192 protein-coding genes and 2 tRNA genes (2 of these 194 cut by a window edge) are annotated in these 230,686 nt (G+C 66.7%); 74 read left to right on the plus strand and 120 right to left on the minus strand.

What is annotated here, in order from left to right; genetic code table 11:
* Both trhA and BCL79_RS06650 read left to right on the plus strand, forming a co-directional pair.
* On the plus strand, nucleotides 1-142 hold the final stretch of the coding sequence (gene trhA / locus BCL79_RS06645; protein WP_088432947.1) for a PAQR family membrane homeostasis protein TrhA. It extends 494 nt beyond the left edge of the window; only the last 142 of its 636 coding nucleotides appear in the window; its start codon lies off the left edge, out of view; its stop codon occupies nucleotides 140-142.
* 400 nt (nucleotides 143-542) lie between these two features.
* Nucleotides 543-2,525, plus strand: coding sequence for an AsmA family protein (locus tag BCL79_RS06650; RefSeq protein WP_183073688.1), 1,983 nt, complete (start codon nucleotides 543-545; stop codon nucleotides 2,523-2,525).
* Nucleotides 2,526-2,588: 63 nt separating this feature from the next.
* Here BCL79_RS06650 and BCL79_RS06655 read toward each other — a convergent pair whose 3' ends face one another.
* Genes BCL79_RS06655 through mtgA form a run of 3 tightly spaced genes read right to left on the minus strand, consistent with a single transcriptional unit; the run spans nucleotide 2,589 to nucleotide 4,788 of the window.
* On the minus strand, nucleotides 2,589-3,020 hold the full coding sequence (locus BCL79_RS06655; RefSeq protein WP_121038972.1) for a CBS domain-containing protein: 432 nt from the start codon (nucleotides 3,018-3,020) through the stop codon (nucleotides 2,589-2,591).
* Nucleotides 2,980-3,999 (minus strand): glycosyltransferase family 2 protein, encoded by a 1,020-nt coding sequence (locus BCL79_RS06660; protein WP_121041190.1) that lies wholly within the window; start codon nucleotides 3,997-3,999, stop codon nucleotides 2,980-2,982. The genes BCL79_RS06655 and BCL79_RS06660 overlap by 41 nt, the downstream gene beginning before the upstream one ends.
* Before the next feature lie 39 nt (nucleotides 4,000-4,038).
* On the minus strand, nucleotides 4,039-4,788 hold the full coding sequence (gene mtgA, locus BCL79_RS06665) for a monofunctional biosynthetic peptidoglycan transglycosylase (protein WP_121038974.1): 750 nt from the start codon (nucleotides 4,786-4,788) through the stop codon (nucleotides 4,039-4,041).
* Between the two features lie 79 nt (nucleotides 4,789-4,867).
* Between mtgA and BCL79_RS06670 the strand changes: the two genes are divergently transcribed.
* The 3 genes from BCL79_RS06670 to BCL79_RS06680 all read left to right on the plus strand — a co-directional run bounded on the left by BCL79_RS06670 (nucleotide 4,868) and on the right by BCL79_RS06680 (nucleotide 9,942).
* A complete protein-coding gene (locus BCL79_RS06670; protein ID WP_121038977.1) occupies nucleotides 4,868-5,764 on the plus strand; it encodes an Hsp33 family molecular chaperone HslO in 897 nt (298 codons plus the stop codon).
* A 152-nt stretch (nucleotides 5,765-5,916) separates the two neighbouring features.
* A complete protein-coding gene (locus BCL79_RS06675; protein ID WP_183073752.1) occupies nucleotides 5,917-6,741 on the plus strand; it encodes a hypothetical protein in 825 nt (274 codons plus the stop codon).
* Nucleotides 6,742-7,092: 351 nt separating this feature from the next.
* On the plus strand, nucleotides 7,093-9,942 hold the full coding sequence (locus tag BCL79_RS06680) for a TonB-dependent receptor (RefSeq protein WP_121038983.1): 2,850 nt from the start codon (nucleotides 7,093-7,095) through the stop codon (nucleotides 9,940-9,942).
* A gap of 140 nt (nucleotides 9,943-10,082) precedes the next feature.
* Here BCL79_RS06680 and BCL79_RS06685 read toward each other — a convergent pair whose 3' ends face one another.
* Complete coding sequence (locus BCL79_RS06685) at nucleotides 10,083-10,685, minus strand: TetR/AcrR family transcriptional regulator (protein WP_019185113.1); 603 nt, start codon at nucleotides 10,683-10,685, stop codon at nucleotides 10,083-10,085.
* Between the two features lie 139 nt (nucleotides 10,686-10,824).
* Here BCL79_RS06685 and BCL79_RS06690 point away from each other — a divergent pair, with 139 nt between their 5' ends.
* The 3 genes from BCL79_RS06690 to BCL79_RS06700 all read left to right on the plus strand — a co-directional run bounded on the left by BCL79_RS06690 (nucleotide 10,825) and on the right by BCL79_RS06700 (nucleotide 14,754).
* Nucleotides 10,825-11,745, plus strand: coding sequence for an alpha/beta fold hydrolase (locus BCL79_RS06690; RefSeq protein WP_121038986.1), 921 nt, complete (start codon nucleotides 10,825-10,827; stop codon nucleotides 11,743-11,745).
* Complete coding sequence (locus tag BCL79_RS06695; protein WP_121038989.1) at nucleotides 11,742-14,219, plus strand: acyl-CoA dehydrogenase; 2,478 nt, start codon at nucleotides 11,742-11,744, stop codon at nucleotides 14,217-14,219. Before BCL79_RS06690 ends, BCL79_RS06695 begins: the two co-directional genes overlap by 4 nt.
* Before the next feature lie 64 nt (nucleotides 14,220-14,283).
* Nucleotides 14,284-14,754 (plus strand): hotdog fold domain-containing protein, encoded by a 471-nt coding sequence (locus BCL79_RS06700; protein ID WP_121038992.1) that lies wholly within the window; start codon nucleotides 14,284-14,286, stop codon nucleotides 14,752-14,754.
* A gap of 84 nt (nucleotides 14,755-14,838) precedes the next feature.
* Here the strand turns inward: BCL79_RS06700 and BCL79_RS06705 are convergent, their stop codons facing one another.
* Nucleotides 14,839-15,195 (minus strand): DUF1304 domain-containing protein, encoded by a 357-nt coding sequence (locus BCL79_RS06705; RefSeq protein ID WP_121038995.1) that lies wholly within the window; start codon nucleotides 15,193-15,195, stop codon nucleotides 14,839-14,841.
* Nucleotides 15,196-15,226: 31 nt separating this feature from the next.
* On the minus strand, nucleotides 15,227-16,564 hold the full coding sequence (locus BCL79_RS06710) for an NTP/NDP exchange transporter (protein ID WP_121038998.1): 1,338 nt from the start codon (nucleotides 16,562-16,564) through the stop codon (nucleotides 15,227-15,229).
* 199 nt (nucleotides 16,565-16,763) lie between these two features.
* Between BCL79_RS06710 and BCL79_RS06715 the strand changes: the two genes are divergently transcribed.
* Both BCL79_RS06715 and BCL79_RS06720 read left to right on the plus strand, forming a co-directional pair.
* Nucleotides 16,764-18,356: a GMC family oxidoreductase gene (locus BCL79_RS06715; RefSeq protein ID WP_121039001.1), complete on the plus strand. Its 1,593-nt coding sequence runs from the start codon at nucleotides 16,764-16,766 to the stop codon at nucleotides 18,354-18,356.
* A gap of 166 nt (nucleotides 18,357-18,522) precedes the next feature.
* Complete coding sequence (locus BCL79_RS06720; protein WP_121039003.1) at nucleotides 18,523-19,917, plus strand: serine hydrolase domain-containing protein; 1,395 nt, start codon at nucleotides 18,523-18,525, stop codon at nucleotides 19,915-19,917.
* Nucleotides 19,918-20,052: 135 nt separating this feature from the next.
* Here the strand turns inward: BCL79_RS06720 and BCL79_RS06725 are convergent, their stop codons facing one another.
* From BCL79_RS06725 to nudE, 9 genes are all read right to left on the minus strand, one after another.
* A complete protein-coding gene (locus tag BCL79_RS06725; RefSeq protein ID WP_121039006.1) occupies nucleotides 20,053-20,643 on the minus strand; it encodes a histone in 591 nt (196 codons plus the stop codon).
* A gap of 925 nt (nucleotides 20,644-21,568) precedes the next feature.
* Nucleotides 21,569-21,964 carry a glycine cleavage system protein GcvH gene (gcvH, locus tag BCL79_RS06730; protein WP_121039009.1) on the minus strand — a complete coding sequence of 132 codons (396 nt, stop codon included), beginning with the start codon at nucleotides 21,962-21,964 and terminating at the stop codon, nucleotides 21,569-21,571.
* A 97-nt stretch (nucleotides 21,965-22,061) separates the two neighbouring features.
* Nucleotides 22,062-23,174, minus strand: coding sequence for a glycine cleavage system aminomethyltransferase GcvT (gene gcvT / locus BCL79_RS06735; RefSeq protein WP_121039012.1), 1,113 nt, complete (start codon nucleotides 23,172-23,174; stop codon nucleotides 22,062-22,064).
* Nucleotides 23,175-23,260: 86 nt separating this feature from the next.
* Entirely contained in the window at nucleotides 23,261-23,692 is a 432-nt protein-coding gene (locus BCL79_RS06740) for an NfeD family protein (protein ID WP_121039015.1), read from the minus strand.
* Between the two features lies 1 nt (nucleotide 23,693).
* Nucleotides 23,694-24,656 (minus strand): SPFH domain-containing protein, encoded by a 963-nt coding sequence (locus BCL79_RS06745; RefSeq protein WP_046272684.1) that lies wholly within the window; start codon nucleotides 24,654-24,656, stop codon nucleotides 23,694-23,696.
* 96 nt (nucleotides 24,657-24,752) lie between these two features.
* Nucleotides 24,753-25,076, minus strand: coding sequence for a YnfA family protein (locus BCL79_RS06750; RefSeq protein ID WP_121039018.1), 324 nt, complete (start codon nucleotides 25,074-25,076; stop codon nucleotides 24,753-24,755).
* Entirely contained in the window at nucleotides 25,073-25,885 is an 813-nt protein-coding gene (mazG, locus tag BCL79_RS06755) for a nucleoside triphosphate pyrophosphohydrolase (protein ID WP_121039021.1), read from the minus strand. Before mazG ends, BCL79_RS06750 begins: the two co-directional genes overlap by 4 nt.
* A gap of 16 nt (nucleotides 25,886-25,901) precedes the next feature.
* Nucleotides 25,902-26,705, minus strand: a complete 804-nt coding sequence (gene cysQ, locus BCL79_RS06760) for a 3'(2'),5'-bisphosphate nucleotidase CysQ (RefSeq protein WP_121039024.1) — start codon at nucleotides 26,703-26,705, stop codon at nucleotides 25,902-25,904.
* Entirely contained in the window at nucleotides 26,702-27,250 is a 549-nt protein-coding gene (gene nudE, locus BCL79_RS06765; protein ID WP_121039027.1) for an ADP compounds hydrolase NudE, read from the minus strand. Before nudE ends, cysQ begins: the two co-directional genes overlap by 4 nt.
* A 50-nt stretch (nucleotides 27,251-27,300) precedes the next feature.
* Here nudE and bioA point away from each other — a divergent pair, with 50 nt between their 5' ends.
* Both bioA and BCL79_RS06775 read left to right on the plus strand, forming a co-directional pair.
* Entirely contained in the window at nucleotides 27,301-28,692 is a 1,392-nt protein-coding gene (gene bioA / locus BCL79_RS06770; protein WP_121039030.1) for an adenosylmethionine--8-amino-7-oxononanoate transaminase, read from the plus strand.
* Nucleotides 28,683-29,417, plus strand: coding sequence for a 16S rRNA (uracil(1498)-N(3))-methyltransferase (locus BCL79_RS06775; protein ID WP_121039033.1), 735 nt, complete (start codon nucleotides 28,683-28,685; stop codon nucleotides 29,415-29,417). Before bioA ends, BCL79_RS06775 begins: the two co-directional genes overlap by 10 nt.
* 79 nt (nucleotides 29,418-29,496) lie before the next feature.
* Here BCL79_RS06775 and BCL79_RS06780 read toward each other — a convergent pair whose 3' ends face one another.
* The 7 genes from BCL79_RS06780 to pilG all read right to left on the minus strand — a co-directional run bounded on the left by BCL79_RS06780 (nucleotide 29,497) and on the right by pilG (nucleotide 41,604).
* Complete coding sequence (locus BCL79_RS06780) at nucleotides 29,497-29,970, minus strand: chemotaxis protein CheW (RefSeq protein ID WP_121039036.1); 474 nt, start codon at nucleotides 29,968-29,970, stop codon at nucleotides 29,497-29,499.
* Between the two features lie 31 nt (nucleotides 29,971-30,001).
* Entirely contained in the window at nucleotides 30,002-31,318 is a 1,317-nt protein-coding gene (locus tag BCL79_RS06785) for a chemotaxis protein CheB (RefSeq protein WP_428999408.1), read from the minus strand.
* Entirely contained in the window at nucleotides 31,305-38,117 is a 6,813-nt protein-coding gene (locus tag BCL79_RS06790) for an Hpt domain-containing protein (RefSeq protein ID WP_121039042.1), read from the minus strand. The genes BCL79_RS06785 and BCL79_RS06790 overlap by 14 nt, the downstream gene beginning before the upstream one ends.
* A gap of 94 nt (nucleotides 38,118-38,211) precedes the next feature.
* Nucleotides 38,212-40,248, minus strand: a complete 2,037-nt coding sequence (locus BCL79_RS06795) for a methyl-accepting chemotaxis protein (RefSeq protein WP_088432920.1) — start codon at nucleotides 40,246-40,248, stop codon at nucleotides 38,212-38,214.
* A 43-nt stretch (nucleotides 40,249-40,291) separates the two neighbouring features.
* Nucleotides 40,292-40,822 (minus strand): chemotaxis protein CheW, encoded by a 531-nt coding sequence (locus BCL79_RS06800; RefSeq protein ID WP_088432919.1) that lies wholly within the window; start codon nucleotides 40,820-40,822, stop codon nucleotides 40,292-40,294.
* The gene (locus BCL79_RS06805; protein WP_019185138.1) at nucleotides 40,822-41,184 is read right to left on the minus strand and encodes a response regulator; all 363 of its coding nucleotides are present in this window, start codon (nucleotides 41,182-41,184) and stop codon (nucleotides 40,822-40,824) included. The genes BCL79_RS06800 and BCL79_RS06805 overlap by 1 nt, the downstream gene beginning before the upstream one ends.
* Nucleotides 41,185-41,202: 18 nt before the next feature.
* Nucleotides 41,203-41,604 (minus strand): twitching motility response regulator PilG, encoded by a 402-nt coding sequence (pilG, locus tag BCL79_RS06810; RefSeq protein WP_121039045.1) that lies wholly within the window; start codon nucleotides 41,602-41,604, stop codon nucleotides 41,203-41,205.
* Nucleotides 41,605-41,861: 257 nt separating this feature from the next.
* On the opposite strand from pilG, the gene gshB reads away from it, so the two are divergent.
* Nucleotides 41,862-42,812: a glutathione synthase gene (gshB, locus tag BCL79_RS06815; protein ID WP_121039048.1), complete on the plus strand. Its 951-nt coding sequence runs from the start codon at nucleotides 41,862-41,864 to the stop codon at nucleotides 42,810-42,812.
* Entirely contained in the window at nucleotides 42,809-43,696 is an 888-nt protein-coding gene (locus BCL79_RS06820) for an energy transducer TonB family protein (protein ID WP_121039053.1), read from the plus strand. Before gshB ends, BCL79_RS06820 begins: the two co-directional genes overlap by 4 nt.
* A gap of 123 nt (nucleotides 43,697-43,819) precedes the next feature.
* On the opposite strand, the gene tsaB is transcribed toward BCL79_RS06820, so the two are convergent.
* From tsaB to mrcB, 4 genes are all read right to left on the minus strand, one after another.
* Nucleotides 43,820-44,530 carry a tRNA (adenosine(37)-N6)-threonylcarbamoyltransferase complex dimerization subunit type 1 TsaB gene (gene tsaB, locus BCL79_RS06825; protein ID WP_121039056.1) on the minus strand — a complete coding sequence of 237 codons (711 nt, stop codon included), beginning with the start codon at nucleotides 44,528-44,530 and terminating at the stop codon, nucleotides 43,820-43,822.
* A gap of 5 nt (nucleotides 44,531-44,535) precedes the next feature.
* Nucleotides 44,536-46,593: an ATP-dependent DNA helicase gene (locus BCL79_RS06830; protein ID WP_121039060.1), complete on the minus strand. Its 2,058-nt coding sequence runs from the start codon at nucleotides 46,591-46,593 to the stop codon at nucleotides 44,536-44,538.
* A gap of 70 nt (nucleotides 46,594-46,663) precedes the next feature.
* Nucleotides 46,664-47,191, minus strand: a complete 528-nt coding sequence (locus tag BCL79_RS06835; protein ID WP_121039063.1) for a hypothetical protein — start codon at nucleotides 47,189-47,191, stop codon at nucleotides 46,664-46,666.
* Between the two features lie 15 nt (nucleotides 47,192-47,206).
* The gene (gene mrcB / locus BCL79_RS06840) at nucleotides 47,207-49,648 is read right to left on the minus strand and encodes a penicillin-binding protein 1B (RefSeq protein ID WP_121039066.1); all 2,442 of its coding nucleotides are present in this window, start codon (nucleotides 49,646-49,648) and stop codon (nucleotides 47,207-47,209) included.
* Nucleotides 49,649-49,744: 96 nt separating this feature from the next.
* Here mrcB and BCL79_RS06845 point away from each other — a divergent pair, with 96 nt between their 5' ends.
* Nucleotides 49,745-51,844: a glycosyltransferase gene (locus tag BCL79_RS06845; protein WP_121039069.1), complete on the plus strand. Its 2,100-nt coding sequence runs from the start codon at nucleotides 49,745-49,747 to the stop codon at nucleotides 51,842-51,844.
* Here the strand turns inward: BCL79_RS06845 and BCL79_RS06850 are convergent.
* Both BCL79_RS06850 and BCL79_RS06855 read right to left on the minus strand, forming a co-directional pair.
* The gene (locus BCL79_RS06850) at nucleotides 51,841-53,403 is read right to left on the minus strand and encodes a hypothetical protein (RefSeq protein WP_121039072.1); all 1,563 of its coding nucleotides are present in this window, start codon (nucleotides 53,401-53,403) and stop codon (nucleotides 51,841-51,843) included. The two genes, BCL79_RS06845 and BCL79_RS06850, sit on opposite strands and share 4 nt — an antisense overlap.
* A 29-nt stretch (nucleotides 53,404-53,432) precedes the next feature.
* Complete coding sequence (locus BCL79_RS06855) at nucleotides 53,433-55,586, minus strand: RelA/SpoT family protein (RefSeq protein WP_121039075.1); 2,154 nt, start codon at nucleotides 55,584-55,586, stop codon at nucleotides 53,433-53,435.
* A 132-nt stretch (nucleotides 55,587-55,718) separates the two neighbouring features.
* Between BCL79_RS06855 and BCL79_RS06860 the strand changes: the two genes are divergently transcribed.
* Nucleotides 55,719-56,243: a hypothetical protein gene (locus tag BCL79_RS06860; RefSeq protein ID WP_121039078.1), complete on the plus strand. Its 525-nt coding sequence runs from the start codon at nucleotides 55,719-55,721 to the stop codon at nucleotides 56,241-56,243.
* A gap of 57 nt (nucleotides 56,244-56,300) precedes the next feature.
* Here the strand turns inward: BCL79_RS06860 and hrpA are convergent, their stop codons facing one another.
* Nucleotides 56,301-60,404: an ATP-dependent RNA helicase HrpA gene (gene hrpA / locus BCL79_RS06865; RefSeq protein WP_121039081.1), complete on the minus strand. Its 4,104-nt coding sequence runs from the start codon at nucleotides 60,402-60,404 to the stop codon at nucleotides 56,301-56,303.
* 96 nt (nucleotides 60,405-60,500) lie between these two features.
* On the opposite strand from hrpA, the gene BCL79_RS06870 reads away from it, so the two are divergent.
* The 6 genes from BCL79_RS06870 to BCL79_RS06895 all read left to right on the plus strand — a co-directional run bounded on the left by BCL79_RS06870 (nucleotide 60,501) and on the right by BCL79_RS06895 (nucleotide 67,562).
* Complete coding sequence (locus BCL79_RS06870; RefSeq protein WP_019185151.1) at nucleotides 60,501-61,052, plus strand: Dps family protein; 552 nt, start codon at nucleotides 60,501-60,503, stop codon at nucleotides 61,050-61,052.
* Nucleotides 61,053-61,691: 639 nt separating this feature from the next.
* Nucleotides 61,692-63,497, plus strand: a complete 1,806-nt coding sequence (recQ, locus tag BCL79_RS06875) for a DNA helicase RecQ (protein WP_121039083.1) — start codon at nucleotides 61,692-61,694, stop codon at nucleotides 63,495-63,497.
* Between the two features lie 94 nt (nucleotides 63,498-63,591).
* Complete coding sequence (locus tag BCL79_RS06880; protein WP_121039086.1) at nucleotides 63,592-63,987, plus strand: CopL family metal-binding regulatory protein; 396 nt, start codon at nucleotides 63,592-63,594, stop codon at nucleotides 63,985-63,987.
* A 104-nt stretch (nucleotides 63,988-64,091) separates the two neighbouring features.
* Nucleotides 64,092-65,885, plus strand: a complete 1,794-nt coding sequence (locus BCL79_RS06885) for a copper resistance system multicopper oxidase (protein ID WP_121039089.1) — start codon at nucleotides 64,092-64,094, stop codon at nucleotides 65,883-65,885.
* Nucleotides 65,882-66,949, plus strand: coding sequence for a copper resistance protein B (locus tag BCL79_RS06890; RefSeq protein WP_121039092.1), 1,068 nt, complete (start codon nucleotides 65,882-65,884; stop codon nucleotides 66,947-66,949). Before BCL79_RS06885 ends, BCL79_RS06890 begins: the two co-directional genes overlap by 4 nt.
* A 100-nt stretch (nucleotides 66,950-67,049) precedes the next feature.
* Nucleotides 67,050-67,562, plus strand: coding sequence for a GNAT family N-acetyltransferase (locus BCL79_RS06895; RefSeq protein WP_121039095.1), 513 nt, complete (start codon nucleotides 67,050-67,052; stop codon nucleotides 67,560-67,562).
* A gap of 18 nt (nucleotides 67,563-67,580) precedes the next feature.
* Here BCL79_RS06895 and BCL79_RS06900 read toward each other — a convergent pair whose 3' ends face one another.
* Nucleotides 67,581-67,877, minus strand: coding sequence for a zf-TFIIB domain-containing protein (locus tag BCL79_RS06900; protein WP_121039098.1), 297 nt, complete (start codon nucleotides 67,875-67,877; stop codon nucleotides 67,581-67,583).
* 153 nt (nucleotides 67,878-68,030) lie between these two features.
* Here BCL79_RS06900 and BCL79_RS06905 point away from each other — a divergent pair, with 153 nt between their 5' ends.
* The 3 genes from BCL79_RS06905 to BCL79_RS06915 all read left to right on the plus strand — a co-directional run bounded on the left by BCL79_RS06905 (nucleotide 68,031) and on the right by BCL79_RS06915 (nucleotide 70,130).
* Complete coding sequence (locus BCL79_RS06905) at nucleotides 68,031-68,795, plus strand: CPBP family glutamic-type intramembrane protease (protein ID WP_121039101.1); 765 nt, start codon at nucleotides 68,031-68,033, stop codon at nucleotides 68,793-68,795.
* Between the two features lie 122 nt (nucleotides 68,796-68,917).
* Nucleotides 68,918-69,316 carry a response regulator gene (locus BCL79_RS06910; RefSeq protein WP_121039104.1) on the plus strand — a complete coding sequence of 133 codons (399 nt, stop codon included), beginning with the start codon at nucleotides 68,918-68,920 and terminating at the stop codon, nucleotides 69,314-69,316.
* Between the two features lie 148 nt (nucleotides 69,317-69,464).
* Nucleotides 69,465-70,130, plus strand: a complete 666-nt coding sequence (locus BCL79_RS06915) for a DUF3011 domain-containing protein (protein ID WP_121039107.1) — start codon at nucleotides 69,465-69,467, stop codon at nucleotides 70,128-70,130.
* Between the two features lie 21 nt (nucleotides 70,131-70,151).
* On the opposite strand, the gene BCL79_RS06920 is transcribed toward BCL79_RS06915, so the two are convergent.
* Entirely contained in the window at nucleotides 70,152-70,823 is a 672-nt protein-coding gene (locus BCL79_RS06920) for a lysozyme inhibitor LprI family protein (RefSeq protein WP_121039110.1), read from the minus strand.
* Between the two features lie 160 nt (nucleotides 70,824-70,983).
* Here BCL79_RS06920 and BCL79_RS06925 point away from each other — a divergent pair, with 160 nt between their 5' ends.
* Together BCL79_RS06925 and BCL79_RS20290 are read left to right on the plus strand one after the other, a co-directional pair.
* Nucleotides 70,984-71,910: a hypothetical protein gene (locus tag BCL79_RS06925; protein ID WP_183073689.1), complete on the plus strand. Its 927-nt coding sequence runs from the start codon at nucleotides 70,984-70,986 to the stop codon at nucleotides 71,908-71,910.
* Between the two features lie 203 nt (nucleotides 71,911-72,113).
* Nucleotides 72,114-72,278: a hypothetical protein gene (locus tag BCL79_RS20290; RefSeq protein ID WP_183073690.1), complete on the plus strand. Its 165-nt coding sequence runs from the start codon at nucleotides 72,114-72,116 to the stop codon at nucleotides 72,276-72,278.
* Between the two features lie 221 nt (nucleotides 72,279-72,499).
* Here BCL79_RS20290 and BCL79_RS06930 read toward each other — a convergent pair whose 3' ends face one another.
* A complete protein-coding gene (locus BCL79_RS06930; protein WP_121039116.1) occupies nucleotides 72,500-72,970 on the minus strand; it encodes a DUF2383 domain-containing protein in 471 nt (156 codons plus the stop codon).
* A gap of 226 nt (nucleotides 72,971-73,196) precedes the next feature.
* Between BCL79_RS06930 and BCL79_RS06935 the strand changes: the two genes are divergently transcribed.
* Together BCL79_RS06935 and BCL79_RS06940 are read left to right on the plus strand one after the other, a co-directional pair.
* The gene (locus BCL79_RS06935; RefSeq protein WP_183073691.1) at nucleotides 73,197-74,645 is read left to right on the plus strand and encodes a S41 family peptidase; all 1,449 of its coding nucleotides are present in this window, start codon (nucleotides 73,197-73,199) and stop codon (nucleotides 74,643-74,645) included.
* Between the two features lie 100 nt (nucleotides 74,646-74,745).
* A complete protein-coding gene (locus tag BCL79_RS06940; RefSeq protein ID WP_121039122.1) occupies nucleotides 74,746-75,120 on the plus strand; it encodes a DUF6713 family protein in 375 nt (124 codons plus the stop codon).
* A 371-nt stretch (nucleotides 75,121-75,491) separates the two neighbouring features.
* On the opposite strand, the gene BCL79_RS06945 is transcribed toward BCL79_RS06940, so the two are convergent.
* From BCL79_RS06945 to aspS, 18 genes are all read right to left on the minus strand, one after another.
* A tRNA-Lys gene (locus BCL79_RS06945) sits at nucleotides 75,492-75,567 on the minus strand.
* Nucleotides 75,568-75,639: 72 nt separating this feature from the next.
* Nucleotides 75,640-76,305 carry a 7-cyano-7-deazaguanine synthase QueC gene (gene queC, locus BCL79_RS06950; RefSeq protein ID WP_121039125.1) on the minus strand — a complete coding sequence of 222 codons (666 nt, stop codon included), beginning with the start codon at nucleotides 76,303-76,305 and terminating at the stop codon, nucleotides 75,640-75,642.
* Between the two features lie 115 nt (nucleotides 76,306-76,420).
* Nucleotides 76,421-77,119, minus strand: a complete 699-nt coding sequence (gene queE, locus BCL79_RS06955) for a 7-carboxy-7-deazaguanine synthase QueE (protein ID WP_121039128.1) — start codon at nucleotides 77,117-77,119, stop codon at nucleotides 76,421-76,423.
* Nucleotides 77,120-77,250: 131 nt separating this feature from the next.
* The gene (gene ybgF / locus BCL79_RS06960; RefSeq protein WP_121039131.1) at nucleotides 77,251-78,057 is read right to left on the minus strand and encodes a tol-pal system protein YbgF; all 807 of its coding nucleotides are present in this window, start codon (nucleotides 78,055-78,057) and stop codon (nucleotides 77,251-77,253) included.
* 3 nt (nucleotides 78,058-78,060) lie between these two features.
* Nucleotides 78,061-78,576 carry a peptidoglycan-associated lipoprotein Pal gene (gene pal / locus BCL79_RS06965; RefSeq protein ID WP_121039134.1) on the minus strand — a complete coding sequence of 172 codons (516 nt, stop codon included), beginning with the start codon at nucleotides 78,574-78,576 and terminating at the stop codon, nucleotides 78,061-78,063.
* 64 nt (nucleotides 78,577-78,640) lie between these two features.
* Nucleotides 78,641-79,960, minus strand: a complete 1,320-nt coding sequence (gene tolB / locus BCL79_RS06970) for a Tol-Pal system beta propeller repeat protein TolB (RefSeq protein WP_046272625.1) — start codon at nucleotides 79,958-79,960, stop codon at nucleotides 78,641-78,643.
* A gap of 211 nt (nucleotides 79,961-80,171) precedes the next feature.
* Nucleotides 80,172-81,230 carry a cell envelope integrity protein TolA gene (tolA, locus tag BCL79_RS06975; RefSeq protein ID WP_121039137.1) on the minus strand — a complete coding sequence of 353 codons (1,059 nt, stop codon included), beginning with the start codon at nucleotides 81,228-81,230 and terminating at the stop codon, nucleotides 80,172-80,174.
* Nucleotides 81,220-81,648 carry a protein TolR gene (gene tolR, locus BCL79_RS06980; RefSeq protein ID WP_121039140.1) on the minus strand — a complete coding sequence of 143 codons (429 nt, stop codon included), beginning with the start codon at nucleotides 81,646-81,648 and terminating at the stop codon, nucleotides 81,220-81,222. Before tolR ends, tolA begins: the two co-directional genes overlap by 11 nt.
* Before the next feature lie 23 nt (nucleotides 81,649-81,671).
* Nucleotides 81,672-82,451 (minus strand): protein TolQ, encoded by a 780-nt coding sequence (gene tolQ / locus BCL79_RS06985; protein WP_121039143.1) that lies wholly within the window; start codon nucleotides 82,449-82,451, stop codon nucleotides 81,672-81,674.
* A 10-nt stretch (nucleotides 82,452-82,461) separates the two neighbouring features.
* Nucleotides 82,462-82,905, minus strand: coding sequence for a tol-pal system-associated acyl-CoA thioesterase (gene ybgC / locus BCL79_RS06990; RefSeq protein WP_121039146.1), 444 nt, complete (start codon nucleotides 82,903-82,905; stop codon nucleotides 82,462-82,464).
* A complete protein-coding gene (ruvB, locus tag BCL79_RS06995; RefSeq protein ID WP_121039149.1) occupies nucleotides 82,895-83,935 on the minus strand; it encodes a Holliday junction branch migration DNA helicase RuvB in 1,041 nt (346 codons plus the stop codon). Before ruvB ends, ybgC begins: the two co-directional genes overlap by 11 nt.
* Before the next feature lie 318 nt (nucleotides 83,936-84,253).
* Nucleotides 84,254-86,173 (minus strand): potassium transporter Kup, encoded by a 1,920-nt coding sequence (locus BCL79_RS07005; RefSeq protein WP_121039157.1) that lies wholly within the window; start codon nucleotides 86,171-86,173, stop codon nucleotides 84,254-84,256.
* Between the two features lie 58 nt (nucleotides 86,174-86,231).
* Nucleotides 86,232-86,822, minus strand: a complete 591-nt coding sequence (gene ruvA / locus BCL79_RS07010; RefSeq protein WP_088433901.1) for a Holliday junction branch migration protein RuvA — start codon at nucleotides 86,820-86,822, stop codon at nucleotides 86,232-86,234.
* Nucleotides 86,823-86,832: 10 nt separating this feature from the next.
* Nucleotides 86,833-87,354, minus strand: a complete 522-nt coding sequence (gene ruvC / locus BCL79_RS07015; RefSeq protein ID WP_121039160.1) for a crossover junction endodeoxyribonuclease RuvC — start codon at nucleotides 87,352-87,354, stop codon at nucleotides 86,833-86,835.
* Between the two features lie 129 nt (nucleotides 87,355-87,483).
* The gene (locus BCL79_RS07020; protein WP_121039163.1) at nucleotides 87,484-88,215 is read right to left on the minus strand and encodes a YebC/PmpR family DNA-binding transcriptional regulator; all 732 of its coding nucleotides are present in this window, start codon (nucleotides 88,213-88,215) and stop codon (nucleotides 87,484-87,486) included.
* An 83-nt stretch (nucleotides 88,216-88,298) separates the two neighbouring features.
* The gene (locus BCL79_RS07025) at nucleotides 88,299-88,931 is read right to left on the minus strand and encodes an esterase/lipase family protein (protein WP_121039166.1); all 633 of its coding nucleotides are present in this window, start codon (nucleotides 88,929-88,931) and stop codon (nucleotides 88,299-88,301) included.
* Nucleotides 88,932-89,040: 109 nt separating this feature from the next.
* Nucleotides 89,041-89,574 (minus strand): GNAT family N-acetyltransferase, encoded by a 534-nt coding sequence (locus tag BCL79_RS07030; RefSeq protein ID WP_183073692.1) that lies wholly within the window; start codon nucleotides 89,572-89,574, stop codon nucleotides 89,041-89,043.
* Nucleotides 89,575-89,702: 128 nt separating this feature from the next.
* A complete protein-coding gene (gene aspS, locus BCL79_RS07035; protein WP_121039169.1) occupies nucleotides 89,703-91,460 on the minus strand; it encodes an aspartate--tRNA ligase in 1,758 nt (585 codons plus the stop codon).
* 435 nt (nucleotides 91,461-91,895) lie between these two features.
* Between aspS and BCL79_RS07040 the strand changes: the two genes are divergently transcribed.
* Nucleotides 91,896-92,585: a DUF3011 domain-containing protein gene (locus BCL79_RS07040; protein WP_428999447.1), complete on the plus strand. Its 690-nt coding sequence runs from the start codon at nucleotides 91,896-91,898 to the stop codon at nucleotides 92,583-92,585.
* 49 nt (nucleotides 92,586-92,634) lie between these two features.
* On the opposite strand, the gene BCL79_RS07045 is transcribed toward BCL79_RS07040, so the two are convergent.
* Entirely contained in the window at nucleotides 92,635-93,270 is a 636-nt protein-coding gene (locus tag BCL79_RS07045) for a hypothetical protein (protein WP_121039175.1), read from the minus strand.
* A 162-nt stretch (nucleotides 93,271-93,432) separates the two neighbouring features.
* Here BCL79_RS07045 and BCL79_RS07050 point away from each other — a divergent pair, with 162 nt between their 5' ends.
* Nucleotides 93,433-94,701, plus strand: coding sequence for an MFS transporter (locus BCL79_RS07050; RefSeq protein ID WP_121041194.1), 1,269 nt, complete (start codon nucleotides 93,433-93,435; stop codon nucleotides 94,699-94,701).
* Between the two features lie 62 nt (nucleotides 94,702-94,763).
* Entirely contained in the window at nucleotides 94,764-97,010 is a 2,247-nt protein-coding gene (ggpS, locus tag BCL79_RS07055) for a glucosylglycerol-phosphate synthase (protein ID WP_121039178.1), read from the plus strand.
* A 142-nt stretch (nucleotides 97,011-97,152) separates the two neighbouring features.
* Here the strand turns inward: ggpS and blaL2 are convergent, their stop codons facing one another.
* A complete protein-coding gene (gene blaL2 / locus BCL79_RS07060) occupies nucleotides 97,153-98,061 on the minus strand; it encodes a L2 family extended-spectrum class A beta-lactamase (RefSeq protein ID WP_121039181.1) in 909 nt (302 codons plus the stop codon).
* Nucleotides 98,062-98,267: 206 nt separating this feature from the next.
* Between blaL2 and BCL79_RS07065 the strand changes: the two genes are divergently transcribed.
* A complete protein-coding gene (locus BCL79_RS07065; protein WP_121039184.1) occupies nucleotides 98,268-99,128 on the plus strand; it encodes a LysR family transcriptional regulator in 861 nt (286 codons plus the stop codon).
* A gap of 108 nt (nucleotides 99,129-99,236) precedes the next feature.
* On the opposite strand, the gene BCL79_RS07070 is transcribed toward BCL79_RS07065, so the two are convergent.
* Nucleotides 99,237-101,093 carry an ABC-F family ATP-binding cassette domain-containing protein gene (locus BCL79_RS07070; RefSeq protein WP_121039187.1) on the minus strand — a complete coding sequence of 619 codons (1,857 nt, stop codon included), beginning with the start codon at nucleotides 101,091-101,093 and terminating at the stop codon, nucleotides 99,237-99,239.
* Between the two features lie 344 nt (nucleotides 101,094-101,437).
* Here BCL79_RS07070 and BCL79_RS07075 point away from each other — a divergent pair, with 344 nt between their 5' ends.
* Entirely contained in the window at nucleotides 101,438-103,831 is a 2,394-nt protein-coding gene (locus tag BCL79_RS07075) for a TonB-dependent receptor plug domain-containing protein (RefSeq protein ID WP_121039190.1), read from the plus strand.
* Between the two features lie 242 nt (nucleotides 103,832-104,073).
* On the plus strand, nucleotides 104,074-105,777 hold the full coding sequence (gene ybaL, locus BCL79_RS07080; RefSeq protein WP_088433889.1) for a YbaL family putative K(+) efflux transporter: 1,704 nt from the start codon (nucleotides 104,074-104,076) through the stop codon (nucleotides 105,775-105,777).
* A 6-nt stretch (nucleotides 105,778-105,783) separates the two neighbouring features.
* Here the strand turns inward: ybaL and BCL79_RS07085 are convergent, their stop codons facing one another.
* From BCL79_RS07085 to BCL79_RS07100, 4 genes are all read right to left on the minus strand, one after another.
* On the minus strand, nucleotides 105,784-106,665 hold the full coding sequence (locus BCL79_RS07085; RefSeq protein WP_121039193.1) for an AraC family transcriptional regulator: 882 nt from the start codon (nucleotides 106,663-106,665) through the stop codon (nucleotides 105,784-105,786).
* Nucleotides 106,666-106,876: 211 nt separating this feature from the next.
* On the minus strand, nucleotides 106,877-108,178 hold the full coding sequence (locus BCL79_RS07090) for an O-acetylhomoserine aminocarboxypropyltransferase/cysteine synthase family protein (protein ID WP_121039196.1): 1,302 nt from the start codon (nucleotides 108,176-108,178) through the stop codon (nucleotides 106,877-106,879).
* Nucleotides 108,179-108,302: 124 nt separating this feature from the next.
* Nucleotides 108,303-110,888 carry an ATP-dependent chaperone ClpB gene (gene clpB / locus BCL79_RS07095; protein ID WP_121039199.1) on the minus strand — a complete coding sequence of 862 codons (2,586 nt, stop codon included), beginning with the start codon at nucleotides 110,886-110,888 and terminating at the stop codon, nucleotides 108,303-108,305.
* A 105-nt stretch (nucleotides 110,889-110,993) separates the two neighbouring features.
* Nucleotides 110,994-112,310: a retropepsin-like aspartic protease gene (locus BCL79_RS07100; RefSeq protein ID WP_121039203.1), complete on the minus strand. Its 1,317-nt coding sequence runs from the start codon at nucleotides 112,308-112,310 to the stop codon at nucleotides 110,994-110,996.
* Nucleotides 112,311-112,424: 114 nt separating this feature from the next.
* On the opposite strand from BCL79_RS07100, the gene BCL79_RS07105 reads away from it, so the two are divergent.
* Complete coding sequence (locus tag BCL79_RS07105) at nucleotides 112,425-113,135, plus strand: glutathione S-transferase family protein (protein ID WP_183073693.1); 711 nt, start codon at nucleotides 112,425-112,427, stop codon at nucleotides 113,133-113,135.
* A gap of 20 nt (nucleotides 113,136-113,155) precedes the next feature.
* Here the strand turns inward: BCL79_RS07105 and BCL79_RS07110 are convergent, their stop codons facing one another.
* From BCL79_RS07110 to BCL79_RS07125, 4 genes are all read right to left on the minus strand, one after another.
* Nucleotides 113,156-114,754, minus strand: a complete 1,599-nt coding sequence (locus tag BCL79_RS07110; RefSeq protein WP_121039206.1) for a hypothetical protein — start codon at nucleotides 114,752-114,754, stop codon at nucleotides 113,156-113,158.
* Between the two features lie 208 nt (nucleotides 114,755-114,962).
* Entirely contained in the window at nucleotides 114,963-116,684 is a 1,722-nt protein-coding gene (locus tag BCL79_RS07115) for a thiamine pyrophosphate-dependent enzyme (RefSeq protein ID WP_121039209.1), read from the minus strand.
* Between the two features lie 84 nt (nucleotides 116,685-116,768).
* The gene (locus tag BCL79_RS07120; protein ID WP_121039212.1) at nucleotides 116,769-117,629 is read right to left on the minus strand and encodes an XAC2610-related protein; all 861 of its coding nucleotides are present in this window, start codon (nucleotides 117,627-117,629) and stop codon (nucleotides 116,769-116,771) included.
* A gap of 35 nt (nucleotides 117,630-117,664) precedes the next feature.
* Complete coding sequence (locus tag BCL79_RS07125; protein ID WP_183073694.1) at nucleotides 117,665-118,147, minus strand: DUF3574 domain-containing protein; 483 nt, start codon at nucleotides 118,145-118,147, stop codon at nucleotides 117,665-117,667.
* Between the two features lie 241 nt (nucleotides 118,148-118,388).
* Between BCL79_RS07125 and BCL79_RS07130 the strand changes: the two genes are divergently transcribed.
* The 4 genes from BCL79_RS07130 (at nucleotide 118,389) to otsA (ending at nucleotide 124,935) form a co-directional block, all read left to right on the plus strand.
* Complete coding sequence (locus BCL79_RS07130) at nucleotides 118,389-120,839, plus strand: TonB-dependent receptor plug domain-containing protein (protein WP_121039215.1); 2,451 nt, start codon at nucleotides 118,389-118,391, stop codon at nucleotides 120,837-120,839.
* Between the two features lie 108 nt (nucleotides 120,840-120,947).
* Nucleotides 120,948-121,706 (plus strand): trehalose-phosphatase, encoded by a 759-nt coding sequence (gene otsB / locus BCL79_RS07135; RefSeq protein WP_088433909.1) that lies wholly within the window; start codon nucleotides 120,948-120,950, stop codon nucleotides 121,704-121,706.
* An 86-nt stretch (nucleotides 121,707-121,792) separates the two neighbouring features.
* Nucleotides 121,793-123,574, plus strand: a complete 1,782-nt coding sequence (locus tag BCL79_RS07140; RefSeq protein WP_121039218.1) for a glycoside hydrolase family 15 protein — start codon at nucleotides 121,793-121,795, stop codon at nucleotides 123,572-123,574.
* A complete protein-coding gene (gene otsA / locus BCL79_RS07145; RefSeq protein ID WP_121039222.1) occupies nucleotides 123,571-124,935 on the plus strand; it encodes an alpha,alpha-trehalose-phosphate synthase (UDP-forming) in 1,365 nt (454 codons plus the stop codon). The genes BCL79_RS07140 and otsA overlap by 4 nt, the downstream gene beginning before the upstream one ends.
* A gap of 111 nt (nucleotides 124,936-125,046) precedes the next feature.
* Here the strand turns inward: otsA and pgeF are convergent, their stop codons facing one another.
* On the minus strand, nucleotides 125,047-125,826 hold the full coding sequence (gene pgeF, locus BCL79_RS07150; protein WP_121039225.1) for a peptidoglycan editing factor PgeF: 780 nt from the start codon (nucleotides 125,824-125,826) through the stop codon (nucleotides 125,047-125,049).
* Complete coding sequence (gene rluD, locus BCL79_RS07155; protein ID WP_121039228.1) at nucleotides 125,826-126,821, minus strand: 23S rRNA pseudouridine(1911/1915/1917) synthase RluD; 996 nt, start codon at nucleotides 126,819-126,821, stop codon at nucleotides 125,826-125,828. The genes pgeF and rluD overlap by 1 nt, the downstream gene beginning before the upstream one ends.
* 116 nt (nucleotides 126,822-126,937) lie before the next feature.
* On the opposite strand from rluD, the gene BCL79_RS07160 reads away from it, so the two are divergent.
* Nucleotides 126,938-127,822 (plus strand): outer membrane protein assembly factor BamD, encoded by an 885-nt coding sequence (locus BCL79_RS07160; protein WP_121039231.1) that lies wholly within the window; start codon nucleotides 126,938-126,940, stop codon nucleotides 127,820-127,822.
* A 49-nt stretch (nucleotides 127,823-127,871) separates the two neighbouring features.
* Here the strand turns inward: BCL79_RS07160 and BCL79_RS07165 are convergent, their stop codons facing one another.
* The 3 genes from BCL79_RS07165 to sucC form a co-directional block, all read right to left on the minus strand.
* Nucleotides 127,872-129,506 carry an NAD+ synthase gene (locus BCL79_RS07165; RefSeq protein WP_121039234.1) on the minus strand — a complete coding sequence of 545 codons (1,635 nt, stop codon included), beginning with the start codon at nucleotides 129,504-129,506 and terminating at the stop codon, nucleotides 127,872-127,874.
* Between the two features lie 256 nt (nucleotides 129,507-129,762).
* Nucleotides 129,763-130,638, minus strand: coding sequence for a succinate--CoA ligase subunit alpha (gene sucD, locus BCL79_RS07170; protein ID WP_121039237.1), 876 nt, complete (start codon nucleotides 130,636-130,638; stop codon nucleotides 129,763-129,765).
* A gap of 175 nt (nucleotides 130,639-130,813) precedes the next feature.
* The gene (gene sucC / locus BCL79_RS07175) at nucleotides 130,814-131,983 is read right to left on the minus strand and encodes an ADP-forming succinate--CoA ligase subunit beta (protein WP_121039240.1); all 1,170 of its coding nucleotides are present in this window, start codon (nucleotides 131,981-131,983) and stop codon (nucleotides 130,814-130,816) included.
* 333 nt (nucleotides 131,984-132,316) lie between these two features.
* Here sucC and BCL79_RS07180 point away from each other — a divergent pair, with 333 nt between their 5' ends.
* Nucleotides 132,317-133,930, plus strand: a complete 1,614-nt coding sequence (locus BCL79_RS07180; protein ID WP_121039243.1) for a sensor histidine kinase — start codon at nucleotides 132,317-132,319, stop codon at nucleotides 133,928-133,930.
* Between the two features lie 72 nt (nucleotides 133,931-134,002).
* Nucleotides 134,003-135,388: a sigma-54-dependent transcriptional regulator gene (locus tag BCL79_RS07185; protein ID WP_121039246.1), complete on the plus strand. Its 1,386-nt coding sequence runs from the start codon at nucleotides 134,003-134,005 to the stop codon at nucleotides 135,386-135,388.
* Nucleotides 135,389-135,439: 51 nt separating this feature from the next.
* Here BCL79_RS07185 and pilB read toward each other — a convergent pair whose 3' ends face one another.
* Entirely contained in the window at nucleotides 135,440-137,164 is a 1,725-nt protein-coding gene (gene pilB, locus BCL79_RS07190; protein ID WP_121039249.1) for a type IV-A pilus assembly ATPase PilB, read from the minus strand.
* Nucleotides 137,165-137,306: 142 nt separating this feature from the next.
* On the opposite strand from pilB, the gene BCL79_RS07195 reads away from it, so the two are divergent.
* The 5 genes from BCL79_RS07195 to BCL79_RS07215 all read left to right on the plus strand — a co-directional run bounded on the left by BCL79_RS07195 (nucleotide 137,307) and on the right by BCL79_RS07215 (nucleotide 142,333).
* Complete coding sequence (locus BCL79_RS07195; RefSeq protein ID WP_121039252.1) at nucleotides 137,307-138,182, plus strand: glycosyltransferase family 2 protein; 876 nt, start codon at nucleotides 137,307-137,309, stop codon at nucleotides 138,180-138,182.
* A gap of 68 nt (nucleotides 138,183-138,250) precedes the next feature.
* Nucleotides 138,251-139,336, plus strand: a complete 1,086-nt coding sequence (locus BCL79_RS07200) for a glycosyltransferase family 4 protein (RefSeq protein WP_259462154.1) — start codon at nucleotides 138,251-138,253, stop codon at nucleotides 139,334-139,336.
* A 2-nt stretch (nucleotides 139,337-139,338) separates the two neighbouring features.
* Nucleotides 139,339-140,415 (plus strand): glycosyltransferase family 4 protein, encoded by a 1,077-nt coding sequence (locus tag BCL79_RS07205; RefSeq protein WP_259462155.1) that lies wholly within the window; start codon nucleotides 139,339-139,341, stop codon nucleotides 140,413-140,415.
* On the plus strand, nucleotides 140,412-141,446 hold the full coding sequence (locus BCL79_RS07210; RefSeq protein ID WP_121039261.1) for a class I SAM-dependent methyltransferase: 1,035 nt from the start codon (nucleotides 140,412-140,414) through the stop codon (nucleotides 141,444-141,446). The genes BCL79_RS07205 and BCL79_RS07210 overlap by 4 nt, the downstream gene beginning before the upstream one ends.
* Nucleotides 141,386-142,333, plus strand: a complete 948-nt coding sequence (locus tag BCL79_RS07215; RefSeq protein ID WP_183073696.1) for a glycosyltransferase family 2 protein — start codon at nucleotides 141,386-141,388, stop codon at nucleotides 142,331-142,333. Before BCL79_RS07210 ends, BCL79_RS07215 begins: the two co-directional genes overlap by 61 nt.
* On the opposite strand, the gene BCL79_RS07220 is transcribed toward BCL79_RS07215, so the two are convergent.
* From BCL79_RS07220 to BCL79_RS07235, 4 genes are all read right to left on the minus strand, one after another.
* Nucleotides 142,317-143,549 (minus strand): lipopolysaccharide biosynthesis protein, encoded by a 1,233-nt coding sequence (locus BCL79_RS07220; RefSeq protein ID WP_121039268.1) that lies wholly within the window; start codon nucleotides 143,547-143,549, stop codon nucleotides 142,317-142,319. The genes BCL79_RS07215 and BCL79_RS07220 overlap by 17 nt on opposite strands.
* A 112-nt stretch (nucleotides 143,550-143,661) precedes the next feature.
* Nucleotides 143,662-144,078, minus strand: coding sequence for a pilin (locus tag BCL79_RS07225; protein WP_121039271.1), 417 nt, complete (start codon nucleotides 144,076-144,078; stop codon nucleotides 143,662-143,664).
* On the minus strand, nucleotides 144,075-146,015 hold the full coding sequence (locus BCL79_RS07230; protein ID WP_147433865.1) for a hypothetical protein: 1,941 nt from the start codon (nucleotides 146,013-146,015) through the stop codon (nucleotides 144,075-144,077). The genes BCL79_RS07225 and BCL79_RS07230 overlap by 4 nt, the downstream gene beginning before the upstream one ends.
* 79 nt (nucleotides 146,016-146,094) lie before the next feature.
* On the minus strand, nucleotides 146,095-146,529 hold the full coding sequence (locus BCL79_RS07235; RefSeq protein WP_121039277.1) for a pilin: 435 nt from the start codon (nucleotides 146,527-146,529) through the stop codon (nucleotides 146,095-146,097).
* Between the two features lie 360 nt (nucleotides 146,530-146,889).
* Between BCL79_RS07235 and BCL79_RS07240 the strand changes: the two genes are divergently transcribed.
* Genes BCL79_RS07240 through coaE form a run of 3 tightly spaced genes read left to right on the plus strand, consistent with a single transcriptional unit; the run spans nucleotide 146,890 to nucleotide 149,642 of the window.
* Complete coding sequence (locus BCL79_RS07240) at nucleotides 146,890-148,149, plus strand: type II secretion system F family protein (RefSeq protein ID WP_121039280.1); 1,260 nt, start codon at nucleotides 146,890-146,892, stop codon at nucleotides 148,147-148,149.
* Nucleotides 148,150-148,156: 7 nt separating this feature from the next.
* Entirely contained in the window at nucleotides 148,157-149,020 is an 864-nt protein-coding gene (locus BCL79_RS07245; RefSeq protein WP_121039283.1) for a prepilin peptidase, read from the plus strand.
* A 10-nt stretch (nucleotides 149,021-149,030) separates the two neighbouring features.
* Complete coding sequence (gene coaE / locus BCL79_RS07250; protein ID WP_121039286.1) at nucleotides 149,031-149,642, plus strand: dephospho-CoA kinase; 612 nt, start codon at nucleotides 149,031-149,033, stop codon at nucleotides 149,640-149,642.
* Nucleotides 149,643-149,678: 36 nt separating this feature from the next.
* Here coaE and BCL79_RS07255 read toward each other — a convergent pair whose 3' ends face one another.
* From BCL79_RS07255 to rimK, 4 genes are all read right to left on the minus strand, one after another.
* Nucleotides 149,679-151,043 carry a sensor histidine kinase gene (locus BCL79_RS07255; RefSeq protein ID WP_121039289.1) on the minus strand — a complete coding sequence of 455 codons (1,365 nt, stop codon included), beginning with the start codon at nucleotides 151,041-151,043 and terminating at the stop codon, nucleotides 149,679-149,681.
* Nucleotides 151,006-151,683, minus strand: coding sequence for a response regulator transcription factor (locus BCL79_RS07260; protein WP_019183933.1), 678 nt, complete (start codon nucleotides 151,681-151,683; stop codon nucleotides 151,006-151,008). Before BCL79_RS07260 ends, BCL79_RS07255 begins: the two co-directional genes overlap by 38 nt.
* 142 nt (nucleotides 151,684-151,825) lie before the next feature.
* Nucleotides 151,826-152,293, minus strand: a complete 468-nt coding sequence (locus BCL79_RS07265; RefSeq protein ID WP_121039293.1) for a cell division protein FtsQ/DivIB — start codon at nucleotides 152,291-152,293, stop codon at nucleotides 151,826-151,828.
* Nucleotides 152,294-152,544: 251 nt separating this feature from the next.
* The gene (gene rimK / locus BCL79_RS07270; RefSeq protein WP_121039296.1) at nucleotides 152,545-153,438 is read right to left on the minus strand and encodes a 30S ribosomal protein S6--L-glutamate ligase; all 894 of its coding nucleotides are present in this window, start codon (nucleotides 153,436-153,438) and stop codon (nucleotides 152,545-152,547) included.
* Nucleotides 153,439-153,580: 142 nt separating this feature from the next.
* Between rimK and BCL79_RS07275 the strand changes: the two genes are divergently transcribed.
* Entirely contained in the window at nucleotides 153,581-154,327 is a 747-nt protein-coding gene (locus BCL79_RS07275) for a hypothetical protein (protein WP_147433866.1), read from the plus strand.
* A gap of 24 nt (nucleotides 154,328-154,351) precedes the next feature.
* Here the strand turns inward: BCL79_RS07275 and BCL79_RS07280 are convergent.
* Together BCL79_RS07280 and BCL79_RS07285 are read right to left on the minus strand one after the other, a co-directional pair.
* Nucleotides 154,352-154,425, minus strand: a tRNA-Gly gene (locus BCL79_RS07280).
* A 125-nt stretch (nucleotides 154,426-154,550) separates the two neighbouring features.
* The gene (locus BCL79_RS07285; protein WP_121039301.1) at nucleotides 154,551-156,380 is read right to left on the minus strand and encodes an autotransporter outer membrane beta-barrel domain-containing protein; all 1,830 of its coding nucleotides are present in this window, start codon (nucleotides 156,378-156,380) and stop codon (nucleotides 154,551-154,553) included.
* A 205-nt stretch (nucleotides 156,381-156,585) separates the two neighbouring features.
* On the opposite strand from BCL79_RS07285, the gene thiS reads away from it, so the two are divergent.
* From thiS to BCL79_RS07305, 4 genes are read left to right on the plus strand one after another with little or no spacing between them, the layout of a single operon-like run.
* Entirely contained in the window at nucleotides 156,586-156,786 is a 201-nt protein-coding gene (thiS, locus tag BCL79_RS07290) for a sulfur carrier protein ThiS (protein ID WP_121039303.1), read from the plus strand.
* A gap of 38 nt (nucleotides 156,787-156,824) precedes the next feature.
* Nucleotides 156,825-157,619, plus strand: a complete 795-nt coding sequence (locus BCL79_RS07295) for a thiazole synthase (RefSeq protein ID WP_121039307.1) — start codon at nucleotides 156,825-156,827, stop codon at nucleotides 157,617-157,619.
* Nucleotides 157,619-158,353, plus strand: coding sequence for a tRNA (guanosine(46)-N7)-methyltransferase TrmB (trmB, locus tag BCL79_RS07300; RefSeq protein WP_121039310.1), 735 nt, complete (start codon nucleotides 157,619-157,621; stop codon nucleotides 158,351-158,353). The genes BCL79_RS07295 and trmB overlap by 1 nt, the downstream gene beginning before the upstream one ends.
* A gap of 24 nt (nucleotides 158,354-158,377) precedes the next feature.
* On the plus strand, nucleotides 158,378-160,225 hold the full coding sequence (locus tag BCL79_RS07305; RefSeq protein WP_121039313.1) for an SLC13 family permease: 1,848 nt from the start codon (nucleotides 158,378-158,380) through the stop codon (nucleotides 160,223-160,225).
* A gap of 103 nt (nucleotides 160,226-160,328) precedes the next feature.
* Here the strand turns inward: BCL79_RS07305 and BCL79_RS07310 are convergent, their stop codons facing one another.
* Entirely contained in the window at nucleotides 160,329-160,676 is a 348-nt protein-coding gene (locus BCL79_RS07310) for a Rieske (2Fe-2S) protein (RefSeq protein ID WP_121039316.1), read from the minus strand.
* A 177-nt stretch (nucleotides 160,677-160,853) separates the two neighbouring features.
* Here BCL79_RS07310 and BCL79_RS07315 point away from each other — a divergent pair, with 177 nt between their 5' ends.
* The 4 genes from BCL79_RS07315 (at nucleotide 160,854) to BCL79_RS07330 (ending at nucleotide 163,986) form a co-directional block, all read left to right on the plus strand.
* The gene (locus tag BCL79_RS07315) at nucleotides 160,854-161,129 is read left to right on the plus strand and encodes a hypothetical protein (protein WP_121039319.1); all 276 of its coding nucleotides are present in this window, start codon (nucleotides 160,854-160,856) and stop codon (nucleotides 161,127-161,129) included.
* 108 nt (nucleotides 161,130-161,237) lie between these two features.
* The gene (locus tag BCL79_RS07320) at nucleotides 161,238-161,945 is read left to right on the plus strand and encodes a fumarylacetoacetate hydrolase family protein (protein ID WP_121039322.1); all 708 of its coding nucleotides are present in this window, start codon (nucleotides 161,238-161,240) and stop codon (nucleotides 161,943-161,945) included.
* A 54-nt stretch (nucleotides 161,946-161,999) separates the two neighbouring features.
* Nucleotides 162,000-162,413, plus strand: coding sequence for a large-conductance mechanosensitive channel protein MscL (gene mscL / locus BCL79_RS07325; protein ID WP_121039325.1), 414 nt, complete (start codon nucleotides 162,000-162,002; stop codon nucleotides 162,411-162,413).
* Between the two features lie 151 nt (nucleotides 162,414-162,564).
* Nucleotides 162,565-163,986: a M28 family peptidase gene (locus BCL79_RS07330; protein ID WP_121039328.1), complete on the plus strand. Its 1,422-nt coding sequence runs from the start codon at nucleotides 162,565-162,567 to the stop codon at nucleotides 163,984-163,986.
* Nucleotides 163,987-164,270: 284 nt separating this feature from the next.
* Here the strand turns inward: BCL79_RS07330 and BCL79_RS07335 are convergent, their stop codons facing one another.
* The 7 genes from BCL79_RS07335 to BCL79_RS07365 form a co-directional block, all read right to left on the minus strand.
* The gene (locus BCL79_RS07335; protein WP_121039331.1) at nucleotides 164,271-165,110 is read right to left on the minus strand and encodes a TrmH family RNA methyltransferase; all 840 of its coding nucleotides are present in this window, start codon (nucleotides 165,108-165,110) and stop codon (nucleotides 164,271-164,273) included.
* Nucleotides 165,103-166,620 (minus strand): alanine/glycine:cation symporter family protein, encoded by a 1,518-nt coding sequence (locus BCL79_RS07340; RefSeq protein ID WP_121039334.1) that lies wholly within the window; start codon nucleotides 166,618-166,620, stop codon nucleotides 165,103-165,105. Before BCL79_RS07340 ends, BCL79_RS07335 begins: the two co-directional genes overlap by 8 nt.
* A gap of 129 nt (nucleotides 166,621-166,749) precedes the next feature.
* Entirely contained in the window at nucleotides 166,750-169,875 is a 3,126-nt protein-coding gene (locus BCL79_RS07345) for an efflux RND transporter permease subunit (RefSeq protein ID WP_147433867.1), read from the minus strand.
* Complete coding sequence (locus BCL79_RS07350) at nucleotides 169,872-170,960, minus strand: efflux RND transporter periplasmic adaptor subunit (RefSeq protein ID WP_121039337.1); 1,089 nt, start codon at nucleotides 170,958-170,960, stop codon at nucleotides 169,872-169,874. Before BCL79_RS07350 ends, BCL79_RS07345 begins: the two co-directional genes overlap by 4 nt.
* Nucleotides 170,961-171,208: 248 nt before the next feature.
* Entirely contained in the window at nucleotides 171,209-173,266 is a 2,058-nt protein-coding gene (locus BCL79_RS07355; protein ID WP_121039339.1) for a TonB-dependent copper receptor, read from the minus strand.
* Between the two features lie 70 nt (nucleotides 173,267-173,336).
* The gene (locus tag BCL79_RS07360) at nucleotides 173,337-173,783 is read right to left on the minus strand and encodes a hypothetical protein (RefSeq protein ID WP_428999448.1); all 447 of its coding nucleotides are present in this window, start codon (nucleotides 173,781-173,783) and stop codon (nucleotides 173,337-173,339) included.
* 246 nt (nucleotides 173,784-174,029) lie between these two features.
* Entirely contained in the window at nucleotides 174,030-175,013 is a 984-nt protein-coding gene (locus BCL79_RS07365) for a LysR family transcriptional regulator (RefSeq protein ID WP_121039345.1), read from the minus strand.
* A 239-nt stretch (nucleotides 175,014-175,252) separates the two neighbouring features.
* Here BCL79_RS07365 and cysK point away from each other — a divergent pair, with 239 nt between their 5' ends.
* The gene (gene cysK, locus BCL79_RS07370; protein WP_121039348.1) at nucleotides 175,253-176,212 is read left to right on the plus strand and encodes a cysteine synthase A; all 960 of its coding nucleotides are present in this window, start codon (nucleotides 175,253-175,255) and stop codon (nucleotides 176,210-176,212) included.
* 237 nt (nucleotides 176,213-176,449) lie between these two features.
* Nucleotides 176,450-177,049: an O-acetyl-ADP-ribose deacetylase gene (locus BCL79_RS07375; RefSeq protein WP_121039351.1), complete on the plus strand. Its 600-nt coding sequence runs from the start codon at nucleotides 176,450-176,452 to the stop codon at nucleotides 177,047-177,049.
* Between the two features lie 69 nt (nucleotides 177,050-177,118).
* Here BCL79_RS07375 and BCL79_RS07380 read toward each other — a convergent pair whose 3' ends face one another.
* From BCL79_RS07380 to gap, 7 genes are all read right to left on the minus strand, one after another.
* Nucleotides 177,119-178,123 carry a class I fructose-bisphosphate aldolase gene (locus tag BCL79_RS07380; protein ID WP_121039354.1) on the minus strand — a complete coding sequence of 335 codons (1,005 nt, stop codon included), beginning with the start codon at nucleotides 178,121-178,123 and terminating at the stop codon, nucleotides 177,119-177,121.
* Between the two features lie 246 nt (nucleotides 178,124-178,369).
* Nucleotides 178,370-179,836, minus strand: coding sequence for a pyruvate kinase (gene pyk / locus BCL79_RS07385; protein WP_121039358.1), 1,467 nt, complete (start codon nucleotides 179,834-179,836; stop codon nucleotides 178,370-178,372).
* Between the two features lie 213 nt (nucleotides 179,837-180,049).
* Entirely contained in the window at nucleotides 180,050-180,691 is a 642-nt protein-coding gene (locus tag BCL79_RS07390; RefSeq protein ID WP_121039360.1) for an HAD-IA family hydrolase, read from the minus strand.
* Nucleotides 180,688-181,863 (minus strand): phosphoglycerate kinase, encoded by a 1,176-nt coding sequence (locus tag BCL79_RS07395; protein ID WP_121039363.1) that lies wholly within the window; start codon nucleotides 181,861-181,863, stop codon nucleotides 180,688-180,690. The genes BCL79_RS07390 and BCL79_RS07395 overlap by 4 nt, the downstream gene beginning before the upstream one ends.
* Before the next feature lie 114 nt (nucleotides 181,864-181,977).
* Nucleotides 181,978-183,360 carry a DUF3999 domain-containing protein gene (locus BCL79_RS07400; RefSeq protein ID WP_428999411.1) on the minus strand — a complete coding sequence of 461 codons (1,383 nt, stop codon included), beginning with the start codon at nucleotides 183,358-183,360 and terminating at the stop codon, nucleotides 181,978-181,980.
* Entirely contained in the window at nucleotides 183,360-186,032 is a 2,673-nt protein-coding gene (locus tag BCL79_RS07405) for a DUF2339 domain-containing protein (RefSeq protein WP_121039369.1), read from the minus strand. Before BCL79_RS07405 ends, BCL79_RS07400 begins: the two co-directional genes overlap by 1 nt.
* Nucleotides 186,033-186,208: 176 nt before the next feature.
* Nucleotides 186,209-187,210, minus strand: a complete 1,002-nt coding sequence (gap, locus tag BCL79_RS07410) for a type I glyceraldehyde-3-phosphate dehydrogenase (RefSeq protein ID WP_121039371.1) — start codon at nucleotides 187,208-187,210, stop codon at nucleotides 186,209-186,211.
* 200 nt (nucleotides 187,211-187,410) lie between these two features.
* Here gap and BCL79_RS07415 point away from each other — a divergent pair, with 200 nt between their 5' ends.
* Nucleotides 187,411-188,040: an OmpW/AlkL family protein gene (locus tag BCL79_RS07415; protein ID WP_121039374.1), complete on the plus strand. Its 630-nt coding sequence runs from the start codon at nucleotides 187,411-187,413 to the stop codon at nucleotides 188,038-188,040.
* Between the two features lie 78 nt (nucleotides 188,041-188,118).
* On the opposite strand, the gene BCL79_RS07420 is transcribed toward BCL79_RS07415, so the two are convergent.
* Entirely contained in the window at nucleotides 188,119-188,817 is a 699-nt protein-coding gene (locus tag BCL79_RS07420; RefSeq protein WP_121039377.1) for an aspartate/glutamate racemase family protein, read from the minus strand.
* Between the two features lie 119 nt (nucleotides 188,818-188,936).
* On the opposite strand from BCL79_RS07420, the gene BCL79_RS07425 reads away from it, so the two are divergent.
* On the plus strand, nucleotides 188,937-189,752 hold the full coding sequence (locus BCL79_RS07425) for a S1/P1 nuclease (RefSeq protein WP_121039380.1): 816 nt from the start codon (nucleotides 188,937-188,939) through the stop codon (nucleotides 189,750-189,752).
* Nucleotides 189,753-189,762: 10 nt separating this feature from the next.
* Entirely contained in the window at nucleotides 189,763-190,569 is an 807-nt protein-coding gene (locus BCL79_RS07430) for an MBL fold metallo-hydrolase (RefSeq protein WP_121039383.1), read from the plus strand.
* Nucleotides 190,570-190,628: 59 nt separating this feature from the next.
* Here the strand turns inward: BCL79_RS07430 and BCL79_RS07435 are convergent, their stop codons facing one another.
* The 3 genes from BCL79_RS07435 to BCL79_RS07445 are packed head-to-tail and all read right to left on the minus strand — an operon-like array spanning nucleotide 190,629 to nucleotide 192,758.
* On the minus strand, nucleotides 190,629-191,198 hold the full coding sequence (locus BCL79_RS07435) for a hypothetical protein (RefSeq protein WP_121039385.1): 570 nt from the start codon (nucleotides 191,196-191,198) through the stop codon (nucleotides 190,629-190,631).
* On the minus strand, nucleotides 191,195-192,400 hold the full coding sequence (locus BCL79_RS07440; RefSeq protein WP_121039388.1) for a M56 family metallopeptidase: 1,206 nt from the start codon (nucleotides 192,398-192,400) through the stop codon (nucleotides 191,195-191,197). The genes BCL79_RS07435 and BCL79_RS07440 overlap by 4 nt, the downstream gene beginning before the upstream one ends.
* On the minus strand, nucleotides 192,393-192,758 hold the full coding sequence (locus BCL79_RS07445; protein ID WP_121039391.1) for a BlaI/MecI/CopY family transcriptional regulator: 366 nt from the start codon (nucleotides 192,756-192,758) through the stop codon (nucleotides 192,393-192,395). The genes BCL79_RS07440 and BCL79_RS07445 overlap by 8 nt, the downstream gene beginning before the upstream one ends.
* 214 nt (nucleotides 192,759-192,972) lie before the next feature.
* Between BCL79_RS07445 and BCL79_RS07450 the strand changes: the two genes are divergently transcribed.
* Complete coding sequence (locus BCL79_RS07450) at nucleotides 192,973-194,925, plus strand: acetyl-CoA hydrolase/transferase C-terminal domain-containing protein (RefSeq protein ID WP_121039394.1); 1,953 nt, start codon at nucleotides 192,973-192,975, stop codon at nucleotides 194,923-194,925.
* A 133-nt stretch (nucleotides 194,926-195,058) separates the two neighbouring features.
* Here the strand turns inward: BCL79_RS07450 and tkt are convergent, their stop codons facing one another.
* From tkt to BCL79_RS07515, 13 genes are all read right to left on the minus strand, one after another.
* Complete coding sequence (tkt, locus tag BCL79_RS07455) at nucleotides 195,059-197,068, minus strand: transketolase (protein WP_121039397.1); 2,010 nt, start codon at nucleotides 197,066-197,068, stop codon at nucleotides 195,059-195,061.
* Nucleotides 197,069-197,219: 151 nt separating this feature from the next.
* Nucleotides 197,220-198,569, minus strand: coding sequence for a dicarboxylate/amino acid:cation symporter (locus BCL79_RS07460; protein WP_121039400.1), 1,350 nt, complete (start codon nucleotides 198,567-198,569; stop codon nucleotides 197,220-197,222).
* A 67-nt stretch (nucleotides 198,570-198,636) separates the two neighbouring features.
* Nucleotides 198,637-200,340 carry a BatD family protein gene (locus BCL79_RS07465; RefSeq protein WP_121039403.1) on the minus strand — a complete coding sequence of 568 codons (1,704 nt, stop codon included), beginning with the start codon at nucleotides 200,338-200,340 and terminating at the stop codon, nucleotides 198,637-198,639.
* Nucleotides 200,337-202,085: a VWA domain-containing protein gene (locus tag BCL79_RS07470; protein WP_121039406.1), complete on the minus strand. Its 1,749-nt coding sequence runs from the start codon at nucleotides 202,083-202,085 to the stop codon at nucleotides 200,337-200,339. Before BCL79_RS07470 ends, BCL79_RS07465 begins: the two co-directional genes overlap by 4 nt.
* The gene (locus BCL79_RS07475) at nucleotides 202,082-203,080 is read right to left on the minus strand and encodes a vWA domain-containing protein (RefSeq protein WP_121041202.1); all 999 of its coding nucleotides are present in this window, start codon (nucleotides 203,078-203,080) and stop codon (nucleotides 202,082-202,084) included. Before BCL79_RS07475 ends, BCL79_RS07470 begins: the two co-directional genes overlap by 4 nt.
* 5 nt (nucleotides 203,081-203,085) lie before the next feature.
* Nucleotides 203,086-203,547, minus strand: a complete 462-nt coding sequence (locus tag BCL79_RS07480; RefSeq protein WP_121039409.1) for a DUF4381 domain-containing protein — start codon at nucleotides 203,545-203,547, stop codon at nucleotides 203,086-203,088.
* The gene (locus BCL79_RS07485) at nucleotides 203,544-204,467 is read right to left on the minus strand and encodes a DUF58 domain-containing protein (protein ID WP_121039412.1); all 924 of its coding nucleotides are present in this window, start codon (nucleotides 204,465-204,467) and stop codon (nucleotides 203,544-203,546) included. Before BCL79_RS07485 ends, BCL79_RS07480 begins: the two co-directional genes overlap by 4 nt.
* Before the next feature lie 5 nt (nucleotides 204,468-204,472).
* A complete protein-coding gene (locus tag BCL79_RS07490; RefSeq protein WP_121041204.1) occupies nucleotides 204,473-205,495 on the minus strand; it encodes an AAA family ATPase in 1,023 nt (340 codons plus the stop codon).
* A gap of 139 nt (nucleotides 205,496-205,634) precedes the next feature.
* Nucleotides 205,635-207,611 carry a type IV pilus secretin PilQ gene (locus tag BCL79_RS07495; RefSeq protein ID WP_121039415.1) on the minus strand — a complete coding sequence of 659 codons (1,977 nt, stop codon included), beginning with the start codon at nucleotides 207,609-207,611 and terminating at the stop codon, nucleotides 205,635-205,637.
* A gap of 20 nt (nucleotides 207,612-207,631) precedes the next feature.
* A complete protein-coding gene (locus BCL79_RS07500) occupies nucleotides 207,632-208,126 on the minus strand; it encodes a pilus assembly protein PilP (protein ID WP_226956626.1) in 495 nt (164 codons plus the stop codon).
* A 38-nt stretch (nucleotides 208,127-208,164) separates the two neighbouring features.
* A complete protein-coding gene (locus BCL79_RS07505) occupies nucleotides 208,165-208,839 on the minus strand; it encodes a type 4a pilus biogenesis protein PilO (protein ID WP_121039421.1) in 675 nt (224 codons plus the stop codon).
* Complete coding sequence (locus BCL79_RS07510) at nucleotides 208,836-209,669, minus strand: PilN domain-containing protein (protein ID WP_121039424.1); 834 nt, start codon at nucleotides 209,667-209,669, stop codon at nucleotides 208,836-208,838. The genes BCL79_RS07505 and BCL79_RS07510 overlap by 4 nt, the downstream gene beginning before the upstream one ends.
* A complete protein-coding gene (locus BCL79_RS07515) occupies nucleotides 209,669-210,727 on the minus strand; it encodes a pilus assembly protein PilM (protein ID WP_019183880.1) in 1,059 nt (352 codons plus the stop codon). Before BCL79_RS07515 ends, BCL79_RS07510 begins: the two co-directional genes overlap by 1 nt.
* A 223-nt stretch (nucleotides 210,728-210,950) precedes the next feature.
* Between BCL79_RS07515 and BCL79_RS07520 the strand changes: the two genes are divergently transcribed.
* Nucleotides 210,951-213,374, plus strand: a complete 2,424-nt coding sequence (locus tag BCL79_RS07520) for a penicillin-binding protein 1A (protein ID WP_121039427.1) — start codon at nucleotides 210,951-210,953, stop codon at nucleotides 213,372-213,374.
* Nucleotides 213,375-213,633: 259 nt separating this feature from the next.
* The gene (locus tag BCL79_RS07525; RefSeq protein WP_121039430.1) at nucleotides 213,634-214,281 is read left to right on the plus strand and encodes a hypothetical protein; all 648 of its coding nucleotides are present in this window, start codon (nucleotides 213,634-213,636) and stop codon (nucleotides 214,279-214,281) included.
* 18 nt (nucleotides 214,282-214,299) lie between these two features.
* Here BCL79_RS07525 and BCL79_RS07530 read toward each other — a convergent pair whose 3' ends face one another.
* Nucleotides 214,300-215,064, minus strand: coding sequence for an alpha/beta fold hydrolase (locus BCL79_RS07530; RefSeq protein ID WP_121039433.1), 765 nt, complete (start codon nucleotides 215,062-215,064; stop codon nucleotides 214,300-214,302).
* Nucleotides 215,065-215,160: 96 nt separating this feature from the next.
* Between BCL79_RS07530 and BCL79_RS07535 the strand changes: the two genes are divergently transcribed.
* Entirely contained in the window at nucleotides 215,161-215,937 is a 777-nt protein-coding gene (locus BCL79_RS07535; protein WP_121039436.1) for an AraC family transcriptional regulator, read from the plus strand.
* A gap of 62 nt (nucleotides 215,938-215,999) precedes the next feature.
* Here the strand turns inward: BCL79_RS07535 and BCL79_RS07540 are convergent, their stop codons facing one another.
* The 10 genes from BCL79_RS07540 to BCL79_RS07585 all read right to left on the minus strand — a co-directional run bounded on the left by BCL79_RS07540 (nucleotide 216,000) and on the right by BCL79_RS07585 (nucleotide 226,711).
* Nucleotides 216,000-216,365, minus strand: a complete 366-nt coding sequence (locus BCL79_RS07540; RefSeq protein WP_121039439.1) for a NirD/YgiW/YdeI family stress tolerance protein — start codon at nucleotides 216,363-216,365, stop codon at nucleotides 216,000-216,002.
* Between the two features lie 148 nt (nucleotides 216,366-216,513).
* Nucleotides 216,514-217,791: a citrate synthase gene (locus tag BCL79_RS07545; RefSeq protein WP_121039442.1), complete on the minus strand. Its 1,278-nt coding sequence runs from the start codon at nucleotides 217,789-217,791 to the stop codon at nucleotides 216,514-216,516.
* Between the two features lie 316 nt (nucleotides 217,792-218,107).
* On the minus strand, nucleotides 218,108-218,368 hold the full coding sequence (locus BCL79_RS07550; RefSeq protein ID WP_019183873.1) for a type B 50S ribosomal protein L31: 261 nt from the start codon (nucleotides 218,366-218,368) through the stop codon (nucleotides 218,108-218,110).
* Between the two features lie 112 nt (nucleotides 218,369-218,480).
* On the minus strand, nucleotides 218,481-219,416 hold the full coding sequence (locus BCL79_RS07555; protein ID WP_088432679.1) for a nucleoside hydrolase: 936 nt from the start codon (nucleotides 219,414-219,416) through the stop codon (nucleotides 218,481-218,483).
* Between the two features lie 217 nt (nucleotides 219,417-219,633).
* Entirely contained in the window at nucleotides 219,634-221,745 is a 2,112-nt protein-coding gene (recG, locus tag BCL79_RS07560) for an ATP-dependent DNA helicase RecG (RefSeq protein WP_121039445.1), read from the minus strand.
* 1 nt (nucleotide 221,746) lies between these two features.
* Nucleotides 221,747-222,139: a RidA family protein gene (locus tag BCL79_RS07565; protein WP_121039448.1), complete on the minus strand. Its 393-nt coding sequence runs from the start codon at nucleotides 222,137-222,139 to the stop codon at nucleotides 221,747-221,749.
* 321 nt (nucleotides 222,140-222,460) lie between these two features.
* Nucleotides 222,461-224,620 (minus strand): RelA/SpoT family protein, encoded by a 2,160-nt coding sequence (locus BCL79_RS07570; protein ID WP_121039451.1) that lies wholly within the window; start codon nucleotides 224,618-224,620, stop codon nucleotides 222,461-222,463.
* A gap of 156 nt (nucleotides 224,621-224,776) precedes the next feature.
* On the minus strand, nucleotides 224,777-225,076 hold the full coding sequence (gene rpoZ / locus BCL79_RS07575; RefSeq protein ID WP_005410877.1) for a DNA-directed RNA polymerase subunit omega: 300 nt from the start codon (nucleotides 225,074-225,076) through the stop codon (nucleotides 224,777-224,779).
* A gap of 112 nt (nucleotides 225,077-225,188) precedes the next feature.
* A complete protein-coding gene (gene gmk, locus BCL79_RS07580) occupies nucleotides 225,189-225,854 on the minus strand; it encodes a guanylate kinase (protein WP_121039454.1) in 666 nt (221 codons plus the stop codon).
* Complete coding sequence (locus BCL79_RS07585) at nucleotides 225,851-226,711, minus strand: YicC/YloC family endoribonuclease (protein WP_121039457.1); 861 nt, start codon at nucleotides 226,709-226,711, stop codon at nucleotides 225,851-225,853. Before BCL79_RS07585 ends, gmk begins: the two co-directional genes overlap by 4 nt.
* Nucleotides 226,712-226,831: 120 nt before the next feature.
* On the opposite strand from BCL79_RS07585, the gene rph reads away from it, so the two are divergent.
* From rph to BCL79_RS07610, 5 genes are all read left to right on the plus strand, one after another.
* Nucleotides 226,832-227,560, plus strand: a complete 729-nt coding sequence (gene rph / locus BCL79_RS07590) for a ribonuclease PH (protein WP_088432674.1) — start codon at nucleotides 226,832-226,834, stop codon at nucleotides 227,558-227,560.
* On the plus strand, nucleotides 227,557-227,946 hold the full coding sequence (locus BCL79_RS07595) for a VOC family protein (RefSeq protein WP_121039460.1): 390 nt from the start codon (nucleotides 227,557-227,559) through the stop codon (nucleotides 227,944-227,946). The genes rph and BCL79_RS07595 overlap by 4 nt, the downstream gene beginning before the upstream one ends.
* Entirely contained in the window at nucleotides 227,943-228,536 is a 594-nt protein-coding gene (rdgB, locus tag BCL79_RS07600) for an RdgB/HAM1 family non-canonical purine NTP pyrophosphatase (protein WP_183073697.1), read from the plus strand. The genes BCL79_RS07595 and rdgB overlap by 4 nt, the downstream gene beginning before the upstream one ends.
* Nucleotides 228,536-229,753 (plus strand): radical SAM family heme chaperone HemW, encoded by a 1,218-nt coding sequence (gene hemW / locus BCL79_RS07605; RefSeq protein ID WP_259462115.1) that lies wholly within the window; start codon nucleotides 228,536-228,538, stop codon nucleotides 229,751-229,753. The genes rdgB and hemW overlap by 1 nt, the downstream gene beginning before the upstream one ends.
* Before the next feature lie 132 nt (nucleotides 229,754-229,885).
* On the plus strand, nucleotides 229,886-230,686 hold the 5' end (the start) of the coding sequence (locus tag BCL79_RS07610) for a DUF1631 domain-containing protein (RefSeq protein WP_121039466.1). Its footprint extends 1,677 nt past the window's final position; 801 of the gene's 2,478 nt are visible here — the first part of the coding sequence; the start codon lies at nucleotides 229,886-229,888; its stop codon lies off the right edge, out of view.

Consider the following 230,686-nt stretch of genomic DNA (forward strand, 5'->3'; position numbering starts at 1 on the left):
GTTGGCGGGCGGTGTGTTCTATACGTTGGGGACGGTGTTCTATCACCGGGAGTCGGTGCCGTATTCGCATGCGATCTGGCATCTGTTCGTGATCGGCGGGAGTGTGTGCCACTTCGTTGCGGTGACTGCGCAGATTCTCTGACTGCCCTGTTCCTGCCAGGTAAGAGCAACGGCAACGGCACCCGCAGTAGCAAGAACAACTGCAAGAGCGACTCGGGCGTCAGGAATGCGCCAGGCGGGGTCGGCACGGGTGGGTTGGCGGGACACGCCGTGAATCCATCCATGGAGGCTCATGTCGCGCCATCCATGGCGCTCATGGTCCCGCCAACCCACCCGCACCGCCCTGCTCACGGCTGGCTGGTGGCCTGGGAAGGTCAAGATCCTGGCTGGATCGGATGCCGAGACTTGCCTCACACGGGGACCGCGCCGCGCCTCCCGAAGGCGTCTACAACGGCGACCCCGATGGTCGACACGCGTCACCCTGACACTACCCTTACCAATGCTTCGCGTTGCCTGCACGATGCAAGGGCAACCATGGGGATGTGAATACTGTGCCCTCCCCTGTTCCGTCCGAGGCTCCTTCCCGTTCCCGCTGGCGCTGGCGTCGTCCTGGCAAGCGGGGGCAGCGGTGGTTGGCGATCCTGGTGTTTCTGTTCGCTGCGCTGCTGATCCTGATCGCGTTGTGGGATTGGAATTGGTTCAAGGGGCCGGTGGAACGGGCGGTGCAGGCCAAGACGGGGCGGGAGTTCCATATCAACGGGGATCTGGATGTCGATCTGGGCCGGGTGACGACGGTGCGGGGCGATGGGCTGACCTTTGCGAATGCGACGTGGGCCAAGCAGCCGCAGATGGCGACGGCGGATCGGGTGGAGATCGATGTGCGGGTGTGGCCGCTGCTGCGTGGGCAGGTACGGATTCCGGAGATCCGGTTGACGCGGCCGGATCTGTTGCTGGAAACGGCCCCGGAGAAGAATCAGCCGGGCAATTGGGATTTCCTGGGGCCGAGCGACGGTGATCCGCCGGTGCTGCAGCGGTTGTTGGTCGATGATGGGCGGCTGCAGTTCCGGGATGCGGCGGGCCGGACCGATGTGCTGGTGTCGCTCGACAGTGGCAAGCCACGCGACAAGGACAGTGGTCCGCCGCTGCTGGTGAAGGGCAAAGGGCGCTGGCAGGGTAATCCGTTCTCGCTGGCGGGCAATACCGAGTCGCCGCTGGAGCTGACCAATACCGGGCATCCGTTCCGCATCCATCTGGATGGGCGCGCCGGCAATACGCACGCGATCGCCAGTGGGACGTTGACCAATCCGTTCCAGTTGCGCGTGTTCGATCTGGAGTTGATGCTGAGCGGGCAGGACATGGAGGATCTGTTCCCGCTGATCGGCGTGGCGATTCCCTCCACCCCGCCCTACCGGCTCAACGGTCGGTTGAAGCGCGACAATGCGATCTGGCGCTATGAGAATTTCACCGGTACCGCCGGTGACAGCGATCTGGGCGGGACCGCGCAGATCGATGTGAGCGGTGACCGGCCGTTCCTGACGGCCGATCTGGTCTCCAAACGGTTGGACTTCGACGATCTGGCCGGCTTCATCGGGGCACCGCCGAAGACCGGCGCGGGGGAGTCTGCCAACGCCGAGCAGAAGGCGAAGGCGGCCGCGCTGGCAGCCAGTGCCAAGGTGCTGCCGGATACGCCGTACAACCTGTCCAAGCTGCGCGCGATGGATGCCGATGTGCGCTGGAAAGCGCAGCGGATCAATTCACCGGCACTGCCGCTGGATGACATGGATGCGCACCTCAAACTCAATGACGGGCTGCTGCGCCTGGAACCGCTGAACTTCGGTGTGGCCGGCGGTGATATCCGCAGCACGATCCGGATGGATGCCCGCAAGCAGGCTATTTCCACGCAGTTGCAGGCCACCATCCGCAACGTGCAGCTGGGCAAGCTGTTCCCCGATGCGACACTGGCCGAGCAGGCCTCCGGCGGCATCAGTGGTGAGGTCAAGCTGACCGGCCAGGGCAATTCCATCGCCGCCATGCTGGGCAGTTCCGATGGCACGGTGGCGGTCGGGATCGGCCGCGGCCATGTCGGCAATCTGATCATGGAGCTGGCCGGGCTGGACGTGGCCGAATCACTGAAATTCCTGTTCACCGGTGACAAGCAGATCCCATTGCGCTGCGCATGGGGCGACTTCGGGGTGGACAACGGCGTGATGCAGTCCCGTTCGCTGGCCTTCGACACCACCGATACGCTCATTCTCGGCGAGGGCAAGGTGGACCTGAAGCAGGAGCAGCTGGATCTGCTGCTGCGGCCGCGGCCGAAGGACATGAGCATCCTGGCGCTGCGCTCGCCGCTGCGCATCGGTGGCACGTTCAAGGATCCCTCGTTCCGGCCGGACTTCAAGGCATTGGGCATCCGCGGGGCGATCGCCCTGGCGCTGGGCAGCATTGCCCCGCCCGCTGCGCTGCTGGCGACGATCGAAACCGGGCCGGGCGAGGACAGCAACTGCGGTGGCCGCTACGCCAAGTGATTCCGGCCCGTTCTGGCCGGATGTCGACGCATGGCCGGCATGCCGGACAGCATGGATCGACGCTCAACCGGCGACGATGTACTGCTGCAGCTGATCGAGTTTCTGTGCCTGTTCGTCGATCACCGACTTGACCAGGTCGCCGATCGAGATGACGCCGAGGACACCGTTGCCATCGACCACCGGAAGGTGACGGATGCGGTAATCGGTGACCAGTTGCAGGCAATGTTCGACCTGCTCGCCTGGCGCGACGGTCACCACCTTGGGGGTCATGATCTCGCGGACTTCGGTCGTGCGTGACGAGCGTTCGTGCAGCACGATCTTGCGTGCGTAATCGCGTTCGGAAAGAATGCCGACCAGTTGCCGGCCTTCCATCACCAGGACCGCGCCGATGCCCTTTTCAGCCATCAACCGGATAGCGTCGATCACCGCCGACGTCGGGGCTACTGCGAATACCTCAGGGGACTTGCCTTCCAACAGCTGTCGTACCGTGGTCATCTCGCTGCTCTCCACCGATGGGATGCAGGGCCGAGTCTGCCACGAACGGGGCCTGCCAGGTGTCAATCAGGTACAGCGGGCGCTGTTTGGATTCTTCGTACAGCCGGCCCAGGTACTCACCGATCAGGCCCAGCGCGATCAGCTGTATCCCGCCAAGGAACAGGATCACCGCCATCATCGTCGGCCACCCAGCGACACGGTCGCCGTACAGCGCGGCCTTGAGCACCACGACCAGCGCGAACAGGAACGCGAAACTCGCCGCCACCAGGCCCAGATAGGTGGTCACCCGCAGCGGCGCGGTCGAGAACCCGGTGATCCCTTCCAACGCGAAGTTCCACAGCCGCCAGAAACCGAACTTGCTCTCCCCGACCAGCCGCGCATGGCGATGGTAAGGCAGGGCCTTGCGCCGGAAGCCCACCCAGCCGAACAGCCCCTTCATGAACCGGTGGCGCTCACGCAGCTGACCCAGCGCCTGCAGCGCGCGCGGCGACAACAGGCGGAAGTCGCCGGTATCGGCCGGAATCGGTGTCTTGGACAGCCGCCCGATCACCCGGTAGAACGCCTTGGCTGTTGACCGCTTGAGCCAGCTTTCGCCGTCGCGCACCAGGCGCGTGCCGTACACGTTGTCATAGCCCTGCTGCCACAGCGCAACAAACTCGGGAATCAGTTCCGGCGGATCCTGACCATCGGCATCGAGAATCATCACCGCACCGTCGTCGACGAAATCCAGCCCGGCGGTGAGCGCCGCTTCCTTGCCGAAATTCCGCGAGAGCCGCAGCACGCCGACGCAGCCGTCCGCAGCGGCCAATCCCTGCATGACGTCCCAGGTCGTATCGGTACTGCCGTCGTCCACATACAACACCCGGCCGTCGATGCCCACCAATCCATCGAGCACCGCACGCAGCCGTGGGTGCAGCATCGGCAAGGCAAGCGCTTCATTGTGGGCGGCGACGACGACGGTCAGGCGTGGGCTGTTCATGCGGCGATTGTAGCGTTCGCCAATCACGTACATGAACGCTCAGTCTTCGCTGAGGTAACCACTCCCGCCCAGCTGCCGCGCCTGCCGCTGGATCCATGTTGCGCGGCGCTGGACATAGGGCCCCGGCTGGGCCGCGTTGTAACGCCGCGGTGCTGGCAGCACCGCCGCCAGCCGCGCGCTTTCGGCCGGGCTCAGCCGCGACGCGTCCTTGTTCCAGTACTGCCGGGACGCGGCCTGCGCGCCATAGATGCCGTCGCCGAACTCGGCGATGTTGGCGTACATCTCCAGGATCCGCGACTTCGGCCACAGCGCTTCGATCAACACCGTGTACCAGACCTCCAGGCCCTTGCGGATCCAGCTGCGGCCCTGCCACAGGAACAGGTTCTTGGCGACCTGCTGGCTGATCGTACTGGCCCCGCGCAGGCGGCCGCCGCGTGCGTTGTGGTCGCGCGCCTTCTCGATGGCCTGCAGGTCAAAGCCGTTGTGCTCCGGGAAGCGCTGGTCCTCGGCGGCCACCAGCGAGATCGGCAGGCTCGGCGCCATCTGGTCCAGGTCGCGCCACTGGTAGTGCAGCCGGTAGCTCCAATCGCCCTCCCCCAACGCTTCGCCGTAGCGCCACAGCATCACGCTGGATACGGGGGGGGCGATGAAACGCAGGGCCAGCACCTGCAGCACGCTGAAGCCGACAAACAGTACCGGCAGCCACAGCAGCCGCTTCCAGTGCCGGCGGCGGGGACGTGACGGTTCCAGGTCCGGCTCGACCTTGAGGTTGCTGCGCTCTGCCCCCATTACTGGTGCATCCTTTACTTGCACGGTTGTCGGCGCATTATCCGGCAACCGGCACTCCTTTCGCGCAGCCACCGAACCGATGACCGCCCAATCCGACTCCCTTGTCCGTTTCCTGCTCCCCGATGCCGGCGTCCGCGGCGTGCACGTGCACCTTGATGACACCTGGCGGGAGATCCTGTCGCACGCGGTCTATCCGCCCGGCGCCGCTGAACTGCTCGGCGAGGCCAGCGTGGCCTCGGCGCTGTTCACCGGCCACACCAAGGTCGATGGCCGCCTGTCGATCCAGCTGCGCAGCAACACCGCGATGCGCACCCTGTTCGCCGAGTGCACCGCGGCCGGCACGCTGCGCGGCATCGTCCAGCTGGCCGACGGCGGCGGCGACGCGCCGCGCGACCTGACCGCGCTGGGCGAGGATGCGCTGCTGGCGATCACCATCGAAAACCCCGGCTTGGACCCGCGCGAACCGCAGCGCTACCAGAGCCTGGTCGGTCTGACCGCAGCCGGTCTGGACGAAGCCTTCGAAGATTATTTCCGCCAGTCCGAACAGCTGCCCACCCGCCTGCTGCTGGCCGCCGACGGCACCCGCGCCGCAGGCCTGCTGCTGCAGAAGCTGCCGGGCGATGAAGGCGATCAGGACGGCTGGTCGCGTGCCAGCGCGCTGTTCGAGACCCTGGGCAAGCAGGAACTGCTGGAGGTGCCGGGCCATGACCTGCTGCACCGCCTGTTCCATGAAGAGACGCCGGAACTGCTCGGCGACAAGGCCCTGCGCTTTGCCTGTTCGTGCTCGCGCGAGCGGGTCGAAGGCATGCTGCAGTCCATTGGCGAAGAGGAGGCCCGGGCCGCCGCCGAGCCTACGGGCGCGGTCGAAGTGCGTTGCGAATTCTGCGGGCAGGAGTATCACTTTCCCTTGACGGAATTCGACATACTGTTCCGCGAGATGGACGTATCTTCGCCGGCACCTGAACGGCTTCAGTAATTTTGCTACGAGTTTTGTTCTGGGGAGAACCAAGACTTGTTAAGAAATCATAAACGCCCTAGGATCAATCTCCCGCTTCGGCGGGAACTTGTGTTCACCGCGCTTGTCTGAGAGTTCCCATGCATTCCCTTCTGCGTCTACCGCTGGCCCTGATGATCGCCCTAGGCGCGATCTCGGGCGCGCATGCGCAGGCCAAGGGCAAGCAGGACGGCACCGTGCTGCCGGTCTGGAACAAGGGCAGCGGCAAGGTCGAGGCGCTGCTCTACCTGGAGCCGACCGGCGAACAGGCCGTTGGTGCCCGTTGGCACTTCGGGCGCAGCTCGCTGGATGCGGCCTTCGGCCTGTCCTCGGGTGACTCTCTGGGGCTGCTGTGCAACAGCAGCCGCGGCACCAGCATCAGCGGATTGGCCAGTCACTGCATGCTGGCGACGCTGGGCGATGAGGAGGACAACACGCTCAGCCGCCGCGTCAGTGGGACCGCCGCGTTCAACCGCCCCGGTGGCCGCGTGGGCATCACCGCCGGCAGCGGCCGCGACACTTTACCCGCCTGGCTGGCTGGCCCCAACAAATCCCCATCGCTGCGCGCCGAACAGAACGATCTGACTGTTTTCGGGCAGAAGAACATCGGCCGTGAGGGCTTCGTCTCGATCGGTGGCACCTACGCCAAAGCGCGACTGGTCCCCATCGCGGATGCCTCACCGGCGATCGTCGACCGCTGGGACAGCAAAAGCCTCACCATCGGCGCCGGCTATGGCAACTTCAGCGGCAACATCATTGGCCGTGTGGTCGATGTACCCGGCCAGCCCGGGAAGTGGGAAGGCCTGGGCGTCGGCCTGACCTGGCGCACCCCGTGGAGCGGCCAGCTCACCGTCGGTGCCGAAAACGTGGTCACCCGTGGCAAGAATCCGTTCGCCCCGCGCAACGAGAGCACCGACGAAGGCACCGTGCCCTACGTGCGGTACGAGCAGGATCTCTGACCTGTCTTTGCGACGACCCGTCAATACACGTGATCCAAAGGGCGCCTCCATGAGGCGCCCTTTTTCATTTGGGCTGCCTGTCAAGGGCGCGCACGGCCCATTCAGGGTGAATTTTTTTTAACAAAAATCTTAACAAATGAGACTGTTTAGGCTGTAGATATCGCTTAAAGCCTTACACCGCAAAGGCTTTGCCGAATTTCACCTAAATCACATGGAACATTAACGGCTCTTTAATTTTTAGTTGCACGTGGTTACTATCGAGTCAGCTTCACGGATTGGGAACGCCTTTCGTCCCCGCGCTGAAGCCCATCCCAACACGTTGCACCCAAGTCAACTTGGAGAGAGAGCCCAATGAACCGCAACAGCAACAAACTGCGCGACGCCGTCGTCCTCGCGCTGATCGCCAGCGCTGCCGGCACCGGCAGCGCCGTCGCTCAGGAAACCACTGGCACCACCAACCTGGACCGTATCTCGGTCACCGGTTCGCGCATCCGCCAGGTTGACGTGGAAACCGCCCAGCCGGTCCTGACCATCACCCGCGCAGACATCCAGAACCAGGGCTTCAGCTCGGTCGCGGACATCCTGCAGAACATCTCTGCCGCGGGCAGCCCGTCGTTCAGCCGCGCCTCGCCGCTGACCTCCAACCAGGAAGCCGGTGGTTCGTACATCGATCTGCGCAACCTGGGCCCGCAGCGTACGCTGGTGCTGGTCAACGGCAAGCGTCTGGGCATTTCGCCGGACGGCTTCCAGGACGTCTCGACCATCCCGACCGTCATCGTTGAGCGCATCGACGTCCTGAAGGACGGCGCCTCGTCGATCTACGGCTCCGATGCCATGGCCGGCGTGATCAACATCATCACCCGCAAGAACTTCGACGGTGCTGAAGCCAACTTCTACACCGGCCAGTACAGCCAGGGCGACGGCAAGAAGGAAACCGCTGATTTCATGGTCGGCTTCTCCGGCGATCGCGGTTCGGTCACCGTCGGTGCCGAGTACCACAAGGAAGAGGGCGTCTGGGCGAAGGATCGTCCGTTCAGCCTGGACACCTACCCGGGCGTCGGTGACGGTGGCGCTTACTCCGTCGTCGGCCAGTGGGGTAACTGGCGTCGCGGCACCACCGGCGCTTGGCAGGCACCGAACCGTGGCGGCACCGCCCTGGGCGCGAGCCAGTTCCATGACCAGAACGCCGATGACCGCAGCCGTTCGACGGAGCAGATGCACCTGCTGACGCCGCTGGAGCGCCGTTCGCTGTACGTCAACACCAACTACGACATCACCGACAACGTCCGCTTCACCAGCGACCTGTCCTACACCAAGCGTGAGTCGAACCGTCAGATCGCAGGCTACCCGCTGCAGTCGCAGGCCGCCGGCGTGAACACCCCGATGTCGGCGCTGAGCGCCTTCAACCCGACCGGTGGCGCTTCGGCCGTCAACTGGCGCCGTCGTGGTTGGGAAGTGCCGCGTACCACCGATACCGACATGACGACCTGGCGCTTCACCGCGTCGCTGGAAGGCGCGTTCGAGATTGGTGACCGGTACTTCAACTGGGATGCCGGCTACCTGTACAACGAAAACAACGTCAACATCACCAACAACGGCAACTTCTACATCCCGGCCGTGCGCAATGCGGTGGGCCCGTCGCGCGTCAATGCGCAGGGGCAGCTGGAGTGCTACACGCCCGCAACGGGCACCTCGCCCGCCGCGGCGATCCCGGGCTGCGTGCCGTGGAATCCCTTCGCGGGCTTCGGCACCGGCGCGGTTGCCAATTCGCTGGCGGATCCGAACGTTCAAAAGTACCTCTACCGTGAGGAACATGCGACCGGCAAGACCACCACGAACAACTACTTCGCCAACCTGTCGGGTACCATCGTCCCGCTGCCGGCCGGCGACCTGGGCTTCGCGGTCGGCTACGAGTACCGCAAGGAGGATGGCAACTTCCGTCCGGATGCCATCGCCCAGTCGGGCGACTCGACCAACCTGGCCTCGGGCCCGACCCAAGGCTCCTACGCGGTCGACGAGTTCTACCTGGAACTGAACATCCCGATCCTGGCCGACCTTGCCTTCGCCAAGGAACTGACGCTGGACGTGGCTACCCGCTACTCCGACTTCAACACCTTCGGTGACACGGTCAACAACAAGTTCGGCCTGAAGTGGCGTCCGATCGACGACCTGCTGGTCCGGGCCACCTATGCCGAGGGCTTCCGCGCCCCGACCATCGGTGACCTCTACGGCGGCGGTTCGCAGACCTTCGTGACCAGCTTCGTCGATCCGTGCGACAGCGTCTATGGCAGCGTCGGCGGCAGCCCGCAGTGCTTGGCCGCCGTCGGCCCGGGTTACCGTCAGCTGCAGCAGGGCTTCATCCCGACCGTCGGCTCGGCAGCACAGAGCCCGGTGCCGTTCGTTTCGGGCTCCAACCCGCTGCTGACCCCGGAAAGTTCGGAGTCCAAGACCGTCGGTTTCGTATACAGCCCGAGCTACGTCAGTGGCCTGAGCGTGGGCGTCGACTGGTGGAACATCCGCATCGACAACACCATCGTCTCGGACAGCGCCAACACGATCCTGCGCGACTGCTATGTCAACCAGGTCACCTCGCGTTGCGCACTGTTCCAGCGTGATCCGTCGCTGGGCAACATCGTCGGCACCCTGGTCTACGGCAACCGTAATGCCGGCTATACCGAAACCGAAGGTTTCGATATCGACGTCAACTATGCTCTGGACACCGACTACGGTCGCGTCAGCGCCAAGTGGGCCACCACCTACGTCAGCAAGTACGAGACGAAGACCACCAACGAAGCTGACACCGTGCCGAATCAGGCCAACGGCTACGGCAGCACCTTCCGGATCCGCTCCAACTTCAACCTGGGCTGGAGCCTGAATGACTGGTCGGTGAACTGGGGCCTGCGCTACTTCTCCGGCACCAAGGAACCGTGCTACTTCGATGATCGCTGCAACCTGCCGGACTTCTCGGCACCGGAAACGCAGGGCAACATCGATCCGCAGAACCGTACCGGCGCAGTGACCTTCCACGACCTGCAGGTGTCCTACGCAGCTCCGTGGAACGCCAGCATCTCCGTCGGCGCCAACAACGTGTTCAACAAGGTCGGCCCGGCAATGTATGCGCAGCCGAATTCCAGCTTCTCCTACTACGGCGGCTTCGACATCGGTCGCTTCGTCTACCTGAAGTACAACCAGAAGTTCTGATCGATCCACTGATCAACAACGTCTGATGCAACGGCCCCGAAAGGGGCCGTTGTTTTTTGTGCTGGTGCGCGTGGCCAGCAAACGGCACGCATGCAAAAGGCCGCGTTTCCGCGGCCTTCTGCATGCCTGTCACGGGCCGGTCAACCGAGCGGAATCAACGTCTCGATCACGTGCTCCACATAGGCCTCGAAATCTTCGCGGGCCTGCTTGGGCTGCTGCAGCTGCAGCGACAGCTGGAGGAAGCCGACATAGGCCGCATAGGCCAGTCGCGCGCGGTGTTGCGCATCCGTCCGGCTCAGCCCCGCCTGGCGGAACGAGGCGACCAGATACTCCAGGCGACGATGCGAGACCCGGTCGATGACCGGACGCACCATCGGGTGGTCCAGCGCCTTGAGCAGTTCGCTGTAGATGATGTGCGGCTGCACTTCATGCGCCACCACCTGGAACAGCTGGCGCAGGCGCACGCGCGGATCGGTCACGTCGGCCAGGCTGCCGAACACCTGCTCCTGTTCGAACAGCTCCCAGCGCTCCAGCGCGGCCTGCAGCAACGCATCGCGCGAGGGGAAGTGCCAGTAGAAGCTGCCTTTGGTGACACCCAGGCGCCGCGCCAGCGGTTCCACCGCGACCGCGCCCACGCCTTGTTCGGCAATCAGATCCAGTGCGGCCTGGGCCCAGTCTTCAGCACTGAGGCGGCTGTTGCGGCCGGCACGTGGCTCGCCGGCGGAAGCTTCGGGTTCATTCATAGGTGGATTTAACCATACGCCGGGGTTGGTTGCAGTACGTCAATGTGCTCATGGGGGCCTGGAGCCTCGCCGCACAAGGGATGTGCCCACCATACCCCCAAGTATTGACATCGCACAGGGCAGGTCCATACTAGCGAGTATGGTCACTCCTTCTTCTACTCTGCCCCGTTTTGACGATGAGCGACTGACCGGCGCGCACAACGCCGTGCTGGCCGCCACCCGGTCGGGCCCGGGGCGTCGCGGCACCGTGCTGTTCGCCCACGGCTTCGGCCAGACCCGGCATGCCTGGCAGGCCACCGCCTCCGCGCTGGTCGGCGCCGGTTACCAGACCCTGTCCTACGACGCACGCGGCCATGGCGATTCAGACTGGAATCCGGCCGAACGCCCCTACCACGGCGAACAGTTCGCCGATGATCTGATCGTGCTGGCCGGCGAGCAGGCGCAGCCGCCGATCCTGATCGCCGCCTCGATGGGCGGCCTGTTCGGCCTGCTCGCCGAGTCGCGCTGGCCGGGCCTGTTCTCGGCGATGGTGCTGGTGGACATCACCCCGCGCTGGGATACCGCCGGCGTCGAAAAGATCCTGATGTTCATGACCGCGCACCCGGACGGCTTCGCCTCGCTGTCGCAGGCGGCCGATGTGATCTCCGCCTACGTGCCGCACCGCCCGCGCAAGTCGGACGATTCCCTGCGCGCGTTGCTGCGCGAGGACGGTCACGGCCGCTGGCGCTGGCATTGGGACCCGCGTCTGGTCGCCGAGCTGGCCCGTGACAGTGAACACCACCAGGACGCGCTCGCCGAGGCGGCGCGCCAGGTGAAATGTCCCTTGCTGCTGGTGAGCGGCGGCCGCAGCACCCTGGTCACCCCGCAGACGGTGGCCGAGTTCCTTGCGTTGGTGCCACATGCACGCCACGTGCAGCTGCCGGAGGCCACGCATATGGTCGCCGGTGATGACAACAACGCCTTTACCGCTACTGTGTTGGACTATCTGGACGTATTGCCCTCGGCCTCCGCCGTCGCATCGTCCGCCATTACCGAGCACGTCACCGGAGCACGCTCATGAGCATTGTCGTTCCCTTCCTCGTCGTCCTGTTGGCAGGTGCGTTCGTCGCCTACCACCGGATGCGCCTGATCACCTGGACGATCATCAGCCTCGTGCTGCTGGCCGCCTGCTGGTTCATCCCGTACGTCAACCAGACCGCCACGATCGTGGCTGCGGCCATCGTCGCCGTCATCGCCGTGCCGCTGCTGCTGCCCTTCATCCGCAAGCCGCTGCTGACCGCGCCGATGATGAAGGTGTTCCGCAAGGTGCTGCCGCCGCTGTCGCAGACCGAGCGCATCGCGCTGGAAACCGGCTCGGTCGGTTTCGAAGGCGAGCTGTTCACCGGCGATCCGGACTGGAACATCCTGCTGAACTACCCCAAGCCGCAGCTCACTGCGGAGGAACAGGCGTTCCTGGACGGCCCGGTCGAAGAGCTCTGCAAAATGGTCAACGACTGGGAAATCACCCACGTCTACGCCGACCTGCCGCCAGAGCTGTGGAGCTTCATCAAGAAGAACAAGTTCTTCGGCATGATCATTCCGAAGGAATACGGCGGCCTGGGCTTCAGCGCGCTGGCCCACCACAAGGTGATCCAGAAGCTGGCCTCGGTGTCGAGCGTGGTCAGCTCCACCGTCGGCGTGCCCAACTCGCTGGGCCCGGGTGAACTGCTCAACCATTACGGCACCCAGGAACAGAAAGACCAGTACCTGCCGCGCCTGGCCGATGGCCGTGAAGTGCCCTGCTTCGGCCTGACCGGTCCGTTCGCCGGCTCGGACGCCACCTCGATTCCCGATTACGGCATCGTCTGCAAGGGCGAGTGGAACGGCGAGCAGGTGCTCGGCGTCAAGCTCACCTTCGACAAGCGTTACATCACCCTGGCGCCGGTAGCCACGCTGATCGGCCTGGCCTTCCGCATGTACGACCCGGATGGCCTGATCGGCACCACCCGCGACATCGGCATCACCCTGGCGCTGCTGCCGCGTGACACCGCCGGCGTGGAAATCGGCCGCCGCCACTTCCCGCTCAACTCGACCTTCCAGAACGGCCCGATCCGCGGCAAGGATGTGTTCATCCCGCTGACCCAGCTGATCGGCGGCGCCGAGAAGGCCGGCAAGGGCTGGAACATGCTCAACGAGTGTCTGGCCGTGGGCCGCTCGATCACCCTGCCCTCCACCGCCAGTGGCGGTGCCAAGGCCGGCGCCGTGGTGACCGGTGCCTACGCGCGCATCCGCAAGCAGTTCGGCCTGTCGGTCGGCCGCTTCGAGGGCGTGGAAGAAGCGCTGGCCCGCATCGGTGGCAAGGCCTACGCGATCAGCGCGCTGTGCCAGGCAACGGCCGCTGCGGTGGACCGCGGCGACGTGCCGTCGGTGCCGTCGGCCATCGCCAAGTACCACTGCACCACCATGAGCCGTGAAGTGATCTCGGACGTGATGGATGTGATCGGCGGCAAGGGCATCATCCTGGGGCCGCGCAACTTCGCCGGCCGCAGTTGGCAGGCCGCGCCGATCGCGATCACGGTCGAGGGTGCCAACATCATGACCCGCAGCCTGCTGATCTTCGGCCAGGGTGCGATCCTGTGCCACCCGTGGGTGTTGAAGGAAATGAAGGCCGCGCAGGATCCGGACACCCGTGCCGGGCTGCAGGAATTCGACCGCAGCCTGTTCGGCCACATCCGCTACGGCATCTCCAACGCCGTGCGTTCGTTCTGGTTCGGCCTGACCGGTGCCCGTTTCGGTGCCGCCCCGGGCGATGCCTACACCCGCCGCTACTTCCGGAAGCTGGACCGTTACTCGGCCAACCTGGCGCTGATGGCCGACATCTCGATGATGACGCTGGGCGGCAAGCTGAAGTTCAAGGAATCGCTGTCCGGCCGCCTGGGCGATGTGCTGAGCCACATCTACATGACCAGCGCCATGCTCAAGCGTTACCACGACGAAGGCGCCCCGGCCGCCGACCAGCCGTTGCTGGCCTGGGCCTTCCATGACAGCGTGCACAAGATCGAAGAGTCGCTGTCGGCCGCGCTGCGCAACTTCCCGGTGCGTCCGATCGGCTGGCTGATGTGGGCGCTGATCTTCCCGTTCGGCCGCCGTGCCGAGGCCCCGGGCGACCGCCTGGGCCACCGCGTGGCCGCACTGCTGATGGCACCCAACGAAGCCCGCGACCGTCTGGCCAATGGCGTGTTCCTGACCCCGTGCGAGAACAACCCGGGTGGCCGCATCAACAGCTACCTGTCCAAGGCGATCATGGCCGAGCCGGTGGAGCGCAAGTTCATCAAGGCACTCAAGACCAAGGGCATCGAAGCGCTGGACTTCGTTACCCAGCTGGACGAAGCCGTGGCCGAAGGCGTGATCACCCAGGACGAGCGCACCCTGCTCGAAGAGCTGCGCACGCTCACCCTGGAAACGATCACCGTGGACGACTTCGATCCGGAGGAACTGCGCTCGGCGGGCTACTACAAGCGCCAGCAGAAGGACGCGCAGTCGCAGGCCGCGTGATCACGGCCACCATGTAAACGACAACGGCGGACTTCGGTCCGCCGTTTCTTTAGGGAGACCCCCGATGTCCGCTCCACTGCTCACGCTCTACCGCCGCATACAGCGCTGGCCTGCCGGCACCTGGCTGTTCTCGCGCGCGGTGTGCGTCAAGGCGCCCTACTTCGCCAGCATCGCCCCGCGCATCACCCTGCTCGAGCCGGGCCGCTGCGAAGGCCGCATCGCGCACCGGCGCAAGGTCACCAACCACATCGGCACGGTGCACGCGATCGCGCTGTGCAACCTGGCCGAACTCACCGCCGGGCTGATGGTGGATGCCTCGCTGCCCAAGGGCATGCGCTGGATCCCGAAGGGCATGGAGGTGCAGTACCTGGCCAAGGCGACCGGCACGCAGCATGCCGTGGCCACGCCGGAGCAGCCGATCGTGGCGGCCGAGACCGGCTACGCGCTGCCGGTGAAGGTGCAGGTGCGCGATGACGCCGGCACGGCCGTGTTCGAGGCGCGGATCGCCATGTGGGTGTCGCCGGTCAAACGTTGATCGTTGGCGCAGCCACCCATGGGTGGCTCTACATCCAATCCGTCTGTCGCAGGGTAGCGCCACGCCATGCGTGGCTGGCGCCTGTCAGGCCGGCACCATCCACCACGCGGCCACAGCCAGGATCGCCGGCACAGCCTGGATGAAGAAGATCCGCTTGTTCACGCTGTACGCGCCATAGCAGCCGGCCACGATCACGCAGCCCAGCATGAAGTTGACCAGCATCGGCAGGTGATCGAACAGGCCCCAGAACAGGCCGGCGGCAAGGAAGCCGTTGTACAGCCCTTGATTGGCCGCCAGCACCCGCGTGGCCTGCGCCTTTTCCGGCGTATTGCGGAAGGTCTTCAGGCCCAGCGGCTTGGTCCACAGGAACATTTCCAGGACCAGGAAATACACGTGCAGCAGGGCGACCAGCAGGGTCAACGACAGCGCGATCCAATACATGGGCTCAGGTTCCTGGAAGACTGCAGAGAGCTTACTCCGGGCGCTCGCCCGGCAGCTTCTTTTCCTCGCGCAGAAGGCCCAATGCTGCGACGGTCATCGCCCCGGCCACGACCAGCCCACCGACGAACACAATGTGCGAACCGAACAGGGACAGCCCCTTGTGCACCCAGGCGAAGGTCAGGTCCGCACCGCGGTAGACCACGGTGTCGATCGCCGCGCCGGCCTTGTAGCGCCACTGGCGGTCCACACGGGTATAGATGGTCTCGCGCGCCGGCTTGGCCAGTGAGAACTCGCTGGCGCGGGTCATCACCTGCACCATCGCCACCATCAGCGGCAGCGGCGAGGCCGCCAGGATCGAGAAGCCGATGATGATCGCCACGCCGGGAATCAACAGCGCCGGGGCGATCCCATACCGCGACAGCAGCCAGCGCGTGAATCCGAGCTGCACGATCAGGGTCAGGGTGTTCACCGCCAGGTCCACGCGCGAGAAAAACGCCGTGCTGGCCGCGGCATCGGGGTACAGCCGTCGCACGATCGAGGCCTGCTCGTTGTAGAGCATCGTGCCCACGCCCACGCCGAACAGCACCATCAGTGCCAGCCAGCGCAGCATCGGCTCACGCACGATCAGCTTCAGGCCATCGAACACACTGCCGCCCATCGGCGTTTCGCCGGAGACCAGCTGCCGCTCCTGTTCGCGTTCCACCGCCCACAGGCGCAGCCGCCAGATGCAGCCCAGGCAGATCAGCAGGAAGCCGGCCGAGACCAGCATCAGGTTGGCGATGCCGACCCGCTGCACCAGCGTCGAGGTGATGATCGGCCCCAGGAAGGCGCCGATGGTGCCAGCCGCGCCGAGGTAGCCGTAATAGGCGCGCGCCTCCACGTTGGAGAACACGTCGGCCATGAAGCTCCAGAACACCGCCACCGCGAACAGGTTGAAGACGGTGATCCAGAAGAAGAACGCCATGCCCCGCCCCGGCGCGCCGGTCTCGAACATCACGTAGAAGCCGAGCAGGGTGACGATGAAAAAGCCGTACACCGCCGGCAGGAACACCCGGCGCGGGAAGCGGCTCACCAGCACGCCGTATAGCGGCTGCAGCACCAGCATGATGAAGAACACGCAGGTGAACAGGAACTGCAGCACGAAGTCCTGCAGGGCGATCCCGTGCCCGGCGAACCACTGGATCAGCGGCAGCGGAAACACGGTCTGCAGATCCGACGAGGCCGCCATCGCTTCGCGCACCGGGCGCAGCACGTAGTAGCCGCTGAGCAGGCAGAAAAAGTAGATCGAGGCCCAGATCAGCGGCGGCGAACGCCGCCAGGCGCTCAACATGCCAGTGGCCGCCGCGCCGGTTCCGGCCGCCGCAGTCATTGCACGCTCTGCGCGGACAAAGGGCGTTGCAACGGCAACATGTGGGGAACTCCGGGCATCGAAGCGCGCAAGGTAAACGATGCACCGCAACATCGCCAGCCTCCGGCACGCCCATCGGTGCAACGCTGCGTGGCTCACCACTCAGCCCCTGCCTGCCCCAACCTGTCTTATGCTCGGTGCGCACCCGGCAAGGAGCGGCATGTACGACTACATCGTCATTGGTGCCGGCTCTGCCGGCTGCGTGCTGGCCCACCGGCTCAGCGAAGACCCGGCCTGCCGGGTGCTGCTGCTGGAAGCCGGCCCGCGCGATAGCAACCCCTTCATCCACATGCCGGCCGGGTTGGCGCGGCTGGTCAACAATCGTCGCATCAACTGGAACCTGGAGACCGAGCCGGAGCCTGCCCTGGATGGCCGTCGTCTGTGGTGGCCGCGCGGCAAGGTGCTGGGCGGCTCCAGCTCGATCAATGCGATGTGCTACATCCGCGGCGTCCCCGCCGACTACGACGGCTGGGAAGCGGGTGGCGCCATCGGCTGGGGCTGGGACCAGGTGCTGCCCTGGTTCCTGCACAGCGAGCGCAACAGCCGCGGCGCCAGCGCGCTGCACGGCGCCGCAGGACCGCTGTCGGTGTCCGACCTGCGCCACCACAACCCCCTCTCGGCCGCGTTCATCGCCGCCGCGCAGGAAGCCGGCCATCCCCACAATGCAGACTTCAACGGTGACCAGCAGCTCGGCGTAGGGCTGTACCAGGTCACCCAGCGCGACGGCGCACGGTGTTCAAGTGCGGACGCCTACCTGCGCCCGGCACGCCACCGGCGCAACCTGACGGTGCTCACCGGCGCGCAGGCGACCGCGCTGAGCTTCGAGGGCACGACGGCGACCGGCGTGCACTATCGGCGTGGCGCGCACCACCTCCACGCACGCGCGGGCGCGGAGGTGATCCTCAGCGCCGGCGCGCTCCATTCCCCCCACCTGCTGATGCTCTCCGGCATCGGCGAGGCGGACACGTTGCGCTGCCACGGCATCACCCCGCGCGTGGATCTGCCCGGTGTCGGCCGCAACCTGCAGGACCACCTGGACATCTGCACCGTCGTGCACACCACACCGGGCGTCAGCTACGACCGCAGCAACGAGCTGCGCATCGCCTTCGACTACTTCCTGCGCGGCCACCGTGGTGCCGGCACCAGCAACCTGGCCGAGGCCGGCGGCTTCGCCCGCTCGTCGCTGGCCACCGATGCGCGCGCCGACATCCAGTTCCATTTCGTCCCGGCAATGCTGGACAACCACGGCCGCCACCGGCTGCCGGGCGATGGCTATACCCTGCATGCCTGCCCGCTGCACCCACGCAGCCGCGGGCAATTGCGCCTGCGTGATGCCGATGCGCGCTCGCCGCCGCGCATCCACGCCAACTACCTGGGTGACCCCGCGGGCCACGATCTGAAGAGCATGCTTGAATGCGCCCGGCTGTCGCGCGAGATCCTGCAGCAGCCTGCGTTTGACCGCTGGCGCGGCGCGCCGGTGTTCCCCCCGCACAACGCGCTGGACGAGGCGGCACTGGAAGCCTTCATCCGGGCCAAGGCCGAGACCATCTACCACCCGGTCGGGACCTGCGCGATGGGGCAGCATGCCGAGGCGGTGGTCGATCCGGGCACCCTGCGCGTGCACGGCACCGAACGGCTGCGGGTGGTGGATGCCTCGGTGATGCCGCGCCTGGTCAGCGGGAACACCAACGCCCCGACCCTGATGATCGCTGAGCGTGCCGCTCATTGGATCCGGACCGCTGCAACTGCCTGAACAGGGGTGCGCTGGACCGCCCTTACCGCCCGGGTGACGGATCCTTTGGAGATTGGCAAAACCCGCGTATTTTCAATGCGATACGCATTCATCTTCGATTCGTTTGTGCAATCACGAAAAGCGGCGCTAGAATCGGTCACAGCAGTCGCGCACGGGCACCCATACGATGAACCAGAGCAACAGGCGCCGACCGATCCGTTCGGCGGCAACCGGGTTGTTGGGCATGTTGATGCCCATCGCCATGTCTTCCACTGCACAGACACCTGCCGCTGCGCCAGCCGGGTTCCCGGTCAACATCGAGGAATCGGCGCCGAGCGCCGCCCCGCATACCCAACCTGCCGCGTACCGCACCACGCCGGCCGGCCTGAAAGTGCAGCCGCCCGCGCAGGGCTTCAACGTGGCCTCGATCGAATCGATGGCGCAGCAGCTCACCTACGGCGAGCGCGTACCCGGCATGGCCGTTGCGATCGTCCAGGGGGGCCGCGTGCTCAGCGCGCGCGGCTACGGCGTCACCGACGTCAACAACCCGCAGCAGGTCGACGCGCACACCGTGTTCCGGCTGGCCTCGTTGTCCAAGGCTTTCGCCGGCACCATGGCCGGCCTGCTGGTCAACGACGGCACGCTGCGCTGGGACAGCAAGGTCACCGACTACGTGCCCGGCTTCCAGTTGAGCACGCCCGAAGCGACCGAGCGCCTGACCGTGGCCGATCTGCTCAGCCACCGCGTCGGCCTGCCCTACAACGCCTATGACCGCGACGTCGAAGCCAACGCCGAGTACTACACGCTCACCCACAAACTGGCGGCCACCTCGCTCAAGTGCCTGCCCGGCGACTGCTACGCCTACCAGAACGTGGCCTTCAGCCTGATTGGTGATGTGGTCTACGCCGCCTCCGGCAGCTTCTACGAACAGTCCGTCGAGCGCCGTCTGTTCAAGCCGCTGGGCATGGATGACGCCAGCCTCGGCCTGGCCGGCATCCAGGCCAGCTCGCGCTGGGCACGCCCGCATGTGCGCAGCCGCAATGGCTGGGTTGCGCTCACGCCCAAGCCCACCTACTACCGCCTCGCCCCGGCCGCCGGCGTCAACGCCAGTGCCAGCGACATGGCGCAATGGCTGCTGGCACACACCGGCCATCGCCCCGACGTCCTGCCCGCCCCGTTGCTGGCCACGCTGCATGCGAGTCTGATCAGCACCCCCGGTGAAATGCGGTCCGGCTGGCGCCGCGAGCGCCTGAACTCGGCCGGCTACGCGCTTGGCTGGCGCACCTTCGATTACGCCGGCCATGAAGTGATCTTCCACGCCGGTGCCGTCCAGGGCTATCGCGGCCTGGTCGCCCTGGTGCCCGAGCGCGACCTCGGCATTGCCATCATGTGGAACGGCGAAAGCAGCCTGCCCAGCGGCCTGCTGCCCACCGTACTGGACCAGGCGATGGGCCTGCCGACCCAGCGCTGGCTGGACGTGGACACCGACTTCGGCAGCGACAACCTGATGGCCGAGGACGCCGCCCCGCAAGGCAAGCGCAAGGGCGTCTCGTCGAACCGCGCGGTCGCATCACCGCGCTGATCCCGCCCGCACGTGGCATCGCAAAAGGCGGCCGGATGGCCGCCTTTTTTGTGGTTTTTGGTATCGCACATAAAAAAACTCCTTCCCCGCTGGGCTGCCAGGGAAGGAGTCTCAGGTACGGCTATCGGGAAAAACTCAGATCAGCGGTGCCGGGGTTGCCGGCAGTGCGACCGGCGCGGCCTTCTTCTTGCGAACGGCCGGCTTGCGCTTTGCGACCTTCTTCACTGCCTTCTTCGCGGATGCCTTCTTGGCCGGAGCCTTGCGGGCAGTCGCCTTCTTGGCGGTGGCCTTCTTGGCTACCTTGCGGGTGGCCTTTTTGGCGGTCTTTTTGGCGGTCTTCTTGGCAGCCTTCTTCGGAGCGGCCTTCTTGGCTACCTTGCGGGTCGCCTTCTTGGCCGTCTTCTTTACCGCCTTTTTCGCGGTCTTCTTGGCGGCTGCCTTCTTTGCAGTCTTCTTGACGGCCTTCTTCGCCGTCTTCTTCACTGCCTTCTTCGCGGTCTTCTTGGTGGCGGCCTTCTTTGCAGTCTTCTTCACTGCCTTCTTTGCCGTCTTTTTCACTGCTGCCTTGCGAACGGTCGCCTTCTTGGCCGCCTTCTTCACCGTCTTCTTGGCAGCCGCCTTCTTGGCTACCTTCTTCACGGCCTTCTTGGCAGTCGCCTTTTTAGCGACCTTCTTGGCTGCCTTTTTGGCGGCCGGCTTTTTCTTCGCAGCTTTCTTGGTTGCCATGGGATGGCTCCTCGTCAGTGATCTATGGAGTGGAAACGCCCAGGTAAAGCAAACCCGCCGTTGCTGCGTCGCGGGGACCGCCGTCGCGTCATGCGCGTCGTGACGGATACGGAGACACCTGCCACATGCGGCCAGGCAGATATCGGATCAGGAAGGGTCTTGCGGTTCGCTGAAGGAAGCGAAGCCATCTCCACCGTCATCGGACGCGAGGTGGATGTCCAGGTTGTGCTTCGCGACTTGATGTCGATTCTGCTCACTCTGTTCGCAGGCAAGGTCTGCTGAGGCGAAACCTAATCACGCTTTTTTTCACTGTCAACAACCCCGGCGAAAAATTTTCACACCGGCGCCCTGCGGCGCCCCCCTCTCCGAACCCGTCATCGAGCCGACGAGAGCGCCATGCCAACGCCACCGCGAACACCCCACGCAATCAAACGCTGACAACGCAGAAAAGAAAAACACTTAAAAGAAGCACTTTCGTGTAGCGACATCGCAACATCGCCGTGTACCACCCTGCAACGCCACGCGCGCATCGCATGCGATCACCCCCGCCACGGGACTCCCCGTGCGCACCTTAAACAGACCGCAAAACTTTTCACATCTGCCCGCGTTTTTTTCGACCCGATTCGCGTAACTGCGCAAACTTTTGACCGCTCGGCACCGACGCGTTCGTACCTGGCATTCGCCGTTGAGCATCGTCGCAGGTCCACCGGGAAGCCTGTTCGGCATGCCATCGGCGCGTCGGCGAAGACCAGATCACCGGCGCGCATCGGCACCGAACCGATCGTCATGAGCCGGCCGTCGCGACCACCGCCCATCGCCCGTGCACTGCAATCCTCACGCACTACTAACGCGATCGGCGCGTTCTCGACGCGCGGGCAAAAAAAAACGGCCGCACCGGGCGGCCGTTCTTCAGCGGAAACGACGATCAGTGATCTTCGTTTTCCAGCAGCTCGGCGTAGTCGTCCGGACCCAACAGGTCGTTGACTTCGTCCAGGCCAGCCACTTCGACGACATAGATCCAGCCGTCGCCGTAGGCGTCTTCGTTGATGGTTTCCGGCTTGTCGCTCAGGGCCGCATTGACCTCGACCACCGTGCCGGTGATCGGGCTGTACACGTCCGAAGCGGCCTTGACCGACTCGACCACGGCCGCCTGTTCGCCGGCCTTGACCTCCTGGCCAACCTCCGGCAGTTCAACATAGACCAGGTCGCCAAGCAGGCCTTGGGCGTGGTCGGAAATACCGACGGTGACGCGGCCGCTGCCTTCAACGCGTGCCCACTCGTGGGACTTGAGGAATTTGAGGTCGCCGGGGATCTCGCTCATGGGACTGCTCCGAGGAATATCAGGGGGGTCAAGAAACGGGGGTAGTGTAACCAACCGGCGCGGACACGAACGCGTCCGCACCGGATACATCACGGCATCAGCCGTCGATCAACACGCCAGGCTGGGCCTGGCCTTCGCGCACGAACGGGAACTTCACCACGCGCACCGGAATCTGCTTGCCGCGGATATCCACGCGAACGTCCCCCAGTTCGCCGCCAGGCACGCGGGCGAACGCGATGCCCTTGCCCAGGGTCGGCGAGAAGGTGCCGGACAGGATCTCGCCCTCGCCGCTGGCGGTGAGCACGACCTGCCCGTGACGCAGCACGCCCTTCTCATCCATGACCAGGCCGATCAGCTGGCGGGCGTTGCCGGCCGCCTTCTGCGCCTCGAGCACATCGCGCCCGATGAAGTCGCGGCCTTCGTCCAGTGCCACGGTCCACGCCAGGCCGGCTTCATAAGGCGTGATCTCCTCGTCCATGTCCTGGCCGTAGAGATTCATGCCGGCTTCCAGGCGCAGCGTATCGCGCGCACCCAGGCCGGCCGGGCGCACACCCGCAGCGCTCAGGGCATTCCAGAAGGCGACCACGGCGGTCTGCGGCAGCAGGATCTCGAAACCGTCTTCACCGGTGTAGCCGGTACGCGCCACGAACAGCGCGGTGCCGTCGGCGGTGGCGGTCTCCAGGGCGGCGAAGCGGCCCAGCTTTTCCAGCGCGGCGCGGTCGCTCTCGCCCAGCAGGCCGATCACGCGCTCGCGTGCGGTGGGGCCCTGCACGGCGATGATGGCCAGCTCTTCGCGCTCGAGGACCTCCACGTTGAAGGCGGCCGCCTGCTCGCGGATCCAGGCCAGGTCCTTTTCGCGGGTGGAGGCATTGACCACCATGCGGAAGAAATCGTCAGCCATGTAATAGACGATCAGGTCGTCGATCACGCCGCCGCGGGCATTGAGCATGCACGAGTAGAGGGCCTTGCCGGTGGCCTTGAGCTTGTCCACCGAGTTGGCCAGCAGCGTGCGCAGAAACGGCTTGACCTGCTCCCCGCGCAGATCCACCACGGTCATGTGGCTGACGTCGAACATGCCGGCATCGCTGCGCACCAGGTGGTGCTCGTCCAGCTGCGAACCGTAATGAATGGGCATGTCCCAGCCACCGAAGTCGACCATCTTGGCGCCGAGTGCGCGGTGGGTATCGTTGAGAAGCGTCTTCTGGGTCATGACCGGTTCCGGGGGAAATGAAGGCAAGCCATCATTATCCCAGAACCGTCTTCACAACGCCTGCGGCGGTGCGGGAAAACCGCGGATCAGGCCTGCTGCACCTTCAGCGTCATCCCTTCCACCGCCACCACGCGCACCGGGCTGCCGGCCGGCAGATCCGGCCCGGCGACCACCCAGAACGCATCGTCGATCTTGGCCCGGCCCTTGCCGGCCACGATGCCCTGGTCGAGCAGGACCACCCGCCCGATCAACTGCTCGGCGCGCCGGTTCAACAGCGGCTGATCACTCTGGCGATCGTGCGATCGCCCCCAGCGCCGGTAGCACTGGATGGAGACCACGCTGAGCACCACGAAGGCAACCACCTGCCACAGCAGCGGAATGTCGGCGAACACCGCGACCAGCACGAACACCGCCGCGGCGCCAATCCCGATCCACAACATGAAAGCGCCGGGCGCGAGCGCCTCGGCGGCGAACAGCACCAGTGCCAGCGCGCCCCAGGCCACCACTTCCCAGCGCATGTCAGCCCCCGATCCGCGGCGGGACGCCGCGCGTGGCTTTCTTCTCTTCCTGCTTGGCGAACGCCTCGCGCGCCAGTTCGGCCACGCCGGCGATCGAGCCGATCACGCCGCTGGCCTCCATCGGCATCAGCACCAGCTTCTGGTTCGGCGAGGTCGCCAGTTCCTTGAATGCTTCCACATACTTCTGCGCGATGAAGTAGTTGATCGCCTGCACGTCGCCCTGGGCGATCGCCTCGGAGACCATCGTGGTCGCCTTGGCCTCCGCCTCGGCCAGGCGCTCGCGCGCTTCGGCATCGCGGAAGGCGGCCTCCTTGCGGCCCTCGGCCTCCAGCACGGTGGCCTGCTTCTCGCCTTCGGCGCGCAGGATCTCGGACTGACGCGAGCCTTCGGCCTCCAGGATCTGCGCGCGCTTTTCGCGCTCGGCCTTCATCTGCCGCGCCATCGCATCGAGCAGATCGCGCGGTGGCTGGATGTCGCGGATCTCGATGCGGTTCACCTTCACGCCCCACGGGTTGGTGGCATGGTCGACCACGCTCAGCAGCTGGGCATTGATCACCTCACGCTGGCTGAGCGATTCATCCAGATCCATCGAGCCGATCACGGTGCGGATGTTGGTCTGCACCAGCGCGATCATCGCCACCTCCAGGTTGGCGACCTCGTAGGCCGCCTTGGCCGCATCGAGCACCTGGAAGAACACCACGCCATCCACGCGCACGGCGGCGTTGTCCTTGGTGATCACTTCCTGGCTCGGCACGTCCAGCACCTGCTCCATCATGTTCACCTTGCGGCCGACCCCGTACACGATCGGGATCAGGAAGTGCAGGCCGGGCGACATGGTGTGGGTGTAGCGGCCGAAGCGCTCCACGGTCCATTCGTAACCCTGCGGCACCATCCGCACCGCCTTGAAGAGGATGACAACGGCCACGAAGGCCAGCACCAGCGAGAACAGCATGGTCGGAAACATCAGGTCACTCCCTTTCCCCGGAATCGTAGGCCCGAGTATAGCCACGCCGTCTTCACGCCGGCGTCGGGGAGTGTCCTGGGTGCCCGTCAGGCAGGATCAGGCGGTGCGCGGGGCGAACATGATCACCATCATCCCGGCCAGGCACAGGCCGACGCCGAGCAGGTCCCAGCGGCTGGGACGGATGCCATCCACCAGCCACAGCCACATCAGTGCAGTGCCGATATAGACCCCGCCATAGGCGGCATAGACGCGGCCGCTGGCCGCCGGGTGCAGGGTCAGCAGCCAGGCGAACAAGGCCAGGCTGGCGGCCGCCGGCAACAGCAACCAGGCGCTGCCGTCCCTGCGCAGCCACAGCCAGGGCAGGTAGCACCCGACGATCTCGGCCACGGCGGTCAGCGCGAACAGCAGCAGCGTTTTCACGCTGCGGGTTCGCCGGCCTTGGCCTGCTGCCAGAGCGCTTCCTGTGCCTCCAGATCGAGCACGGCCATGGACTGTCCGGCCGCCTCGGCCTGGGCTTCCATCGCGCGGAAGCGCCGTTCGAATTTGTGGTTGGCCAGGCGCAGCGCGGCGCCCACATCCACCTTGGCGTGGCGGGCCAGATTGGCGCAGACGAACAGCAGATCGCCCAGCTCTTCCTGCAGGCGTGCGTGATTCTCCTCGACCGGGCCGCGCGCGAATTCCGCGGCGACTTCGTCCAGTTCCTCGCGCACCTTGTCCATCACCGGTGCAGGGCCCGGCCAGTCGAACCCTACCCGCGCCGCGCGTGCCTGCAGCTTCACCGCCCGCTGCCACTCCGGCAGGCCACGCGAGATCCCGGCCAGTGCCGAGGTATCGGTGTGGCCCTTTGCAGCACGCTCTGCGCGCTTGATCGCCTCCCAGTTGCTGTTGACGTCCTCGGCCCCGTCCACCTGGACCTGGGCGAACACGTGCGGATGGCGGCGCTCCATCTTGTCGCTGATCGCGCGGGCCACATCGGCAAACCCGAACGCCCCCTGCTCCTGCGCCATCTGCGCGTGGAAGACCACCTGCAGCAGCAGATCGCCGAGCTCATCCTTGAGGTCATCCAGATCGCCGCGGTCGATCGCATCGGCGACCTCGTAGGCTTCCTCGATGGTGTACGGCGCGATGCTGGCGAAGTCCTGCTGCAGGTCCCAGGGGCAGCCCTGCAGCGGGTCGCGCAGGCGCGCCATGATGCCCAGCAGGCGGTCCAGTTCGGGGGTGGCAGGCATCGTTGCTCCAGTCAGGTCAGGCGGGCAGCCACGCGCGCCACGGCAGGCGGGTATCGCCCAGCGCGATGAAGTCGCCGTTCAACAGGCTCTCGCGGCGGTTGTAGCGGAACGGCTTGCCGGTCTCGGCCGAGAGCACCGCGCCCCCGGCGGCGTGCAGTACGCACTGCCCGGCGGCGGTGTCCCATTCCGAGGTCGGGCCCAGCCGCGGGTAGACGTCCAACGTGCCTTCGGCCAGGCGGCAGAACTTCAGCGAGGAGCCCTGGGCGAGCACCTCGATATCGCCCATGCGGTCCAGCAGGGCCTGCGTCTGCTCGCTGCGATGCGAGCGGCTGGCGGCCACCCGCAGCGGCGCCGAGGCGGGCGTGCGGGTCCGCAGCACCGAATCGCGCATGCCGTCGCGGCGGTAGGCGAGTTCGCCGCGCATCGCATGCCAGATCTGGCCGGTGGCCGGGGCGAGCACCACGCCGAACGCCGGCGCGCCCTGGTAGATCAGCGCGATGTTGACGCTGAACTCGTCGTTGCGTTTGACGAATTCGCGGGTGCCATCCAGCGGGTCGACCAGCCAGTAAGCACCCCAGTGCTGGCGGATCTCCCATGGCACCTGCGCCGATTCCTCGGAGAGGATCGGCAGCTCCGGGGTCAGCTGCGCCAGCCCGCGCTCGATCACCTGGTTGGCGCCGAGATCGGCCGCCGTGACCGGGCTGTGGTCGGATTTGATCTCAACATCGAACGGCGTGGCATACACCGCCATGATGGCGGCGGCCGCGTCCTGGGCGATGGCGATGACGGTTTCGCGCAGATCCGTCGTGAGTTTGATCATTCCTTCCGTCCCAGCCACTCGCGGGCGATGAACAGTGCCGCCAGCGAGCGGCCTTCGGAGAAGTCCTCGCGCAGCATCAACTGGTCCAGATCGGCCAGCTTCCACGGCACGACCTCCAGTTCCTCCGGCTCATCACCGACCAGGCGCTCGGGGTACAGATCACGCGCCACCACCAGCCAGGACTGATGACTCATATAGGTGGGGGCCAGGGTCATCGCGCGCAGCACGTCGACCCGGCGGGCACCGTAACCGGCCTCTTCCTTCAACTCGCGGTCGGCGGCCTGTTCGGGGGTTTCCCCGGCATCGATGCGGCCTTTCACCAGCCCCAACTCATAACGGTGCATGCCGGCGGCGTATTCACGCACCAGCAGCACGGTCTCGTCATCGAGCATCGGCACCACCACCACCGCACCGTGGCCGCGGGTTACCAGCCGCTCGAAGCGGCGGCGTTCGCCATTGGAAAACTCCAGATCCAGATGCTGGCGCTGGAACGGCCCGCTTTCCTCGTCCGTGATCTGGTGGATGATGGGCAGGCGACGGCTCATGCGAGCATCTCTAGAATGGGTACTGGTGAAAACGTGTTCATGAGCCCGAAATGCTAGCAGACCCAGCCCCCCTCACGCTGGCCGATCAGTGGCGGCAACGCGATCTGGCCGTGCTGTGGCACCCGTGCACGCAGATGCGCGAGCATCCCGACACCCTGCCCCTGCTGCCGATCGCCCGCGGCGAAGGCCCCTGGTTGATCGACCATGACGGCCACCGCTACCTGGATGCGGTGAGCAGTTGGTGGACCAATCTGTTCGGCCATGCGCAACCGCGCATCGGCGCGGCCATCGCCCAGCAGGCCACCCAGCTGGAACAGGTGATGCTGGCCGGCTTCAGTCACGCGCCGGCGGTACAGCTGGCCGAGCGCCTGCTGGCGATCGCGCCACGCCAGGCCGGGCGTGATCCGCTGGCCAAGGTGTTCTATGCCGACAACGGCTCGGCCGGGGTCGAGGTGGCGCTGAAGATGGCCTTCCACTACTTCCGCAACCGGGGCGAGAACCACCGCACCCGGTTCGTCGCGCTGGAGAACGGTTATCACGGCGAAACCCTGGGCGCGCTGTCCGTCGGCGATATTCCCCTGTATCGGCGTGTGTATGCCCCGCTGCTGACCGAGGCGCTGTTCGCGCCCTCGCCCGATGCCTACCTGGCCGAGCCGGGCCAGAGTGCCGCCCAGCGCGCGCACCAGGCGGCCGATGCGCTGGCCACGCTGTTCGACCAGCACCCGGGCGAGATCTGCGCGGTGATCCTGGAACCGCGCCTGCAGTGTGCGGGCGGCATGCGCATGTACGACCCGGTCTATCTGCAGCGTGCGCGCGCGCTGTGCGATGCCAATGGTGCCTTCCTGATCGCCGATGAGATCGCCACCGGCTTCGGCCGCACCGGCACGATGTTCGCCTGCGAGCAGGCCGGGGTAATGCCGGACCTGCTGTGTTTGTCCAAGGGCCTGACCGGTGGTTTCCTGCCGCTGTCGGCGGTGCTGGCGACGCAGGCGCTGTACGACGCCTTCCTGGATGATTCACGCGAGCGCGCCTTCCTGCATTCGCACAGCTACACCGGCAATCCGCTGGCCTGCGCCGCCGCGCTGGCGACCCTGGACATCTTCGCCGGCGAAGACGTTATCGCACGCAACCGCAGCACCGCCGAAGTGATGCGCACGCTCGCCGCGCCATTCGCCGACCACGCGCATGTCGCCGATGTGCGGCAGGCGGGGATGGTGGTGGCCTTCGAACTGACCCGCAACGGCGACAAGCGCACACCGTTCCCGGCCGAAGCCCGGATCGGGTTGCACGCTTATAAAGCCGCGCTCAAACGCGGGGTGGTGCTGCGCCCATTGGGCAATGTGCTGTATTGGATGCCGCCGTACTGTGTAGAGGATGAACACTTGGATCTGCTTGCCCTGACCACCCTCGCCGCCATCGACGAGGCCGTCGCATGCGCGTGACCCGCAGCCATATCGACCATCCGCTGGCGGTCGGCCAGGTGCTGTCACTGCCCGAGGACGCCGCCAACCATCTGGTCCGCGTGATGCGCCTGCGCGAAGGCGACGGCTGCGTGCTGTTCAATGGCGATGGCCAGGATTACAGCGCCACGCTGGGGGCAGTGGGCAAGCGCGATGCGCAGGTGCGTATCGAGAGTGCCATCGCGCTGGACAACGAGTCGCCCTTGCACATCACCCTGCTGCAGGGCATCGCCCGCGGGGAAAAGATGGACCTGATTCTGCAGAAGGCCACCGAACTCGGTGTACAGGCCTTCATGCCGGTCAACGCCGAACGCACCGAAGTAAAGCTGGATGCGGCGCGTGCCGGGAAGCGGCTGGCGCACTGGCACAGCGTAGTGGTCTCGGCCTGTGGCCAATCCGGCCGCGCCCGCGTGCCGAGCGTGGCCGCGCCGCGATCACTGCAGGACGCCGCCAACGCGGTTCCAGCCGGGGCACTGAAGTTGACTCTGGATCCACAGGGCGAGCATCGCTTGTCGACGCTCTCGGCCGCTCCGGGCGGCGTGGTGATCGCGATCGGCCCGGAAGGCGGCTGGTCGCCGCGCGACCGCCAGGCGCTGACGGCGGCAGGCTTCCAAGGCTTGCAGCTGGGCCCGCGGGTGCTGCGCACCGAGACCGCGGGCTTAGCCGCCATCGCCGCCGTGCAGGCGCGGCTGGGCGATCTGGGCTGAAAAATAACGGGGACGGAAAAATAACGGGGACGGGGGTAGTTAATCGTGCCGATTAACTACCCCCGTCCCCGTTATTGATTTACCCCGCGACCGGGAAGGATTCGTCCAGCGCCGCTTCCAGCGCGTCCAGGTCCGGCAGCAGCGCGCTCTGCTCGCCCAGCAGCACGCGCATGTGCACGCCCTGTGGCAGGGTTTCCTCGGAGGCATCGGCCAGCAGACCGTCGCGCGGCACCGCGATCAGCTGCGGGAAGGTCTGGGTCAGCAGGGCGAAGTAGGGACGGCGCGGATTGCCGCCCAGCGCCTTGAGCACCACGACCTTGTTGTTGGCCACGACCGGCTCGTCACCCTGCCCGGACAGCCGGGCGAAGGACAGCAGCGGCACGTCCCAGCCGTGCCAGGCGATCTGCCCGACCAGCCAGGCCGGCGCATCGGGAACGGTTTCGACCGGCACCTTGGACATCATTTCGGCCACGGTGGCGTTGGGCAGCAGCACGCGTTCGTGCCCGGCCTGGATCAGGACACCGCGGATTTCGTCGTTGCTGGCGTAGCTCATGGGTTTTCCTTCAAAGGTGCGTCGGCGCCACTCAGGCGTCCACGCCCCAGCGTTCGGCGATGGTGGCGGCCAGCTGCGGCGGTTCCCCGGCGTCCTGCCCGGCCGCAACGACGGCACTGGCCGCGGTCGGGTCATAGCAGCCTTCGCCGATCTGACCGGCCACCCAGGCACCGGCGGCGGCCAGGGCGAGCACGGCGTCCACCTGGGCGGCATCCGCACCGCTGAGCAGGACCACGCCGCTGTGCGCGGCCGGCAATGCCTCGATCTGGATGCCGGCGGTATCGGCGATGAACTGCAGACCGCCCTGGCGCATGGCGATGCCGATGTCGTCCGGCAGGATGTAGGCCTGGCCGGCTTCAACCGGCTGGGCGTCCTCGGCCAGCAGCACCGGCAGTGCGGACACCCGTGCCATCTGCTTGACCAGATTGCCGTAGCGGCCGCCGTCCAGGCGCATATGCACCAGGACGGCGGTGCTCAGCGATTCGGGCAGCGCGGCCAGCAGGCGGCGCAGCGCATCCGGCCCGCCGATGCCGGCCAGGACCAGCACCGCGCCCGCGCAGCCACCGGCGGAACCGGCCTCGGGTTCGAGCTCGACCAGCGACAGACGTTCAATGCCGAAGCGCTCGGGTGCGGGCGCCGTGTCGTTGATCGACGGGGGCGCAGCGACAACACCGTCATCCTCCACCAGCGACCAACGGCTGTGATCGCCGATGGATACGGCCGCGGCGGGCGGTGCCGAGGCCGGAATGGGCGGAATCGCCGGGGCGACCGGATCGGGTTCCAGCGGCTGCAGCGCGGCCAGTGCCTCTTCCAGCGACACCGGCTCGTGCAACTCCGCCGGCGCCTGGTACAGGCCATCGGCCGGCACCTCGGCGGCCGCATCCTCGGCTTCGCGCAGATGGAACTCCAGCGGTGCGTCGGCATGCAGCTGCGCCGGGGTGACCGGCAGGCCCGGTTCGGGCTGCAGTTGCTGGTCCTGTTCCGAACCCGGCGGCAGCACGTCCTGATGGCCGTGCAGCTTGGCCACCAGATGCCGTGCCCAGCGCTGCGCTTCCCAGCCATCGCGGCGTGCAGCCAGCTCGGCTTCGTCGAAGATCACGGTCAATGACGGCGAACCCAACACCGGATCCAACCGCTCCAGGGCGTCTTCGATCGCCGGTTCCAGCGCGATCAGGACCGCACCGGGATCGGCATCACGCAGCGCCTGCAGGTCGAGCGTGTTGGGGTCGTCCTCCAGCACGAGGCGGGCGCCGGCATGGCCGAGTGCTTCGCGCAGGCGGTCGCGTGCCGGCCCGGAACGGGCCAGCAGGGCCACCGACAACAGGGGATGGGCATCACTCGCGTGCACGGGCGATCCCCAGCAGGTCATACACGTTGCGCATCAGATCCAGTTCCTGGTACGGCTTGCCCAGGTAGCGCTGGACACCGAGTTCAAAGGCACGTTGACGGTGCTTGTCGCCGCTGCGCGACGTGATCATCACGATCGGCACACCCTGGTAGCGCGGGTCGGCGCGCATGACGCTGGCCAGCTCGTAACCGTCCATGCGCGGCATTTCGATATCCAGCAGCATCAGGTCGGGCACCCGCTCATCCAGGCGCTCCAGTGCTTCGATACCGTCACGGGCGACCGTGACCTCGAAGTTGTGGCGTTCCAGGATGCGGCCGGTGACCTTGCGCATGGTCAGCGAATCGTCGACCACCATCACCAGCGGCACATCGCGATCACTGACCTTGGCTGCAGCGGTGATCGGCTTGTGCGGGTTGGCCAGGTAGCGGCGCACCAGCGGCGCCACGTCCAGGATCACCACCACGCGGCCATCGCCGGTGATCGTCGCACCGTAGATGCCCGGCACCGAGGCGATCTGCAGGCCGACCGGCTTGACCACGATTTCGCGGTTGCCCAGCACCTGGTCGATCGCCACGGCCACGCGCAGGTCGCCGGCGCGGACCAGCAGCAGCGGTACCTGGGCCTGGCCTTCGGCGCGGGCCTGGGCCTGGCCGATCAGCGTACCCAGATCGTGCAGGGCGAATTCTTCGCCACCGTAGTGGTACCCGCCGTTGGCGGTTTCAAAGCGCTCGCGCGAGATCCGGCCGATACCACTGACCGAGGCCACCGGCACTGCAAAGGTGGTCTCGCCGATCTGCACGAACACCGCCTGGGTGACCGCCAGCGTCTGCGGCAGGCGCAGGGTGAAGGTAACGCCCTGGCCGCTGACCGAGTGGATGTCCACCGAACCACCCAGCTGGCGCACTTCGTTGTGCACCACGTCCATGCCCACGCCACGGCCGGCCAGCTGGCTGACCTGGTCGGCGGTGCTGAAGCCGGGCGAGAAGATCATCGCATCCAGTTCGGCATCGCCGAGCACGGCATCGGCGGCGATCAGGCCCCGCTGTTCGGCGCGGCGACGGATCGCCTCACGGTCCAGCCCGGCGCCATCGTCGGCCACTTCCAGCACGATTTCCGAGCCTTCGCGGCGCAGGCGGATGGCGATTTCGCCCTCGTCCGGCTTGCCCGCGGCACGGCGCTGTTCCGGGGTTTCCAGGCCATGCGCCACCGAGTTGCGCAGCATGTGTTCCAGCGGCGCGACCATGCGATCGAGCACGTTGCGATCCAGTTCGCCGTGGGTCCCTTCGAGGGTGACGTGAACCTGCTTGCCGGTGTCCTGGCCCGCCTGGCGCACGACCCGGCGCAGGCGCGGCACGAGACCATCGAACGGCACCATGCGCGCGCGCATCAGGCCGTCCTGCAGCTCCGAACTGACGCGCGACTGCTGTTGCAGCAGCACGTCGTACTGGCGCGAGAGATCATCGAGCACGCCTTGCAGACCGCCCAGATCGGCCGCCGATTCATTCAGCGCGCGGCTGAGCTGCTGCAGCGTGGAGAAGCGGTCCAGTTCCAGCGGGTCGAACGTGTGATCGGCCTGGTCCTGCTCACGCTGATAGCGCGCCACGATCTGTGCTTCGGTTTCCAGATCAAGGCGGCGCAGCTGATCGCGCAGACGGGCATTGGTGCGGTCCAGTTCGCCCATGGCGCCGCGGAAGGCACCGAGCTGCTGTTCCAGACGCGAACGGTAGATCGCCACTTCACCGGCGTGGTTGACCAGCCGGTCGAGCAGATCGGCGCGCACGCGCACCTGTTCCTGCTGCGGCCGCGGCAGACCATCTTCCTCGCTGACGGTTTCCAGCGGCACCGGTGCCGACAGCGGCGCCGCCACGAGCGCGGCGATGGCGGCCTCCACCTTGGCATCGCCGGACGGCAGCGTGTCATGGGCGGTCTCGAGCGGTTCGGGCTCGGCGCGGCCCTGGGTACGCTGCTCGAACGCGGCGATCAGGTCATCCGGCATCGCCACGGTGCGGTGCTGGCCGGTGCGGGTCAGCAACTGGTGCAGGCGATCGAACCCGCGCTCCAGCAGGTGCACGTCGCTGCGGTCGATATCAGTGCGGTTGGCCGCGACGGCCTCCAGCAGCGATTCAATGCCGTGGCCAAGATCGCCGATCGGGTTGATCCCGGCCATGCGCGCGCCACCCTTGAGGGTATGCAGGTCGCGCTGCAGGCCGGCGATCACGTCGCGGTCCTGGGGCGCGGCGCGCAGCTCGCTGATCAGGCCATCGCAGTGGTCGAGCAGGTCCTTGCCCTCTTCCACGAAGATATCGACCAGCTCCTGGTCGAGCTGGGTGAAATCGAGCGCATCGCCCGGCGCGAGGTCGTCACTGTCGGTGGACTCCACCTGGCGGGCGTCGTCGGCTTCCGGGGCGTTCGTGAAGGTTGCAGCGGGTGCGTCCTCCAGTTCGAAGAAGCGCGCCGGGGAGGCAGCGTCGGCGGAGGCATCGGGCGCCGTGGTCTCGATCGCCTCGGCGAACGCATCGGCTTCGCCGGCGTTCTCAGCCGTGGCGTCCAGACCGAGCACGCCGGTATCGGAGGCATCCGGCGCATCGACGACGGTCAAACCGTCATCCACCGCCTGCTGGGCGTCCACCACCTCGCCGAAGGCCGGCGGCGGCGGCAGGACCTCATCCAGCGCATGGGCGTCTTCGTCGCTGTCCGGATCGGTATCGCTCCAGCTGTCGTTGGCCGCGTCATCGACCGCGACCGCGTAGGCGCTGCCCTGCTCATCGTCATGGGCATGGGCATCGACATCAGCGGCGGCCGGACCGTCGGTGGTCGCCTCTGCCGAGTCGGAGCGGCTGTCGGTCGCCGTGTCTGCCACGCCTTCGGCCTCGGCCTCGGCCCTGGTGCTGGTGCTGGTGCTGGTGTCGGTGTCCGAGTTGGCGTCGGTTTCAGCGCCGACGTCGACCGGACGTTCCGGCGTGACCGGCTCGGCGAGATGATCGAAGTAGCGCGAGAGATCCTCGGCCGAGGTCAGCTCGACCGCTTCCAGGCCCGCATGCACAGACGCCAGATCCGCGTCCTCGGCTGCGACATCCGGCGAAGGCGGCGCATCTGCTGCGCGCGCGGTGTCCGGCAGCGCGGCATCGAAGTAGGCGGACAGGTCGTCCGTGCCGGTCAGCTCCATGGCGATGAGGGCATCGTCGTCGGCCTCAGCGGCCGCGCGACCGGGCTCGATCACGCTCAGGCCATCGGCATCGATCTCGGCCTGCTGCTCGCCGGTAGCCGTGGTGTCGTCGGCGGTCGCGAGCAGCGGCGCGGCGGCGTCCTGCACGTCATCACCGGTCGCGGCGAATGCATCACCCTGCGCATCGGAGACCGGGGCGAACGGCCCTGCCTCGGCATCCGCATCTGCTGCTTCGACGACTTCGTATGCCTTAACGGGTTCAACGGCTTCAACGGCTTCAACGGCTTCAACGGCTTCAACGGCTTCAACGGCTTCAACGGTATCCGCGTCTGCTGCCAGGACCTCGACCGCAGCCACGTCGATGGCAGCCACGTCCACGGCATCTGCCGCCGTCGCTTCGGTTACCGCTTCCGCATCAGTCGCCTCGACGGACGCTTCGTCGTCCACCAGGTCAAGATCGTCCTCGACCAGTGCCGGCCAGCGCGCCTCGGGCAACGTATCGGCCAGGGCGACCAGGCGGGCCGCCAACGCGTTCTGCACGGGCACCCGCGGCGCCTCGTCCTGCAGTGCCGCCATGGTGGTGGTGATCGCGACGCTGGTCTCGGCGAGCGCGTCGATGCCCGCCGCGCTGGGCAGTGCATCGGCGGCCAGGGAGCGCTTGATATAGCTTTCCGCCGCACCGGTGACCGCCGTGATCTCCGGCACGTCGGTCATGGCGAAGGCGCCGTTCATGGTGTGCACGGCGCGCAGCAGCCCGTCGGTCACTGGCTGGGGTGCATCGGCGGCGACGTCCAGCCACGCCTGCAGCGTCGCCTGATGGATCTCAACCTCGGCTTCCAGGATCTCGCGCAGCACGCTGTCGATGTTGGCCGGCGTGCTCTCGATCACCGGCGCAGCGTCAGGCGTCCCACTGTCCACGGCCGTCGCCACGGCGGCTGCAGCGGCACGCTGCAGGGGCACATGGAAGGTCTCCTCACCGGCGGCCACGCGATCGGCGATGGCCTGCATGGCCTGCAGATCGGCGGTGACACGGCTGCCATCGCGCAGCGCGGCATTGAGCTGCGGCAGCACCTCGTAGGCCTGGCCGACCAGGGCGACCACCGCCGGTGAGGCCGGGCGGCTGCCATCGAGCACGCGGTTGAGCATGCCCTCGATCTTCCAGCTGAACTCGCCCAGGGTGCGCGCACCGACCAGCCGGCCACTGCCTTTGAGCGTATGGAACACGCGGCGGATCGGGCGCAGGCGGTCCAGGTTGTCCGGCGCGATGCGCCAAGCCGGGAGCAGGTTGCCCAGGTTCACCAGTTCTTCGTCGAACTCTTCGATGAAGACCTCGCGGATGTCCTGGTCGATGTTCTCGCCATCGTCCTCGAAGCCGGCCTCGATGCTGGTGTCGTCGGCGGGCACGGCCACTGCCGGGCTCGCCGCTGCAGAGGTGGCCGGCACCGTACCAGTGCCGGCGCCTTCCGGGCGGAACTGCGCGGCGGCGGCGTCCAGTTCGGCCAGGAAGCGGGTGGATTCGTCGTCCAGCTCGATACGGCGGATGACCGCATCCTGCACTGCGGGCGGCGGCAGCGCGGCATCTGCCTCGGCCTGCAGCACCGTGTCGGTGCCATCGATGAACGCATCGGTCGGCTCGGCGACACTGTCGTCCACCGAGGCCACCGGAATCTCCTGCAGGAACGTCGGCAGGGCTTCCACATCCACCGCACTCTGCGCGAACGGGCTGGAAGCAGCCGTCTCCGCGGCAATGCCATCGCTATCGGTGTCGGTGTAGGTGCCGCTGTCATCGATCTGAAGCGACAGCACGTCGTCGGCGTTGCGCAGGTCCTCATCGAAGGTGAATTCGATCGGCTCGTCGCTCAGCTCCAGCATCTCGTGCTCGGCGGCCACCGGATCAAACCCGGTGCCCGTGGCCACGAAGGCCGGCATCTCCAGCGACACGTCCGAAACCTCGGGCGCACGCTCCGACGTCGGCACATCCACCGCGTCGTGCACAGCATCGGCGTGCACGGACGGCAGCGGCGCGACGTCCCACCCGGCGCCGGCGGGCACTTCGGCAATGACCGGATCGAAATGGGCGAACGTAGGCAGTTCGTCCACATCGTCATGGCTGGCCAGCGTCCACTGCGGCGCATCGGCGGCGACCGGGGCGGTGGAGGCGTCGAACACCAGCGCCACCGGTGCCGCGGGCAGCGGGGCGGTGTTCGCCGGCGGCGGATCGAAGGTGACCTCCGGCAGCGGCGGCGGCAGGTTGGCCGGGCGCGGGATGTCGGCAGTGACGCCGAGCTTGATCGGCTCCGGTGCAGGCGTGTCCCACGGCGTGAGCTCGATGGGTTCGGCCGCGACCGGCAACGACGCCGGCCCGGTATCGGGGGTAGGCTGGTTGGCAGCCGGCAGCGGCCAGTAACGCAGGGTTTCCAGGCTGCTGCGGGTGATGTCCAGGATTTCATCGCGGCCCGGGCGACGTTCGCGCAGGGCCTCGAGGTAATACTCCAGGCTGGCCATGGCGTCGGCCAGGGTGTCCAGCTGGCGCCCGCTGGGCACGCGCTGCTTGCCGAGCAGTTCAACGGCGATGTACTGGCGCACGCCCTGCAGGTAATCGGCCGGCACCGTCAGATCCAGCATGCGCAGCGCACCGGCGACCTCGCCGAGCAGGCGCGGTACTTCCTGCAGCTGCTGGTGGTTCCAGTTGGTTTCGATGAAGGCGACGAAATGCTCGCGCGCCGCAGCGAAGTTGGCGATGGCTTCATGCGCCAGCACCTCCACCGTGCGCCGGTTCTCCACCGCGCTCGGATCGTCTTCGCCACTGCCGCCGGCGCCCAGATGGGCGACCTGGTCATCCAGCGAGGCATCCACGTAGAGCAGCGCGCCGGCGATATCCAGCAGCAGCGTTTCATCGATCTGCTGCACGCCCTCGACCACGTCGCGCAGCGCGTCGCGCTGCTGTACGACCACGCCGCGGGCCACGCCCAGGCCCATCATGCCCAGCGTGTCGGCCACCGCGCCCAGCTCGTTGACCTGGGTCTGCAGCTGCACCGGCTCGCCGCCGGTACGCAGGTGCAGGTCCAGCGCATCCTTGATGCGCAGCAGTTCTTCCTTGACCGCATTGCCGACCGTATCGAGCAGCTCGCGATTGCGCCCGCTCAGGCTGCCGCGCGCGTGATCCAGCTCGGCTTCGGTGGCGCTCGCGCTGTCCGGCGCGAAGGCGAACAGCACGCTTTCATTGATGCCCGGCGCGGCGCGCGCCGAGCGGATGTCATTGAGCAGCGGCAGCAGCACGATCGGGATGTCGCGGTGACCGTTCTGCAGGCGCTCCAGGTAATCGGGCAGCAGTACGCTGCCACGCATCAGCGTGGCGCAGGCTTCATCACGGTCGGGCACCTCACCGGCACCGATCGCATTGGCCAGCTGCTCCAGCTCCTCGGCCACCATCGCCGGGGCATACAGCTCGACCATCCGCAGGGTGCCCTGCACCTGGTGCAGGTAGCCGGCGCAGAAGCGCATCCGGCTGCCATCGGCGGGGTCTTCCACGTAGTACTCGACCTCGTTGCGCACCTGGCGCAGGGTCTCGTCCAGCTCCGGCTTGACCCAGCCCAGCGCAGCGTGGCTCATGGCATCGCGCAGCGTGCTCATGCCAGGTCTCCCGGCAGCTCGGCGCACATGGCGTGCGGTGATTTCTCGCGATGCATCATCTGCTTGTTCCTTCCCTCTCCGCCCTGCCCGCGGCTCACGCCGGCAGCTTGAAGTCGGCGACCGAGCGGCGCAGGTCGGCCGCCAGCTGTGCCAGGTGGCCGATCGACTCGGCGGTCTGTCCCGCGCCCTGCGAGGTCTGGCCGGTAATCTGACGGATCACGCCCATGGTGCGGGTGATGTCCGATGCCGCGGCCGACTGCTGCTGGGCAGCGATCGAGATGTTCTTGATGAGGTTGTTCAACGCGTTGGAGACGCGCTCGATTTCGGTCAGCGCGGTACCGGCGTCTTCGGCCAGGCGTGCACCGGAGACCACTTCGGCGGTGGTCTGCTCCATCGAGCTGACCGCCTCGTTGGTATCGGCCTGAATGGCCTGCACCAGGTTTTCGATCCGTCGGGTCGCACCGGAGGTGCGCTCTGCCAGCCGCTGCACTTCGTCGGCCACCACCGCGAAACCGCGACCGGCCTCACCGGCTGAAGCTGCCTGCACCGCGGCGTTCAACGCTAGGATGTTGGTCTGCTCGGAAATGTCGTTGATCAGTTCCACGATCGAGCCGATTTCCTGCGAGGACTCGCCCAGGCGCTTGATGCGCTTGGAGGTTTCCTGGATCTGGTCGCGGATCTGGTCCATGCCCTGGATCGTTTCGCGCACCACGCCGGCACCTTCGGCGGCGATGATCACCGAGCGCTGTGCCACGTCGGCCGACTCGGCCGAGTTGCGCGACACCTGCTCGATGCTCGAGGCGATTTCGCCGATGCGGTCGGAGGCCGAGGTGATCTGGTTGGCCTGGTGGCCCGCCGCTTCGGCCAGCTGCATCGCGGTGGCCTGGGTTTCCTGGGTCGACACGGCGACCTTGGCCGAGGTGTCGTTGATGGTGGTCACCAGGTGGCGCAGCTCATCCACGGCGTAGTTGATGGCGTCGGCGATGGCGCCGGTCATGTCCTCGGTCACCGAGGCCTTCACCGTCAGGTCGCCTTCACCCAGCGAGCTGATTTCGTCCAGCAGCCGCATGATGGCCTGCTGGTTGCGGCTGTTGTATTCCACCTGGGTCTGGTACCGCAGTTCCTGTTCGCGCGAGCGGCTGCGCACCGTGCTGCCGACGAAGCCGATGATGGCGATCAGCGAGAACGCACCAGAGGCCACGCCCAGCCAGAAGTTGGGGAACAGGCGGGTATCGCGCAGCGAGCCGAACGAAGAGAAGGCTTCGAACAGCTTCTTGCTGTCGCGCAGCATGTCTGCCGAACCACCCGTCAGGGCCGCGGCCGAGGACTGCGCGGCGAACAGCTGGCGCGAGCTGGCCAGGATCGCGTCGGCATCCTGCTTCATGGTGTCCCACTGCTTCTGCGACTGCTCCAGCGCGGCCAGCGCCGGACCGTTGCGGACCGCGGCAATGCCCAGTTCCTCGTTGCCGTTGCGCAGCGCATCGAGCACCTGGGTGAAGACCACCGAGTCGCGGGCGAGCGCATCGCCCGCGGCAGCCGCATTGGCGCCACCGGCGCGCATTTCCGTCACGCGGCGGGCCATCGAGCCGACCACCACGACCTGCTGCAGGGCGTTGTAGACCTGCGAGGACGGCGCGCCACTGGCCGACATCGCGCGGACCACTTCGTTCAGCTGCGCCTGCAGTGCGGGCACGCCGTTGACGAAGTTGTTGGCGTTGCCGGCCAGGGCCAGCACGGCCGGTTCGCTGGCGACCAGCTGGCCGGCACTCTTGCCGAGCGGCTCCCAGGTCTGGATCAGCGTGTTCAGCGGCCCGGCGACATTGGTCTCGGTGCCGTAGCGGCCCTGCAGGCCACTGACGGTACTTTCGATGTCGCTCTTGGTCAGCTTGAACGCGGTGAACGCCTGCGCGTTGCCCGAGACCGCCTCACGGCCCTGGTTGGCCAGCTGCTGCGAGAGCACCTGCAGGTTCGCCGCATCGGTGCTCGCACTGGCCAGGCGACTGCCCTGCCAGGTCGCTACACCGGTGTTGACGCCGAACACGATCATCGACACGGCCAGCAGGCCGAGCCAGAAATTGGTGCCCACCGAGCCGAGCTTGCCGGCCTTGGCGGATTCCGAAGCAGTACTCATCGTTCAACCTCGATCTTCAATACGGAGAGACAGGCGCCTGCGGTCAGGCCGCGGCCTGCCTGAATTCGGGGGTACGCGACAGCAGCGACAGCGAGAACACGCCCCAGTCATGGCCATCGCCGTGGAACGCACGGTCGATGAAGTGCGCATAGCGGCCGGTAGCCAGATCGCCGGCGACAATGTCCTGGTCCAGCTCGAAGCTGCGCTGGCCGAACAGTTCATCGATGGTCAATGCCACGTCGCCGCCGGCCTGGCGCATGATCAGCACGCGCTGACCCTCCTGCTGCACGGTGCGCTCGCCTTCCAGGAAGAACTTCAGGTCCACCACCGGAAACAGGTTGCCGCGCAGGTTGCCCACGCCCAGCAGCCACGGCTGGGCGCCCGGCACCGGGGTGATCGGCGGCATCGGCACGATTTCCACCACTTCGCGGAAATCCGAGACCAGCCGGCGCTTGCCCACGCGGTAGCCGACGCCACGCCACAGGTCCTGCGAGAACTGCCGCTCGGGCAGCTGCACGGCATGGGCCAGGCTGCGCCGCTCATAGGCTTGGAGGATGTCGAAAGGAGAACGCATCAGACCACCAACTGGTTGATCCGCGCGATCAGTTCCTCCTCGCGCGGCGGCTTGACGATGTAGTCGGCCGCCCCCTGGCGCAGCCCCCACGCCTTGTCGGTTTCCATCGCCTTGGTGCTGACGATGACCACCGGAATGTGCTTGGTGGCCGCGTCGCGCGCCATCGCACGGGTGGCCTGGAAGCCACTCATGCCGGGCAGGACCACGTCCATCAGCACCAGCTGCGGTGACTGCTCGCGCACGAGCTTGAGCCCGTCCTCGGCGTTGTCCGCTTCCAGGACTTCATGACCGGCCTTGGTCAACCACTGCGTGAACACCGCACGGTCGGTCGGTGAATCCTCGATCAGTACGATTCGAGCCATTGTGCCTTTCCCCCCTGGTCAGGCGTTGACGTATGTGCGGATGGCACCCAGCAGTTCTTCACGCGTGAATGGCTTGGTCAGGTACTGCTCCGAGCCGACGATGCGGCCGCGTGCCTTGTCGAACAGGCCGTCCTTGGAGGACAGCATGATCACCGGCGTGGACTTGAACAGCTGGTTGCCCTTGATCAGCGCACAGGTCTGATACCCGTCCAGCCGCGGCATCATGATGTCCACGAAGATGATCTGCGGCTGTTGATCGGCGATCTTGGCCAATGCCTCGAACCCATCGGTCGCGGTCACCACTTCGCAGCCTTCCCGCTTCAGCAGGGTTTCCGCAGTTCTGCGGATGGTCTTCGAATCATCGATGACCATCACGCGCAGCCCTGCGAGTTCCCCACCCGCAGCCATGTATTCAGTCATTACCTTTCCCCAAGCGCGCGACGCTTGCCTGATCCCCGGCGTCGCTGCGAAAGCGTATCTATATCCCAATACCGCCGCGCGCTTCAAGCACACCCACCGCGGCCCCGGCGCCAGCGGCCCGGCGGGCGCCCGGGCCGGGCCGTTTGCGCAAATCCGGGGCGGCGCCCGCCCGGCCGGACACTGCGTTCCGCGCCCCCGGGCAGGCATTGCGGACCCATTGTCGCTACCATCATCGGCCTGCCCGCCAGGTTGCGACCATGCCGTTGAATGTCATCGTGGTGATGGACCCCATCGCCCATATCAAGATTGCCAAGGACACCACCTTCGCGATGCTGCTGGAAGCCCAGCGCCGCGGCCATGCGCTGCACTACGTCAGCCCCGGCGGGCTGGCCCTGCGCGATGGCCAGGCCATCGCCCGCACCGCCCCGCTGCAGGTGCGCGAGGACAAGAACGACTGGTTCACCCTGGGCGAGTTCAGCCAGACCGTGTTCGGCCCCGGCCAGGTGGTGCTGATGCGCAAGGACCCGCCGGTGGATGCCGAATTCATCTACGACACCCATGTGCTCAGCGTCGCCCAGCAGGCCGGTGCGATGGTCGTCAACGACCCCCAGGGCCTGCGCGACTACAACGAGAAGCTGGCCGCCCTGCTGTTCCCGCAGTGCTGCCCGCCGACCCTGGTCAGCCGCCGCAATGCGGACCTGAAGGCCTTCGTGCTCGAACATGGCCAGGCGGTGCTCAAGCCGCTGGACGGCATGGGCGGGCGCTCGATCTTCCGCAGCGGCACCGGTGATCCCAACCTCAATGTGATCCTGGAAACCCTGACCGATGGCGAGCGCACGCTGGCCCTGGCGCAGAAATTCATCCCGGACATCACCGCCGGCGACAAGCGCATCCTGCTGGTCGATGGCGAGCCGGTGGACTACTGCCTGGCGCGGATTCCGCAGGGCGATGAGTTCCGTGGCAACCTGGCCGCCGGTGGCCGTGGCGAAGGCCGCCCGCTGAGCGAGCGCGACCGCTGGATCGCCGCCCAGGTCGGGCCGGAGATGAAGCGGCGCGGCATGCGCTTCGTCGGCCTGGACGTGATCGGCGATTACCTGACCGAAGTCAATGTCACCAGCCCGACCTGCGTGCGCGAGCTCGACGCTCAGTTCGGACTGAACATCGCCGGCACCCTGTTCGATGCGATCGAGGCCAGCCTGCCGCGATGAGCGCCAGCGTCGTCCCGGCCCCGACGTGGCAGGCGCGCGAATCCCAGCGGCTGGGCGCGACCCTGACGCTGTCCGTGCTCGTGCACGCGTTGCTGCTGCTGGGAGTCGGCTTCGCGGTCAGTGACAGCGCGCCGCTGGTGCCCACCCTGGATGTGATCTTCAGCCAGACCCAGACCCCGCTGACCCCCAAGCAGGCCGATTTCCTGGCCCAGGCCAATCAGCAGGGCGGTGGCGACCACGACAAGGCGCAGCGCCCGCGCGACAACCAGGCCGGGATCGTGCCGCAGGCACAGGCCGGGCTGTCACCGGTGCCGCAACAGCGCCAGGAGGCAGCCAGCGTTCCGCCGCCGCAGACCCGCGTGGTCAACAGCCGCAATGGCGCCGACACCATCGCCGAGGCGCAGCCACAGCCGCTTCCCGAGCACCCCCGCCCGGATGCACCGATGACCGCCCGCGAGCAGCGCGACGTGGAGATGGCACGACTGGCCGCCGAGGTACACCTGCGCTCGGCCCAGTACGCCAAGCGGCCGAACCGCAAGTTCGTCTCGGCCAGCACCCGCGAATACGCCTATGCCACCTATCTGCGCGCGTGGGTCGACCGCGCCGAGCGCGTCGGCAATCTGAATTATCCCGATGAGGCCCGCGCCCGCCGGCTCGGTGGCCAGGTGGTGATCACGGTCGGTGTGCGCCGCGATGGCACGGTCGAAAGTGCCCGCATCCTGCAGTCGAGCGGCACGCCGTTGCTGGATGAAACCGCGCTGCGCGTGATCACGCTTGCCCAGCCGTTCCCGCCACTGCCCAGAACCGAGGATGCGATCGACATCCTGCAGGTGACCCGCACCTGGGTGTTCCTGCCCGGCGGCGAGCTGCGCGACGATCGCTGATCGGGCGCAGGGCGCAGCCACGCACGGCGTGGCGCTACGAGAACGCCGCGCAGGTAGTGCCACGCCATGCGTGGCTGGGGCTTACGATGCGATGCGCAGCTGGGCGCTACGAGGCCGCCTGCGTTACGAGGCCGCCTGCTTCGCCGCCCGCGCCGCCTGCTGTTCCACCAGGGTCAGTGCCACGTTGTTGCGCAGATACGCCGGCTCCACCAGCTCCGGCGCCACGCCCTCGCCGCGCTGGAACGCGGGTACCGCCAAGGCCAGCACGTCCGACGCCCGCGGCAGCGCCAGCGCGTCCACGCCGGTCAGTTGATCGGCCAACCGCGTCGCCAGCACGCCCTCGGCCGCGCCGAAGCCAGTCCCCACGCCGAACCAGTGCGTACCCTCAGGCAACACGACCTGCTCGGGCGCGCACACGCTCTCCTCGCCCTGCAGCTGCCACTGCCCGTCCACGCGGATGTGGCGTGCGGCATAGACCTCGCCCATGCGCGCGTCGATGCTGGCCAGTACATGATCGGCTTCCGCCGGGGCACGCAGCGCCAGCGCCTGCAGGGTGGAGACCGCGATCAGCGGGCGGTCCAGCGCCAGGGCGATCCCCTGGGCGATGGCGATGGCCAGCCGCACGCCGGTGAACGCGCCCGGCCCCCGCCCCAACGCGATCGCATCCAGCTGCGAACGGGCCACCCCCGCTTCGGCCAGCAGCGCCTCGGCCCAGGGCAGGCTCAGCTCGGCATGGCGGCGCGGGGCGATCTCGAAGCGCTCGCTGACCTGCCCATCCACATACAGGGCAACGGAACAGGCTTCGGTGGCGGTTTCAAAGGCGAGCAGTTTCATGGCGGTCAGAACAGGGAAGTTGGAAAGTCATCGGTGGACGGCAGACGTTGCACGGGCGGCGGTGATGCAGGCGCAGCGACGGGTGTGGGGTCAGCGACGGGCCATTGTGGCGCAAAGAAGGCCTGCACATCGGTCAGCGAACGGGTACGCCGGAACGGCGGCAGTGAATCCAGGAAGATCCGGCCATAGCCACGGCTGAGCAGGCGTGGATCACACAGCACCAGCACACCGCGATCGGTTTCGCTGCGGATCAGGCGGCCCACGCCCTGCTTGAGCGCAATCACCGCCTGCGGCAGCTGCTCATCGCGGAACGGGTTGCCGCCGTCGCGGCGGATTGCATCCAGCCGCGCTTCGAACACCGGATCGTCCGGCGCGGCGAAGGGAAGCTTGTCGATCACCACCACGCTGAGCGCATCGCCGACCACGTCCACGCCCTCGCGGAAACTGGCCGAGCCCAGCAGGACGCCGTTGCCCGATTCACGGAAGCGCTGCAGCAGGGTCGCGCGCGGCGCCTCGCCCTGCACGAACAGCGGCCACGGTGCATCGCGCAGGGCCTCGGCCGCTTCGCGCAGTGCGCGGTGCGAGGCGAACAACAGGAACGCACGGCCGTGCGAGGCCTCCAGTACCGGCGTCAGTGCGCGGATCAACGCGGTGCCGAAGCCGCGCGCGGCCGGATCGGGCAGATCGGTCGGCAGATAGCACAGCGCCTGGTGGGCCCAGTCGAACGGGCTGGGCTGCAGCAGGCTGACCGGATCCTCCAGGCCCAGCCGCTGGGAAATATGCTCGAAACCACCGTCCACGGTCAGCGTGGCCGAGGTGAACACCCAGGCCGCCATCGAGCGCTGCCGATGCTCGCGCAGCGGACCGGAAACATCCATCGGCGTGCGCTGGCAGCGGAAACCGCGTGGTGTCAGTTCATACCAGAGCACCTCCGCTGGCGGCGGCGCTTGGTCCGGATCGGTGTCGAAATCCAGCATCGGCGCATCGTCGCCCAGCCAGCGCGACAACCGTGAGACCGCTTCCATCGCGCGCGCATGGCAGGCATCCAGACCGGGCGACGCCTCGCGCACGCCGGCCAGCGCATCGCGCAGCTGCACCAGCGTACTCATCGCCGCATCGAAGCCATCGCGCACCTGCGGCACGGTCAACGCGCGCCACTGGGTGCCGCGCGGCGGCAGGCCATCCATCGCCACGCGCAGGTCGCGCAGGGTCTGCTCCAGCGCGGCCGCGGGCTCCTGCAGGGCCGCCTGCGCACCGGCCACGCTGCGGCTCTCTGCCAGGCAGTCGCGTGCCAGCTCCTGCCACGGGCGCATGCCGAAGCCTTCACCGAAGAAGTTGGCCGCCAGTTCGGGCAACTGGTGCGCCTCGTCGATCACGAACGCCTGCGCACCCGGCAGGATCTCGCCGAAACCTTCCTGCTTGAGCGCCAGATCGGCCAGCAGCAGGTGGTGGTTGACCACCACCACGTCGGCCGCCTGCGCCCGCTGCCGTGCCTGCACGACGAAGCAGTCATCCCAGAACGGGCACTCGGTGCCCAGGCAGTTATCGACGGTGGAGGTCACCATCGGGTACAGCGGCGAGTCCTCCGGCAAAGCCTCCAGCTCGGCCATGTCGCCGTACTTCGTGCGCCCGGACCAGGCCAGGATGCGCTGGAACTGCGCGACCTGCTCGGGGGAACTGAAACGGGGTTCGCCCCGGGCCTGCTGCAGCCGATAGCGGCACAGATAATTGGCGCGCCCCTTCAGCAGCGCACTGCTGTGGCCCACACCGAGCGCGGCCCGCACGCGCGGCAGATCGCGGTGATACAGCTGATCCTGCAGCGCGCGGGTGCCGGTGGAGATGATGGTCTTCAGCCCGGACAGCAGCGCGGGCACCAGATACGCATAGGTCTTGCCGGTGCCGGTGCCGGCCTCGGCCAGCAGCACGTCGCGCTGGTCGAAGGCTTCGGCGATCGCCGCGGTCAGGCGCAGCTGGGCCGGGCGAGGTACGAAAGCATCGAGCTGGCTGGCGAGCGCACCGCCCTCACTGAGGGCATCGCGGCTGGCGTGGGCAAGTTGGGACATGACGACAATGATAGAGGCTGCCGGGCTGCGCCCGGCGCTACGCCGTCACGCATCCGCTGTCGCGCTGGCCTCAGTAGCGCATGATGCCCGGCACTGTGCAGCCTTCCAGCTGGGCATGCGCCGAGGCGGCATTTTCTTTTTCACCGCGGGCCAGGCGCGACTGCTCGATCGTTGCCCAATGGCGGCGGCACAGCGGGCCGGTCTTGGAGCCCAGTTCGACCGACTTGCGGGCGAAGGTTTCCGCCGCCGCCCAATCGCCCTGCAGCAGGGCGATCTCGGCACGGTCCTGCAGCACCGACGGATCCGAGGCCATGATCGCCAGCGCCTGATCGAGCGCCGCCGCAGCGCCGGTCAGATCGTTGGCCTGGCGACGGGCATGCGCGGCCTGGCGCAGGTCTTCCACCTCGCTGTCGCGCAGCGGCTGCACGGCCAGCTCTTTGTCGTCATTGCCCGCGGCGGCATCCACGGCGGCCAGGCGCTGGGCCGGCGTGGTGGTGTCGACCGGTGCCTTCACCACCGGCGGCGGAGTGACGCAGGCCGCCAGCGCGAGGCACAGCGTGGCAAGCGACGCGGAACGGATCAGGAAACGGGTGGTCATGCAGGCAGGCCTCGATCAGGGTTGACGCGCGGGGGTGGCGACCGGTGCATTCTGCGCCGGTTCGGGGGCAGGCTCGGGCTTTTTCTCCAGGCCGAACCAACTGCGCCAGCCACCGCCTTCACTCTGTTCGCCACCCTCGCCTTCCGGCAAGGCGCTCGGCGCGGTGCACGGTACATAGGCCGGGGTGTAACCCACCACGAACGGGAAGCGACGCGCGCCGGGGCAGGCTTCATCGGTGGTGGCCGTGCCGCTGGCCTCCACGTACTGCCAGTCCAGGCCCTTGTTGCTGACCTTCAGCGGCGAGCTGGGCAGGCGCTGGAAAATGCCGGACCAGACCCGCATCGAGCCGGTCGCACCATACAGCCCGGCCTGTTCGTTCTGGTCGTTGCCCATCCAGATCACCGCCAAGTGGTCACCGGTATAGCCGGCGTACCAGCTGTCGCGACCGTCATTGGTGGTGCCGGTCTTGCCCGCCGGCTGCAGGCGGCCCAGGCCGTCGGCGTTGAGGCGCTGCGCAGTACCGCTGGCCACGACCTGCTGCAGGCCGATGCTGATCAGGTTCGCAGCGATCGAGTCGCCCTCCTGCGCCGGCGCCGGGGTCTTGTCGTAGCGCTTCATCAGCTTGCCCTGCGGATCGAGCACGCCACGCACCGCATGCAGCGGCTGGATTTCGCCGCCCGAGGCCAGGAACTGATACAGCTGAGCCATCGCATATGGGCTCTGGTCGGTGGAACCGAGGATCACCGCCGGATTGGGGTCTGCCTTGATCCCGGCCAGCACGTGGATCAGCTGGGTGACCCGCTCCGGACCCACCTGCATGCCCACCCGCACCGTGGCCTGGTTGTAGGAATGGGCCAGCGCATCGATCAGGCGGACCGTGCCGTGGCTGCGGTTGTCCGCGTTGCCGGGGGACCACTGCTTGCCGCGGCTGAGCTGCACCGTCACCGGCGAATCGTCGACCCAGCTGGACAGCGAGTAGCGGTCCGGCTGCGCCAGCGCCAGCAGATACACGAACGGCTTGAGCAGCGAACCGACCGGGCGCTGCGCCTCGATGGCGCGGTTGAAGCCCGGTTCGGAGACGTCACGGCTCCCGACCACGGCCAGCACATCCCCGTTGTGCACGTCGGTCAGCACCAGGCCGGCCTGCAACGCGGGACGGCGCTTGCTTTCCAGTGATTTGATCGTCTTGGTGACCGCGCCTTCGGCATACGCCTGCGCCGACGGTGCCATGCCGGTCATCACGCTCAGGCCGGCGCCCTGCAGCACCGACTCGGGGTAATCGTGACCGAGCTGGCGGCGGACCAGATCCACATAGGCCGGGAAACGGTTGGCCGCGATCAGGCCCGGGGTCTTGGGCACGCCCAGCGGCGCATCGACCGCACGCGTGTACTCGGCATCGTCGATCAGATTGGCGTCGCGCAGCTTGCCCAGCACGAAGTTGCGGCGGTCCAGCGCACGTTCGGGATTGCGGCGCGGATCGTAATAGGACGGGCCCTTGACCAGGCCGATCAGCAAAGCGACATGCTCGGTGTTGAGGGAGGCCAGATCGCGCCCGAACCAGAACTCCGCGCCCGAGGACATGCCGTGGATCGCCTGGCTGCCGCGCTGGCCCAGGTAGACCTGGTTGAGGTAGGCCTCCAGGATGGTGCGCTTGTCGTAGCGCGCCTCCATGATCAGCGCGTACAGCACCTCATTGAACTTGCGGGTGACGGTCTGCTCTTTGCCGATCCCGAGCAGGCCGCTGCGGGCCAGCTGCTGGGTCAGGGTCGAGGCGCCCTGGCGGCTCTGGCCACCGGAACGCACGGTCACCCAGATCGCGCGGGCGATGCCGCTCAGGTCGATGCCGTGGTGGCGGTTGAAGTCCTTGTCCTCCACCGCCTGCAGGCCGGTGACCAGCAGCTCGGGCGTCTCTTCAATCCGCACCAGCCGGCGCTCTTCCTGCTTCTGGCCGTACAGCGTGGCGATACGGGCCGGATCCAGACGCGCGGCCTTCAGCGCCTTGCGGGTGTCGGGGTCACGCAGCGAAGCGATCGACCCGCCGGACAGGCTCAGCTCGACGCGGCGCGGGGCGACCCGACCATCGACGTCGTTGTAGCCACGGCTGGAGATGACGAAACGCCCTCCCTCCTGCGTATACGTGGCCGGCGACTTGCCGATCCCGTCATCCCGGTAGGCGGAAGCCGCCAGCTCGGTCTTGAGCGTGGCCGCATCCATCGCCACGCCGGGCGCCAGCGGCAGCGGGCGCGCATAGACACGGGTGGGAATCTGCCAGCGCAGCTCACCGAATCGCTGGGTGACCTGTTGGTTCAGGTACACCGTATAGGGGATCAGGAAGCCCAACCCCAGCGCGACAGCCGCCATGCTCCAGGTGATCAACCGGCGCCGCCACAGCGGGCCGCGGCTTTCGGTGTCGTCGTCGAACTCGTCGATGTCGTCGGAATCGTAGCGTCGGGGCACGGGGATGCGAGAATATGGATTCCGGCGAGTCTAACGCAGCCACCGCGAGCGGCGCGTTCTCCCGGGTTCCCCCGCTTAAGCTGGAGTTGCAACGGGATGTCGATGTCCTTGGCCGATGCTCGCTATTTCCTGAACCGCATGCTCGGCCTGTTCCGTCGCAGCCTGGCCAGTCTGCGCACCCGGGGCTGGCGTGCTACCTGGCAGCGCATCCGGGTCCATACCCAGGCCGTGCCGGCGCCACGCGGGGCGCCCCTGTACCTGCCGGAGGCCACAGCGTTCGCGCCGTTCACCGTCCCCGCCAGCGAGCGCCCGGTGGTCAGCATCATCATTCCGGTCTACAACCACGCCGCGCATACGTTGGCCTGCCTGCGGGCACTGGCCGCGCATCCACCGCAGGTCGCCTGCGAGATCCTGGTGGTGGACGACGGCAGCAGCGACGAGACGATCACCTGGATGCCGCAGATCCGCGGCCTGCGCTATGAAATACGGGCGAGCAACGGCGGCTTCATCGAGGCCTGCAACGATGGCGTCGCGCGTTCGCGTGGTCAGTACGTGGTGCTGCTCAACAACGACACTGTGCCGCAGCCCGGCTGGCTGGATGCGCTGCTCGCCACCTTCGCCCGGGTGCCGCGCGCCGGCCTGGTCGGTTCACAGCTGCTCTACCCCGACGGCCGCCTGCAGGAGTCGGGCGGGGTGATCTTCCAGGATGGCAGTGGTTGGAGCTACGGCCGCTTCGAATCGCCCGAAGATCCGCGCTACAGCGCGCTGCGCGATGCCGACTACTGCTCCGGTGCGGCGCTGATGATCCGGCGCGCGCTGTGGGAGGAGATCGGCGGCTTCGATCTGCGCTACAAGCCGGCGTATTACGAAGACACCGACCTGGCTTTCGCCGTGCGCGCCAGCGGCCACCGCGTACTGGTACAACCGGCCAGCCGGGTGGTGCATGACGAGGGCACCAGCAACGGCACCGATACCGGCAGCGGGATCAAGGCTTACCAGGTCCGCAACCGCGGCGTGTTCGCGGCGAAGTGGGCCGACGCACTGCAGGTGCAGCCCGCCGTCGGCAGCGTTCCCTCGCCAGTCCTGCTGCACCGTGCCCAGCGCCAGGTCCTGATCCTGGATGAAGAAGTGCCGCAGCCGGACCGCGACTCGGCCTCGCTGCGCCAGTACAACCTGATCGGCATGCTGCTTGAAGCCGGGGTCCACGTGGTGTTCGTGCCGACCCGGCGCGAGCACGGCGGCGCGGCCACCGAGGCGCTGCAGGCGCTTGGCGTGGAGGTCTGGTACGCCCCGTATCTGGACGGTGTGGCGCCGTGGCTGCGCGCCAACGGCGCCCGCTTCGATGTGGTGATGATGGTCCGCTACCACGTCGCCCACGAGTGCCTGCCGCTGCTGCGCAGCTTTGCGCCGCAGGCCCGCACGGTCTTCGATACCGTTGACCTGCACTACCTGCGCGAACGCCGTGGTGCGGAGATCGCCGGTGATGCAGGGCTGCTGCGCAATGCCGAGCGCACCCGCGCACGCGAGCTGGCGGTGATGGAACAGGTGGATGTGACGGTGCTGGTCAGCGCGGCCGAGCGGGAGCAGCTGCGCGTCGATGCGCCAGGCGCAACCGTGGAACTGATCTCCAACCTGCACGAGGTTGCTGGGGCCGGCCCTGACTGGGCCGAGCGGCGCGACCTGGTGTTCGTCGGTGGCTTCCGTCATCCGCCCAACCTGGATGCCATGCAGTGGTTCATCGGTGAGGTCTTCGCGCGCATCCGCGCACACCTGCCCGACATCCGTTTCCACTGCATCGGCGCGGCCGTGCCCGATACCCTGCGCGCGCTGGCCGCGACCCAGCCGGGCGTGGAGATCCACGGGTTCGTGCCGGACGTGGTGCCCTACATGGATGGCATCCGCATCGCCGTCGCGCCGCTGCGCTTCGGTGCAGGCGTGAAGGGCAAGGTGAATCTCAGCATGGCGCATGGGCAGCCGGTGGTCGCCACGACCTGTGGCGTGGAAGGCATGCACCTGCGCGATGGCGAGGATGTGCTGGTGGCCGATGATGCCGAGGCATTCGCGCAGGCCGTGGTGCAGCTTTACCAGGACAAGGCCCTGTGGCGCCGGCTCTCGACCGCCGGGCTGCAGAACATCGTGGATCATTTCTCGCTGGATGCGGCCCGCGCCACCGTGCAGCGGGTGTTCCTGGATTAAGTGCCCGAGCCACCGCCGGCGCTGCGCAGGCGCTCGGCGAAGGCCGGCAATTCCAGCAGGTCCGGTTGCCAGCGCTGCGCCTGCTGCAGCGCCTGCTGCGCGTAAGCGATGTCACCCGAGCCCAGGCGCTCGCTGCCGATGGCCAGCCAGCGCTGCGCCAGCCGCCGCCGCGCGGCGGCCTGGGCGGCATCATTGGTCGACAGCGTCTGCCAGGCGTCCAGACAGGCCCCCGCGGCCAGCACACGATTCTCGCGCAGGCGATCTTCAAAGCACTGCCGGCTTGCGGGCAGCAGGCGCTGCGCGGCGGCACGCACCCGCGGGTCCTGCGGCGCGACGCCCTGGGCCTCGCGCAGGGCGTCGTAGGCACTGCGTCCGGGCGGGTCCAGGAAGTTGCCACGGCCCTCCGCCTCCGCCAGGCGCGTGAGCAGACGCTGCAGTGTGCGTTCGCGCTGCGCCCTCGGCACCGCCGGGGTCTTCAGTGCCGCCTGGGAGCGCTGCGCCTGCTCGATCACATGGCGGGCCGCCTCCACCGAACGCGTGGACGCGCCCAGCGATTGCGCCACCTGAAGCGCCCGGGCTGCGTCTTCGAAACGGAAGTTGCCGGCCAGCCGCGTCGCACGCGTGAGCTGCGCATCGGCGACCTGCAGCTGGCCACGGCGCGCGGCAGGATCGTCGGGAAGCGCCGAAAGCACCGCGGCGAAGGCATCGGCCGCAACCTCCAGCTTCTGCCGGCGCAGCGCGATCTCGCCCTCGCGCTGGCGTCGCTCCAGCGCGTTGTTCAGCGCTTCTTGGGTGGCCGGCAGATCGACATGCCCGGCATCGAAGCCACGCGCGCTGCGCACCAGCGCCGCAGCCCTGGCCACATCGCCGCGGCCGGCCGCCGTGCGCGCCTGCTGGAGGAGATCGGACAGCGCATCCTCGCGCCCCTCCAGCGCGCGCACCTGGTTGGGGGACAGCGCCAGCACCTGCTGGAACAACGGCAGTGCGCTGTCGGGGCTGCCCTCGAGCCGCTGCGCCTGCAAGGCCGCTTCGGCGCGACCAAGCAACGCCCCGATCCCCGCGCGTGCCTGGTCGTGTGCGTGCAGCTGCTGCGCCACCGCATCGGCGTCGCGCTGCGGCACCTGCAGTTCGCGGGCCAGCGCCAGCGCGGCGGTCGCCGCCGGTGCATTGCCCCGGTCCAGCGCATCCCGCGCCTGCTGCAGGGCAGCCTGGCCCGTGCGTGCCAGACCGCTGCGCGCCTGCAAGCGGTCGTTGTCCAGCGCCAGCGCGGCCTGGAAGGATTCACGTGCGCCACGACCGTCTGCCGCACTCAACCGGCCCGCGGCCAGCGCGCGATCGCCCTGGTCGAGCAGCTGCTCGATCTGCGGTTCGTTCCAGAACCAGTTGGCCAGCGGCCGGCGCAACAGTGCCAGGCTGACGAACAGCAGCACGGCCACCAACAACGCCCACCGCCAGATGCGCCGGGCATGGCGCGCCTGCAACCACCACCAGCGGCCTTCGCGGCGCACCCGTCGCAGTGCCTCGTGGGCGGCGTCATGCCTGTCATCGTCCCGGCTCATGGCGCGAGCCTAGCGTGGGGCACGTGAGCTCAGCCTAGACGCCGGGCTTCGCTGACACCGGGCAGCGCGTCCAGCTTGCCCAGCAGGGTCGAAAGCTGGCCGTAGTCACTGACCTTCAAGCGCAGACGCAGATGCGCACGGCCACTGTTGCGGACGTTGTCGCTGTGGATGTCCAGCACATAGGCATCCTCCTGCGCGATCAGGTTGGTGATGTCCTTGAGCAGCCAGCGCCGGTCGACCGCGTCGACCACCACGTCCACTTCATAGCCACCGCCGGCCTGGCCCCACTCCACCGGAAGAATGCGCTGCGGGCTGGCCGCGGCCAGACGTGCCAGCGCGGCACAGTCGGTGCGGTGCACGGTGACGCCGCGCGCACGCGTGAGGTAGCCGACGATCGGCTCACCGGCCACGGGCTGGCAGCACCGGGCGAGCTGCACGAGCAGATTGCCCACGCCCTGGACGGTGAAATCGGCGCTGCGCACGCTGTCGCGCCGCGCCGTCGGGCGCGGCAGGGCGGGCACCGCCGGCTGGCTGGCGGCACGCTCGGCTTCCAGCAGTGTGCGGCTGACCTGGTTCGGCCCGGTGTCACCCAAGGCCACCTGGATGTAGAGATCATCGACGCTGTCGGCGTGGAACTTCTTCACCGCGATGGCCAGATCGGCGTGCTGCAGGCCGAGGCGCTTGAGTTCGCGCTCGAGCAGCTCGCGGCCGGCCTGCACATTGCGGGCGCGGTCCAGCTTGTGGAACCAGCCGCGCACCTTCTCACGCGAGCGGTTGCTGGCCAGGAAACCGCTGGAGGCCAGCAGCCAGTCGCGCCGGGGATCGGCCTCCTTGCCGGTCAGGATCTCGACCCGGTCGCCGCTGCGCAGGCGGTAGGTCAACGGCACGATGCGGCCGTTGACCTTCGCCCCACGGCAGCGGTGCCCGACCATGGTGTGCACGTGGTAAGCAAAATCCAACGGCGTGGCGCCCTGCGGCAGGTCCATCACCTCGTCCTTGGGACTGAGCGCGTAGACCCGGTCTTCGGTCAGCTCGGCATCCAGCGCCCCGGCCAGCTCACTGGCATGTCCATCCTGGGATTGCTCCAACAACTGGCGCATCCAGGTGATCTTGCGGTCGAACGCCTTTTCCGCGCCTTTGCTGCCTTCCTTGTAGCGCCAGTGCGCGGCCACGCCGAGCTCGGCCTGGGCATGCATGTCGTGGGTGCGGATCTGCACTTCGATGGTGCGCCCTTCCGGGCCGATCACGGCGGTATGCAGCGAACGGTAATCGTTGGCTTTCGGGCGTGCGATGTAATCGTCGAATTCGCTCGGCACCGGCGCCCACAGTGCATGCACCACGCCCAGCGCGGCGTAGCAGGCGGCCACGTCGTCCACCATCACGCGCACGGCGCGGATGTCGTACAACTGCTCGAACGCCAGCCGCTTCTTCTGCATCTTCCGCCAGATGCTGTAGATGTGCTTCGGGCGGCCGCTGACCTCGGCACGGATGCCTTGCGCCAGCAGTTCACGCGACAGCGCCTTTTTGACGCCCTCGACATAGCGCTCGCGCGCCAAGCGCGTTTCATCCACCTCGCGCGCGATGCGGCGGTAGGTCTCCGGTTCCAGGTGGCGGAACGCCAGATCCTCCAGCTCCCACTTCAATTGCCAGATGCCGAGCCGGTTGGCCAGCGGCGCGTGGATGTCGCGGGTGAGCTGGGCCAGCGCGCGCCGTTCGTCCTCGGGCAAGCGATCGGCACCGCGCATGCGGGCCAGCTGGCGGGCGAGCAGGATCGGCACCACACGCAGATCGCGGATGATCGAGAGCAGCAGGCGGCGCAGGCCTTCGCTGTTGCGCCCGGCCTCGCGCCCGGCGTGCAGCGCCCAGACCTGGTCGGCAGCGTCCAGACCGTCCAGCAGGCCGACGACCACCGGCTTGAGCGCACCGATCGGCAGCGTGTCCAGCCCGGCACGCAACCACGGCAGATCGAACAGCAACGTGGCCAGCAAGGCAGACTCGTCGGCCGAGAGCAATGACAGCGCATCGAGCGTATCGGCCAGCACCGGCCAGCCTGCGCGCCTTTCCAGATCGGCCTCGGGTTGCTGCCAGCGCTGCAGCAATGCCTCGCGCAGCTCAGGCGGCAGCGAAGCCACCGAGGGTCGGGTCAACAAGCCATCCAGGCCGGGGGAGGAAGCGCGGTTCACAGCATCGTACAGACAAGACAGAGGCCACCTACACTAGCGCCGCAGCGCCCCCCCGACAATCGCCATCACCTGCATGTGCACATGCCCCGGCGCTGGCACTACACTGCGGCTATCCCTAGGAGAGACCCTGCCATGCGCTTTTCCCGTCTGCGGTTGTTGGCCTGTGCGGCCGTCATGATGAGCCTCTCGCTACCGGCGCTGGCCCAGCGCGTGGTGGAAGGCGATCTGCAGCAGCAGATGTCGCCGGCCGAGTTCAAGGCCGCCGGGCTGGAGAAGCTCACGCCGCAGGAACTGGCCGAGCTCAACAACTGGCTGCAGGGCAAAGTGGCGGCGCTGGCGGCCGATGCACGCGAACAGGCCCGCGAAGAGGCCCGCGAAGAGGGTCGTCAGGAAGTGATCGTGAAAAACCACGGCTTCTTCGACTTCGGCACCAAGGAGCCGATCAAAAGCGCCTTGACCGGAGAGTTCCGCGGCTTCGGCAAGGGGCAGCGTTACGTGCTCGCCAACACCCAGGAATGGGAGCAGATCGACGACGTCCAGGTCGGTGGTGTCCGCCGCCAGTCGCCGGAGGTCAGCATCGCTGCCGGCGTCGGCGGCGCGTGGTACATGCAGGTCCAGGGCGTCAATACCCGCGCCAAAGTGCGCCGCGTCAAGTAAGCCGGTTCAGGTCCCCCCCAGCGCCCCGCGCCGAATCGGCACGGGGCAGTTGCCGGATCAGGCCTTCTGCAGCGCAGCGACGCGCTGGGCCAGCTTCTTGGCCGAAATGCCGGTCTTTGCGCCCAGCTCCTGGGCGAACAGCGAGACCCGCAACTCTTCCAGATCCCAGCGCAGGTCCTGCCACTGGGGCCGCTTGCGCAGGCCGCGTGCGTCGGCCTGTGCCAGCGCATCCAGGAACGGACGCAGTTCCAGCATGCGGGCCTGATCGCGTGGTGGATCGCGCTTGGCGCGCTCGGTGCGCAGGATCATCGCACGCAGATAGCGCGGGTACTGCGCCAGCGCGTCGGCCGGCGTGTCACGCAGGAAACCGGCATGGACCAGGGCGGCAAGCTGCTGCTCCATGTCATCCAGGTTGCCACGCGCCCAGCCCATCAGCGGCGCTTCCAGCTGTGGTTTGAGTTCGGCCACGTGGGCGAGGATGTTGTCGGCCAGCTTCAGCCGCGCCATCGCCTCGCCGAACAACGCCTTGCCCGCCTCGGCACTGCGTTTGGCGAACGTGGCCGGATCGCGGATATCGCCCAGCCCATCAGCCAGCACGGCGTTCATCGCCGCATCGACCAGATCACCACGCAGCCGCTCCTGCGATTCGATAGCGGCATACAGCAGGCCGGTTTTGGGCGGCACCGGCAATTGTTTGCGCGCTTGCTTGGCCTTGTCGGCCAGCGCGATCTCCAGCAGGCGGCGCACGCCAAGCGGATGCTGCTCCAGCGCCTCGTTGCGATCGGCAAAGATCTTCAACGCGGCGGTCTCGCCCTGGTCGACCAACGCAGGATAGGCCGGCACGCCGGCTTCGCCGGGCACCTGCAGCGGGATCGGGCTGGCGGGGAAATCGCGCAACCCGTCCGCCGCCAGCGCACGCCCGGCACGTGCGGCGAAGGCGTCACCGGCCTGGTCGCCGAAGCGGGCACGCAGTGCATCCAGATCGCGTGAGGTTGCCAGTACGTTGCCGTCCGCGTCGCGCAGGCGCAGATTCATGTGCAGGTGCGTCTCCAGCGACGCGTTGTCGAAATCGGTCGCCGCCAGTTTTGCACCGGTCGCGCGGGACAGGAACCGCGCCAGCTCACCCCGGATGTCATCGGCGGTCGGCTCGGCGAAGGCCTCGGCGAACGCGCGACCGAAGTCCGGTGCCGGTACATAGTTGCGGCGCATCGCCTTGGGCAGGCTGCGGATCAACGCGGCGGCCTTGTCGGCCACGAAGCCGGGCGCCAGCCACGACAACCGTGCCGGATCGAGTGCGTTGAGCAGATGCAGCGGCACCTCCAACGTTACGCCATCTTCGTCGGCGCCTGGTTCGAAGGTGTAGTGCAGCGGCAAGCGCGCATCGCCCAGCGGCAGGTAGTTGGGATAACGCTCGGCGTCGCTGCCGTCGCCCGGCAGCAGATCGGCCAGCGTCCACGACAGCGCGCGGCGCTTCTCCGGTGCCAGCGCCTTCCACCAGGTATCCAGGCCCATCGCCGAATGGATCTCGGCCGGAATCCGGTCCAGGTACCAGCGCGCCTGCCAGCCTTCGTCGGCGACGATGCCGGCACGGCGCAGCTTGGCCTCTTCTTCGCGCGCCTGCTCCAACACCTTGAGGTTGTCGGCGACGAAGCCGGCACGGGTGTTGATTTCGCCAGTCACCAGGCCCTGCCGCACGAAGATATCGTGTGCCTCGCCCGGCGCGATGCGGCCGTAGTGCACCGGCTTCTTCGGGGCCAGCACCAGCCCGAACAGACTGATCTGCTCGGAGGCCAGTACCTGGCCCTGCGCGCGCGACCAGTGCGGGTCGAAGTGCTTGCGCAGCAGCAGATGCGGCAGTTCGTTGATGACCCAGTCCGGCTCGATCGCCGCGTTGGTCAGGCCCCAGATTTTCTGGGTATCGAGCAAGGTCGCGGTGAGCAGCCACGGCGGCGGCCGCTTGGCCAGGGTCGAGCCCGGGAACGGCAGGAAGCGGCGCTGGCGCGGCGCCAGGAAATCGCCCTTGTCGCTGCGGTGGCCGATCTGCGTGGGCAGGCCGGCGATCAAGGCACGGTGCAGGGTCTGGTAGGCCGCCGCGCGTACTTTGTCGCTGAAGGCGTTGCGCGCCTCGGAATCGGCCCCCTTGACCGGCGCCAGCGTGTTCTGGGCAGGGGTCGGCTCGGATTTCCCTTCACGGGCCAGGCGTGCGGCACGGTGCTGCTGGCCACGCGTCGCCTTGATCTTGGCCTCGTCATCGCGCGCCGGGGCAGGCGCCGAGGATCCGGCAAGCAACGGTGCCAACGATGTCTCCGCCGGCTCTTCGCTCCATCCCAGTTCCTCGCACAGCACGCGCAGCTGACGATGCAGCTCCCGCCACTCGCGCATGCGCAGGAAACCAAGGAAATGCCGCCCGCACCAGTCACGCAGCTTGGACTGGGTCAGGTCTTCGTGGGCCTGGCGGTAGCCGTCCCACAGGCGCAGCACGCCGACAAATTCCGAACGCCCATCGGCGAACAGCGCATGCGCATTGTCGGCGGCGGCGCGCGCTTCCGGCGGGCGCTCACGGGGGTCCTGGATACCCAGGAACGAGGCGATCACCAGCATCGGCCGCAGGCAGCCCTGGGCCTGCGCGGCGACCAGCATGCGGGCCAGTTTCACGTCCACCGGCAGGCGCGCCATCTGACGGCCGATCGGCGTCAGGCGGCGCTCGGCATCGACCGCACCCAGCTCACCCAACTGCTGCCAGCCATCGGCGACCGCGCGTTCATCCGGCGCTTCCAGGAACGGGAAATCCTCGATCCGGCCGAGGCCGAGCTGCAGCATCCGCAGGATCACTCCGGATAGGCTGGAACGGCGGATCTCCGGATCGGTGAATTCCGGGCGCGACTGGAAATCCGCTTCGGAATACAGCCGGTAACAGATACCTTCGGACACCCGGCCGCAGCGGCCCTTGCGCTGGTTGGCGCTGGCCTGCGAGACCGCCTCGATGTGCAGCCGGTCCAGCTTCTGGCGCGGGCTGTAGCGCTTGATGCGGGCGAAACCCGGGTCGATCACATAGCGGATGCGCGGCACCGTCAGCGACGTCTCAGCGACGTTGGTGGCCAGCACGATGCGCCGGTTGGCGCCCGGGTTGAACACCAGGTCCTGATCCTTGACCGACAGCCGCGCATACAGCGGCAGCACGTCGGTGCCACGGTACTTGCGCCGTTCCAGCGACTGGTGCGCATCGCGGATTTCGCGCTCGCCCGGGAAGAACAGCAGGATGTCGCCGCGCGGGTCGATCCGGGTGATTTCATCCACCGCCGCGACCACCGCATCATTGACGGTGCGCTCGCCATCGCGCCCACCGTCCGCCTCGCCACCGCCCTCGCCTTCCAGCGGCCGGTAACGCACCTCCACCGGGAAAGTGCGGCCTTCCACGCTGATCACCGGGGCATCGTCGAAATGCTGGGCGAAGCGCGAGGTGTCGATGGTCGCCGAGGTGACGATCAGTTTCAGGTCGGGGCGCTTCTTCAGCAGCTGCTTCAGATAGCCGAGCAGGAAATCGATGTTGAGGCTGCGTTCGTGCGCCTCGTCGACGATGATCGTGTCGTAGTTGGACAGCCAGCGGTCACTGCTGATCTCGGCCAGCAGGATGCCGTCGGTCATGAACTTGATGCGGGTATCGTCACCGACGCGATCGGTGAAGCGCACCTGGTAACCCACCGTGGTGCCCAGCTCGGACTGCAGTTCCTGCGCCACGCGGGTCGCCACGGCACGTGCGGCGATCCGTCGCGGCTGGGTGCAGCCGATCATGCCGGCGGTGCCACGGCCGGCGGCCAGGCACAGCTTGGGCAGCTGGGTGGTCTTGCCCGAGCCGGTTTCACCGGCGATCACCACGACCTGGTGGTCGCGGATCAGCGCAGTGATGGCCTCGGCTTCACGCGCAATCGGCAGTTGCTCGTCCAGAGTGATGGTCGGCTGATTCAGCGCACGCGCTTCACGGCGCTGCACGGACGCCTGCAAGGCCTGCTCGAACGCCGCCGCCAGACCCGTATCCGCCGGTTTGGCCCGCCAACGCGAGAGCATCCCCAGCAAACGACCGCGGTCGCGGCTCATGGCCCCGTTGATGGCGGCCTGCTGCTGGGCCAGGCGTGCTGCATGTGGTTTTTCGATAGCGCTCATCAATCGATTCGTTTAGAACTTTTGTTTACTACTGAAAGGGTAGTCTGATCTATTGTGAAGGCCATCCGATTCATCCCATCCATAAGGAGTTCTCCCATGGCGAAGACGACCAAGACCCCGGCAAAGCCCAAGACTGCCAAGCAGAAGCTCGGCGCGGCGGCCCCGTCGGCCCCGAACATCGATATCGGGATCAAGGAGGGCGATCGCAAGAAGATCGCCGATGGACTGTCGGCCTTCCAGGCCGATGCGTTCACGCTCTACCTGAAGACCCACAATTTCCATTGGAACGTGACCGGGTCGATGTTCAACTCGCTGCACACCATGTTCGAGACCCAGTACACCGAACAGTGGGCGGCCCTGGATGACGTGGCTGAACGCATCCGTGCACTGGGCTTCAATGCCCCGGGCTCGTACCGCGAGTTCGCGGCCCTGACCTCGATCGCCGAGGAGCCGGGCCTGACCGACAGCGCGGACTGGCGTGAAATGGTACGCCAGTTGGTCACCGCCAACGAGGCGGTGTGCCGTACGGCGCGCAAAGTGCTGGACGTGGCCGACGATGCGGACGACGCACCAACCGAGGATCTGATGACCCAGCGTCTGCAGACCCACGAAAAGTACGCCTGGATGCTGCGTTCGCTGCTGCAGTAAGGGGTTGTGTTGCGGCAGGCTTGGCTGGCTGACTGAAAGCGAAGGCAGAGGCATTGGCTGACGGGGTCTCCGTGTTGGCGAGCGGGGGCCAGGCCCTGCCGGGACGCGCCGTAAACCCATCCCTGGGGGCTCGTGGGCGCCATCCTTGGCGCCCTGACGGTCCCGTCAGGGCCTGGCCCCCACTCGCCAGACAGATCTGGATGGACGGTGGGGCAAGCCAAAGCAGCCCGCCGCAAGTAGCCAAGTCACCCCGTCGAGATGCAACGTCTAGATGCAACAGGCAACAACCCACAGGCGCCGATTGGCGCCTGTGTGCGTTTGACCCGCGCTCGACTGGCTCTGGCTGCCTCTCGACTGGCTCTCCTCAGGACACCAGCCAAGTGTCGGAGGCGCGGTGTGGGTGGGTTTGCAGGACCGTTGGGCGCCATGGATGGCGCACTACGAGCCCCCATGGACGGGTTCACGGCGGGTCCTGCAGGCCCACCCACACCGCGCCAAACCCGTAAGACGGAACGCCCGGCGCTTTGAGCCTCTGCCTTTGAGGCCTTGAGGCTTTGATGCCTTGGCTCCTGGCATCCCTACACGCCGATCCGGCATCAGAGGACACGGCCCGTAGCCTGGGCAAGGTAAACTAGCGCGATGTCTTCCCGCCCCGCGCACGACCTGCTCAGCCGCATCTTTGGTTACGACGAATTCCGCGGTCCGCAGCAAGCGATCGTCGAGCATGTCGCCGCCGGCAATGACGCGCTCGTCCTCATGCCCACCGGCGGCGGCAAATCGCTCTGCTACCAGGTCCCCTCCCTGCTCCGCGACGGCACCGGCATCGTCATCTCGCCGCTGATCGCCCTCATGCAGGACCAGGTCGAAGCCCTGCGCCAGCTCGGCGTCCGCGCCGAATACCTCAACTCCACCCTCGATGGCGAAACCGCCGCCCGGGTCGAGCGCGAACTGGTCGCCGGCGAACTGGACATGCTCTACGTCGCCCCCGAGCGACTCCTGACCGGCCGCTTCCTCTCGCTGCTCTCGCGCAGCCGGATCGCGCTGTTCGCCATCGATGAAGCCCATTGCGTCTCGCAGTGGGGCCACGACTTCCGCCCCGAATACCGCCAGCTCACCGTCCTGCACGAGCGCTGGCCCGACGTCCCGCGCATCGCGCTGACCGCCACCGCCGATCCGCCGACCCAGCGCGAAATCGCCGAACGCCTGGACCTGACCAACGCCCAGCACTTCGTCAGTTCGTTCGACCGGCCCAACATCCGCTATACCGTCGTCCAGAAAGACAACGCCAAGCGCCAGTTGCTGGACTTCCTGAAGGTCCACCGTCAGGAAGCCGGTATCGTCTACTGCATGTCGCGGCGCAAGGTGGAAGAAACCGCCGAATTCCTGTGCAAGGAGGGCATGAACGCCCTGCCCTACCACGCTGGCCTGCCCGCCGAGGTACGCGCCGCCAACCAGCGCCGCTTCCTGCGCGAGGATGGCATCGTCATGTGCGCCACCATCGCCTTCGGCATGGGCATCGATAAGCCGGACGTGCGCTTCGTCGCGCATACCGATCTGCCCAAATCGATGGAAGGGTATTACCAGGAAACCGGGCGCGCGGGGCGCGATGGCGAGCCTGCCGAAGCCTGGCTCTGCTATGGGCTCGGCGACGTCGTGCTGCTCAAGCAGATGATCGAACAGTCCGAAGCCGGCGAAGACCGCAAAACGCTCGAACGGTCCAAACTCGACCACCTGCTCGGCTACTGCGAATCCATGCAATGCCGCCGCCAGGTGCTGCTGGCCGGGTTCGGGGAAACCTATCCCCAACCCTGCGGCAACTGCGACAACTGCCTGCTGCCGCCGGATGCCTGGGATGCCAGCGTCGCCGCCCAGAAAGCGCTGAGCTGCGTCTACCGCAGCGGGCAGCGCTTCGGTGTCGGCCATCTGATCGACATCCTGCGCGGCGGTGACAACGAGAAGGTCCGTCAGTTCGGGCATACCGAGCTGAGTACCTACGGGATCGGCAAGGACCTGGATGCCCGCAGCTGGCGCAGCGTGTTCCGCCAGCTGGTCGCCTCCAGCCTGCTCGAGGTGGACAGCAGCGCGTACGGTGGCCTGCGCCTGACCGATGGCAGCCGCGAGGTGCTCAAGGGCCAGCGCAAGGTCATGATGCGGCGCGAAACACCCAAGGCCGCCCGCGAGCGTGACCGCAGCGGCCAGCGCACCGGCCTGTCGGTGCTGCCGCAGGATCTGGCGCTGTTCAATGCGCTGCGTGGCCTGCGTGCCGAACTCGCGCGCGAGCAGAACGTGCCGGCCTTCGTGATCTTCCACGACAGCACCCTGCGCAATATCGCCGAACAGCGCCCCACCAGCGTTGACGCCCTGGGCCGGGTCGGTGGCATCGGCGGCACCAAGCTGGCCCGCTACGGCGACCGCCTGGTCGAGATCGTGCGCGAGGAAGGCTGATGCCCCGGCGCGTTCAGTCAGACCCGGCTCCAGAGTTGAACCCTGCGTTCAGCCGCGGGTGCGGCCGCCAGGGTTTGGCAGTAAGGTGAGCCCCATGTCCGCCAGTGGCCTGCTCCTGCGAGTCGTCCTGATGCTCAGCCTGTTGCTCAATGGGCTGAACGTGGCCATGGCCGGCCCGATGGCACTGGCCCTGGCCGAACCGGCCGTGGCCGGCAGCGCGGCACCGCCCTGCCATGGCGACGCGCCGATGCCCGCCGCACACGATCACCACACCATGGCCACCGCCGACACCGGCGTGCAGGCACCGCATGATGGCGACCACTGCAAGATCAAGGACTGCCTGCGCAGCTGCGCCCAGCAGCCCAGCCTGACCGTCCAGATCGCGTGGATCGCCACGCCGCCACCGTTGTCGCTGGCGCCGATCCTTACCGCGCATCCGTCGCGGCCGATGCCCCCGCTGGACCGCATCACCCGCCCTCCGATCGCCTGATCCACCGCGCGCTGCGAGCGCCTGCCTGATGCTCTGCGCGCATGCCCCGGTGTGCGTGCGTTGACGGCACCGCGTGTGCCATTCGAATCAGATCCGGAGTTGCAATGTCTTTCATTAAAACACCCGGCACGGGCACCCCGCCCATGCCGTCGCGGCGCCTGTTCGTGCAGGGCGTCGCTGCTGGCGGCGTGGTCGCCGGCCTGGCCGCCACCGGCCTGAGCCCGCGTGCGTTCGCCGCCGCCGGCCCCGGCCTGGCCGCTGCCCCGCAGGTGCTCAGCCACCACGACGTGCAGTTGAGCATCGGCGAATCGCTGGCCAATTTCACCGGCCGCACCCGCCCGGCGATCACCGTCAACGGCAGCCTTCCGGCGCCGATCCTGCGCTGGCGCGAAGGCCAGACGGTCAACATCCGGGTCGCCAATACGCTGCAGGGCCACCCCACCTCCATCCACTGGCACGGCCTGCTGCTGCCGGCCAACATGGATGGCGTGCCCGGCCTGAGCTTCAACGGCATCGCCCCGGGCGAGGCCTACCAGTACCGCTTCACCCTCAAGCAGTCGGGCACGTACTGGTATCACAGCCATTCCATGTTCCAGGAACAGGCCGGCCTGTACGGCGCGCTGATCATCGACCCGCTCGAGCCGGCGCCGTATCACGCCGACCGCGAGCACGTGATCCTGCTCTCGGACTGGACCGACCTGGACCCCGGTGCGCTGTTCCGGCGCATGAAGAAGCTCGCCGAGTACGACAACTACTACAAGCGCACCCTGCCCGACTTCCTGCGCGATGTCCGCAAGGACGGCTGGACCGCCGCCACCGCCGACCGCGGCATGTGGGGGCGGATGCGGATGACGCCGACCGACATCTCCGACGTCAACGCCCACACCTATACCTACCTGCTCAACGGCACCGCCCCGGCCGGCAACTGGACCGGGCTGTTCCGCAGTGGCGAAAAGGTGCTGCTGCGCTTCATCAACGGCGGCTCGATGACCTATTTCGACGTGCGCATCCCTGGCCTGAAGATGACCGTGGTCGCCGCCGATGGCCAGTACATCCACCCGGTCAGCATCGATGAATTCCGCATCGCCCCGGCCGAGACCTTCGATGTGATCGTCGAACCCAGCGGCCAGGACGCGTACACGATCTTCTGCCAGGACATGGGCCGCACCGGCTATGCCGCCGGCACGCTGGCGGTACGCCACGGCCTGCAGGCGCCGATTCCCGCCCGCGACCCGCGCCCGCTGCTGACCATGAGTGACATGGGCCACGACATGGGCCATGCCTCGAACGGGATGGCAGGCCACGACATGAAGGGCATGGAAGGCGGCTGCGGTGCCAGCATGGGCCACGGTGCGCACGGTGCCGATCCCAAAGCGCCGCGTCACCCGGCCAGCGAGCAGGGCAACCCGCTGGTGGACATGCAGAGCATGGCCACCGAGCCCAAGCTGGATGATCCCGGTATCGGCCTGCGCGACAACGGCCGCAACGTACTCACCTACGGCGCGATGCGCAGCCTGTTCGACGATCCCGATGGGCGTGATCCCGGCCGCGAGGTCGAGCTGCACCTGACCGGCCATATGGAGAAATTCAGCTGGTCCTTCGACGGCATCCCGTTCGCCAGCGCCGAACCGTTGCGCCTGACCTACGGCGAGCGCATGCGCATCGTGCTGGTCAACGACACGATGATGCAGCATCCGATTCATCTGCACGGCGTGTGGAGCGATCTGGAAAACGCGGACGGCGCGTTCCACCTGCGCAAGCACACCATCGACATGCCGCCGGGCACCCGCCGCACCTACCGCGTCCGTGCCGACGCGCTTGGGCGCTGGGCGTACCACTGCCACCTGCTGTACCACATGGAAGCGGGCATGATGCGCGAAGTGAGGATCGAAGAATGAGCCGCGCTCCTCTCACCGCGCTGTCCGCACTGAGCGCCGCCCTGCTGCTGGCGTTGGCCGCACCGGCCTGGGCACAGTCGCATGCCGGCCATGCCACGGCGCCGACCACAACCACAGCCGACACACCACCGGCGGATGACCGCCCGATGGATCACGGCAGCATGGATCACACCAAGATGGACCATTCAACGATGGACCATGGCAGCACCGATCACAACCAGATGGACCACGCGACGATGGACCATGGCAGCACCGATCACAGCCAGATGGACCACGCGACGATGGACCATTCAACGATGGACCACGCCGCGATGGGCCATGGCACGCCGAAGCCGGCTGCCCCTACCGAACCGCTCGAACCGATTCCTGTCGTGACCGCCGCCGACCGCCTCGCCGCGTTCCCGCCGATCGACCACGGCGCGATGGAGCATGCGCCGGAGATCCACAGCCTGCTGCTGGTCAACCGCCTCGAACACTGGGACGGCCAGCACGGCACCGGCCAGGCATGGGAGGCCAGCGGCTGGGTGGGTGGCAACATCAACAGGCTATGGCTGCGCAGCGAAGGCGAGCGCAGCGACGGCCGCACCGGCTCGGCCGATCTGGAGGTGATGTACGGCCGCAGCGTGTCGCCGTGGTGGGACGTGCTGGTCGGCGTGAAGCAGGATTTCCGCCCGGCCGAGTCGCGCACCTGGGCGGCGTTCGGCATCCAGGGGCTGGCGCCGTACAAGTTCGAGACCTCGGCCACGGCGTATGTCGGCGAAGGCGGTCAGTTCGCGGCCACGGTGGAAGTGGAGTACGAGCTGCTGCTGACCAACCGCTTGATCCTGCAGCCGCTGGTGGAAGCCAGTTTCTCGGCCAAGGACGAGCCGGCGTATGGCAATGGCGCCGGCCTGAACAAACTCGAGGCCGGGCTGCGCCTGCGCTACGAGTTCAGCCGCCGCTTCGCGCCCTACATCGGCATCAGCCACGAGCGGCTGTTCGGTGATACCGCCGACTACCACGAAGCAGCCGGCGAACGTGCGCGCGATACCCGCTGGGTGGCGGGCGTGCGCGTCTGGTTCTGATCCAGCAGCCATGACAGGTTCCGGGTACCGACGTACCCGGAACCACGGCCGACCCCAGGCGATGGCGTAAGCTGCCGGCCCCACCTGCCTGCCTTGCGCCATGATGTTGACCCTCCGCCGTGCCACCGTTGCCGATGCCGACGCCCTCTCGGCGATCGCCATCGCCACCTATACCGAAACCTTCGGCGATTCCTACCCGCCGCAGGATCTGCACGCGTTCCTGCACAGCCACTATTCGGTCGAGCCGCAGCGTGACGAGCTCGCCGATCCACGCAACGCGGCGTGGCTGCTGGAAGCCGGGGAACGTGTGGTGGGGTATCTCGCCGCAGGGCCCAACAGCCTGCCCCATGCGGATGCCGCCGAGGGCGATATCGAGCTCAAACGCCTGTACCTGCTCGCCAGTCACCACAGTGGCGGCCACGGCGCGCGCCTGATGGACGCCTTCCTGGCGTGGCTCGATCAGCCACAGCGGCGCACGCTGTGGATCGGCGTGTGGTCCGGGAACGTTGGTGCGCAGCGCTTCTATGCGCGCTATGGCTGCAGCAAGGTGGGCGAATACGATTTCCCGGTCGGCGACAGCGTCGACCGGGAATTCATCCTGCGCCGCGCCTGAGCGCAGCGCAGGCGTACATCAGAAGTCGAACAGGTCCGACAGGAAGCTCTCTTTCTTTTTCTTGCGGTAGCCCTGCTGGTCGCCGTACTGCTGCTGGCCCAGGTGGCGGGTATCACGGTGCTGCACGGCGGCCGGCGGCGGCGGTGCGGCCGCGCGCACCGGCGCGGGTACGGCGGCACCGGCCGAGCGCTCGATGATCTTGTCCAGCTCGCCTCGGTCCAGCCACACGCCACGGCACTGCGGGCAGTAGTCGATCTCGATGCCCTGGCGCTCGGACATCTGCAGCGCTTGGGTCTTGCATACGGGGCATTGCATGGGCGGTCGTCCAAGGGGTAAAGCCGCACTCTAGCCGGTCGCACCTGACCGTGGTGCAACGCGGCCATGACCGATGGCCCCCCGACCTATGCCCCATGCTGCTGGTGTGGCAATGGCGAACAATCCACGCCGTCCCTGGATATGGAGCGTCCCATGCCGTCCCTTCGCCTGCGCACTTGGCTGGCCACCTTCGTGGTGGTGCTGACCCTGGCCGTGTCGATCAATCTGCGCGACCTCGCCGCGTGGCTGGGCACGCCAATTCCGACGCTGCCGATTCCCTATGGCGGGGCCATCCTCGACAACGGCCTGGGCGTGCTGCTGGTGCTGGCCGTGGCTGCGCTGGTGCTGCGTCCCGGGCAACGCCTGCACGCGCTGCTCGGGTTGCGCTGGAATGGCTGGCAGGGCCCGGCGCTGGCCCTGCTGGCGACCCTGCCATGCTGGCTCGGCCTGTGGTGGCTGGGCGGTGTGAATCCCACCCAGGACCTGCTCGCCCTGCTGATGCTCGGCGTGCTGTTCCCGCTCGCCGAGGAGATCATCTTCCGCGGCTTCGGCTTCATCTTCGCGCACCGCCAGCAGCGTTGGCCGTGGCTGGCCGCCGCGCTGGTGCAGGCGGTGGTCTTCGGTGCGATCCACTGGTGGTCGTTCGGCGGCGGCGGCGGCATGGCGCTGCAGGTGTTCGCCATCACCGGCATCGGCGGGCTGGTGTTCGCCGGGCTCAATACGCTGGACGATTACACCCTGTGGAGCGGGCTGGCGCTGCACGTCTCGCTCAACCTGGCCTGGAACGTCTTCGTGATCACCGAGGCGACCGCCGTCGGCTGGCCGGCGACGGTGCTGCGTCTCTCGGCAGCGGGCCTGGCGGTCGGGCTGCTATGGGCCTGGCAGCGTCGTCGAAAACGTTCACTCGCCCTCGCCTGACCCGCGCTGACGCCGGCAGCACGGCCGGTTCACCGGGCATTTCGGCGCCGTCGACGATCTCCTCACCATCGCCCCGCGATACTTGCGCGCCCCTGTCCGGGGGTAAGCAGGAACCACGCTCCATGTTGTTGTCCAAACACCATCCCGAACCCCGCGTGCTGTTGATCGAAGACACCGAAGACACCCGTGAGCTCAGCCGCATGGCCCTGGAAAGCCAGGTGTGCGAAGTCGTAGCGGTCAGTTCCGCCGAAGCCGCGCTGGGCCTGCTCCAGGCCGGCGAGCGCTTCGATCTGGTGTTCACCGATGTCTGCCTGGGCGCGGTGAGTGGCATCGAGGCGGCGCATCGGGTCAAGCAGGAACAGCCCGGGCTGCCGGTGCTGGTCACCTCGGGCCTGGAGCCCTCCGTGGTGGTGCCGCAGCTCGGCCCGGGCATGCACTTCCTGCCCAAGCCTTACAGCATGAGCGAGCTGCTCGACGCGATCCGTGCCTGCTTCCAGCACCCGCTGGCAGCCTGCGCCTGAGGCGAGTCGCCGGCGGCCGTCCGGGCGCGCAGCTCAGTGATCTTCATCCGCATTTCATGTCCGCGTGGCCATCGTCGGTGCCGGGAACAGGGGTCTCCCGCTTCCCATACGATGCGACGCGCTCCTTTTCCTTGCCGGAATCGACGACATGCTCTTCCGTATGCTGCTGGCCACGCCCTTGCTGTTGATGCTGCCGTTGGACGACGCACGCGCGGATGACTTCGTCACCTGTGAGAGCCGCGACAACCGCTATCAGTCCTGCACCCTGCCCCGCGCCGGCTACGTCACCCTGGACCGCAAACTGTCCGGTGCGGACTGCCGCCAGGGCCGCAACTGGGACTACGACCGCCGCGAGGTGTGGGTCGACGATGGCTGCCGCGCCTCGTTCCGGGTGCACGGCGGCAACGATCGCGATGACCGCCATGACGATGACAACCACGACGCCAAGGTCGCCGCCGGCGTGTTGATCGGTGCGGCGATTCTCGGCGCGTTGGCCCACAACGCCAACAAGGATGACGCGCGCTACGACGACGAGAACTACCAGGGCGCACGCCACACGTCCTACGTGCCCAACTGGATGATCGGCGAGTTCGAGGGCTACAACCCGACCTTCAACGCCGACATCCGCATGCGCATCGACAGCGACGGCCGCATGAGCGCACAGACGCGTGGGCAGTCGTTGAATGGCTGGGTCAATGGCGGCCAGCTCAACGTCGGCAGCAGCGTGTTCGACATCAGCCAGAGCCGCGAGGGCTTCGTCACCACCGAGGTGGGCGACCGCCAGAACGAGGTGCGTTACCGCCGCGTGCCTTGAGCTACGCGGCGATGGCCGCCATCACTTGGCGATCTGGCACTGCAGCGTGGTGCCGTAGAACTCCAGCGTGGTCTGGTCGTTGTGGATCCGCAGGTCGACACCTTCGCGCCCCCAGCGGCCACCGTTGTTTTCCTCACGGGTCACCGGCACCGGGAACACGATCGCCTGATCGTTGCCCCAACTGACCACGGCCGCGGTCGGGTCGATGTCGTTGTAGAACACCGCCGTCACCGGCTTGCTGTTGTCATCGCAGCGGTACTCGACCTTCGCCGGCACCTGGATGCCGCCAGCGTTGAGGGTCAGCTCGACCAGACGCGTCTGGTAGGACTCCACCAGGCAACGGTGCGGATCCACCGCGCGCGAACAGGCATCACGCCCCTTGATCCAGCCCCGCTGTTCGGCCGCGATGTCCAGCTCGTCCGGGCTGGTCTGCACCCGCTTGTAGAGCGCGGCCAGCTGGCGATCCAGTGCGGCCAGGCGCGCGTCGCCGCACACCAGCGTCTCCGCCTGGGACTGCGCCTTGGTGCAATCGAACGACGGCGGCTGCAGGGTCGGGCTGTCGGGGGCGGCGGGCGCGCTGGCAGCGGGGGCCGGCGCGGCCGGCTCTGCCGGAGTCGCGGTATCGGACGGCGCCGGCTTGGAACAGGCCGCGAGCGCAAGCGCCCCCACACCCAGCAGGACGAAACGGTTCATGGCACCTCCAACATCGATCAACGAATGACTGGCTATTGTGCCCCCGTAAGCGGTTCTGCGGTGTGCACAGGCAGACCGCTCATGGCCACGCCTGCATCTCTGCTCACCGTCATTCGAGGACAACCGATTGCCGGGCACCCGCAGGATGCCCCGGCGAGGCATGCTGCGCACCGGGTTGCCGCCCTGCCCCGGCTCACCTACGCTCCATGCCCGAATCGATCCAAGGACCATGCCCCGGATGAGTGGCAGCCCGTTTTCTTCTCTCACGCGACGACTGGCATGGCCGGCGCGTGCGCCTGCACCGACACCGCTGGGCGCGGCCCTCCTCGTTATGTTGCTGGTCGCCTCGCCCGCAGGTGCCGATGACATACCGCCGCAGTTCATGGCGCAGTACGAAGCCACGCGCGATTACCTGCAACTGCTGCAGCAAGCCGACGCCGACAACGCACCGGAGCAGCTCGACAGCCCACGCGCCATGCAACTGCTGGCGGCGGTGACCAACACGACCGACGTCTTGGCGCCGGACTACGCGACGGCGGACCTGGGTCTGCTGACTAACGCGTGCCAGTACGGTGTAACGCTGTCCACCCGGTTGATGCAGTTCGGCATGGGTACGATGCCAGCAGCCGTGCTCCTCCATTCCGGCGAGCAGGCCCGCCAAGGCAAGCACAACGCCGAGCGCTTCCAGGCACCGCTGGGCCTGCTGCTGCCGTACCTGCTGCAGTGCGGTGCACGGATGCAGCCCCTGGTGGATACGTGGCTGACCGTTGCAACGCCCGCAGAGCTCGCCGGTCTGGGACCGGGCGGCACCGACACCCTTCGCCGCAATGCGCAACGCCAGTATCTGGAGATGCTGGAGGTGATGCGTGCCCAGCCGGCGGGCAGCACGCTGAAGCGGACCCTGGTCGGTGCGCTGGCGGAGACGGCGGCGCCTTACGCGCAGATGCTGCAGCCCGCGCAACGGCAGCCGGTGCGCGAGGCGTTGAAGGAAGCGCTGGAACAGGTGGACCCAAGCGAGGTTCCGCTCCTGCAGCAGGCCATTGCCGCGTTCAGCAGCGACCATTGCGGGACACTCTGCCAATCCTGATACATCGACGGCCGCGTCCACCAACTCGGCGGCTCGGATGAAGGGACGTTGTGGACCCGCAGCGTCGTGGGTGGTCACACCCACGCGGTGTAGCACTTGGTCATGAGACTACCCTGACCCGATGCTCATCCCAGTGCGACCCTCGCGTAACAGCGGCAGGTCCACGCTGGGGTTGCGACATCACGTCGCCTTGGAGTCACACCATGTCCAACATGCAGAACAACGAAAACAACGTCAAAAATGCTGCTGCTGCACAGAAAGGCCCGCAGTCCGAACAGGATCGCAAGGACGCGCAGGCCAAGCAGCAGAAGCAGGAACAGGACACCAAGAACGCCCCTGACGCAGGCAACAAGCCGCAGCAGAAGTAATCGCTCTGCCGCATGGTGGGGCTGCGCATCCGCGCAGCCCTCACATGCAGACGGCGACCAGGCGCACTCGGCGCCATCCCGCACCCTTCAACGTCTCGCGTCCTTCAATCTCCTGCATCCTTCACTACGAACTTCACTACGAAGCTCATTCGTGACGCTGTTGATTCGCGACGCTGCGCATGCGCGTGCTTCCTGGACGGTGTAGGTGAGGGTGTGGGTGACTATGCATCCCGGCCCCGCAGCTCATCTACCTCCTGGCGCATGTCGTCCCAACCGAGCCGCGTCTCCAGCAGCATGCCGTTGAGCGTTCGTCGCGCATGTGCCGTCAGTGCGCCATCGCGCGCGGCCACTTCGAGTGCCCTCACCAGACGCGCTTCAGCTGCCTGGCTCTCACTGGCGTACTGGATGCCCGCATCCCCGAGTACGGTACCCAACCTGCCGAAGCTGCCACGGAGGCTGCCGGCCAGGGTACGGTGGCGGGCGGGCTGGCCACCGGCGTCGCCCACCAGCCGCGTGACCCCATCGATGACCTGCATTTTCGCTGCAGCCATCCGCATCATCAGCGCGTTCAACTGCGGATCCTGCGTCCCGTCGTCGGCGACGGCTCTGGCGTAGATGTCGTGGCCGTCACGCGCGATGCCGATGATCTGGTTGAGTTCGCGTATCGCGTGGCCGGATTGGACGGTACTCATCACAGCGCTCCGTGGGATCGTGGGCCCACTGTGGCCGGGGATCGCCTGATCGTGCGCGCGTCGTGGGGACGGTAGCGTGATGCGATACCGGGACTTCCGGGGAACACGCGCATTGGCTACGATCGACCGGAGTCGATCGCACACACGATCCCGTCACCCTTGCCCCGTGCGGCACTGCGCCGGGTCGCAAGGAGGCTGTATGGCAGGGTTAAGTGGCACTGTATTCATGCTCGCGATGCTGGGTGTCGCCGCGCCGGGGGCATCCGTTGCCGCGCCGGCATTCGATCGCAGCGCTTGGCAGGCCGACCATGTGGCGCTCAAGCGCGCCTTGGAGCAGGACTACGCGCATCTGGCATGGGTCGCCTCGCCACAAAGTGGCGTGGACCTTCCCGCACTGGATGCCGCGGCGCAGCGTGCGCTGGCTGAAGCACGTACGGATACGCAGGCGCGCCAAGCCCTGCGCACTTTCCTGGCCGGGTTCCAGGATGGTCACCTCAGCCTGCTCGACCCGCTTGAACAGGCGTCCGACACGGCCTCGCCCACTGCTGTGGACCCGCGCACGCTGGGCGCGAGCGCAGGGTGTGCCGCGCTCGGCGTGGCCGATGAAGGCCGGCACGATTTCAGCCTGCCGCTGGAAACGCTGGCCGGTTACCACCCCCTCAACGACGACGCCGATCCTGTGCTGCGCGCCGGCATTCTCTCGCTGCCGGATGGCCACACGGTGGGTCTGCTGCGCCTGCATGAGTTCGATGCCTTGCGCTATCCGGGCCTCTGCCACGCGCTGTGGCCGCAACTGCGGCATGCGGACTCCACCGACGACATGCGCGGCACCTTGGCCCGGGGCTGGGTCGCGGTGATCGCCGCCAGCCTGCGGCGTTTCCAACAGGACGGAGTGGACGCCGTGCTGGTGGATGTCGGCGACAACCCGGGGGGCGACGACAGTGGCGATACGCTGACCCGGCTGTTCACCCCGCAGCCGGTTGCCTCCGCCGTGCTCCAGGTCAGCCAGTCCCCGGCCGGCAAGCCCTATCTGGACGAGCAATACGAGCGGCTCGACGACGCACTGCGCAATCACCGCCCCAACGCCGCAGCCCGCAGGCTGCTCACTACGGAGCTGCAGGCGTTCCAGGCGTCGCGGCGGGCCACGGCGCTGCCGGCCTGCGATCTGTCATGGGCCTGGCGGGTACAGCACGACTGGAACGGCCCCACATGCCGGCGCCTGGTGCCCGCAGGTACCTCCGGGGGCCCGTTGCCGAGCCCTGCCGTGGACACCCTCGATGATTTCCTCATCGCGCACCGCCTGGACTGGTCACAGGATCTGCGCGAGCACTGGGGCGCCTGGAAGGGGCCGGTATATGTCCTCACCAATGCAAAGACGGCGTCCTCCGCCGAGATGTTCGCGGCGCGGATGCAGGACAACCACATCGCGCGCATCGTCGGGACGCACAGCGGAGGGTACGGCTGCGGCTTCATGAGTGCGCAGGCGATGCCTGAACTGCCCCATTCGCATCTGCGCCTGCGCGTTCCGAATTGCGTGCGCCTGCGTGCCGATGGCAGTGACGAGGTGGCCGGCATCCGCCCGGACCTGCCGGTCGCGCCGCGTCGTGGCGAAGGCGCACGGGCCCGCGCGCAGCGGCTGGTCGATACGCTCATCGGCGACATCGCGCTGCATTGAATGCGGGCCGCGGCGGAGCCAATCCGGCACGCAGGCACGCGGTGAGCGCCGCTACACTGTGCACGCTGCAGGATCCGCAGCCTTCGGCATCGCCTGTCCCATGGAAAGACGCTACTTCGCCACCCTGCTTGCCTTGATCCTTCATCAGATCGACGCCGCATTCTGGCGTGAGTGGGAGATATTCCTGCTGCCCGGTGGCGTGCAGGGCTTCCTGGTCTTCAACCTGCTGGCCATCGGCGTGGTGCTGCTCGGCTACCGCCACGTGCTGCTGCAGACCAGCAAGGCGCGCGGCTTTGCGATGGTCTGCGCGGCGCTGGGCATCGCGACGTTCCTCATTCACCTCGGCTTCGCCGTGTTCGGCCACCGCGCTTTCCACCTGCCGTTGTCGATGGCGGTGATCGCAGCCTGCCTGGTCTCGGCGGTGTGCCTGTTGCGCTCGCTGCGCACCGATGCGCAGGGACGCCCACGCGCCTGACCGGTACCCTGGAGACACTGCGCCGGTGTGCCAATGCCAGGCGCGCAGTAGGAGAGCAAAAACAGACAGTACCGTCGCAAAGACGACGGCGGTCTGCAGGACATCGATCACCATTGCCATTCCACTGCCCCGGATCGACCGCCGGCATGCACGCGTTCTCCGGGAAGCGGCATGTCGTGCTCAAGGTCGGGAGGTACAGCGTGCGCGTCCGGGCGATGGACAGGCATCGGTTCTTGCCCTGCTGCGTCTCAGTGAAAGACGCAATTCGCTGTGATGAAGCTCGGTAGCGCGGACTTGAGCTCCCATGGCGCGTGCGCCCCGCTGGAGGCATGAAAAAGGCGACCTCGCGGTCGCCTCGATCATGATGCAATTGGTGGGCCGTGATGGATTCGAACCATCGACCAAAAGATTAAAAGTCTTCTGCTCTACCAACTGAGCTAACGGCCCATTGCATCCCCGACGTGACGCCGGGGGTGCGCATTCTAACGCATCTTCGCGCTCATGCGTACCCGTCCCGCATCACACGTAGTGGGTCGGGTCCGGCACGCCGGCATCCGTGAAGCCCTGCGCGCGCAGGCGGCAGGCATCGCAGTGCCCGCAGGCGCGGCCCTGGTCGTCGGCGTTGTAGCAGGACACGGTCAGGCCGAAATCCACGCCGAGGCGGACGCCTTCACGCACGATATCGGCCTTGCTCAGGAACTGCAGCGGCGCGTGAACCTGGATACCCGCACCTTCCACGCCCGCCTTGGTGGCCAGGTTGGCCAGCGTCTGGAAGGCCTGGATGAATTCAGGGCGGCAATCCGGGTAGCCGGAATAGTCCACCGCGTTGACGCCGCAGAAGATGTCGTTGGCACCCAGCACCTCCGCCCAACCGAGTGCGACGGACAGCATGATGGTATTGCGCGCCGGCACGTAGGTGACCGGGATGCCCTCGCCGCCCGCTTCCGGGACGTCGATGTCATCGGTCAGGGCCGAGCCGCCGATGCTGCGCAGGTCGACATTGACGGTCTTGTGGGCGACCGCACCCAGCGCGCTGGCGACCGCCGCGGCGGCATCGAGTTCGGAGGTGTGACGCTGGCCGTAGCGCACGCTCAGGGCGTGAACGGCAAAGCCCTGCTCGCGGGCGATGGCGACAACGGCGGCGGAGTCCATGCCGCCGGACAGGAGGACGACTGCTTTTTTCATGGGGGGTGTTTCCGGTGGTTTGCGGGGAACCAGCACGCTGTCCCGCGCCGGACGTCTTTACTGATGGTGAGGCGTGGTCGATGGCATGCGCAGCGCCGTAGCGCTGCAGCCGGCGTTACCTCCCGGGTTCGTCATTCCACAACAGCTTGTGCAGCTGCATCTGGAAGCGCACCGGCAGGCGATCGGCCACGATCCAGTCGGCCAGCTCGCGCGGGCTGACCTCGCTCTTGCTCGGCGAGAACAGCACCATGCTGCGCTCGTTGAGCCGGTGCTCGCGGACCATGCCGCGGGCCCACTCGTAATCCTCGCGGCTGCACAGCACGAACTTGATCTGGTCGCGCTTGGTCAGCAGCGGCAGGTTCTCCAGCCGGTTGCGGGCCATTTCGCCGGAGCCGGGAGTCTTCAGGTCGACCACGCGCGACACGCGCGGATCCACGCCACTGACATCCAGCGCACCGGAGGTCTCCAGCGAGACGTCCAGGCCGGCGTCGCAGAGCTTCTCCAGCAGCACCAGGCAGCGCTTCTGCGCCAGCGGCTCGCCACCGGTCACGCAGACGTGGTGCACGCCTTGGGCCAGCACTTCGTCCACGATCGCGTCGATGTCCCACCAGGTGCCGCCGTGGAAGGCGTAGGCGGTATCGCAATAGGTACAGCGCAGCGGGCAGCCGGTCAGGCGCACGAACACGGTCGGCCAGCCGGCGGTATCGGCTTCGCCCTGCAGGGACAGGAAGATCTCGGTGATCTTCAGTCGCGGCAACGGGGACTGCACGATCTCACTGGGGAGTGCGGCGGCAGCGGACAGGGTCGTGGTCATGGCGGTGATTCTTGACGGACGGCTTCGGAAACGACAACAGCCGGGCATGGCCCGGCACGGAAGACCGGGCAGCGCCCGGTTGGCGATCCATCAGTATACCGGGCCCGGCCGCTCCAGCGGCCCAAGCGGGTTCAGCGGATCTGCTGACCCAGCCGGATCGACTGCAGACGGTCCTGCGCGGTGCGCGCGGCGTCGGAGCCGGGATACGTGGACACGACCTGTTCGAGGGTCGCCTGGGCCTGGTCGACCTTGCCTTCGCCGTACTGGGAAAGGCCGATCTTGAGCAGGCCACCGGACGCCTTGTCATGGGTCGGGTAGCGCGAGATGAGGTCGCGGAACTGCGCCTCAGCCAGCGGGAAATTGCGGGTGGCGTAATAGCTCTCGCCCAGCCAGTACAGCGCGTTGGGGGTATAGACGCCGTTGGGGTACAGCTCGAGGAAGCTCATGAACAGCTGCGCCGAGTCGTCGTACTTGCCGGCCTTGAGCGAATCGAAGGCGACATTGTAGGCGGTGCGTTCATCGCCACTGGCGGCCAGGCTGCCGGCATCGCCGTGCACGCTTGGCGGCCGCTCGGAAGCGGCCGTTGCCGGTTTCGGGGATGCAGCGGGGGCAGGCGCGGGTGAGGCCGGGGCGGCAGGAAGCACGGGGGCTCCACCTTCCAGGCGGTTCAGGCGGCTGTCCAGGTCCAGATACTGGTCCTTGGCGGACTGCTTGAGCTGGTCATTGTCGTGCTGCAGCTGCTCGACCTGCGACTGCAGGGCCTGCAACTGGGTACGCAACTGATTCAGCTGGTTGAGCATGTCCATGTTGGACTGGTTGTTGTTCGCCTGCTGCTCAAGCGCGCCGACGCGGTCGGCCAGACTCTGGCGCTGCGCATTGGCCGGTGCGGCAGCCACGAGGGCTGCCGCAACGATCATCGATAGAAATCGAAAGCGCATCTATTACTGAGCCGTGTACACGATCTCGACGCGACGGTTCTGCGACCAGCAGGACTCGCCCGACTCGGTGCAGACCGGACGCTCTTCACCGTAGGACACGACGGTCAGCTGCGAAGCCGAGCCACCGTTGGCCTGCAGTGCCGAGGACACGCCGTTGCCACGACGCTCGCCCAGAGCCTGGTTGTAAGCACGCGAACCGCGCTCATCGGTGTGGCCCTGCAGGGTCATGCGCGAGGACGGACGGTCACGCAGGTACTTGGCGTGGCACGCCATGATGGCCTGGAACTCCGGCTTGACGCTGTCCTGGTCCAGATCGAAGTACACCACGCGCTGGCGCAGGCAGGAATCGGTATCCAGATCACCCGGACCGTACAGACCCGAGGTGGACGGGCCGGTCGGAGCGGTGGTGCTGCCGGTATCAACCGGGGCAGCCGGCACTTCCTTGACCTTCTTGGAACAACCGGCCAGGGCGGCCACGGACAACAGGGAGACAAGCAGAACGCGGGTGGTCTTGTTCATGGCGATACCTTTGAGGCTCCTAAAGCCGGATGAGGGATGAATACGGCGAAATCTTAACACTCTGTTAGCGCTTTGTACGGTATGGCGACCAAGAAGGCTCACGAACATCACCGTCGGCCAGAACCAGCCGCTGGCGCACGCGCGCATCGGCCGATACGGCGTACAACACTCCACGACCACCCTCACGGGCGGCGTACAACACCATGCTTGCGTTGGGCGCGAAGCTCGGCGATTCATCCAGCGACCCTGGCGACAGCGTGTTCCAGCGGGCCGAGCCCGTACTGCTGTCCATCATCGCGATCTTGTAGGTATTGCCGCTGCCCTGGGCGACCACCAGCTTCTTGCCGTCGTAGGACAGGCTCGGGGTGGCGTTGTAGTTGCCCTGGAAGGTCACGCGCGAGGCGCTGCCACCGCTGGAGGCCACCTGGTAGATCTGCGGGCGGCCGCCACGGTCGGAGGTGAAGTAGACGCTGCTGCCATCCGGGCTCCAGGTCGGCTCGGTATCGATGGCGAAGTGGTTGGTCAGCTGGGTCAGCTGCTTGCTGCCCAGATCCATCACGTAGATTTCCGGGTTGCCACTGCGCGACAGCGACAGGGCCAGGCGGCGGCCATCGGGCGAGAACGACGGGGCGCTGTTGATGCCGCGGAAGCTGGTGACCAGTTCACGGGCACCGCTGGAGATGTTCTGGATGTAGATCGCCGAGTTGCCGCGCTCGAAGCTCACATAGGCCAGCTTGTTGCCGTCCGGGCTCCAGCTCGGCGAGAGCAGCGGCTCGGCCGAGCGCACAATGGTCTGCGGGTTGAAGCCGTCCGAATCGGCCACCATCAGCGCATAGCGCATGGCATCGCCCTTGCCGCTGGCGGTCACATAGGCGATGCGGGTCCAGAAGGCGCCGCGGACACCGGTGATCTTTTCGTAGATGGCATCGGCCATCTGGTGGGCGACATCGCGCATGGCGTTGCCACGGGCGGTCATCGCCAGGCCCAGCAGGCGCTCGCCCTTGGGCACGTCGTACAGCTCGTATTCGACGCGGTAGGCGCCAGCGCCGGCGTCCATCACCCGGCCGACCACGATGTAGTTCTGCTTCAGCGCACGCCAGGTGGCGAACTGGATCTCGCTGCCACGGGTCGGCTTTTCGACGATCTGGGCTTCCGGCAGGTTGCGGAACTGGCCGGAACGGTCCAGATCGGCACGCACCACGGCGGCCACATCGGTCTGCGGTGCACCGGCCGACCCCTGGTACGGCATGGGGACGACGGTGATCGGCGTGGCGGAGGCATTGCCGCCAATGATGTCGATATCCAGCCCCTTCTGCTGCGCCATGGCAGCGAAGGGCAACAACAGGGCCGCAACAACGGCAAGCCAACGAGGCATTTTTTTCATGGAGCGCTCAATAGGGGGAAACCAGAACGAGGGATAACAGGACCGCGGTGAACAGTTTCGCAATCATGAACCAAGGCCGTGTGAATTCCGAGTCACCTGGCGCACAAAACTCACACACTGTTAACCCCTTCAGGCGCCGTTGGGCTGCGCAACGGCGGGCGGTACGCGCCTGCGACGACCGCTGATCCGGCGGGATCAGCGGTCTGCCGGGTCAATCTTGGGCGGTGAACGTGAAGTTGATGGTGCGCGCGAATACCGACTCGAAGCCGCGGTACGGCAACGGCTGGGCATTCAACACGGCGGCCTCGATCGAACGGCGGCCTGCCTCGTCGAACGGGCAGCTGCCGCTGACCTTGGCCTGGATCACCTGTCCACCCGGAATCTGGGTGATCGAGACCTGGCAGCGCTGGCCCAGCGGCACCGAATCCGGACGGGTCCACTGTGCGGAGACCTTCTGCTGGATGGCCGCCGCGTATTTGGCGCTGAGATCGTCACTGGTGCCACCGGCACCGGCGGCCGGCTTGGCGGCACCGGTCGCCCCGGCGGTCGAGGCCGAGGCATTGGCGGCACGCGCGGCCGTGACCTGGCGCAGCTTCTGTTCGGCCAGCTTGGCTTCGTTCTCGGCCTGGGCGCGCTTGCGGCGGATTTCGGCAAGCTTCTTGTCGCGCTCGGCGTCGGCCTTGGCATCATTGGCCTTCTGTTCCTGCTCGGCCAGCTTCTTCTTTTCCGCCTCTTCCTGCTGTTTGGCCAGGCGCAGCTTCTGCTCGGCCTGTTCCTGGCGCTTGCGCTCGGTCAGGTCGATCTGTTCCTGGCGGCGCTTGGCTTCCTGCTCCTGCTTGGCCTTTTCAGCCGAGATCGCCAGCGCGTTGACCGCTTCCTGATCGACCGTATCGGGCTGGGCGATGCGCTCCTGCGCCTGCGATTGCTGCGGCGTCGGCGCGTCCTGCGGGCGCGGCTCGGGCAACGGCTGCGGCGGCGGCACGGTGTCTTCCGGAATCGGCTCGGGCTCGGCGACCGGCTCGGGCAGGTCCGGCAGCGATTCGGAGGCACGCAGGGCCTGGCGCGCGGCCGAGGCTTCGGACGCGGACAGCTGCAGGCTGGCTTCGATGGCCGGATCGCCCGCGGCCGCTTCGGTGGTGCGCTGCGGCGACCACAACCAGGCGGCGATGAAGATCAGTGCCAGCAGCAGATGGACGCCGAGCGCCAGCGCGATCGGCAGGCCCCACTCCTCATCCCGTGCGCGCTGCGGTGGCAGGGCTTCAGTGTGCATCGGTCGCCAGGCCCACCTTTTCCACGTTGGCGCGCTTGATCACGTCCATGGCCGCGACCACCTTTTCATAGGCCACGGCCCGGTCGGCGGCGACGATCACGCGCAGGTTCTTGTCCTGCGAGGAAAGCGCGGACAGCTGGGCCTGCAGGCGGGCCGCATCCATCGGCTCCGGGTCCTTGGCCTCGGGCAGCTTCAGGCTGAGCTGGCCATCCAGGCGGACGGACACGACGACCGGATCCTGCTTGCTCTCCAGGGCCTTGGCCTGGGAGGTCGGCAGATCCACTTCAAAGCTCAGCGTGAGCAGCGGCGCGGTCACCATGAAAATGATGAGCAGCACCAGCATGACGTCGATGTACGGCACGACGTTGATTTCGGATTTGAGCTTTCGGCGCTTGCGGCGGCCAATGGCTGCGGTCATGGCAGGACTCCTGTGCTGGGCGCTTACTCGTCGCCCGCGGTCTGGCGCTGCAGGATCGAGCTGAACTCTTCTGCGAAGGTTTCAAAGCGCACCGACATGCGCTCCACGCGGGTGGTGAAGCGGTTGTAGGCCCACACGGCCGGGATCGCTACGAACAGGCCGATCGCGGTGGCGAACAGGGCTTCGGAGATGCCCGGGGCAACCGAGGCGATACCGGCCTGCTCACCGCTGTTGATCATGTCGTGCATGGTCACCATGATGCCGAACACGGTACCGACCAGGCCCACGTACGGGGCGGTCGAGCCGATGTTGGCCAGCAGCTCCAGGCTGCGCTCCATCTGGTCCACTTCACGCGTATAGGTGGTGCGCATGGCGCGCTGCGCACCCTCGAGCTGGGCCCGGCCATCCAGCCGACGCTTGTCGCGCAGGCGGGTGAACTCGCGGAAACCGGCTTCGAAGATCGCTTCCAGGCCGCCGACCTTGCGGTTGCGGTCGGTCGCCGAGCTGTACAGCTTGCCCAGGTCCGCACCGGACCAGAAGCGACTTTCGAACTCGTCGGCCTCACGGTTGGCGGCATTGAACACGCGCGCCTTGCGGAAGATGATCACCCAGCTGATGAACGAGCCGGCCAACAGCAGCAGCACGATGATCTTCACCGGGATGCTGGCCTTGATCATCAGGTCCAGGTAATTGATGCCACCGCCATGCGCGGCTTGGGCGACAGTCTGCGCCGCGGCGCTGGTGACTTCCTGCGGCAGCGCTTCGGTCACCGTGGCCTGCAGGGCCAGGAGCATTGCGATCATCCGTTGTTCCTCAGTGTGCGGATTCTGGAAATTCGAGGTGTTTCAGCGCGGCATGCAGTGCATCGTCCATGCCACGCGGTTTGAAGGTGGTTGCATCCAGCGCGGCGATCTTCACCTGCGCGGTCAGCAGTGTCTCATCGCCCCGATGGACGGCCTGGGCGAACACCATGCTGGCGCGCTTGCACTGCACCAGCGTGGCGGTGACCGCCAACGCATCATCCAGACGCGCCGGCTTGAGGAAGTCCATGGACATGCTGCGTACCGCGAACACCAGGCCGTGGTCGCAGCGCATGCGCTCCTGACCATACCCCAATGCCCGCATCCATTCGGTGCGCGCCCGTTCCATGAAGGCCACGTAGCGGGCGTGGTACACCACCCCGCCAGCGTCGGTATCTTCCCAGTAAATGCGTGTCGGCCAACTGAATCGGGGCTCAATCCGGGGCTCAACCGACATCCGGGACCTCCGCGAACAGGTCCGCCGGCGGGTTTTTCGGCTTCAGCCCCATGTGCCGGTAGGCCTTGTGCGTGCACATGCGGCCCCGCGCGGTGCGGATCAGGAAACCCTGCTGGATCAGGTACGGCTCGACCACGTCTTCCAGCGTGCCACGCTCTTCAGACAGGGCGGCCGCCAGCGACTCGATGCCGACCGGGCCACCGTCGAAGTAATCGACCATGGTCCGCAGCAGGCGCCGATCGAGCTCGTCGAAGCCCTCCGGATCGACCTTGAGCATCTGCATCGCGGCCTGGGCAACGTCCTGATCGATGTGGCCCGCCGCCTTCACCTGGGCGAAGTCGCGCACGCGGCGCAGCAGCCGGTTGGCGATACGCGGGGTGCCGCGCGAGCGCCGTGCGATCTCGGCCGCGCCTTCGGCGGTGCAGTCGATGTTGAGGATGCTGGCCGAACGCCGGACGATCTTGGTGAGCTCTTCCGGCGTATAGAACTCCAGCCGGTGCACGATGCCGAAGCGGTCGCGCAGCGGCGCGGTCAGCAGGCCTGCACGGGTGGTCGCGCCGATCAGGGTGAACGGCGGCAGATCGATCTTGATCGAGCGGGCCGCAGGGCCCTCACCGATCATGATGTCGATCTGGAAATCTTCCATCGCCGGGTACAGCACTTCCTCCACGACCGGCGAGAGGCGGTGGATTTCGTCGATGAACAGCACATCGTGCGGCTGCAGATTGGTCAGCAGCGCAGCCAGATCGCCCGCCTTTTCGATCACCGGGCCGGAGGTGACGCGCAGCGCGACCCCCAGCTCATTGGCGATCACATGGCTCAACGTGGTCTTGCCCAGACCCGGCGGCCCGAAGATCAGCACGTGGTCCAGCGCGTCGCCACGGGCCTTGGTCGCCTCGATATAGATCGACAGCTGCTCGCGCACAGGGGCCTGACCGAGGTAATCGGCCATGCGCTTGGGGCGGATGCTGGCGTCGGTGCCCTCGTCTTCGCGGGTGGCACCGGCGGCGATGATGCGGTCGTCGGTCATTCGGCAATTATGCGGCAAAAGCGGCGCGATCCGCGCCCGGTAGTGCGGGCCGCTGGCCGGCTCCTAATGACATCTGCATCCCGCGGAGCCGGCCAGCGGCCGGCACTACCGGGATCGAATCGGAGGAAGAGCCCCCTTGTTGTTCAAGGGGGCGCGCCGAAGGCGCGGGGATAAGGTGGAATGCGCGGACACCCCAGTCCGCCAAGGGCGGATGGGGTGTTCAAGGGGGCGCGCCGAAGGCGCGGGGATAAGGTGGAATGCGCCCGGGTCCCAAGGTTTGCGAAGCAGACCTTGGCCGCAGGTGGCGATCTGACGGCGTCAGATCTCCACCTGCGCCCCGAGTTCGACCAATCGATTACCCGGAATCCGGAAGAACCCGGTCGCCGGCGCGGCGTTGCGGTGCATCAGCGCGAACAGCTTGTCGCGCCAGATCGGCATGCCGCGGTTGGCGGTGGCCACGATGGTCTCGCGGCTGGCGAAGAACGTGGTGTCCATCGGGTCGAAGTAGATCCCGCCGTGGTCGCACGAGCGCATCAGCGCCAGCGGCACGTCCGGGGTCTCCATGAAGCCGAAGCGCACGTAGATCCGATAGAACTCATCGCCCACCGATTCGATCTTCAGGCGCTGGCCCGAGGGCGCATACGGCACCGGCAGGGTCACCACGTGCAGGAACACGTTGCGCTCATGCAGCACCTTGTTGTGCTTGAGGTTGTGCATCAGCGCGTGCGGCGCCACCGAGGGGTCGGCGGTCAGGAACACGGCGGTGCCCGGCACCCGCACCGGGGGGGCCAGCATCAGGCCCGGCAGGAAGGTATCGATCCGGATGCCGTCCTTGCGGATCTCATCGCGCAGCAGCTCGCGGCCACGCCGCCAGGTGCGCATCATGGTGAACAGCACGATGCCCAGCACCACCGGGAACCACGCGCCCTGCAGCAGCTTGGCGCCGTTGGCGATCACAAAGCCCAGGTCGATCACGAAGAACACCGCGCACAGCGGGATGATCCAGTAGCGCGAGGTCGGCCACAGCGCGCGGGCCACCAGGGCCAGCAGCAGGGTATCGATCAGCATCGTCGCCGAGACCGAAATGCCGTAGGCCACGGCCAGGTTGGAGGAGCTGCGGAACGCCAGCACCAGCCCGATCACCATCACCGCGATACCCCAGTTGATGCCCGGGATGTAGATCTGGCCGATGGTGTCGTGCGAGGTGTGGGTGATGCGCATGCGCGGGATGTAGCCCAGCTGCATGGCCTGGCGCGACACCGAGAACGCACCGGTGATCACCGACTGCGAGGCGATCACCGCCGCCATCGTGGCCAGCACGATCATCGGGTACAGACCCCACTCCGGCACCGCCTCGAAGAACGGGTTCTTGACCGCTTCGGGGTTCTTCAGCACCAGGGCGCCCTGCCCCAGGTAGTTCAGCACCAGGCACGGCAGCACGAAGTAGTACCAGGCATGGCGGATCGGCTTGGCGCCGAAATGGCCCATGTCCGCATACAGTGCTTCGCCGCCGGTCACCGCCAGCACCACCGCGCCGAGGATGAAGATGCCGTGCCAGCCGTGCTCCATGAAGAAGCGCAGCGCCCACATCGGGTTGAAGGCCTTGAGCACTTCCGGCGCATCGACGATGTTCCAGATGCCGATCGCCGCCAGCGAAATGAACCAGATCGAGGTGATCGGGCCGAACAGCTTGCCGATCTTGGCCGTGCCGAAGCGCTGCACCGCGAACACCGCCAGCAGCACCACCACGGTGATCGGCACGATGAAGTTGTGCAGGCCCGGGGCCGCCACCTCCAGGCCTTCGACGGCGCCCAGCACGGAGATCGCCGGGGTGATCACGCCATCGCCGAAGAACAGCGAGGCGCCGAAAATGCCGAGGATGCCGACCACATAGGCCGAGCGCGACCCGTTGCGCAGCGTGCGCTGGGTCAGCGCCATCAACGCCATGATGCCGCCCTCGCCTTCATTGTCGGCACGCATGATGATGGTGACGTACTTGAGAGTGACCACGATGTTCAGTGCCCAGAAGGCCAGCGACAGCACCCCCAGCACGGTGTCATGGTCGCTGTTGAGCCCGTAGTGCGGGGAGAACGCTTCCTTCAGCGTGTACAGCGGGCTGGTGCCGATATCGCCGAACACCACGCCGATGGCGCCGATCATCAGCGCCATGCCACCGGCGGCCGGCGCGTGCCCGTGCGGGGCCTGGCCGTCGCTGTGCTGGGAAGAAGTGGTGGACATGGGGCTCCGGGCGGACGCGGTGGGTAGTGTCGGTATCAGGAAACGGCAGGCGCGCGGCTCAGCGCAGCGCGGCCTGGAGGGCCTTGCGGATCACCGTGGCGACATCGTCACCCTCGGCGTTGGCATCGCGCGCCATGCGCGCGGCCTCGGTCGGCTTGTAGCCCAGCTGCTGCAGGGCCACGGTTGCCTCGGAGACCGGATCGGTGGCCGGTGCCGCACCGGCGATCGGCGCGCCGCCGCCACCGAAATTGGCCGCGCGGTCGCGCAGCTCCAGCACCATGCGCTCGGCGGTCTTCTTGCCGATGCCCGGGATGCGGGTCAGCGCGGTGATGTCACCGGCCTGCAGCATGCGCGCGAACTCGTCCACGCTGACGCCGGACAGCACCGCCAGCGCGATCTTGGCACCGATCCCGCTGACCTTCTGCACATCGCGGAACAGGCGCCGCTCGCCCTCGCGCAGGAAGCCGTACAGCGAGACGCTGTCTTCCTTCTGCGCGTAATGGGTGAACAAGGTGACCTCGCGGCCCAGCTCGGGCAGATCGTAGAAGGTGCTCATCGGCGCCTCCAGCTCGTAGCCGACGCCATTGACGTCCACCATCAGCCAAGGCGGCGCCTTGTAGGCCACGATCCCGCGCAGACGACCAATCATGCAGTGTTCCTCATTTCCGGCTCCAGGCCTGGCGCGCATTGACGCCCAGGCGCAGCGCCGTCGCCCGGACATGGGCGTGGGTGATCGCCACGGCCAACGCATCGGCAGCGTCGGCCTGCAGCTTGGTTTTCAGGTTGAGCATGAGCCCGACCATGTGTTGGACCTGTTGTTTTTCCGCGCCACCGCGGCCGACCACGGCCAGCTTGATCTCGGTGGCGGCGTACTCGCTGACCGGCAGGTCGCGCATCACCACGGCCGAGATGGCGGCGCCGCGCGCCTGGCCCAGCTTCAAGGCCGAATCCGGGTTGCGCGCCATGAACACCTTTTCGATGGCCACTTCGTCGGGGCGGTATTCCTCGACCAGGGCAGTCAGGCCGACCACCAGCAGCTTCATCCGCTGCGGGAAGTCGTCCGCGCCGAGCAGGACCAGCGGCAGGTGATGCACATGCACCACCTTGCCGGCGGCGTCCACATCAATGATGCCCACCCCGGTGCGCTGCGAACCGGGGTCGATGCCGAGAATGCGGGTCATGCGGCACGCACACGGCCGCCCGTGGCCCGGAAGGGACACATGCGGCGGGGATAACAGGGAACGGCTGGAGTCATCATGGTCCGCATTGTCCGCTCACCGGTCGCGCAAAGCGACCGGTGAAGCGCCTGCTCAGGCGTAGGCGTCCGCGCCGAGATCGGCGTTGGAGAACACGTCCTGCACGTCGTCCAGGTCTTCGAGCATGTCCAGCAGCTTCTTGACCTGCAAGGCGGTGTCGCCTTCGACCTTGATGTCGTTGTCAGCGCGGTAGGTGATTTCGGCATGGTCCGGGGTGAACCCGGCGGCCTCCATCGCATCCTTGACGGCGTGATAGCTGTCGGCCGCGGTCACCACATCGATCGCCCCGTCTTCCGGGTAGACCACGATGTCGTCCGCGCCGGACTCGATCGCCGCCTCGGTCACGGCTTCTTCGTCCGCACCGGCGGCGAAGTGCAGCACGCCGAGGCGCTTGAACATGAACGACACCGAGCCTTCCGTGCCCATGTTCCCGCCGCACTTGCTGAACGCATGGCGGACATCGGCCACGGTGCGCACGCGGTTGTCGGTCAGGCAGTCCACGATCACGGCCACGCCACCGGGGGCATAGCCCTCGTAGCGGATCTCTTCGTACTCGACGCCTTCCAGCTCACCGGTCGCCTTCTTGATGGCGCGCTCGATCACGTCCTTGGACATGTTCGAGGACAGGCCCTTGTCCATGGCCACCCGCAGGCGCGGGTTGTTGTTGGGGTCGCCTCCACCGCCGCGCGCGGCAACGCCGATCTCGCGGATGATCTTGGTGAAAATCTTGCCGCGCTTCGCGTCAGACGCGTTTTTGCGGTTCTCGATGGAGGGGCCTCTACCCATGGGGTGACTCTCGTGTTTCTGTCAGGAACAGGGCGCGAATTCTACCTGATCCGTCGGCCTGCCCGTGTCAGTGCCGGGCCCGATCAGGCAGCGTGGGCCGCGTCGTCCCGGCGGAACCGGCCATCGCGCAGGAACGCGGCGGTCTGGCGCGCGGCATCCGGCGAGAACACCAGCCCGCTATGGCTGGCCGGGATCACGCAGTGGTCGGCCAGGCCCGGCAACTGCGTCTCATCCAGCGCCACGGTGCCATCGGAGGCATCGCCACAGGCGCCCAGCAGGCTGCCCAGCCCGTGCGGGACGGAGCCGGCGATCAGGCCGACCTGCGCCCTGCCCTCCCAGGCCGGCAGGCCATCCAGCAGCAGTTCCGAGCTGCGCCCCAGCGCCAGCGACCAGCCGTGATCGCTCAGCGAGCGCGCGGTCACACTGCCACGCAACGGCGAGCCGAGGCAGACCACCCGCGAAACCGGCAGTTCCGGCGCGCGCCGCAGCGCCTCCAGCGCGACCAGCCCGCCCAGGCTGTGCCCGACCAGCGAGACCGGACCGCTGCCCTTGAGCCGCTCCAGCAGTTGCGGCACCGCCACCTCCGGCCCCCCGAACACACTGGAATACCCGAAGGTATCCACGGCGAAGCCACGGGCACGCAGACGCCAGGCCAGCGGGCCGACCCACGCGCGCGCATTCCAGATGCCATGCAGCAGTAAAACAGGGGGATTCATGGTGTCAGCCTAGCCCGTTGGGCGGGGCGCCTGCAGAAGGAAACAGCGTCATTAGACGAATGGACCGGACAACGGCAGGTGAAGCCATCGCGGCCCGTCAGGATCGGGCTCAGGCGGCCGTTGGCGGGCGGCGCAGGATGAACTCCAGGTCGCGCACGTTGCCGACCGGGAACTCGTAGGTGCCGACCTTGCTGAAGCCGTAGCGGGCATAGAAGCGCTGCGCGCCGAAGTTTTCCGACCACACCCCCAGCCACACCGTGCGGGGGCCCTCGCGTTCCAGCCAGGCAAGCGCCGTTTCGAACAGACGGCTGCCCCAGCCACAGCTCTGCTGGTCCTTGATCAGGTACAGGCGCTTGAGCTCGCCATCGCCGGGCTGCACCTCGGCATGCGGCAGCCCACACGGCCCGGCAGCGGCGTGGCCCACGGCCACCCCATCCAGTTCCAGCAGCCAGACCGCGTAATCGGGGTGTTCGAGGATGATGCGCTGGCGCTGCGCCGGGTAGGCCTCGTCGAGGAAGGCCTGCAGGTCCTCGGGCGGGTACAGATGGCCGAAGGTTTCCACGAAGGTACGCGCGGCCAGCACCGACAGGGTCTGGGCATCGTCCGGGGTGGCGCGGCGGATGGTGTAGCGGCCTGGAGTCACGGCGGGAGCATCGGCATCGGCGGGAGCCGCCAATTTACCTGAACGCTGCGGTGATGGCGCGGCCCGGCACCGACCTCCTGCCGGTACCTGCCGCACCCCACGCCGACCGATGGCCGGCGCTTGCCGGCTTATTCCTTGACCGCGCGCGGACGGACCTGGACATGCACTTCGGCCAGCTGCTCGTCCGGGATCGGCGACGGGGCACCGGTCATCAGGCACTGCGCGCCGGTGGTCTTCGGGAACGGGATCACATCGCGGATCGACTCGGTACCGGCCATCAGTGCGGCGATACGGTCGATACCGAAGGCGATGCCACCGTGCGGCGGCGCGCCGAAACGCAGCGCGTCGAGCAGGAAGCCGAACTTGCCCTCGGCCTCTTCGGCCCCGATGCCCAGCAGGTCGAACACCGCGCTCTGCATGTCCGAGCGGTGGATACGGATGGAACCACCGCCGATCTCGTTGCCGTTGAGCACCATGTCATAGCCCCGCGACACGGCGGTCTTCGCATTCGCGCGCAGATCGGCAATGTCGTCCACCGCCGGTGCGGTGAAGGGGTGGTGCAGGGCGACGTAGCGCTGGGCTTCGTCGTCGTACTCGAACATCGGGAAATCGGTGACCCACAGCGGTGCCCAGCCGGCGGCGACCAGGTTGAAGTCCTTGCCGGCCTTCAGGCGCAGGGCGCCCATGAAGTCGGAGACCTTGTTGTAGCCACCGGCGCCGAAGAACACGATGTCGCCGTTACCGGCACCCACCTGGGCGACCAGCGCGGCGAAGGCCTCTTCGCTGAAGAACTTGGCGATCGGCGAGGCAACTTCGCCGCTCTCGCTGATCTTGATGTAGGCCAGGCCCTTGGCGCCGTACTTGGCGGCATGCGCGGCGTAGTCGTCGATCTGCTTGCGCGACAGGCTGGCACCACCCGGGATGCGCAGCGCGGCGACGCGGCCATCGGCATCATTGGCGGCGGCGGTGAACACCGGGAACTCGCTGGTCTTGACCAGCTCGGCCACGTCCACCAGCTCCAGCGCGATGCGCAGGTCCGGCTTGTCCGAGCCATAGCGACGCATCGCTTCGGCCCAGGTCATGCGCGGGAAGCTGGCGGCCAGCTCCACGTCCACCACTTCCTTGAAGATGGCGCGGATCATGGTTTCCACGAAGTCCTGCACGTCGCGCTCGCGCACGAAGGCAAACTCCATGTCCAGCTGGGTGAATTCCAGCTGGCGGTCGGCACGCAGGGCTTCATCGCGGAAGCAGCGCGCGATCTGGTAGTAACGGTCGAAGCCGGCCACCATGAGGATCTGCTTGAACAGCTGCGGGCTCTGCGGCAGGGCGTAGAACTCGCCCGGGTGCATGCGCGCCGGCACCAGGAAGTCGCGGGCGCCTTCCGGGGTGGCCTTGGTCAGGATCGGGGTTTCGATGTCCTGGAAGCCGGTGGCATCCAGGTGGCGGCGCAGGGCCTGCACCAGCTTGATGCGGGTGCGCTGCATGCGCTGCATTTCCGGGCGGCGCAGATCCAGGTAACGGTACTTCAGGCGGGTTTCTTCGCCCGGGTTCTCGTGCGCGTGGAACGGCAGCGGCTCGGCCTTGTTGAGGAGGGTGATGGCCGTGGCGATCACTTCCACCTTGCCGGTGCGGAGCTTGTCGTTGGCCGCATGGCGCGCGCGCACCACGCCTTCCACCTGCAGCACGTCCTCGTAGCCCAGGCTGGCGGCCACGGCGAATACAGCGGCGTTGTCGACTTCCACCGTCACCTGCACGATGCCTTCATGATCACGCAGATCGATGAAGACCACGCCGCCCTGGTTGCGGGCAACGTCGGTCCAGCCGGCGAGGGTTACGGTTTGGCCAATCAGGGTCTCGTCGACCAGGCCACAGAAGTGGGTACGCATGGGGGTAAAGCTCCGCAGGAGAGTGCCGGCGCCAAGCTGCGCCGGAAAGCCCGTTATTCTGCGGCCGCCAGCCCGGCGGGGCAAATCCGGGGGCTGCGGCCCGGCATCACACGCTCTGAACCGGGGCCATTCCTATAGTCCGCGCACCAACGACCGCACGGGGATGTCGCCATGCAACGCCGTCTGAGCACCGTCTGCCTCACCCTTGCCCTGGCCTGTATGGCCCCGGCCCTCCACGCCCAGATGAGTACCCGGGCCTATGCCCCGGAGAATCTGTCGCAGCTGTCCTCCTCCGACCGCAGCCGGGTCATCACCCAGGAATACGCCGACCAGTCCAATGGCCGCCGGATCCCGGACGACCAGCTGCGCTTCTACCTGGCCCAGGTCAATTCGGGCTGGAACTTCTCCCACATCAAGCAGGACATCGCCACCTCGCTGCGCGGCAACGGCAACGGCGGTGGCTGGAATGGCGGCGGCAACGGCCCCGGCAACAACGGCACGGTCCGCTGCGAAAGCCAGGACAACCGCGAGCGGGTCTGCAACACGGGCTGGCGCAGTGCCCGGCTGTCCCGCCAGATCTCCGGGACGACCTGTACCGAGGGCCGCAACTGGGGCTCGCGCAATGGGACGGTCTGGGTCAGCGGCGGTTGCCGGGCCGAATTCGTCGAGGGCCGTGGCAATGGCGGCAACTGGGGCGGCGGTGGCGGTACCGGCGCGACGATCCGCTGCGAGAGCCAGGATAACCGCGAGCGCACCTGCAACACCGGCTGGCGCAACGCAAGCCTGGTCCGCCAGATCTCCGGTACGGCGTGTGTCGAGGGCCAGACCTGGGGCGTGCGCAATGGGGCGATCTGGGTCAATCGCGGCTGCCGCGGCGAGTTCGCCGAAGCGCGTGGCAACAGCGGTGGCAACTGGGGAGGCGGTGGCGGCAACAGCAATTACAGCGTGACCTGCAGCAGCAACGACAAGCGCCAGCAGACCTGTGCCTGGGATGCCCGTCAGGGTCGCCCGGCGCTGGTGCAGCAGTTGTCGGGCACGGCCTGCGTGGAAGGCCGCAGCTGGGGCTACAGCAATGGCAGCCTATGGGTCAGCGGCGGCTGCCGCGCCCGGTTCGGGGCGCGCTGAGCGTTACTGCCCGCGGTAGGTGCCGACCGCTGGTCGGCACCGGTGAACGTTACGGCGCGGGCGTCTCACTGCCCCACGGCGCCGGCGGCAATGCCACCGGCTTGCTCAGATCGAACACCACCTGGAAGTGGCGGCCGCCCGGGCGGGTCAATTCGTAGACGAAGCGCTGATCCGGCTCTACTTCCATCGCCCAGGTGTTCTGCACCGAAGCGAGCATGTCCGCCTTGCGGAACATCGCCACGGAATCCGAATCGACCGGGAAGGACTGACGTTGCGCGGTACCCGGCGGTTTGCTGTCGCCACCGTACATCGTCACCGCATCCGGGCTGCCATCTTCGTGGCGGTGATCATGCTTCAGGCGCAGGCCGTTCTCGGTACGGCTCAGCACCCAGGTACGCGAGTGGTCGTCGCCGACATGGAACGGAATCCGCAGCTCGTGCGCCGGATCCTCGCAGCCACGCACATGCATCACCAGGCGCTTGCCCTCGAACGGGTCCGGCGCCTCGGTGCGCGGTTCGTTGACCGCGATGCGACCTTCGAACGCTTTGCCGCAATGCGCAGCCACGGCGGACATGAAGGCATCGGACGGTGCCATCGACACCTCATGCCCGACGGTGTCGTTGGAGCCACTGCAGGCGGTGATCGCCAATGCAGCGGCCAAAGGAAGAAGTTTGACTGCGTTCATGCCCCCACCCTAACGGTCGCGACCGGGCAGCGCAAACCGCGCGCCTGATGCGACAGACCGGTTCACGCGCGCATCGCCGCCGCTGCAACCGGGGCTTCATTGCCCCTGTGTTATGGTCAATCACGTGACTTGTTCGCCTTCTTCCCCACGAAGGGCGCACGCATGTTGCGGTTGACCGCCCTGCTCGCCGGTGTGGCGCTGCTGCTGACCGGCAGCGGCCTGCTCGGCACATTGCTGGCGGTGCGCGGGGGTGAAGCCGGCTTCGGTGCCGGCACGTTGGGGTTGGTGATGTCCGGCTATTTCGCCGGTTTTTTCATCGGCACCTTCTTCGCCCCCTCGCTGATCGGCCGCATCGGCCATATCCGTGCGTTTGCCTTCTTTGCCGCCCTCGCCGCCATCGCGGTGCTGTTGCACCCTCTGTGGATCAATCCGGTGGGTTGGGGCGTGCTGCGCATCCTCACCGGCATCGCGCTGGTAGGCCTTTACACGGTGATCGAGAGCTGGCTCAACGCCGAGCCAGACCCGCGCCTGCGCAGCCGCGCTTTCTCGCTCTACATGGTGGTCAACCTCTCGGCACTGGCGCTCGGCCAGGTGCTGCTGATGCTTGGCGACGCCGGCGCGACCTCGATGTTCATGCTGACCGCGATCCTGGTCTGCGCGGCAGTATTGCCGGTCACCGCTACGCGCCTGCGCCCGCCGGAGATTCCCTCGGTGCCGCGCCTGAAACTGGCGCGGCTGTATGCGATGGCCCCGGTGGCGACGGTTGCCGCCGGCCTCTCCGGCCTGGCGATGGGTGCGTTCTGGGGCTTGCTGCCGGTCTACGCTGGTGAGGTCGGCCTGGACGGCAATGGCGTCGCCCTGTTCATGCTGACCGCCATCGCCGGTGGCGCGTTGCTGCAATGGCCATTGGGTCACATCAGCGACGGGCATGACCGCCGCACCGGACTGGTCGCACTGAGCCTGGCCGCGGCGGGTATCGCCGTGGTGGCCTCGCTGCCGATGATCCAGCTGCAGACCCATCTGCTGTTCGGCCTGTTTTTCTTCTATGGCGGGCTGGCCTTCGCGCTGTATCCCTTCGCGGTCGCGCACATGCTCGATTACCTGCCGCGCGAAGATCTGCTCTCGGGCTGCTCCAGCCTGCTGCTGGTCCATGGCGTGGGCGCCGCGCTCGGCCCCGCGTTGGCGGGCGCGGCCATGCAACAGTTCGGCGCGCCTGCACTGCCGTTGTACTTCGCGGTGGTCCTGATGCTGCTGGCCTTGTTCACCACCGCGCGCCTGCTCAGTTTCCAGCGGCTGCGCACGCATCCGGTCGGCTTCCGGCTGATGCTGCGCACCACCCCCTCGGCGCTGGAACTGATGCCCGAGACCGACACCGCGCCGCCGGATCCCGATATCCCCCTCCCCTCTGACTCCGATAAGGAAGTGCATTGACTGTTTCGACACCGACCTCCCTCACTCCAACCCGTACACCGCCGGCGCCGCCGGCCCCGCAATTGATTCTCGCCACCGATCTGGATGGCACCTTCCTCGCCGGCGATCCCGCCGCGCGTCATCGGCTCTACCGGCTGGTCGACCAGCACCCCGGCATCCGCCTGATCTTCATCACCGGCCGCGGCCTGGAAGCAGTGATGCCCCTGCTCTCCGATCCGGCCATTCCGCGCCCGGATTACGTGGTCTGCGATGTCGGTGCGACCGTCGTCGACGGCCACACCCTGCAGCCGCTGCAGCCCCTGCAATCGATGATCGACGCGCACTGGCCGGGCGAGCAGGTGGTCGCCGCCGCGATGCGTCCGTTCACCGCACTCCAGCGCCAGGATGTGCCGCAGGAACGCCGCTGCTCGTATTTCTGCGATCCGGACACGCTGGCGCCGCTGCGCTCGCAGATCCAGGCCGCCGCGCAGGCGCTGGGCTGCGATGTGCTGTACTCGGCCGACCGCTATCTGGACATCCTGCCGCCGGACACCGACAAGGGCCGCACCCTGGCCGCGCTTGCGCGCCTGCTGGAGCTCCCGCGCGACCGCATCCTGGTGGCCGGTGACACCCTCAATGACCTGTCGATGTACACCTCCGGTTTCCGCGGGGTGTGCGTGGGCGATTCCGAGCCGGCGCTGACTGCCGCGACGGCCGACCTGAAGCACACCTTCCATGCACAGGCGCCGGGTTGCGGCGGCATCCTCGAAGCGATCGAACATTTCGGCCTGCTCGCCGATGACGATCCCTTCCTGCGCCCACCGCCGCAGGCGCGCGCCGACGGCGCCGACCTGGTGATGGTCTATCACCGCCTGCCCTTCGATGAAGTGATGGAAGACGGCGTGCTGGTGCAGCGCCCGCCGCGCTCGCCCAACGGCATCATCCCCTCGCTGCTGAGCTTCTTCGAAGGCGGCCAGAAGGGCTCCTGGGTCGCCTGGGGCATCGATGAACCCAAGCGCGGTCCGTTCCAGACCCACCTGGCGGTGGATGCCGAGCGCTACCCGACCCTGACCGCTGCGCGCGTGCCGCTGAGCAAACAGGAAGTGGACATTTTCTACAAGCGCTTCTCCAAGGAAGCGTTCTGGCCGATGCTGCACGTGTTCTGGGAACGCGCGAAGTTCCGCGAAGAAGACTGGCAGGTATTCCTGAAGGTCAACCGCAAGTTCGCCGAGGCCACCGCCGCCGAGGCCGCGCATGGCGCGACCGTGTGGATCCACGACTACAACCTGTGGATGGTGCCGGCCACGCTGCGTGAACTGCGCCCGGACCTGAAGATCGCCTTCTTCCACCACACCTACTTCCCGTCGGCGGATGTGTTCAATGTGGTGCCGTGGCGCCGCGAGATCATCGGCAGCCTGCTCAGCTGCGACTACATCGGCTTCCACATTCCGCGCCAGGTGGAAAACTTCGTGGACGTCGTGCGCGGTGCGATGCCGGCCGAACGGCTGGCGTGGGAAAGCTGTGCCCCGCGCTTCCTCACCTATGGGTGCGCCGTGGGTCTGGACACGATGACCACGCGCCTGCGCGTGGGCGACCGCGAAGTCGCCCTCGGTGCGCACCCGGTCGGCACCGATCTGCGCCGCATCCACAACGTGCTCGCCCGCAGCGACGTGCGCAATGACATCTTCAAGCTGCGCCGCGAGATCGGCGCGCGCAAGCTGGTGCTGTCAGTGGAGCGCCTGGATTACACCAAGGGCACGCTGGCCAAGCTGGAGGCGTTCGAGCGGTTGCTGGAGCAGCATCCGGATCGCCAGGGCAAAGTCACCCTGCTCATGATCTGCGTACCGGCCGCGCGCGAGATGACCATCTACCGCACGCTGCAGAACCAGATCGAGCAGGCGGTGGGGCGGATCAACGGGCGCTTCTCGCGGCTCGACTGGACCCCCGTGCGCTTCTTCGCCCAGGCATTGCCGTTCGAAGAGGTGGTGGCGCACTACGCCGCCGCGCAGGTGATGTGGATCACCCCGTTGCGCGATGGCTTGAACCTGGTGTCCAAGGAGTTCGTGGCCACGCAGGGCATCGAGGGCAGCAACGGCGTGCTGGTGCTGAGCGAATTCGCCGGTGCGGCGGCCGAGCTGAAGGGCGCGGTGCTGACCAATCCGCATGACCCGGCCGACCTCACCGCGGGCTTGTTGCAGGCGTTGTCGATGCCCGACGAGGAAGCCACCGGGCGCATGCGCCAGCTGTTCGGCAGCGTGGAGTATTACGACGTGGATCGCTGGGGCCGGGACTTCCTGGACGCGGTGCGCAACAGCCACGCCGAAGGCTGACGTTGTAGAGGTAGTGCCGGCCGCTGGCCGGCGCCAAGCGGTGCCGGTTTCATGGGTTGCCGGCCAGCGGCCGGCACTACCCTGTGCTGCACCGACCAACGGTCGGTGCCTGCCGGCGGGGTGGCGTACCGGGCGGTGTGGCTTACCCGGCGTGCTGCATGATGCTTTCGGCAAGCACTGCCACCTGGCGCAGCACGTCGTTGCGGCCGGCATCGTCCACCGTCGCGCCCTGCAGGTAGCTGGTCAGCACCCACGGTGCACCGCCGGCGAGCGGCCACAGAATGGCGATGTCATTGGTGGTGTCCTCGCCATTGCTGCCGGTCTTGTCACCCACCCGCCACGCCTTGGACAATCCGGCGCGCAGCCGTGTATCGCCGGTTTCGTTGTCGATCAGCCAGTCGGCCAGCTGCTGTTTCGAGGCGGGCTTGAGGACGTCACCGAGCACGAAGCGCTGCAGGCTGGCGGCCATCGCGGCCGGGCTGGTGGTATCGCGCGGGTCGCCCGGGGCGAAGCGGTTCATCTCCGGCTCGAGACGGTCATTGCGGGTCACCGCATCGCCGTTGGCACGCAGGAACGCGGTCACGCCGGCCGGCCCACCCACCATGCCCAGCAGCAGGTTCGCGGCGGGGTTGTCGCTGGTGATCATGGTCGCCCGGCACAGGTCGCGCACGGTGACGTCCTTGCCGATGTGCCGCGTGGTCACCGGCGCATGCGAGAGCATGTCCTGCTGGCGCACGGCCACGCGCCGGTCCAGCGAGAGCCTGCCCTGGTCGGCCAGGTGCAGCACCGCGGCGGACAATACGAACTTGAACGTGCTGCACATCGGGAAGCGTTCGTCCTGCCGGTTGCCGGTGCGCCAGCCGGTACCGGTGTTGAGCAGGGTCACGCCGAGGCGCCCGCCGCTTGCTACTTCCAACGCGGCGAAGTCTTTCGCCGCGACGGCAGGTTTCGGCGCGGGCAGCGGCGTCTTGGCGAAGGCGGTGGTGGTGGCGGCCAGCGCAGACGCGGCGGCCGCGCCGGTCCATTGCAGGAACTGTCGTCGAGCGATCATGGGGTTCTCCTTGGCGAAGGCCTGAGTATTGGCAGGTTGCCGCGCCTCCACCAGCGAGGATTTTCAGCGGAAGTCATTACTTGACCTCATACCTCTTGGCATCCCCCCCCGGGAATGAACGCGGAAAATGGCGTCATCTGCGGAAGTCGCTCGCCGCAGCTGCCCCTCGGTGCGAAGATGCATCACTCCTGCTCACGGCTCGCCCCATGCTCCGCCCCCAGCTGCCGCTCAACGCCCTGCGCGCCTTCGAGGCTGCCGCCCGGCACCAGAATTTCACCCGTGCCGCCTTGGAACTGTGCGTCAGCCAGGCCGCGCTGAGCCATCAGATCCGGGCGCTGGAGGACCGGCTGGGCGTGTCGCTCTTCACCCGGTTGCCGCGCGGGGTCGCCCTGACCGATGAAGGCGCCCGCCTGTATCCGGTGCTCAACGAGGCCTTCGACCGCATCGCGGTGAGCCTGGACCGGTTCGTCGGCGGGCATTTCCGGGAGGTGTTGAGCGTGGGCGTGGTCGGCACCTTCGCCACCGGTTGGCTGCTGCCGCGCCTGGGGGATTTCAACGCGCGCCATCCGGATATCGAACTGCGCCTGCAGACCCACAACAACCGCATCGATCTGGCCGGTGAAGGGCTGGACCTGGCGATCCGGTTCGGTGATGGCGATTGGCAGGGGCAGGTCAGCGATGCCGTACTGGATGCCCCGTTTGCGCCGCTGTGTGCACCTGCGTTGGCACGTACGCTGCGGCAGCCGCGCGACCTGGCCAACGTGGCGTTGTTGCGCTCCTACCGCAGCGACGAGTGGCCACGCTGGCTGCAGGCCGCTGGCGCGCCGGAGCTGGACGCGCGTGGGCCCGTGTTTGATTCGTCCCTGACGCTGGCCAGTGCCGCCGCCGCAGGTGCGGGCGTGGCGCTGTTGCCGTTGAAGATGTTCGAGCAGGATCTTGCCCAAGGGCGCTTGATCCAACCCTTCGCGCAGACCCTGGACCTGGGCAGGTATTGGCTGACGCGGCTGCGCTCGCGCAGCGAGAGCGATGCGGCGCGGCGGTTCCGGGAATGGCTGGAAACCCGGTAGATCCACGCCATGCGTGGATAACGCAATGCCGGGACGGAGCGCATCCACGCACGGCGTGGATCTACACGGGATGCGGCACGTACCAGCGTGCCGCATCACCCGCCGCGATCAGGCGTCCAGCAATTCCATCCACGTCTGCTCGGCCTTGCTGAGCAGGGTGGCGGTCGCTTCGCGGTCACGGCCAAGCACCGCCATGCGGGTCGCATCGGCGTAGTTGGAAGGATCGGCCAGCTGGCGGTCCAGATCGGCCAGCAGCGCTTCCAGCTCGCCCACCTTGGCTTCGGCAGCGGCCAGCTTGTGCGGGTTGGCCGGCTTGCGCGCGGGCAGCGGCGGAGTCGGCGGCGCCGGCTCCGGGGCGGCCGCGGCCATCTTCTGCTTGGTGCCCTGCGCGGCCGGACGCGAACGCAGCCACGCCGCGTAGGCATCCAGATCGCCGTCGAACGGTTCGACCACGCCATCGGCCACACGCCAGAACGTGTCGCAGACCAGACCGATCAGATGGCGGTCATGCGAGACCATCACGATCGCGCCTTCGAAGTCGGCCAACGCTTCGGCCAGCGCTTCGCGCATTTCCAGATCCAAGTGGTTGGTCGGTTCGTCGAGCAGCAGCACGTTCGGCTGCTGGTAGGCGATCAGTGCCAGGGCCAGACGCGCACGTTCGCCGCCGGAGAAGCCGTCCACCGGTTCAAACGCGCGGTCGCCGGCGAAGTTCCACTTGCCGAGGAAATCGCGGAAGGACTGGTTCGGTGCATCCGGGGCCAAATCGCGGAAGTGCTCCATCGGCGACTGCCCTTCGTGCAGCGACTCCACCGTGTGCTGGGCGAAATACCCGATGCGCAGGTCCGGATGCGCGGCACGCTCGCCGCTGATCGGGTCCAGTTCGCCCACCAGGGTCTTCACCAGAGTGGTCTTACCGGCACCGTTCGGGCCGAGCAGACCGATGCGCTGGCCGGCTTCCAGGCCGAAGCCCACGTTGTGCAGGATCACCGAATCGGCGCCGTAACCGGCCTCGACATGGTTCAGGCGGATCAGCGAGAACGGCAGTTTGGCCGGCGGCGCGAACTCGATGCGGAACTCGCGCTCGGCACGCACCGCTTCGGTGCCGGCCAGCTTGGCCAGGCGCTTCATGCGGCTCTGCGCCTGCGCGGCCTTGCTGGCCTGCGCCTTGAAGCGATCGATGAAGCTCTGCAGATGCGCGCGCTCGGCCTGTTCCTTGTCGTGGGCGAGCTGCTGCTGGCGCAGCTGTTCGGCGCGCTGGCGCTCGAAATCGGTATAGCCGCCGACGTACAGCTTGGCACCGCCACCGTGCAGATGCAGGGTATGGGTGGCCACGTTGTCCAGGAACTCGCGGTCATGCGAGATCAGCAGCAGGGTGCCCGGGTACTTGAGCAGCCACTGTTCCAGCCAGAACACGGCGTCCAGATCCAGATGGTTGGTCGGTTCGTCGAGCAGCAGCAGGTCGCTGGGCATCATCAGCGCGCGCGCCAGGTTCAGGCGCACGCGCCAGCCGCCAGAGAACGAGGAGACCGCGCGCGAGTGGGTCTCGGCCGGGAAGCCCAGGCCGTGCAGCAGCTTGCCGGCGCGCGCTTCGGCGTCATACGCGCCGATCTCGGCCATACGCTGGTGGGCGGTGGCCACCGCTTCCCAGTCTTCACGCGCCGCGGCCTCCGCCTCTTCACGCATGACGGCGGCCACCTCGGTGTCGCCCTCCAGCACGAACTGCAGCGCCGGATCGGGCAGCGACGGGGTTTCCTGGGCCACGCTGGCGATGCGGATCTTGCCGGGCAGATCGACGTCGCCCTTGTCCGCCTCCAGCTCGCCCTTCACGGCGGCGAACAGGCTGGACTTGCCGGCGCCATTGCGGCCGACCACGCCGACGCGGTACCCCGCATGCAGGGTCAGGTCGACGTTGGACAACAGCAGCCGCTCGCCACGGCGCAAGGCGAAGTTACGAAGGGAAATCATCTTGGGGGTCCATATAACGGAATGGAATGTGCTCGTGAGCACCTTTCCTGCGACGTAATTCTAGCGTTAACGAATACTTGACGCGCCCCGGGATGCGCGGCAGGCCTCGTTTCTCTCTCCCACGACCCTGCCTGCGCTTCCCCGGGACCCTCCTGTCGAATCGAACGCCCCACGTAAATGGTTGCTTCTGCAACGTTTTTTACGAAAACGGCGAAAATTTGACAAGCGATGAATATCCCGTTAATCCGTCTATTGCGCACCGCAACAACCGCCTTCGCTGACCCGATCCTCGATGTCGTGATGTCGCTTTGGTGCAGCACCGTCACTACCGGAGCCACATCCTGATGAACCGCAAGACCAGTACGCTCGCCGCCGCCGTAGCTGTCGCGCTCGGTATGTCCAGCTTCGCCGCCACCGCCCAGGACGCCCCTGCCCGCACCGCGGCCAACACCCTGGACACCATCATCGTCACCGGCACCCGCGTGGCCGACCGCACCGTGGCCGAGTCCCAGTCGCCGATCGACATCATCACCCCCGAGGCGCTGCAGTCCACCGGCACCACCGAGCTGGCCACCGCGCTGGCCCGCGCCCTGCCCTCGCTGAACTTCCCGCGCCCGGCGCTGACCGATGGCACCAGCGGCATCCGCCCGGCGCAGCTGCGCGGCCTCTCCCCGGACCAGGTGCTGGTGCTGGTCAACGGCAAGCGCCGCCACACCTCCGCGCAGATCAACGTCAACGGCAGCATCGGCCGTGGCTCGTCGGCCGTGGACATCAACGCGATTCCGATCGCCTCGATCGAGCGGGTGGAAGTGCTGCGCGACGGCGCCTCGGCGCAGTACGGCTCGGACGCCATCGCCGGTGTGATCAACATCGTGCTCAAGGGGTCCTCCTCCGGCGGCAGCCTGGCGCTGGATGCCGGCCAGTACTCGGCCGGTGACGGCAACAAATACCAGCTCTCCGGCGACACCGGTATCGGCTTCGCCGACGGCCGCGGCAGCGTGCATGTGGCCGGCCAGATCGTCCAGCAGGACGAGAGCAACCGCGCCGGCCCCTACCAGGGCACCGCGCCCAACACGGGCAACTTCCCGAACATCGGCCAGACCACCTTCGTGGTCGGTGACCCGCAGGTGGATGCTACCGCGGCCTCGGCCAATGCCAGCTTCCAGTTCAGCGACCACGTCTCGGCCTACGCCACCGCGATGGCCAGCAACCGCGACATCACCTCGTTCGCGTTCTACCGCTCGCGCAACAACAGCAACCAGGGCGCGCTGCTGGCGCAGACCTACCCGGACGGCTTCGTGCCGGAGATCAATCAGTACTCCAAGGACCGCTCGCTGGTCGCCGGGGTCAAGGGCGATACGGACAGCGGCTGGAACTGGGACGTCAGCTACAACTACGGCGCCAACAAGATCGATTTCCACACCCGTAACAGCATCAACTACGCGCTCGGCGTGAACAGCCCGCGCTCGTTCTACGATGGCGCGCTGGAGTACACCCAGAACATCGTCAATGCCGATGTGACAAAGACCCTGGACTGGGGCCTGGCCTACCCGGTCACGCTGTCCTTCGGCGGTGAATACCGCAAGGAAAAGTGGGAGCAGTCCGCCGGTGAACTGAACTCCTATACCGGAAGCGGTGCGCAGGGCTTCGGCGGCTTCACCCCACTCAACGCGGTGGATGCCGACCGCGACAACTACGCCGTCTATGCCGGCCTGGAAGCCGACCTCACCGACAAGTTCTCCGCCGGTGTGACCGGCCGCTATGAGGATTACTCGGACTTCGGCGACAAGTTCTCCGGCAAGCTCTCCGCGCGCTATGCCTTCACCGACAAGGTCGCCCTGCGCGCCACGGCGTCGAGCGGCTTCCGCGCGCCATCGCTGGCCCAGCAGAGCTACCAGGCGGTGACCAGCACGATCATCAACGGCGTGTTCGTCGAACGCGGCACCTTCCCGACCACCAGCCCTGCCGCGCAGGCCCTGGGCGCCAGCCCGCTGAAGGCCGAAAGCTCGACCTCCTACAGCCTGGGTCTGGTACTGCAGCCGGTGGATCGCCTGTACCTGACCGTGGATGCGTACCAGATCGACATCGACGACCGCATCGTCTTGTCGACCAACATCACCACCAATGACGCCGCCAATGCGCTGCTGGCCAACCTGGGTCTGCCGGGCGTCACCGCGTTCTCCTACTTCACCAACGGCGTGGACACCCGCACCCGCGGTGTGGATGCGGTCTCCAGTTACACGATTCCCTTCGCCGCCAGCTCGCTGGAGCTGACCGCCGCCTACAGCTACAACGAGACCGAGGTGAAGAAGTTCATCGCCTCGCCGGCGGTGTTCGGCGCGCTGGGCATCACCCAGTCGCTGATCGGCCGCGACGAGATCGGCCGCATCGAGGACAGCTACCCGCGCGACAAGACCATCCTCAGCGGCACCTGGCGTTCGGACCGCTGGGACCTGAACCTGGCCGCCACCCGCTACGGCTCGTTCACGGTGCGCAACTCGGCTACCGCCCTGCGCGACCAGACCTACGACGCCTCGTGGGTGCTCGATGCCTCGGCCAGCTACAAGCCGAGCGAGAACTGGACCCTGACCCTGGGCGCGGACAACATCCTGGACGAGTACCCGGACCGCACCGTGGACCTGCAGAACTCCACCTGGGGCATGCTGCCGTACAGCAACTACTCGCCGTATGGGTTCAACGGCGCCTATGTGTACGGTCGCGTGACGTACAAGTGGTAACCCAAGGTAGTGCCGGCCGCTGGCCGGCAACCTCCTGATAAACCCCATGCCCCGGTTCGCCGGGGCATGTGCGTTCTGGCCGCAGGAAACCGGGATTCCGCGCATTCACCGTTCAACCCACGGGCTGTCCCGGACAGCACATGACCTGACCACGGGGACATAGCAGCATTGCGGCCATCGATGTTTGCCCGGACCGGCCGCATCGGTGAAAATCGGGGTACCCCCCCTCTTTGCGAGCCCCGATGCACCATGACACCGACCTGATCAACATCGTTGCCGTTGGCCTTGGGCTCGCCTTCATTTTCGGCGCGCTGGCCAACAAGCTGCGTTTGTCTCCCCTGGTCGGTTATCTGATTGCAGGCATCTGCGTAGGTCCGTTCACCCCCGGCTTCGTCGCCGACCAGGCACTGGCCAACCAGCTGGCCGAGATCGGCGTGATGCTGCTGATGTTCGGGGTCGGCCTGCATTTCTCGCTCAAAGACCTGATGGAGGTCAAAGCGATCGCCATCCCGGGTGCGATCGGCCAGATCCTGGTCGCTACCCTGCTCGGTTGGGGCCTGGCGGCGTTGATGGGCTGGCCGGTGATCTATGGCGTGGTATTCGGTTTCTCGCTGGCCACCGCCAGTACCGTGGTGCTGCTGCGCGCGATGGAAGAACGGCGCCTGCTGGAAACCACGCGCGGCAAGATCGCCATCGGCTGGCTGATCGTGGAAGACCTGGCCTGCGTCCTGGCGCTGGTGATGATGCCGGTCCTGGCCGGCGTGTTCGGGCCCGATGCGGCCAATGAAACCCATACCGTCGGCAGCGTGCTGGCCAGCATCGGCTGGACCTTCGTGCAGCTGGGCCTGTTCGTGGCGGTGATGCTGGTGGTCGGGCGCCGGGTGATTCCGTGGATCCTGGAGCGCATCGCCGGCACCGGTTCGCGCGAGCTGTTCACCCTGGCCGTGCTGGCCATCGCACTGGGCGTGGCGTTCGGCTCGGCGATGCTGTTCGGCGTGTCGTTCGCACTCGGCGCGTTCTTCGCCGGCATGCTGCTCAACGAATCCGAACTGAGCCACAAAGCCGCCAATGATTCACTGCCGCTGCGCGATGCGTTCGCGGTGCTGTTCTTCGTCTCGGTCGGCATGCTGTTCAACCCGGCCATCCTGATCGAGCACCCGTGGCAGGTCCTGGCCACCGCGGCGATCATCATGTTCGGCAAATCCGCCGCTGCGTTCGTGATCGTGCGCGCGTTCGGCCATCCGACCGGTACCGCACTGACGATTTCCGCCAGCCTGGCGCAGATCGGCGAATTCGCCTTCATCATTGCCGGCCTCGGCGTGACGCTGGGGATCCTGCCGCCGACCGGTCAGGCGCTGGTGCTGGCCGGTGCGCTGATCTCGATCATGCTCAACCCGCTGGTGTTCGGCCTGCTCGACCGCTGGCTGCTGAAGCATCAGGAAACCGCCCCCACCACGGTGGAGACGGAATTGCCGCCGGGCCCGTCGCTGGACCTGCACGACCATGCCATCGTGATCGGCTACGGCCGCGTCGGCAGCGCGCTGGCGCAGGTACTGCGCGACCGGGGCGTGCCGGTCATGATCATCGACGACAACAAGGAACACGTCGCCGAAGCACACGCGGCCGGCCTGCCCGGTATCCGCGGCAGTGCCGCCTCCGACCGCGTGCTGGCCGAAGCGCATCCCGAGCGCGCCAAGATCGCCGTGCTGGCGATCCCGCAGCCGCTGGAAGCCGGTGAAACGTTGGCCAAGCTGCGCGCGCTCAACCCCGGCCTGACCCTGCTGGCAAGGGCGCATAGCGATGCCGAGGTGAAGCACCTGCTCGCCCACGGTGCCGATGGCACGGTGATGGCCGAGCGCGAACTGGCCTACTCGCTGGCGGAGATGGTGATGTCCACCCCGCCGTACCGCACGATGGGGCAGCAGCACAGCATTCCAGTGGTGTGAGGGGCGCTACGCGACCGGCACGCAGATATCCGCACGCAGGATCGCCTCAGGGACCTCTTCCGGATCGTCGAGGTAGTGGTAATACAGCTCGACGTCGCGCAGCGTGTGGCCGCTCTCGGGCAGCCAGTCGCGCAGCAGCGCATCGGTGGCGGCCTCCAGCCCTGCGTAACTGCCCACATGGCGCAGCACGGCATACGTGCCACCGCCCAGCGTCAGCGCACGCAGCGGGGCTGGTAGCGCCTGCGGCGGGCGCCCGAACCCCATTGCACAATCGAACACGCATTCCTGCGCCGGCGCGTCGCGGTGGTCCGTCCGTGCGATGCCGACCAGCTGCTGCAACTGTTCGGCCCATCCCTGCTCCGCCGCCCAGGTGAAGATCTCGCCGAAGGCCTGATCCAGATCATCGAAGGCCCCTTGCGTGCGCAGCGCCACCACATCGAAAGGCTCCAGCGTGGTCACCGTAACTTGCAACGGCACCGTCCCGTCCGCGTGATCGCCCGCCGGCAGCGACAGCCGCTGCTGCCAGTGGCTGCGCAGCCCGGCATCCTCACGCAACGTGCTCGGCGTGGCATCCAGCGTTTGGCGACAGGCACGGGCCAGCGCCTGCGGGCTTTCATAGCCGACGTTCAAGGCGACCTCGGTCACCCGGCTCTCGGCCTGACCGAGCAGCGTCAGCGCCTGCAGCAGGCGCAGGCGCGCCACGGTGCGCCCGGGCGTTTCGCCGGTCAGCGCGCGGTACAGGCGATGGAAGTGGAACGGCGACTGGTGCGCGATCGCGGCCAGTGCCTCCAGATCGGGCAAGGGATCGCCAGCGCGCAAGCACGCCTGCAGATGGGCGATGACACGATCGATACCGTGGCGCTGGCGTACCTGGGCAATGCGGCGCATGGCGGGCTCCCTCTCTAGGTGATGCTCAGCCTGCGCCGTGCCCCGCGCCTGCGCGTGGCCGATCTTGCGCAGTTGGGGGATCGTCAGCCGATCCTAACCCCGCGCGTAGAGCCACGCCATGCGCGGCCCTACCCCCATGGCAGAGAATCCATGGCGCCATGGCAAAACCCCCACGGCGGCCGGCCCGCACCGGCCGCCGTGGGTCCCACCTCTACGCCTTGGCCAACGCCTGCTCCAGGTCCGCCAGCAGGTCGTCGATGTGCTCGATGCCGACCGACAAGCGCACCGTGTCTTCGCTGACGCCCGCCTTCTCCAGCTCGGCCGCATCCAACTGCCGGTGCGTGGTAGAGGCGGGATGCGTGGCCAAGGATTTCGCATCACCCAGGTTCACCAGACGGGTGAACAGCTGCAGTGCATCCAGGAAGCGCGCGCCGGCGGCGCGGCCCCCGGGCAGGCCGAAGGTCAGCACGCCGGAGCCGTGGCCGCGCAGGTACTTCTGCACCAGCGCGTGTTCGGGGTGGTCGGGCAACGCGCCGTAGTTGACCCAGGCCACCTTGGCATGGCCCTGCAGATGCTTGGCCACGGCCAGGGTGTTCGCGTTGATCCGGTCCAGCCGCAGTGCCAGCGTCTCGATGCCCTGCAGGATCAGGAAGGAATTGAACGGTGAAATCGCCGCGCCGGTATTGCGCAGCGGTACCACCCGCGCGCGGCCGATGTAGGCGGCCGGCCCGAGGGCTTCGGTGTAGACCACGCCGTGGTAGCTCACGTCCGGCTCGTTCAAGCGGCGGAAACGCTGCTTGTGCTCCGCCCAGGGGAAGCGTCCGGAATCCACGATCGCCCCGCCCAGGCTGGTGCCATGTCCCCCGAGGTACTTGGTCAGCGAATGCACCACGATGTCCGCGCCGAAATCGAACGAGCGCTGCAGGTACGGTGTCGCCACCGTGTTGTCCACGATCAGCGGTACGCCATGCGCATGCGCGATCTTCGCGACCGCTTCGATGTCGGTGATGTTACCGCGCGGGTTGCCGATGGACTCGACGAACACCGCCTTGGTGCGGTCATCGATCAGCGCGTCGAACGCCTGCGGGTCGCGGTAGTCGGCAAAGCGCGTTTCGATCCCGAACTGCGGCAGCGTGTGCGCGAACAGGTTGTAGGTGCCGCCATACAGCGCACTGGCCGAGACGATGTTGTCGCCGGCCTCGGCGATGGTCTGGATCGCGTAGGTGATCGCGGCCTGGCCCGAGGCCAGGGCGAGCGCGCCGATGCCGCCCTCAAGCGCGGCGATGCGCTGCTCGAGCACATCGGTGGTCGGGTTCATGATGCGGGTGTAGATGTTGCCCGGCACCTTCAGGTCGAACAGGTCCGCGCCATGCTGGGTGTCATCGAAGGCGTAGGCCACGGTCTGGTAGATCGGCACCGCCACCGCGCGGGTGGTGGGATCGGGCCGGTAACCGCCATGCACCGCGATGGTCTCCGCGCGCCACTGTGATTCGGGACTGCCGTGTTCGGACATATCGCATCGTCTCCAGGTGAATGCCGACGATACCGAACAAAAAACCCCCGCCGAAGCGGGGGTTCATGCCAAACATGCATGGTGTGAGGCCCAACGGTTATCAAGCCGCCGGCGCGCGCGGGGCTCAGCCCTTCACGAACACCAGCTTGCCCTCGGCCGCATCGACCCGGATCACATCGCCATTGAGGAACTCGCCGGAGAGGATCTTCTGCGCCAGCGGGTTCTCCAGCTGCGACTGGATGGCACGCTTGAGCGGGCGGGCGCCGTAGACCGGATCGAAGCCGACGTTGCCCAGCAGCTGGAAGGCCTCGTCGCTGACCTCGATGCGCAGGCCACGCTCGGCCAGGCGCTTCTCCAGGCCCTGCATCTGGATGCGGGCGATCTGCTTGATCTGCACCTTGTCCAGCGGATGGAACACGACAATGTCGTCCAGGCGGTTGATGAATTCCGGGCGGAAGTGCGCCTGCACCACCCCCATCACCGCCGCCTTCATCTGCGTGTAGGCCTCCGGGCTGTCATCGCTGCTCATGTCCTGGATCTGGTGCGAGCCCAGGTTGGAGGTCATCACGATGACGGTATTGCGGAAGTCCACCGTGCGGCCCTGGCCATCGGTCAGGCGGCCGTCGTCGAGCACCTGCAACAGGATGTTGAACACATCCGGATGCGCCTTCTCCACTTCGTCCAGCAGAATCAGCGAGTACGGGCGACGGCGCACCGCCTCGGTGAGGTAGCCGCCTTCTTCGTAGCCCACATAGCCCGGGGGCGCACCGATCAGCCGCGCGACGCTGTGCTTCTCCATGAACTCGCTCATGTCGATGCGGATCATCGCGTCGCTGCTGTCGAACAGGAATTCAGCCAGCGCCTTGCACAGTTCGGTCTTGCCCACGCCGGTCGGCCCCAGGAACAGGAACGAGCCGCTCGGGCGATCCGGATCGGACAGGCCCGCACGCGAGCGCCGCACCGCATCGGACACCACCTTGATCGCTTCTTCCTGGCCGACCACGCGGTTGTGCAGCATGTCTTCCATGCGCAGCAGCTTGTCGCGCTCACCTTCCAGCATGCGGTTGACCGGAATGCCGGTCCAGCGCGAAACCACTTCGGCGATCTCTTCGGCGGTGACCCGATCCTGCACCAGCTTGAACTCGCTGGTTTCCACTTCCTGCGCGGCCGCCAGCTGCTTTTCCAGCTGCGGCAGCTGCCCGTATTGGATCTCGCTCATGCGGCCGAAATCCTGGCGGCGCTGGGCCGATTCCAGTTCCAGCTTGGCCTGTTCGATCTGTTCCTTGATCCGGGTCGCGCCCTGCAGCGTGGCCTTCTCCGACTTCCAGATTTCGTTGAGATCGGAGAACTCGCGCTCCAGCGCATCGATGTCATTCTCAAGATCGGCCAGGCGCTGGCGCGAGGCATCGTCCTTTTCCTTCTTGAGCATTTCGCGCTGGATCTTGAGCTGGATCAGGCGCCGCTCCAGGCGGTCCAGCTCCTCCGGCTTGGAGTCGATCTCCATGCGGATGCGCGAGGCGGCCTCGTCCATCAGGTCGATGGCCTTGTCGGGCAGCTGGCGGTCGGCGATGTAACGGTGCGAGAGCGTGGCCGCCGCGACGATGGCCGGGTCGGTGATCTCCACGCCGTGGTGCACGGCGTACTTTTCCTTCAGCCCGCGCAGGATCGCGATGGTGTCTTCCACGCTCGGCTCGCCGACCAGCACCTTCTGGAAGCGGCGTTCCAGCGCAGCATCCTTTTCGATGTACTTGCGGTATTCGTCCAGCGTGGTCGCGCCGACGCAGTGCAGTTCACCGCGGGCGAGCGCCGGCTTGAGCATGTTGCCGGCATCCATCGCGCCATCGGCCTTGCCCGCACCGACCATCGTGTGCAGCTCGTCGATGAACAGGATCACCTGCCCTTCGCTCTTGGCCAGGTCGTTGAGCACGCCCTTGAGGCGCTCTTCGAACTCACCGCGGAACTTGGCGCCGGCGATCAGCGCGCCCATGTCCAGCGAGAGCACGCGCTTGCCACGCAGGCCCTCGGGCACTTCGTCGTTGATGATGCGCTGGGCCAGGCCTTCCACGATGGCGGTCTTGCCCACGCCGGGCTCGCCGATCAGCACCGGGTTGTTCTTGGTGCGGCGCTGCAGGACCTGGATGGTGCGACGGATTTCCTCATCGCGGCCGATCACCGGATCCAGCTTGCCGGTCTCGGCCCGCGCGGTCAGGTCGATGGTGTATTTCTCCAGCGCCTGGCGCTGGTCTTCGGCGTTTTCCGACTGCACGGTCTCGCCGCCGCGCACCTTGTCGATCGCGGTCTCGATCTTCTTCTTGTCGGCACCGGCGGCGCGCAGCGCCATGCCCAGGGTGCCGCCATCGTCCACTGCAGCCAGCACGAACCACTCGCTGGCGATGAAGGCATCGCCGTGCTGCTGGGCCAGCTTGTCGGTGTTGTTGAGCAGCCGGTTCAGATCGTTGCCGATCGACAGGTTGCCTTCCTGCCCGGAGACCTTGGGCAGGGCCTCCAGGGTTTCATTCAAGCGTTCGCGCAAGACCGGCACGTTGACGCCGGCCTGGGCCAGCAGCGGGCGCGTGCTGCCGCCCTGCTGGTCCAGCAGCGCGCTGAACACGTGCACCGGTTCGATGATGTTGTGGTCGCGGCCCACGGCCAACGACTGCGCGTCGGCCAGCGCCTGCTGGAAACGCGAGGTGAGCTTGTCCATCCGCATGTTCTTGTCCTCGATGTAAACGGGGCTGGCCGTGCCAGCACTGTCCCTGAAATGCGGTTACGGGGGCGTGTTTCAAGGGTGGATGAGATGCCGATTCAGGGTTCGTCAGGCCGTCGGCGGCCGGGCCAGCAGCGGCGGTTCGGGCGGCTGCGGGACCAGGCAGCCGAGACCGGCGGGCAGGTCCAGTGCCACGGTGTAGCCCCCGGTGACGCCGTAGCCGATCCGCCACGACGAAGGGAACAGATCCGGCGGCTGGAACGCGATATCCACCGCAATGTCGCTCAAACTATCGGTGACCTGCAGTGGCGTGCTGGCGGGCGCGTACTCTATGTCCTCCGCACCGCGCGTGGTGATCACGTTCCTGCGCTGGATCGCGGCGGCCGGCACCGACGAGCGCGGCGCGCCGCGCATCTGGAAGGCCCCATGGAAGCCCGTGTCGACCAGCATCAGGTTGTTCTCGCGGCCCCGGATCGGAAAGCGGACCTGCTGGAAGGGACCCCACAACGAGGAGGTGAAGACGGTCCGGCGCGTGCACGCGGCCGGGGTCTGTGCTCCCAGCAGCGTCAGCGTTTCACGCGAGAGCGTGATCCGCCCCAGCGCGCGCAGCACGTCCAGGCCGATCAGGTTGAGCTCGCGCGCCGCTTCGCTGTTGAACGACACATCACGCACCCGCTGCCCACCCACCTCGATATCGATCGGTGCCACCAGGCCCGCCTGCTGGATATCGCCCTCGACGATGCGCGACACCACGAAGCCCTCGGTAACGGCCAGGCCGAGCGAGTCGGCCAGCGCGCGGGTGATGTGCGAGCGCGGGGCCCCGGTATCAACGATGAAGGCGGCCTCTTGGGTGACCGGCGCGCCATCGCGCGTGCCGTGCAGCGTGAGGGTCACCGAGGGCAACTCATTGCTGAACTGGATCGGCACCGCCACGTCCTGCGCCCGCTCGGCTGCGGGCAGCGCGCTGCGCGGCCATGTGGTGAAGGACGCGAACGCCGGCCGGGTGACATCGGGCACTTCATCGCCGGCCCTGAGCATCGGCACGATGGTGCGCTGGTAGTCCTCGCGCACGCGCAGCATCAGGCTCGCCCATCCGGCGATATCGCCCTCGATCAGCGCATTGCCCGCGAGGGTGGATTCGCACAGGAACGCCAGACCCTGCAGCGCCGGCGGTGCATCCCGGGTTTCATCCAGGCACTGGCGTGCTGCACGGTTGGAGGCGGCCAGCTCGCCACGGACACGATGGTAGCCCGCTGCACCGAGGTGACGGCGCGGACCGGATGCACCGCTCATCTCACGCAACGAGGTCAGTTCCGCACGCAGCACCGCATCGCTGTAGCCGAACCCATCGTGCAGTGCCACCGGATCGGCCGCCACCGTGGCCGGCAACACCGCCACGCACATGCCCAGGACCCACTTCCGCATCGCGTACTCCCATCAACATGCCCGCTCGACCCTAGCACGGGAACCACGCTGCGCTCACGCCTGCTTTCGGCAGCACCGGCGATGCTGGAGGTCGGTTCCATACGGAGTGGCGGCATGCATTACGAACTGTATTACTGGACCGGCATCCAGGGCCGCGGCGAGTTCGTGCGGCTGGCGCTGGAAGATGCCGGCGCGGGCTACACGGACATGGCGCGCATCCATGGCGATGTGGTCATGCAGCCGTACCTGCAGGGCAAGGTTGAAGGCCTGCAGCCATTCGCGCCTCCGTTTCTGCATACCGGCCGGCAGGTGATCGCCCAGGTCGGCGCGATCCTGGACCACCTGGGCCCGGAACTCGGCCTCGTCCCGGATGCCAGTTCACGGCGGCAGCAGGCACTCCAGCTGCAATTGACCATCGCCGATCTGGTCGCTGAGGTGCACGACACCCATCACCCGATCGCAGCGTCGATGTACTACGAGGATCAGAAGCACGAAGCCAAGGCGCGCGCCGCCTCCATGCGCGGCGAGCGCATGCCCAAGTTCCTGGGCTATTTCGAGAACGTGCTCAAGCACAACGGCGGGCGGCATCCGCTGCGGGAGCATTCCTACGTGGATCTCTCCCTGTTCCAGCTGCTGAGCGGGCTGGAGTACATGTTCCCGCGCCGCATGCAGGCGCTGTGGCCGACGCTGCCGCAACTGCGTGCATTGAAGGACCGGGTGGAAACCCGGCCCAACATCGCCGCCTATCTCGCCTCCGAACGCCGTCTGCCGTTCAACACCAACGGCATCTTCCGGCATTACCCGGCGCTGGATGGCGAGGCATGATCCGTAGCACGACCGGAGCGCTACGCGCGTTCTGAGGGCTGCTTCTGCAGCGACAACAACGCCAGCAACCCGGCCAGCGCCACATAGGCGCCGGTGAACTGCCAGCTGATGATCTTCGGCAGTCCTTCCAGCTGCCACGGCAGATAGATGCCACCGCGCGGGTCCACCGAGTGGATCAGGCCAAACAGCGTCAGCGCCGCCGCCACCAGCAGGAACCCGGAGGCGCGCAGCAGCCTCCCGTCGATCATTGCCACCACCGCCGCGATCCACAGCATCGAGGTGATGATGAAGCCATTGCCCAGGGTGAAGATCACCGCCAGCTCCGGCAGGCCATGCCCATCCAGGGTGGTGGTCATCGCCGCCAGCTGTTCCGGTGCGATCCAGCCCGGGGCCTTGATCGCCAGCAGGTACGCCACCGAGGGCAGGAAGCCCAGCACCATCGCGCCGGCATGCTCGCGCGGCGTGGCCTGGAAGGCCTGGGTGGTGATGTCGATCGCCACGTACACAATGATCGGGGCCAGCACAGCCAGCGGCAGCCACTGCACCAGCCCGGAGATCACGCCCAGCATGCCGCCGATGCCGACGAACAGGCCGGTCAGCAGCGTGTAACCGCTGCGCGCGCCCATGTGCTTGTAGGCCGGCTGGCCGATGTACGGCGTGGTCTGCGCCACACCGCCGCAGAAGCCGGCCACCAGCGTGGCGATGGCTTCCACCAGCAGGATGTCGCGGGTGCGGTAATCGTCACCGGCGGCGCGCGCGCTCTCGGAGACATTGATGCCGCCCACCACCATCAGCAGGCCGAACGGCAGCAGCAGCGGCAGGTAGGTGATCGCGGTCGGCAGGCCGTCGATGAAGCCGAGCGTCGGCCACGGCAGCACCACCTGCGGCGGCACCCACTCAGGCACCTTGAAGCCCGGTGCACCCAGCCCGGCAAGCCCGAGGCCGTAATACAGGATCGTGCCGAACACGAACGCGACCAGCACGCCGGGCGCGCGGATCGGCAACTTGCGCTTGGCGATCAGCACGTACAGCAGCAGGCCCAGCGTGACGAAGCCGACGATCGGCGAGCGCAGCGTTTCCAGCAGCGGCAGGAAGCCCATCAGCACGATCGCGATACCGGCGATGGAGCCGAGCAGCGAGGCACGTGGCAGCGCGCGGGTGACCGCTTCGCCGAAGAACGAAAGGATTACCTTGAGCACGCCCATGATCACCAGCGAGGCCATGCCCAGCTGCCAGGTCGCGATGGCGGCATCGTGCGGCGCCAGGCCCTGCCCTTTGAAAGCCAGGAAGGCCGGGCCGAGCACCAGCAGCGCCATGCCGATGCTGGTCGGCGCATCCAGGCCGAGCGGCATCGCGGTGACATCGTCACGGCCGGTACGCGCAGCCAGGCGCCGGGCCATCCAGGTGTAGAGCACGTTGCCGACCAGCACGCCGAAGGCGGTGCCCGGGAACATGCGGCCGAACACCACATCGGCCGGGAACTGGAAGATGCCGACCAGTGCCATCGCGATGAAGCCGAGGATCGACAGATTGTCGACCACCAGGCCGAAGAAACCATTGAGATCGCCGGCAACGAACCAGCGGGGGCGTCCGGTGGGGACGGGAGCAGTGGCGGACATGCGCAGGGCGGCCGTGGGGAGGGGGGGGTAGCCGATGGTAGGGCCTCCCCGCCCCCAGTAACAGGCGCATGGATGGAACGCCGGGAAACGCCCGCCGACGGGGGACGCGGCACCGCGCGGTAGTGCCGGCCGCTGGCCGGCTCCCGCCATTGCCTGGAGCATCCTGAGGATGCCGGCCAGCGGCCGGCATTACCGGACCGCGTGGGGATCAGGGCTTGTTGAGGAAGTTGTTGGCCAGCAGGTCCCTCACATCCCCGACCCGCCCGCTCAGCAGCGCCTTGGCCGCGTACAGGGCAGTTCCGGCCACCTGCTTGGCCTCCACCTGCGGCGGCATCACCAGTTCGGTCGGGCTGGTGTGCACGTCCAGCAGCGCCGGGCCGGGATGGGCCAGGATGTCCTGCACGGCCTGCTCCAGGTCTTCCGAGCGGGTGACCGTGCGCCCGTAGAAGCCGATCACCTCGGCCAAGCGGCCGAAATCGGGGTTCTTCAGGTCGGTGTAGTTGTCCAGCAGGCCTTCGACCTTCTGCTCCAGCTCCACGAAGTTCAACGAGCTGTTGTTGTAGACCACCACCTTGATCGGCAGGTTTTCCTGCACCGCGGTGAGCAGATCGCCGAGCAGCATCGCCAGGCCACCGTCACCGGACAGCGAGATCACCTGCCGGCCCGGGTAGGCCTTCTGCAGGCCCAGCGCCTGCGGCATCGCGTTGGCCATCGTGCCGTGCAGCAGGCTGGTCAGCGTGCGGCGGCGGCCATTGACGCGGATATGGCGCAGGATCCAGACCATCGGCGAGCCACCGTCGGCGGTGAACAACGCATCGTCCGCAGCGTGGCGGTCGATCAGCGCGGTCAGGTGCTGCGGGTGGATCAGCTCACCCTCGCCCGGCTGCTCTTCCTTGGCGCGCGTGGCGAGCGCCTTCTCGCGGTGCTCCAGGCATTCGTCCAGGAAGCTGCGGTCCTCGCGCTCGGGCAGCAACGGCAGCAGCGCCTCCAGGGTCGGGCCGATATCGCCCACCACGCCGAGGTTCACCGGGTGCCGGCGGCCAAGATGGCTGCCATCGCGATCCACCTGGATGAGGGTCGCCTTGTCCGGGTAGTACTGGCCCCAGGCGAAGTCCGCGCCGAGCAGCAGCAACGTGTCGCAGGCCATCAGCGTGTGGTACCCGGACTCGATGCCGAAGATGCCGGTCATGCCCATGTTGTACGGGTTGTCGTACTCCACGAAATCCTTCGCGCGCGAGGTATGCGCGATCGGCGCCTTGAGCCTGGCCCCGAGGGCGACCAGCGCATCGTGTGCATGCTCGCAACCGGCACCGGCATAGATGCCGATCCGCTTGCCCTCGCCGATCAGCGCGGCGATGCGCTGCAGTTCATCGTCCGAGGGGCGCAGTACCGGCTGGGTGTAGTGCACCGAGAACGGCACATCGTGCTTGACCTCGGCTTCGCTGATGTCGGCGGGCAGGATCACCACCGCCACCCCGCGGCGGCTGATGGCGGCCTGGCAGGCAAGGGTCACCACGCGGCGCGCCTGCTCGGCGCTCTGTACCTGTTCGCAGAACACGCTGCAGCTGCTGTACACCGCCTTGAAATCGACTTCCTGCGGAAACTCCATGCCCAGCTCGGCGGTGACCACCTGGCTGGCGATCAACACCATCGGCGCGCGGTTGCGGTTGGTCTCGAACACGCCGTTGATGAAGTGCAGGCCACCGGGGCCGCACGAGCCGGCGCAGGCGGTGAGCTGCCCGCTGATCAACGACTCGGCACCGGCGGCAAACGCAGCCACTTCCTCATGCCGCATGTGCACCCACTCGATCTCGCTGTGGTGGATGGCATCGGTGACGTAATTGAGGGTATCGCCGACGATGCCGTAACAGTGACGGACACCGGCGGCCTGCAGGGTTTCAACCACGATCTCGGCAACGCGCTTGCTCATGACATGCTTCCACGACGAGGGGGAAGCGTCAGCCTAGTCCCGGGCAAGTGACACTCATGTGGGTTTACCCGTGGCAGCGCGCGATCACGGCTGCGTGTTCACCCAGCCCAGCACCGCGCCGCGTGTGGGATTGTCATAACGCACCTGCACCCACCCATCGCGCTCATCCAGCAGTTCCACGCGGTCATCGCGCACCAGATACCGCTTGGTCGTGGCATCACCGGGCTGGCTGTACAAGGGCAGCCGCGCCACCCTCACATGGCCGGAAACGCGCAGCAGCGGCGAACCGGCGCGCGGTGCCTCCAGGCCATCGCCGATGGCCGTCTCCAGCACGTTGCCGTCAGAATCGAAGGTGGTCCAGACCGCCAGCGGACCGCTGTCGGCGGTCTGCTTCACGAACACGTAAGGCTCGAGTACATCGTCGAGCATCAGCAGGCGCTCGGCGCGGTACAGGTACAGGCGACCGCCGTCGTAGCGGTACTGATCCACGTACCACATCGGCCCGCTGCGGCAGCTGCTGCTCAGGGTGCGGTTGTCTTCCTCCACGGTCAGACCCATCAAGTCACCGCATTGCGCGCGGTCGTTCGGGATGGGCGCCAGCGCCACCAGTTCCTGTCGCGCTGGAACGTAGCGGTAGACCGCGACCGCTTCGTTGACCATGCCGACCGCGGCGCGCGCGACCAGCTCCGGGCGGCCATCGAAATCGACGTCCTCGGCGGACAGCCGTGCGTTGCCGTCCGCGTCGGTCACCCCCGGCAGCACCTGACGCTTGCCCGACGGTGTCAGTACGACGGCAATGCGGCCGTCGTCCTGCAGCGTCGCCTGCACCTGCACGCCGGCAGCCACCTCGAGCTGAAGCCGGGCCGGGTCGGCATCCTGCGCGTGCGCGCACGTCACCGCCAGGCCCATCACCAGCGCGGCCAGCATCGCATCCCTGTGTTTCATCATCGCTCCGTGCAGCGCCACGGCGGCGCCCTGGATCAGAACGATACTTCAACCGCCTGCTGCGCCCACAGCACCGACTGGTGCCCGGTGGCCTGCTTCCACGCCAGGCGGATCGCTTCGATGTCGGCGCGGCGCTGCGGGGTGTTCTCGTGCAGGACCACCAGCACCTTGGTGCGCAGGCGGTTCGGCTCGGGCGCACCGCGGAACAGCCACTGGCCGTAGGCGTCGAACACGGTCAGGCCGTCCGGGAAGCGCGGCGTGACTTGCTTGTCGAGGAAGGCGCGCCACTGCGCGTCACTGATGCCCTCGGTCTGCGGGCGGTCGGCCACGCCGGTTTCTTCGCCCACGCCGAAATAGAGCTCGCTGCGGACCCAGCCGGCGGCGGCATCCGGGCGCGCGGCGTCGCCCTGCAGGGTGGCCGTGGCAGTGGCGGGCGGGGTCGGCTTGGCGGCCGGGGCGGCGCTGGCACAGCCGCTGGTGGCCAGGACCAGGGCAAACAGAATGGCGCGGAACGACATGGACAACTCTCCGGAAACACAGGGACAGGCAGGGGAAGGAGCGTGCCGGACATCCGGGTCCGGCGCAGATCGCCAACGGCTATCTGCTGATAACCACCCCGATGGGACTTGCATCACACAGGGACATCACGCGAAGATAATATATCGCTTCATCCGGATGGATTGGTAGTGCCGGCCATGGGTCGCACCACCCGTCCCCCCTCCCCCCGTTCCTCCCCCTCGTCGTTCTGCTGGAGTCCGCATGTCCCGTCCGTCCGCGTCGCGCCTTGGCCTTGCCATCGCGCTCGTCCTCTCCTCCCCCCTGCTGGCCCAGGACGTACTTGCGCAGGACGCGCCGACCACCGCCAAAACGCTGGACACCGTGATCGTCACCGGCACCCGCGCCGTGGACCGGACCGTGCTGGAATCCACCTCGCCGGTGGACGTGCTCACCGCCGAGGACATCCGCAAGGCCGGTGTGGTCAATGGCGAACTGGGCAGCGCGCTGCAGGCGCTGCTGCCCTCGTTCAACTTCCCGCGCCAGTCCAACTCCGGCGGTGCCGACCACATCCGTGCCGCCCAACTGCGCGGGCTCTCGCCCGATCAGGTGCTGGTGCTGGTCAACGGCAAGCGCCGCCACAGCAGCGCGCTGGTCAACACCGACAGCAAGATCGGCAAGGGCACCACCCCGGTCGACTTCAACGCGATCCCGGTCAGCGCGATCAAGCGCATCGAGGTGCTGCGCGATGGCGCCGGCGCGTTGTATGGCTCCGATGCGGTGGCCGGCGTGATCAACGTGATCCTCGATGACGCCCCGGAAGGTGGCGCGTTCGAAGCCAGCTTCGGCGCCAACCACACCGACCTCAAGCCGATCGACCGCACCCTCACCGATGGCCAGACCAGCTACGCCAGCGCCAAGGTCGGCACTGCGCTGGGCGACAACGGCGGCTTCCTGCGTGTCGGCCTGGAACTGAAGAACCACGAGGGCACCAACCGCGCCGGCTTCGACCAGATCCCGCCGTGGGACCAGACCCCGACCAACCTGGCCCTGCAAGGCAAGCGCAACTACGAGCTTGGCGATGGCAAGACCAAGGATCTGAACGCCTGGTACAACGCGCAGCTGCCGTTCGGTGAGACCTCCACGTTCTACAGCTTCGCCACCTTCAACCAGCGCGACAGCGAAGGCGCGAACTACTTCCGCTACCCGGACAGCGACGCCAACTGGGCGCAGATCTACCCGAACGGCTACCGCCCGATTTCCGAAGGCGAGAACCGCGACGTGCAGGCCGTGGCCGGCGCGAAGGGCCAGTGGGGCGAGTGGAACTACGATGCCAGCCTGGATTACGGCGTCAACACGTTCACCTACCGCCTGCGCAACTCGCTGAACGCCTCGCTGGGCCCGACCAGCCCGACCCGGTTCAAGACCGGTGATTACCGCAACGAGCTGACGGTGGCGAACGTCGACCTCGGCCGCGTGTTCTCGCAGGGCGACAGCATCACCCACAGCCTGGGCCTGGGTCTGGAAGCGCGCCGCGACCATTACCAGACCCGCCCGGGCGACCCGAGCAGCTATGCTGCCGGCCCGTTCACGGATCGCCCGACCGGCTCGCAGGCCGGCGGCGGCCTGACTCCGCAGGATGCCACCTCGCTGTCGCGCGATGTGGCCAGCGCCTACGCCAGCCTGTCCAGCCAGTTCGGCGAGCATTTCTCCAGCGATCTGGCGGCGCGCTACGAGCACAGCGACGACTTCGGCGGTGAGCTCACCGGCAAGCTCGGCCTGCGCTATGAATTCACCCCGGCCTTCGCGCTGCGCGGTGCGATCTCCAACAACTTCCGTGCCCCGTCGCTGGCGCAGATCGGCTACGAATCCACCTCCACCGGTTACAACGCCGCCGGCCAACTGGTGCAGGGCCGCGTGCTGTCGGTCAACAATCCGATCGCGCGCGGCCTCGGCGCCAGCGATCTGAAGCCGGAGAAGTCGCTCAACACCAGCCTGGGCTTCACCAGCCGCATCGGTGAACATTTCGATGTCTCGCTGGACTTCTTCCAGATCGATATCGATGACCGCATCGCACTGTCGGAAAGCATCACCGGTGATGCGCTGACCGACTACGTGCAGCAGCAGTTCGGCGTGGCCGGCCTGCAGAGCGCCAGCTTCTTCGTCAATGCCGCCGACACCCGCACCCGCGGCGCGGAACTGGTGAGCAACTGGCGGCAGTCGCTGGGGGATGGCGAACTGGTACTGACCGGCACCTACGCCTATACCAAGACCACGTTGAAGAACGTGCTCGCCACGCCACCGGGCCTGCTCGCGCTGGATCCGGACTACGTGCTGTTCGGCGTGGAAGAGACCAATACGCTGACCGATGCCACCCCGCGCACCCGCGCCGCGCTGGCCGCCAGCTGGGCCAATGACCAGTGGTCGCTCACCAGCCGCCTGAGCCGCTACGGCAGCGTGACCCGTGTGTTCAACTTCGGTGATGGCTACATCCCGCGCCAGACCTACGGCGCCGAGTGGCAGCTGGATGCCGAAGTGGAGTACAAGATCACCCCGCAGTGGAGCGTGGCGCTGGGTGGGCAGAACCTGACCGACAACTATTCGGATCTGTCCAACGACGACATCTACTACTTCGGCAACCTGCCGTACGACGTGCTATCACCGATCGGCAGCAATGGTGCGTACTACTACGGGCGCGTGCGGTATACGTTCTGACGGGGGGTGCAGCCGACCCATGGTCGGCTCTACCGGCGGTGAACGGGGAAGACGCGTGGCGTGATGCCATGACCTGACGATCACACCCACGCTGGCATGTTGGTCACCATGGCCAACGACTTCCCCCAACGTCCGCCGCCGCCGCTGCTGGACGATGCCTGTGCGCTGTTCCTGGACGTGGATGGCACCCTTATCGAATTCGCGGACGACCCCGAGTCGGTCGCGCTGCTGCCCGATGTGCGTGAAGCGATCGGGCGCATCAGCGACCGGCTGGATGGCGCGGTCGCGCTGATCAGCGGGCGCCCCCTGGCACAGCTGGACAAACTCTTCGCCCCCTTGAGCCTGCCCGCAGCCGGCCTACACGGCCACGAGCTGCGCAACCATGAGCAGCGCGCGCAGAGCAGCGATCCTTCCGCCGATACCAGCGAGTGGCTGCATGCCCTGCACCAGCAGGCGATGCGTTTCGCGCATGGCTATCCCGGCGTACTGGTGGAGGACAAAGGCCGCAGCCTGGCCCTGCACTGGCGCGGGGCACCGCACGCCGCCAACGATGTGCGTGCCTTCGCTGAACGGCATATCCGGGGCCATGGCGGCTACCGGCTGCAGCCCGGTGACCATGTCATCGAGTTCCTCCCCGAAGGCAGCGACAAAGGCCGTGCGATGCGGCAGCTGATGCTGCAGCCGCCGTTCCGCGATCGCATGCCGGTGTTCGTCGGCGATGACCTCACCGATGAATTCGGCTTCGGCGCGGCCAACGACCTGCACGGCTGGAGCGTGCTGGTCGGTGCACGCGAGCCCAGCGATGCGGTGTTCGCGCTGCCGACGATACGCAGCGTGCACGCCTGGCTTCGCGAGAATGCCTACTGATGCCTTGACCCCAAGGCCCCCTGACGCCGCGCGCAGGTCTCCCCCACCGGTGTGCCGCCGCGGCATGACACGAGACTTCCTGCATCATGAGCGAACCCGATCTGAATCTGGGCGTGGTCGGCAATGGCAGCTTCGGCGCGCTGATCGACAAACACGCGCGCGTCGTCTGGAGCTGCCTGCCGACCTTCGACGGCGACCCGACCTTCTGCGCCCTGCTCGGCCCCAATCAACAGGACGGCGGTGACTTCGGCATCGAGCTGGAGGACATGGTCGACAGCGAGCAGAGCTACCTGACCAACACCGCCATCCTGCGCACGGTACTGCGCGACAAGCACGGCGGCGCGCTGGAAATCATCGATTTCGCGCCGCGCTGGCGCCAGAACGACCGCTTCTACCGGCCGGTCAGCCTGATCCGCCAAGTGCGGCCACTGTCCGGCAACCCACGCATCATCGTGCGCGCGCGGCCGCTGGCCGACTGGGGTGCCCGCGTCCCGGATGCGACGTGGGGCAGCAACCACATCCGCTGGGTACTGCCCGACCATGTGCTGCGCCTGACCACCGATGTGCCGCTGCGTTTCGTCCGCGATGGCCTGCCGTTCGTGCTCAACCACCCGGTGCACCTGGTGCTCGGCGTGGACGAATCGCTGAACCGTTCGCTCAGCGGCTACGTGCAGGAATCCTTCCAGCGCACGCGCGACTACTGGCGCGAATGGGTGCGCTATCTGTCGATCCCGCTGGAATGGCAGGACGCGGTGATCCGCAGCGCGATCACGCTGAAGCTGTGCCAGTACGAGGACAGCGGCGCGATCATCGCCGCGATGACCACCTCCATTCCGGAAGCGCCCGGCAGCATCCGCAACTGGGATTACCGCTACTGCTGGCTGCGCGATGCCGCCTTCGTGGTGCGTACGCTCAACCGCCTCGGTGCGACCCGCACGATGGAGCAGTTCCTGGGCTACATCTTCAACCTGGCCACTGCCGATGGCAGCCTGCAACCGCTGTATGGCATCAGCTTCGAGGCCAAGCTGGAGGAAACCGAAGTCGCGTCGCTGTCCGGCTACCGCGGGATGGGCCCGGTGCGGCGCGGCAACCTGGCCTGGGTGCAGCGCCAGCACGATGTGTACGGCAGCGTGGTGCTTGCCTCCACCCAGCTGTTCTTCGATCGCCGCCTGCAGGACCCGGGCGATGCGCACACCTTCGCGCGGCTGGAGCCGCTCGGCGAGCAGGCCTTCACCCTGCACGACGTACCCGATGCCGGGCTGTGGGAATTCCGCGGCCGCACCGAAGTGCACACCTACACCAGTGCGATGTGCTGGGCCGCGTGTGACCGCCTGTGCAAGATCGCCGTGCGATTGAAACTGGATGACCGCGCCACCTATTGGCGCGAGCGCGCCGACATCATCCATGCGCGCATCATGCGCGACTCGTGGAGCGAAGCACTCGGCCACTTCACCGATACCTTCGGCGGCCATCGCCTGGATGCGTCGTTGCTGCTGCTGGCCGATATCGGCTTCATCGAGGCCACCGATGCGCGCTTCGTCGCCACGGTCGAGGCGATCGGCCGCGATCTCAAGCACGGCAACGCGCTGTATCGCTACGTCGCGCCGGATGATTTCGGCGAGCCGGAAACCAGCTTCACCATCTGCACGTTCTGGTACATCGACGCGCTCGCCGCGATCGGTCGCCTGGACGAAGCACGCGAGATGTTTGAAACCCTGCTGGAGCGCCGCAACCATCTGGGCCTGCTCTCGGAGGATCTGGCGTTCGACAACGGCGAAGCGTGGGGCAACTTCCCGCAGACCTATTCGCACGTGGGCCTGATCACCGCCGCCATGCGCCTGTCGCGCAGCTGGCAGGAGGCGTCATGAGCCGCCTGGTCGTCGTGTCCAACCGGGTGGCCGTCCCCGGTGAATCCCGCGCCGGCGGCCTGGCGGTCGGCCTGCTCGCCGCGCTGAAGGAGCGTGGCGGCCTGTGGTTCGGCTGGAGCGGCAAATCCGTGCGCGACAACAGCGGCACCCTGCATGAGCAGGTGGACGGAGACATCCGCTACGTCACCATGGACCTCAACAAGCGCGACGTGGATGGCTACTACAACGGCTTCGCCAACCGGACGCTGTGGCCACTGCTGCACTTCCGGCTGGACCTGGTCGACTACGACCGCGCCACGCGCGAGACCTATCGCCGCGTCAACGCGCTGTTCGCCGAGAAGCTCGCGCCGCTGCTGCGCGAAGACGATATCGTCTGGATCCACGATTATCACCTGATCCCGCTGGCCTCGCTGCTGCGCGAGCGTGGCATCGGCTGCCGGATCGGGTTCTTCCTGCACGTGCCGATGCCCTCGGCCGATCTGCTGCAGGCGATGCCGGACCATCTGCGGCTGTTCTCCAGCCTGTATGCCTACGACCTGGTCGGCTTCCAGACCCAGCGCGATGCGGACCGATTCCAGTCCTATGTGCGTCTGTTCGGTGGTGGCCGCGTGCTGCCCGATGGCGAACTGGAGGCACCCGGCGGCCGGCGTTTCCGCGCTGCCGCCTTCCCGATCGGTATCGATACCGACTTCATTTCCCGCCAGGCCAAGGCGGGGGCGAACAAACCGGCGGTCAAGGACCTGCGCGGGAGCCTGCGCAATCGTCAGCTCGCGATCGGCGTGGATCGGCTGGACTACTCCAAGGGCCTGCCCGAGCGCTTCCAGGGGTTCGAACGGTATCTGGAACGTCATCCGGACCAGCACGGCTCGTTGACCTATCTGCAGATCGCCCCGGTCTCGCGCGGGGATGTCACCGAGTACCGCCAGCTGCGCAGCCAGCTGGAACAGATCGCCGGGCACATCAACGGCGGGCATGCCGCGCCGGACTGGACCCCGCTGCGCTACGTCAACCAGAACTTCACCCATGCCACGCTCACCGGCTTCTACCGGGCAGCGGCGGTGGGCCTGGTGACGCCGCTGCGCGACGGCATGAACCTGGTCGCCAAGGAGTACGTGGCCTCGCAGGACCCGGAGAACCCGGGCGTGCTGGTGCTGTCATTGCTGGCCGGTGCCGCCGATGAGTTGAAGCAGGCGCTGCTGGTCAATCCGCATGACCTGGATGGCGTGGCGGACGCCATCGCCACCGCGGCGACGATGCCGCTGAAGAAGCGCGTGGAGCGCTGGCAGGCGATGATGGATCACCTGCGCACCTACGACATCAATCATTGGCGGCAGACGTATCTGCAGGCGCTGGAAGGGTGATGCCGGCCAGCGGCCGGCACTACCGGTGATGGCGGGAGTGATGCAGCCAGGCTACGGGGAGCGCATGCGGTAGTGCCGGCCGCTGGCCGGCTCCCTGCTACCGTCCAACGGTCAGGGCGCGATCCACGCCAGGGTCGCCATGCGCCCGGTGCGGCGGTCGCGCCGATGCGAATAGAACCGCTGCGGGTCCGCCAGCGTGCAGTACTGCCCGCCGCTGATGTGTGCCGGGTCCAGCCCTGCCGATTGCAGGCGCCGGCGGGCCAGCGCGTACAGGTCCACCTTCCAGTGCCCCGGCCGGGTTGCCACGAAGGCCGCCGCGGCGCCCTCGTCGCGCCCGACGAAGGCCTCGAACACATCCTCGCCGATCTCATACAGCGCGGGCCCGGCCGCCGGGCCCAGCCATGCCTGCAGCTGCGCGGCCGGGGTCTGCATGGCGGCCACGGTGGCCTCCAGCATGCCGTCGGCCAGCCCACGCCAACCGGCATGGGCGGCCCCGATCTCACCGCCATCGCGGGCGGCGAAGACCACCGGCAGGCAGTCAGCGGTGAGGATGGCCAGCACCACGCCCGGAACCGAGGTCACCGCCGCATCGGCGGTGGGTTCGGCCTCGACGCCAACGGCCGTCGGCGGCGCGGTGAAGCGCCGCACGCCGGTGCCATGCACCTGGCGAAGCCAATGCGGCGCCGAGGGCAGGCCCAACCCGGGCACGAGCAGGTCGCGGTTGCGCTGCACCTGCGCCGGGTCATCCCCGTCAGCGGCGTAGCGGTTGCCCATGTTGAACTGGTCGAACGGCGCCACGGAACCGCCCGCGCCATAGCGCAGGGTGGTCAGCGCATGGACCCCGGTCGGGGCGGGCCAGTCGGCGGGCAGCACGGGCACGGGGGCGTCCATCAGCGGCGGTTGCGTTCCTGCTCGGCGAAGCGCTTGCTGTCTTCGCGCAGGGCGTGCAGCAGGGCCTGCATGTCGGCCGGCGGCGGCGCGCTGTTGCTGATCTTCTCGCCGGTGATCGGGTGCACGAACTCCAGCGTTTCAGCGTGCAGCGCCTGGCGCTTGAAGCCGCGCAGTTCGGCGACCAGCTCCTCGCTGGCGCCCTTGGGCAGTTTCAGCGCGCCGCCATACAGCTGATCGCCGATGATCGGATGACGCAGATGCGCCATGTGCACGCGGATCTGGTGGGTACGGCCGGTTTCCAGGCGGCATTCCAGCGCGGTGTGCGCACGGAAACGCTCGCGCAGGCGGTAATGGGTGATCGCTTCCTTGCCGTCTTCGCGCACGGCCATGCGGATGCGGTCGCGCGGGTGGCGGTCGATGCCGGCGGTGGCGGTGCCGCCGGAGACCAGCGCACCCACCACCACGGCCAGGTACTGGCGGTGCACTTCACGCGCGGAGAGCTGCTCGACCAGCGCGGTCTGCGCCTGGATCGTACGGGCGATCACCATCACCCCGCTGGTGTCCTTGTCCAGGCGGTGCACGATGCCCGCACGCGGCAGCACCGCCAGCGAGGGATCGCGGAACAGCAGCGCATTGACCAGGGTGCCGGTCGGGTTGCCCGCGCCGGGGTGGACCACCAGGCCGACCGGCTTGTTGATCACGAAGACATGCTCGTCCTCGTACAGGACCTCCAGCGGGATGTCCTCCGGCTCGGCATGGGTCTGGGTGTCGAGAACGACATGCAGGCTGGCCACCTCGCCCCCGCGCACCGGGTCACGGCCGCGCACGGTGTCACCGTCCAGCAGGACGTCGCCGGACTTGATCCACTCGGTCAGCTTGGACCGGGAGAATTCGGGGAAGAGCTCGGCCAGGACGGCGTCGAAACGCCGGCCGGCAGCGGTATCGGGCACGATGGCCTGGCGGGGGGAATCGGAATCAGCAGGGGTATCGGACATGGGGGTACACCGCAATAGGGACAATTTTGGGGTCCGGGCGACCAGTTTCAGTCGCGGGACAGGCCACTAGGCTATCATCGACCCTTCGTATTCCAGCCGCGTCCCGCCCTGACCCCATGATCCGACGCTCCGTTATGCTGTCCGCGCCCGTCCGCCTCGCCGCCCTGATGCTGGTGCTGCTCTTCGTCGCCACCGGCTGTCACCGCGGTACCAAGGGCAAGAATCCGGATGAAGGCCTGCCGGTCGAAACGCTCTATGAGAAGAGCCACAAGCTCATGGAAGGGGGGAACTGGAGCGGTGCCGAAGCCAGCTTCCGCCGCCTGGTAGCCCAGTACCCGTATGGCCCGTATACCGAACAGGCCATGATCGAAAGCGCCTACGCGCAGTACAAGGCCGGCAAGCACGATGACGCGGTGTCCAGCGTGGACCGCTTCATCCGTACCTACCCGACCCACCGCAACATCGCCTACCTGTACTACCTGCGTGGCCTGGCCAACGGCAACCGCGACACGGTCTTCCTGCGCCGCGTCTGGTCGCTGGACCCGAGCCGCCGTGACCTGTCGAGCCCGCGCCAGGCCTATGCCGATTTCACCATCGTCACCGAGCGCTACCCGAACAGCCGCTACGCCGCCGATGCGCGCCAGCGGATGATCGCCCTGCGCGATGTGTTCGCCCAGTACGAGCTGGACAACGCCCTGTACTACCTGCGCCGCGAGGCCTACGTCTCGGCCGCTGGCCGCGCCAACTTCCTGCTGGAGAACTACCCGCAGAGCGCGTTCCAGTACGACGCCGTGGCCGCCCTGGGCGAGGCCTACACCCACCTGGGCAACAAGACCCTGGCCGACGATGCCCGCCGCGTGCTCGAGCTGAACCAGCCCGACCACCCGTGGCTGCAGGGCAAGTGGCCGAAGTACCCGTGGATGGTGCGCAAGCTGAACCCGTTTGCCGGCGAGAAGTCCGCCAGTACCGGTGAACGCAACGCCACGATGAACCGCAAGTAATGAAAAAGGCCCCGAAAGGGGCCTTTTTTATTACGGTAGCGCCCGACGCCTACCCCTTGTACCCATTGCTGATCGGGTACCGCCGCTCACGCCCGAACGCCCGGCGCGAGACCTTCGGCCCCGGGGCCGCCTGATGGCGCTTCCACTCGCTGGTGCGCACCAGGCGCAGCACACGGTCCACCACCTCGGCGGCGTAGCCGGCGGCCACGATCTCCTCGCGCGACTGCTCCTGGTCCACGTAGCGGTACAGGATGCCGTCCAGCACGTCGTAGGCCGGCAGCGAATCCTGGTCGGTCTGGTTGGCGCGCAGCTCGGCCGAGGGCGGGCGGGAAATCACCGCCGGCGGGATCACCGGGGCGCCGCCCACGGTATTGCGCCACTTGGAGAGCCCGAACACCTCCGTCTTGTACAGGTCCTTGAGCGGGGCGTAGCCGCCACACATGTCGCCGTAGATGGTCGCGTAGCCCACCGCATACTCGCTCTTGTTGCCGGTGGTCAGCAGCAGCCCGCCAAACTTGTTGGAGAGCGCCATCAGGATCACGCCGCGGCTGCGCGACTGCAGGTTCTCTTCCGTCACATCCGCCGCCTGCCCTTCGAACATCGGGCCGAGCGCGGCCATCAGCCCCTCGAACACCGGCTCGATCGAGACCGCTTCCAGCGTCACGCCCAGCGCGCGGCACTGCTCGGCCGCCAGGTCGTTGGACATGTCCGCTGTGTAGCGCGAGGGCAGCCGCACCGCGGTGACATTGGCCGCGCCCAGCGCGTCCACCGCCATCGCCAGCACCAGGGCCGAATCGATGCCGCCGGAGAGGCCCAGCCAGACCTTCTTGAAGCCGTTCTTGCGGCAGTAATCCTGGATCCCGCGGGTCACCGCGCGCCAGGCCAGTGCATCCATGCTCTCGTCGCCGTCGTCGATCCACTCGCGTGGCAGGAAACGGCGGGTGCCGGCGTCGTAATCCACCACCAGCCACTGGTCGGTGAAGGCCGCAGCGGCCGGATGCACGGTGCCATCGCCGTCAGCGACGACTGACGCGCCATCGAACACCAGCGCGTCCTGGCCGCCCACCACGTTGAGGTAGGCGATCGCCGCCCCGCTCTCGCGGGTACGCTCGGCCAGCAGCGCATCGCGCTGGGCATGCTTGCCACGCTCGTAGGGGGAGGCATTGGGCACCACCACCAGCTGCGCGCCGGCACGGACGGTATCGGCCAGCGGTTCGGCGAACCACAGGTCTTCACAGACCAGCACGCCCACCGGCACGCCCTTCAGCTCGAACACGCAGCTGCCGCCGTCCGGATCGACATCGAAGTAACGGCGCTCATCGAACACCGCGTAATTGGGCAGCTCGCGCTTGCGGTAGGTGTGCTCGACCTTGCCATCGCGCAGCACGCTGGCCGCGTTGTAGACCACCGCACCAGCGGCCTGTGGCCAACCGACCACCGCCGCGATGCCGGTGGTCGCCGCCGCGATGCGCTCCAGCGCCTGCTGGCAGTCGTACAGGAAGCCCGGCCGCAACAGCAGGTCCTCCGGCGGATAGCCACTGATCGCCAGCTCGGGGAACACCACCAGCTCGGCACCGTACTCATCGCGCGCCTCGGCGATCATCGCGATGATGGTGTCGGTGTTCTGCGCCACTGCGCCAACCGGGAAATCAAACTGCGCCAGGGCAATGCGGAGCGACGTCATGGGGGTCCAGCCTGTAGTTGCAATACACGCATTGTAGTGCCGGCCGCTGGCCGGCAACCACGCATTCGGCGGCAGCACGATGAGGAGCCGGCCAGCGGCCGGCACTACGTGGCGTGCTTGCCTTCCAGCGGCCGGGACCTACCGCTTCGGGTATCGCCTGAAACGCAGAAAGGCCGCCCGGAGGCGGCCTTTCTGTTTGGAGCAGCCGAGCATGGCTCGGCTCTACCGCACGTCCGTCGCTTGCGCGGCGGGCGGCTTATTTCACCAGCTTGGCGATGGCAGCGCCCAGGTCGCCCGGCGAGCGGACGGTGACAACACCGGCAGCTTCCATGGCGGCGAACTTGCCTTCGGCGGTGCCCTTGCCGCCCGATGCGATCGCACCGGCGTGGCCCATGCGCTTGCCGGCCGGAGCCGAGGCGCCCGCGATGAAACCGACGACCGGCTTCTTCACGTGGTTCTTGATGTACTCGGCACCGGCTTCTTCAGCGTCGCCGCCGATTTCGCCGACCATGATGATGCCCAGGGTCTGCGGATCTTCGTTGAACAGCTTCAGGCAGTCGACGAAGTTCAGGCCGTTGATCGGGTCACCACCGATGCCGATGCAGGTGGACTGGCCCAGGCCGACTTCGGTGGTCTGCTTGACCGCTTCATAGGTCAGGGTGCCCGAGCGCGACACGATGCCGATCTTGCCCGGCATGTGGATGTGGCCCGGCATGATGCCGATCTTGCACTCGCCCGGGGTGATCACGCCGGGGCAGTTCGGACCGACCAGCACGGTGTCCGGATGCGAGCGGGTCAGCACGTTCTTGACGCGCAGCATGTCCAGCACCGGGATGCCCTCGGTGATGCACACGATGACCTGGATGCCGGCAGCAGCCGCTTCCAGGATCGCGTCAGCCGCGTACGGCGGCGGCACGTAGATGACCGAGGCGTTGGCGCCGGTGCTCTGCACGGCGTCGGCAACGGTGTTGAAGACCGGCAGATCGATGTGGGTGGTGCCGCCCTTGCCGGGGGTCACGCCGCCAACAACCTGGGTGCCGTACTCGATCATCTGAGTGGCGTGGAAGGTGCCCTGCTGGCCGGTGAAGCCCTGCACGATCACCTTGGTGTTCTTGTTAATCAAAACGGACATTTCGTTGAGTCCTTCGTAATTTTGTTGAACCGGCTCCGGACGCATCGGCATCGACCTTCGGTCAATGCCCGCTGCATGCCACCAGAACCCCCGTCACGTCGCTTCGCGACGCGCCAGCCCCCTTGACTCAAGGGGGCACATCAGGATTCTGCCGACGGTCCGATGCCGTGGAATATCAGGCGGCGGCTTTGACAGCAGCGACGACCTTCTTGGCACCGTCGTTGATGTTGTCGGCCGGGATGATGGCCATGCCGCTGTCACGCAGCAGCTGCTTGCCTTCTTCCACGTTGGTGCCTTCCAGGCGCACCACGACCGGAACCTTGACGCCCACTTCCTTGACCGCGGCGATGATGCCTTCGGCAATCATGTCGCAGCGGACGATGCCGCCGAAGATGTTGACGAAGATGCCTTCAACCTTGTCCGAGGACAGGATCAGCTTGAACGCTTCGATGACGCGCTGCTTGTTCGCACCGCCGCCCACGTCCAGGAAGTTCGCCGGCTCGCCGCCGTTGAGCTTGATGACGTCCATGGTGGCCATGGCCAGACCGGCGCCGTTGACCATGCAGCCGATGTTGCCGTCCATGGTGACGTAGTTGATGTCCAGCTCCGAAGCGGTCACTTCGGTTTCGTCTTCCTGGGTCTTGTCGCGCATGGCAACCAGAGCCTTCTGACGGAACGCGGCGTTGTCGTCGCTGTCGAACTTGCCGTCCAGCGCGTACAGGTTGCCGTCGTCCAGGATGGCCAGCGGGTTGATTTCAACCAGGGCCAGGTCCTTTTCGTTGAACAGGCGGTACAGGTTCACCATGATGTTGGCGAACTGGCCGGCCTGCTTGGCGGTCAGGCCCAGCTTGAAGCCGAAATCACGGCCGTGGTAACCCTGCACGCCTTCAACGAAATCGACGTTGAGCGAGTGGATCAGCTCGGGGGTTTCAGCGGCGACCTGCTCGATCTCCACGCCGCCTTCCGAAGAAGCGATGTAGGTGATGGTCTTGGTGCCACGGTCAACCAGCACCGACAGGTACAGTTCCTTGACGATCTCACCGGCGGTGGTCACCAGCACCAGGTTGACCGGCAGTTCAACGCCTGCGGTCTGGTAGGTGGCCATCTTGGTGCCGAGCATCTTGGCCGCAGCGGCCTTCACGTCGTCGGTGGTCTTGCAGAACTTGACGCCGCCAGCCTTGCCGCGGCCGCCAGCGTGGATCTGCGCCTTGACCATCCAGGGGCCCTGGCCCAGGGCGTTGGCAGCTTCAACCGCTTCGTCCGGGGTAGCCGCGACCTTGCCGGCCGGAACGGGAATGCCGTACTCGGCAAGCAGCTGTTTTGACTGGTATTCGTGGAAATTCATGCGTCACCGTGGGAATAGGAACGACCGCACGCATCTCCAAGGCTCCCTCACGGGGGCGCCGGTAAGGACCGCGGCGGGCCCACTATTGTGGACGACCCAGCGCGCGGGCGCAAAGAAGTCAGTCCCAAGACACGCACGGGGAGCCGTTTCCGGCGCAATTTCAGACAGTTGCGGCAGCTGCCGGGAACCGCCACCCGGCCCCCCTGTGGCATGGCCGCGCAGCTGGCCGGCGCCTGCATACCGCCCGGCCTTCACACGCCCGGCCCCGGCCGCCTGCCCCCAAACCCGGCCGGACCCCCTACACTGCCCCCATGCCAGAAGGGGAGTTCCGGCGTGTCACCCAGTGCTTCATTGATCGACCGCATCGAATCGATACCGCGGCGCGAGCTGTATTTCTTCGCGCTGTACCGCCTGCTGATGGCCACCGTCATCGGCGCGCTGCTGTTCAGCCCGCTGAGCGGCCTGGTCGGCACCGCTGACCACCCCAGGCTGGCGACCATCGTGGCCAGCGGCTACCTGGTGGTGGCCGTGCTGGTGCTGCTGTTCGGGCGCAACGAGCGCTGGCTGCGCACCATCGTGGTGTGGAGCGTGGCCGCCGACATCATCGCCGCCACCCTGCTCGCCCATGCCCTGCCCGGGGCCAGCGCAGGCATCTCGATGTCGCTGCTGTTCAACATCGCCGCCGCTGCGACCCTGCTGCCGCTTAGCATGGGGCTGGGCCTGGCCGCTGCCGCCAGCGCCGCCACCGCCGGCGAGTACATCTGGAAGCAGCTCGAAGGCGGCGACCCGACCCGTACCCTGGCCGAGCTGGCCATGTTCGTCACCAGCTATCTGGCCATTGCCTTCATCAGCTACCAGGTCGGCAACCGTGCCCGCATGAACCAGCAGCTGGCCAACCAGCGCGGCGATGAAGTGGCCAACCTGTTCCAGATCAACGAGCTGATCATCCGCCGCATGCGCACCGGCGTGATCGTGGTGGACGGCGCCAACCGCATCACCCTGGCCAACGAAGCTGCCTCCACCCTGCTCGGCGATGCCGATGGCAACAGTGGCAGCGGCCGGCTGGAACTGGGCAGTGCCTCACCCGAGCTGAGCCGCCGGCTGCTGCGCTGGCGCAACGGCTGGACCAACGAAGAAATGCCGCTGCAGCTCTCGCCGGACCAGCCTGAGGTGCAGCCACGCTTTGCCCGCCTGCTGGCCGGCAGCGACCTCACCCTCGTGTTCCTGGATGACTCCACCGTGGTCTCGCGGCGTGCCGAGTCCTTGACGCTCTCGGCGATGGGGCGCTTCTCGGCCAGCCTCGCCCATGAGATCCGCAACCCGCTGGCGGCGATCAACTACGCCGCCCAGCTTCTGGAAGAATCCACCGATATCGGCGACACCGACCGCCGCCTGCTGCAGATCATCAACCAGCAATGCCAGCGCACCAACGGCATCGTCGAAAGCGTGCTCGGGCTGGCGCGGCGCGAGCGTGCCAATCCGGAGAACGTGGATCTGGCCTCGTTCGTGCGCCGCTTCGTGCTGGAGTACAAACAGGGCCTGTCGCTGGAAACCGACAGCGTGGAGCCGATCATCAGCGAGACCTCGGTGCACGCCCTGGTCGATCCGCGCCACCTGCACCAGATCCTTACCGTGCTGGTGCACAACGCGCTCAAGTACGGCCGCGTGGCCGAAGAGCCGGCGCGCGTGCGGCTGCGCGTGGCGCGTCAGGACCGCACCGCCATCATCGATGTGATGGACCGCGGCCCGGGCATTCCCGAGACGGTTGCCAGCCAGCTGTTCCGCCCGTTCTTCACCACCTCCGAGCACGGCACCGGGCTGGGCCTGTATATCGCCCGCGAACTGTGCCGTGCCAACCAGGCACGGCTGGAATACGTCTCGGTGCCCGCCGGCGGTGCCTGTTTCCGGCTCGTACTGGCCGGCCCCCACACGATGATGGCCGGATGAGCCGCGCGCACACCCGGACGCCACCGTCAAACATTTGTCGCCAACGACCGCCCTCGGCTATCTTCCTTCCTTATGAATGACACCCGCAGCGCCCTCGTCGTCGACGACGAACGTGACATCCGCGAACTGCTGGTACTGACCCTGGGCCGCATGGGCCTGCGCATCAGCACCGCAGCCAACCTCGCCGAAGCCCGTGAGCTGCTGGCCAGCAATCCGTACGACCTGTGCATCACCGACATGCGCCTGCCCGATGGCAACGGCATCGAGCTGGTCACCGAGATCGCACAGCATTACCCGCGCACGCCGGTGGCGATGATCACCGCGTTTGGCAGCATGGATCTGGCGGTGGAAGCCCTGAAGGCCGGCGCCTTCGATTTCGTCAGCAAGCCGGTGGACATCTCCGTGCTGCGCGGCCTGGTCAAGCACGCACTGGAACTCAACAACACCGAACGTGCCGCCCCCGCGCCGCTCGCCCCCGAGCAGGCCGCACGCCTGCTCGGCGATTCGCCCTCGATGGATGTGCTGCGTGCCACCATCGGCAAGGTCGCGCGGAGCCAGGCACCGGTCTACATCCTCGGCGAATCCGGCGTCGGCAAGGAACTGGTCGCACGCACCATCCACGCGCAGAGCGCGCGCGCGCCCGGCGCCTTCGTGCCGGTCAACTGCGGCGCGATCCCGTCCGAACTGATGGAAAGCGAATTCTTCGGGCACAAGAAGGGCAGCTTCAGCGGCGCGCATGCGGACAAGCCCGGCCTGTTCCAGGCCGCGCATGGCGGCACCCTGTTCCTGGATGAAGTGGCCGAGCTGCCCCTGCAGATGCAGGTCAAGCTGCTGCGCGCGATCCAGGAGAAATCGATCCGCCCGGTCGGTGCCGCCACCGAAGTGCCGGTGGACGTGCGCATCCTTTCGGCCACGCACAAGGACCTGGGCGAACTGGTCGAAGACGGCCGCTTCCGCCACGATCTGTACTACCGCATCAACGTGATCGAACTGCGCGTGCCGCCCCTGCGCGAACGCCGCAGCGACCTGCCCGCGCTGGCCGCCTCGATCCTGGCCCGGCTGGCCCGCACCCACGGCCGCCCGACCCCGCTGCTGGCGCCCTCGGCGCTGGAAGCCCTGGCCCAGTACCACTTCCCCGGCAACGTGCGCGAACTGGAGAACATCCTCGAGCGCGCCCTCGCCCTGGCCGAAGAAGACCGGATCGGTGCCAGCGACCTGCGCCTGCCCCAGCACGCCCCACGCTTCGGCGCCGGCAATGCGCCGCCCACCCAGGAAGAAGCCGTGGTCGATCTGCCGGCCGGCAATGGCGCCCTGCCCTCCTACATCGAACAGATGGAGCGCACCGCCATCCAGAAGGCGTTGGAAGAAAACCGCTGGAACAAGACGCGTACCGCCGCACAGCTGGGCATCACCTTCCGGGCGTTGCGCTACAAGCTGAAAAAGCTCGGCATGGAGTAGAGAGACAAAAAGGCCCGCTTGCGCGGGCCTTTTCTCATCTGCGGACGCCGCTCAATCCTTGGTCACACGATTGATCTCCGCCAGACCGGTCACCCCGGCCGCGGCCTTGATCAGCGCCGATTGGCGCAGGTCATTCACCCCCGCCAGCTGCGCGGCCTCGGCGATCTGCAGCGCATTGCCACCGGCCAGCACGATGGTCGAGATCTCATCGGTCATCGGCATCACCTGGTACAGACCGGTACGGCCCTTGTAACCCTCGGTGCACTCATCGCAGCCGACCGGCTCGAACAGCTTGATCCCGGCATCCAGCTGCGCCTGGGTGAAACCCTCGGCCAGCAGCGCATTGGCCGGCAGTTCCACCGGACGCTTGCAGTTGTTGCACAGCCGGCGAGCGAGGCGCTGGGCGATCACCAACGTCACCGAGCTGGTGATGTTGTACGGCGCGATGCCCATGTTCATCAGGCGCGCGATGGTCTGCGGCGCATCGTTGGTATGCAGCGTGGAGAGCACCATGTGGCCCGTCTGCGCCGCCTTGATCGCGATCTCCGCCGTTTCCAGGTCGCGGATTTCGCCGACCATGATGATGTCCGGATCCTGGCGCAGGAACGAGCGCAGCGCCGCGGCGAAGGTCATGCCGCGCTTGACGTTCTGCTGCACCTGGTTGACGCCGGGCAAGCGGATTTCCACCGGGTCTTCGGCGGTGGAGATGTTGCGCGTTTCATCGTTGAGGATGCCCAGCGCGGTATACAGCGAGACCGTCTTACCCGAACCGGTTGGACCGGTAACCAGCACCATGCCGTACGGCTTGTGGATCGCATCCAGGAACAGCTTCTGCTGGGCCGGCTCGTAACCGAGCTTGTCGATGCCCAGCTTGGCGGCGCTGCCATCCAGGATACGCAGCACCACCTTCTCGCCGAACAGGGTCGGCAGCGTGCTGACGCGGAAATCGATCTGGCGGGTCTTGGAGAGGTTGAGCTTGATGCGGCCATCCTGCGGCACGCGCTTCTCGGCGATATCCAGCTGCGCCATCACCTTCAGGCGTGCGGCGATGCGCTGGTTGAGCTTGACCGGCGCCTTGGCCACGTTCTTGAGCAGACCATCAATGCGCAGGCGTACGCGGTAGTCGTCTTCGTAGGGTTCGAAATGGATGTCCGAGGCGCCTTTGCGGATGGCGTCGACGAGGACTTTGTTGACGAACTTTACGACCGGGGTGTCATCGCCTTTGGCGTCGATGCCAGAGTCGCTGATGCCGCCTTCTTCGTCGCCCGCGGAGACGTCCAGATCCCCCATCTCGTCGTCGCCGCCGAGCGCCGAGCCCAGCGTGTCCTGTTTGGACTGCCACTGTTCCAACGTGCGACGAATCTGATCTTCATCGACCAGAATCGGCTCTACCACCAGGTTGGTGTGGAACTTGATTTCGTCGAGCGAGTGGGTGGGGTTGCTGGTGCCGATGAAGAGCTTTCCGCCACGTTTGAACAGCGGCAGCACGTGGTGCTTACGCAGCAATTCTTCGCTGACCAAGCCCATGGCGTTCTGGCTGTTGTCGAACACAGACACATCGAGCAATGGCATGCCGAACTCAAGCGCGTTGGCGGCAGCCAGTTGGGCACTGGTGACAACCTTCTTTTCAGCAAACCACTGCGGCAGTGGTTGCTTGGCAGCCCCTGCCTTGGCCATGGCGTCGCGTGCCACAGCCTCCTCCAAAACGCCATCCTGAACAAGACGGCGAGCGATGCCTGTAATCCCGACGAGATTGGCATTTACCACGGCATTCATTGGCTACTGGCTCCCCATGTCAGGACTAGAGATTACTGCAAACCGACACTGGACTGGGCCATAGGCTCCCCAGAGCTGCGAGGTTGCTCCTCCGCCCCCCGGGCGCGGGTTACCATTGCCCCGGGGAAACTGGGGACTTACCGTGAAACGTATCAGCATCATCCTGCCGGCCAAGAACGAAGCGGAGGGTCTGCTCCGCACCTTGCCAGCATTACGCAGCCTGTATCCTGAGGCCGAGATCATCGTCGTGGACGACGGCTCGACGGATGCGACGGCCCAGATCGGCCGCGAGCATGGCGCCACCGTCCTTTCGAGTCCCTATTCAATGGGGAACGGTGCCTCTATTAAGCGGGGCGCCCGCGCCGCCAACGGCGAGATCTTGGTGTTCATGGACGCCGACGGCCAGCATGACCCGAGTCATATCGAGTCCCTGCTAGTTAAGCTGGCTGAGGGTTACGACATGGTCGTGGGTGCACGCGACAGCAGCGGCCAGGCCAACGTCCACCGCGGCTTGGCCAACAGCTTCTACAACTGGATGGCCAGCCAAATGACCGGGTTCAGGATCTTGGACCTCACTTCTGGCTTCCGAGCAGCACGCGCGCGAAGGTTCCGCGAGTTCCTGCACTTGCTGCCTAATGGTTTCAGCTACCCCACCACGAGCACCATGGCCTTCTTCCGCAGCGCCTATCCAGTGGCTTACGTACCGATTCCAGTGGGCAAGCGGGTAGGCAACGGCAGCCACATCCGGCCCATAAAGGATGGCATCCGCTTCCTGCTGATCATCTTCAAGATTGCGACGCTGTACTCCCCATTGAAGTTGTTCGCGCCGATTGCGGCAGGCTTCTTTCTGCTCGGACTGGGGTACTACGGTTACACCTTCGCCACCATGCATCGCTTCACCAACATGAGCACCCTGCTATTCAGCGCGTCGGTGATCATCTTCCTGATTGGACTGATCTCCGAACAGATCACCGGACTCACCTATCTAGCGGCTCGGGACGGGCGGGAACGGGAATGAAGGCAGAGCGGCTGCAGCTGAGGCGCCTGTTGCTGGTAACTCGCAACTTGCCACCACTGCAGGGCGGCATGGAGCGACTCAATTGGCACCTGCTTCAGCAACTACAGCGCACTTTTGAGGTGCAGGCGATTGGTCCCCACGGTGCGGCTGCCCTATCGCCCGCAGGCACAAAGCTGCGTGAGGTGCCGCTGAGGCCTTTGTGGAGGTTCATAGCAAGCGCCGCTTGGTGCACGCTTATACAAAGCACCGACCATCGTCCGGCGACGTACTTGGCCGGCAGCGGGCTAACCGCTCCCCATGCATGGATGGCAAGCCGTCTTTTCGGGGGCCGCTGCGCAGCTTATCTGCATGGCTTGGACATCAGCGTGGACCACACCGCCTATCGAAAGCTATGGCTGCCAGTGCTGCGCCGACTGGACTTGGTGATCGTCAACAGTAGAGCGACCGCCGCGCTTGCCGTTGAGGCAGGGATAGACCCAGCACGCCTTCATATTGTTCATCCTGGCACAGAAATCCCCCGCACTTCCGGCACCGATCGACGTTCGGCTGAGGGAATCGCCTTTCGCCGACGCCATGCGTTGGGACAAGGACCTTTAATGCTATCGGTTGGCCGTCTGACGCGCCGAAAGGGATTGTTGGAATTCATTCGCGACGAACTGCCCACGGTATTGGAGGCGTATCCCGAAGCAGTTTTGGTCGTGGCTGGTGGCGTAGCCAGTCACGCGCTTGGTTCGGAAGCACTAACGCCGGCTCAGTTACTTGCCAACACGCCTCCGGCAGTCCGCGAACGGGTTCGATTTATTGGTGAAGTGAGTGACGAAGAACTTAGCATCAGCATGTTTGCGTCTTTAGTACACGTTTTCCCGGTGCGATCCCAACGCAGTGACCCAGAAGGGTTTGGAATGGTTGCGATTGAAGCCGCCGCACATAGTTTGACCACAGTCGCATACGCTTCCGGCGGCGTGGCCGACGCCGTCGCGGACGGGGTATCCGGGATTTTGGTTGAACCTGGGGACAGTGCCGGTTTCGCCAATGCAGTAATCCAGGCTATCCGCAATCCACTTCCTGCAGCTCCGATGCGCGTGTTCGCACTGCAATTCAGCTGGGACGCCTTTGGCGCTCGGGTGCGAGATTTGCTGGGACGGCTCACATGACCATGAATGGCTGGTCACTACCCCCATCACACCTCCACGTACGACACCCCGAACGTGCTCCGCCGCCTACGGCAGAACCTGCAGTGTGGTTTCCCGCCGTAAGAACGGGCACAGGCACCGATCACTTCACTCGAATTCTCTGCGAAGGCCTTAGATTGAAAGGCCTCCGAGCGGAAATCGCGTGGATAGATCGGAGAGCGGAGTACTTTCCATGGACCGTTCCAATACAGCGTGCGCCCAGCTGGGCAAACATAGTCCACATCAACACCTGGCTACACTCTCGTTTCTACAAAGGCAGCATTCCGATTGTGGCGACGAGTCACCATTGCGTTCACACCGGCATTTCTGGAAAGCGTAGAGGCATCGCTCGCACAGCCTACCATCGGCTATGGATTGAGCGCGTCGAGCGCGCCGCGCTGCAACGTGCAACCAACGTGATCGCTGTTAGCCAGTTCACTGCCAACCAAACGAAAGCTCACTTCGGCTCCGTCGAACTGTCGGTAATTCACAATGGCGTGGACACAAGCATCTTCCGCCCCGCCATTGATAAAGCTGACCAAGCATCACCGTTCAAGATCCTGTATATCGGCAGCTTTTCAACCCGAAAGGGCTCGGACTTGCTCGCCCCTATAATGCAGCAGCTCGGCCCAGATTTTCAGCTCCGGCATACTGGGAACAGAGATCAAGCAGCAAAATGGGGATTGACGGACGATTCAATCGCTCTTGGTCGATTGAACCAGGCAGAACTGGTTCGAGAGCTTCAGCAGGCCGACGTCTTGCTTTTTCCAAGCAGACTAGAGGGTTTCGGCCTTGCAGTTGCCGAGTCCATGGCATGTGGAACGCCTGCAGTCGCCTCCTATGCTTCTTCTCTACCCGAAATCATCACGGACGAATCCGACGGACTGCTTTGCCGCACTGGAGACCCCGCTCAATTTGCCGCGTCCATTCGCCGCTTGGCAGATAATCGCGCCTTTCTCGATGAACTCTCCACTCGCGCAGCGAAGAAAATCGGACATCACTTTTCTCTTGAGCGATTTATCGATGCGCATATCAACCTCTACTCGGAGACGCTGAGGTGACCATAAAGTTCGCGCAGTGGTCAAAGGGCAATCGCATCAAGGTAAATGCGTGTCCACTTTGCGGCGGCATTCCAATTGGGCCGCCGGAGGTCTACGCGCGCGCGGACGACGAAACACAGTTCGCGGACATCTGGCACTACGATCGTTGTGCTCGCTGCCGCTCCCTGTACTTGCGTGACCGCCCTGACGTCAATTCGCTGCCCTTCGCGTACGCCGAGTACTTTACTCACGCCAATCCTCTCCCAGGCGAACACGTTTCCAGGAGCTGGAAGCGACGCTGGATTGACGGCTATATTAAGATCCGCTTTGGTGTGGACCGCTCCAAAGGCTCGGCATTTGGGGCACTCGTATTTTCCCTGCTGCTCCCCGTTCGCTGGATGCTGGATGTTCAAGGGCGTAACATTCCTAAGGATTACTGCCACAGCGGCAAGAGTCTGCTGGATGTCGGCTGTGGCAATGGGGATTTCATGCGCCGGGCAATTGAAATGGGACTACAGTGCTCCGGTTGCGAGCCAGACCAAGCTGCCGCATCGCTTTGCAGAAATTTCGGTCTGGACGTGCTTCATGGTGATGCATTCGATCCGGCAATGGACCAGCGCCGATTCAGTGTGATTACGCTAAATCACGTCATTGAACATGTGGAGAATCCCGTGCGCCTCGTCTCGCGCCTACACTCCCTGCTGGAGCCGGAAGGGATTCTCTGGATGGGATTACCCAATCCCTCCGCAATCGGCGTTTCATTGTTCGGCAAAGCGTGGAAGGGATTTCACCCACCATTCCATTTAGCGATCCCTGATCAAACACTGCTGAAACGATGGCTTTCCGACGCTGGTTTTACCGACGTCCGATGCCTACGTCGAGGATTACAGAGTCCCGGCCTTTGGCTAGAATCGTCGCGCATATTCGAACGCGAGACTGGCCAGCCGGCTGGCTGGCGCAAGACATTCAAGCTAGCGGCAGATATCATCGCATGTCTCTCGCCGAGGTACAGCGAGGAAACCATCATCGTTGCTCGCCGCAAGTCGAAATGATGAAAACGACAGCTATCGTTTTACATTTCAGAACGATCGACCGGACCCACGCGTGCTTGATCTCGCTGCAGGCCGCGGGCGTGAAAAGTATTATAGTGATCGACAACTCGGAAGATGGCGGCGTGTCATTGGCGCAACTCCGATTGCGCTTGGCCCGCTCCATCGACGACATCTCTATCTTTATTCAGCCAAAAAACAATTTGGGCTTTGGCGCCGCAATCAATCTCGCGCTAGCCGAACGGGGACCTGACGATGAGAGTGCCGTACTCCTGATCAACTCCGACGCCCGAATAAGTCGCTCAGCCCTTTGCGCCATGGTTGAAACACTGAAACGTGGTGTAGCGATGACGGCACCGATGATCAGAGAGGCAGGTCAGATCCTGCCTCCTGTAAGGCACTACCATCCGCGCCTAGGCCTTATCCTCCAACGCTCGACTCGCGGGTCGAAACCCTATTTGACGGGCGCCTGCTTGCTACTTACCCCAGCAGTCATCCGGTCTGATTTATTCGATACAGGGTTTTTCTTCTATGGGGAAGACGTTGAGCTGTCCGCGAGATTGCGTGATGAGGGCCATGAACTAAGGCCAACGGACAGTGCGTGCATCGAGCATGACGGTTCCGCCAGCGCCCGAAAGGGCTCGTTATTCTATGAGTACCACTTGAACCGTGCCCATTGGCTACTTGCGAGAAAGCTCTTTCCGCACTCAAGCTTTGATCGCGCCATCGCCATCCTTGGGCGCTGCGTGACCTTGCCTTGCCGCGCTGTCACACGCTCAATTCGAGGGCGTTCGGCAGTACCAATTTACGCAGCGGTCCTTGCGACATGGGACACGGCCACCGGACAGATCCGACGTATGACTCCTGTGATGACTACTGAGCGGAACTGACGATCACTCGTTTCGAGTAACCGACCATCACCCAACCTACCGCCGCCATCCCATACTCGACAATAGCAACGGAGATCAAGACGGGCGCCTCGACTCGCAACTTTGCGAACATCACAGCAAAGACGACCAACGCGGCAGCACCAAGCATCTCGACCGCAGCTCGTCGCCAAGGCAAGTTCATCGTCATGAGGAGATTGACTGCAGAAAGCCTCAGACACATGCCTGGAACGATGAAAGCAAACCAGGATACGTAATCACTTAAACCAACATACGAAGGGCCGATCAAAAGCGCGAGCACGGGCGCGAGCAAGTACAGCGCACCGCCCGCGACCGCACCATAGCCTACCGTTGCCCAAAAAAGTGGCAGGTCGGAAGTAGGTCCATCTGCGACAGAGGAACGCCGGTAGAGCTTGGGAATCATCGCCAGCATCAACGCTATTACAGGAATCACCATTGCCGCAGCGATACGTGCGGATGCCGCATAGCTGCCAGCCGCCAAAGGGTTAAGCAGCTTGCTAGCCGTGATTTTGTCCAACTCGCTGGGCGCGGCTGCCGTGGTGGCCAAAACAGCATAACCTCCATTTTCGCGCCATTGACTCCGCGGAAGAAGGTTAAGCTCTCGAAGCCGCGGCGACGGGGTTGGCAAAAGCCATGCGGCAGCTATCAAGGCAAAGATGCTGCAAGCAAAGTGTCCCGCTATGTAGTCCTCCAATGTCGCTCCGCTGATGAATAAGTAGAGCACGGTGATCCAGAGTGCGCGGAGGATCAAAGTCAACAAGAGGATCGACTGCGCTTTTGCTGGACTACCTGCGGCATGGTGCGGGACGGCAAGGATGACGATCACGGGCTGGAGGAGCAGCTCAGACACAGCGAGCAATGCAATGCTTACCCCTCCAATCGGAAAGAATTTCATCGCTATGATGACGAAAACGACGGCTAATGCAGCGCCGCAGGCCATTGTCGTGCCAAGCGCCGTAGCCAAACCAGTGCGCAAATTTTGCTCCTGGCGTGATGCGTCTCGGAGCAATGTCAGATGAGTGCCGAAAGTTGCAAAACCAGCCAGAAAGACGCAGGCGGCGGCGACGCCAGCAAACATGCCGAACCGATCTGCGCCAAGCAATCGTGCTAGCAGGATCAGCGACACTGCCTGAGCCGGCAGTCGGACAGCAAGGACCAGCGCGGTCACCAGCGTCGACTTGAGCAAGGTCTGAGACATTACGTTTACCAGATTCCCCGGCCGGAGCGAAGCGCCCTCGTTTATTGAAGCAGATAGCGACCGTCAGCGGTGAGGTTCACTTGAATACAGGCACCGGCCCACTGGAGGATGTTCAACGGCACGATGAGGGAAGATATTTGCCCTCCAGACCGCCGCAGCTCCAATTAATACTGCCATTGGAGTCAGTCGCAGCCAATACAAGTTCCTGTCCGGCTATTTTGGCACTGGCAGAGCTTGAGAACTTGACATGAATATCCCCTCTAGTGCCGACTGTCACTGATCCAACGTGGTTCCCTGTGAGTGACGCTGGCGGCGCCATGCCCGCCGACAGATTGTTCGCCGGAAACTGCCCATGATCTGAGTAGTAAGTGGCGATCGCTTCCTTGGCCCCGGTCGACAGCGAGAATCCTTCTGCAACCTGCGCCCTAGCGACATAATCTTGATAGGCGGGTAAGGCAATTGCGGCCAGAATCGCAACGATCGCCACAACGATCATCAATTCAATCAATGTAAAACCACGTTGTTTCATTGTTCTCCCCTTGAATAGGAATGGCTCGCCTGCCAGAGCTCCAGGCGTTTGATATCACTGGCGTAAGCTCCCCGACCGTTGACTCTGCGCAGCAGTGTCAAGGCCTCCTCCGCCTCTGATCGTTCGAGCAAGTTTGATGCCAACCCGACCTGCAATAGCCATAACCTGTAGCCAGGATCCCGAGGGGAAAGCGCCACCGCTTCGCGGATCATACGCATCGCCAACTTTCGGTCGCCGACCACGTTGAAGGCGTAGTTGGCGTAGATCGCACGCAACCGGGCGGAACGAGGATTTCGTTGCACGACATTGACCAGCAGCCTAAAAAGCTGGTGTTCGTCAGCGAACCTGCATCGCTGTTCAACCCTGCACTCCACAACACCCTCCAGCGCGGCTATCTCCTGAGGACCTACAGGGCGGCGCAACATCTTCTCGCTAAACCGCGCCCATACCATTTCTGGGAGCGGATCCCCGTTGCGACTGCCTAGAATAATCAACGCTTGGTCCGCCAACGGCGATGCGTTAGGGAGCGCAGCTGCATGTTCGAACTCGCCGAGCGCCATAGACCACCCCAGGGTGTGGGGATCATTTCCGGCCAAGGCGAGAAGCTGACGCCCATACTCATAGCCTGCGCGCGACGACTCTGGATTGCGCGTAGTCAAGGTCAAAGCAAGCCTTACCGGATCACCCCAACTGAGTGCCTGCACATAGCCCATGGCACCTACATAAACCAGCGGCACAGCCAGCATCAGCATGCGCGCGTCGGTGGTCATCGGTTTCAGCACTGCCCCCAGAGGTTGCACCAGCGCGAGCACGAGGCCCAGCAGCGCCAGGTAGTTGCGATGCTCGAACACCAACTCCAAGGGCTGCACATTGCTGGTCAGCGCGTGCGATGCAAAGAACCATGCAATGCCGAAAGCCGTCAGCGGCCAATGCCTGCGCAGCAGCCACCCGCCCAACATGAGGCTCAGCAGCACCATTCCTGCTAGCAGCGTGCCGATGGGACGCAGCAAATCATGCGAAATTGGGAAATTATCGTAATAGAAGCTAAGAGACTCTGGCCAGGGCAACAATATCTGCCGCAAGTAAAGCAGCAACGCTGGCAACTGGCTGTAGAGCCGCTCGGAGAGGGTAAAGTCACGCGTAGCGTATGCCGTTGGCGACATCGCGGAAGGAACCACCCAGCCAAAGAAGATGATCAGGGCGGCCATGCCACCAATTGCATAAGCCCAAATCAGCAGGCGCCGCTGTGGCACACTCGCTGCCGCAAAGCGGAGCACGAACACTTCCAGCAGCAGGCAGTACACGGGAACCAGTAATGCTGTTTCCTTGAAGCCGAGGCCAAACGCGGCGGCCAAGGCGGTGCCCAACCACCATGGCCACGCCCGCCCACCCGCACACATGGCTGCGCGTGCACGCAGGTAGCACAGTAGTGACATCAAGATGCCCGTAGCAGCGCCGACCTCCATGCGCTGCACGATGTAGAGGGCGCTGGAAACCTGTATAGGATGCACCATCCATACGAACGCCACGGCCCAGGCGGCGGCCAGCCGCCTCTTCTCCGTCAGCGCGGCGCTCATGCTCATAAGTTGACGAGCAAGCAGCCACACTAGCAAGGCGTTTATCAGATGCATGGCCAAGCCAGTCACCTTGAGCGGCACCGGGTCGGCCCCGGTGAGCACATGGTTCACCGCAAAACTCAGCATGGCCAGCGGGCGCCCGAAAGCACTGGCGATGCCGGAACCAAACAATTGCCCCAGTGTCGACCAACTCAGGCGTTCGAGCTTCCAGTCCGGGTCGTTGACCAGATTTGGCTGGTCGTCAAACAGGAAGCCGCCCCCCAGACCCGGTAGGAAAACCAGCGCCCCCAGCACCGGCAACGCGAGCACGGCTGCAGCCTTGGACCAGCGCGCGAACGCGCGCACCCGATGTTCGGACACGACACTCTCTCCAACCGTTTCCTACCAAAGAAAAGGGCCGCTAGGCGGCCCTTTTCTGACATCCACCACCAACCCGCAATTAACGGCAGGACGACGGCAGGAACTTCGGATCGATGCTGCCACCGGTCTTGCAATCCCAAGTGATGCTGCCGCCGGCATCATCCGGGGTCAGCACGAAGTTCTTACCAGCAACCTTTGCGCTGACAGAACCGGCACCCTTCAGCTTAGCGGTGATGGCCCCAGCGGTGCCGACGGTGACGCTCTCAACGTACTTACCGTTGATCGAAGCAGCCGCAGCCAGACCTGCATCGGCGTTGGCGGTCGGGAAGGCACCCTTGTCGGCGTAGTACTCGGTTACAGCCGTTTTGGCACCCGAGCTCAGGGTCATCGCTTCGGAAACCTGAGCGCGAGCCACGTAATCCTGGTAAGCCGGCAATGCGATGGCGGCCAGGATGGCGATGATCGCAACAACGATCATCAGTTCGATCAGGGTAAAGCCCTGCTGCTTCTTCATGCGTACGTCCCCTAGAGGTAGAAATATAGATAGGGCACTGGGCCGTTGCCTGACCGGCGGACCGGGTGAGCGAGGCGGGCGCCCGTGCGGGTGGATCGAAGCAGGTTGCGTGCCAACAGTGCCAGCAATGCTCCCCAGCATTCCCCGGCGCAATGATGGCACCAATCTTCAGGATTGGAACCCCCCTCACAACAATTTGCGACCTATCCGGCAATGTGACCCGTTGCGTCACTTTTTGACAGTCCCTGTCGGGCGCGCGGACCAAGGCGGACCGCCGAACAGGACTGCCAACGCATCCCGGAACCGGCTACCATGCGGCGAGATAGCCCGCCTGGGGAAGGTGCGGCTGGGGAGCCCTGTATGTCTGTCAGCCGTAGCGCGATCAAGAAAGAGCCCGTGGCGCGTAGCACCATGGAGATGAAACCGTTTGTCTGGGAGGGGACCGACAAGCGCGGCGTCAAGATGAAGGGCGAACAGCCCGCCAAGAACGCCAACCTTTTAAGAGCTGAACTGCGGCGGCAAGGCATCATGCCGAGCGTGGTCAAGCCAAAACCCAAGCCTATATTTGGCGCAGCAGGCTCCGCCGTCGGCGCCAAGGACATCGCCTTTTTCAGTCGCCAGATGGCGATCATGATGAAGTCAGGCGTACCGATCGTCAGTGCACTGGAGATCATCGGTAGCGGACATAAGAACCCTCGCATGAGGAAGCTCGTCGAATCCATCCGGACCGATATCGAAGGCGGCTCATCTCTGCACGAAGCGATCAGTCGACATCCTGTCCAATTCGATGAGTTGTACCGGAATCTGGTAAGGGCCGGTGAAGGAGCCGGTGTACTCGAAACGGTGCTGGATACCATTGCCAGCTACAAGGAGAACATCGAAGCACTAAAGGGCAAGATCAAAAAGGCACTGTTCTACCCCACCATGGTTGTCGTGGTGGCACTGCTGGTCAGTTCCATTCTATTGATTTGGGTTGTGCCTCAGTTCGAGGACGTGTTCAGGGGCTTCGGCGCTGAGCTTCCCGCGTTCACTCAGATGATCGTCGCGATGTCTCGCTTCATGGTGTCGTGGTGGTGGCTGATCCTGGCCGTCAGCGTAGGCTCCGTAATCGGCTTCATTTTTGCCTACAAACGCTCCCCCAAAATGCAGCACACCATGGATCGTCTGATCCTGAAGGTGCCGGTGATCGGCCAGATCATGAACAACAGCGCGATCGCCCGCTTCGCCCGCACCACCGCCGTCACCTTCAAGGCCGGCGTGCCACTGGTGGAGGCGCTGGGCATCGTCGCAGGCGCCACCGGCAACAAGGTGTACGAAGAGGCTGTCCTGCGCATGCGCGACGACGTGTCGGTCGGTTACCCGGTCAACATGGCCATGAAGCAGGTCAACATCTTCCCACACATGGTGGTGCAGATGACTGGCATCGGCGAAGAGGCCGGCGCGCTGGACACCATGCTGTTCAAGGTGGCCGAGTATTATGAGCAGGAGGTCAACAATGCCGTGGACGCCCTGAGCAGCCTGCTGGAACCGATGATCATGGTGTTCATTGGTACCATCGTCGGCGGCATGGTGATCGGCATGTACCTGCCCATCTTCAAACTCGGCGCGGTAGTTGGATAACTAATCAATGGCATTTCTCGACCAGCATCCCGGTCTCGGCTACCCCGCCGCGGTCGGACTGGGACTGCTTATCGGCAGTTTCCTCAACGTGGTGATCCTGCGCCTGCCCAAGCGGCTGGAGTGGGAGTGGAAGCGCGATGCGCGCGAGGTGCTGGAAGAGCCGGACATTTACGAGCCACCGCCCCCCGGCATCGTGGTGGAGCCCTCGCACTGCCCGCATTGCAAGCACAAGCTGTCCTGGTACGAGAACATCCCGCTGTTCAGCTGGCTGGCGCTGCGCGGCAAGTGCCGGCATTGCCATGCCCCGATCTCGATCCAGTACCCGCTGGTGGAGCTGCTGACCGCCGTGCTGGTGGCCGCCAGCGTCTGGCAGTTCGGCTTCGGCTGGCAAGGCTTCGGCGCGATCGTGCTGAGCTGCTTCCTGGTGGCGCTGTCCGGGATCGACCTGCGTACCCAACTGTTGCCGGATCAATTGACCCTACCCTTGATGTGGCTGGGCCTGATCGCGGCCAGCGACAATCTCTATATGCCGGCCAAGCCGGCCCTGCTGGGTGCGCTGGCGGGCTATCTGTCGCTGTGGTCGGTGTGGTGGCTGTTCAAGCAGATCACCGGCAAGGAAGGCATGGGCCACGGCGATTTCAAGCTGCTGGCGGCTCTGGGCGCCTGGTGCGGGCTCAAGGGCATCCTGCCGATCATCCTGCTCTCGTCCGTGGTGGGCGCGATCATCGGCTCGATCTGGCTGTACTCGCGCGGCCGTGACCGGGCCACGCCGATCCCGTTCGGGCCGTACCTGGCCATTGCCGGCTGGATCGTGTTCATGTGGGGCGAGCCGTTGATTGACGGCTACCTGAGCTACGCCGGCCTGCGTTGAGGGCCGCGCGATGAGCCGCTTCGTGATCGGGCTGACCGGCGGCATTGCCGCCGGCAAGAGCGAGGTCAGCCGCCGCTTCGAGGCACTGGGCATCACCGTGGCCGACGCCGATCAGGCCGCACGCGCGGTGGTGGCACCGGGCAGCGAGGGGCTGGCGCGGATCGCTACCCACTTTGGCACCGACATCCTGCTGGCCGATGGCCAGCTGGACCGTGCCGCCCTGCGGGCCCGCATCTTCGAATCGGCGCAGGAACGCCAGGCGCTGGAGGCGATCACCCATCCAGCCATCCGTCAGTTGCTGCGCGAAACCTGCGAACAGGCCGAGGGGCCGTATGCGATCGCGGCGATTCCGCTGCTCACCGAGGCCGGTGGCCGCCAGCAGTATCCCTGGCTGGAGCGGATCCTGGTGGTGGACGTGCCGGTGGCCGTGCAGCATGCACGGCTGATGCAGCGCGATGGCATCGATACCGCCTTGGCAGACCGCATGATCGCCGCCCAGGCCAGCCGCGAGGCGCGCCTGGCATTGGCCGATGATGTGGTGGTCAATGATGGCCACCCGGACCACCTGCAGGCGCATGTGGAGCGGCTGGATCGGGCCTATCGGGCGTTGGCGGCGCGGTAGATCTGGAGGAGCCGACCAACGGCCGGCTCTACCGTGTCAGGCGGGGGAGAACGTCAGCGTGGCAATCACGCCGCGCCCGGCGCCTGGCCGCACGTTGACCTGCCAGCCGTAGAGATCGCACAGGCGGCTGACGATGGACAGGCCGATACCCCCACCCTGCGAATGACCCGCGTGCGTTCCGCGATAGCCGCGCTGGAACAGCTTGGCGGCATCTTCTTCGCTCAGGCCGGGGCCGCTGTCGATCACCTCGACGGCGTTGTTGCCCACGCGCACGCGCACCGCGCCTTCCTTGGAGTACTTCACGGCATTGCCGATCAGGTTGCCCAACGCGACCGAGAGGGCCGATTCCGGCGCATCGATCACCAGGTCGTGGTTGCCTTCCAGGATCAACTCCAGCGGCTTGCCGCCGAGCTGGGCACGGTGCGAATCCAGCAGCTGCTCGGAGACGCGGGCGACATTGCTGCTGCCCTGCCCGCGCTCGTTGCGCGAGAGCAACAGCAGCGCACCGATCAGATCGGTACATTGCTGCTCGGCACGCTGGATGCGCTGCAGGCGCTGCAGCACCTTCGGATCGAGATCGGGGCGGGTCAGCAGCAGTTCGGTGGCGCCGCGAATGACGGCCAGCGGCGTGCGCAGTTCGTGGCTGACGTCCGCATTGAATTCGCGGTCGCGCTGTACGACCTCGGTGAGGCGCGCGGAGTAGTCATCCAGCGCTTGGGCGAGCTGGCCCACTTCATCGTCCGGGAAGCGCGGTGCCAGCGGCTCGGGCTCGCTGGTGCCACCGCGATATGCGCGCAGGCGGGCGGCCAGATCGGACACCGGCTTCATCACCTTGGAGGCGGACCACCAGCCCAGCACCAGCGACAGCACGCTGAACACCAGCACCGAGAAGAACAGCGCGCGGTTGAGCTGGCTCTCACCGCGGATGCTCTCGGTCATGTCATAGGCGAGGAAGAACCATACGTCCGGCGTTTTACGCACCGCAAGCTTGTAGGAAAACGGCTTGCCGCCGTCATCCACGCCGCTGACGCCGTGGATGCCGTCGTTGAATTCGTACCAGTCCGGCTGTTCCTGGCGCAGCGCTTCGAACTTGTCCGAGCGGACCAGCCGCGCGTACATCTGCTGCACGGGCAGGTCGGGACTGCGCGAGGGATCGGCCGCGAATCGCTTGGCGTACTCGTTGATGTTGCGATTCATCACATCTTCGACCAGCTGGTTTTCCACGCGGGCGCGGGTCCAGTTGGTGGCGAACGCAAACAGCGTGGTCAGGCAGAAGCCCAACAGCACGAACGAGACGATGATGCGGCTGCGCAGCCGGCGCCGATATGGCGCGCGGCGACGCCCCCCCCTGCCCGTCACCGGATCAGGCTTCCGGCGCGGCGATGCGGTATCCGATGCCATGACGGGTCTGGATCATCGGAACCTCGAAGGGCTTGTCGACCACGGCGCGCAGGCCGTGGATATGCACGCGCAGGGAATCCGAATCCGGCAGCTCCTCGCCCCACACGCGGGTTTCCAGCTCCTGGCGGGTGACGACGGCCGGCGAGGCCTCCATCAGCGCCTGCAGGATCTTCAGTGCGGTCGGGTTGAGCTGCAGCAGCTTGCCTTGGCGGCGCACTTCCAGCGTGTCCAGGTTGTATTCCAGATCGCCGGTTTCCAGCACGCGGGTCTGCACGCCCTTGCCGCGACGCGACAGGGCGTTCAGACGCACCTCCACTTCCTGCAGCGCGAACGGCTTGATCAGGTAGTCATCGGCGCCGGAATCGAAGCCGGCCAGTTTGTTGTCCAGGGAATCGCGCGCCGTCAGCATCAGCACCGGGGTCTGCTTGCGCGCCTCGTTGCGCAGCTTGCGGCAGACCTCGATCCCATCCATGCCGGGCAGGTTGAGGTCCAGCACGATCGCGTCGAACTCATGGACGACCGCCAGGTGCAGGCCGGTGACGCCATCGGCTGCGAAGTCCACGGTGTGACCGCGGTCTTCGAGGTAATCGCCCAGGTTGGCGGCAATGTCGCTGTTGTCTTCGATGACGAGAATTCGCACTGGGACCTCTGATTCGTGGGGTTCAACGGAAAGAACGGAGCCGCAGGGCAGCATGTGGAAGGGGACTGCGCGACCTCAAGCTGACCATACAGCGTCGATTCTTAACATTAGACACCGTCGAATGCTGGCGCAGCGTCAAAACTCAGCGCTGATTCGACTGCGCGGGCTGAAGCTCACGCATCATGTTCTTGGCGCTTTCCGTCGCAATGCGTCGCTGGGCAACTGTGGCGCAGACACGCTGCGGCCGGTTGCTGCCGGTCGGCCGTTCGCTGCGGCAGACCATCCGGCTGTCTTCCTTGGCGGTGCTCATCAAAGTGTTGATGAGTTCCTGGTCATTGAACACATCCGTGCGCTGCAGTGGCGGAAGCTGGTCCACGCGCTCATTGCTGCCCAGCTTTACCCGGATCCGGTTCAGGGCCGCCTGCACGCGGCTCCGGTTTTCCAGGGTCATCTCGCTGTACTCCTCACTGCGCAGTGCGTTTTCGACGCTGGTCAGCTGCTGGGCGGCAGGGGCATCAGCGGTCAGCGTGACGGCGGCTTCCGCGGTCGGCTTGGCATGGACGGCGAAGGACAAGCAGCCCAGCAGGGCAATAACGGTCAATCGAGACATCCCTGACTTCCTTATCCGAAAATGAATGAGAGCCAACTCTACGAGGATGAAAGGCTTCCTACAAGTTACCGATGGCAGGGGAAAACGAAGCTGCCGGCCAGAAAAAGGCCCGGACAGCTGACGCTGACCGGGCCTGAAGGTGTTTCCCGATTACCGATCCTGCTGAGGAGGGCAGAGCTGCGGTTCGACAGAGCCTACGCCGGGGCCGATTAAACCGATGTTAAGGCCCTGCCGCACCTTGGAAAACCGCATCAACCCTTTGTATTTGCAGGTTTTTTCAAGGACGCGACATGATCGATGATGCGCCCGGCAAGATCGGCCTGGCAGATCGCCTCGATGCCTTCCAGCCCGGGGGTGGAGTTGACCTCCAGCACCAGCGGGCCGCGGCTGGAGCGGATCAGGTCGACGCCGGCTACGCCCAGGCCCAGCGCCTTGGCCGAGCGCACCGCCACCAGCTGCTCGGCCCGGCTGGCCTTGGCGGCCCGGGCGCTGCCCCCGGCATGCAGATTGGAGCGGAAATCCCCCTCCGGCGCCTGCCGTTGCATCGCCCCGACCACCTGATCGCCGACCACCAGGCAGCGCAGGTCGGCGCCCTGCGCCTCGCCGATGAACTCCTGCATCAGGAAGTTGGCATAGAGCCCGCGCAGTGCCTCCACGATGCCGCGCGAGGCGCTGGCCTTTTCGGTGAGGATCACGCCGCGGCCCTGGGTGCCCTCGTTGAGCTTCACCACATGCGGCGGCGGGCCCAGCATCGAGAGCAGATCGACGGTGTCATCGGGGTTGTCGCCGAACACCGTGACCGGCATGTCGATGCCCTTGGAAGCCAGGATCTGGTGGGCGCGCAGCTTGTCGCGGGCACGCAGGATGGCGTCTGAGGGGTTGGGCGTGCGCGCGCCCATCATCTCGAACTGACGCAGCACGGCCGTCCCGTAGCGGGTGACCGAGGCACCGATGCGCGGGATCACCGCGTCCACCCCGGTGATCGGCCGCCCCTTGTAATGCATGGTGAAGCCATCCGCGGCGATGCGCATGTAACAGCGCAACGGATCGAGGATGCGCACGGTATGGCCCCGCGCACGCGCGGCCTCCACCAGGCGACGCGTGGAGTACAGCTTGCTGTTGCGGGACAGGATGGCGAGTTTCATCGCGGCGCAGGGGGCAGGAAAGCGCGAAGCATAGCGTGCGGTGCGTAGGCCGCGATGATGGGCCACCCTGGCGATGCTGCGGCCCGCATCCAGCGGTTGTTCCACAATAATGGGCGCCCACACAGATGCCCCGGCAACACGGATGACCACGCCTCCCACCCGTCATTGTTTCGCGGCCCTGCTCGGGGTTCTGCTCTCAGCGGGCACGCATGCCGCGCCTGCCCATTTCACGGGCTACAGCGACTTCTACAGGTCGTTGGGCGATCCCCTGTTCGAGGGAAAGGGAACCGCACTCGACAAGCCCTGCACGGACGCACCGCGCGAGTGTCTGTGGACCACCTCGATGACGCAGGCCCTGCGGCGCTACGATGCAACCGATTGGATCGTTCCGGGCACCTTGCAGATGAACCCGGCCGATGGCGCACCCGACATTGCCTTCGATGGCCAGGCGCTGATGGTCGGTACGCGGCGGTGGCCATTACGCAGCGCTGTCCGTCTTGCACCACCGAACTGGCCCAGCGGCACCCCCATCGACCCGGAGAATCTGGCCAACGTCACCGCCTGGCAGCACGGCACGTCGGTGTGCCTGGACATGCAGTATGTGAGCAGTGGTAAAGGCGGTCGCTACACGCTGGTGGTGCTGTTGCAGGGTGAGCACCTGTACACCCTGCCCCCGCTGTTTGGCAGTTGCGTCGCCCTACAGAAGGCGGCGGGCAATGGATTCAGTTATCCGAGCAATACCTATCTGGGCCCGGGCATGGAAACCGACCCAAGTGGCCTGCAGGTGGACTATCTGCTATCGGATGGCAAGACACGCGTTGCGCGTTATCTGCTGCGCTTTCCTGATCGGGGCGACCCTTTCACCTTCGAGGCATCGCGCGTGCGATGACGCTTGGCGTGGGAAGGTGACGCGTGGAGCGGGTGAAGGGAATCGAACCCTCGTCAGTAGCTTGGGAAGCTACAGCTCTACCATTGAGCTACACCCGCAAGGCGCGGCGTAAGTCTATTCGGGCGGGGCCCTCGAACGCAACGGGCGGCACTGGGCCGCCCGTTGTTTCACGCTCTTCTGCCGCCGTGCACGGCGCCCGCGGGCGGGCGCTGCGCAAGTGGGATCAGAAGCTGCCGCCGAAGCTGGCGAACAGCGACACGTCACGTGCACGCTTCTGCATCGTGGTGGTGCTCATGCCGATGTTGCTGCTCAGGCCCCACAGGTTCAGGCGCGCACCCAGCACGGCGGTGGCGTAGTTCTTGTCGAACGCCAGGCCCGGCACCTTGTACATGCCCACGTCCGGCATGGTCTGCAGCCAGGCGCTGGCCTGCTTGCTGTCCTCGAACTCGTGGTCATAGGTGACCTGCACGTAAGGCTTGACGTTGCCGCCATCGAAGCGGGCCTGCCAGCCGACGCGGCCGACGGTCGAATCCGTATCCTGGTCGCCATAGCCCAGCGCCGAGGCGCTCAGGTTGGACTCGGTGTAGCCGTCCAGCTTGACCTTCTGCCAGATCACGGCGGCGACCGGACCGTGGCGGAAGCCGCCTTCGGTGCCGAACTCGTAGCCGGCGTTCAACGCGGCGGTCAGGTTGCTGCCTTCCGGCGAGCCCTTGTGGATGCGCGTTGCCGGGCCGAGCTGCAGCTTGCGGGTCACGTCGTAATCCAGCCAGCTGTAGCTCAGCTGGCCATTGACCCAGGCGCGCTCGCCATACCAGCCGGCGAACAGGCCCAGCGTGGTATCGGACTGGGTGAAGTCGCCCTTGTTGTTGCCGAAATCGGCGTCCATGCGGCCATAGCCGGCGAAGCCGCCGACCACCATGCCGTCACGCGCCCAATCCACACCGAACAGGCCGGCCGGGGCCATGCCGTCATACAGATCGGCGTGGGCGTAGCGCTGCATGTCGCCGCGCAGGTTGCCCCACCAGCTCAGGCCGTCGGCCGGACGGCCATCCACGTGCCAGCTGACCTGGTCAGCGCGCGAGCGGCCGATGGTCTGTGCCGAGTGGGTCAGGATCTGCTGGTTGCGCGGGGCTTCCAGGATCGACAGGGTGTACTCGCCCAGCATCTGGTGCGTGGCGGTGGTCGGGTGCACGCCATCGGCGAACACGTAGCTGTTGGCCGCGTTCGGGGTGACATAACTGGTCGGGTTGCAGGTCAGCGACGAGGCCGTGGTGCAGGCCGGGCTGGTCACGTTGACGAAGCCGTACTGGCCCGGGTTGGCGACGATTTCCTGCAGGATGTGGAAGGTATCCACCGGAATCACCTGCAGGCCCGCGGCCTTCAGGCCACCGAACAGGGCATCGTTGTAGGCCTTGGCCAGCGCGGTACCGGCGGCCATGCCGGCCGGGCCACCGGCGCGGGCGCCCGGGGTCAGGCCGACGTCCGGAATGGTCGGGACCACGATGTATTCGGCGCCAGCCGCCTTCAGCGTGCCGACGATGCCGACCTGGTCGGTGACGGCATTGGTCAGCGTGGAGACCAGCGGCGCACCGGCCTGGATCGCGAACAGGTCATTGGCACCGCCCCACACGGTGTACAGCGCGTTCGGGTCGGCCTTGCCCCCGTTGGCCGCCAGGTACTGCGCGGTCTGGGTCTTGAGCGAGTACACCGGCACGGCCGGGGTACCCGGGGCGAGCACCTGGCTGGTGTCCACACCGACACGAGCGCCGCCGATGGCGTAATTGTCACCGTTCTGGCCGTTGCCGTGGGCAGCGCCGTTGGTGCCGTAATAGCTGGCCACATGCTGTGCCCAGGTCCAGCCCGGGTTGGTGGTGAACTGGCCCGTCACCGGCTGCACCGCGGCCGGCAGCAGCGGGCGGAAGTAGCCCGCATCGGTCAGGCTGTCGCCGATGAAGACGGTCTTGGTGTACGGCGACTGCGCCATGGCCGGCATCGCGGCCAGGGCGATGGCCACGGCCATGAGGGAACGGATCGGGCGTTTGCTGAGCAACATGAGAATTCCTTTAGGGTGGGGAAGACGGCGGACGTACGCCGGCGCACGGTGCCATGTTTCCACTGCACCTCGCCGGCATCACGCTGCGCTGCGGCATGACGCCCGGCAGCCCGCCGCCCGGCCATCATTGGCCTGACGCTCGCGGCACCTCTGCCGCGGGGCGCACAGGGTACGCACTGTGGAGTGATTGCGGGACAATACCGTCATGAACATCCAGCTCAACGGCGAGAACCGCCAGCTTCCGCACACCGCCACCGTCCACGACCTGCTGCGCAGCGAGGACCTGCTCGAGCGCCGCGTGGCGGTCGAGGTCAATGGCGAGATCGTCACCCGCAGCCAGCACGCCAGCCACCCCCTGCGCGAGGGCGACGTGGTCGAGATCGTGCATGCGCTGGGCGGCGGCTGAGGCAGCATCGTGACGCGCGATAGGCGATAATTCCGGCCATGAATGCACCTGCCCCCACTGATTCGCTGGTGATCGCCGGCAAGACCTATGCTTCCCGCCTGCTCACCGGCACCGGCAAGTTCAAGGATCTGGAAGAAACCCGCCTGGCCACCGAGGCCGCAGGCGCCCGGATCGTCACCGTCGCGATCCGCCGCACCAACATCGGGCAGAACCCGGGCGAGCCGAACCTGCTCGATGTGCTGCCGCCGGACCGTTACACCATCCTGCCCAACACCGCCGGCTGCTACACCGCCGAAGACGCCGTGCGCACCTGCCGGCTGGCCCGCGAACTGCTGGACGGCCACAACCTGACCAAGCTGGAAGTGCTGGGCGACCAGAAAAGCCTGTACCCGGATGTGGTGCAGACCCTCAAGGCGGCCGAGCAACTGGTCAAGGACGGCTTCGAGGTGATGGTCTATACCTCCGATGACCCGATCCTGGCCAAGCGCCTGGAAGAGATCGGCTGCGCGGCGGTGATGCCGCTGGCCGCGCCGATCGGCTCGGGCCTGGGCATCCAGAACAAGTACAACCTGCTGCAGATCATCGAAGACGCCAAGGTGCCGATCATCGTCGATGCCGGCGTGGGCACCGCCTCCGATGCGGCCATCGCGATGGAACTGGGCTGCGACGGCGTGCTGATGAACACCGCCATCGCCGGCGCGCGCAACCCGATCCTGATGGCCAGCGCGATGCGCAAGGCCGTGGAAGCCGGCCGCGAGGCTTTCCTGGCCGGGCGCATTCCGCGCAAGCGCTACGCCAGTGCGTCCTCACCGATCGACGGGTTGATCGGCTGATGACCAATCCTTTCGACAGCGTCGGTGCCAAGGCACCGCCCAAGCCCTTCACCATCACCGAAGGCCGCCGCGAGGTCCGCAGTTTCGTGCTGCGCCAGGGCCGCTTCACTCCCGCCCAGCAGCGTGCGTTCGATGACCGCTGGCCGCGCTTCGGGCTGGACTTCACCGGTGAGCCGCGCGATCTGGATGCCACCTTCGGGCGCGATGCGCGCAAGGTGCTGGAAATCGGCTTCGGCAATGGCGCCGCGCTGCGCTTCGCCGCGCAGCAGGACCCGAGCCGCGATTACATCGGCCTGGAAGTGCACGCCCCCGGCGTGGGCCGCCTGCTCAATGCCCTGGCCGACGACAACGCCGACCACGTGCGCCTGTACCACCACGATGCCGTGGAGGTGTTGGAAAAGGAAATCGCCGATGGCGCGCTGGATGAAGTGCGCATCTACTTCCCGGACCCGTGGCACAAGAAGCGCCACAACAAGCGTCGCCTGATCCAGCCCGGCTTTGCCGACCTGCTGGTGCGCAAGCTGCGCGTGGGTGGCCGCCTTCACTGCGCCACGGACTGGGAAGACTATGCCGAGCAGATGTGGGACGTGCTCGATGCCACCGCCGGGCTGAGCAACCGCGCCGGCCCGCGTGGGCAGGTCGAGCGGCCGGAATGGCGCCCGCAGACCCACTTCGAAACCCGTGGCCAGAAGCTCGGCCATGGCGTGTGGGACCTGTTGTACGACCGCACCTGATCCGACAAGGAACCGCGCCACCCCATGGATACCGCGCTGACGCTGACTACCGACATGAAGCTCGTTCTGGGGCTGGTCGGCTTCACGATGGCGATGTTTCTGTTCGAGCGCATCCGCGCCGACGTGGTGGCACTGGTGGTACTGGTGGTGCTCGGCGTCACTGGCCTGATCGCTCCGGAAGAAATCTTCGGTGGCTTCTCCGGTAACGCGGTGATGAGCATCATCGCCACCACCATCCTCGGCGCGGGCCTGGACCGCACCGGGGCGCTGAACCGGTTGGCGGCCTGGCTGCTGCGGCGCGGGCATGGCGTGGAAACACGCCTGCTGATGATGACCACCGCGATCGCCGGCTTGAACTCTTCGTTCATGCAGAACCCCTCGGTGATGGCGTTGTACCTGCCGGTCGCCTCGCGGCTGGCCGCGCGCACCGGGCTGACCCTGCAGCGCCTGCTGCTGCCGATCGCCGCGGCCATCGTGATGGGCGGTGCGCTGACCATGGTCGGCAACTCGCCACTGATCCTGCTCAACGATCTGCTGGCCTCGGCCAACAACAACCTGCCCTCGGGCCTGGCCACGATCGAGCCGCTGCGGATGTTCGCGCCGCTGCCGATCGGCGTGGCGCTGCTGATCGCCTCGCTGCTGTATTTCCGCTACTTCGGTGATCGCAAGCTGGTGGAGGAAGAGACGCTGGCCAACGACGGCGTCACCCCGTCGCGCACCGAGAGCTACTTCGCCAAGACCTACGGCATCGAAGGCGATGTGTTCGAACTGGTGGTCACCGCCGAGAGCCCGCTGGTCGGCATGACCCTGGGCGAGGCCGAGAACGTGCACGATGCGCCGCTGCTGCTGGCGCTCAAGACCGGTAACGACACCCGCCTGGCGCCGCCAGCGGAGATGCGGATCTGGGTCGGCAGCGTGCTGGGCGTGATGGGCGCGCGCCAGCAGGTCAGCGATTTCGCGCAGAACCAGTTCCTGCGGATGTCCTCGCGGCTGAAGCACCTGGGTGATCTGTTCAACCCGAGCCGCGCCGGCATTTCCGAAGCGGTGGTGCCGCCCACGTCCGACGTGATCGGCAAGAGCGCCTCGGACCTGCGCCTGCGCAAGCAGCGCGGCATCAGCCTGCTGGCGATCAACCGCGACAAGCAGGTGATCCGCGAGGACGTGCGCAACGTGGCGCTGCGCGCCGGCGACATGCTGGTCTTCCACAGCATCTGGACCGACCTGGCGCAGGCGGCCAAGAGCCGCGACTTCGTGGTGGTCACCGATTACCCCAAGGGTGAGCAGCGGCCGCACAAATTCAAGATCGCGATGAGCATCTTCGCCATCACCATCCTGATCGCGCTGACCTCCAAGCTGCCGGTGGCGCTGACCCTGATGACCGGCGTGGCCGGCATGCTGCTGACCGGCGTGCTGCGCATGGACGAGGCCTACGCCTCGATCAACTGGAAAACCGTATTCATGATGGCCGGGCTGATTCCGCTCGGCTGGGCGATGGACAGCAGCGGCGCGGCGGCGTGGATCGCCGGGCACACGATCGACCGCCTGCCGACCGGCATCCCGGTGTGGGTGCTGGAAATCGCGCTGGCACTGTTGACCACGATGTTCTCGCTGGTGATCAGCCACGTGGGGGCAACCATCGTGATGGTGCCCATCGCGGTGAACCTGGCGCTGGCCGCCGGTGGCAGCCCGACCGCGTTTGCGCTGATCGTGGCGTTGTCGGCCTCGAACAATCTGATGACGGCCTCCAACCCGGTGATTTCGATGATCACCGGCCCGGCCAACTACACCCCGCGCGAGCTGTGGCGCGTCGGTGCCCCGCTGTCGTTGATCTATACGGCGGTGGTGGTGCTGATGATCAACCTGATGTTCTAGGGCGTGCCGGCCAGCGGCCGGCACTACCGGTCGGTGGGCGACATCTGAGACGTAGCGGCCAACGGTCGCTACCTACCGATGGGCCCGGGCCCACCGGTCGTTGTCACGCCAGCCAGACCTGGCCGTCGCGCACCTGCACGGACACCGCGCGCAGGCGATCACCGCGACACGGGCCGGCCACGCAATCACCGTTGTCCAACGAGAACGAGGCGCCATGCGCTGCGCACACCAGGTGGCCGTCCTTGCTTTTCAGGAACTGCCCCGGGGCCCAGTCCAACCGGCGGCCCGCGTGCGGGCAGATGTTCAGCCACGCGCGCACCTGGTCACCCTCGCGGTACAACACCACCGATTCGCTGTCGCCCTCAATGGTGGCATCGGTTTCGGCGAAACCCCCGTCGGCCATGGCATCCAGGGCGATGAGGGCGGTGGCGGTGGACTCTGGAACGGACATGGCATCTACAACAGGCAGTGGAAGCACAGTGTCTCACGCACTCATGTCACTGGCTCCCGGATGAATACAAGTCATTGATTTGAAATGAACACGCGGTACGTTTAACGACTTTTTCACTCAATGACAAAAGCCAGCACGGATACTCGTCCACTGCTGACCTCAGCCAAAAAGAGTGCCATGTACAGCCGCATCTTCCAGTTCAACCAGTTCCGTGCCCTGTTCGCGCCGCGCAAGCCGCGCCACCCGTTGGTGCGCGTCGCGGTCGGTCTGTTGGGCCTGGCGATCCTGGCCGCGCTGGTGTTCGTGGGTGTGTTCGTGGGCGCGGCGATGATCATCGCCGGTCTGGCATGGAAGCTGCTCGCCCAGCGCAAGAGTGCGCGCACCGTTCCGTCGCAGGTCGTGGACGGCGAGTACCGGGTGGTCCGCAAGCAGGCCTTGCCGATGTCGCGTTGATCCACGCGCATTGCTCCTGATGACGGCCGCGCCCTGCGCGGCCGTTTCTGTTTGTGGCGGCGGGAAAACGCTCTAGACTGCGGCGAAACCTCTCCACAGGACGCGCGCATGACCGATGTAATCCCCACGCCCGAGCAGCCCCGCATTCCGGTCGCCGGCGGCGGTACCTTCCCGGTGCGTCGCATCTACTGTGTGGGCCGCAATTTCGCTGATCACGCGCGCGAAATGGGCGCGGCCGTGCCGTCTGCCGACGATCGCGGCCGCCCGATGTTCTTCAGCAAGCCGGCCGATGCGATCGTGGTCGGCCATGACGATGTGATCCCCTACCCGCTCGCCACCCAGGACCTGCACCACGAGGTGGAGCTGGTGGTGGCGATCGGCAAGGACGCGCCTGCCGGCGAGTTGCCGGTCGACCAGGCCGAGGCGCTGGTGTTCGGCTACGGCGTCGGCCTGGACCTGACCCGCCGCGATCTGCAGGCGCAGGCCAAAGCCAAGGGCCACCCGTGGGATCCGGCCAAGGGTTTTGACCAGTCCGCCCCCGTGAGCGAGCTGGTGCCGGCCGGTGAAGTCGGCGATCTGGCCGCCCTCAATCTGTCGCTGGAGATCAATGGCGAGGTGCGTCAGCAATCACTGCTGGACCAGATGATCTGGAACGTGCCGGAGATCCTGCACGAGCTCTCCAAGCTGTGGGCACTGCGCGCGGGCGATCTGGTCTTCATGGGCACGCCCTCGGGCGTGGCCGCATTGAAGCCGGGCGACCGTTTCAGCGCGCGCCTGGAAAACGTGGCCGAGCGCCACGGCATCATCGCTGGATGACATCCGCTGCGTTACGCTGCTGCGTCTTTTTCCCCACTGCGACAGGAGAGCCCGATGGGTGTACTGACTGAGTTCAAAGAATTCGCCATGCGTGGCAACGTCATCGATCTGGCCGTGGGTGTGGTCATCGGTGCGGCGTTCGGCAAGATCGTCACCGCACTGGTGGACAAGATCATCATGCCGCCGTTGGGCTGGATGATCGGCCGGGTGGACTTCTCCGAGCTGGCCTGGACCCTCGCCCCGGCCCGGATTGCCGCCGATGGCAAAGAGATTCCGGCGGTAGTGATCGGCTACGGCGATTTCCTCAACACCGTGGTGCAGTTCGTGATCGTGGCCTTTGCGATCTTCATGGTGGTCAAGTTCATCAACCGCCTGGCCCGCAAGAAGCAGGCCGAGCCGGCCGCCCCGGCAGCGCCGAGTGAAGAAGTGCTGCTGCTGCGCGAGATCCGCGACAACCTCAAGCACTGAGGCAGCACCACCGGTGGTGCCGAAAGCCCCGCTCCGGCGGGGCTTTCGCTTTTGGAAAACAGTATCTGCCGGAGCATGACGTCCCGCCCATGTGCGTGCGGGAGAGGCTGGTAAGCTCGGACGCTTCCGCCCCGTTTCCCGGAGTTCGTCCATGCGTCGCCGCGTCCTTGCCATCGCATCTTCCCTCGCCCTGCTGGCCGCGCCCGCGTTCGCGGCGACCGGTATCACCACGCTGCCGCCGACCTCGCTGGCCACCGCCGCCGAGCTGCGCGAGCAGGCCCTCAAGGACGACACCGGCTGGAAGGTGGTCGAATCGCTGACCACCGAGATCGGCCCGCGCATCGCCGGCAGTGAAGCCGACGCACGCGCCGTGGCCTGGGCGGTGGCGAAGTTCAAATCACTGGGCTTCGACAAGGTTTGGACCGAGCCGGTCACCTTCCCCAAGTGGGAGCGCCGCAGTGAGCACGCCGAAGTGATCGGCAAGCACGCCCAGCCGCTGACCATCACCGCACTGGGCGGCAGCCCGGGCGGCACGGTGGAGGCCGAGGTGGTGCGCTTCGCCGATCTGGCCGCGCTGCAGGCCGCGCCGGCCGGCTCGCTGAAGGGCAAGATCGCCTTCGTCGATTACCAGATGACCGCCTACCGCGATGGCCGTGACTACGGCAACGGTGGCGCGGTGCGCAGCAAGGGCCCGTCCGAGGCGATCCGCAAGGGCGCGATCGGCTTCGTGATGCGCTCGGCCGGCACCGATTCGCACCGCGTGCCGCACACCGGCATCACCCGCTTCGATGACGGCCTGACCCCGGTCCCGGCTGCCGCGCTGTCGGTGCCCGATGCCAACCAGCTGGCGCGCCTGGTCGCGCTCGGCAGCACCACGCTCAAACTCAGCCTGGATTGCGGCTGGGACGGCAAGGCGACCTCGTACAACGTGATCGGCGAGATCACCGGGCGCAGCCTGCCCAAGGAAGTGGTGGTGATCGGCGGTCACCTCGATTCCTGGGACCTGGGCACCGGCGCGGTGGATGACGGCGCCGGCGTGGGCATCACCATGGCGGCCGGCCATCTGATCGGCCAGCTCAAGCAGGCGCCCAAGCGCACCATCCGCGTGATCGCCTTCGCCAACGAGGAGCAGGGCCTGTACGGCGGCAAAGCGTATGCCGAAGCGCACGCCAAGGATGTGGTGCTGCACCAGCTCGCGGCCGAGAGCGATTTCGGCGCGGGCCGCATCTACGCCTTCAACACCGGCTCACCGAACCCGGCCACCTCGCGCGAAGCCACCCGCCAGATCGCCGAGGTGCTCAAGCCGCTCGGCATCGAGTACGCCGCCGACAAGGGTGGCCCGGGCCCGGACGTGGGTCCGCTGGCGGCCAAGGGTGGCGCGTGGGCGTGGCTGGCACAGGATGGCAGCGACTACTTCCACCTGCACCACACCGCGGACGACACGCTCGACAAGATCGACCCGGCCGCACTGGCGCAGAACGTAGCGGCGTATACCGTGTTCGCCTATCTGGCCGCCGAGGCCGAGGGCAGCTTCGGCAGCGAAGCCAAGCCGACCACGCCGCCGAGCGAATAAAAAAAAAGCCCGGTCGCAATGCGACCGGGCTACCGGGATAACGTCACACCCCACGCGGTGAGCGCCGCTAGACCTTCGCGGTCCGGACAAGCGGATCGCCGCGCTGCGGGGGTGTCTCTCCTCACCCACGCAGCACAGCGCCCGCCCGGCACTGTGCGCAGTTTGCACTGCATGCACTATGCGATTAATCCGAATCGGATGTAGTCACGACGATTTCGGTGAAACCGATCACACCGTGGGTGGCGCGAATGACGCCGCGCTCCCCCCGAAAACGCTCGCAGTGGTCAAACGCGACTGCGTCCGTACCACTGCGCCAACAATACGGCCGTCGCCGAGGCGACGTTGAGGCTTTCCACGGCACCGGTGCCCGGGATGGAAACCTGGTGGTCGCAGTCCTGCGCCAGCTCGCGATCCATGCCCTCGCCTTCGGCGCCCATGACGTAGACCAACCGCGACGGCAGCGTAGTGGCGAACAGATCATCCCCGCCTTCCACCAGCGTGGCAGCCAGACTCAACCCGGCCGCGCGCAGCTGCGCCATCGCCTCGGGCAGTTCCGGCAGACGCACCAGCGGCACCGCCTCGGCGCCACCTTCGGCCACGCGCGCGGCCGCACCGGACAGCGCCAGCGTGGAATCCGGTGGCAGCAGCAGCCCGGCCACACCGAAGTGCGCCGCCGAGCGCAGGATCGCGCCGAAGTTGTGCGGGTTGCCCACGCCATCCAGCCACAGCGCCAGCACCGGCTTGTCGGCCGGCAGCGTGGCCAGCCATTCGTCCAGCGCCAGCATCGGCGCACGCAGCACGTCGGCCACCAGACCCTCGTGGTGGGTCGTCGCGGCGAGCTTGTTCAGATCGCCGTCTTCCACCACGCGGTAACCGACGCGGTTGGCCACGCACCATTTCAGCACTGGCTGCATGCGCGGGATCAGCGCCTCGGTCAGGTACAGCTTGCGCAGCGCCTGCGGGCGATGCTCGAACAGGGCCTGCACGGCATTCCAGCCGTACAGGCGCAGCTCGTCGTTGCCGCGGCCGGGCGGCGGCGGCGTGCCACCTTCGCGGGGCGGCAACGGCGTGGCGCGCGGCGGCCGCGAGGACGGACGGCGCGCATTCTTCCAGGGATCATTCACTACGGGACAGCTCCAGCTTGCGGGTACGCCAGAAATCGGCGTTCTTGATGCCAAGTGCATCGGGGTCGAAGGTCGGATCCAGGCCGAGCTTCTTTTGGCGTTCGTAGTCGCGCAGGGCCAGCATCGCCGGCTTCTGCACGATCAGGATCGCGATGATGTTCAACCACGCCATCAGGCCTACGCCGATGTCGCCCAGCGCCCACGCCATGCCGGCATTGTGGAAGGCACCGAAGATCACCATGCCGATGATGCCCAGGCGGAGCAGCAGGACGGTCAGCGGGCGCTTGGCGTTGTTGTTGACGTAGGTCAGGTTGGTCTCGGCCATGTAGTAATAGGCCATGATCGTGGTGAAGGCGAAGAAGAAGATCGCGATCGCCACGAAGGCCGCACCGAAGCCCGGGATGACGGTTTCCACCGCCGCCTGCGCGTAGCCCGCGCCTTCGGCGACACCGGCCAGGCCGGCGAACACGGGCGCGCCGCCCGGCACCGGGGAATACACGTTGTAGGTGCCCGCGGCCAGGATCAGGAAGGCGGTGGCGGTGCACACCATCATGGTGTCGAAGTAGATCGCGAAGGCCTGCACGTAACCCTGCTTGGCCGGGTGCGAAACCTCCGAGGCGGCGGCCGCATGCGGGCCGGTACCCTGGCCGGCCTCGTTGGCGTAGATGCCGCGCTTGACGCCCCACTCCACCGCCAGACCCATCATCGCGCCGAACGCGGCATGCGCACCGAAGGCGCTGCTGAACACCGTGCGGAACATGTCCGGCACGCGGTCGTAGTTGATGATCATGATGGTGATGGCCATCAGGATGAAGGCGGCGGCCATGAACGGAACGACCACCTCGGCGAAGTTGGCGATGCGCTTGACGCCGCCGAAGATCACCACCGACAGCAGCAGCGCGACCACGATACCGATGCCCAGCTTGAGCGCCTGCACCGATTCCAGGCCCATGAACTGGCCATCCAGCGGCCCGCACAGGGCGCCGCCGCGGCAGGCGTTGATGATGCTGTCGGCGATGGCATTGGCCTGCACGCCCGGCATCAGGAAGCCGGCGGCGATGATGGTCGCCACGGCGAAGGCCAGGGCGTACCACTTCAGGCCCATGGCCTTTTCGATGTAATACGCCGGGCCACCGCGGTAGCGGCCTTCGGCATCCTTGGTCTTGTAGATCTGCGCCAGGGTGCATTCCACATACGAGGTGGACGCACCGAGGAAGCCCATCACCCACATCCAGAAGATCGCACCGGGGCCGCCGAAGGCGATCGCGGTGGCCACACCGGCGATGTTGCCGATGCCCATCCGGCCGGCCATGGACATGGCCAGCGCCTGGAACGAAGACACGCCCGCGTCGGATTTCTCACCCTGCACGGTGAGCCGGCACATTTCCACGAACCCACGGATCTGCATGAACCGGGTACGGGCACTGAAGTACAGGCCTGCGGCAAGACACAGGAAGATCAGAGCTTTGCTCCAGATGATCCCGTTGATGAAACTGACTACTTCTTCCACGCGCTCTCTCCAGTCGGCGGAAACAAAAGGAACGTCCCCGTCGGCTGGGACCCGGTCGATTCTCCACGATCCGCGCCGGAGTGCGTAGTGGCAATTTCGATGAATGGGCGGCCATGCCGCCCATTCGGGTCAGGCATGGCCGCCGACCGAGGGCGTTTGCGCTTCCTGGCGAGCCAGTTCACGCGCCACGGCTTCCGGCGAGCGGGTGTACGGGGCCAGCAGCGAGTAGAACGCCGGCACCACGAACAGCGACAGGAACGTGGACACGGTCACGCCGAAGATCACCACCACGCCGATCGTGCCGCGGCTGGCCGAGCCCGGGCCACCGGCCACCACCAGCGGGATCGCACCGACCACGGTGGCGATGGAGGTCATCAGGATCGGGCGCAGGCGCACCATCGCCGATTCGACGATGGCCTGGTGCACGTTGCGGCCCTCATCGCGCAGCTGGTTGGCGAACTCCACGATCAGGATGCCGTTCTTGGCCGCCAGGCCCACCAGCATCACGATGCCGATCTGGCTGAACAGGTTGATCGTGCCACCACTGACATACAGCCCCAGCAGCGCGCCGAGCACGCCCAGCGGCACCGTCAGCATGATCACCAGCGGGTGGATGAAGCTCTCGAACTGCGCAGCCAGCACCAGGAACACCACCAGCAGCGCCATCGCGAAGGTCAGCAGCACGGCGCTGCCCGCGTTCTGGTACTCGCGCGATTCGCCCTTCCAGCTGATCTGCGCATGCTGCGGCAGCTCTTCACTGGCCACCTGCTGGGCCCAGGCGATGGCCTCGCCCAGCGGATAGCCCGGGGCCAGGCCGGCGTTGATGGTGATCGAGCGCAGCCGGTTGAAGCGGTTGAGGCTGCCGGCTTCGGCCACTTCGCTGAGCGTGACCAGGTTGGACAGCGGGACCAGTTCGCCGCCACTGGCACGCACGCGGATCGCGGCCAGATCCGACGGCGAGGCGCGGCCGTCGCGCCCGGCCTGGACCAGCACGTCGTACTCCTCGCCGTTGTCGACGAAGGTGGTGACGCGGCGCGAGCCCATCATGGTTTCCAGCGCGCTGCCGATCGCGGTGACCGATACGCCCAGATCGGCCGCACGCTGGCGATCGATGTTCACGCGCATCTGCGGGCGGGTTTCCTTGTAATCCGAGTCCGCACCGACCAGGCCAGGGTTGTCGGCCATGCGCAGCAGCATGCGGTCACGCCACTGCGCGATCTCCGCGTATTCCGGGCCACCCAGCACGATCTGGAACGGCTGGCCCTGGCTGCGCACCAGACCGCCACCCACCTGGGTACGCACGCGCACGCCCCGCAGGTCATTGAGGTGGGTCTGCAGCTCGGCCGCTACATCCGGGGTGGAGACATCGCGCTGACGCCAGGGCTGCAGGAACACGCTGATGCGGCCGGTATGCATTTCCTCGCTGGAGCCCCAGCCGCCGGGCACGCGTGGGTTGGCACGCACGATCGGCTCATCTTCGCCGACGAAACCGGAAACGATCTTCTCGACCTGCTGGACCTGGCCGACGGTGTAATCGAAGCCCGCACCTTCCGGGCCATCGATCATGATCTGGAAGGAGCCGCGGTCTTCGGCCGGGGCCAGCTCGGACGGCAGCACCTTGAGCAGCAGCGCGCTGGCCAGCAGCGAGAGGATCATCACCACGATATAGACCCACGTGCGGGTCACATGCGCTTCCAGGAAACGCCCGTAGGCGGCCGACAGGCGATCCAGATTGCGGTTGATCACCCCGTGCAGGCCCTTCGGTGCCTGGCCGGTGTGCGGCTTGAGCAGCTTGGAGGCCATCATCGGGGTCAGCGTCAGCGACACGAACGCCGACAGCGCCACCGCCGCGGCCAGTGCGACGGCCAGCTCGCGGAACAGGCGACCGGTGTTGCCTTCCAGGAAGCCGACCGGCAGGAACACCGCGACCAGCACCGCGGTGGTGGCGATGACCGCGAACGCCACCTGGGTGGTGCCGCGTTTGGAGGCGACCAGCGGCGGCTCGCCCAGATCGATGCGGCGCTGCACGTTCTCCACCACGACGATGGCGTCATCCACCACCAGGCCGATACACAGTACCAGCGCGAGCAGGGTCAGCAGGTTGATCGAAAAACCGAAGGCATACAGCGCGATGAAGGCCGCGATCAGACAGACCGGCACCGTCACCGCGGGAATCAACGCGGCGCGGAAACTGCCCAGGAACAGCCAGATCACCGCCAGCACCAGCAGCATCGCCTCGACCAGCGTGGCGTACACGCGATCGACCGCGGCCTCGATGAAAGTGGTGTTGTCGAAGGCCACGAAGATGCGGGTGCCTTCCGGCAGCGTGCTGCTGATCCGGTCGGCTTCCGCGCGCGCTTCACGGGCGACATCCAGCGCGTTGGCGGTGGAGGTCTTGACGATGCCCAGGCCGATGTTCGGCTCGCCATTGCTGCGGTAGTAGGCCCGGCGCTCAGACGAGGCCAGTTCGATCTTGGCCACATCGCCCATGCGCACCACGTACCCATCAGTGCCCTTGCCGAGCGGGATGCCGGCGAAGTCCTCGGGTTTGACGTAGTTGCGCTCCACGCGCAGGGTGAAATCGCGGTCGGCCGATTCGATGCGGCCAGCCGGCAGTTCCACGTTCTCGTTGCGCAGCGCGCTTTCCACATCGCCCACGGTGAGGCCGCGCGCGGCGAGCTGGTCGCGGTCCAGCCAGATCCGCATCGCATAGCGCTGGCGGCCACCGATACGCACCTGGGCCACGCCATCCAGGCTGGAGAAGCGGTCGACGATGTAGCGGTCGGCGTAGTCGCTCAGCTCCAGCGTATCCATCGAGGTCGAGCTCATGTTGAGCCAGATGATGGGGTCGGCGTCGCTCTCGACCTTGGCGATTTCCGGCGGCCGCGCCTCTTCGGGCATGCGGTCGGCAACGCGGCTGACCGCATCGCGCACATCGTTGGCGGCCGCTTCGATATCGCGGTTGGACGTGAATTCGATACTGACCTGCGAGCGCCCGTTGGAGCTGCGCGCGTTGATCGTATCGATGCCTTCGATGCCGGCCAGCGCATCTTCCAGTACCTGGGTGATGCGGCTTTCGATGACCGCTGCCGACGCGCCGGTGTAATCGACCGAGACCGAGACGATCGGCGGATCGATCGCAGGCAGTTCGCGCAGGGTCAAACGCGTGAATGACATGAAGCCCAGCACGACCAGCAGCAGGCTCATCACCACGGCGAAGACCGGCCGCTGGATGGAAACGTCGGAAAGCTTCATCCGGCGGTGTCCGGTTCGGCCGACGCGGCCGCGGCCGGCGCGACCGGTGCAGCGTCTTCGGCCTGGATCTTCAGGCCCGGGCGCAGCTTGCCGGTGCCGTCCACCACGATGCGGTCACCCACGGCGAGGCCTTCGCGGATTTCCACCACACCGCTGCGGCGCCCGCCGGCGACGATGTCGGCACGCTCCACGCTCTGGTCCGGCGTGACCCTGAACACGTAGGAATCGCGTCCGACCTGGACGACCGCGATTTCAGGGATGACCAGCGCCTGGCGCTCGGGGCGGAACATGCGCACATCCAGCAGCATGCCCGGGCGCAGTGCGTGATCGGCATTGATGAAGTCCGCACGCACGGTGACCGCACGCGTGCCCGGATCCACGCGGGTATCGATGGTGGCGACCTTGCCTTCGAAGTTGCGGCCCGGATACGCCACGCTGGTCGCGTTGACCTTGTCGCCGGTGCTCAGCGAGGCCAGCTCGGCTTCGGGCACCTGGAAGTCAACGTGCATGCGCTCGATGTCATCGAGCGTGGTGATCGCGGTGCTGGGGGTGACCAGCGAACCGGCGCTCACCTGGCGGATGCCCAGCACGCCGGCGAACGGCGCACGCACCCGGCGGTCGCCGATGTCGGACTGCATTTCGCGCACGCGGGCATCAGCGGCGTCGCGGATGGCGCGCTGCGTGTCCAGCGTGGAGCTGGCCACCAGTTGCTGGGCGGCGAGTTCGCGCTGGCGCTTGTACAGCTGGTCCGCCTCCAGGAACGTGGCCTGGGCCTGCAGCAGCGCGGCTTCCTGGGCCTGGCCGCGCAGGGTGACCAGCGGCGTGCCGGCACTGACCTGCTGGCCACTTTCGAAGTGCACCGTCTCGATGATTTCGCTGACCTTGGCGGTAACCGTCACCGACTCGCGCGCCTTCGCCGTGCCCAGTGCCTGCAGCGTGTCGCTCCATGCCGAAGCCTTCACCACCTGGGTGGTGACCGGTACGGCGTCTGCCTGCCGGCGAGCGGCCTCGTCTTTACTGCCACACCCTGCCAAAGCGACCAAGGCGATGCCAGCGGCGAAGCGCGCTGCGATGCGTCCCAACATGTGATGCAATCCCGGTTGTTTCTCGACCGCCGAGTGTATAGAGGGGTCGAGCCGGGGCATATGTGCCAAGCGTTTACCGGCCTGTTCACATCTGCCGGTGACGGGCGAAGGCCTTTCCGTGCTGGGGCCTGCACAGGATGTATCGCCATGTATCGACGCATGTCGAAGTGCGCGGCACGCGCCGGGGTGTCGGATCCAGCGGCGCCGGGCGCCGGGCGGGAGACAGGTCCCCCACCCGGCCAACGTACTCAGTAACGATAGTTCACTTTCAGCCAGGCGGTGCGGCCAGGTTCGTTGATGCGCACCGGATCGGCCGGGAAGCCGAAATCGGCGCTGCCGGCCAGGTTCAGATGCTCGCTGTAGGCGCGGTCGAACAGGTTGTCCACGCCCGCACTCACCAGCAGCGCCTCGTTGACCCGGTAGCTGGCGTTCACGGCCAGGGTGGCGAAGCCGGCGCTGGGGCCGAGATCGCGGGCGACCACGTTGCCCTGCCCCGCCGCGACCCGGCCCTGACGCGAGACCGCGCGTGCCAGCGCCCCCACGGTCCAGCGCTCGCCTTCCCAGGCGGTGCTGAGCCGGGCTTCCAGCGGCGGCATCTGCGGCAGCGCGCGGCCGTCACTGCGGTTCTCGCCCCAGGCATAGGCCAGCGTGCCGCCGAGTTTCCACTGCTGCGCCAGCTGCCACTCCGCGCCCGCCTCGGCGCCGGCAATGCGCGCATCGACATTGCTGGCCTGGCTGGTGCTGCCCATCATGCCGCCGTCGCGGTAGGTGAACAGTATGTAGTCCTGGAGGCGCCCGGCATACGCCGAGACCCAGGCGTTGAGGCGGTCGGTGCGGTACTGCAGGCCCAGATCGAGCTGGGTGGTTTTTTCCGGCTGCACGCCGGTGAAGGCGTTGATCGCGCCGGCCGGGCCGAGATTCGGCGAGAACAGTTCCCAGTAGTCGGGCATGCGCTCGCTGTGGCCGACGCCGGCGTACCAGGTCAACGCGGGTGCGATGTCGCGCTCGAACCGGACGAAGCCGCTGCCGAGGTTCTCGCGACGGGTCTGCCCGGCGGTCGGGTTCGGCATCGCCATCATGCCGGCGGTGGCGCGCTCATCCTTCACCTCGGCACGGTCGATGCGCAACCCACCGACCCAGCGTTGCGCGGTGCCCTCGCCCAGCGTGATCTCGGTGAACGCCCCGAGGTTCTCAAAGCGTGCATCGGTACGCCACGGCTGCTGGCGGTACACGTTGCGACCCATCGCGTTGCGGCTGCGATGGCGGCTGTCCTGCGCGTCCACGCCGGCCACGATGGCGATGTCCTGCCAGCGCCATTCCGAGGCGATACGGCCACCGGTGGTGCGGCGATCAACGTTGGAGCCCATCGGCATCGGCATGCTGCTGGCCGGGTTCGGCGTGCGCAGCGTGTAGTTGTCCATCACGTGGTCGGCGTCGTTGTAGTACACGTTGGCCTGCAGCTTGTCCCATGCACCGGGCAGGTTGTCCTTCTCGAAGCGGGCGGCGTAGCTTGTGCGCTTGAACGCGGCACCGTCCATGCCGCGGCCGGCGTAACGCGCGATCGCATCGCCGGTGCCGGCCGAGAGTTCCAGCACGGTATCGGCATCAGGTGTCCAGCCGACGGCGACATCGCTGTTCCACTTGCGCCACTTGGAGGGCACCACATCCCCGTTGCCGTCCTTGTAGTCATCCGATTCGGAGCGGTTGCCGTTGACGCGCACATAGCCCGGCGAAGCGCCGGCGGTGAGATCCAGCACCTGGTCATTGCGGTTGCGCGAGCCGACCAGGGCGCTGGCGTTGATATCCATGCCCGGCTGATCGAAACGCGGGGTATCGCGCTCGAAGCGCACCGTGCCGGCCGAGGCACCGGCGCCCCAGCGCACGCTCTGCGGCCCCTTGATGATGGTCAACCGATCGAAGGTTTCCGGTGCGATGTAGGACAGCGGGTTGTCCATGCGCGAGGGGCAGGCACCGATCAGATTGCCTTCGTTGCTGACGATGTTCAGGCGCGAACCGAACATGCCGCGCAGCACCGGATCGCCGTTGGTGCCGCCGTTGCGGATCGCCGAGAAGCCGGGAACCGTCTTCAGATAATCAGCGCCATCGCTGGCCGGCACCGGCTGCCGCGGCAGGCGCGGATCGGTGACCCAGTGCAGCGGCGATGAGGGCGCGGTGGCGGTGACGACCAGCGTATCGAGGGTGCGGGCGTCGTCGTTGGCGGCATGCAGCGGCAGCGCGACCAGGGCCAGCGACAGGGAAACAGACAGGCGCGTCAGTGCGCCCGCGCTGCGGGAAGAAACGTTCATGGTGGAACTCCAGAAAAGCACGCAGGCACGCGCCGCCATCACGGCGACACAGGCAGAAAAGGCGGTGGATTCAGGAGATCGCGGGCGGGCCGCGTGCGGCGTGGGCGGGCCAGCGCAGGCTGCGTGGCGTGGGCACCGCGCGCAGCACGCGCGGTGCAATGACCGGCATCGCCGGCAACAGCAGGATCAGCACCGCCAGCCACGGCATCAGCCGCGAGGCCATCATGCAGTACTCGCAGGCGTCGCCATGCCCGGCATGCTCGCTCATCGGCGGCGACGATGCGGGGGTGTCGTGGGCGCTTGGCAGGGCGTGCATCGGCATGGGCTGCATCGCCATGTCGTGCTGCTGCATGTCGTGGTGGTGCACGTCGCGCTGCGCGATGTCGTGCTGCATGTCGTGCCCGGCGTGGGCATCGGGCGGCACCGGCATCGCGTGGGTCATGCCGGTCGGCATCAGCATCACCGGCGCCCCTGCATGCGCCTGCTGCCAGCGGCTGACCAGCGGCGCCAGCGCCATCAGCAGCGTCGCCACGAAGGCAAGCTGCAGAAAAACGGCATACGGGCGACGGCGGACGTTCACCCAGTCATGGTAGCGCCCGACCGTTGGCAGGGCAGCCCGAAGCCCTGCGACCAACCGTCGCAGCGGCCCTTTCGAAGCGCCCACCGAACCCCTCACCCCCTCTGGAGAAAAGCCCCCTTCTGTTGAAGGGGGGCGCCAACGGCGCGGGGTAGAGGGGGAATGCGCGGGCAGCCATCACCGTCGCTAGACGGTGATGGTCTGCGTCAGTGATTCCCAGGTCGGCGGCAGCGGCCAGTTGGCTTCCTGGTTGCCGTCGATCACCCGGCGCAGGTCGCGGGTGTCGATCTGCGGGGCGAGGACATGCACCAGTTCCAGCGCGTAATCGCGCAGCACGCGATCGCGCGGCAGCACGGCCCAGGCGATGCACTCGTCGATCGGCGCCGGGGCCGGCCAGGACCGCAGGTCTTCATCGCTGGCGTTGACCGCCATTTCCGCCAGCAGGCCCACGCCCAGGCCGGTGCGCACATACGTCTTGATCAGATCCGCATCGAGGGCGGTCAAGGCGATGTCCGGGGTCAGCCCGGCGCTGGCGAAGGCGCGCTGCAGCGAGGAGCTGCCGCGGGTGGAGGATTCGTAGCTGATCAGCGGGTGGCTGGCGAGCGCCTGCAGGTCCGGCGCGGCGCCCGGGCGGTCCAGCGCGTGTCCGCGCGGCACCAGCACCAGCCGGCGCCAGCGGTACAGCGGAATGGCCAGGCCGGCAGTGGGCTCACCGCCGGCGGTGCTGATGATGGCGATGTCCGCGTCGCCCTGGCTGAGCAGGTCCAGCGCGTCGCTTTCGGCAGCCTGCTGCAGATGCACGCTGACCTGCGGGTAGGCCTGCTTGATCCGCGCCACTGCCGGCGGCAGCACGAAGCGCGCCTGGGTATGCGTGGTGGTGAGCACCAGTTGGCCCTGGCTTTCACGGCGCTGGTTGGCCGCATAGGTGCGGATGTTGTTGGCCTCGCCCAGGACAGCGCGGGCGCGGCCGATCACTTCCACGCCGGCCGGGGTCACCGCTTCCAGGCTGCGGCCCTTGCGCACGAACAGCAGGAACCCGAGTTCATCCTCCAACTGCTTGAGCTGTTTGGACAGGCCGGGCTGGGTGGCGTGCACACGGGACGCCGCCAGCGTGATGTTCAGCTCGGCGTCGGCAATGGCGACCAGGTAGCGAAGTTGGGTCAGCGTCATGGGCGGGCGATACGGCGCATGGAGAGGGGGCCATCCGACTGTAGGGCAAATGCCGTCACCAGCTTATAACCAAACGTTGTTTAAGAAGGTAATCAGGTCATTTCGCGCGGTCATATGCCAGCGGTACGGTCTGACCGACCCCGGCCCGGCCGCGCGCGGGCGCCTTGCGCCGCCACCGGCCCGACCCTTTCCCCTGCCGCACGGCCCCCGGGCGGCAACGACTTCTGCGGAGCATTCCCATGGCCCTGTACGACTCCATCCTGGACACCATCGGCAACACCCCGGTGGTGCGCCTGCACCGTCTCGCCCCCGAGCACGTCACCCTGTATGCGAAGGTCGAGTCGTTCAATCCCGGCGGCTCGGTCAAGGACCGCCTAGCGCTGGCGATCATTCTCGACGCCGAGGCCAAGGGCCTGCTCAAGCCCGGCGATACCATCGTGGAAGCGACCTCGGGCAACACCGGCGTGGCGCTGGCGATGGTGGCCGCCGCGCGCGGCTACAAGTTCGTGGCCACGATGGTGGAGACCTTCTCGATCGAGCGCCGCAAGCTCATGCGCGCCTACGGCGCCAAGGTGATCCTGACCCCGGCCGCCGAGCGCGGCTCGGGCATGGTCCGCCGTGCGAAGGAACTGGCCGAGGAACACGGCTGGTTCCTGGCCAGCCAGTTCGCCAACCCGGCCAACCCGGCCTATCACCGCAACACCACGGCGCCGGAAATCCTGCGCGACTTCGCCGGCAAGCGGCTGGACTACTTCGTGACCGGTTGGGGCACCGGCGGCACCCTGACCGGCGTCGGCGAAGTGCTCAAGGTCGCGCGACCCGAGACCCGCATCGTCGCCACCGAACCGGAAGGCGCCGCCCTGCTCAAGGGCGATGAGTGGAAGCCGCACAAGATCCAGGGCTGGACCCCCGACTTCGTGCCGGAAGTGCTCAACCGCGGTGTCTACGATGAACTGCTGACCATCGACGACGCGCGCGCCATCGAGACCTCGCGCCGGCTCGCGGCCGAGGAAGGCATCTTCGTGGGCATCTCGGCCGGTGCCACGGTCGCCAGCGCGCTGGACATCGCCGCCAAGGCCGCACCCGGCGCGGTGATCCTGGCGATGCTGCCCGACACGGGTGAGCGCTACTTCTCCACCCCGCTGTTTGCCGATATCAACGAAGGCTCCGACGACGACTGGCTGGCCGGTCTGCCCTGATCTGCCCGTTGGTCCGCAGGAAGGAAGCGCCCGCCCTGATCGGCGGGCGTTTTGCATGGGGCGCTTCATCTGCGGTGAAGCGATCCGGCGGCATCGTGTGAAGGTCAGCCAGCGCTCGCCGGGTCGCACTGCCTGAGACGACGATGACGCAGCCTAGATGTCCTGCAGGTTACGGTGCAGGTCAGGCACGTCATTTCGTTGTATGGACCCGGTATCAGTACGTAAGGAGCGGTACGCATGAAGATCGAAGTGTGGCAGGGCGACATCACGACCCTGGCGGTGGATGCGATCGTCAATGCGGCCAACGAATCCCTGCTGGGCGGCGGCGGCGTGGACGGCGCGATCCATCGCGCGGCCGGTCCGCAGCTGCTCGACGCCTGCCGCGCCCTGCCGGAGATCCGCCCCGGCATGCGCTGCCCGACCGGTGAGGTGCGCCAGACGCCCGCCTTCGAGCTGCCGGCCAGGCATGTGTTCCACACCGTCGGCCCGGTCTGGCAGGACGGTCTGCGCGACGAGCCGGCACTGCTGGCCAATTGCTACTGGAAATCGCTGCAGCTGGCCGAAAAGCTGGATCTGGAATCGATCGCCTTCCCGGCGATCAGCTGCGGCGTGTTCGGCTATCCGCTGCACCAGGCCGCCCACATCGCCGCCACCGAAACCCTTACCTGGCAGCGCTCGCATCGCCAGCCGCGCCGGATCATCCTGGTGGCCTACAACGCGGCGACGTACAAGGCCTACCAATCGGCGCTGGCCGCGCTGGGTCAGCCGGTCGAACCGTCAACCTCGGCGATCTTCGCGCCACTGGCGCTCGGGTTGCCGCCGGCCGCGGCGCACTGAGCAGACCACCGCGCAAACAAAAACGCCGGCACAAGGCCGGCGTTTCCGTTGACGGTGGTCAGGCGTGAATCAGCCGTTCCACTTGCCCAGGGCGGCTTGGCCGTTTTCCTTGGCGCGATCGAAGATCGTCTGCTGCGCCTTGGCGACGTTGGCCTTGGTGTCCTTGGCCCACAGCTTCAGCGCGGCCTGCTGCATGGCGCGGCCGTAGGAGAAGCTCAGCGGCCACGGCAGGTTGCCCATCTGGTTCATGGCGTTCAGATGCGCGGTGGACTGCTCATCGCTCTGGCCACCGGACAGGAACACCACGCCCGGCAGGATCGCCGGCACGGTGCTCTTGAGGCACATCACGGTCGACTCGGCCACTTCCTCGACGTCGGCCTGCTCTTCGCAGCCCTTGCCGGAGATGACCATCGAGGCCTTCAGGATGGTGCCTTCCAGCAGCACGTTCTGCTGGTACAGCGCGTCGAACAGCGAACGCAGGGTGGCTTCGGTGACTTCGTAGCAGGTCTCGATGTCGTGGTCGCCGTCCATGATCACTTCCGGCTCGACCATCGGCACCAGGCCGCATTCCTGGCACAGCGCCGCATAACGGGCCAGCGCGTGGGCGTTGGACTCGATGCAGGTGCCCGACGGGATGCTTTCACCGATGTTGATGACTGCACGCCACTTGGCGAAGCGCGCACCCAGCTTGTAGTACTCCTGCAGGCGCTCGCGCAGGCCGTCCAGGCCTTCGGTGACCAGCTCGCCCGGGCAGCCGGCCAGGGCATGCGCGCCCTTGTCGACCTTGATGCCCGGAATGATGCCCTGGGCGGCCATGTACTTGGCGAACGGGACGCCGTCCTTGGTGGACTGACGGATGGTCTCGTCGTACAGGATCGCGCCGGAGATGTGCTCGTTCAGCTTGGGCGTGGTGAGCAGCAGTTCGCGGTAGGCGCGACGGTTCTCCTCGGTGTTCTCCAGGCCGACGCTGGCGAAGCGCTTGCCGATGGTGCCGGTGGATTCGTCGATCGCGATGATGCCCTTGCCCGGGGCGACCATGGCCTGTGCGGTTTCAGCCAGCTGTTCGATGCTCATGTACTTCCTGTGGCGGGTGCGGGAAAACCCCAATTATAGACCCCGCCTCCCGTGAACTGACCGTCCACGGAATCTGGAAACGATTCCATCCCTAAACGGGCCCAGGGGAGCGAATGTGTCTGGGGGAAAGCCCCCTGAGTGAGGGGGCGGCCGCGAAGCGGCGGGGGTCTGGGAGATGGTAAGAAGGGGCCCACGGTTTGCAGCGCAAACCGTGGGGCGACAGCGCGTATGCGATGACGCGTACCCTTAGAGTTCGCCCAGGCCGCTCGCACGGCCGTCTTCGCCCACTTCCAGCAGGCGCAGCGTGTTCGTGGCGCCATGGGTTTCCATGTGCTCGCCGCTGGTGAAGACGACGCGGTCGCCGCTCTGCAGCTGGTTCGCTTCGAACAGCAGGCGGATGCTGCCGCGCGCGGCTTCGCGCGGGGTCAGGCCGCGGCTGTCGAAGTTGATCGGGAACACATCGCGCATCAGCGCCATCTGGCGGCGGGCGCCGTCATGGCGGGTCACCGCGAACACCGGTGCCGAGGCACGGAAGCGCGACAGGTACCGCGCGGTGCCACCGGATTCGGTCATCGCCACGATCGCGCGCACGCCTACGTGCTGGGACAGGAACATGGTGGCCATGGCGATCGCCTGGTCGGCACGTTCCAGATTGCGCGGCGAGGCGCCGAAATCGGTCTCGGTCTGGAACTGGCGTTCGGCACCGAGGCAGATACGCGCCATCGCTTCGACCGCCTTGACCGGGTACATGCCCGCGGCGGTTTCGGCCGAGAGCATCACCGCATCGGTACCGTCGATGACCGAGTTGGCCACGTCCAGCACTTCGGCGCGGGTCGGGATCGGGCTTTCGACCATCGACTGCAGCATCTGGGTGGCGGTGATCACCACCTTGTTCTGCGCCAGCGAGGCCTTGATGATTTTCTTCTGCAGGCCCGGCAGTTCGGCATCGCCGATTTCCACGCCCAGATCGCCACGCGCGACCATGACCACGTCACTGGCGTCGACGATCTCTTCCAGGTTGTCGATCGCTTCGGTGCGCTCGATCTTGGAAACCAGCGCGGCGTAGCAGCCGTGCGACTCGGCGATCTCGCGCGCGTCGTTCATGTCCTGCGCATTGCGGCAGAAGGAGACGGCGATGAAATCCACGCCGATCTTGGCCACGATGCCGATCAGTTCCTTGTCGCGCTCGGTCAGCGCGCCCAGCGACAGGCCACCGCCCTGCTTGTTCAGGCCCTTGCGGTCGGACAGCACGCCATCGTTGAGCACGGTGTTGATGATGCGCTCGCCCTGCACTTCGGTGACCTGCAGCTGCATCAGGCCATCGTCGAGCAGCAGGATGTCACCGGCCACCACGTCCTGCGGCAGGCCGAGGTAGCTCACGCCCACCTGGGTGGTGTCGCCGGCCGGTGCGTTCGGTGAGGCGACCAGGTCGAAGCGGTCGCCCGCCTTGAGCTTGATCTTGCCTTCGGCGAAACGCTCGATGCGGATCTTCGGGCCCGGCAGATCGGCCAGGATGCCCACTTCCACGCCCACGCGGGCGGCGGCGGCACGTACATCGGCAGCGCGCTTGGCCTGGCCGGACGGGTCACCGTGGCTGAAGTTGAGGCGAACCACGTTCACGCCGGCGCGGAAGAGATCCTCCAGCACGCCCGGCGGGTCGGTCGCCGGTCCGAGGGTGGCAAGGATCTTGGTGCGACGCTGACGCTCAATCATGGTTAATGGGCTCCCGTTAAAGGAGTGAAATTAGCACACCCATCACGTCCCATGAATACGATTACACCGCTGGCACGCTTGGGTTTCACCGTTGTCCTGCAGACAGCCCGAGACGACCGGGCGGACAGTCATCTGACCGCCCGCCGGCCAGCGCCAATCGCGGCGGGGCTTTGCGCAGGACATGCGGCGGCGTACGGATCGCCGCCGCGGCCCTCAATCGATCAGGGTGAGCAGGTCGTCCGGTGCCTGCGCGAGGTGCGCCGCCCCGGCCGCTGTGAGCTCTTCGGCACCGCCGAAGCCCCACAACACGCCGATATTGCGCAGCCCGTGATGACGCGCGCCTTCGATATCCATGCGCCGGTCGCCGATCATCCAGCACTGCGCCGGGGTCAGCGACAGCCGGCGCAGGGCCTCGGCCACCAGCTGCGGCTTCTCGCTGCGGCTGCCATCCGGGGTGGCGCCGATCACATCCTCGAAGCAGTCACCGAACGGCAGGTGCTCGACGATGCGCCGGGCGTGCGGCTCGTTCTTGGCGGTGACGATCGCCAGCCGATGGCCGCGACCCTTCAAGGCCTGCACGACCTGGCCGATCCGCGGGTAGACCTCATGCTCGCGCCAGCCGACCACGTCGAAGCGCTCGCGGTAATACGTCACCGCCTGTTCGACCTGGGCCGGATCGTTGAACAACGGCGCGAAGCTGGTGCGCAACGACGGCCCGATCCAGCGCCGTAGTTCGGCCTGTGGCGGGACCGGTTGGCCCATCTGGGTGAGCGCATGCGCCACGCACCCGGTGATCCCGACGGCCGAATCGATCAGCGTGCCGTCGAGATCGAAGAACAGCACAGCGCGGCTCACGAGCCGCGGGCCTCCAGCGCGGCGACGGCCGGCAGGGTCTTGCCTTCCAGGAACTCCAGGAACGCGCCGCCACCGGTGGAGATGTAGCTCACCTCGCCGGCGATGTCGTACTTGTCCACCGCGGCCAGGGTGTCGCCACCACCGGCGATCGAGAACGCCGGCGAGGCCGCGATGGCACGGGCCAGCGCTTCGGTGCCATGGCTGAAGGCCTCGAATTCGAACACACCGACCGGGCCGTTCCAGACCACGGTGCCGGCCTTGGCGATCAGGCCCACGTAGTGCTGGGCCGTCTCCGGGCCGATATCCAGGATCAGGTCATCCTCGGCCACGTCGGCGACGGCCTTCACCGTGGCTTCGGCGTCCGGCAGGAACTGCTTGGCCACCACCACGTCGGTCGGCAGCGGGATGTCGGCGCCACGCGCCTTGGCATCGGCGACGATCTTCTTGGCGGTGTCCAGCAGGTCCGGCTCATACAGCGACTTGCCGACCGGGTAACCGGCGGCCGCGATGAAGGTGTTGGCGATGCCACCGCCGACGATCAGCTGGTCGACCTTGCCGACCAGGCTGGAGAGCAGTTCGAGCTTGGTGCTGACCTTGCTGCCGGCCACGATCGCCAGCAGCGGCGGGGCCGGGGCGAGCAGCGCCTTGGCCAGCGCGTCCAGTTCGGCCATCAGCAGCGGACCGCCAGCGGCGACCGGCGCGAAGCGGATCACGCCATGGGTGGAGGCCTGCGCGCGGTGCGCGGTGCCGAAGGCATCCATGACGAACACATCGCACAGCGCGGCGTACTTCTTCGCCAGCGCTTCATCGTCCTTGCCCTCGCCGACATTCATGCGGCAGTTTTCCAGCAGCACGATGGAACCCGGCGCGACGTCCACGCCATCGACCCAATCACGCACCAGCGGCACCTGGACACCCAGCAGCTGCGACAGGCGCAGCGCCACCGGGGCCAGCGATTCGGCTTCACTCCACACGCCTTCCTTCGGACGCCCCAGGTGCGAGGTCACCATCACGGCGGCGCCCTTCTCCAGCGCCAGCTTCAGCGTCGGCAGCGACGCGGTGATGCGCTGCTCGGAGGTGATCTGGCCGTTGTCGATCGGCACGTTCAGATCCTGGCGGATCAGCACGCGCTTGCCGGAGAGATCGAGGTCGGTCATGCGAACGATGGACATAAGCAACTCTTTGGCTCTGAAGAAGGAAGGGCGCCGTGCGGCGCAGACCATCATTGTCCCGGCTGCGCGGGTGCATCGCAAATCCATAACAGGGACGGAGGTAGTTAAGCGCGCTTAACTACCCCCGTCCCCGTTAAGACGCGGCTGGCGCAGCAGGCTGACCGCGAAGCCACCGACGATCAGCACGCCGATCACCAGCAGCGCCCACAGCAGCCACTGTTTCCAGTCGCGCTGCGGGGCCACTGCGGCATCGCCGGCGAGTACTTCCGGTGCGCCCTGCACGCTTGCCTGCGCCGGTTGCCACTGCGCGCCATGCTGCTCGCGCAGCTGCGCGATCACCGTGGCCACCGGCGCATCCTGGCGCTCGGCACGCACGCTGCCGGCGGCCACCGCAAACGGCGGCTCGCCCTGGCTGAGGAACACCAGCGCTTCGGGCTGGTAGCCAAGCTTGAGCGTCGGTGCCGGCATCGACTGCGGCTGGCCGGCCACCAGCTTCCAGTAACGATCACGCGTACTGCGTGCCAGTGGCTGGGTCTGCGATTGGCGACGGTCGGCGGCGTCCTGCAGCTGATAGGCCACCCACGGGCCGGCGCGCACCTGCCACGGTTGATCGGCATCGTCGCGGCTCAACAGCGTCCACTGCACCACGCTGTTGTCGGCGGTGGCGATATCGGCCTGCGCGATCGGGAAGCGCCCTTCCAGCTGATACTCGAACTCGCCGGGTTTGCCGGCGGTACCGGTCAGCGACTGCCAGCGCCACGCGATCGCCTGCGCGGCCGGCGCCAACTCGGCCTGCACCGTGGACAGCGCCGGCAAGGCATCGGCGCCGATCGGCAGGATCCGGAAGTACTTGGCCTGGCGCGCGATCTCGATGCGGCGCTGCTGCAGGCGGCGGCCTTCGTGCTGCAGGTCCACCAGCGGCACATCGTCGGCGATGCGCAGCCAATCGCGCAGATCGTTGCTCATCTCCACGCGAACGCGCGCCTGCAGTGGCGACTGTGTCTGCCAGTCCAGGCGCAGCGCCTGCACGCCGGTCTTCAGCGCGCTGGCGTCGATCAGCCAGCCGGCCGGTTGCCCGGCCGCGCCACCGCGTCCCAGCAGCGCTTCCACCCGGCGCACGCTGCCGTCGGTATTGCGCTCGGTCAGCAGCTGCAGATCATCGCCGGAGGTACCGGCCATCGGCGGCAATGGGAACCAGGACAGCGTCTGCCATTGTGGCGCCTGCGCCAGTGGCTGATCGGCAGCCAGCAGCGCCGAAGGCAGTGCCTGGCCTTGTGCGTTGAACACCTGCACGTCGGCCAGGCGTGGCGACACCGCAGTGCGGTAGACGCCATCGTCGAGCGTCAGCCGGTAGGCACCGGCCTGCGGCTGCGCGAGCTGCAGCGGCCATTGCTGGCGATAGGCCTGGCGGTCATCGGCGGCCTGGGCCTGGGCCTGGGCCTGGGCCAGCGCCGGAAGCGCCAGCGCGGTGAAGAGGATCAGCGGGCGAAAGGTCATCAAGACTGCGGCTCCACGGCGGGGTCCGGCGCGCGCGGCGGCGCCGGTGCCAGATAGCCCACGACCGTGCACAGCAGGCCGTAGGCGATGAAAGAAGAAATGCCCAACAGGTTGCCCAGGTGCTGGCGGTCGATCAGCACCAGCTTGGCCAGCACCACGCCCATCAGCACCGCGCCGACCAGCCACAGCACGCGTTGCCCGCGGCGCGAGCCCCACACCCAGCTGATCACGCCGAGCACGCTCCACACCACGGTCAGGCTGGTCTGGGCGAGGGTCGAAGACCACAAGCGCTCGTTCCACGGCACCCCGCCCCAGTGATGCACGGCGTGCAGGGTGATGCTGGTCAGGGCGACGAAGCCGGCAATCGCCAGCACCGGTATGCGCATCGCACGCAGGCCATCCGGCGCCTGCGCAGACCACAGCCAGCGCGCAGCGAGCACCAGAACGGCGATCTGCGCCAGTTCCACCGGGTTGAGCAGCGGCAGCCACGGCAGCGGTGCTGCGCCGGCCGGGACCAGCAACAGGCCCGCCCAGCTCACGCCAAGCACCGCGAACAACGTGCCCTGCAGCGGCGTGCGCATCGGATCGAAGCGTTCGCCAAGCGGCACCGTCAGCCAGCGCCAGCGCAACAGCGCCACGGCGGTGACGAGCAGCCACGGCAACAGCATCAGGGCCAGGCCCCAACCCTGTGCCAGCGCGAAACGGTCGGCCAGCCACAGGCAGGCCAGCGACACCACGGACGGCCACAGCAACCACCACAGGAACTGCGCCGCCAGCGACGTGCGGTCGTCGCCTGCGCGCAGACACCACAGGCTGCGCACGCCCAGCAGCGCGAACACCGCCCAGGCCAGTGCGCCATAACCGGCGAACGGCTGGTCATGCACATCGGCCTGCCACAGCGCCAACGGGAACGCAGCCAGCACCATCGCCAGCGTGGTGAGCACCAGTGCGCGTGCCGGCCAGCGCCGATGCATCTCGGCGGCCAGCCAACCGGTGACGGCCGCGGCGATCAGCAGCGCATCGGGCTCGCTGCGGTGGGCGACGAAGCGCAGGATCTCGTGGCTGATACTGCCCAGCCACCACAGCAAGCCCCACAGGTAGTACACGATGGCCGGCGACTGCTGCTGCGCGCGGCGATAGCTGAAGGCCGCCGCGAAACCAGCCACCGCCAGCAGCAGGCCGCTCATGAAGGTCGGGTTGGCGATGGCCGTGGCGTCCAGATGCCAGTAATCGGCGCCGACCACGAAGCCGAACGCGGCGCCCAAGGTCAACAACGCACCGGTGACCTGCGGCAGCCAGCGCTGCTGTCGCAGCCCCAGCCAGGCCAGGGCCGCCCCTTCCAGCGCGAACACGCTGGCGGTGGCCCGTGCAGACAGCGCCAGCGGCACCGCCAGCGTCGCAAAGCCCACCGCGAGCACCGCATGCGACTGACCCAGTGCGGCATAGCGCTCGCGCTTGATCAGCACCCACGCCAATCCCGCATACAACGCGGCCAGTGCCAGCGAGCACAACGCCAGCAGCAGGCGATCGTCGTGCAGCAGACCGGCCTGCAACGAAAACGCGATCAGCGGCGTACCGAACACCAGGCTGCCATCGATCAGATCGCGTTTCTCCGCACGCTGCCGGCGCGCATAGAGGATCGGAATCAGCAGGTAGAAGGCGAAGAACAGCAGCAGGAACGGCTCGGTGCTGGCGAACTTGTCCGGGCTGTACTGGAGCACGCCCCAGGCGGTACCGATGCCGAAGGTGAAGGCAAAGCCGAGCAGGTTCAGCGCGCGCCACGGTCGCCACCAGGCAATCGCCAGGATCGCCGCATTGAGCACCGCGTAATACGAGAACAGCGCGACATGATTGCCGCTGCCGGTGGACAGCCAGATCGGCGCCATGAAGCCGGCCAGGATGCCGAGCACGGCCAGCGTGCGCGAGTTCTGCACCACCGCCAGCACGCCCATGCCGGCGATCAGCAGCACACTGAGCGCGAACGCCGGCGCGGCGGGGATCAGGTCATAGCGCTTGAACGCGGCGAAAATGGTCAGCAGCAGGATGCCGATCGCCCCGCCCTGCAGCGCCAGCGCGAACAGGTGCCGGGTATCGCGCTGCACCCAGCCGAACACCAGCCCGGCCAGCGCCGCCAGCGCGATGGCGGCCAGGCGCAGCTCGATCGGTGCGTTCAACCAGCCCTGGTCGCTGGCGTACTTGAGCAGCGCGGCCACACCGGCCAGCAGCACCAGCATGCCGATCTTGACCGGCACATTGCCCTCGGTGAACCACTGTTTGAGGGTGCCGATGATGCGCTCGCCGATGCCCGGTTCCTGCGGTGCGGCAGGTGCCGGCGGTGGTGCAGACCGGGGCGGCAGCGGGGGCGGCTGCGCCGGTTCGTCCAGTGGCGCAACGCGCGCAGCGGGGGCAGTCACCGCAATGGGTGACGCGTCCGGTGTGCGCGGCGCGGCATCCAACGGCGGGGACACGGTGTCGACCGACGCAATGTCGGCCCAGCGCAGCGGCCGTTCGGGCGCGGCGGGTGCCGGCGTGGCGTCCCAGGCCGAGCCTGCCGCGCGTTGCTCCAGCGCGGCGACGCGGCGGCGCAGGCCGGCGATCATCACCAGCGCCACGATCAGCAGCAGCGGGATCGCCAGCAGTACCAGCACCAGCAGGACAATCAGAGCTTCCATTCCAGGCCATCCTCAAGAGGTCGCCCCGGCTGCACCCGGCAGGCGCAGTGCCAGGGCACGCGGGCCATGCTAAAGGATCGGCGGCACACGCGGGATCACGCCCTGACGGGCGCCCCTGAAACGACAGACCCCGGCACGGGGCCGGGGTCTGTGGAATGACGCAGGGCAGCGCTGGCTTACGCCGCGACGACCTTGACCATTTCCAGGCACTTGTTGGAGTAGCCCCATTCGTTGTCGTACCACGACACCAGCTTGACGAAGGTGCTGTCCAGCGCGATGCCGGCATCGGCGTCGAACACCGAAGTGTGGGTTTCACCGCGGAAGTCGGTCGCCACGACCTTGTCTTCGGTGTAGCCCAGGATGCCCTTCAGCGCGCCTTCGCTCTGCGCCTTCACTTCAGCGCAGATCTCGGCGTAGGTGGCTTCCTTTTCCAGCTCGACGGTCAGATCGACCACCGACACGTCCGAGGTCGGCACGCGGAAGCTCATGCCGGTCAGCTTCTTGTTCAATTCCGGGATCACCACGCCGACGGCCTTGGCCGCACCGGTGGAGGACGGAATGATGTTTTCCAGGATGCCACGGCCACCGCGCCAGTCCTTGTTGGACGGGCCATCGACGGTCTTCTGGGTGGCGGTCGCGGCGTGCACGGTGGTCATCAGGCCACGCTTGATGCCCCACTTGTCGTTGATGACCTTGGCCAGCGGGGCCAGGCAGTTGGTGGTGCACGACGCGTTGGAGACGATCGCCTGGCCGGCATAGGTCTTGTCGTTCACGCCGAACACGAACATCGGGGTGTCGTCCTTCGACGGTGCCGACAGGATCACCTTCTTGGCGCCCGCGTCGATGTGCTTCTGCGCGGTTTCCTTGGTCAGGAACAGGCCGGTGGATTCGATGACGACGTCCACGCCGACCTCGTCCCACTTCAGGTTGGCCGGATCGCGTTCCTGGGTCAGCCGGATCTTCTTGCCGTTGACCAGCAGGTCGTTGCCGGAGACTTCCACATCGGCCTTGAAGCGGCCATGCACGGAGTCGTACTTCAGCATGTACGCCAGGTAGTCCGGCTCCAGCAGATCGTTGATGGCGACGATTTCGATGTCATTGCCGAAGTTCAGCACGGCCGAGCGCAGTACGTTGCGCCCGATGCGACCGAAACCGTTGATGCCAACCTTGATTGCCATGTTCACAAGCTCCTGCAGCCGCGACGGTGCGGCGCCGATGGAAAGGGGCGTTCATTCTAGCAGGGCCGGAACCGGCCCGGCCCGGGGAAGACGAATGGGAACCGGTTACAACGGTAAATACCCGGATTGATCCGGATCAAGGCGCGCAGGCGCATGGACGGGAAAACTGGCGCCATTCCAACCCGCCACGAGACCGTCTCATGCGCAAGACCTCCCCCCTCCTGCTCTCCAGCCTGGCCGCCGCCCTGGCGCTGGCCGCCGCCCCCGCCATGGCCCAGTCCAAGGGTGACTGGACGATCGGTGCCGGCGTGCACCAGGTCGCCCCAAAGTCCAACAACGGCTCGCTGGCCGGCGGCACGCTGAAGGTCGATGTGGACAACGACATCAAGCCGACCATCACCGGTGAGTACTTCATCGCCGACAACCTGGGCATCGAGCTCCTGGCCGCGCTGCCGTTCAAGCACGACATCAACATCGCCGGCCTGGGCAACGTGGGCAGCACCAAGCACCTGCCGCCGGTGGTGTCGCTGCAGTATCACTTCAACAGCAAGGGCAAGGTCTCCCCGTTCCTAGGCGCCGGCATCAACTACACCACGTTCTTCAGCGAGAAGACCGGCGGCGCGTTGGCTGGCAGCACGCTGAAGATGGAAGACTCCTGGGGCCTGGCCGCCCATGCCGGCCTGGATTTCGCGATCAACGACAAGGGCTCGCTGCGCGTTGATGTGCGCTGGATGGACATCGACAGCAAGGTGAAGCTCAACGGTGAAAAGATCGGCACCGTCAACATCGACCCGCTCGCCTACGGCGTGTCGTACGTGTTCAAGTTCTGATCGGCGGATCAGAACCCAACAAGGCAACACCCTCGCAGCAAGACAGTTTCCCCGGCTTCGGCCGGGGTTTTTTTTGGCTCATTCGGCCAACAGATGCCGCCCCGCCGCATGCGCATGCAGCGTGGTCGTATCGAACACCGGCACCGTTGCATCCTGCGCGCCGACCAGCAGCATGATCTCCGTGCAGCCCAGGATGATGCCCTGCGCACCGCGGTCCACCAGTCGCTGCATCACCGCCCGGTAGGTCTCGCGCGAGGCCGGCAGCACCTGCCCCTTCACCAGCTCGCCATAGATGATCCGATGCACCGCCGCGCGGTCATCGGCCTCGGGAATCAGCACCTCCAGGCCATGCGCCTGCGTGAGCCGCCCCGTGTAGAAATCCTGCTCCATGGTGAACGCCGTGCCCAGCAACCCCACCCGTTGCAGCCCGGCGGCCTTGATCGCCTCGGCCGTGGGATCGGCGATGTGCAGCAGGGGAATCGGGATCGCCGCCTGCACCGCATCGGCCATGCGATGCATGGTGTTGGTGCAGATCACGATGGCCGTCGCACCCGCGCCCTGCAGGCGCTGGGCCGCATCGATCATCCGCTGGGTCGCGGTGTCCCAGTCGCCGGCATGCTGCAGTGCCTCGATCTCGGCGAAATCGAACGACCACAGCAGGATCCGGCCCGAGTGCAGGCCGCCCAAGGTGTCGCGCACGTGCGCGTTGATCAGGCGGTAATAGTGGGCCGAGCTTTCCCAGCTCATGCCGCCGATCAGGCCAACGATGTGGGCCATGGGGACCTCCGGATTCCGCCCGATGCGGGTACCCGGCGAGCCTAGCGCAAGCCGCCGGACGCTGCAGCCGGCCAGATCCCGGCAAGCCCGCGCGCGGCCGGCCCGCTAGAATGCCGCGGATGAAAATGCCTTCCCTGCTCCCGGCCACCGCCCTCGCGCTGGCCCTCACCTTCGTTTCCACCGATGCCCTGGCCTGGGGCGCACAGGGCCACCGCCTGGTGGCGCGGATCGCCGAGACCCGGCTGACCCCGCAGACCCAAGCCGAGGTTGACCGTCTGCTCGCCGCCGAGCCGGACCCGACACTGCACGCCATCGCCCCTTGGGCCGATCAGCTGCGCGCCAAGGATCCGGACCTGGGCAAGCGCTCGGCCGGCTGGCATTACGTCAACATCGGCGAAGACGATTGCCACTATGAAGTGCAGAAGCACTGCAAGAACGGCAACTGCGTGGTGGAGGCGCTGAAGTTACAGACCGCGATTCTCGGCGACCGCAGCAAGTCCGATGCAGAGCGCGCGCAGGCGCTGAAGTTCGTCGTGCATTTCGCCGGCGACATCCACCAGCCGATGCATGCCGGCTACGGCCACGACAAGGGTGGCAACGATTTCCAGGTGCAGTTCAACAACCGCGGTACCAACCTGCACTCGCTGTGGGACAGCGGCATGCTGAACGAGCAGACGCTGGATGACGACCAGTACCTCAAGCGCCTTCTCGCCCTGCCCAAGCCCGCATTCGGCAAGCGCTCCAACATCACTGTCGACGCCGCGCAGTGGGCCGAAGCCAGCTGCCGGATCGCCATTGCACCTGGCGTTTACCCGGACAAGCGTACGCTGGGCCCCAGCTATGCGGCGACCTACCGCCCGGTCGCCGAGCGCGAGCTGCGCGTGGCCGGTGAACGCTTGGCCGTGCTGCTCAACGACACCCTGGGCAAACGCTGAGGTCTGCACCATGTCACTGCACGTCGCCAGTTTCTTCCACCCGGACAGCCACACCTTCAGCTACGTGGTGCATGACCCGGCGACGTTGCAGGCGGCGGTGATCGACCCCGTGCTGGATTACGACCCGGACACCGATGCACTCGGCGCCGGGCCGGTGCAGCCGTTGCTTGCGCATGTGCGCGGGCACGGCCTGCAGGTGCGCTGGCTGCTGGACACCCATGCCCACGCCGACCATGTCAGCGCCGGGCGCTGGCTGAAATCCCAGTGGCCGGATGCGACGCTGGCGATGGGCCAGGGCATCGTGCAGGTGCAGCGCACCTTCGCGCCACGCTACGCGCTGGATGTACCGACCGATGGCTCGCAGTTCGACCATCTGTTCGCCGATGGCGAGCGCTTCACCCTCGGTGATATCGACGCCGAAGTGATCGCAGTGCCGGGGCACACCAGCGACAGCGTCGCCTATCGCATCGGCGATGCGCTGTTCACCGGCGACTCGCTGTTCATGCCCGACGGCGGCACCGCTCGCTGCGACTTCCCGGGCGGTGACGCGGCGCAGCTGTACCGCTCGATCCAACGGATGTTGGCATTGCCCGATGCGACCCGTGTGTTCATCTGTCATGACTACGGCCCAGGGGGCCGCGAGGTCGCCAATCAGACCACGATCGGCGCGCAGCGCGCGCACAACATCCACCTGCGCGATGGCATCAGCGAGGCGGACTTTGTCGCCACCCGCCAAGCCCGTGATGCCACTCTGCCCGAGCCGAAGCTGATGCAGCCCTCGGTCAAGGCCAACATCCAGGGCGGTCCGGAAAGGTAGCGCCGGCGCTGGCCGCCCCCCCCCCCCGTTGCCCGGTTGGCACACTACGCCTTACCTGTTCAGCGTCCTTGCCGGCGCACCACGTGTTGCCCTTTCACGATCTCGAACGTGAAGCCGTACAGCAGACTTACCGGCACCGGTTCGATGCGCTCGGCGCCCTCGCAGTTGCCCCGATCCGTCGGCACGCGCTGCGGAGTGAAATGACAGACGGCCGCGGGCACAAAGCGCCACATCGCCACCGCTTCCTGGGCAGCCTGCATGAGGGGCGCGTTCTCCGGCGCATTGCCGGCGGCACAGTCACTGCGATCGATCACTGGCAGACTACGTTCGACCTTGCCTTCCGCATCGATCACCAGTTGCAGGCACACCGTCGTCGGTGCCAGCGCGCGGCGCGGATCGCGATCACCGACAGCCGGGTCCGGCCCCGCATTGAGCTGCGGCATCCGGTAACCTTCGGTCGGCCCCAGCTGATACGTCTCCACCTTTCCGCTCCCCTGAGCGCCGACGTTCGGATCCAGACGCTGGTGATCCACGTTCTCGGCACGCGTGTCCACCGTGGTCGACGAGGGGTGACTGGCACAGCCGGCCACCAGCATCGCCAGGACCACGGCCAGCGGCCCCCGCTTCACAGCGTCGGGTCCGATGCATCGAGTTCGAATGTCATCGGAATCTTCAACGCCGAGGCAACGGCCTGTCCATTCCGGCGCGCCGGTTCGAACGTCCATTGCTTGGCTGCAGCGATCGAGGCTTCGTCGAACACGCCGGCCGGTGTCGAACTGAGTACCCGGACATCGCCCGGCTTGCCAGCCGCATCGACCTCCACGCGCAACATCACGCTGCCGGAAATGCCCTGATCGAACGCCGCCTTGGGATACGTCGGCGGCGTCAGGTCACGGGCCTGCGCGCCCACAACGCTCGTTGCCGCTTTGGCCTGCGCCGGCTCGGCACCCGCGCCGCCCTGGCTGGCCCAGGCCACCGTGCAGAGCCCGACACACAGCCCGACCACCAGCACCTGGCCGGTCATCCACGGCAATGCCTTCCGCTTGTGTTCCTTCAACATGGCAATACGCTCCTTCAACATCGGTTGGCTGCGCCAGTGGCAGGCCATCGGTGCAACCGGGTGGACCAACTGCGCCTTGAGCAGCGCGTTGGCGTAGAGCCGGCGCAGGGCCGGATGCGGATCGACCGTGCGCGCGTCGCAGGCCAGTTCCTGGTCACGCAGGAAGCGGCGCGCCGCCCACGGCAGCAACGGGTGGAACCAGAACACGCACCGCAGCGCGGCCAGCGCGGCGTTCGCCCAGGGATCGCCATGGCGGCGATGGCTCTGTTCGTGACGCAGGATCAGGTCCTGCTCGGCGGGGCTGAAGCGCTGCTCGAAGTCCGGGCCCACCACGATCCGCGGCCGCCACAACCCGACCAGCGCCGGCAGGCCCGGGTCGCCACTGGCCTGCCAGCTGCCGTCCGTGCGCGGCTGCAGCGCGCCCAAGGCATGCTCGAAGCGGCGCTGCGCGCGCCAACTGATGCCAGCCATCGCCACCGCGCCCAGCAGCCACACCGTCAACAGCAGCAGCGGCCACTGCGAGGCATCGGTGGGCACGGCAGGCGCGCGCAGGGCCGAGGCCATGGCCATCACCGGGGCGGTCTCGGTGATCGTCAGCGGCGGCACCGGCAGGTACGGGACAATCAGCATCAGCGGCAGCAACCACCAGCTGCGGTAGGCCAGCGCTGCGCCCCCCAGGCGCAGCAGCAGGGGCCTGGCCGCGGCCACTACCAGCGTCGCCACCGACAGCCATACGCTGGCCTGCAGCAGTCCATCGAGCAGCTCAGTCATGGTCCAGCGCCTGGATCAGCTGCTTCAGTTCGGCGATGTCCTGCGCGCTGAGCTCGCCGCGCTGGCTGAAATGCGCCACCAGTGGCGCGATGCGGCCGTCGAAGACACGGCCCAGGAAGCCTTCGCTCTGCTCGGCCACCCAGGCCTGGCGCTGCAGCACCGGCGAGTACAGATACCGGCGCCCCTCACGGCCGGCGCTGATCGCGCCCTTGGTCAGCAGCCGGTTGAGCAGGGTCTTGATGGTGGGCTCGGCCCAGTCCCGGCTGGCCAGCGCGGCGACCACCTCGTCGGCGCCCAGCGGGTGGCTGCGCCACAGCACCTCCATCACCACGGCTTCGGCTTCACTGATCTGGCTCATCATTTACATCCGTAATCGACGATTCGATTACGCCCGTAATCAGCACCGGTGTCAACCCTTCGACGGCCGGTTCATGCAGCCGCTGCCAGCATCGGCGCATGCCCCACGGAGCCCTCGATGAGACGCTACCGAACATTCGATGAAGTCTCGCGTCGCCGTCTGTTCAAACCGGAAATGCTGTAATGACCCGCATGATTTCGCAGGATAGCGCCGCATGACCGAACACCTGACCGACCTGGACGCCGCCGTCGACTGGCTGCTGCAGCGGGTCGATGGCCCCCTGCGCATTGGCGCCCCACTCGCCCTGGGCAAGCCGCACCGGCTGCTCAACGCCCTGTATGCCCGTGTGGAAAACGACGCCTCGCGGCCGCTGCAGCTGTATACCGCGCTGTCACTGAACCCGCCGCGCGGCGGTGCCGGGCTGGAAGCACGCTTCATGAAGCCGTTCGCCGAGCGTCACTTCGGGGAGGACTTCCCGCGGCTGGCCTACGCCGATGCAATGGTGCGCGACCAGCTGCCGTCGCATGTGCAGGTGGAAGAGTTCTACATGCAGTCCGGCGCATTGTTGAATTCCTCGCAGGCCCAGCGCAGCTACACCAGCCTGAACTACACGCACGCCGCCGATGCGGTGGCGCAGCGCGCGCCGCATGCAATCGTGCAGAAAGTAGCGATGCGCGCGAATGATCGGCGCCTGTCGCTGTCGTGCAACAACGACATCACCCAGGACACACTGGATGCGATGGTCGCGCGCGGGCTGCCACGCCCGCTGATGATCGCCGAGATCGATCCGCAGCTGCCCTATCTGGCCGGCTCGGCCACGGTGGATGTGTCGTTCTTCGATCTGGTGATCACGCCCCCGGGGCCCTACCCGGCGCTGTTCGGCCTGCCACGCCAACCGGTCAGCGATGCCGACTACGCGATTGGCCTGTACGCCAGCACGCTGGTGCGCGATGGCGGCACGCTGCAGATCGGCATCGGCACGCTGGCCGATGCGCTCAGCCATGCGCTGGTGCTGCGGCATACCGACAATGCGCGTTACCGCCAGATTCTGCAGGCGCTGGATCCCGGTCTGGCCAACCACCCGACCGTGCTGGAGTGCGGTGGCCTGGAGCCGTTCGAGATCGGTCTGTATGGCTGCAGCGAAATGCTCAACGAAGGCTTCCGCCGGCTGGTCCAGACCGGGGTGATCCGGCGCAAGGTGCATGACGATCTGGCCTTGTTGCAGCGGATCGAGAACGGCACCGCGTGGACCACCGACTACGCCACGCTCGAGGCCGAGGGCGAGTACCTGCACGGCGCGTTCTACCTGGGCTCGCCGGAGTTCTACCAGTGGCTGCGCGACCTGCCCGATGAGGAACGCAGCGCGATCGGCATGCGCCGCATCAGCGAGATCAACCAGCTCTACGGCGGCGATGAAACGCTGGAGCGCATGCAGCGCCGCGATGCGCGCTTCTTCAACTCCTGCATGATGGCCACCGCGCTCGGCGCCGCCGTCTCCGATGCGCTGGAAGACGGCCGCGTGGTCTCCGGCGTGGGCGGCCAGTACAACTTCGTGGCGATGGCGCATGCCCTGCCCGGTGCACGCAGCGCGCTGATCTTCCGCGCCACCCGCGAGGACAAGGGCGTCCTGCACTCCAACGTGCGCTGGAACTACGGGCACGCCACGATCCCACGGCATCTGCGCGATCTGTACATCAACGAGTACGGCATCGCCGACCTGCGCAACATGACCGACGAGGACTGCGTGATCGCCATGGCTGCGATCACCGATGCACAGTTCCAGGCCGCGTTGCTGGACAAGGCGAAGGCCTCGAAGAAGCTGGCGACTGGTTTCACCGCGACCGGTGATGGGCAGCGCAACACGGCCGCCGCCGTCAGTGCCGCGCTGGCACCGTTCCGCCAGTCCGGCCTGCTGCCGGACTATCCGCTGGGCAGTGATTTCACCGAGGTCGAGCAGCATCTCGTCAAAGCTTTGGGCTGGCTCAAGCAGAACACCCAGACACCGATGGCCAAGCTGCGCACGGTGCTGTCAGCGGTGACGCAACCCGCCGGCGATGGCGATCAGGCCTATCTGCAGCGGATGGGGCTGGAGGCGCCGACGACGTTCGGCGAACGCATCGAGGCGCGGTTGCTGCGGCTGGGGTTGGCGCGCACTGCGGCCGGGTGATGTGTAGATCCACGCCATGCGTGGATCTACCCTCGATCAAGGAGGGCGTGGTGTTTGCCCTTCAACACGCGAAAGGCCGGGGAGATCCCCGGCCTTTCGCGTTGCAGCTACCGGGCAGCGCCCGGCGCCACCATCAGTTCGCCAGCTGCGCCTTGGCCGCAGCCACGACGTGCTCGGCGGTGATGCCGAAGTGCTTGTACAGCGCCTCCGCCGGGGCCGACGCACCGAAGGTGTCGATACCCACCACCGCACCGTCCAGGCCCACGTACTGGCGCCAGAAGCCGGTGACACCGGCTTCCACGGCCACGCGGTTGCGCACGGCGTTGGGCAGCACCGACTCACGGTACGCCGCGTCCTGACGCTCGAAGACATCGGTCGACGGCATCGACACCACGCGGGTCTTGATGCCGGCGGCATCCAGTTCCGCCTTGGCGGTCACGGCCAGGCCCACTTCCGAACCGGTGCCGATCAGGATCACGTCCGGCACGCCACCTTCCGCATCGGCCAGCACATACCCACCGCGCGCGATCTGGGCGACCTGCTCGGTGCTGCGCGGCTGGTGCGGCAGGTTCTGGCGGCTGAACACCAGGCAGCTCGGGCCGTCCTTGCGGGTGATCGCGGCCTTCCAGCTGACCGCCGATTCGACCGCATCGCACGGGCGCCACACATCGTTGTTCGGGATATAGCGCAGCGAGGCCAGATGCTCCACCGGCTGGTGGGTCGGGCCGTCTTCGCCGAGGCCGATCGAATCGTGCGTGTACACGTGGATCGCGTGGGCCGGGATCAGCGCGCTCATGCGCACGCCGTTGCGGGCGTAATCGCTGAACACCAGGAAGGTGGCGTCGAACGGAATGAACCCGCCATGCAGGGCCAGGCCGTTGGCGATCGCGGTCATGCCGAACTCGCGCACGCCGTAGTACACGTAGTTGGCGTTCGGGTCATCGGTGGCGACCGACTTGCTGGCCTTCCACAGGGTCAGGTTGGAGTGCGCCAGATCGGCCGAACCGCCCACCAGTTCCGGCAGCAGCGGCGCGAACGCTTCGATCGCCAGCTGCGAGGCCTTGCGCGAGGCGATGGTCTGGCCATCGGCCTGGACCTGGGCGATGTAGGCATCGGCCTTGGCGATGAAATCGGCCGGCAGCTCGCCGTGCGAACGACGGATCAGCTCATCGGCTTCGGCCGGGAACTGCGCGGCGTACTTGTCGAACTGCTGTTCCCACTCGGCCTGGCGCAGGGTGCCGGTACCGCCGGCACGCCAGCCGGCGTAGATTTCTTCCGGAATCTCGAACGGGCCGTACGGCCAGCCCAGCTGCTTGCGGGTCGCTTCCAGCTCATCCTTGCCCAGCGGGGCGCCGTGGCTGGATTCCTTGCCGGCCTTGTTCGGTGAACCGAAGCCGATGGTGGTGCGGCAGCAGATCAGGGTCGGCTTGTCGAACTGCGACAGCGCGCTGTCGATGGCGGCCTTGATGCTGTCCGGATCGTGGCCATCGACGCCGCGCACCACGTTCCAGCCATAGGCTTCGAAACGCTCGGGGGTGTTGTCGGTGAACCAGCCATCGGTGTTGCCGTCGATGGAGATGTGGTTGTCGTCCCAGAAGCAGACCAGCTTGGACAGGCCCCAGGTGCCGGCCAGCGAGGCGACTTCATGCGAGATGCCTTCCATCAGGCAGCCATCGCCCAGGAACACCCAGGTGCGGTGGTCGACGATCTCGTGTTCCGGGCGGTTGTAGCGCTGTGCCAGCAGCTTCTCGGCCAGGGCGAAGCCCACGGCGTTGGCCAGACCCTGACCCAGCGGACCGGTGGTCGTCTCCACGCCGGGGGTTTCATGGTGCTCCGGGTGGCCGGCGGTCTTGCTGCCCAGCTGGCGGAACTGCTTGAGCTGCTCGATCGGCAGGTCGTAGCCGCTCAGGTGCAGCAGCGCGTACTGCAGCATCGAGCCGTGGCCGTTGGACAGCACGAAGCGGTCGCGGTTGAACCACTTGGGATTCTTCGGGTTGTGACGGAGATAGTCGTTCCAGAGCACTTCGGCGATGTCGGCCATGCCCATCGGCATGCCGGGATGACCGGACTTGGCGGTTTCGACCGCATCAGCGGCAAGGAAGCGGATGGCATTGGCCAACTGGCGGCGGGTAGGCTGCGTCATGGTTCTGTCGGAGTCGGGAGGCTCCCGCGGAGCTGCGGGCAGCCCATTGTCCCACAGGTGATCGGCGGGGTCAGGCCGGAGACAGGCCAGGCCCTTAACGACAACGCCCCGCACAAGGCGGGGCGTCGGGAACCTGCAGGCCTGCGCGGGCTTAGTCGCGCGGGGCGGGTGCCGGGGCCGGGGCCGGGGCCACCGCGGCCACGACCGGACCATCGTCCACCTCGCCCTTGGCCACCAGGGTGGTCAGGGCCAGATCGCCGGTGACGTTCAGCGCGGTACGGCACATGTCCAGGAAGTGGTTCACGCCCAGGATCAGGCCGATGCCCAGCGGGTTCACGCCGACCATGGCGCAGATCATCGCCACCACCGGCAGCGAGCCGGAGGGCACGCCGGCGGTGCCGATGCCGCCCAGGATGCAGACGGCCATGACCATGAACTGCTGGCCGATGCTCAGGTCCACGCCGAAGAACTGCGCCAGGAAGATGACCGTCACGCCCTCGAACAGTGCGGTGCCGTTCTGGTTGGCGGTGGCGCCCACGGTCAGCACGAAGCGCGAGACCTTCTGCGGCAGGCCCATCTGGTCGGCCACGCGCAGCGCGGTCGGCAGGGTGGCGTTGCTGGAGGCGGTGGAGAAGGCCATCACGGTGGCCTCCTGGGTGTCGCGGAAGAACGCCAGCGGCGAGCGCCCGGAGAGCCACACGGCCACGCCGTAGGTCACCACCATGTGCAGGCCCAGCGCCAGCACCACCACGCCCACGTAGGCGCCCAGGCGGATGATCAGCTCGAAGCCGAACAGGGCGGCCAGGTTGAACATGAAGCAGGCCACCGCGTACGGGGCCAGGCGGATGACCAGATTGATCAGCGTCATCGAGACTTCGAAGATGCCTTCGATGGCACGACGCAGCGGGGCCACCTTCTCTTCAGGCGAAAGCACCATGCCGATGCCGAACATCAGCGCGAAGAACATCAGCGACAGGATCGCGCTGTTGCTGGACGCCGCCTCGACCACGTTGCCCGGCACGATCGACAGCAGCATGTCCATGCCCTTCGGCGTGCCATGGATACCGGCGACGATTTCCTTGCTGCGTTCGGCGTTCTCGGCCAGCATCTGCGCGGCCACGACCGGGTCCACGCCCACGCCGGGCTTGAGCACGTTGACCAGCACCAGGCCGATGCCCACGGCGATGCCGGACAGCACGATGGTGTACGCCAGCGTCTTCCAGCCGATGCGGCCAAGGGCGCGGATGTCGCCCATCTCCGACACGCCCATGATCAGCGCCGAGAAGATCAGCGGCACGATCAGCATGAAGATCAGATTGAGGAACAGGCCCGAGGCCGGGGTGGTGATGTAATCCATCACCCACTTGGCACCGGTATGCAGGCCGTCGATGCTGCCACCGAGGGCATGGACGGTCAGCCCGAGGACCAGGCCGATGATGAAGCCAATGCCCATTTTCCAGTGCAAAGGCAGTTTCTGCCGGGTCGTTGCGGCCTCAGTCATGGAGCGGCGTTCCTCGAAAAAATGAAATCAGCTTAGCAAAGCCGGCCGCCCTGACCGACACGCCTTTTTATGAATGCGCGGATGGGTACAACGGCGCGAGGCCATTGTTCTGCGTGCCCGCACGGGCCCGCCAGTGCGGTCCGTCATGAAAGGCGCGCCGCAGCGCCTGCCTTGCCTGGCCCACATCACCGCCCTGCCCGCCCCAGCGGACCGCCTGCATCTGGATCAACGTCTCGCGCTGTTGTGCGTTGTCGAGGCGCTCCAGCACCTGCTCGAAGGTCTGCACACCGCCCATGCCAGCCAGCACGGCGATGATCTCGTCCAGGCCGCCGGCTTCCATCGCCCGGCGCAGGTCGGCACGGGTGTACGGGCTTCCGGACGAAGCGACGGGCACGCCCGCTTCGGCATCGCGCACGGCGACACGACGACCGCGACGGCGCCAGCCCCAGAGCAGGGTCAGCAGCCACAGCACGGCCAGGCCCGCCGACAGTGCGATCCAGCCCCACGGCCGCGGTGCGCCCTGCGCCGGCGCCAGCTGCAGATCGGTGGAGGCCGCCGCCGGTTCGCCCGGCAGCGCCGAGGTGGTGTCCACCGGCAGCGCCGGCGCGGTACTGCCGGCCACACCGGCGGCGATGTCCAGCTGCAGGTCCGGCAGGCTGGCATTGCGCGGCTGCCCGGCCGCCACATCCCACCACGCCATGCGCAGCCCCGGCACGGTCAGCGGCCCGGCCTGACGCGGCACGATCGCAAACCGCCGGGTCAGCTTGAGCTGCGGGGTGGTGCCGTTGAAGGTTTCATCGAACTGCGGCGGCTCGGCAAACACCTGCGCGCCGGGGCCGACATCGGGCACGGGCAGTTCAGGGAACTGCGCCTTGGTCGCGCCCTCGGCCACGGCCTCCACCACGATCGTGGCCGCCTCACCGGCACGGCCGGTGGTGGGCGCTGCGGTGTAGCGCAGGCGCAGCCCGTGCAGCGGCAGCCACGGTTGCGGTGCAGAGGCGGGTTGCGCCTGGACCTGCAGCGTGCGCTCGGCCGATGCGGCACGCAGGCGGCCATCGCCGCCGAACATGTCATTGAAGAAGCCGCCCGCGCTGCGCCCGTTGAACTGTGCCGCCGGCAGCACCAGCGGCCCGCTGCGCTCGGGAATCAGCAGGAAGCGCCGTTCCACCACGTTGTAGCGGCGCCCATTGACCTCGCGCACCAGGGTGCGGTCATCGCCCACCCGCTGCAGCGAGGCGCCGGCCGGTGTATCGAGCACCAGTTCGCCACTGAGCAGTTGCGCGGCGTAGAACAGGCGCACCACCACGCCGACACTCTGCTGCACATAGGGCGTGGGATCGTCGACCTCGGTTTCGAGGAAGGCCGCAGCATCACCACTGGCCGCCGCGGGCGCGGACGCGCTGCTGGCGCCGACCTGCAGGGTCAGCGGCTGGGTGCGGCCGCTGCCCACCTGCAGGGCAGGTATCTGCAGGGTGCCGGTGCGCTTCGGGCTGAGCGCGACGGCATACAGCGCGCGCGCGGTCATCGCGCCATTGCTCCACTGCACCTGGCGGCTGCTGGTCTGGCTGCTGAGATCGAAGTCGGTCCGCAGCGGGCCATAATCCGGCGCGCCGCCGCCCGCATCGGATTCGATGTTGAGGGTGACGGTATCGCTGTCGGTGATCTGCTCGCGGTCGAGCCAGGCGCGGGTCTGCGCGTGCGCGGCCATGCTCGCGCACAGCAGCAGGGCAAGCCCGGCGCGCAACCAGCGCTGTATCGTGGAATGTGTCATCGCCCTTCCCGTTTCCTGCGTTCGTTTTCCAGCTGGAACTTGGCCCGCAGCAGGCTGCCGGGGTCATCCGGTACCCGCCGCATCCAGGCCTCGACCGCCTGCTGCTGCTCGCGCTGCTGCGGGGTGCCGCTGACCTGGCCCTGCGCCTTGTCGTTGCCGTCGTTCTGCCCCTGGCGCTGCATCGCCTGCTGCATGCGCTCGCGCTGGGCCGCGTCAGCCTCGGCCTGCGCCTGGCTGTCGGCGGCCTGCGGCGACTTGCCGCCCTTGGGTTGGCCATCCTTTGCATCAGCGGATGTGGGCGACGGTGACTGCCCCTGTTCGCCCTTGTCCTGCGGCGGCGACGCATCCCCATCCTTGCCTTGACCCGGGTTCTTGCTGGGATCGGGCTGGTCGGAGGGCGGCTTTTTTCCGTCCTTCTGATCGTTGTTCTGGTCGTTGTTCTGTGGCGGCCTGCGCTTGCGGGCGGCATCGACGGCGGCGCGGTTGGCGACCGCATCGGCCATGCCCGGATGCTGTTTCAGCGCACGGTCGTAGGCCTCGATGGCGGCATCGTACTGGCCCTGTTTCGCCAGCGCGTTGCCTAGGTTGTACCAGCCGGCATCGGTATCGATGCCCTCGAACTGCTGCTGCGCCGCCTTGAAGTCGCCCTTGCGGTAGGCATCCACGCCGGTGGACAGGCGTTGCTGATCGATCTGGTCGGCGCGTTGCCACCACGTTCCCTCGGCGGCGTGGGCCGTCGTCGGCAGCGCCATCGGCAGCGCCGCCATCATCGCCAGCACCGCCAACGCGCCGCGCCGCCGGAAGGCGAACAGGGCCAGCAGCATCAGCGGTGGCAACAGCCAGAACCCTTCATCGCGCCACGTGCGGCCCTGCCCTTCGCGACTGTCATCGGCACTGACCCGCGGGGTCAATACGTCGAGCGCCGCGAGATCCTTGTCATCGGAGGCGATACGCGCATAGCGGCCGCCGCCACGGCTGGCGACACCCCGCAGCGTGCCCTCCTCCAAGCGCGCCGGCACGATCTGACCCTCGCCGTTGCGGTAGGCCGCGCCCTGCGGCGTACCCAGCCCGAGCACGGAGACCACGAAGCCCTGCGCGCGTGCCGAGGCAGCGGCCTGTTCGGCATCCGCATCGGCGCGATCGGTCAGCAGGAGTATGTCGCCACCGCGTGCGCCGGATTGCTGCAGCAGCTTCACCGCCGTCTCCAGCGCACGGTCGGCACGCTGGCCATCGCGCGGCATCACCTCCGGTGCCAGCGCATCCAGATACAGCGCGACATTGGCCATGTCGTCGGTCAGCGGGGCCACGGTATACGCGTCGTCGGCGTACACAAGCAGCGCGACTTCGCCGCCCTGGCGCTCGCGCAGCAGCGTGGCCAGCTTGGCGCGCGCCTGCAGCAGACGCGACGGTGGCAGATCGGTCGCGGTCACCCGCGAAGAGAGATCCAGCGCGACCACCAGCGGCGACGGCGTCTGCCACAGCGGCTGCGCGATCTGTCGCCACGAAGGACCGGCCAGCGCCACGATGGCGATCGCCGTGCCGAGCAACAGCAGGATCAACCCGCCCCAGGCGCGACGGTCGCGGCCGACCAGGAGATGGCGCAGCAGGTGCGCATCCACCGTCTGGCGCCAGACATTGGCGCGATGGCGACGCAGCCACCAGATCGCCACCAGCAGCGGCAGCACGAGCAGCGCCCACAAGGCATCGGGGCGGACAAAATGCAGGGCGTTCCAGCTCGCGCTCATGTCCAGCGCCTCGGCAACAGCCACGCCAAGCCGGCCAGCAGCAACGCCAGCGCCAGCGGCGGGGCGTAGCGTTCGATCCGCGGCCGCACCGCCGGGCCGGCCGATTTGACCGGCTCCAGCCGTTCCAGCTCGGCATAGATGCCGGCCAGCTCATCGGTATTGCGCGCACGGAACGAGCGCCCGCCGGTGAGCTCGGCAATCTTGTTCAGAGTCGCTTCGTCGACCGGGTCTTCGCCGGGGGCGATCTGCACGCCAAACAGGCTGATGCCCCCGTCGCCGCCGAAGGCCACCGTATAGACGCGCACACCTTCGGCCTGGGCCAGCTCGGCCGCGCGCAGCGGTTCAAGCACGCCGGCATTGCTGACCCCGTCGGTGAGCAGGATCAGCACGCGCTGCCCTTCCGGCTGTTCGCGCAGGCGTTTGACTGCCAGCGCGATCGCATCGCCGATCGCGGTCTCGCGCCCGGCCAGGCCGACCACGCTGTCGCGCAGCTGGTCACGCACGCTGGTGAGGTCGGCCGTCAGCGGGGTCAGCGTATAGGCACGCTCACCGAAGATCAGCAGGCCAACACGATCACCCACACGGCGGTCGAGGAAATCGGCGAGCACGGCCTTGGCCGCGGTCAGCCGCTCGACCACCTGATTGCCAAGCATCATGTCCGCTTCGCTCATGCTGCCGGAGACGTCCACCGCAAGCATCATCTGCCGGCCCTGCTGTGGCGGCGTCACCGCTTCGCCCAGCTGCTGCGGTCGCGCGGCGGCCACGCACAGGCACGCCCACGCCAGCCACAGCAGCGCGCGCCCCAGTCGTGGCCCGGCACCGCCCGAGGCAGCCCCGAGCGATTGCAGCTGATCGGCCGCATACGGCACCCGCAACGCGGCACCTTCACCGGGCCGCGAGGGCCACCAGCGCATCAGGATCGGCAAGGGCAGCGCCCACAACATCCACGGCCACGCCAGGCTGTCCACCCAGCTCAACCACGTGGGCACTGTCATCGCGATCATCGGCCGCGCTCCGTCAGCAGCGACAGATAGCGGCGGCGGGCCAGCACGCGCAGCCGCTGCACCGCCTCGGCATCCACGCTCGGTCGATAGCCACCATCGAGCAGCAGCGCACCATCGCCCTCGGAAAACGCCCGGCTGTTCTTCTCATCCAGGAACGCCAGCCACGCGTTGCCCTGCAGACGTTCCGCCCCGGGCTGGTACTGACGTGCCGCGCGGCGCAACAGCTCGGCGATCGCCGCCACCTCCCGCACCGGCGAACCGGCCTGGGCGACCTGTGCATCGAACAGATCCAGCCAGCGCTGGCGCGCACGCCGCCGGCGCCAATACCAGACCCAGATTCCCGCCACCACCAGCACGATCGCGCCGAACACCAGCCACCAGCCCGGCGCGGGCGGCCACCAAGGCGGTGACGGCGGCAGCTGCACATCGCGCAGCGGCAGCGAGGCGGCGGCGCTCATGCCACCACCGCCGTCGGCAAGGGGCTGAGCCAGCTGTCGCTGGCATCGTCGGTGGCCACCACATGCACCTGGATGCGGCGGGCCGCCAAGCGGCTCTGCAGCGCTTCCAGGGGCGCAACGAAGCGTTCGCGCCAGTGCTCACGCACCGCGGCGCTGCGCAGATCCAGCAGCACGCGGCGCCCCTGCGAAAGGAACGGCAGCGCATCGGCCGGCGGTGCCAGCTCCAGCGGATCGACCAGCAGCATCACCACCACCTCATGGTGCATGGCCAACGCGGCCCAGCGTGCACTGCTGATCGTGGCGGCGCGCGCCGGATCGGCCAGCACCACCACCCGGGCACCGGGGCGCAGCAGACGTGCCGCCTGCTCCAGCGCGCGATCCAGGCCGGCGTCTTCGGCAGGCGGCTCGGCATACCAGCGGGTCAGGGCGTCAAGCACGCGCAATACACCGCGGGTGCCCCCGGCCGGTGCGATCGGCGGCTCCTGGGTGCTGCCACGCACCGCAGCCAGGCGGTCACCCTGGCGCTGCGCCAGCCACGCCGCCACCGCACCGACGCGCGCGGCCTGCACGGATTTGAAGCGGACCCGGGTGCCGAAATACAGCACCGGATCGGTGTCGGCGACCAGCAGCGTCAAGCGTTCGCGCTCGGCCTGGAAGAGTTTGGTATGCGCACGCCCGGTACGCGCGGTGACGCGCCAGTCGATATGCCGCGCGTCATCGCCCGGCACATAGTCGCGGGACTCGGCGTATTCCATCCCACGCCCGCGCGCGGGCGACGGCGCACTGCCGGCGTGACCCAGCCGGCCACGCCGTGCCGGCGGCGCGCGGTGCGCACTGCGGCGCAGCGCCACCAGCTCGGCCAGGCTCGGCCGCAGGCCATCACCTTCCAGCGGCGTAGCCGTATGCACGGGCGTAACCATCGCGCTCAGGGCGCCGGCACGCGGGCCAGCAGCTCGGCGACCAGGCGCTCGCCATCCCAGCCTTCGGCGGTGGCTTCATAGCTGGGCAGCACGCGGTGCCGCAGCACGTCGGGCGCGACGTTGCGCACATCTTCCGGGGTGACGAAGTCGCGGCCGGCCAGCCAGGCCCGGGCGCGTGCACAGCGCTCCAGCGCGATGGAGCCACGGGGGCTCGCGCCCCAGGCGATGCGCCGGGCCAGCGCCGGGTCGTAACGCGCGGCATCGCGCGAGGCCAGCACGATCTCGATGAGATAGCGCTCCAGCGCGGGCGCGACATGCAGCGACAGCACCGCCTTGCGAGCGGCGAACACATCGCTCAACGGCATGCGGGCCGGCGCGGCGGCCGGGGTGGACAGCGCTTCGCGCGCACGCTCGCGGGCCAGGCGCAGGATTTCGGTTTCCGCCTCCGAATCCGGATAACCGATCCTTACATGCATCAGGAAGCGGTCCAGCTGGGCTTCGGGCAGCGGGAAGGTGCCCTCCTGCTCGATCGGGTTCTGCGTGGCCATCACCAGGAACAGCGACGGCAGCGGATAGGTATGGCGGCCGACGGTCACCTGGCGCTCGCCCATCGCTTCAAGCAGCGCGGACTGCACTTTGGCCGGGGCACGGTTGATTTCGTCGGCAAGCAGGATCGGATGGAAGATCGGACCGGGCACGAATTCAAAGCGACCTTCCTGCGGGCGCCAGATCTCGGTACCGGTCAGATCGGCCGGGAGCAGGTCCGGGGTGAACTGCACGCGTGAGAAATCCGCATCGAGCCGGGCGGCCAGCGCACGGATCGCGGTGGTCTTGGCCAGGCCGGGGGCGCCCTCGACCAGCAGGTGGCCATCGGCCAGCAATGCGGTCAGCAGGCGCTCGACGAGCGCGCTCTGGCCGACGATCTCGGAGGACAGGCCGTCACGCAGCGCGCGGAAGGCCTCGTGCAGGCGGTCGTGCTCCACCGGAGCGGGCGTGGGGGTATCGGGCATGGGGGGCGGCAGATTCATGGCATCCATGTGACCTCCACGGTGGGCAGAGGTTCCATCGCCATGATGGCAGGACAGCGCCGGTTACAACATCAAGATTGGCTGAACGCAGAAAGGGCCGCACGTGGCGGCCCTTTCGTCATTGCAGCAGCGGTGCGGCTCAGTTGACGGCCGGATTGGCCTTGGCCACGCGCAGCACCTTCGGGGTCACGAACACCAGCAGTTCGGCCTTGTCCTTGTTGCGGCTGCGCTTCTTGAACAGATTGCCCAGGAACGGCACGTCGCCCAGGAACGGCACCTTGTTGATGCTGGTGCGGTCGGTGAACTCGTACACGCCACCGATCACCACGGTCTGGCCGTCGTCCACCAGCACCGCGGTGTTCACTTCGCGGCGGTTGATGGTCGGGACCTGGCCGTAGCCTGCCAGCAGGATGTAGCTCTCCACTTCATCCTTCTTGACCGCCATGTTGAGGAACACACGGTTGTCGTTGGTGATGGTCGGGGTGACCTTCAGCTCCAGCACCACTTCCTTGAACTGGACATTGGGCTGGGCCGCGGCGCCGGCCGCACCACCACCGCTGATGGTGACGTAGCCGATTTCCTTACCCTGCTTGATCACCGCTTCGCGCTGGTTGGTGGTCACCACGCGCGGGTTGGAGATGACTTCGCCGCGCGATTCGGCCTGCATCGCCGAGAGCTCCACATCCAGCAGATAACCGGCATTGAGGATCGACAGCGCCAGCGAACCCGGGTTGTTGATCGCCGCCACCGGCAGGTTCCAGTTCAGGCCTTCGGCGAACTTGGTCGCGCCACGCACCGGGATCGCGCCGGTGCGGCCACCGGCCACCCACTCGTTGATCGCCTTCTGGTACTCGGTGTCCTTGGTACCGCGGTCGTTGATGTTGTTGTGGTTCTGATCGGTGTTGGCCCCGAAGAACACGTCCTGGCGGCTGCCACTGATGCCGAACTTGGCGCCGAGTTCACGCGCGAAGGTATCGGTGGCGATCACGATCCGGCTTTCGATCAGCACCTGGTCGACCGGACGGTCGATCACGCTGATCAGCTCACGCATGCGCGCGATCTTCTTCGGAATGTCGCTGATCATCAGGGTGTTGGTGCGCTCGTCGGCCACGATACGGCCGCGCGAGGACAGGAACCCGCTGTCTTCCTGCGAGCTGCCACCACTGCCACCGCTGCCGCCGCCGATGCCCTTGGCTTCGGTCAGCGCTTTGAAGATCGCCCCGGCGTTGTGGTAGTTGATCTGCACGTAATCGGTGACCAGATCCTCGCGGTTCTCGATCGCGATGCGCGCGTCTTCCTTGTCCTGCTCGAACTTGGCCAGTTCCGGCTGCGGTGCCACCCAGATCACGCCGCCATCGCGGCGCTTGTCCAGGCCCTTGGCCCGCAGCACGATGTCCAGCGCCTGGTCCCACGGCACGTTGATCAGGCGCAGGGTCACGTTGCCCTGCACGCTGTCGGAGGCGACCACGTTGAGGTTGGATTCCTCCGCCACCAGCTGCAGCACGGTGCGTACCGGCACGTCCTGGAAGTTGAAGGTGACCGGCTTGCCGCTGTAGCCGCGCTGGCCCAGGGCCGCCGCGGCCTGGCTGACCGAGGTGGCGGTGACCGCGCCGGTCGCCGGGGTGGCCTGGCGCGGGCTGATCTCGACCACGTATTCGTTGCCGCTCTGGTAGGCCAGCGACTCGAACGCGGTGTTGGTGTTGAGCACCAGCTGCGTGCCGCCGCCATACGGCTTGGGATCGATGCGCTGCACGGGCGTGGCGAAGTCGGTCACGTTGATCGACTTCTGCAGGTTTTCCGGCAGGCGCGCGTTGCCGACGTCGATGACGACGCTGTTGCCCTGGCTGCGCAGATCCGGGCTCGCGCCCTGGCCATCGAACTGCAGGATCAGCCGGCCGGCGCCATCGTCGCCGCGCTTGAAGTCGATCTTGGACACCGACAGCGAGGCCGGCGCGGTCGCCGGCGCGGTGGTGGCCGCCGGCTTGGGCACTGCGCCGCTGGGCGTGGCCGCCATCAGCGTGCCGTTGGCCACCATGAGCGCGACTCCCAGCGCGCACAGGTGGAGCAACTTCTGGCGCCGGACGGAACGCAGCCGCATGGCGTTGGAAAAGGTCATCGTGCTATCCCCATAATCATTCATTGATCTTCAAGCGCGAGCGTTGCCGGCCGTTCCAGCCAGCCACCCGCGCCATCCGGCACCAGTTCAATCAGCTCAATCCGGTCCTCGAAGACCCCGGTCACCCGCCCGTCGCTCTGCCCCAGATAGACGCCCGGACGCACCCGATAGGTGACCTTGTCCGGTGCCATCACCAGCACGACGAGTCCGCCCCCACGGCCGATCGAACCCACCATGTCCAGGCTGTCCAGCGGGAAATCTTCCAGCGGCTCCTTGCGGCGGTTCGGATCCGGACGCAGCCCCGATCCCCCTTGCGGATTGGTCCAGGCGTCGGTGAACGGGTCGCGCATCCCCTGCGCGGAATATTCAAACGTCTCGAACTGCTGCATCACCGGCAGCGGCTCAAGCGGCGGCGCCGGACGCGCACGCACGTCGGCCACCCACTTCTCCAGGTTCGGTGCATCGCCGGGCGTACTGGTCACGCCGCGTGCGCAGCCGGCCAGCAGCACGACCATCAACAGACCACCTACCCGTGCGGTCGACGTCAGAGGGCTCATTTCCGGCCTCCCTTCGCAGCCTTTTCTTTCTCGGCGGCGGCCTTCTCCTGGGCTTCCATCTCCACATCATCCAGGTAACGGTAGGTCTTGACCGTTCCGGACAACTCCAGCGCACCGCTGCGGGCGGTGATGCCGGTCTTGGGATCCTTCGGCTTCAGGTTGATGTCGTGCATGGTCAGGATGACCACGCGCGGCAACGAGGCCACACCACTGACGAACGCGCCGAACTGGTGGTAACTGCCCACCATGCGCAGGGCGATCGGCTTTTCAGCGTAAAACTCCTTGGGCTGCTCCGCACCGGGCTGGAACAACTCGTTGGACAGGCCACTGGACAACGCGGTCTGGGAGATGTCGATGATCAGATCGGGCATCTCGGTCTTGCTGGGCAGCTGGCGCAGCATCTGCTGCAGCACCTGTTCCATCTGGGTCAGCTGCTGCTTGAGCGGCTCCAGATTGACCGCGCGGCCCTGTTCCTTTTCGAACTCGGTGCGCAGCTGGGTCTCGGTGCTTTCCAGCGACGCCAGCTCATCGCGCTTGCCGCTGATCAGCAGGAACCAGGCCATGATCACGATGAACAGCGCCAACAGCGCGCAGAACACGACCTTGGCCTTCTGCGGCCAATTGCCGATGTTGTTGAAGTCCAGCTCTTTGAGGTTGATCTTCTGGCTCATGCGGCGGCCCCCTTCTGGGCCGGGGCCGGCGCCGCCGGTTGTGCAGGTTGCGCGGAGGGCGTGGGCGGCACGATGCGGCTGTTGCCGGCCGGCGGGGCCGGATCAGCGGCATCGGGCGAGGCCGGTGCGTTGGGCGCCGGGGCCGGCGACAACGGGGCCACCGGCGGAACCGGGGTAGCGCCCGGCGGTGCCGGATCGGCGGTCGGCTCGATCACGCTGCCATCGGCGGCCAGCTCGGTAACGCTGCTCTGGGCCGGCAGATTGACCTTGACCACGAACATGTACGGCAGCGACTTGATGTCCGCCACCGGGCTGCTGGCGGCACCGGCCTTGTCCCGCTCCGGCGCCTTGGCCTCGATGATCGACAGCTCCGGATTGGTCATCCAGCCCGAGCTTTCCAGGTTGCGCATGTAGGCACTGACACGGGCATTGGACTGGGTGCGGCCTTCCAGGGTGAGCACGTCGCCCTCCTGCTTGAGCGTGGTCAGCACCACCCCGTCGGGGATGGTCCGGACCAGCGCATCGAACAGGTGCACCATCTGCGAGCGCTTGGCCTGCAGTTCCTCGATCACGGCCTTGCGCGCCAGCAGGCGGTCCTTCTGGCGGTCCAGGCGTTCGATTTCCTTGTTCTGCTCCTTGACCTTCTCGATCTCGGCCTGCAGGAAGGTGTTGCGATCGCTCTGCCCGCTGACCTGACGGTCGTAGTAGAACCAGATCAACAGCGAGAGCAGCAACCCACCGATGGCGGCGGCACCGAGCATGGCGTAGAAGTCGCGCTGGCGTTGCTTGCGCCGTTCGGCGCGCCAGGGCAGTAAATTGATGCGCGCCATCAGTCAAAGCTCCTCAGCGCCAGACCGGTGGCGATCATCAGCGCCGGGGCATCCTGGGCCAGGGCGTGTGCCTGCACCTTCGGGCCGAGCGTCATCTGTGCCAGCGGGTTGGCCACCACGGTGGCCACGCCCAGCTGCTCTTCCACCATGTCCGGAAGGCCGGTCAGGGCCGCGCAACCGCCGGCGAGCACGATGTGATCGACCCGGTTGAACTCGCTGCCTGCATAGAAGAACTGCAGCAGACGGCTGATCTGCTGGACCGTGGCTTCCTTGAACGGCTCCAGCACTTCCATCTCATAGCTTTCCGGCAACCCGCCCTGGCGCTTGGCCAGCCCGGCCTCTTCGTAGGTCAGCCCATACCGGCGCATCACTTCGTCGGTCAGCTGCTTGCCGCCGAATACCTGCTCGCGGCTGTACAGGCTGCGGCCACCGCGCAGGACGTTCAGGGTGGTCATGGTGGCGCCGATGTCCACCAGCGCGACCACGCCATCACTGGCCACCGGCAGCTCGCTGGCGACCAGGGCAAAGGCGTTCTCGACCGCGAAGGCCTCCACGTCCATGACCCGTGCCACCAGCCCGCCCAGTTCCAGCGCCGACTGGCGCAGCTCGACGTTCTCTGAACGCGAAGCGGCCAACAGCACCTGGACCATTTCCGGGTTGTTCGGAATCGCACCCAGCACTTCGAAATCGAGGTTCACTTCCTCGATCGGGTACGGGATGTAGTTGACCGCTTCGAGCTCGACCTGGGCTTCCATGTCGTTCTCGTCCAGATCGGCGGGCATCGGGATCAGCTTGGTGATCACGGCCGAGCCGGCCACGGCCGCGGCGGCATGCCGTGCCTTGGTTCCAGAGCGGTTCACGGCGCGTCGAATGGCCTCCCCGACCGCTTCGACCTCCACGATGTTCTTTTCCACCACCGCATTCGGCGGAAGTGGTTCCACGGCGTAATGTTCCACGCGGAAACGATTGCCGCTGCGGGATAACTGCAACAGCTTTACTGCAGTCGAGCTGATATCGACGCCGATAAGAGGCGACTGGCTTTTTGGGATAAGCCCCACGGTTTCTCCCCTGCCGATGGGCACTTGGACGCAGAACCTGCGACCGCGCATTAATAACGTTTTTTTTGCAAATCGCAACCGTCAAGCTGTAAAACGAGCACTACGGCTCGTTTCACGCGTCCCCAGACGGTGATCGACTGCTCTCCCCGGGAACACCCCCAGCCGTTCCCTTGCGTAATCTATACTCTGCGACCACGAAATTCGCAATCGGAATCTGTCACTGATGACACGTCTTCGCCGTTGGCTGCGCTGGATGCTGGTCGCGTTCCTGGTCCTGGCATTGATCGGCGCCGCGGTTGCCGGTGGCCTGTATTACGCCGTCTCCTCCAAGCTCCCGGACGTGCAGACCCTGCGCGACGTGGAGATGCAGGAGCCCATGTACGTCTATGCCAGCGATGGCAAGCTGATGGCAGTGTTCGGGGAAACCCGGCGCACCCCCATCACCATGAAGGACGTCCCCGAGCGCCTCAAGCAGGCGTTCCTCGCCACCGAGGATGCCCGCTTCTACGAGCATGGCGGCGTGGACTACAAGGGCATCGGCCGCGCGGTCTGGCTGCTGGCCACCACCAGTGACAGGCGCGTGCCCGGTGGCTCGACCATCACCCAGCAGGTCGCCCGCCAGTTCTTCCTGAGCTCGGAATACAGCTACACCCGCAAGCTGGCCGAGATCCTGCTGGCACGCAAGATCGAGAGCGAGCTGAGCAAGGACGAGATCTTCGAGCTCTACCTCAACAAGAGCTTCTTCGGTAACCGCGCGTATGGCGTGGCCGCCGCGGCCGAGTTCTATTACGGCAAGAAGCTGGGCGAGCTGGACCTGGATGAGATGGCCTCGCTGGCCGGCATCCCCAAGTTCCCTTCCTCGGGCAACCCGATCAGCAACCCCGAGCGTGCCCGTGAGCGCCGCGACTTCTATGTGCTGCAGCGCATGGCCAGCCTGGGCTTCATCTCCCAGGCCGAGGCCGACGCGGCCAAGGCCGTGCCGATGCATGCCACCGCGCATGAGCCGCCGGTGCAGGTCGAAGCGCCTTACGTGGCCGAACTGGTGCGCCAGGAAATGATCGCCCGCTTCGGCGGCGACGTGGTCAACAAGGGTTACCACGTGACCACCACGATCAACGCCGAGCTGCAGACCGCGGCCAACCTGTCGGTGCGCGATGGCCTGCTGGCCTACGACCACCGCCACGGCTGGCATGGCGTGGAGCAGCACGTGGAGGTGCCGGCCGACGCCGATGCCGCCGCGCTGGCCACCAAGCTGGCCGGCATTCCGGCCCAGACCGGCCTGCTGCCGGCGATCGTGGCAGCCACCGCCGCCGATGGCAGCGCGACCGTGGTGCTGGGCAACCGCAGCGAGGTGGTGCTGCCGGCCAGCGCTGCCCGCTGGACCAACAAGACCCCGGCCAAGCTGGTCACCCGCGGCGACATCGTGCGCGTGCGCGCCGGCGAGAAGGAAGGCGAGTGGCTGCTCGACCAGATCCCGCGCGGCCAGGCCGCGCTGGTCTCACTGGACGCTGAAAACGGCGCACTGAAGGCACTGGTGGGCGGCTTCAGCTTCTCCGGCAACAAGTTCAACCGTGCCACCCAGGCGCGTCGCCAGCCGGGCTCGAGCTTCAAGCCCTTCATCTACGCGGCCGCCTTCGACAAGGGCTTCAACCCGGCCTCGATCGTGCTCGATGCCCCGGTCGTGTTCCGCGACCGCCGCGGCAAGACCTGGTCGCCGCAGAACGACGGCGGCGGCTTCCGCGGCCCGATGCGCCTGCGTGAAGCGCTGGTGCAGTCGCGCAACCTGGTCTCGGTGCGGCTGCTTGATGGCATGGGCGTGGATTACGCGCGCAAGTACATCAGCGAGTTCGGCTTCGCCGAGGCCGAGCTGCCGCCGAACCTGTCGATGTCGCTGGGCACCGCCTCGCTGACCCCGCTCTCGGTGGCGCGTGGTTACGCGGTGTTCGCCAACGGCGGCTCGCGCGTGGACACCTGGCTGATCGACCGGGTGACCGACCGCGACGGCGTGGAAGTGTTCAAGGAGAACCCGGCCATCGCCTGCCGCGACTGCGCCGGCACCAGCGGCGTGCCGGTCAGCCAGGTGGTGGATGGCTTCAACTTCGGCTCCGCACCGGCGGCCAATGCCGCGCCGGCCAAGCCGCAGCAGGCCACGTCCACCGCCGAAACGCCGGTAGCGGTGAACCCGGATGCCAAGGTCGCCCCGCGCGCGATCGATGCGCGCACCGCGTATCAGCTCAACTCCATGATGCGCGACGTGGTCCAGCGCGGCACCGGCACCGCGGCCAAGGTGCTCGGCCGCGAGGACGTGGGCGGCAAGACCGGCTCGACCAACGATCACCGCGATGCGTGGTTCTCCGGTTTCGGTGGCCCCTACGCGACCACCGTATGGGTCGGCCGCGACGACTTCCGCTCGCTCGGCTACCGCGAGTACGGCGGCCGCGCTGCCCTGCCGATCTGGATCGAGTACATGCGCGTGGCGCTGAAGGACACCCCGATCGCGCAGAACGAGCCGCCCTCGGGCATGGTCCAGGCCACGCTCAACGGTGCGACCGAGTGGGTCAAGGTGGAGGACATGGAGAAGCTGGAGGAGTACGACTTCAACAGCCATGCGCCACAGGCCGACGACGCCGCGTTCGATATCTTCTGACCGCATGCGCCGGCTACGCCCGGCGCCGCGATGGAGTACAGGCCGGGCATTGCCCGGCCTTTTTTTGGTTCTTTTCCATCAGCATGGCAAGCATGGAGCGCGCTCTGCATCTTTGCAGGCGCGGCGGCCCGGGAGTCGGGCGCTGGGCCGCGATGCCCTTGCCGGCGAATGGCCCCCGGCGTCGGCCTGTGACGCGACTCTACCCGCCTGTCACATCGCCGGTGTACATTGCCGTGCAGGTCGCCAAGGAGTACCGGTCATGCATCGAGCCCGCCAGCATGCAGCCACGCAGACCCGTGAGCGCCGCCACCAGCTGGCGCACGAAGCCGCCCGGCTGATGGCCGAGGGCGGCATCCGCGACTATCACCAAGCCAAGCTCAAGGCGGCCACCCGGCTCGGCATCCATGACGATGCCTCCCTGCCCCGCAACACTGAGATCGAAGACGCCCTGCGCGAGTACCAGCGCCTGTTCGCCGGTGCCGACCATGGCGCGCAGTTGCGCCAGCGCCGCGAGGCGGCCCTGCGTGCGATGGACTTTCTGCAGGGTTTCTCACCCCGCCTGTGTGGCCCCGTACTGGACGGCACCGCCGACGCCAACAGCCCCGTGCAGCTGCAGGTGCACAGCGACGATGCCGATGCCGTGCAGCGCTACCTCGATGAGCACGGCATTCCGGCCGAATCACGGACGCGCCGGTTGCGGCTGGACCGCGAGCGCAGCCTGGACGCCCCGGTCTGGGTGTTCAGCGCCGAAGACCTGACCTTCGACATCGCGGTACTGCCGTATGACGGCCTGCGCCAGCCGCCGCTGTCGGCGATCGATGAGAAGCCGATGCGGCGTGCGTCGGCTGCACAGGTCCGGGAGCTGCTGGCCGACAGCGAGATCGAGGGCTATCTGGGCAGCCGCTGAGAGTACGCGCGGCCTGCTTCAGGCCTCGGCGAACGGAACCAGAAAGCGCTCGATCGCCGCGACCAGGGCCAGCGGCGTTTCGTTCATCGGGTAGTGACCCGCATTTTCCAGCACCTCCACGGTCGCCTGCCGATAGCGGCGCAGGTAGGTCCTGTCCATCAATGCCGCGTTGAACACAGGATCGTGCTCGCCGACCAGCACCTTCACCGGATGCCGGTCCGCAATCTCCGCGCTGAAATCGGTGTCCGCCCAGGCCGGGAAGTACGCCGCGAATGCCTCCGGCGAGGCGTGCGCCATCGAGTACTGCGCCTTCCAGTCCAGCCACGCGGCGGGCAACCGCCCACCGGTGCTGCGATCGATGATGCCCCGGCGGATGCTCACGCTGCCTGCGGCCGCTTCAAGCAACTGCCGCGTGGGTGAATCGTAGGCGATGCCACCGCACGGCACGGGCGCGACGGCGACCAGCGCGCGCACGCGATCCGGGGCGAGCACCGCGATCCGCTCGATGGCCATGCCGCCCATCGAATGCCCGACCAGGCTGAAGGTCTCGATGCCGAGCGTGTCGGCCAAGGTCAGTGCGTCATTGGCGATCTCGTCGATGGTGTAGCTGCCACGCACATCGCGCATCCCGCCGTAGCCGCGGCAGTCCATGAAGACGTAGCTGAACACCTCACCGGACAGCCACGGCTCGATCGGTTCGAAGGCATGGGCGTCGCCAAACCAGCCGTGCAGGACCAGGACAGGATGGGCGCCAGTGCCGACGCGATGAAAGGTAGTGGGCATGGCGGCACCATGGAAACGTGAGGTTGGGCCGCGATGTTAGGGCGGCGGCGCGTGGCCCGCCGTCGACGCCAGGCCGATGACGATAGAATCCGGGCCATGCGCAATACCCTGCTCGATCCCTTTGAAGATCTGCCGCGCGCCGTGGTGGTCACCGCCAACGACTACGCCGCCGGATCCGTCTTCCCCGATCACGCGCATCGGCGCGGTCAGTTCGCGTTTGCCTCGCGCGGCACCATCAGCCTCACCACGCCCGAAGGACACTGGCTGGTGCCACCACAGCGTGCCTGCTGGGTGCCGGCAGGCGTCGCGCACGCCATGGCGATGCGTGGCCCGGTCACGATGCTCAATGTCTTCGTGGCGGCCGAAGAAGTGGCGGCGGTCCAGTTGCCGGCCCGCTGCGGCGTGCATGCCGTATCGGCGCTGCTGCGGCACCTGATGGACGATGCGGTCGATCTGCCGGCACTGTACGACCTGGAGGGGCGTGCCGGCCGGCTGATGCAGTTGCTGGTCGCGGAGATCGCTGCGATGCCACGGCTGTCACTGCATGCACCGCTGCCCCGCGACCCGCGCCTGGCGCGCGCCTGCCAGCGGCTCTTCGATGCGCCCTCGATCGCCGCCTCGCTCGATGAGGTCGCCGCCGAGGCGGGCATGAGCCGACGCACGTTCACCCGCCAGTTCCGCGCGGACACCGGGGTGGGGTTTGCCGAATGGCGCCAGCAGGTCTGCCTGCTCGCCGCGATCGAACGCCTGGGTGCCGGGCAGCCGGTCACCCGGATCGCACTGGATCTGGGATACGCCAGCCCAAGTGCGTTCTCGTCGGCGTTCCGTCGCGTGCTGGGGGAACCGCCCAGCCGCTATGTGGAAACACGCTGAGGGCCGCCGGACGATGAACGCAGAACGCCCCGCACTGCGGAGCGTTCGACGGTGCAGGCAGATCAGCGCGTGCCGATGATCCGCACGTGCTCCACATCGATATCGGTGGGCTTGAAGCGATGGGTATCGACTTCTCCCTGCAACTCCACCACAGTCGTCGCGCTGACGGGCTGCCGGTCAGGCAGATCCTTGTCATCGATCTCGACGTCGATCTCGCCGGTGGCATCCTTGAAGCGATAGCGTTCGTGGCCGATCTTGGCGATCAGCGTGCCCTGCAGCACGACGGGCTGGTCATCGCGCTGGTCGCGTGCTTCGGCGACGGTGGTGACCGCACTGGTCGCGCCAGGGCCGGTGTACTGGGCATGTGCGCCGGCGCTGGCCAGGCTCAGCGGTGCGGCGATGAGGACAACGGCGATCAAACGATTCATGAGGGACTCCATGGGCGTGAGGGTGACCGCCAAGGTTGTACCTCGATCGAAGTGAGGCCCATGCAAGAAGTATGAAAAGAGGTGTCCGGCACCCCAAAAAAAAACGCCCCGCAGTGCGGGACGTTTTCATCACAACCTGCCGGGGCGATCAGCCCTGGTAGTCGCGCACGTCGCTGCCGGTGTAGACCTGGCGCGGACGGCCGATCTTCATTTCCGGATCGACCTGCTGTTCCAGCCAATGTGCCACCCAGCCGGAGGTACGGCCCAGGGCGAACATGACGGTGAACATTTCGGTCGGGATCTGCAGCGCCTTGTAGATGATGCCGCTGTAGAAATCGACGTTCGGGTACAGCTTGCGGGCGACGAAGTAGTCGTCCTGCAGCGCGGCCTGCTCCAGCTTGACGGCCACGTCCAGCAGCGGATCCTGCACGCCCAGCTGCTTGAGCACCTTGCCGGTCATCTCGCCGATGACCTTGGCGCGCGGGTCGAAGTTCTTGTACACGCGGTGGCCGAAGCCCATCAGGCGGAAGCCGGAGGTCTTGTCCTTGGCCTTGAGCACGGCGGACTCGACGTTGTCGGCCGAACCGATCTCTTCCAGCATCTTCAGCACGGCTTCGTTGGCACCGCCGTGGGCCGGACCCCACAGCGCGGTGACGCCCGCGGCGACAGATGCGTACGGGTTGGCGCCGGTCGAACCGACCAGACGCACGGTCGAGGTCGAGGCGTTCTGCTCATGGTCGGCGTGCAGGATGAACAGCAGATCCAGTGCCTTGACCACGTCCTGGTTCAGCTCGTACTGGCCATCGGCGGACTCGAAGGTCTGCTTCAGGAAGCGGCTGACGTAATCCAGCGAGGTGTCCGGCTTGTTGGCCGGCAGGCCCTTGCCGTGGCGGTAGATCAGGGCCGACAGGGTCGGCACCTTGGCGATCAGGCGCACCGCGGCGTGGCGACGCTGTTCGGCGTCGGACAGGTCCAGCGAGGCGTGGTAGATGCCCGACAGCTGCGCGATGGCGGCGGTCAGGATGGCCATCGGATGGGCATCCTTGGCGAAGCTGCCGATCAGCGTGTTGATCGACGGATCCACATCGGCTTCGGCCGCCAGCTCGTCGGTGAAGGCCTTCAGCTGCTCGGCGCTCGGACGCTCGCCGTTGATCAGCAGGTAGGCCACTTCGACGTAGCTCGACTTTTCCGAGAGCTGCTCGATGGGATAGCCGCGATACAGCAGCACGCCCTTGTCACCGTCGATATAGGTGATGGCGGACTTGCAGCTGGCGGTGGCGGTGAAGCCGGAGTCGTACGTGAAGAGACCGGTTTCCTTGGTCAGCTTCGAAATATCGACGCAATCGTTGCCGAGCGTGGGTTTGATGACTGGCAGAACAACCGACGTGTCGCCGGCGTTGAGCGTGACCTGATCAAGATCGGACACTGTGTGCGCTCCTCGAGGGAAGGCGCCCGCCCAAGCGCATGGGTCAGGCACGTGAAGGAAGTCCACGATCGTTATCGTGGATCCCGCCATTATCGCACAGCAACATTTTCGACGCCCTAGGACGGAAGTCGTAGACGCAGCTTCCAGGCCGCACCGCAGGCGCTGTGCCAGCGCGCGCAAGGGCTCGCGCCAACGCACGGACACAGCGTTCCGTCGGCGGGGCATGCAGGCCTCACCTGGCGTTCAGCAAACCGGGGACAACAAAAAACAACGGCCGCCGAGGCGACCGTTGTTTTCAAGCAGCTGCGTCGACAGATCAGGCCGCGGTCGGCGCCGGCTTGCCGAAACGCTTCTGGAACTTGTCGATACGGCCGCTGGTGTCGATCACCTTGTGCTTGCCCGTGTAGAACGGATGCGAAGCCGAGGAGATTTCAACCTTGACGAGCGGATACTCGTTGCCGTCTTCCCACTTGATCGTGTCCTTGGTGGACATGGTCGAACGGGTCAGGATCTTGAAATCAGAGGTAACGTCGTGGAAAACCACGTCGCGGTAAGCAGGATGAATATCGGCCTTCATGGGCGCGCACCGTAATAAGGGCTGGTGGTCAAGAGCGGCATTATAGTCCCGGCCGCCGCAAAGGGCAAGCCGGGTCCATCAACCGTGCGAAAGGTCCGCCGCAGCGGCGTCATCAGACGCCGAGTGCCGCCCTCACCTGGGCCTCGAAGCGACCCTGGTCGTAGGCCATCAGCAGCTGAGTGTTGTCAGGCTGCCCGGTCTGGCGGTTCCAGTCGACAATGGTAGCACCCCGGCTGTGCACGCCGGCCAGTTCCACGTTCAGCGGACGCGATTCGACCCGCAGCGCGCCTTCCGGCTGCAGCGCCCAGGCCATCGCCAGGGCATCGGCGGCGTACCAGCGCTCGCCACGGCTGTCTTCGGACCACAGGCGGGTCTGGCGCGAGATGAGCTCGTAGAAACGGGCCTTGTCGCTGTCCGCCGCCAGCCACTGCTCGACGTCGGCATGCAGCAGGCCGTGGGCGACGGTGGCCTCCCAATCGGCCACTTCGATGTGCGGGAAGCCGGTGAACACGATGTGCGCCGCCTCCGGATCGAAGGCGATGTTGAACTCGGCGGCCGGGGTGATGTTGCCGTGGCAGGTCACCGCCCCGCCCATGACCAGGAAGCGCTTCACGCGCTGCGGCAGGGTCGGGTCGAGCTTCAGGGCCAGCGCCAGGTTGGTCAGCGGGCCGAGTGCGACCAGGAACAGCTCACCGGCGTATTCGTGCGACAGGCGCAGGATCGCCAGCGCAGCGTGTTCGGCCTCGGCCTGGCGCTTGGCGGCCGGCAGGTTCACATCGCCAAAGCCATCGGCGCCGTGCACATGGGCGGCATCGACAGAGGGGTGCAGCAGCGGGTCGGCGGTACCGGCGTAGACCGGCACATCGTCGCGGCCAGCCACTTCGCACAGTTTCAGGGCATTGCGGACCGTGTGGTCCAGGCCTACGTTGCCGGCGGCGATGGTCAGGCCAACGATATCGTGGCGCTCATCGGCGAAGGCCATCAACAGGGCCAGGGCATCATCGACACCGGGGTCGGTGTCGATCAACAGCGGAATCTTCTTGCTCATCGTTGCCGTCTTGATAATCGGCAAGGGACTTTCGCACCCTGTCATGACAAATACAAGGCGGCGCCCGCCGACGCCTCACGTTGGCCACAAAGCCGACGGGCGTTGAATGTGCGTGGCTCCTGCTTCGATTACTCGACCGCAATCGGATGGGCCACTTCGCGGCTCTGATCGTGGAAGGACGCGCGCCGGCCTTCGCCCCCTGCCGACCGCCCGCGCGTTATGCCGACGCGTACCGCACGGCTGCGCCGATCCAGCGTCGCACCACCTGATCGGCCACGTCAGGCGCCTCCGCCAGCAGCCGCTCGGCAAGCGCGTGCACACCTGGCAGCAGATCCGCATCGCGGGCCAGATCGGCCATCCGGAACCCGGCCAGGCCGGTCTGCCGCGTGCCCAGCAATTCGCCCGGGCCACGCAGCTCCAGATCCTTCTCGGCGATCAGGAAGCCATCGTTGGTCTGCCGCATCGTTTCCAGCCGCTCGCGCGCCATGTTCGACAACGGCGCCTGGTACAGCAGCACGCAACGCGATACGGCCGAGCCGCGCCCCACCCGGCCGCGCAGCTGGTGCAGCTGGGCCAGGCCGAGGCGCTCGGCATTCTCGATGATCATCAACGAGGCATTGGGCACGTCCACGCCCACTTCAATCACCGTGGTGGCCACCAGCAGATCGATCTCGCCGGCCTTGAAGGCGACCATCGTGGCGAGTTTCTCACTCGCCTTCAGCCGCCCGTGCACCAGCCCCACGCGCACGCCCGGCAGCAGCGCCTGCAGCGATTCGAACGTGGCCTGCGCGGGCGTGGCATCGAGCTCTTCGCTTTCCTCGATCAGCGTGCAGACCCAGTACACCTGCTGGCCTTCGCGGCACGCGACGGCGATACGCTCGATCAACTCCGGCCGGCGATCATTGTTGAGCGCAACGGTCTGCACCGGCGTGCGCCCGGGCGGCAGTTCGTCGATCGCCGAGACATCCAGATCAGCGTACTCGGACATCGCCAGGGTGCGCGGAATCGGCGTCGCCGTCATCACCAGCTGGTGCGGCACACTGCGCCCACCCGCCCCCTTGTCGCGCAGCGCCAGCCGCTGGTGCACGCCGAAACGGTGCTGCTCATCGACGATCGCCAGTGCCAGATCCTTGAACACCACACTGTCCTGCATCAGCGCGTGCGTACCGACCACCACCTGCGCCTGGCCCGAGGCGACCTCGGCCAACACCTTGGTGCGCGCCTTGCCGGTGACCTTGCCAGCCAGCCACGCCGTGCGCACGCCCAGCGGCTCCAGCCAGGCGCGCAGATTGTTCATATGCTGCTCGGCGAGCAGCTCGGTGGGTGCGGCCAATGCGACCTGCTTGCCCCGCTCCACCGCCAGCATCGCCGCCAACGCGGCCACCACGGTCTTGCCCGAGCCGACATCGCCCTGCACCAGCCGAAGCATCGGATGCGCCTTGGCCAGGTCCTTGCGGATCTGCTCGAACACGCGCTGCTGCGCACCGGTCAGCTGGAACGGCAGGCTGTCGCGCAACTGCGCCACCAAGGCACCCTGACCGCGCAGCGAGGGCGCGTGATGCGCCTGCAACGCCATGCGCTGACGGCGCAGACTCAGGTGGTGTGCCAGCAGTTCTTCGATGGCCAATCGGCGTTGCGCCGGATGCCGGCCCGCGGCCAGCGCCACCAGATCGGCGTCCGGCGGTGGCCGGTGCACGGTCAGCAGCGCACTGCGCAGCGAGGGCAACCCCAGCCCGGACAACCACCCGGCCGGCAGCAGTTCCAGCGTGGATTCTTCCGGCAGCCTGTCCAGCGCCAGGCCGATGAATTTACGCATCGTGGCGGGGCCAACCCCCTCGACCGCCGGATAGACCGGATCGAGGCTGTCGCCCAGCTCGTCATCTTCATTGCCGCCCATCACCCGGTAACTGGGGTGGACGATCTCCAGCCCGTGATGGCCAGGCTTGGCGGTGCCGTAGCAGCGGATGCGCGTGCCCACGGCAAACTGCGCGACCTGCTGGGCGCGGAAGTGGAAGAAACGCAGCACCAGCGTGCCGTACGAATCATCCTCGATCGCGACCTTGAGCACCGGCCGATAGCGGAACCCGCGCTCGACCGCACTCACCCGCCCCTCCACCTGCGCCGCCACGCCCGGCTGCAACTGGGCAATGGTGGTCAGCCGGGTACGGTCTTCATAGCGCAGCGGCAGATGCAGCCACAGATCCTGCAGCGACGACAGGCCACGGGCGGCCAGCTTGATCGCCACCGCCGGCCCGATACCGGAGAGCATCGACAACGATGCCTCCCCGGCTGCGGCCAGCGCCGGTGCAGGAGCCCGTGACCGCGCCACGTCAGGCCTGGTCGAGCACCATCACCGCATCGACTTCGAAGTTGGCCGCCTTCGGCAGACCCGCCACTTCGATGGTCGAGCGTGCCGGGAACGGCGCCTTGAAGTAATCCTGCATGACCGCATTGACCTTGGCGAACTCGCCCAGATCGGTCAGGTACAGGCCCAGACGGACGATCTGATCCAGCGAACCACCGGCCTCTTCGGCCACGGCCTTCAGGTTGTCGAACGCACGACGCGCCTGCGCCTCGATATCGCCCACACCCACGATGTCACCGGTGGCCGGATCCAGCGGAATCTGGCCCGAGAAGTACACGGTATTGCCCGCACGCACAGCCTGCGAATACGGACCGATGGCCGCCGGGGCCTTGGCACTGGTAATGATCTGACGGGACATGGAAGCTCCACGATTCAAAAGGGGGAACGCAATTGTAGCGCCCCCAAGGGTAGCGCCACGCCATGCGTGGACGCCCCCCCAACCGCGCAGCACCAATGACCCATCCGTTCGCGGTAGCCACGCCACCTGTCTCCGCACCCCCGCACGCCCTGGCAGGGAGGTGACGGGTGGGCCGGGGCAGGACCGTGTGTTGCCATGGATGGCAACACACGAGCTTACAGGGACGTACTTGCAGCGGGTCCTGCCCCGGCCTGCCCGTCACATCCCCCACGCAGGAAGAAGGCGCACGTGAACCGCCGTTGACGGGTAGCAGCTCGCGCGTTACTGGCGCCTGACCGACTGCACCACCGACAACCGCCGCAGACGCCGCATCACTTCCGCCAGATGGTTGCGATCGCGCACCTGGATATTGAACGCCAGCACCGCCGCATTGAAATCGCGGTCCAGATAATCCACCCGCTCGATGTTGGAATGGCTCTGCGCGATCGCCGCCGCCAACTGCGCCAGCACACCGGTCCCGTTCTCCACCTCGACGATCAACGAGGTGTCGTAATCCCCGGATACCGTCGTATCCCACCCGATCGGCACCCAGCGCTCCGGCGACTTGCGCAGCTCGGCCAGGTTCGGGCAGTCCAGACGGTGCACCACGATGCCCTTGCCGGCCGTGTGGTAGCCCATGATGTCGTCGCCCGGAATCGGCTGACAACAGTTCGCGAAGCTCACTACTCCGCGCTCGCTGCCATTGATCAGGATCTTTTCCTGCGAATGCTTGGAATGCGCCCCACCGCGCAGCTCCGCATACGCCATCAGCGCCTGCGCGGCCTGGTTCGGCATCCAGTTGCCCAGCGCCACTTCGGCCAGCAGGGCCTCCAGGCGCGGATACCGGTGCTCGGCCAGGAACGCATCCAGGCGCCCCTTCGGCAACCGCTCCAGCGAGCTGTCCATCGCCTCCAGCGCGCGGTCCAGCATCCGATGGCCCAACTGCACCGCGTCCTCGTGCTCGAGCTGCTTGAGCTGATGACGGATCGCCGTGCGCGCCTTGGAACTGACCACGAACTCCAGCCACTGCGGCTTGGGCGTGGCCGAACGCGCGGTGATCACTTCCACCGTCTGCCCACTGACCAGCTTGGTGCGCAGCGGGACGAGCTTCTTGTCCACCCGCGAGGCGACCGCCATGTTGCCCACATCGGTATGCACCGCATAGGCGAAATCCAGCGCCGTGGAATTGCGCGGCAGCGCCAGGATCTTGCCCTTGGGCGTGAACAGATAGACCTCGTCCGGAAACAGATCCACCTTGACGTTGTCCAGGAATTCCAGCGACGAGCCGGCGGCACGCTGCGAATCGATCAACTCCACGATCCACGCATGCGCACGGCTCTGTGCGCTGTTGGGCGAGTCGCCCCCGAACTTGTAGGTCCAGTGCGCGGCCACGCCGCGCTCGGCGATCAGGTCCATCTCCTCGGTACGGATCTGCACCTCGATCGGCGAGCCATACGGCCCGAACAGCACCGTGTGCAGCGACTGGTAGCCGTTGGCCTTGGGGATCGCGATGAAATCGCGGAAGCGCCCATCCAGCGGCTTGAAGGTGGCATGCACCGCGCCGAGCGCGTGGTAGGCGCTGGGCACGTTGCGCACGACCAGGCGGAAGCCGAACACATCCATGACCTGGTCGAAGGATTTGTTCTCGTCGTGCATCTTGTTGTAGATGCTCCACGGGGTCTTGATGCGGCTGACCAGGCGATGCTCCAGCCCTTCCTTGGCCAGGCGCTGGCTCAACTGCACTTCCACCTGCGCCATCGCCTCGCGGCGCACCACCGGCTGGCTGCGGATGTGTTTTTCCAGGATCGCGTGGCGCCACGGATACAGCGCCTTGAAGCCCAGGTTCTGCAGCTCGCTCTTGACCAGGCTCATGCCCAGCCGCTGCGCGATCGGGGCGTAGATTTCCAGCGTTTCGCGGGCGATGCGGCCACGTGCCTCGCGGCTCTGCGCACCCAGCGTACGCATGTTGTGCAGGCGGTCGGCCAGCTTGATCATGATCACGCGCAGATCGCGCGACATCGCCAGCAGCATCTTGCGGAAACTCTCCGCCGCCGCTTCCTGGCGATCACGGAACTTCAGCTTGTCCAGCTTGGTCACGCCATCGACCAGCTCGGCCACGGCTTCGCCGAACTCGGCGGCCAGCTCCTCGCGGGTCAGCGGCGTGTCTTCGATGGTGTCGTGCAGGATCGCAGCGATCAGCGCCTCCACGTCCAGGCCGAGCTCGGCCAGCACCTGGGCCACGGCGACCGGATGGGTAATGTAGGGCTCGCCCGACTTGCGGGTCTGGCCGGCATGCGCGGCGGCGCCTACTTCCCAGGCGCGGCGCAGCAGCGGCAGTTGGTCGGGCGGCAGATAGTGCGCTGCGCGCTCAAGCTGGAGGACATAGTCGGGTACGGCCGCGCCGGCGGGCGTGGCGACCTTGGCAGTGGGGCCTGGGTTCATGCTCAAAGACTATGCCAGCGGCGTGATATCGGCAAATCCTGAACAGGGAGTTTCACCTGCAACAACACGCCCTCACCACAGCGACTGGCGGCACAAACGAAACAGCCCGCCAAAAGGCGGGCTGTTCGCAGCAACAACAACGGACGCGCGAGGCGATCAGTCGTCGTTCTTGGACATGTCTTCGTCGGCGACGACTTCGGCAGCGGCCCATTCCAGTGCTTCACGCTCGGCACGCTCGCGCTCGGCCTTCTCGACTTCGTCGATCAGGGCGTTGTCGATCTTGCGGGCGGCAATTTCGCGCAGCGCCAGCACGGTCGGCTTGTCTTCGGTTTCGCTGTTGTCCAGGGTGGCCTGGACGCCATTGGCCAGCTGACGGGCGCGCTTGGACGCCATCATGACCAGTTCGAAACGGTTGTTCACGACTTCCAGACAATCTTCTACGGTGATGCGGGCCATGCGGGCTCCCGGCAGCCGGTGAGGGCTGCTCAATCGAATGAGGGAAAGGGGACGGATTGTACCGGCCAGGGCTGGACAAAATCAAGCCAACCGGCTAGCACCCCGTTGAGAATCAGTCGGTTGTGGCCGGATCCTGGGTCAGCAGGGCCTGGATGAGGCCCGCGTGGCGGACCTTCTGGGCTTCCCGGCGCAGGCGGCTGGCCGTGAAAATGGCACACAGCTCGTCCACCGCGGTCTCGAAGACCTCGTTGACGATCACGTAGTCGAAGTCGTTGAAGTGCAGCATTTCTTCACGCGCGGCGGCGAGGCGCTGGGCGATCACCGCCTCGCTGTCCTGCCCGCGCTTGCGCATCCGGTCCTGCAGCGCCTGCTTGGACGGCGGCAGGATGAACACGGTGACCGTGCCCGGCACCAGCTGGCGGACCTGCTGGGCGCCCTGCCAATCGATCTCCAGCAGCACGTCCTGGCCGGCCGACAGCTGTGGCTCGACCGACTGCCGTGCGGTGCCCTTCCAGTCGCCATGCACCCAGGCATGCTCGAAGAAGTCACCGGCGGCGATCATCCGCTCGAATTCCTCGGCGCTGACGAAGTGGTAGTGCTCGCCATTGATCTCACCCGGGCGCGTGGCGCGCGAGGTGAACGAGATCGACAGGGCGATCTGCGGGTCGCGGGCCAGGGTGGCGTTGACGATGCTGCTCTTGCCGGCCCCGGAGGGCGCGGCCACGATGTACAGGGTGCCGCGCGCAGGCGCGCCGACGGCCGGGATCTGGCTGCTCATTCGATGTTCTGCACCTGTTCGCGGATCTGGTCGATCAGCACCTTCAGCTCGACGGCGGCATTGGAGGTGCGGCTGTCCACCGATTTGGAGCCCAGCGTATTGGCCTCGCGGTTGAACTCCTGCAGCAGGAAGTCCAGGCGGCGGCCGACCGGCTCACGCTGCTTGAAGACGCGGCGGATCTCGGCGATATGGCTGCCCAAGCGATCCAGTTCCTCATCCACGTCCAGCTTCTGCAGCCACATGACCAGTTCCTGCTCGGCCCGGCCGGGATCGACCGGGTGCGGCAGGTCGGCCAGGCGGGCGGCCAGCTTGGTGCGCTGGCCCTCGCGGATCAGCGGGATCAGGGTGGTGACCTCGGCGGCGATGCGCTCGATGCTGTCCACGCGTTCCTGGATCGCGGTGGCCAGCTTGTCGCCTTCACGCTCACGCGCGGCGACGAAGCCGTCCAGCGCCGTATCCAGCAGCGCCAGGGCCTCGGCATGCAGCGCGGCGGCATCCACTGCCTCGCCCTGCATCACGCCCGGCATCTGCAGCAGTTCGGTGAAGCTCACCTGCAGGCTCGGGAAGCCCGAGGACAGCCGGGTGGCCAGCTCGCCGAGCTGGCCCAGCAGCGCATCGTTGACCACCAGTGCACCGGTGACCTCCGGCGCGCGCAGGCGCATGACCAGATCGATCTTGCCGCGGCTGCAGCGGGAAGCGACGCGCTCGCGCAGGTGCGGCTCCAACGCACGCAGTTCTTCGGGCAGGCGGACGCCGACCTCCAGGAACCGGTGGTTGACCGAGCGCAGCTCACAGGCCAGCGTGCCCCAGCGGGTGGCGCGCTCGCCGTTGGCATAGGCGGTCATGCTTCGAATCATGCGGGTTTCCGGTGCTCTCAAAGTGCAAATGGTACCCTAGCGGTCTCCTTAGAGCCTCCTCGCCCGCCGGTCCCCGGCCCGGGCGTGGCCCCGCATCCCTCGTCTTACCGGAACTTGAGCATGACTGATTCCCGTCCCAGTGGCCGCCAGGCCGACCAGCTGCGCGAAGTGCGCATCGAGCGCGCCTTCACCCGCCACGCCGAGGGCTCGGTCCTGGTCAGCTTCGGCGAGACCCGCGTGCTGTGCACGGCCAGCGTGGAAAACCGCGTGCCGGGCTTCCTGCGTGGCAAGGGCGAAGGCTGGGTGACCGCTGAGTACGGCATGCTGCCGCGTTCGACCCACACCCGTAACGACCGCGAAGCCGCCCGCGGCAAGCAGGGTGGCCGCACGCTGGAGATCCAGCGCCTGATCGGCCGCACCCTGCGCGCCTGCATCGACCGCGGCGCGCTCGGCGAGCGCACGATCACGCTCGATTGCGATGTGCTGCAGGCCGACGGCGGCACCCGCACCGCGGCGATCACCGGCGCCTACGTGGCCCTGGTGGATGCGGTGAACTTCCTGATCAAGCGCGGCGACATCAAGCGCAACCCGATCTTCGGCGCGGTCGCGGCGGTGTCGGTTGGCGTGTACCGCGGCACCCCGGTGCTGGATCTGGATTACGCCGAAGACAGCGACTGCGATACCGATATGAACGTCGTGATGAACGACGGCGGCGGCTTCATCGAACTGCAGGGCACCGCCGAAGGCCATGCCTTCCGCCGCGATGAGCTGGATGCGCTGCTGGTCCTGGCCGAAAAGGGCATCAAGGATCTGTTCGCTGCGCAGCAGGCAGCCCTGGCCCAGGCATGAACCGTCGCATCGCCCTGACCACCCTGGTGGTGGCCGACTACGACGAGGCGATCGCCTGGTACACCGGCGCGCTGGGCTTCAGCCTGCTCCAGGACATCGACCAGGGCGACAAGCGCTGGGTGGTGGTCGGGCCGGGCGACGGCAGCGCGGCGGCCTTGTTGTTGGCGCGTGCCAGCAACGAGGAGCAGCGCGCGCGGATCGGCAACCAGACCGGTGGCCGGGTCGGCTTCTTCCTGAACACCGATGATTTCTGGCGCGACCACGCGGCGATGACCGCGCGGGGCGTGGTCTTCCTCGAAACCCCACGCGAGGAGGTCTACGCGACGGTCGCGGTGTTCGGCGATCTGTACGGCAACACGTGGGATCTGCTGGAGCCCAAGCAATGAAACTGGTACTGGCCAGCGGCAACGCCGGCAAACTGAAGGAACTGCAGGCCATGCTCGGCGGCCTGCCGCTGGAGATCGTGGCGCAGGGCGAGCTGGGTGTCAGCGACGTGCCGGAAACCGGCCTGACCTTCGTCGAGAACGCCCTGATCAAAGCGCGCCATGCCTGCCAGAGCACCGGCCTGCCCGCGCTGGCCGACGATTCGGGCCTGATCGTGGATGCGCTCGACGGCGCACCCGGCCTGTACAGCGCGCGCTATGCCGGCAGCCCGACCAACGATGCCGCCAACAACGCCAAGCTGCTCGAGGCGATGCGCGACGTACCGGCCGAGCGTCGCAGCGCCCGCTTCTATGCGGTGATCGTGCTGCTGCGCCATGCCGATGATCCGCAGCCGCTGATCTGCGAAGGCAGCTGGGAAGGCGTGATCCTCGATGAGCTGCGTGGCAGCCACGGCTTCGGCTACAACCCGCTGTTCCTGGACCCGGTGCTGGCGCAGACCGCCGCAGAAATGGCGCCGGACCTGAAAAACGCGATGAGCCACCGCGCCAAAGCCCTGCAGCTGCTCAAGCAGAAGCTGCCCGCCCTGCTGTGATGGCACGCGACCACTGTTCCCACCTGCCCGGCGAAACCTGCACGGGTGATCACGACCACGCACCGCGGCTGGTGACGCCGCCGCTGGCGCTGTACGTGCATCTGCCGTGGTGCGTCCGCAAATGCCCGTACTGCGATTTCAACTCGCATGCGGCCAAGGGTGAGCTGCCGTTCGAGGCTTACATCGACGCGTTGATCCGCGATCTCGATCAGGACCTGCCGCTGGTCTGGGGCCGGGTGGTGAGCAGTGTGTTCTTCGGTGGCGGCACGCCGAGCCTGTTCCCGCCGGAGGCGATCGACCGCTTCCTGCAGGCCGCCTCGGCCCGGCTGCGCTTCGCGCCGAACCTGGAAGTGACGCTGGAGACCAACCCGGGCACCGCCGAGCATGGTCGTTTCGACCGTTACCGCGCCGCCGGTGTGAACCGGATCAGCTTCGGCATCCAGACCTTCAACGACGAGGCGCTCAAGCGGCTGGGCCGCATCCACGACAGTGGCGAGGCCGAGCGGGCGGTGAAGCTGGCGCAGGACGCCGGCTACGACAACTTCAACATCGATCTGATGTACGCGCTGCCGCAGCAGACGCTGGCCCAGGCCGAGCATGACCTGGAGCGCGCCTTCGCGCTGCAGCCCACGCATATGTCGCATTACCAGCTCACCCTGGAGCCGAACACCGTGTTCTTCGCGCGGCCGCCGCAGGGCATCCCCGACGAAGATTCGGCATGGGACATCCAGGAACACTGCCAGCAGATGCTGGCCGAGGCCGGCTATGCGCAGTACGAGGTCAGCGCCTACGCAAAACCCGGCCGGCAGAGCCAGCACAACCTCAATTACTGGCGCTTTGGCGACTACCTGGGGATCGGTGCCGGTGCACACGGCAAGATCAGCAGCGGCGCCGAAGAACACGTGCTGCGCCGCTGGAAGCACAAGCATCCGCAGACCTTCATGGACACTGCCGGGACCGCAGCCTCGATCGGCGGCGACGATGTGATCAGCGCCGAGCGCCTGCCGTTCGAGTACATGCTCAACCTGCTGCGCCTGCATGAAGGCTTCAGCCTGAAGGATTTTGAATCGCGTACCGGCCTGGACCGGGCGCGGATCGCCGAGCCGCTGCGCATTGCCGTGGCCAAGAGCTGGATGACCGTGACCGGCGATGAGGTCATCCCTACCGAACTGGGCCGGCGCTTCACCAACGACGTGGTCGAGCTGTTCCTGCCCTGAGCAGGCGGCGCCTGCCCGGACGGTAATGCCGGCCGCTGGCCGGCGCCGGGAACCCCGAACCGTGTCGCTTCTGGCAGGGACCGGGCGAAACCGTTAGATTCCGTGTTCTCAGGGGAGCTGGAAGAACATCGGATGTCTGCGCCCGCACCTTCGTCGTCCCAGCCCGACATGACCCGCTTTGCGGACGTGGCCGCGCCGCCGCGCGTGCGCCGCCTGCTGGCCGCGCTGCACGGGCTGGCAGTGCAGACCCTCACCGCGCCGCTCAAGCTGACCATCGTGGAGCTCGAGCGCGAGCTGTTCCGCGATGCCGAGCGCGCGCGCAACAGCCAGATCCAGGCGGACATCTTCGCGCAGGCGCGCCAGCTGCATGAAGTCAACGCGCAGTTCGGCCCCCGCTTCCTGGAGGCGGTGGCGGTGAGCCTGGCCAGCCTGCGCGGCCCCCGCCACACCCAGCGCATCGTCCCGACCGAGGTATCCGTTTCGGCTACCGCGCTGACCCTGGTCAACGACACCGACGTGGACCGCGACATCGTGCTGGTGGACATCATCCGCCGCGAAGCCCAGCGCTCGGCCACCGCCCTGCAGTTGCTCGGCCAGCGCTTCGGGGTGCTCGCCGCCGGACCGGCCTTCGATGTCGATGACCTGCCGTTCGGGCCGCAGGCGCTGTGCCGGATCGTGCGCGAACTGGGTGAAGACTTCGCGCTGGGCCTGGAAACACAGCTGGCGCTGTACCGCGTGTTCGACCGTCAATTGCTGGAGCGGCTGGGTGAACTGCTCGAACGCGCCAACATCCTGCTTGCGCACGAAGGCGTGCTTCCAGGGCTGGTGTACACCCCCTATCTCGCCCGCTCGGCAACCACGCGCCGGATCATCACCGGTCCCGAGCGTGGCCCGCCCGGCGCACGCGGCGGCGCGGCGGCGCGGCCCCTGACC

It is taken from the genome of Stenotrophomonas rhizophila (assembly GCF_003651185.1).
GTDB classification, from domain to species: domain Bacteria; phylum Pseudomonadota; class Gammaproteobacteria; order Xanthomonadales; family Xanthomonadaceae; genus Stenotrophomonas; species Stenotrophomonas maltophilia_Z.

Coding starts and splice junctions, on each gene's coding strand:
- BCL79_RS07140 (WP_121039218.1), top strand. CDS start 121,793: ATGAGCGAACCCGATCTGAATCTGGGCGTGGTCGGCAATGGCAGCTTC.
- BCL79_RS07450 (WP_121039394.1), top strand. CDS start 192,973: ATGACCGAACACCTGACCGACCTGGACGCCGCCGTCGACTGGCTGCTG.
- BCL79_RS07350 (WP_121039337.1), bottom strand. CDS start 170,960: ATGTTGGGACGCATCGCAGCGCGCTTCGCCGCTGGCATCGCCTTGGTC.
- rph (WP_088432674.1), top strand. CDS start 226,832: ATGACTGATTCCCGTCCCAGTGGCCGCCAGGCCGACCAGCTGCGCGAA.
- BCL79_RS07530 (WP_121039433.1), bottom strand. CDS start 215,064: ATGCCCACTACCTTTCATCGCGTCGGCACTGGCGCCCATCCTGTCCTG.
- BCL79_RS07200 (WP_259462154.1), top strand. CDS start 138,251: ATGGAGCGACTCAATTGGCACCTGCTTCAGCAACTACAGCGCACTTTT.
- ruvC (WP_121039160.1), bottom strand. CDS start 87,354: ATGACCCGCATTCTCGGCATCGACCCCGGTTCGCAGCGCACCGGGGTG.
- BCL79_RS06780 (WP_121039036.1), bottom strand. CDS start 29,970: ATGAGCTACGCCAGCAACGACGAAATCCGCGGTGTCCTGATCCAGGCC.
- trmB (WP_121039310.1), top strand. CDS start 157,619: ATGACCAATCCTTTCGACAGCGTCGGTGCCAAGGCACCGCCCAAGCCC.
- cysK (WP_121039348.1), top strand. CDS start 175,253: ATGGCCCTGTACGACTCCATCCTGGACACCATCGGCAACACCCCGGTG.
- tolB (WP_046272625.1), bottom strand. CDS start 79,960: ATGAAAAAAATGCCTCGTTGGCTTGCCGTTGTTGCGGCCCTGTTGTTG.
- gshB (WP_121039048.1), top strand. CDS start 41,862: ATGCCGTTGAATGTCATCGTGGTGATGGACCCCATCGCCCATATCAAG.
- BCL79_RS06915 (WP_121039107.1), top strand. CDS start 69,465: ATGCTCTTCCGTATGCTGCTGGCCACGCCCTTGCTGTTGATGCTGCCG.
- BCL79_RS07490 (WP_121041204.1), bottom strand. CDS start 205,495: ATGAATCTGCCGCCCCCCATGCCCGATACCCCCACGCCCGCTCCGGTG.
- BCL79_RS07090 (WP_121039196.1), bottom strand. CDS start 108,178: ATGTCCGAACACGGCAGTCCCGAATCACAGTGGCGCGCGGAGACCATC.
- BCL79_RS06835 (WP_121039063.1), bottom strand. CDS start 47,191: ATGACCACCCGTTTCCTGATCCGTTCCGCGTCGCTTGCCACGCTGTGC.
- BCL79_RS07245 (WP_121039283.1), top strand. CDS start 148,157: ATGGCATTTCTCGACCAGCATCCCGGTCTCGGCTACCCCGCCGCGGTC.
- gcvT (WP_121039012.1), bottom strand. CDS start 23,174: ATGACCCAGAAGACGCTTCTCAACGATACCCACCGCGCACTCGGCGCC.
- BCL79_RS07255 (WP_121039289.1), bottom strand. CDS start 151,043: ATGGCATCGGATACCGCATCGCCGCGCCGGAAGCCTGATCCGGTGACG.
- BCL79_RS07020 (WP_121039163.1), bottom strand. CDS start 88,215: ATGGGTAGAGGCCCCTCCATCGAGAACCGCAAAAACGCGTCTGACGCG.
- BCL79_RS07125 (WP_183073694.1), bottom strand. CDS start 118,147: ATGTCGTTCCGCGCCATTCTGTTTGCCCTGGTCCTGGCCACCAGCGGC.
- BCL79_RS06910 (WP_121039104.1), top strand. CDS start 68,918: ATGTTGTTGTCCAAACACCATCCCGAACCCCGCGTGCTGTTGATCGAA.
- pilB (WP_121039249.1), bottom strand. CDS start 137,164: ATGAATGCCGTGGTAAATGCCAATCTCGTCGGGATTACAGGCATCGCT.
- BCL79_RS07120 (WP_121039212.1), bottom strand. CDS start 117,629: ATGAAACACAGGGATGCGATGCTGGCCGCGCTGGTGATGGGCCTGGCG.
- BCL79_RS07220 (WP_121039268.1), bottom strand. CDS start 143,549: ATGTCTCAGACCTTGCTCAAGTCGACGCTGGTGACCGCGCTGGTCCTT.
- clpB (WP_121039199.1), bottom strand. CDS start 110,888: ATGCGGATGGACAAGCTCACCTCGCGTTTCCAGCAGGCGCTGGCCGAC.
- BCL79_RS07480 (WP_121039409.1), bottom strand. CDS start 203,547: ATGAGCGCCGCCGCCTCGCTGCCGCTGCGCGATGTGCAGCTGCCGCCG.
- pilG (WP_121039045.1), bottom strand. CDS start 41,604: ATGACTGAATACATGGCTGCGGGTGGGGAACTCGCAGGGCTGCGCGTG.
- tkt (WP_121039397.1), bottom strand. CDS start 197,068: ATGACGCAGCCTACCCGCCGCCAGTTGGCCAATGCCATCCGCTTCCTT.
- rdgB (WP_183073697.1), top strand. CDS start 227,943: ATGAAACTGGTACTGGCCAGCGGCAACGCCGGCAAACTGAAGGAACTG.
- BCL79_RS07555 (WP_088432679.1), bottom strand. CDS start 219,416: ATGAGCAAGAAGATTCCGCTGTTGATCGACACCGACCCCGGTGTCGAT.
- pyk (WP_121039358.1), bottom strand. CDS start 179,836: ATGATTGAGCGTCAGCGTCGCACCAAGATCCTTGCCACCCTCGGACCG.
- BCL79_RS07050 (WP_121041194.1), top strand. CDS start 93,433: ATGTTGCGGTTGACCGCCCTGCTCGCCGGTGTGGCGCTGCTGCTGACC.
- BCL79_RS06820 (WP_121039053.1), top strand. CDS start 42,809: ATGAGCGCCAGCGTCGTCCCGGCCCCGACGTGGCAGGCGCGCGAATCC.
- BCL79_RS07205 (WP_259462155.1), top strand. CDS start 139,339: ATGAATGGCTGGTCACTACCCCCATCACACCTCCACGTACGACACCCC.
- BCL79_RS07295 (WP_121039307.1), top strand. CDS start 156,825: ATGAATGCACCTGCCCCCACTGATTCGCTGGTGATCGCCGGCAAGACC.
- BCL79_RS06700 (WP_121038992.1), top strand. CDS start 14,284: ATGTCCGCTCCACTGCTCACGCTCTACCGCCGCATACAGCGCTGGCCT.
- BCL79_RS07355 (WP_121039339.1), bottom strand. CDS start 173,266: ATGAACGTTTCTTCCCGCAGCGCGGGCGCACTGACGCGCCTGTCTGTT.
- BCL79_RS06920 (WP_121039110.1), bottom strand. CDS start 70,823: ATGAACCGTTTCGTCCTGCTGGGTGTGGGGGCGCTTGCGCTCGCGGCC.
- ybgC (WP_121039146.1), bottom strand. CDS start 82,905: ATGTCGGTTGAGCCCCGGATTGAGCCCCGATTCAGTTGGCCGACACGC.
- BCL79_RS07495 (WP_121039415.1), bottom strand. CDS start 207,611: ATGACCTTTTCCAACGCCATGCGGCTGCGTTCCGTCCGGCGCCAGAAG.
- BCL79_RS06895 (WP_121039095.1), top strand. CDS start 67,050: ATGATGTTGACCCTCCGCCGTGCCACCGTTGCCGATGCCGACGCCCTC.
- BCL79_RS07320 (WP_121039322.1), top strand. CDS start 161,238: ATGACCGATGTAATCCCCACGCCCGAGCAGCCCCGCATTCCGGTCGCC.
- BCL79_RS07100 (WP_121039203.1), bottom strand. CDS start 112,310: ATGCGGAAGTGGGTCCTGGGCATGTGCGTGGCGGTGTTGCCGGCCACG.
- ybgF (WP_121039131.1), bottom strand. CDS start 78,057: ATGCGCTTTCGATTTCTATCGATGATCGTTGCGGCAGCCCTCGTGGCT.
- BCL79_RS06695 (WP_121038989.1), top strand. CDS start 11,742: ATGAGCATTGTCGTTCCCTTCCTCGTCGTCCTGTTGGCAGGTGCGTTC.
- BCL79_RS07310 (WP_121039316.1), bottom strand. CDS start 160,676: ATGTCCGTTCCAGAGTCCACCGCCACCGCCCTCATCGCCCTGGATGCC.
- BCL79_RS06660 (WP_121041190.1), bottom strand. CDS start 3,999: ATGAACAGCCCACGCCTGACCGTCGTCGTCGCCGCCCACAATGAAGCG.
- BCL79_RS07240 (WP_121039280.1), top strand. CDS start 146,890: ATGTCTGTCAGCCGTAGCGCGATCAAGAAAGAGCCCGTGGCGCGTAGC.
- BCL79_RS07075 (WP_121039190.1), top strand. CDS start 101,438: ATGAACCGCAAGACCAGTACGCTCGCCGCCGCCGTAGCTGTCGCGCTC.
- BCL79_RS06725 (WP_121039006.1), bottom strand. CDS start 20,643: ATGGCAACCAAGAAAGCTGCGAAGAAAAAGCCGGCCGCCAAAAAGGCA.
- recQ (WP_121039083.1), top strand. CDS start 61,692: ATGTCTTCCCGCCCCGCGCACGACCTGCTCAGCCGCATCTTTGGTTAC.
- ybaL (WP_088433889.1), top strand. CDS start 104,074: ATGCACCATGACACCGACCTGATCAACATCGTTGCCGTTGGCCTTGGG.
- BCL79_RS07570 (WP_121039451.1), bottom strand. CDS start 224,620: ATGAACCCAGGCCCCACTGCCAAGGTCGCCACGCCCGCCGGCGCGGCC.
- BCL79_RS07445 (WP_121039391.1), bottom strand. CDS start 192,758: ATGAGCCAGATCAGTGAAGCCGAAGCCGTGGTGATGGAGGTGCTGTGG.
- BCL79_RS06790 (WP_121039042.1), bottom strand. CDS start 38,117: ATGAGCACGCTGCGCGATGCCATGAGCCACGCTGCGCTGGGCTGGGTC.
- BCL79_RS07485 (WP_121039412.1), bottom strand. CDS start 204,467: ATGGTTACGCCCGTGCATACGGCTACGCCGCTGGAAGGTGATGGCCTG.
- pal (WP_121039134.1), bottom strand. CDS start 78,576: ATGAACAAGACCACCCGCGTTCTGCTTGTCTCCCTGTTGTCCGTGGCC.
- rpoZ (WP_005410877.1), bottom strand. CDS start 225,076: ATGGCCCGCATCACCGTAGAAGATTGTCTGGAAGTCGTGAACAACCGT.
- BCL79_RS07505 (WP_121039421.1), bottom strand. CDS start 208,839: ATGAGCCAGAAGATCAACCTCAAAGAGCTGGACTTCAACAACATCGGC.
- BCL79_RS07375 (WP_121039351.1), top strand. CDS start 176,450: ATGAAGATCGAAGTGTGGCAGGGCGACATCACGACCCTGGCGGTGGAT.
- BCL79_RS06890 (WP_121039092.1), top strand. CDS start 65,882: ATGAGCCGCGCTCCTCTCACCGCGCTGTCCGCACTGAGCGCCGCCCTG.
- BCL79_RS07520 (WP_121039427.1), top strand. CDS start 210,951: ATGACACGTCTTCGCCGTTGGCTGCGCTGGATGCTGGTCGCGTTCCTG.
- tolQ (WP_121039143.1), bottom strand. CDS start 82,451: ATGATCGCAATGCTCCTGGCCCTGCAGGCCACGGTGACCGAAGCGCTG.
- BCL79_RS07415 (WP_121039374.1), top strand. CDS start 187,411: ATGCGCAAGACCTCCCCCCTCCTGCTCTCCAGCCTGGCCGCCGCCCTG.
- BCL79_RS07045 (WP_121039175.1), bottom strand. CDS start 93,270: ATGAACGCAGTCAAACTTCTTCCTTTGGCCGCTGCATTGGCGATCACC.
- tsaB (WP_121039056.1), bottom strand. CDS start 44,530: ATGAAACTGCTCGCCTTTGAAACCGCCACCGAAGCCTGTTCCGTTGCC.
- BCL79_RS06885 (WP_121039089.1), top strand. CDS start 64,092: ATGTCTTTCATTAAAACACCCGGCACGGGCACCCCGCCCATGCCGTCG.
- tolR (WP_121039140.1), bottom strand. CDS start 81,648: ATGACCGCAGCCATTGGCCGCCGCAAGCGCCGAAAGCTCAAATCCGAA.
- rluD (WP_121039228.1), bottom strand. CDS start 126,821: ATGTCCGATACCCCTGCTGATTCCGATTCCCCCCGCCAGGCCATCGTG.
- BCL79_RS07465 (WP_121039403.1), bottom strand. CDS start 200,340: ATGACACATTCCACGATACAGCGCTGGTTGCGCGCCGGGCTTGCCCTG.
- BCL79_RS06935 (WP_183073691.1), top strand. CDS start 73,197: ATGCTCGCGATGCTGGGTGTCGCCGCGCCGGGGGCATCCGTTGCCGCG.
- gmk (WP_121039454.1), bottom strand. CDS start 225,854: ATGAGCAGCCAGATCCCGGCCGTCGGCGCGCCTGCGCGCGGCACCCTG.
- BCL79_RS07085 (WP_121039193.1), bottom strand. CDS start 106,665: ATGCGCCGCATTGCCCAGGTACGCCAGCGCCACGGTATCGATCGTGTC.
- coaE (WP_121039286.1), top strand. CDS start 149,031: ATGAGCCGCTTCGTGATCGGGCTGACCGGCGGCATTGCCGCCGGCAAG.
- BCL79_RS07400 (WP_428999411.1), bottom strand. CDS start 183,360: ATGACCTTTCGCCCGCTGATCCTCTTCACCGCGCTGGCGCTTCCGGCG.
- BCL79_RS06795 (WP_088432920.1), bottom strand. CDS start 40,248: ATGAGTACTGCTTCGGAATCCGCCAAGGCCGGCAAGCTCGGCTCGGTG.
- blaL2 (WP_121039181.1), bottom strand. CDS start 98,061: ATGATCGCTCGACGACAGTTCCTGCAATGGACCGGCGCGGCCGCCGCG.
- tolA (WP_121039137.1), bottom strand. CDS start 81,230: ATGCACACTGAAGCCCTGCCACCGCAGCGCGCACGGGATGAGGAGTGG.
- rimK (WP_121039296.1), bottom strand. CDS start 153,438: ATGAAACTCGCCATCCTGTCCCGCAACAGCAAGCTGTACTCCACGCGT.
- BCL79_RS07115 (WP_121039209.1), bottom strand. CDS start 116,684: ATGAGCAAGCGCGTTGCCGAGATCGTGGTTGAAACCCTGCAGGCCGCC.
- BCL79_RS06655 (WP_121038972.1), bottom strand. CDS start 3,020: ATGACCACGGTACGACAGCTGTTGGAAGGCAAGTCCCCTGAGGTATTC.
- BCL79_RS06715 (WP_121039001.1), top strand. CDS start 16,764: ATGTACGACTACATCGTCATTGGTGCCGGCTCTGCCGGCTGCGTGCTG.
- BCL79_RS07510 (WP_121039424.1), bottom strand. CDS start 209,669: ATGGCGCGCATCAATTTACTGCCCTGGCGCGCCGAACGGCGCAAGCAA.
- BCL79_RS07160 (WP_121039231.1), top strand. CDS start 126,938: ATGATCCGACGCTCCGTTATGCTGTCCGCGCCCGTCCGCCTCGCCGCC.
- BCL79_RS07105 (WP_183073693.1), top strand. CDS start 112,425: ATGCATTACGAACTGTATTACTGGACCGGCATCCAGGGCCGCGGCGAG.
- BCL79_RS07005 (WP_121039157.1), bottom strand. CDS start 86,173: ATGTCCACCACTTCTTCCCAGCACAGCGACGGCCAGGCCCCGCACGGG.
- BCL79_RS07405 (WP_121039369.1), bottom strand. CDS start 186,032: ATGGAAGCTCTGATTGTCCTGCTGGTGCTGGTACTGCTGGCGATCCCG.
- BCL79_RS07430 (WP_121039383.1), top strand. CDS start 189,763: ATGTCACTGCACGTCGCCAGTTTCTTCCACCCGGACAGCCACACCTTC.
- otsB (WP_088433909.1), top strand. CDS start 120,948: ATGGCCAACGACTTCCCCCAACGTCCGCCGCCGCCGCTGCTGGACGAT.
- BCL79_RS06925 (WP_183073689.1), top strand. CDS start 70,984: ATGCTGCGCACCGGGTTGCCGCCCTGCCCCGGCTCACCTACGCTCCAT.
- BCL79_RS07315 (WP_121039319.1), top strand. CDS start 160,854: ATGTACAGCCGCATCTTCCAGTTCAACCAGTTCCGTGCCCTGTTCGCG.
- BCL79_RS07540 (WP_121039439.1), bottom strand. CDS start 216,365: ATGAATCGTTTGATCGCCGTTGTCCTCATCGCCGCACCGCTGAGCCTG.
- queC (WP_121039125.1), bottom strand. CDS start 76,305: ATGAAAAAAGCAGTCGTCCTCCTGTCCGGCGGCATGGACTCCGCCGCC.
- BCL79_RS06940 (WP_121039122.1), top strand. CDS start 74,746: ATGGAAAGACGCTACTTCGCCACCCTGCTTGCCTTGATCCTTCATCAG.
- bioA (WP_121039030.1), top strand. CDS start 27,301: ATGCTAGCAGACCCAGCCCCCCTCACGCTGGCCGATCAGTGGCGGCAA.
- gap (WP_121039371.1), bottom strand. CDS start 187,210: ATGGCAATCAAGGTTGGCATCAACGGTTTCGGTCGCATCGGGCGCAAC.
- gcvH (WP_121039009.1), bottom strand. CDS start 21,964: ATGAGCGAGATCCCCGGCGACCTCAAATTCCTCAAGTCCCACGAGTGG.
- BCL79_RS06900 (WP_121039098.1), bottom strand. CDS start 67,877: ATGCAATGCCCCGTATGCAAGACCCAAGCGCTGCAGATGTCCGAGCGC.
- BCL79_RS07380 (WP_121039354.1), bottom strand. CDS start 178,123: ATGAGCATCGAACAGCTGGCTGAAACCGCACAGGCCATGGTCGCCCCG.
- BCL79_RS07065 (WP_121039184.1), top strand. CDS start 98,268: ATGCTCCGCCCCCAGCTGCCGCTCAACGCCCTGCGCGCCTTCGAGGCT.
- BCL79_RS06685 (WP_019185113.1), bottom strand. CDS start 10,685: ATGAATGAACCCGAAGCTTCCGCCGGCGAGCCACGTGCCGGCCGCAAC.
- BCL79_RS06720 (WP_121039003.1), top strand. CDS start 18,523: ATGAACCAGAGCAACAGGCGCCGACCGATCCGTTCGGCGGCAACCGGG.
- nudE (WP_121039027.1), bottom strand. CDS start 27,250: ATGAGCCGTCGCCTGCCCATCATCCACCAGATCACGGACGAGGAAAGC.
- sucD (WP_121039237.1), bottom strand. CDS start 130,638: ATGTCCGTTTTGATTAACAAGAACACCAAGGTGATCGTGCAGGGCTTC.
- BCL79_RS07365 (WP_121039345.1), bottom strand. CDS start 175,013: ATGACGCTGACCCAACTTCGCTACCTGGTCGCCATTGCCGACGCCGAG.
- BCL79_RS07330 (WP_121039328.1), top strand. CDS start 162,565: ATGCGTCGCCGCGTCCTTGCCATCGCATCTTCCCTCGCCCTGCTGGCC.
- BCL79_RS07070 (WP_121039187.1), bottom strand. CDS start 101,093: ATGATTTCCCTTCGTAACTTCGCCTTGCGCCGTGGCGAGCGGCTGCTG.
- BCL79_RS06930 (WP_121039116.1), bottom strand. CDS start 72,970: ATGAGTACCGTCCAATCCGGCCACGCGATACGCGAACTCAACCAGATC.
- BCL79_RS07500 (WP_226956626.1), bottom strand. CDS start 208,126: ATGGTCGTGCTGCTGGCCGGCTGCGCACGCGGCGTGACCAGTACGCCC.
- BCL79_RS07420 (WP_121039377.1), bottom strand. CDS start 188,817: ATGGCCCACATCGTTGGCCTGATCGGCGGCATGAGCTGGGAAAGCTCG.
- hemW (WP_259462115.1), top strand. CDS start 228,536: ATGGCACGCGACCACTGTTCCCACCTGCCCGGCGAAACCTGCACGGGT.
- cysQ (WP_121039024.1), bottom strand. CDS start 26,705: ATGATCAAACTCACGACGGATCTGCGCGAAACCGTCATCGCCATCGCC.
- mscL (WP_121039325.1), top strand. CDS start 162,000: ATGGGTGTACTGACTGAGTTCAAAGAATTCGCCATGCGTGGCAACGTC.
- BCL79_RS06680 (WP_121038983.1), top strand. CDS start 7,093: ATGAACCGCAACAGCAACAAACTGCGCGACGCCGTCGTCCTCGCGCTG.
- BCL79_RS06805 (WP_019185138.1), bottom strand. CDS start 41,184: ATGGCTCGAATCGTACTGATCGAGGATTCACCGACCGACCGTGCGGTG.
- mtgA (WP_121038974.1), bottom strand. CDS start 4,788: ATGGGGGCAGAGCGCAGCAACCTCAAGGTCGAGCCGGACCTGGAACCG.
- aspS (WP_121039169.1), bottom strand. CDS start 91,460: ATGCGTACCCACTTCTGTGGCCTGGTCGACGAGACCCTGATTGGCCAA.
- BCL79_RS06800 (WP_088432919.1), bottom strand. CDS start 40,822: ATGCGTTCTCCTTTCGACATCCTCCAAGCCTATGAGCGGCGCAGCCTG.
- BCL79_RS07275 (WP_147433866.1), top strand. CDS start 153,581: ATGACCACGCCTCCCACCCGTCATTGTTTCGCGGCCCTGCTCGGGGTT.
- BCL79_RS06880 (WP_121039086.1), top strand. CDS start 63,592: ATGTCCGCCAGTGGCCTGCTCCTGCGAGTCGTCCTGATGCTCAGCCTG.
- queE (WP_121039128.1), bottom strand. CDS start 77,119: ATGACCACGACCCTGTCCGCTGCCGCCGCACTCCCCAGTGAGATCGTG.
- BCL79_RS07565 (WP_121039448.1), bottom strand. CDS start 222,139: ATGTCCCGTCAGATCATTACCAGTGCCAAGGCCCCGGCGGCCATCGGT.
- BCL79_RS07235 (WP_121039277.1), bottom strand. CDS start 146,529: ATGAAGAAGCAGCAGGGCTTTACCCTGATCGAACTGATGATCGTTGTT.
- BCL79_RS06775 (WP_121039033.1), top strand. CDS start 28,683: ATGCGCGTGACCCGCAGCCATATCGACCATCCGCTGGCGGTCGGCCAG.
- BCL79_RS06850 (WP_121039072.1), bottom strand. CDS start 53,403: ATGAGCCGGGACGATGACAGGCATGACGCCGCCCACGAGGCACTGCGA.
- BCL79_RS06675 (WP_183073752.1), top strand. CDS start 5,917: ATGATCGCCCTAGGCGCGATCTCGGGCGCGCATGCGCAGGCCAAGGGC.
- BCL79_RS07225 (WP_121039271.1), bottom strand. CDS start 144,078: ATGAAACAACGTGGTTTTACATTGATTGAATTGATGATCGTTGTGGCG.
- BCL79_RS07360 (WP_428999448.1), bottom strand. CDS start 173,783: ATGGCGCTGGCGCCGCTGGTCAGCCGCTGGCAGCAGGCGCATGCAGGG.
- BCL79_RS20290 (WP_183073690.1), top strand. CDS start 72,114: ATGTCCAACATGCAGAACAACGAAAACAACGTCAAAAATGCTGCTGCT.
- BCL79_RS06870 (WP_019185151.1), top strand. CDS start 60,501: ATGGCGAAGACGACCAAGACCCCGGCAAAGCCCAAGACTGCCAAGCAG.
- BCL79_RS06690 (WP_121038986.1), top strand. CDS start 10,825: ATGGTCACTCCTTCTTCTACTCTGCCCCGTTTTGACGATGAGCGACTG.
- BCL79_RS07025 (WP_121039166.1), bottom strand. CDS start 88,931: ATGAATCCCCCTGTTTTACTGCTGCATGGCATCTGGAATGCGCGCGCG.
- BCL79_RS07475 (WP_121041202.1), bottom strand. CDS start 203,080: ATGACAGTGCCCACGTGGTTGAGCTGGGTGGACAGCCTGGCGTGGCCG.
- BCL79_RS07265 (WP_121039293.1), bottom strand. CDS start 152,293: ATGTCTCGATTGACCGTTATTGCCCTGCTGGGCTGCTTGTCCTTCGCC.
- BCL79_RS07130 (WP_121039215.1), top strand. CDS start 118,389: ATGTCCCGTCCGTCCGCGTCGCGCCTTGGCCTTGCCATCGCGCTCGTC.
- BCL79_RS07395 (WP_121039363.1), bottom strand. CDS start 181,863: ATGTCCATCGTTCGCATGACCGACCTCGATCTCTCCGGCAAGCGCGTG.
- pgeF (WP_121039225.1), bottom strand. CDS start 125,826: ATGGACGCCCCCGTGCCCGTGCTGCCCGCCGACTGGCCCGCCCCGACC.
- BCL79_RS07535 (WP_121039436.1), top strand. CDS start 215,161: ATGCGCAATACCCTGCTCGATCCCTTTGAAGATCTGCCGCGCGCCGTG.
- mazG (WP_121039021.1), bottom strand. CDS start 25,885: ATGCCTGCCACCCCCGAACTGGACCGCCTGCTGGGCATCATGGCGCGC.
- BCL79_RS06670 (WP_121038977.1), top strand. CDS start 4,868: ATGACCGCCCAATCCGACTCCCTTGTCCGTTTCCTGCTCCCCGATGCC.
- BCL79_RS06710 (WP_121038998.1), bottom strand. CDS start 16,564: ATGACTGCGGCGGCCGGAACCGGCGCGGCGGCCACTGGCATGTTGAGC.
- BCL79_RS06705 (WP_121038995.1), bottom strand. CDS start 15,195: ATGTATTGGATCGCGCTGTCGTTGACCCTGCTGGTCGCCCTGCTGCAC.
- BCL79_RS06830 (WP_121039060.1), bottom strand. CDS start 46,593: ATGTCCCAACTTGCCCACGCCAGCCGCGATGCCCTCAGTGAGGGCGGT.
- sucC (WP_121039240.1), bottom strand. CDS start 131,983: ATGAATTTCCACGAATACCAGTCAAAACAGCTGCTTGCCGAGTACGGC.
- BCL79_RS07595 (WP_121039460.1), top strand. CDS start 227,557: ATGAACCGTCGCATCGCCCTGACCACCCTGGTGGTGGCCGACTACGAC.
- BCL79_RS07470 (WP_121039406.1), bottom strand. CDS start 202,085: ATGAGCGCGAGCTGGAACGCCCTGCATTTTGTCCGCCCCGATGCCTTG.
- BCL79_RS06740 (WP_121039015.1), bottom strand. CDS start 23,692: ATGCGCTGGGAAGTGGTGGCCTGGGGCGCGCTGGCACTGGTGCTGTTC.
- BCL79_RS07460 (WP_121039400.1), bottom strand. CDS start 198,569: ATGACTGAGGCCGCAACGACCCGGCAGAAACTGCCTTTGCACTGGAAA.
- BCL79_RS07165 (WP_121039234.1), bottom strand. CDS start 129,506: ATGACGTCGCTCCGCATTGCCCTGGCGCAGTTTGATTTCCCGGTTGGC.
- BCL79_RS06845 (WP_121039069.1), top strand. CDS start 49,745: ATGTCGATGTCCTTGGCCGATGCTCGCTATTTCCTGAACCGCATGCTC.
- BCL79_RS06860 (WP_121039078.1), top strand. CDS start 55,719: ATGCGCTTTTCCCGTCTGCGGTTGTTGGCCTGTGCGGCCGTCATGATG.
- BCL79_RS07425 (WP_121039380.1), top strand. CDS start 188,937: ATGAAAATGCCTTCCCTGCTCCCGGCCACCGCCCTCGCGCTGGCCCTC.
- BCL79_RS07215 (WP_183073696.1), top strand. CDS start 141,386: ATGTCTCTCGCCGAGGTACAGCGAGGAAACCATCATCGTTGCTCGCCG.
- otsA (WP_121039222.1), top strand. CDS start 123,571: ATGAGCCGCCTGGTCGTCGTGTCCAACCGGGTGGCCGTCCCCGGTGAA.
- BCL79_RS07285 (WP_121039301.1), bottom strand. CDS start 156,380: ATGTTGCTCAGCAAACGCCCGATCCGTTCCCTCATGGCCGTGGCCATC.
- BCL79_RS06745 (WP_046272684.1), bottom strand. CDS start 24,656: ATGTTTCCGACCATGCTGTTCTCGCTGGTGCTGGCCTTCGTGGCCGTT.
- BCL79_RS07550 (WP_019183873.1), bottom strand. CDS start 218,368: ATGAAGGCCGATATTCATCCTGCTTACCGCGACGTGGTTTTCCACGAC.
- BCL79_RS07185 (WP_121039246.1), top strand. CDS start 134,003: ATGAATGACACCCGCAGCGCCCTCGTCGTCGACGACGAACGTGACATC.
- hrpA (WP_121039081.1), bottom strand. CDS start 60,404: ATGAGCGCTATCGAAAAACCACATGCAGCACGCCTGGCCCAGCAGCAG.
- BCL79_RS07585 (WP_121039457.1), bottom strand. CDS start 226,711: ATGATTCGAAGCATGACCGCCTATGCCAACGGCGAGCGCGCCACCCGC.
- BCL79_RS07305 (WP_121039313.1), top strand. CDS start 158,378: ATGGATACCGCGCTGACGCTGACTACCGACATGAAGCTCGTTCTGGGG.
- ruvB (WP_121039149.1), bottom strand. CDS start 83,935: ATGACCGACGACCGCATCATCGCCGCCGGTGCCACCCGCGAAGACGAG.
- BCL79_RS07110 (WP_121039206.1), bottom strand. CDS start 114,754: ATGTCCGCCACTGCTCCCGTCCCCACCGGACGCCCCCGCTGGTTCGTT.
- BCL79_RS07525 (WP_121039430.1), top strand. CDS start 213,634: ATGCATCGAGCCCGCCAGCATGCAGCCACGCAGACCCGTGAGCGCCGC.
- thiS (WP_121039303.1), top strand. CDS start 156,586: ATGAACATCCAGCTCAACGGCGAGAACCGCCAGCTTCCGCACACCGCC.
- BCL79_RS06905 (WP_121039101.1), top strand. CDS start 68,031: ATGCCGTCCCTTCGCCTGCGCACTTGGCTGGCCACCTTCGTGGTGGTG.
- BCL79_RS07440 (WP_121039388.1), bottom strand. CDS start 192,400: ATGACTGAGCTGCTCGATGGACTGCTGCAGGCCAGCGTATGGCTGTCG.
- BCL79_RS07345 (WP_147433867.1), bottom strand. CDS start 169,875: ATGAAGCTTTCCGACGTTTCCATCCAGCGGCCGGTCTTCGCCGTGGTG.
- ruvA (WP_088433901.1), bottom strand. CDS start 86,822: ATGATTGGTCGTCTGCGCGGGATCGTGGCCTACAAGGCGCCGCCTTGG.